At 71.0% G+C, this 230686-nt stretch carries 171 protein-coding genes, 1 pseudogene and 1 riboswitch (2 of these 173 running past the window's edge); of the genes and pseudogenes, 79 read left to right on the top strand and 93 right to left on the bottom strand.

The features are described from left to right. The 6 genes in view from ACWEIJ_RS05440 to ACWEIJ_RS05415 are tightly spaced (at most 60 nt apart) and all read right to left on the bottom strand, a layout consistent with a single transcriptional unit that may run on beyond the window. Positions 1-120: the beginning of a TetR/AcrR family transcriptional regulator gene (locus tag ACWEIJ_RS05440; RefSeq protein ID WP_449835948.1), read on the bottom strand. The gene continues 456 nt to the left of window position 1, outside the view; 120 of the gene's 576 nt are visible here — the first part of the coding sequence; the start codon lies at positions 118-120; its stop codon lies off the left edge, out of view. 60 nt (positions 121-180) lie between these two features. After that, entirely contained in the window at positions 181-1944 is a 1764-nt protein-coding gene (gene ctaD / locus ACWEIJ_RS05435) for an aa3-type cytochrome oxidase subunit I (protein WP_449835947.1), read from the bottom strand. Between the two features lie 59 nt (positions 1945-2003). Further along, positions 2004-3329: an esterase/lipase family protein gene (locus ACWEIJ_RS05430; RefSeq protein WP_449835946.1), complete on the bottom strand. Its 1326-nt coding sequence runs from the start codon at positions 3327-3329 to the stop codon at positions 2004-2006. Continuing rightward, positions 3329-7219 (bottom strand): hypothetical protein, encoded by a 3891-nt coding sequence (locus tag ACWEIJ_RS05425; protein WP_449835945.1) that lies wholly within the window; start codon positions 7217-7219, stop codon positions 3329-3331. The genes ACWEIJ_RS05430 and ACWEIJ_RS05425 overlap by 1 nt, the downstream gene beginning before the upstream one ends. Before the next feature lie 57 nt (positions 7220-7276). Beyond that, complete coding sequence (locus ACWEIJ_RS05420) at positions 7277-8083, bottom strand: slipin family protein (RefSeq protein ID WP_449835944.1); 807 nt, start codon at positions 8081-8083, stop codon at positions 7277-7279. Between the two features lie 49 nt (positions 8084-8132). Then, positions 8133-12401 (bottom strand): glycoside hydrolase family 2 TIM barrel-domain containing protein, encoded by a 4269-nt coding sequence (locus ACWEIJ_RS05415; protein WP_449835943.1) that lies wholly within the window; start codon positions 12399-12401, stop codon positions 8133-8135. 134 nt (positions 12402-12535) lie between these two features. Between ACWEIJ_RS05415 and mshC the strand changes: the two genes are divergently transcribed. Further along, positions 12536-13774 (top strand): cysteine--1-D-myo-inosityl 2-amino-2-deoxy-alpha-D-glucopyranoside ligase, encoded by a 1239-nt coding sequence (gene mshC, locus ACWEIJ_RS05410; RefSeq protein ID WP_449835942.1) that lies wholly within the window; start codon positions 12536-12538, stop codon positions 13772-13774. A 43-nt stretch (positions 13775-13817) separates the two neighbouring features. Here the strand turns inward: mshC and ACWEIJ_RS05405 are convergent, their stop codons facing one another. Continuing rightward, a complete protein-coding gene (locus ACWEIJ_RS05405; RefSeq protein WP_449835941.1) occupies positions 13818-14486 on the bottom strand; it encodes an isopentenyl transferase family protein in 669 nt (222 codons plus the stop codon). Between the two features lie 164 nt (positions 14487-14650). Here ACWEIJ_RS05405 and ACWEIJ_RS05400 point away from each other — a divergent pair, with 164 nt between their 5' ends. Next, a complete protein-coding gene (locus tag ACWEIJ_RS05400) occupies positions 14651-15226 on the top strand; it encodes an LOG family protein (protein ID WP_449835940.1) in 576 nt (191 codons plus the stop codon). A 36-nt stretch (positions 15227-15262) separates the two neighbouring features. Here the strand turns inward: ACWEIJ_RS05400 and ACWEIJ_RS05395 are convergent, their stop codons facing one another. Next, positions 15263-15988: an ATP-dependent Clp protease adaptor ClpS gene (locus tag ACWEIJ_RS05395; protein ID WP_449835939.1), complete on the bottom strand. Its 726-nt coding sequence runs from the start codon at positions 15986-15988 to the stop codon at positions 15263-15265. A gap of 33 nt (positions 15989-16021) precedes the next feature. Between ACWEIJ_RS05395 and ACWEIJ_RS05390 the strand changes: the two genes are divergently transcribed. Then, positions 16022-17074: a hypothetical protein gene (locus ACWEIJ_RS05390; RefSeq protein ID WP_449835938.1), complete on the top strand. Its 1053-nt coding sequence runs from the start codon at positions 16022-16024 to the stop codon at positions 17072-17074. Between the two features lie 55 nt (positions 17075-17129). Here the strand turns inward: ACWEIJ_RS05390 and ACWEIJ_RS05385 are convergent, their stop codons facing one another. Beyond that, the gene (locus ACWEIJ_RS05385) at positions 17130-18926 is read right to left on the bottom strand and encodes a S8 family peptidase (RefSeq protein ID WP_449835937.1); all 1797 of its coding nucleotides are present in this window, start codon (positions 18924-18926) and stop codon (positions 17130-17132) included. A gap of 410 nt (positions 18927-19336) precedes the next feature. Here ACWEIJ_RS05385 and ACWEIJ_RS05380 point away from each other — a divergent pair, with 410 nt between their 5' ends. Then, on the top strand, positions 19337-20437 hold the full coding sequence (locus ACWEIJ_RS05380; RefSeq protein WP_449835936.1) for a S1 family peptidase: 1101 nt from the start codon (positions 19337-19339) through the stop codon (positions 20435-20437). Between the two features lie 39 nt (positions 20438-20476). Here ACWEIJ_RS05380 and ACWEIJ_RS05375 read toward each other — a convergent pair whose 3' ends face one another. After that, positions 20477-20971, bottom strand: coding sequence for a GbsR/MarR family transcriptional regulator (locus ACWEIJ_RS05375; RefSeq protein ID WP_449835935.1), 495 nt, complete (start codon positions 20969-20971; stop codon positions 20477-20479). 83 nt (positions 20972-21054) lie between these two features. Between ACWEIJ_RS05375 and ACWEIJ_RS05370 the strand changes: the two genes are divergently transcribed. Continuing rightward, complete coding sequence (locus tag ACWEIJ_RS05370) at positions 21055-21942, top strand: ATP-binding cassette domain-containing protein (RefSeq protein WP_449835934.1); 888 nt, start codon at positions 21055-21057, stop codon at positions 21940-21942. After that, the gene (locus ACWEIJ_RS05365; protein ID WP_449835933.1) at positions 21939-23537 is read left to right on the top strand and encodes an ABC transporter permease; all 1599 of its coding nucleotides are present in this window, start codon (positions 21939-21941) and stop codon (positions 23535-23537) included. Before ACWEIJ_RS05370 ends, ACWEIJ_RS05365 begins: the two co-directional genes overlap by 4 nt. Here the strand turns inward: ACWEIJ_RS05365 and ACWEIJ_RS05360 are convergent. After that, positions 23467-24627 (bottom strand): MFS transporter, encoded by a 1161-nt coding sequence (locus ACWEIJ_RS05360; RefSeq protein ID WP_449835932.1) that lies wholly within the window; start codon positions 24625-24627, stop codon positions 23467-23469. The genes ACWEIJ_RS05365 and ACWEIJ_RS05360 overlap by 71 nt on opposite strands. Before the next feature lie 727 nt (positions 24628-25354). After that, positions 25355-26254: a PAC2 family protein gene (locus tag ACWEIJ_RS05355; protein ID WP_449835931.1), complete on the bottom strand. Its 900-nt coding sequence runs from the start codon at positions 26252-26254 to the stop codon at positions 25355-25357. A 48-nt stretch (positions 26255-26302) separates the two neighbouring features. On the opposite strand from ACWEIJ_RS05355, the gene metH reads away from it, so the two are divergent. The 7 genes from metH (at position 26303) to hpxZ (ending at position 34760) form a co-directional block, all read left to right on the top strand. After that, positions 26303-29842 (top strand): methionine synthase, encoded by a 3540-nt coding sequence (metH, locus tag ACWEIJ_RS05350; RefSeq protein ID WP_449835930.1) that lies wholly within the window; start codon positions 26303-26305, stop codon positions 29840-29842. Further along, positions 29835-30491 (top strand): HAD family hydrolase, encoded by a 657-nt coding sequence (locus tag ACWEIJ_RS05345; RefSeq protein WP_449835929.1) that lies wholly within the window; start codon positions 29835-29837, stop codon positions 30489-30491. The genes metH and ACWEIJ_RS05345 overlap by 8 nt, the downstream gene beginning before the upstream one ends. Before the next feature lie 92 nt (positions 30492-30583). Beyond that, positions 30584-31234, top strand: coding sequence for a GntR family transcriptional regulator (locus ACWEIJ_RS05340; RefSeq protein ID WP_449835928.1), 651 nt, complete (start codon positions 30584-30586; stop codon positions 31232-31234). Between the two features lie 78 nt (positions 31235-31312). Continuing rightward, positions 31313-32008: a biuret amidohydrolase gene (gene biuH, locus ACWEIJ_RS05335; RefSeq protein WP_449835927.1), complete on the top strand. Its 696-nt coding sequence runs from the start codon at positions 31313-31315 to the stop codon at positions 32006-32008. Between the two features lie 26 nt (positions 32009-32034). Continuing rightward, positions 32035-32727, top strand: coding sequence for a cysteine hydrolase family protein (locus ACWEIJ_RS05330; RefSeq protein ID WP_449835926.1), 693 nt, complete (start codon positions 32035-32037; stop codon positions 32725-32727). A 21-nt stretch (positions 32728-32748) separates the two neighbouring features. Then, positions 32749-34335: a regulator gene (locus ACWEIJ_RS05325; RefSeq protein ID WP_449835925.1), complete on the top strand. Its 1587-nt coding sequence runs from the start codon at positions 32749-32751 to the stop codon at positions 34333-34335. Next, complete coding sequence (gene hpxZ, locus ACWEIJ_RS05320; RefSeq protein WP_449835924.1) at positions 34332-34760, top strand: oxalurate catabolism protein HpxZ; 429 nt, start codon at positions 34332-34334, stop codon at positions 34758-34760. The genes ACWEIJ_RS05325 and hpxZ overlap by 4 nt, the downstream gene beginning before the upstream one ends. Positions 34761-34784: 24 nt before the next feature. On the opposite strand, the gene ACWEIJ_RS05315 is transcribed toward hpxZ, so the two are convergent. The 7 genes from ACWEIJ_RS05315 to ACWEIJ_RS05285 all read right to left on the bottom strand — a co-directional run bounded on the left by ACWEIJ_RS05315 (position 34785) and on the right by ACWEIJ_RS05285 (position 40124). Then, positions 34785-35840, bottom strand: coding sequence for a hypothetical protein (locus ACWEIJ_RS05315; protein WP_449835923.1), 1056 nt, complete (start codon positions 35838-35840; stop codon positions 34785-34787). Then, entirely contained in the window at positions 35837-36292 is a 456-nt protein-coding gene (locus ACWEIJ_RS05310; RefSeq protein ID WP_449835922.1) for a hypothetical protein, read from the bottom strand. Before ACWEIJ_RS05310 ends, ACWEIJ_RS05315 begins: the two co-directional genes overlap by 4 nt. Further along, positions 36292-37725 carry a hypothetical protein gene (locus ACWEIJ_RS05305; RefSeq protein ID WP_449835921.1) on the bottom strand — a complete coding sequence of 478 codons (1434 nt, stop codon included), beginning with the start codon at positions 37723-37725 and terminating at the stop codon, positions 36292-36294. Before ACWEIJ_RS05305 ends, ACWEIJ_RS05310 begins: the two co-directional genes overlap by 1 nt. Beyond that, entirely contained in the window at positions 37722-38177 is a 456-nt protein-coding gene (locus ACWEIJ_RS05300; RefSeq protein ID WP_449835920.1) for a YbaB/EbfC family nucleoid-associated protein, read from the bottom strand. The genes ACWEIJ_RS05305 and ACWEIJ_RS05300 overlap by 4 nt, the downstream gene beginning before the upstream one ends. Positions 38178-38237: 60 nt before the next feature. Beyond that, the gene (locus ACWEIJ_RS05295) at positions 38238-38993 is read right to left on the bottom strand and encodes a CbtA family protein (protein ID WP_449835919.1); all 756 of its coding nucleotides are present in this window, start codon (positions 38991-38993) and stop codon (positions 38238-38240) included. A gap of 21 nt (positions 38994-39014) precedes the next feature. Next, on the bottom strand, positions 39015-39203 hold the full coding sequence (locus tag ACWEIJ_RS05290; protein ID WP_355438859.1) for a CbtB domain-containing protein: 189 nt from the start codon (positions 39201-39203) through the stop codon (positions 39015-39017). Between the two features lie 33 nt (positions 39204-39236). Then, a riboswitch (cobalamin riboswitch) is annotated at positions 39237-39413 on the bottom strand. Positions 39414-39461: 48 nt separating this feature from the next. Next, complete coding sequence (locus ACWEIJ_RS05285) at positions 39462-40124, bottom strand: (2Fe-2S)-binding protein (protein ID WP_449835918.1); 663 nt, start codon at positions 40122-40124, stop codon at positions 39462-39464. A 108-nt stretch (positions 40125-40232) separates the two neighbouring features. Here ACWEIJ_RS05285 and ACWEIJ_RS05280 point away from each other — a divergent pair, with 108 nt between their 5' ends. From ACWEIJ_RS05280 to ACWEIJ_RS05270, 3 genes are read left to right on the top strand one after another with little or no spacing between them, the layout of a single operon-like run. Next, positions 40233-40496, top strand: coding sequence for a phosphoribosyl-ATP diphosphatase (locus ACWEIJ_RS05280; protein ID WP_189254156.1), 264 nt, complete (start codon positions 40233-40235; stop codon positions 40494-40496). Between the two features lie 13 nt (positions 40497-40509). Beyond that, positions 40510-41370, top strand: coding sequence for an ATP phosphoribosyltransferase (gene hisG / locus ACWEIJ_RS05275; RefSeq protein ID WP_449835917.1), 861 nt, complete (start codon positions 40510-40512; stop codon positions 41368-41370). Beyond that, complete coding sequence (locus ACWEIJ_RS05270) at positions 41367-41678, top strand: antibiotic biosynthesis monooxygenase family protein (RefSeq protein ID WP_449835916.1); 312 nt, start codon at positions 41367-41369, stop codon at positions 41676-41678. The genes hisG and ACWEIJ_RS05270 overlap by 4 nt, the downstream gene beginning before the upstream one ends. Here the strand turns inward: ACWEIJ_RS05270 and ACWEIJ_RS05265 are convergent. From ACWEIJ_RS05265 to ACWEIJ_RS05250, 4 genes are all read right to left on the bottom strand, one after another. Then, positions 41639-42256, bottom strand: coding sequence for a phosphoribosyltransferase (locus ACWEIJ_RS05265; RefSeq protein ID WP_449835915.1), 618 nt, complete (start codon positions 42254-42256; stop codon positions 41639-41641). The genes ACWEIJ_RS05270 and ACWEIJ_RS05265 overlap by 40 nt on opposite strands. A 226-nt stretch (positions 42257-42482) precedes the next feature. Beyond that, positions 42483-43247 (bottom strand): thioesterase family protein, encoded by a 765-nt coding sequence (locus ACWEIJ_RS05260; RefSeq protein ID WP_449836347.1) that lies wholly within the window; start codon positions 43245-43247, stop codon positions 42483-42485. Continuing rightward, positions 43244-44089 carry a RecB family exonuclease gene (locus ACWEIJ_RS05255; RefSeq protein WP_449835914.1) on the bottom strand — a complete coding sequence of 282 codons (846 nt, stop codon included), beginning with the start codon at positions 44087-44089 and terminating at the stop codon, positions 43244-43246. The genes ACWEIJ_RS05260 and ACWEIJ_RS05255 overlap by 4 nt, the downstream gene beginning before the upstream one ends. Before the next feature lie 52 nt (positions 44090-44141). Further along, positions 44142-51479, bottom strand: coding sequence for an SDR family NAD(P)-dependent oxidoreductase (locus tag ACWEIJ_RS05250; protein ID WP_449835913.1), 7338 nt, complete (start codon positions 51477-51479; stop codon positions 44142-44144). A gap of 89 nt (positions 51480-51568) precedes the next feature. Here ACWEIJ_RS05250 and ACWEIJ_RS05245 point away from each other — a divergent pair, with 89 nt between their 5' ends. Genes ACWEIJ_RS05245 through ACWEIJ_RS05235 form a run of 3 tightly spaced genes read left to right on the top strand, consistent with a single transcriptional unit; the run spans position 51569 to position 55001 of the window. Beyond that, the gene (locus tag ACWEIJ_RS05245) at positions 51569-52987 is read left to right on the top strand and encodes a tryptophan 7-halogenase (RefSeq protein ID WP_449835912.1); all 1419 of its coding nucleotides are present in this window, start codon (positions 51569-51571) and stop codon (positions 52985-52987) included. A 55-nt stretch (positions 52988-53042) separates the two neighbouring features. After that, positions 53043-54161, top strand: a complete 1119-nt coding sequence (locus ACWEIJ_RS05240; RefSeq protein ID WP_449835911.1) for a site-2 protease family protein — start codon at positions 53043-53045, stop codon at positions 54159-54161. A gap of 15 nt (positions 54162-54176) precedes the next feature. Next, positions 54177-55001, top strand: coding sequence for a tRNA (adenine-N1)-methyltransferase (locus tag ACWEIJ_RS05235; RefSeq protein WP_201780169.1), 825 nt, complete (start codon positions 54177-54179; stop codon positions 54999-55001). A 49-nt stretch (positions 55002-55050) separates the two neighbouring features. Here ACWEIJ_RS05235 and ACWEIJ_RS05230 read toward each other — a convergent pair whose 3' ends face one another. Continuing rightward, a complete protein-coding gene (locus tag ACWEIJ_RS05230) occupies positions 55051-55875 on the bottom strand; it encodes a hypothetical protein (protein WP_449835910.1) in 825 nt (274 codons plus the stop codon). Positions 55876-56590: 715 nt separating this feature from the next. On the opposite strand from ACWEIJ_RS05230, the gene arc reads away from it, so the two are divergent. Beyond that, the gene (arc, locus tag ACWEIJ_RS05225; protein ID WP_449835909.1) at positions 56591-58387 is read left to right on the top strand and encodes a proteasome ATPase; all 1797 of its coding nucleotides are present in this window, start codon (positions 56591-56593) and stop codon (positions 58385-58387) included. 52 nt (positions 58388-58439) lie between these two features. Here arc and ACWEIJ_RS05220 read toward each other — a convergent pair whose 3' ends face one another. Genes ACWEIJ_RS05220 through ACWEIJ_RS05195 form a run of 6 tightly spaced genes read right to left on the bottom strand, consistent with a single transcriptional unit; the run spans position 58440 to position 65758 of the window. Further along, positions 58440-61028 (bottom strand): bpX6 domain-containing protein, encoded by a 2589-nt coding sequence (locus ACWEIJ_RS05220; RefSeq protein ID WP_449835908.1) that lies wholly within the window; start codon positions 61026-61028, stop codon positions 58440-58442. Continuing rightward, positions 61025-62584, bottom strand: a complete 1560-nt coding sequence (locus ACWEIJ_RS05215) for a hypothetical protein (protein WP_449835907.1) — start codon at positions 62582-62584, stop codon at positions 61025-61027. The genes ACWEIJ_RS05220 and ACWEIJ_RS05215 overlap by 4 nt, the downstream gene beginning before the upstream one ends. After that, the gene (locus tag ACWEIJ_RS05210) at positions 62581-62964 is read right to left on the bottom strand and encodes a bpX5 domain-containing protein (RefSeq protein WP_449835906.1); all 384 of its coding nucleotides are present in this window, start codon (positions 62962-62964) and stop codon (positions 62581-62583) included. The genes ACWEIJ_RS05215 and ACWEIJ_RS05210 overlap by 4 nt, the downstream gene beginning before the upstream one ends. Next, positions 62961-64055 (bottom strand): AAA family ATPase, encoded by a 1095-nt coding sequence (locus ACWEIJ_RS05205; protein ID WP_449835905.1) that lies wholly within the window; start codon positions 64053-64055, stop codon positions 62961-62963. The genes ACWEIJ_RS05210 and ACWEIJ_RS05205 overlap by 4 nt, the downstream gene beginning before the upstream one ends. Positions 64056-64064: 9 nt before the next feature. Further along, on the bottom strand, positions 64065-64694 hold the full coding sequence (locus ACWEIJ_RS05200) for a response regulator (protein ID WP_449835904.1): 630 nt from the start codon (positions 64692-64694) through the stop codon (positions 64065-64067). Continuing rightward, positions 64691-65758, bottom strand: a complete 1068-nt coding sequence (locus ACWEIJ_RS05195; RefSeq protein ID WP_449835903.1) for a sensor histidine kinase — start codon at positions 65756-65758, stop codon at positions 64691-64693. Before ACWEIJ_RS05195 ends, ACWEIJ_RS05200 begins: the two co-directional genes overlap by 4 nt. Before the next feature lie 111 nt (positions 65759-65869). Here ACWEIJ_RS05195 and ACWEIJ_RS05190 point away from each other — a divergent pair. From ACWEIJ_RS05190 to ACWEIJ_RS05165, 6 genes and pseudogenes are all read left to right on the top strand, one after another. Beyond that, positions 65870-66517 (top strand): annotated as a pseudogene (locus ACWEIJ_RS05190) (ABC transporter ATP-binding protein); the annotation flags it as partial. Positions 66518-66567: 50 nt separating this feature from the next. Further along, complete coding sequence (locus ACWEIJ_RS05185) at positions 66568-67320, top strand: ABC transporter permease (RefSeq protein ID WP_449835902.1); 753 nt, start codon at positions 66568-66570, stop codon at positions 67318-67320. Between the two features lie 20 nt (positions 67321-67340). Then, on the top strand, positions 67341-68219 hold the full coding sequence (locus ACWEIJ_RS05180; protein WP_449835901.1) for an aldo/keto reductase: 879 nt from the start codon (positions 67341-67343) through the stop codon (positions 68217-68219). Between the two features lie 85 nt (positions 68220-68304). Next, a complete protein-coding gene (locus tag ACWEIJ_RS05175; protein ID WP_449835900.1) occupies positions 68305-68715 on the top strand; it encodes a hypothetical protein in 411 nt (136 codons plus the stop codon). 13 nt (positions 68716-68728) lie between these two features. Beyond that, positions 68729-69793 (top strand): sensor histidine kinase, encoded by a 1065-nt coding sequence (locus ACWEIJ_RS05170; protein WP_449835899.1) that lies wholly within the window; start codon positions 68729-68731, stop codon positions 69791-69793. Continuing rightward, positions 69790-70398 carry a response regulator gene (locus ACWEIJ_RS05165; RefSeq protein ID WP_449835898.1) on the top strand — a complete coding sequence of 203 codons (609 nt, stop codon included), beginning with the start codon at positions 69790-69792 and terminating at the stop codon, positions 70396-70398. The genes ACWEIJ_RS05170 and ACWEIJ_RS05165 overlap by 4 nt, the downstream gene beginning before the upstream one ends. Positions 70399-70562: 164 nt before the next feature. Here ACWEIJ_RS05165 and ACWEIJ_RS05160 read toward each other — a convergent pair whose 3' ends face one another. After that, positions 70563-71060 carry an NUDIX hydrolase gene (locus tag ACWEIJ_RS05160; RefSeq protein ID WP_449835897.1) on the bottom strand — a complete coding sequence of 166 codons (498 nt, stop codon included), beginning with the start codon at positions 71058-71060 and terminating at the stop codon, positions 70563-70565. 107 nt (positions 71061-71167) lie between these two features. On the opposite strand from ACWEIJ_RS05160, the gene ACWEIJ_RS05155 reads away from it, so the two are divergent. The 5 genes from ACWEIJ_RS05155 (at position 71168) to prcA (ending at position 77094) form a co-directional block, all read left to right on the top strand. Further along, entirely contained in the window at positions 71168-73552 is a 2385-nt protein-coding gene (locus tag ACWEIJ_RS05155; RefSeq protein WP_449835896.1) for an FtsX-like permease family protein, read from the top strand. Between the two features lie 73 nt (positions 73553-73625). Further along, positions 73626-75119, top strand: a complete 1494-nt coding sequence (gene dop / locus ACWEIJ_RS05150) for a depupylase/deamidase Dop (protein ID WP_449835895.1) — start codon at positions 73626-73628, stop codon at positions 75117-75119. A gap of 79 nt (positions 75120-75198) precedes the next feature. After that, positions 75199-75393, top strand: coding sequence for a ubiquitin-like protein Pup (locus tag ACWEIJ_RS05145; RefSeq protein WP_045318211.1), 195 nt, complete (start codon positions 75199-75201; stop codon positions 75391-75393). A 49-nt stretch (positions 75394-75442) separates the two neighbouring features. Then, positions 75443-76291, top strand: coding sequence for a proteasome subunit beta (gene prcB / locus ACWEIJ_RS05140; protein WP_449835894.1), 849 nt, complete (start codon positions 75443-75445; stop codon positions 76289-76291). Positions 76292-76326: 35 nt separating this feature from the next. Then, positions 76327-77094, top strand: coding sequence for a proteasome subunit alpha (gene prcA / locus ACWEIJ_RS05135; protein WP_449835893.1), 768 nt, complete (start codon positions 76327-76329; stop codon positions 77092-77094). 154 nt (positions 77095-77248) lie between these two features. On the opposite strand, the gene ACWEIJ_RS05130 is transcribed toward prcA, so the two are convergent. From ACWEIJ_RS05130 to ACWEIJ_RS05115, 4 genes are read right to left on the bottom strand one after another with little or no spacing between them, the layout of a single operon-like run. Next, entirely contained in the window at positions 77249-77878 is a 630-nt protein-coding gene (locus ACWEIJ_RS05130; RefSeq protein WP_449835892.1) for an alpha/beta fold hydrolase, read from the bottom strand. Positions 77879-77887: 9 nt separating this feature from the next. Continuing rightward, entirely contained in the window at positions 77888-80524 is a 2637-nt protein-coding gene (locus ACWEIJ_RS05125) for an FtsX-like permease family protein (RefSeq protein ID WP_449835891.1), read from the bottom strand. Next, entirely contained in the window at positions 80521-81225 is a 705-nt protein-coding gene (locus ACWEIJ_RS05120) for an ABC transporter ATP-binding protein (RefSeq protein ID WP_449835890.1), read from the bottom strand. The genes ACWEIJ_RS05125 and ACWEIJ_RS05120 overlap by 4 nt, the downstream gene beginning before the upstream one ends. Then, on the bottom strand, positions 81222-81764 hold the full coding sequence (locus tag ACWEIJ_RS05115) for a PadR family transcriptional regulator (protein ID WP_449835889.1): 543 nt from the start codon (positions 81762-81764) through the stop codon (positions 81222-81224). The genes ACWEIJ_RS05120 and ACWEIJ_RS05115 overlap by 4 nt, the downstream gene beginning before the upstream one ends. Before the next feature lie 39 nt (positions 81765-81803). Here ACWEIJ_RS05115 and ACWEIJ_RS05110 point away from each other — a divergent pair, with 39 nt between their 5' ends. After that, positions 81804-81932, top strand: coding sequence for a hypothetical protein (locus ACWEIJ_RS05110; RefSeq protein ID WP_449835888.1), 129 nt, complete (start codon positions 81804-81806; stop codon positions 81930-81932). A 2-nt stretch (positions 81933-81934) separates the two neighbouring features. Continuing rightward, positions 81935-82516, top strand: a complete 582-nt coding sequence (locus tag ACWEIJ_RS05105) for a GNAT family N-acetyltransferase (protein WP_449835887.1) — start codon at positions 81935-81937, stop codon at positions 82514-82516. Here ACWEIJ_RS05105 and ACWEIJ_RS05100 read toward each other — a convergent pair. Further along, the gene (locus ACWEIJ_RS05100) at positions 82513-83121 is read right to left on the bottom strand and encodes a maleylpyruvate isomerase family mycothiol-dependent enzyme (RefSeq protein ID WP_449835886.1); all 609 of its coding nucleotides are present in this window, start codon (positions 83119-83121) and stop codon (positions 82513-82515) included. The two genes, ACWEIJ_RS05105 and ACWEIJ_RS05100, sit on opposite strands and share 4 nt — an antisense overlap. 75 nt (positions 83122-83196) lie before the next feature. Between ACWEIJ_RS05100 and ACWEIJ_RS05095 the strand changes: the two genes are divergently transcribed. Next, positions 83197-83616: a MarR family winged helix-turn-helix transcriptional regulator gene (locus ACWEIJ_RS05095; protein ID WP_449835885.1), complete on the top strand. Its 420-nt coding sequence runs from the start codon at positions 83197-83199 to the stop codon at positions 83614-83616. On the opposite strand, the gene ACWEIJ_RS05090 is transcribed toward ACWEIJ_RS05095, so the two are convergent. From ACWEIJ_RS05090 to ACWEIJ_RS05070, 5 genes are all read right to left on the bottom strand, one after another. Next, positions 83597-84049 carry an NUDIX domain-containing protein gene (locus ACWEIJ_RS05090; protein ID WP_449835884.1) on the bottom strand — a complete coding sequence of 151 codons (453 nt, stop codon included), beginning with the start codon at positions 84047-84049 and terminating at the stop codon, positions 83597-83599. The two genes, ACWEIJ_RS05095 and ACWEIJ_RS05090, sit on opposite strands and share 20 nt — an antisense overlap. Beyond that, complete coding sequence (locus tag ACWEIJ_RS05085; protein ID WP_449835883.1) at positions 84049-85569, bottom strand: FAD-dependent oxidoreductase; 1521 nt, start codon at positions 85567-85569, stop codon at positions 84049-84051. The genes ACWEIJ_RS05090 and ACWEIJ_RS05085 overlap by 1 nt, the downstream gene beginning before the upstream one ends. After that, entirely contained in the window at positions 85562-87055 is a 1494-nt protein-coding gene (gene glpK, locus ACWEIJ_RS05080; RefSeq protein WP_449835882.1) for a glycerol kinase GlpK, read from the bottom strand. Before glpK ends, ACWEIJ_RS05085 begins: the two co-directional genes overlap by 8 nt. Before the next feature lie 28 nt (positions 87056-87083). Next, the gene (locus ACWEIJ_RS05075; RefSeq protein WP_355438800.1) at positions 87084-87839 is read right to left on the bottom strand and encodes an IclR family transcriptional regulator; all 756 of its coding nucleotides are present in this window, start codon (positions 87837-87839) and stop codon (positions 87084-87086) included. 100 nt (positions 87840-87939) lie between these two features. Next, a complete protein-coding gene (locus tag ACWEIJ_RS05070; RefSeq protein ID WP_449836346.1) occupies positions 87940-89304 on the bottom strand; it encodes a phosphatase PAP2 family protein in 1365 nt (454 codons plus the stop codon). Between the two features lie 116 nt (positions 89305-89420). Here ACWEIJ_RS05070 and pafA point away from each other — a divergent pair, with 116 nt between their 5' ends. The 18 genes from pafA (at position 89421) to ACWEIJ_RS04980 (ending at position 108245) form a co-directional block, all read left to right on the top strand. Next, complete coding sequence (pafA, locus tag ACWEIJ_RS05065; protein ID WP_065920398.1) at positions 89421-90779, top strand: Pup--protein ligase; 1359 nt, start codon at positions 89421-89423, stop codon at positions 90777-90779. Between the two features lie 21 nt (positions 90780-90800). Then, positions 90801-91805: an oxidoreductase gene (locus ACWEIJ_RS05060; protein ID WP_449835881.1), complete on the top strand. Its 1005-nt coding sequence runs from the start codon at positions 90801-90803 to the stop codon at positions 91803-91805. Positions 91806-91814: 9 nt separating this feature from the next. Continuing rightward, positions 91815-92249 (top strand): VOC family protein, encoded by a 435-nt coding sequence (locus tag ACWEIJ_RS05055; protein WP_449835880.1) that lies wholly within the window; start codon positions 91815-91817, stop codon positions 92247-92249. Between the two features lie 39 nt (positions 92250-92288). Then, the gene (locus ACWEIJ_RS05050; RefSeq protein ID WP_449835879.1) at positions 92289-93134 is read left to right on the top strand and encodes an alpha/beta fold hydrolase; all 846 of its coding nucleotides are present in this window, start codon (positions 92289-92291) and stop codon (positions 93132-93134) included. Between the two features lie 60 nt (positions 93135-93194). Continuing rightward, positions 93195-94160 (top strand): helix-turn-helix transcriptional regulator, encoded by a 966-nt coding sequence (locus ACWEIJ_RS05045; RefSeq protein WP_449835878.1) that lies wholly within the window; start codon positions 93195-93197, stop codon positions 94158-94160. Continuing rightward, entirely contained in the window at positions 94157-95152 is a 996-nt protein-coding gene (locus tag ACWEIJ_RS05040; RefSeq protein WP_449835877.1) for a helix-turn-helix transcriptional regulator, read from the top strand. The genes ACWEIJ_RS05045 and ACWEIJ_RS05040 overlap by 4 nt, the downstream gene beginning before the upstream one ends. A 253-nt stretch (positions 95153-95405) precedes the next feature. After that, positions 95406-95816, top strand: coding sequence for a lactococcin 972 family bacteriocin (locus tag ACWEIJ_RS05035; protein WP_449835876.1), 411 nt, complete (start codon positions 95406-95408; stop codon positions 95814-95816). 134 nt (positions 95817-95950) lie between these two features. Next, positions 95951-98023 carry a hypothetical protein gene (locus ACWEIJ_RS05030; RefSeq protein WP_449835875.1) on the top strand — a complete coding sequence of 691 codons (2073 nt, stop codon included), beginning with the start codon at positions 95951-95953 and terminating at the stop codon, positions 98021-98023. 17 nt (positions 98024-98040) lie between these two features. Beyond that, on the top strand, positions 98041-98679 hold the full coding sequence (locus ACWEIJ_RS05025; RefSeq protein ID WP_449835874.1) for an ABC transporter ATP-binding protein: 639 nt from the start codon (positions 98041-98043) through the stop codon (positions 98677-98679). A 107-nt stretch (positions 98680-98786) separates the two neighbouring features. Next, a complete protein-coding gene (locus tag ACWEIJ_RS05020; protein ID WP_449835873.1) occupies positions 98787-99038 on the top strand; it encodes a bacteriophage holin in 252 nt (83 codons plus the stop codon). Then, positions 99031-99321 (top strand): Sec-independent protein translocase subunit TatA, encoded by a 291-nt coding sequence (gene tatA / locus ACWEIJ_RS05015; RefSeq protein ID WP_449835872.1) that lies wholly within the window; start codon positions 99031-99033, stop codon positions 99319-99321. Before ACWEIJ_RS05020 ends, tatA (ACWEIJ_RS05015) begins: the two co-directional genes overlap by 8 nt. Positions 99322-99434: 113 nt before the next feature. Then, the gene (gene tatC, locus ACWEIJ_RS05010) at positions 99435-100379 is read left to right on the top strand and encodes a twin-arginine translocase subunit TatC (protein ID WP_449836345.1); all 945 of its coding nucleotides are present in this window, start codon (positions 99435-99437) and stop codon (positions 100377-100379) included. Further along, complete coding sequence (locus ACWEIJ_RS05005; protein WP_449835871.1) at positions 100376-101236, top strand: diacylglycerol kinase family protein; 861 nt, start codon at positions 100376-100378, stop codon at positions 101234-101236. The genes tatC and ACWEIJ_RS05005 overlap by 4 nt, the downstream gene beginning before the upstream one ends. A 41-nt stretch (positions 101237-101277) precedes the next feature. After that, complete coding sequence (gene htpG / locus ACWEIJ_RS05000) at positions 101278-103119, top strand: molecular chaperone HtpG (RefSeq protein WP_449835870.1); 1842 nt, start codon at positions 101278-101280, stop codon at positions 103117-103119. 115 nt (positions 103120-103234) lie between these two features. Further along, on the top strand, positions 103235-105973 hold the full coding sequence (locus ACWEIJ_RS04995; protein WP_449835869.1) for a DEAD/DEAH box helicase: 2739 nt from the start codon (positions 103235-103237) through the stop codon (positions 105971-105973). Positions 105974-106069: 96 nt separating this feature from the next. Further along, a complete protein-coding gene (locus ACWEIJ_RS04990) occupies positions 106070-106762 on the top strand; it encodes a DUF4333 domain-containing protein (protein WP_449835868.1) in 693 nt (230 codons plus the stop codon). A 143-nt stretch (positions 106763-106905) separates the two neighbouring features. Then, positions 106906-107031 carry a hypothetical protein gene (locus ACWEIJ_RS04985; protein ID WP_449835867.1) on the top strand — a complete coding sequence of 42 codons (126 nt, stop codon included), beginning with the start codon at positions 106906-106908 and terminating at the stop codon, positions 107029-107031. 44 nt (positions 107032-107075) lie between these two features. Further along, the gene (locus tag ACWEIJ_RS04980; RefSeq protein ID WP_449835866.1) at positions 107076-108245 is read left to right on the top strand and encodes a GNAT family N-acetyltransferase; all 1170 of its coding nucleotides are present in this window, start codon (positions 107076-107078) and stop codon (positions 108243-108245) included. Here the strand turns inward: ACWEIJ_RS04980 and ACWEIJ_RS04975 are convergent. Beyond that, on the bottom strand, positions 108242-109186 hold the full coding sequence (locus tag ACWEIJ_RS04975; protein ID WP_449835865.1) for a 5'-3' exonuclease: 945 nt from the start codon (positions 109184-109186) through the stop codon (positions 108242-108244). The genes ACWEIJ_RS04980 and ACWEIJ_RS04975 overlap by 4 nt on opposite strands. Positions 109187-109214: 28 nt before the next feature. Here ACWEIJ_RS04975 and ACWEIJ_RS04970 point away from each other — a divergent pair, with 28 nt between their 5' ends. The 3 genes from ACWEIJ_RS04970 to ACWEIJ_RS04960 all read left to right on the top strand — a co-directional run bounded on the left by ACWEIJ_RS04970 (position 109215) and on the right by ACWEIJ_RS04960 (position 112285). After that, the gene (locus tag ACWEIJ_RS04970) at positions 109215-110336 is read left to right on the top strand and encodes a M24 family metallopeptidase (protein WP_449835864.1); all 1122 of its coding nucleotides are present in this window, start codon (positions 109215-109217) and stop codon (positions 110334-110336) included. Then, positions 110333-110779, top strand: coding sequence for an Lrp/AsnC family transcriptional regulator (locus ACWEIJ_RS04965; protein ID WP_189255336.1), 447 nt, complete (start codon positions 110333-110335; stop codon positions 110777-110779). The genes ACWEIJ_RS04970 and ACWEIJ_RS04965 overlap by 4 nt, the downstream gene beginning before the upstream one ends. Positions 110780-111079: 300 nt before the next feature. Then, complete coding sequence (locus ACWEIJ_RS04960; RefSeq protein WP_449835863.1) at positions 111080-112285, top strand: DUF222 domain-containing protein; 1206 nt, start codon at positions 111080-111082, stop codon at positions 112283-112285. Between the two features lie 94 nt (positions 112286-112379). On the opposite strand, the gene ACWEIJ_RS04955 is transcribed toward ACWEIJ_RS04960, so the two are convergent. Genes ACWEIJ_RS04955 through ACWEIJ_RS04910 form a run of 10 tightly spaced genes read right to left on the bottom strand, consistent with a single transcriptional unit; the run spans position 112380 to position 121849 of the window. Continuing rightward, the gene (locus tag ACWEIJ_RS04955) at positions 112380-112973 is read right to left on the bottom strand and encodes an ATP-binding cassette domain-containing protein (protein WP_449836344.1); all 594 of its coding nucleotides are present in this window, start codon (positions 112971-112973) and stop codon (positions 112380-112382) included. Continuing rightward, a complete protein-coding gene (locus ACWEIJ_RS04950) occupies positions 112973-113572 on the bottom strand; it encodes an ABC transporter ATP-binding protein (protein WP_449835862.1) in 600 nt (199 codons plus the stop codon). The genes ACWEIJ_RS04955 and ACWEIJ_RS04950 overlap by 1 nt, the downstream gene beginning before the upstream one ends. After that, positions 113569-116013 carry an ABC transporter permease gene (locus ACWEIJ_RS04945; protein WP_449835861.1) on the bottom strand — a complete coding sequence of 815 codons (2445 nt, stop codon included), beginning with the start codon at positions 116011-116013 and terminating at the stop codon, positions 113569-113571. The genes ACWEIJ_RS04950 and ACWEIJ_RS04945 overlap by 4 nt, the downstream gene beginning before the upstream one ends. Before the next feature lie 39 nt (positions 116014-116052). Then, complete coding sequence (locus tag ACWEIJ_RS04940; protein ID WP_449835860.1) at positions 116053-116916, bottom strand: hypothetical protein; 864 nt, start codon at positions 116914-116916, stop codon at positions 116053-116055. A 17-nt stretch (positions 116917-116933) separates the two neighbouring features. Then, entirely contained in the window at positions 116934-117926 is a 993-nt protein-coding gene (locus tag ACWEIJ_RS04935; RefSeq protein ID WP_449835859.1) for a proline racemase family protein, read from the bottom strand. Continuing rightward, entirely contained in the window at positions 117923-118831 is a 909-nt protein-coding gene (locus tag ACWEIJ_RS04930; protein WP_449835858.1) for a dihydrodipicolinate synthase family protein, read from the bottom strand. The genes ACWEIJ_RS04935 and ACWEIJ_RS04930 overlap by 4 nt, the downstream gene beginning before the upstream one ends. Before the next feature lie 2 nt (positions 118832-118833). Next, positions 118834-120021 (bottom strand): FAD-dependent oxidoreductase, encoded by a 1188-nt coding sequence (locus ACWEIJ_RS04925; protein WP_449835857.1) that lies wholly within the window; start codon positions 120019-120021, stop codon positions 118834-118836. Then, positions 120018-120200: a 2Fe-2S iron-sulfur cluster-binding protein gene (locus ACWEIJ_RS04920; RefSeq protein WP_449835856.1), complete on the bottom strand. Its 183-nt coding sequence runs from the start codon at positions 120198-120200 to the stop codon at positions 120018-120020. The genes ACWEIJ_RS04925 and ACWEIJ_RS04920 overlap by 4 nt, the downstream gene beginning before the upstream one ends. Beyond that, positions 120197-121276: an NAD(P)/FAD-dependent oxidoreductase gene (locus ACWEIJ_RS04915; RefSeq protein ID WP_449835855.1), complete on the bottom strand. Its 1080-nt coding sequence runs from the start codon at positions 121274-121276 to the stop codon at positions 120197-120199. Before ACWEIJ_RS04915 ends, ACWEIJ_RS04920 begins: the two co-directional genes overlap by 4 nt. Before the next feature lie 27 nt (positions 121277-121303). Then, a complete protein-coding gene (locus ACWEIJ_RS04910) occupies positions 121304-121849 on the bottom strand; it encodes a helix-turn-helix domain-containing protein (protein ID WP_449835854.1) in 546 nt (181 codons plus the stop codon). A 30-nt stretch (positions 121850-121879) separates the two neighbouring features. On the opposite strand from ACWEIJ_RS04910, the gene ACWEIJ_RS04905 reads away from it, so the two are divergent. Next, the gene (locus ACWEIJ_RS04905; protein ID WP_449835853.1) at positions 121880-122266 is read left to right on the top strand and encodes a hypothetical protein; all 387 of its coding nucleotides are present in this window, start codon (positions 121880-121882) and stop codon (positions 122264-122266) included. A gap of 13 nt (positions 122267-122279) precedes the next feature. Here the strand turns inward: ACWEIJ_RS04905 and ACWEIJ_RS04900 are convergent, their stop codons facing one another. Continuing rightward, entirely contained in the window at positions 122280-123155 is an 876-nt protein-coding gene (locus ACWEIJ_RS04900) for a DUF4231 domain-containing protein (RefSeq protein WP_449835852.1), read from the bottom strand. Between the two features lie 203 nt (positions 123156-123358). On the opposite strand from ACWEIJ_RS04900, the gene ACWEIJ_RS04895 reads away from it, so the two are divergent. Together ACWEIJ_RS04895 and ACWEIJ_RS04890 are read left to right on the top strand one after the other, a co-directional pair. Continuing rightward, on the top strand, positions 123359-126247 hold the full coding sequence (locus ACWEIJ_RS04895; RefSeq protein ID WP_449835851.1) for an alpha-L-fucosidase: 2889 nt from the start codon (positions 123359-123361) through the stop codon (positions 126245-126247). 66 nt (positions 126248-126313) lie between these two features. Next, complete coding sequence (locus tag ACWEIJ_RS04890; RefSeq protein ID WP_449835850.1) at positions 126314-127144, top strand: oxygenase MpaB family protein; 831 nt, start codon at positions 126314-126316, stop codon at positions 127142-127144. On the opposite strand, the gene ACWEIJ_RS04885 is transcribed toward ACWEIJ_RS04890, so the two are convergent. Further along, on the bottom strand, positions 127134-127898 hold the full coding sequence (locus tag ACWEIJ_RS04885; RefSeq protein WP_449835849.1) for an alpha/beta fold hydrolase: 765 nt from the start codon (positions 127896-127898) through the stop codon (positions 127134-127136). The genes ACWEIJ_RS04890 and ACWEIJ_RS04885 overlap by 11 nt on opposite strands. A 99-nt stretch (positions 127899-127997) precedes the next feature. Between ACWEIJ_RS04885 and ACWEIJ_RS04880 the strand changes: the two genes are divergently transcribed. Continuing rightward, on the top strand, positions 127998-129485 hold the full coding sequence (locus ACWEIJ_RS04880) for a chitinase (protein WP_449835848.1): 1488 nt from the start codon (positions 127998-128000) through the stop codon (positions 129483-129485). Between the two features lie 84 nt (positions 129486-129569). On the opposite strand, the gene ACWEIJ_RS04875 is transcribed toward ACWEIJ_RS04880, so the two are convergent. After that, entirely contained in the window at positions 129570-132254 is a 2685-nt protein-coding gene (locus tag ACWEIJ_RS04875; RefSeq protein ID WP_449835847.1) for an AfsR/SARP family transcriptional regulator, read from the bottom strand. 323 nt (positions 132255-132577) lie between these two features. Here ACWEIJ_RS04875 and ACWEIJ_RS04870 point away from each other — a divergent pair, with 323 nt between their 5' ends. Further along, positions 132578-133885, top strand: a complete 1308-nt coding sequence (locus ACWEIJ_RS04870) for a nucleobase:cation symporter-2 family protein (protein WP_449835846.1) — start codon at positions 132578-132580, stop codon at positions 133883-133885. On the opposite strand, the gene ACWEIJ_RS04865 is transcribed toward ACWEIJ_RS04870, so the two are convergent. The 3 genes from ACWEIJ_RS04865 to ACWEIJ_RS04855 are packed head-to-tail and all read right to left on the bottom strand — an operon-like array spanning position 133871 to position 136414. Then, positions 133871-134542 carry a transporter substrate-binding domain-containing protein gene (locus ACWEIJ_RS04865; RefSeq protein ID WP_449835845.1) on the bottom strand — a complete coding sequence of 224 codons (672 nt, stop codon included), beginning with the start codon at positions 134540-134542 and terminating at the stop codon, positions 133871-133873. The two genes, ACWEIJ_RS04870 and ACWEIJ_RS04865, sit on opposite strands and share 15 nt — an antisense overlap. A 10-nt stretch (positions 134543-134552) precedes the next feature. Beyond that, a complete protein-coding gene (locus tag ACWEIJ_RS04860) occupies positions 134553-135626 on the bottom strand; it encodes an NAD(P)H-dependent amine dehydrogenase family protein (RefSeq protein ID WP_449835844.1) in 1074 nt (357 codons plus the stop codon). Continuing rightward, positions 135626-136414, bottom strand: coding sequence for an SDR family oxidoreductase (locus ACWEIJ_RS04855; protein WP_449835843.1), 789 nt, complete (start codon positions 136412-136414; stop codon positions 135626-135628). The genes ACWEIJ_RS04860 and ACWEIJ_RS04855 overlap by 1 nt, the downstream gene beginning before the upstream one ends. 58 nt (positions 136415-136472) lie before the next feature. Between ACWEIJ_RS04855 and ACWEIJ_RS04850 the strand changes: the two genes are divergently transcribed. Beyond that, entirely contained in the window at positions 136473-137072 is a 600-nt protein-coding gene (locus ACWEIJ_RS04850) for a TetR family transcriptional regulator (RefSeq protein ID WP_449835842.1), read from the top strand. Here the strand turns inward: ACWEIJ_RS04850 and ACWEIJ_RS04845 are convergent. From ACWEIJ_RS04845 to ACWEIJ_RS04830, 4 genes are read right to left on the bottom strand one after another with little or no spacing between them, the layout of a single operon-like run. Then, positions 137053-137613, bottom strand: a complete 561-nt coding sequence (locus tag ACWEIJ_RS04845) for a hypothetical protein (protein WP_449835841.1) — start codon at positions 137611-137613, stop codon at positions 137053-137055. The two genes, ACWEIJ_RS04850 and ACWEIJ_RS04845, sit on opposite strands and share 20 nt — an antisense overlap. 21 nt (positions 137614-137634) lie before the next feature. Next, the gene (locus ACWEIJ_RS04840; protein ID WP_449835840.1) at positions 137635-139965 is read right to left on the bottom strand and encodes a glycoside hydrolase family 3 C-terminal domain-containing protein; all 2331 of its coding nucleotides are present in this window, start codon (positions 139963-139965) and stop codon (positions 137635-137637) included. A gap of 8 nt (positions 139966-139973) precedes the next feature. Beyond that, positions 139974-140348 (bottom strand): hypothetical protein, encoded by a 375-nt coding sequence (locus ACWEIJ_RS04835; protein WP_449835839.1) that lies wholly within the window; start codon positions 140346-140348, stop codon positions 139974-139976. Positions 140349-140373: 25 nt separating this feature from the next. After that, the gene (locus tag ACWEIJ_RS04830; RefSeq protein ID WP_449835838.1) at positions 140374-141084 is read right to left on the bottom strand and encodes an MgtC/SapB family protein; all 711 of its coding nucleotides are present in this window, start codon (positions 141082-141084) and stop codon (positions 140374-140376) included. A gap of 556 nt (positions 141085-141640) precedes the next feature. On the opposite strand from ACWEIJ_RS04830, the gene tatA (ACWEIJ_RS04825) reads away from it, so the two are divergent. Next, positions 141641-141955 (top strand): Sec-independent protein translocase subunit TatA, encoded by a 315-nt coding sequence (gene tatA, locus ACWEIJ_RS04825; protein ID WP_449835837.1) that lies wholly within the window; start codon positions 141641-141643, stop codon positions 141953-141955. A 178-nt stretch (positions 141956-142133) separates the two neighbouring features. After that, positions 142134-143588, top strand: a complete 1455-nt coding sequence (locus ACWEIJ_RS04820; RefSeq protein ID WP_449835836.1) for an LCP family protein — start codon at positions 142134-142136, stop codon at positions 143586-143588. Between the two features lie 56 nt (positions 143589-143644). On the opposite strand, the gene ACWEIJ_RS04815 is transcribed toward ACWEIJ_RS04820, so the two are convergent. From ACWEIJ_RS04815 to ACWEIJ_RS04800, 4 genes are all read right to left on the bottom strand, one after another. Continuing rightward, positions 143645-145462 carry a M1 family aminopeptidase gene (locus ACWEIJ_RS04815; RefSeq protein WP_449835835.1) on the bottom strand — a complete coding sequence of 606 codons (1818 nt, stop codon included), beginning with the start codon at positions 145460-145462 and terminating at the stop codon, positions 143645-143647. A gap of 116 nt (positions 145463-145578) precedes the next feature. After that, entirely contained in the window at positions 145579-146130 is a 552-nt protein-coding gene (locus tag ACWEIJ_RS04810; protein ID WP_449835834.1) for a TetR/AcrR family transcriptional regulator, read from the bottom strand. After that, a complete protein-coding gene (locus ACWEIJ_RS04805; protein ID WP_449835833.1) occupies positions 146127-146540 on the bottom strand; it encodes a nuclear transport factor 2 family protein in 414 nt (137 codons plus the stop codon). Before ACWEIJ_RS04805 ends, ACWEIJ_RS04810 begins: the two co-directional genes overlap by 4 nt. A 41-nt stretch (positions 146541-146581) precedes the next feature. Then, entirely contained in the window at positions 146582-146977 is a 396-nt protein-coding gene (locus tag ACWEIJ_RS04800) for a winged helix-turn-helix transcriptional regulator (RefSeq protein ID WP_449835832.1), read from the bottom strand. 116 nt (positions 146978-147093) lie between these two features. Here ACWEIJ_RS04800 and ACWEIJ_RS04795 point away from each other — a divergent pair, with 116 nt between their 5' ends. After that, complete coding sequence (locus ACWEIJ_RS04795) at positions 147094-147954, top strand: SDR family oxidoreductase (RefSeq protein WP_449835831.1); 861 nt, start codon at positions 147094-147096, stop codon at positions 147952-147954. Here ACWEIJ_RS04795 and ACWEIJ_RS04790 read toward each other — a convergent pair. The 13 genes from ACWEIJ_RS04790 to ACWEIJ_RS04730 all read right to left on the bottom strand — a co-directional run bounded on the left by ACWEIJ_RS04790 (position 147938) and on the right by ACWEIJ_RS04730 (position 180210). Further along, on the bottom strand, positions 147938-149359 hold the full coding sequence (locus ACWEIJ_RS04790; RefSeq protein ID WP_449835830.1) for a sensor histidine kinase: 1422 nt from the start codon (positions 149357-149359) through the stop codon (positions 147938-147940). The two genes, ACWEIJ_RS04795 and ACWEIJ_RS04790, sit on opposite strands and share 17 nt — an antisense overlap. Continuing rightward, positions 149356-150123, bottom strand: a complete 768-nt coding sequence (locus tag ACWEIJ_RS04785) for a response regulator transcription factor (protein WP_449835829.1) — start codon at positions 150121-150123, stop codon at positions 149356-149358. Before ACWEIJ_RS04785 ends, ACWEIJ_RS04790 begins: the two co-directional genes overlap by 4 nt. Further along, entirely contained in the window at positions 150107-150487 is a 381-nt protein-coding gene (locus tag ACWEIJ_RS04780) for a hypothetical protein (RefSeq protein ID WP_449835828.1), read from the bottom strand. The genes ACWEIJ_RS04785 and ACWEIJ_RS04780 overlap by 17 nt, the downstream gene beginning before the upstream one ends. Before the next feature lie 127 nt (positions 150488-150614). Next, positions 150615-151337 (bottom strand): sulfite exporter TauE/SafE family protein, encoded by a 723-nt coding sequence (locus tag ACWEIJ_RS04775; RefSeq protein WP_449835827.1) that lies wholly within the window; start codon positions 151335-151337, stop codon positions 150615-150617. A gap of 10 nt (positions 151338-151347) precedes the next feature. Further along, on the bottom strand, positions 151348-153012 hold the full coding sequence (locus ACWEIJ_RS04770; RefSeq protein WP_449835826.1) for an FAD-binding dehydrogenase: 1665 nt from the start codon (positions 153010-153012) through the stop codon (positions 151348-151350). Then, positions 153009-153617, bottom strand: coding sequence for a TetR/AcrR family transcriptional regulator (locus ACWEIJ_RS04765; RefSeq protein WP_449835825.1), 609 nt, complete (start codon positions 153615-153617; stop codon positions 153009-153011). The genes ACWEIJ_RS04770 and ACWEIJ_RS04765 overlap by 4 nt, the downstream gene beginning before the upstream one ends. Before the next feature lie 89 nt (positions 153618-153706). Then, positions 153707-154924 carry a diaminobutyrate--2-oxoglutarate transaminase gene (locus tag ACWEIJ_RS04760; protein WP_449835824.1) on the bottom strand — a complete coding sequence of 406 codons (1218 nt, stop codon included), beginning with the start codon at positions 154922-154924 and terminating at the stop codon, positions 153707-153709. A gap of 21 nt (positions 154925-154945) precedes the next feature. Beyond that, complete coding sequence (locus ACWEIJ_RS04755; protein ID WP_449835823.1) at positions 154946-155896, bottom strand: TauD/TfdA family dioxygenase; 951 nt, start codon at positions 155894-155896, stop codon at positions 154946-154948. Continuing rightward, entirely contained in the window at positions 155893-156102 is a 210-nt protein-coding gene (locus ACWEIJ_RS04750; RefSeq protein WP_449835822.1) for an MbtH family protein, read from the bottom strand. Before ACWEIJ_RS04750 ends, ACWEIJ_RS04755 begins: the two co-directional genes overlap by 4 nt. Continuing rightward, positions 156099-176882: a non-ribosomal peptide synthase/polyketide synthase gene (locus tag ACWEIJ_RS04745; RefSeq protein ID WP_449835821.1), complete on the bottom strand. Its 20784-nt coding sequence runs from the start codon at positions 176880-176882 to the stop codon at positions 156099-156101. Before ACWEIJ_RS04745 ends, ACWEIJ_RS04750 begins: the two co-directional genes overlap by 4 nt. Then, positions 176879-177133: an acyl carrier protein gene (locus ACWEIJ_RS04740; protein ID WP_449835820.1), complete on the bottom strand. Its 255-nt coding sequence runs from the start codon at positions 177131-177133 to the stop codon at positions 176879-176881. Before ACWEIJ_RS04740 ends, ACWEIJ_RS04745 begins: the two co-directional genes overlap by 4 nt. Before the next feature lie 23 nt (positions 177134-177156). After that, positions 177157-178629, bottom strand: a complete 1473-nt coding sequence (locus ACWEIJ_RS04735; RefSeq protein ID WP_449835819.1) for an acyl-CoA dehydrogenase — start codon at positions 178627-178629, stop codon at positions 177157-177159. A gap of 87 nt (positions 178630-178716) precedes the next feature. After that, positions 178717-180210 carry an acyl-CoA dehydrogenase gene (locus ACWEIJ_RS04730; protein WP_449835818.1) on the bottom strand — a complete coding sequence of 498 codons (1494 nt, stop codon included), beginning with the start codon at positions 180208-180210 and terminating at the stop codon, positions 178717-178719. Positions 180211-180535: 325 nt separating this feature from the next. Here ACWEIJ_RS04730 and ACWEIJ_RS04725 point away from each other — a divergent pair, with 325 nt between their 5' ends. The 5 genes from ACWEIJ_RS04725 to ACWEIJ_RS04705 are packed head-to-tail and all read left to right on the top strand — an operon-like array spanning position 180536 to position 186262. After that, positions 180536-181477, top strand: coding sequence for an ABC transporter ATP-binding protein (locus tag ACWEIJ_RS04725; RefSeq protein WP_449836343.1), 942 nt, complete (start codon positions 180536-180538; stop codon positions 181475-181477). Then, positions 181474-182262 carry an ABC transporter permease gene (locus ACWEIJ_RS04720; RefSeq protein ID WP_449835817.1) on the top strand — a complete coding sequence of 263 codons (789 nt, stop codon included), beginning with the start codon at positions 181474-181476 and terminating at the stop codon, positions 182260-182262. Before ACWEIJ_RS04725 ends, ACWEIJ_RS04720 begins: the two co-directional genes overlap by 4 nt. Before the next feature lie 19 nt (positions 182263-182281). Continuing rightward, positions 182282-182962, top strand: a complete 681-nt coding sequence (locus tag ACWEIJ_RS04715; RefSeq protein ID WP_449835816.1) for a thioesterase II family protein — start codon at positions 182282-182284, stop codon at positions 182960-182962. Continuing rightward, entirely contained in the window at positions 182959-183786 is an 828-nt protein-coding gene (locus tag ACWEIJ_RS04710; protein ID WP_449835815.1) for an SDR family oxidoreductase, read from the top strand. Before ACWEIJ_RS04715 ends, ACWEIJ_RS04710 begins: the two co-directional genes overlap by 4 nt. Positions 183787-183805: 19 nt before the next feature. Beyond that, positions 183806-186262, top strand: a complete 2457-nt coding sequence (locus tag ACWEIJ_RS04705; protein WP_449835814.1) for an amino acid adenylation domain-containing protein — start codon at positions 183806-183808, stop codon at positions 186260-186262. Between the two features lie 13 nt (positions 186263-186275). Here the strand turns inward: ACWEIJ_RS04705 and ACWEIJ_RS04700 are convergent, their stop codons facing one another. Then, complete coding sequence (locus ACWEIJ_RS04700) at positions 186276-187904, bottom strand: fatty acyl-AMP ligase (RefSeq protein ID WP_449835813.1); 1629 nt, start codon at positions 187902-187904, stop codon at positions 186276-186278. A gap of 318 nt (positions 187905-188222) precedes the next feature. On the opposite strand from ACWEIJ_RS04700, the gene ACWEIJ_RS04695 reads away from it, so the two are divergent. The 10 genes from ACWEIJ_RS04695 (at position 188223) to ACWEIJ_RS04650 (ending at position 208090) form a co-directional block, all read left to right on the top strand. After that, positions 188223-190154: an alpha-L-fucosidase gene (locus ACWEIJ_RS04695; protein WP_449835812.1), complete on the top strand. Its 1932-nt coding sequence runs from the start codon at positions 188223-188225 to the stop codon at positions 190152-190154. Between the two features lie 29 nt (positions 190155-190183). Then, complete coding sequence (locus ACWEIJ_RS04690; RefSeq protein WP_449836342.1) at positions 190184-191134, top strand: arabinan endo-1,5-alpha-L-arabinosidase; 951 nt, start codon at positions 190184-190186, stop codon at positions 191132-191134. A 15-nt stretch (positions 191135-191149) separates the two neighbouring features. Next, entirely contained in the window at positions 191150-192631 is a 1482-nt protein-coding gene (locus tag ACWEIJ_RS04685) for a family 43 glycosylhydrolase (protein ID WP_449835811.1), read from the top strand. Positions 192632-192669: 38 nt separating this feature from the next. Beyond that, positions 192670-194067, top strand: coding sequence for an endo-1,4-beta-xylanase (locus tag ACWEIJ_RS04680; protein ID WP_449835810.1), 1398 nt, complete (start codon positions 192670-192672; stop codon positions 194065-194067). 170 nt (positions 194068-194237) lie between these two features. Then, positions 194238-197090 carry a glycosyl hydrolase family 95 catalytic domain-containing protein gene (locus ACWEIJ_RS04675; RefSeq protein ID WP_449835809.1) on the top strand — a complete coding sequence of 951 codons (2853 nt, stop codon included), beginning with the start codon at positions 194238-194240 and terminating at the stop codon, positions 197088-197090. Between the two features lie 74 nt (positions 197091-197164). Further along, positions 197165-198220: a LacI family DNA-binding transcriptional regulator gene (locus ACWEIJ_RS04670; RefSeq protein WP_449835808.1), complete on the top strand. Its 1056-nt coding sequence runs from the start codon at positions 197165-197167 to the stop codon at positions 198218-198220. Positions 198221-198374: 154 nt separating this feature from the next. Further along, complete coding sequence (locus tag ACWEIJ_RS04665; RefSeq protein ID WP_449835807.1) at positions 198375-200102, top strand: cellulase family glycosylhydrolase; 1728 nt, start codon at positions 198375-198377, stop codon at positions 200100-200102. Between the two features lie 262 nt (positions 200103-200364). Beyond that, positions 200365-202437, top strand: a complete 2073-nt coding sequence (locus ACWEIJ_RS04660; protein WP_449835806.1) for an RICIN domain-containing protein — start codon at positions 200365-200367, stop codon at positions 202435-202437. A gap of 276 nt (positions 202438-202713) precedes the next feature. Beyond that, the gene (locus ACWEIJ_RS04655; RefSeq protein ID WP_449835805.1) at positions 202714-204801 is read left to right on the top strand and encodes a family 43 glycosylhydrolase; all 2088 of its coding nucleotides are present in this window, start codon (positions 202714-202716) and stop codon (positions 204799-204801) included. Positions 204802-204853: 52 nt separating this feature from the next. Further along, positions 204854-208090 carry a family 78 glycoside hydrolase catalytic domain gene (locus ACWEIJ_RS04650; RefSeq protein ID WP_449835804.1) on the top strand — a complete coding sequence of 1079 codons (3237 nt, stop codon included), beginning with the start codon at positions 204854-204856 and terminating at the stop codon, positions 208088-208090. On the opposite strand, the gene ACWEIJ_RS04645 is transcribed toward ACWEIJ_RS04650, so the two are convergent. The 13 genes from ACWEIJ_RS04645 to ACWEIJ_RS04585 all read right to left on the bottom strand — a co-directional run. Beyond that, entirely contained in the window at positions 208076-208312 is a 237-nt protein-coding gene (locus tag ACWEIJ_RS04645; protein ID WP_449835803.1) for a hypothetical protein, read from the bottom strand. The genes ACWEIJ_RS04650 and ACWEIJ_RS04645 overlap by 15 nt on opposite strands. A 75-nt stretch (positions 208313-208387) precedes the next feature. Beyond that, positions 208388-209419 (bottom strand): alpha/beta hydrolase-fold protein, encoded by a 1032-nt coding sequence (locus ACWEIJ_RS04640; protein ID WP_449835802.1) that lies wholly within the window; start codon positions 209417-209419, stop codon positions 208388-208390. Beyond that, a complete protein-coding gene (locus ACWEIJ_RS04635; protein ID WP_449835801.1) occupies positions 209416-211107 on the bottom strand; it encodes an ABC transporter ATP-binding protein in 1692 nt (563 codons plus the stop codon). Before ACWEIJ_RS04635 ends, ACWEIJ_RS04640 begins: the two co-directional genes overlap by 4 nt. Continuing rightward, positions 211094-221851 (bottom strand): amino acid adenylation domain-containing protein, encoded by a 10758-nt coding sequence (locus ACWEIJ_RS04630; protein WP_449835800.1) that lies wholly within the window; start codon positions 221849-221851, stop codon positions 211094-211096. The genes ACWEIJ_RS04635 and ACWEIJ_RS04630 overlap by 14 nt, the downstream gene beginning before the upstream one ends. A gap of 15 nt (positions 221852-221866) precedes the next feature. Further along, positions 221867-223648, bottom strand: a complete 1782-nt coding sequence (locus tag ACWEIJ_RS04625; protein WP_449835799.1) for an ABC transporter ATP-binding protein — start codon at positions 223646-223648, stop codon at positions 221867-221869. 6 nt (positions 223649-223654) lie between these two features. Further along, positions 223655-224683: an iron-siderophore ABC transporter substrate-binding protein gene (locus ACWEIJ_RS04620; protein ID WP_449835798.1), complete on the bottom strand. Its 1029-nt coding sequence runs from the start codon at positions 224681-224683 to the stop codon at positions 223655-223657. An 83-nt stretch (positions 224684-224766) separates the two neighbouring features. Beyond that, positions 224767-225594, bottom strand: a complete 828-nt coding sequence (locus ACWEIJ_RS04615) for an ABC transporter ATP-binding protein (RefSeq protein WP_449835797.1) — start codon at positions 225592-225594, stop codon at positions 224767-224769. A 110-nt stretch (positions 225595-225704) separates the two neighbouring features. Then, on the bottom strand, positions 225705-226463 hold the full coding sequence (locus ACWEIJ_RS04610; protein ID WP_449835796.1) for a DeoR/GlpR family DNA-binding transcription regulator: 759 nt from the start codon (positions 226461-226463) through the stop codon (positions 225705-225707). A gap of 53 nt (positions 226464-226516) precedes the next feature. Next, complete coding sequence (locus ACWEIJ_RS04605) at positions 226517-227446, bottom strand: carbohydrate kinase family protein (protein WP_449835795.1); 930 nt, start codon at positions 227444-227446, stop codon at positions 226517-226519. Continuing rightward, a complete protein-coding gene (gene melA, locus ACWEIJ_RS04600) occupies positions 227446-228732 on the bottom strand; it encodes an alpha-galactosidase (protein ID WP_449835794.1) in 1287 nt (428 codons plus the stop codon). Before melA ends, ACWEIJ_RS04605 begins: the two co-directional genes overlap by 1 nt. A 3-nt stretch (positions 228733-228735) precedes the next feature. Continuing rightward, positions 228736-229557 (bottom strand): class II fructose-bisphosphate aldolase, encoded by an 822-nt coding sequence (locus ACWEIJ_RS04595; RefSeq protein WP_449835793.1) that lies wholly within the window; start codon positions 229555-229557, stop codon positions 228736-228738. Between the two features lie 3 nt (positions 229558-229560). Continuing rightward, complete coding sequence (locus ACWEIJ_RS04590; protein ID WP_449835792.1) at positions 229561-230448, bottom strand: 1-phosphofructokinase family hexose kinase; 888 nt, start codon at positions 230446-230448, stop codon at positions 229561-229563. Further along, positions 230445-230686, bottom strand: the final stretch of a protein-coding gene (locus tag ACWEIJ_RS04585; RefSeq protein ID WP_449835791.1) for an SIS domain-containing protein. 673 nt of this gene lie beyond the right edge of the window; only the last 242 of its 915 coding nucleotides appear in the window; its start codon lies off the right edge, out of view; the stop codon is at positions 230445-230447. The genes ACWEIJ_RS04590 and ACWEIJ_RS04585 overlap by 4 nt, the downstream gene beginning before the upstream one ends.

Raw genomic sequence — 230686 nt, 5'->3', positions numbered from 1 at the left:
GGCGACCCCGGTGGCGGCCGCCAGCTGCGCCGGTGAAGTGCCGCCGTAGCCGTGGCTCCAGAACTCCTCCATCGCGCGCGACAACACCACGTTGTCGTCGAACGCTCTCGGCCTGCCCACCGCGCGACCGTATCCAGTTCTAGACCTACGGGTCAAGAACTCCGTCCGCGACCTCGACGGCTAGTCGGTCTTCATCTCCCGGTCCGTCGACGCCAGCGCCTTCTCGGTCGGGCCGTCCGGTCCGGCGCGGTGCTTTCCGGGATGCATCAACGAGAAGTGCGCCTCCTCGCGCATCCGCTCGACCATGTGCGGGTAGTGCAGCTCGAACGCCGGGCGCTCGGACCGGATCCGCGGCAGCTCGTAGAAGTTGTGCCGCGGCGGGGGAGAGGTCGTGGCCCACTCCAGCGAGTTGCCGTAGCCCCACGGGTCGTCCTGCGGTGCCGGGTCGCCGTAGCGGTAGGAGCGGAACACGTTCCACACGAACGGCAGCACGGACGCGCCGAGCAGGAACGAGCTGACCGTCGAGATCGTGTTCAGCGTGGTGAACCCGTCGGAGGCGAGGTAGTCGGCGTACCGGCGCGGCATGCCCTCGTTGCCCAGCCAGTGCTGCACGAGGAACGTGCCGTGGAACCCGATGAACGTCGTCCAGAAGTGCAACTTGCCCAGCGGCTCGTTGAGCATCCGCCCGGTCATCTTCGGGAACCAGAAGTAGATCCCGGCGTAGGTGGCGAACACGATCGTGCCGAACAGCACGTAGTGGAAGTGCGCCACCACGAAGTACGTGTCGGACACGTGGAAGTCGACGGCGGGCGCCGCGAGCAGGATGCCCGTCAGGCCGCCGAACAGGAACGTCACGAGGAAGCCGACGGCGAACAGCATCGGCGTCTCGAACGTCAGCTGCCCCTTCCACATCGTGCCGATCCAGTTGAAGAACTTGATGCCCGTCGGCACCGCGATCAGGAACGTCATCAGCGAGAAGAACGGCAGCAGCACCGCACCTGTGGCGTACATGTGGTGCGCCCACACGGCCACGGACAGCATCGCGATCGCCAGCGTCGCGAACACCAGGCCCTTGTAGCCGAACAGCGGTTTGCGGCTGAACACCGGGAAGATCTCGGTCACGATCCCGAAGAACGGCAGGGCGACGATGTAGACCTCGGGGTGGCCGAAGAACCAGAACAGGTGCTGCCACAGGATCACGCCGCCGTTGGCCGGGTCGAACACGTGCGCCCCGAGGTGCCGGTCCGCCGCGAGGCCCATGAGAGCCGCGGTGAGGATCGGGAACGCCAGCAGGATCAGCACGGACGTCACCAGGATGTTCCAGGTGAAGATCGGCATCCGGAACATCGTCATGCCGGGTGCCCGCAGCGTCACGACCGTCGTGGTCATGTTGACCGCACCGAGGATCGTGCCCAGACCGGAGATCGCCAGGCCCATGATCCACAGGTCGGCGCCGACGCCGGGCGAGTGCACCGCGTTCGACAGCGGCGTGTAGGCGAACCAGCCGAAGTCCGCCGCGCCGCCCGGCGTCACGAACCCGGCGACCACGATGATGCCGCCGAACAGGTACAGCCAGTAGGAGAAGGCGTTGAGGCGCGGGAACGCGACGTCCGGCGAGCCGATCTGCAGCGGCAGGATGTAGTTCGCGAACCCGAACAGGATCGGCGTCGCGTAGAGCAGCAGCATGATCGTGCCGTGCATGGTGAACAGCTGGTTGAACTGCTCGTTCGACAGGTACTGCAGGCCCGGCCGCGCCAGCTCGCCGCGCATCAGCAGCGCCATCACGCCGCCGATCATGAAGAACGCGAACGACGTCGTCAGGTACATGATCCCGATCTGCTTGGGATCCGTGGTCTTGAACAGCGAGAGGAAGTACGAGCCCTTCGGGCGTGCGCGAGCAGCCCCGGGATGGGGTACTACGGGCGTGGGCTTGATAGTGGTCATAACCCCGTCGCGCCTCCTCACTGGGCCCAATTTTCAGGGCGGAAACATCGTCCTCCCGGTCAGACGTCGGGGCAATCCATGACGAGCACCGCCGAGGTCACCGGCACCACCGGTGCACCCACCGAGATGCCGCTGACCTGCACGCAGTACGCGCCGGGGGCCAGTCCGCCGAATTTGATCGCCATGGTCTCGGAGATCGCCGGGCTGCGCGATTCGACCTGTCTGCCGTTTTCGTCGAGCACCGCCACCTTCAGCGCGCGCGGGGTGGTGTCCTTCAGCTCGACGGTGACCTCCAGGTCCTCATCGGCGAGCACCAGGTCGGGCACGACGACCTGCGGTTCCGTGGCCGTGACGTTGCGCGGCACGATCGTCGTCGAGGTCAGGAACGCCTCCACCATGTCCAGCACCGCCGAGTTGTCCTGCAACGACGTGTGCTGCTCGACGACCCGGTGCAGGGTGTTCGACGACAACGCGAGGCCCTTGCGCGCCGCCCCGACCATCGGCACCGTGGCGTCGCCATAGAGCTCCTGGCCCTCGTACGTGCGGTAGCAGGTCACCTTGCCGTCGGTGATGCGCGCGGTCGTGGCGGTCGGTTGCTTGCCACCGAGAATCGCGTACGTGCGGTCGGCGAACGAGTCGGTCAACGCGCCGTGGAACGCCATCGCGTCCGCGACCATCTTCGTGTCGAGCTCGGGCAACGTCGTTTCGGTCGTCTTGACCAGGCCCTGAGGCGACTCGATGCAGGCGTACTCGGGCAGCAGCTGGTGCAGCGACGGCAGCGAGCGCGCGAACTCCGTCAGGTCGGCCGTGAGCGGCCCGAGGCCCTTGCGCACGCCGTTGACCAGCTGTTCCAGCGCCGAGGCCGCCCCGCGGAACGGCGTGCCCATGGTGATCAGCTTGTCGGTGCGCTCGGCCGTCCCGCACTGCTCGATGCACCACCGCGCGACCAGCCCGCCCATCGAGTGGCACACGAAGCTGACCTTGGCGTCCGGGCCGAGCCGGTCCAGCGCCTCGTCGACCCGGCGAGCGAGCAACGCGCCGTTGTAGCGGTTCGACAGCCGCCAGTCGTAGGCGAAGAGCAGGAGGTTGCCCTTCTCCACCGTGTAGCCGAGCGAGTTGAGCCGCTTCGTCACCCGGTCGTAGCCCTTCAACGGCGTCCAGATGCCGGGGATGACGTGCAGGTCCGCCATCAGCGCCACGGCCTCGACGCCGTCGCCGGGGTGCTCGTCGCCGATGCCGGCGGGCAGCCTGAGCCGCTGCAGGCTGCGGCCCAGCGTCAGCACGGCGCGCAGCGCGGCCCTGCCGGACACCTCCCAGACCATGCCGCCCGCGTCGGCGAGCGTGCTGCCGAGAATGCCGGGCACGACGACGACCAGCTGGTTCATCAGGACTCCTCGGCGAGCGTGCGGATGAGGGTGAGCAGGGTGGGGTCCGCGGGCACCAGGTAGGTCAGCTCGTGGATCCACGCCAGGCGCTGCTCCGGTGCCGGCAGCGCCGGCCGTGCGTCACCGGCGCGCGCTCGCGCGACCACCTTGTACAGCGCGGCCAGCGGGTACGGCTCCAGCGCCGTCACGGCCTGGGTGAGCGCCTGTGGTGACGTTCGGGCCACCAGCCCGCGCAGGATCTCCGTGGTGCGCTCGGGGTCCTCCTGGGCTTCCAGCACGAGGTCGAGCACGTCGGCGTCCTCGTCGGCCAGCAGCAGCAACGCGTGCACGGGCCGGTTGTCGCGCACGTTCTTCACGACTTCCTTGTCCAGCAGCTCCTCGCGGCGCGTCGCGAGCAGCTCGCGGCGGCGGGCGGGCGTGGCGTCGACGAACTCGTCCGCGAGGCTCGCCAGCAGCCACGGCCGGTACGCGTGCTGCACGCCCTGCTGCCGCGCGGTCGCCCGGCGCGACTGGATGACCTGCGCCTCGATCAGGCTCGTCCCGTACAGCGCCTCGGTGACCGCCACGTCCGCGTCCGTCGACAGCAGCTCGGGGTGGTCGAGCAGGACCGCGCGCTCGTCGGCGTACGAACGCGCGAACACCCACTTGCGGGCGGTGGCGAGCAGCGTGCGGTCGACGGTCAGCCAGTCCGGCGTGGTGTCCCACGGCCACGGCCCGGAGTCGTAGTGGCGGCGGGCGATGTCGTGCACGTCGTGGATCGCCTGCCGGGACTGCCCGACGTGCGTGAGCGCCTGGCACAGCCACCTCGCCGCCGCCGGGTCACCGGCCCTGGTCGCCGCCGCCCGCAGCGTCAGCAGCGTCGCGAGGTGCGGGCCGGTGAACCGGGCGGTCACCCGTTCCCACGTCTCGTCGACGGTCCCGGGCTGCTTCAGGCCCGCGCAGAGGACGTCGATCGTGAACAGCGCGGCGGCCAGCGTCGAGAGCCGGTCGGTGTTCTCCAGGCAGACCTCGACGGTCCGCAGCCCGGTCGCCAGCGCCTCGCGGGGCTTGTCCGCGTCCCGCTGCCGGCGCATGAGGTTGTGCAGCGCCTGGGCGTGGACGCGCAGCCCCTCCGCGAGGTCCGCCGCCTGGCGCGCGCTGGCGAGCGCCTCGTCCCGGCGGTGGATCATGCTGTAGGCGACGCTCAGGCTCAGCGCGGCGTCGGCGAGCTGCGGGCGGAACGCGGCGTGCCGCCCGAGCGTGCCGCTGATCTCCGCGGCCTGCCCGGTGGTGCTCGCGGCCTCGGACAGCCGGCCGAGCGCGAGGTGGTCGCGGGCCAGTTCGACCAGGGCGCTGACGAGGTCGGCGAGGAACACCGGGTTCGTCTGCGCGAGCGCGTAGTACAGCTCGACGGCCTGCTTGGAGCGTTGCATGGCCTCGTAGCGGCGGCCGGTCTCGCTGCACCGCGTGGCCAGACAGGTCATGGCGCGTGCGAGTGGGGCGTCGGAGTCAACTGCCGCGACCGCGTCTCTCGCCGTCGACAACGCCTCGTGCCTGCGTCCCAACATCGCGTAGACCTCGCTGAGGTCCACCAACGCCCCACTCAAGTGCGCCGCATACGTCGGGTTGTCCCCACCGTGCGTCGTCGTCTTCGCGATGCGTTGCGCAAGCCGTTTGTGCGTAAGGGTTTCCGCGGTCGTCGGTGTCGACGCGACCAGCTCGCGGTACCGCACCACGGCCTCCTCGGCGGGCGCGACGGCCTGCTGCACCCGGCCGGCCTCGCGGAACCGCCGCCCGAGCTTGTTCAGCACGAAAGCCAGGTCCGCCAGGTACATCCGAATCGTCGGCACCAACGTGCGGAAGTGCTCGGCGGCCTCTTCCAACGGTGCGATGGCGTCGTCGCCGCGACCCCAGTGCATCAGCTCGTTGCCCGCGGTGGTGGCCGCGAGAGCGAGGTCCGGCAACAACTTCTGGTTCATCATCGCCAGCTCGCGCAGGCCGTCCAACGCCCGCGCGCCCGCGTGACCGCAGTGCCGCCACGCGTACTTCCACAGGTAGCCCGGCACGTCCGGCGGCACGCCCGCCTCCAGCCGCTGCCGGTACAGCGCGATCAGCGCGGCCGCCACCGTCTCCGCGCCCGGCGCGAAGACGACCTCCCGGCTCGGCGCGAACTGCGGCCGCAGGTGGTCGGCGAACGTCTGGTGCGTCAGCTTGAAGACCGCCGTGCCCTCCTCACCGTCCTGCACGATGTGACGGCCCAGTTCGGTGAGCACAGCGGTGACGTCGTCACGGCTGAACCGCTCACCGGACAACGCTTCGGCGACCGCGCGCCACTCCTCCTCGGGGAACCCCGCGCCGTAGCTCCACGTCAACGCGGTCAGCAGCGCACGTGCGGACGGCACCTTCGCGAGCTCGCGGTCGAACGCGGCGTCCAGGGAGAGCTTGAGGTCCGCGCCGCCGTCGGCGAGCACCTGGTCGGTGATCATCCACGCGGTCAGGAACGGCAGCTTCGCCAGCTCGTCCACAGTGGACCGCGGTGCCGCCGGTCCCAGCCGCGCCAGCACGTACTCGCGGACGTCGGAGGCGTTGTCGGCCTCGTCCAGGTTCAGGATCTCGACCGGTGACAGCTCGGTGAGCAGCGGCGCGCCGCCGGCCACCCGGTGCGCCTGCCGCGTCGAGACGATCACGACGGCGCAGCTCGCGAGCTTGGTCAGCAGCGAGGTCGCGATCGAGAACGACTCACCGCGCGCCTCGTCCAGGCCGTCGACCACCAGCACCGGCGGCACGGCGAGCGTGCTGACCACGCCGACCAGCTCGGCCGCGCCCCGCCGCGGCCCGTCGGGCTCTCCGATCAGTCCGGCACCGACCAGCTGGCGGCTGAGCAGGTCGGCGACGCGGTCGGCGTCCATCGCGCGGGCGTGCACGGCCGCGTCGACCGAGCCCGGTCCGGGATCGGCGTGCCGGAACGGCGGTCCCGCGGTGAGCAGCAGGTCCCGTTCGGCCGAGTTGGACAGGCTGACGACCCGCCCGAGGACCGCGGACTTGCCCGTGCCCGGCGACCCGGTGACCACGCGCAGGCCGGCGGTCCCGGACTTCACCCAGCTCACGACCTTGTCGACCTGGGCGGTGCGGCCGGCGAACCACGACCGGTTGTCCGTCGAGTCACCGCCGCGCGCCGCGAGGAGCAGGTGCTTGGCGACCGCGTTCGCGGCGTAGAGCGGGTTGGGCAGCATCGGCTGTGCGGACCCGTACTGCATGAAACGCGGCCGTTGGACGTCGCTGTCCCACGCGTTCAGCAACGCCGTGCCGACCGCGCCGCCGTCGACCAACGCCGTGCGGTCGCTCCATCGCCGTGCGTCCTCGTCGGCCGTGGGACCGGCACGCAGCAGCTTGCGCAGCTTGCCGCCGAACAGCCCGTCCCGGGCCGTTTCGACGCTCGAACACGACACCAGCACGCCCGCCCAGTGCACCTGGCCCGCGAGCAGCTCCTCCTGGATCGCCGCGACCGTGCGCACGGCCTCGTCGAGCTGGGCCCCGGAGTAGCAGGCGTCGATGATGATGAGCACCTGGTGCGCCCCCGACGCGGCACACCACAGCGCGAACTCGTGCAGCATGATCCCGTCGACCACGCCGTCGTTGTCCCTGGCCAGCAGCCTGAGGTTGCCCGCGACGGGGATCGCGTGCCCGCTCCACAACGCCACCAGCGCGCCGCCGTCCTGCGGTGTCGTGCGCAGCGCCTTCATGTGCGCGCGGATCTCGGCCTCGGCCGGGTCGGCCAGCGGTTCGCCCTCGTAGCCCTTGAGCAGGGCGTGCAGCTCCCGCACGTCGCTCACGGCGTGCTGCAGCGGCTGCACCAGCTCGTAGGAGCCGACGCCGATGCCGACGAACCTGCCTCTGACCCTTTCCCTCATGCGTCACAACCCCCTGTCCACACGTCGCGGGTGGGCCGAGGGTGTTACCGGGTTAACTCACATGGGCGAACCCGCCGAATCACCCTTGGGCAGTTCGCCCGACGGCTTGTCGGTGATGGTGTTCTTCTCCAGAAACCGCAGCAGCTCGACCGGGAACGGCAGCACGAGCGTCGAGTTCTTCTCGGCCGCCACCTCGACGATGGTCTGCAGCAGCCGCAGCTGCAGCGCCGCGGGCGTCTCCTCCATCGTGCCGGCGGCCTCGGAGAGCTTCTTGGACGCCTGCAGCTCGCCGTCCGCGGTGATGATGCGCGCACGCCGTTCCCGTTCGGCCTCGGCCTGCCGCGACATCGAGCGCTTCATGCTCTCCGGCAGCGCCACGTCCTTGATCTCGACCCGGTCGATGTCGATGCCCCACGCCAGCGCCGGCGTGTCGATCATCAGCTCCAGCCCCTGGTTCAGGTGCTCGCGGTTGGACAGCAGGTCGTCCAGCTCGCTCTTGCCGATGATCGACCGCAACGACGTCTGCGCCACCTGCAGCATCGCGAACCGGTAGTCCTCGACGTTGATGACGGCCTTCGCGGGGTCCGCGACCTTGAAGTACACGACGGCGTCCACGCGCACGGTGACGTTGTCGCGCGTGATGCCGTCCTGGGCCGGCACGGGCAGGGTGACGATCTGCAGGTTGACCTTGCGGAGCTGGTCGACCCCTGGGATGAGCATCGTCAGCCCCGGCCCGCGCACGCCCTGCTGGAGCTTGCCGAACCGGAACACCAGTCCCTGTTCGAACTGCTTGATCACTCTGGCGCTCATCGCGAGGCCGACGCCTCCGAGCACGACCAGCCCGCCGAGGATTTCGAAGATCATGAGCCCCCGCCCTTCGCCGGCGAATGCCTTTGATCTCCAACGGTACGCCCTATCGGCAGCTCAGCACGGGGTTCGCCCAGTCGGCGTGATCCCAGGCGTTGCCGTCACCTCCGTCTGTCACCCGGAACGTCAGCACCGTTGCTCCACTCGTGTCGACACTGACCGGCACGGCCGCGCTTTGTCCTGTGAGCACAGGGCTTCGGTACGCGGTCTGGCCGTCCTCGAGCACCTCGAACGTGACGCTGCCGTTGCCACCGGTCTCGTCGTCGACACCGATCGTGGCGGTCAGCGCCGAGCACCTGCCGCCGGTGTAGACCTCGAACTCCGACTCGGCGTGCGCGCCGACGCCCCGGTCGAACCTCGCGCCGCGGAGGCTGATCGGGTTGCCGTCACCGCCGGAGCTCTCGCCGTTGCTGCGGTCGCGTTCGAGCGGGCCCCAGCCGTTGCGCTCGGTGAGGAACGGCAGCGCGGACACCGCCGTCTCACCCGTCGGCGCGGGCGGGGTGGCGGTGAAGTCCGCGGTCAGGTTCGTGGTCGCCTTGCCCGCGGACACCTCGGCGAACACCGGACGGGTGCCGGTCTCGCCGCCGTCGCGCCTGATGGTCACCTTCGCGGAACCGCCGGTGAGATCGACGGTCTCGGGGCTGACCGCCCAGCTCTCCGGCGCGGTCAGCCGGGCCGTCGTGGTGCCGGGACACGGCTGGGTCACGACCAGCTCGGCCTCGACCTGCTCACCGGGTTCGAGAGCGGTGTCGGCGGCCTTCAGCTCGACGGCGGGCGCGCAGTCCACCCTGCCGCCGAGCGTGCCCGTGGCGGCCTCCGCGGGCGTGAGCGGGCGCAGCAGCACGGAGTACGCGTACTCGTTGCCCGCCTCCACCTGGAACTGCGGCAACGGCTCGTGGAACGTCTCGCTGACGCCCGTCACGCGATGGGACGCGTGCAGGGTGGTCCAGCCGTCGTTCTTCTTGAGCGCGAACGGGTACGGCGCCCGGTCCAGGTCGTCGTAGCGCGAGACCCGCACGTCCAGGTCGCCCGCGACGAGCAGGCCCGCGCGGCCGTCGGACAGCGTCGCCCAGCGGGTGTCCGCGTGGTTGCCGAAGTCCTGCGGCCGGTAGTAGTCGTTGAACTGCCGGTCCACAGTGGACCGGTAGAGGCCGACCGGGTTGCCGGACTTGCGGTCGTCGTAGTTCTCGCCGGGACCGCGGCCGTACCAGGTGAACCTGCCGAACGTGTCGGGGACCTTGAGCGTGAACCCGATGCCGGGCAGGTAGCTCAGGTCGCGCATCCGGTCGCGCGCGGCGACCCGGTGGCCGACGTGGATCTCGCCGTCACCGGTGATCCGGTAGGTGAACGTCTGGCCGAACGACGCGTTGGCGACGGCCTGTGCCGTCGACCTGGCGGTGATCACGGTGTCCGGACCGGACTGTGTGACCGTGACGCTCGACGGTGTGGTCCGCAGCCGGTCGAGGCCGTTGCGGTACCAGGAACCGTCCTCGCTCATGAACTCGTTGGACAGCGGCGCGCGCCACGCGTCCAGCTCCGGCCCCGACTTCAGCAGCTCGGTGCCGCGCACGCGCATCGAGGTCAAGGTGCCGGACTTCTTGCTCACGACATACCGGAAGTCCTTGCCGGACACCACGATCTCGTCGTCGTTCTGAGTGGTGGTGAGCTTGCCGGGAGCGCCGGAGGGGTGCAGGCCGGCGATCTGCGTGCCGCCCACCGGGAACTGCGCGATGCCGACGTCGTTGCCCCGCCGGTCGGTCGCGCGGACGGTGAGCCATCGCTCGGTCTGGGCGTGGAAGTCCGGCAGCGCGACCGTGCCCGGCTGGAGCCTGCCGCGGTGCTGGGCGATCGTGCGGCCGTTGTCCTGGACCTGCCAGCGCAGCTCCAGGTCGTCGGTGCCGGTGAACTGACGCTCGCTGACGATGGTGAGCTTGTTGTCGTGGTAGGAGAACCGGATGGGGGAGTGGACCGCCATCAGCTCGGCGGTCTCCGGCTGTGGCCGGCGATCCGCCCACACCACGCCGTCGACACCGCCGGTGCCCGAGCCGTAGGACTCCTTGCGCCCCTTGTCCTCCAGCTTCTCGAAGTCGAGCGCCAGCACGGCGGAGGTCTTCGGGTCGCCCGCCAGTTCGGCGTCGGTCAGGGCGCGGTGGTAGATCCGGACCTGGTCGATCGTGCCGTGTGCCATGCGGTGCTGAACGTTCTCCTGCATGGTCTCGGCGTTGCGGCCGATGTTGACGGGCCACTGCGACCAGTCGATCGTGCCGGTGTGGGCCAGGGCCGAGACCTCGCGGCCGTCGATCAGCAGCCGGAGCCTCGTACCGTCGAACGTGCCGGTGACGCGGTGCCAGTTGCCGTACCAGTCCGGCGGGACCGTCGCGCGCACGGTGCGCCAGGTGCCGCTGTAGATGTGGAACTCCAGGGTGTCGCGGTCGGCCATCTTCAGCGCGTACTGGTGGTCGCCCTTCGAGATCACCGTGAAGTCACCGGTCCACTCGGCGGGCTTGACCTGGGCGTCGAGCGTGAGCCCCGTGCTCACCTCGTCGAGCCCGCGGTCGCGGTAGACCTCCACGAAGTCGTCGAGCCCGCTGAGCTCCAGCGCTCTGCCGTGCGGACCGTCCACCTGGGACGGTTTGCCGGACAGCCACGTCAGGATGCCGCTCGCGTCGTCCGGGGTGGTGTAGAGCGGCAGCGCGATGTTCTGCTCGGCCCAGTCCCAGATGAAGCCGCCCTGCACCTGCGGATAGGCGCGCACGACGTCCCAGAACTCCTTGAAGTTGCCGAGGCTGTTGCCCATCGCGTGCGCGTACTCGCCCATGATGATCGGCTTGGTGGTGGTCTTCGCCTTGGCTTCGAGGCTCGCGGGCGACGGGTAGCGCGGGCCCCAGACGTCCGCGTACGGCGCGTCACCGTCCGGCGAGTTCGGCTGGTGGTACAGCGGCCGGGTGTCGTTCTTCCTGGCGTACTCGGCCATCGCGTAGTGCGCCTTGCCGAGCCCGGCCTCGTTGCCGGTGTCCCACATGACCACGCTGGGGTGGTTCTTGTCGCGCTGCATCATGGCGACGAACCGGTTGTGGAACGCGTCCTGCCACTCCGGGCGCTCGGCGAGGCAGTTGTCCGGGCAGCCGTCGTGGTGGTGGGTCTCGATGTCGACCTCGTCGGCGATCATCAGGCCGTTGCGGTCGGCGAGCTCGTAGAAGTACGGGTCGCTCGGGTAGTGCGAGGTGCGGACCGCGTTGATGTTGAACCGCTTCATCAGCTCGACGTCTTCTTCCTGGCCGGCACGGGTCACGTACCGGCTGCCGTGCACGGACGTCTCAGCGCGGTTCGTGCCGCGGAACAGCACGCGCTTCCCGTTGATCTTGAGCTGCCGGTCGATGATCTCGATCTTGCGGAACCCGACGGGCTGTCTGCCGGTCTGGATCACGCGACCGTCCCTGAGCAGCTCGACGCGCAGCTCGTAGACGTTCGGGGTCTCGTCGGTCCACTTGAGCGGGTTCGCGACCTTGCCGTCGCGCACGGCGACCTCCCGGCCCTGCGGGTCGAACAGCCTGGTGCGGACCGCGTGACCGGCAGCAGGGCCGCCGAGCCGGACGTCGGTGCTGATCGTGGCGTCGCGGTACTGGGCGTCCAGGTCGGTCTTGATCGTGACGTCGCTGAGGTACGTCCTCGGTGTCGAGTAGAGCCAGACCTCGCGGAAGATGCCGGAGAACCGCCACTGGTCGTAGTTCTCCAGGTGTGAGCCGGAACCCCAGCGGTGGACCTGGACTCTCAGCGTGTTGCGGCCGGGCCCGAGCTTGCTCGTGACGTCGAACTCGGCGGGCGTGTAGCCGCCCTGGTCGTAGCCGACGTACGTGCCGTTGATCCACACGAAGTAACCGCTGGTCACGCCCTCGAACCTGAGCAGGGTCCGGTCCCAGTGCGCCGGCAGGCCGAAGGTCTTCTCGTAGACGCCGGTGGGGTTGACGTCGTGCGGGACGGCCGGCGGGGCGTCCGGGTACATGTCGGTGGGGATGTTGCGGAACATCGGGTGGTCGAGGAAGTCGGTCTGCCACGTGTGCGGCACCTGGACCGTGCGCCACCCGTCGCTCGTCTCCCGGACGTCCTGCGGCCTGTCGAACATCCGCAGGCGCCACTCGCCGTTCAGGCTCAGGCGCTGCTCGGGCTTGAGGTCGGGGTGCGGCGGCTCCTGGTTCTCTCCCGTCATGCGGGGGTTCTCCAGGTACGCCAGCGCGTCCAGCTCCTGCGCGGACGCGGACGCGGTTGCCGGGGACAGGGACAGGGCTATCAACGTGGCGACAACGGCACGAAGCATGCTCTTGGACGCTAGGGACGCGCTGACAACGTCGTCAACGAATGTCCGATCTTTCTGTCCTGACGCATCGGGGGTGGTCGTCCCAACAGCCGGAAAGTGCACTCCGTCCGGCGGCACGCGTTAGTGTCGGACGCATGCAGACCTGGTCATCGATTCCTGTGCCGCGGGTTCCGGGGGACCCCCGACCGCTGCGGCTGTTCGACACGGCTACGGGCGAGGTGCGCCCGACGGCTCCAGGAGACACCGCCAGGTTGTACGTCTGCGGCATCACGCCGTACGACGCGACGCACCTCGGCCACGCCGCCACCTACCTGGCCTTCGACCTCGTGCAGCGCGTTTGGCTCGACAACGGCCACAACGTGCACTACGTCCAGAACGTCACCGACGTCGACGACCCGCTGCTGGAACGCGCCGAGCGCGACCAGGACGACTGGGTCGTGCTCGCCATGCGCGAGACGGCGTTGTTCCGCGAGGACATGGAGGCCCTGCGCGTCCTGCCGCCGCAGGACTTCGTGGGCATCGTCGAGGCGATCCCGGAGATCGTCGAGGTGATCGTCAAGCTCGTGAACGACGGCGTGGCCTACCGCGTCGACGACCCCGAGTACCCGGACATCTACTTCGCCCACAACGCGACCGGCCGCTTCGGCTACGAGTCCAACTACGACGCCGACACCATGGTGAAGCTGCTGGCCGAACGCGGCGGCGACCCCGAGCGGCCGGGCAAGAAGCACCCGCTCGACGCCCTGCTGTGGCGCCTGAAGCGCCCCGGCGAGCCCTCCTGGCCGTCCGAGCTCGGCGAGGGGCGTCCCGGCTGGCACATCGAGTGCAGCGCGATCGCCCACAACCGCCTCGGCATGGGCTTCGACGTGCAGGGCGGCGGCTCCGACCTGATCTACCCGCACCACGAGTACTCGGCCGCGCACGCCGAGGCCCAGACCGGCGAGCACCCGTTCGCCCGCCACTACGTGCACGCGGGCATGATCGGCCTCGACGGCGAGAAGATGTCGAAGTCGCGCGGCAACCTGGTCTTCGTCTCCAAGCTGCGCGCGGAGAAGGTCGACCCGAACGCCATCCGCCTCGCGTTGCTGGCGGGCCACTACCGCACCGACCGCCCGTGGACCCAGGCCCTGCTGGACGAGGCGCTGGAGCGGCTGGCGAAGTGGCGCCGGGCGGCCGCGCTGCCGTCCGGTCCGTCCGGTGTGGACACCGTGACGCGGCTGCGCGACCACCTGGGCAACGACCTCGACACGCCGCGCGCGTTGGCGGCCATCGACGCGTGGGCCGATGAGGCGCTGTCGCACGGCGGCTCGGACACGCACGGTCCGTCGCAGATCCGCACCGCCGTGGACGCGCTTCTCGGCGTGGAGCTCTAGTAGGGCTTTGTCAGGTCACGGTGACCCGGCTCCCGGAGCCGGGTCACTCGTGGTTCCAGCCGAACAGCCGGGTGAACACCTCGTGCTGGTCGAGGCTGTGCTCGTGGTGCACCACCGCGACGAGCTCGGTGAGCTCGGCGATCCCGGCGTCGTCGACACCGGGCAGGTCCTCGGGCTCGACGTGGTTCTCCGCGCACCAGCGCAGCACGGCCTCCGGTCCGTTGACCGACGCGACGAACGCGCGCTGCTCCCGGTGCTGCCAGGCCTTGGCGATCTCGTCGAGCATGCCGTCGGCGATCATCCGCGCGGCGCGGGCGCGCAACCGGTCGAGGTGCGCCCGTTCGCCGGCCAGCGGCAGCACGGTCGCGGTGAGCCGGAACGGGAACCGCCCGCGGCAGTCGGCGAACCTGCGCAGCAGCGAGATGGACCCGCCCTCCACCACCACGTGCTCGTGCGTCCCGCTCAACGCCTCGACCTTGGTCAGGAGCGCGTACGCGGCCTCGTGCACCGGGTAGCCGCCGTCCGGCACCGTCAGATCGGCGAGGTGGTGGCGGCGCGGCCCGTCCAGCCGGGCGCTGGTGACCGGCAGGTCGAGATAGCACTGAATCCGGTCGGCCACGACGATCGGCGCGTCGTGCTCGGCGGCGATCTTCAGTGCGACGTCCGATTTGCCCGCGCCGGTGGGACCGACGACCAGATGCACGGAATTCATTGCTCACTCCTTCGCGGTGGATCTCCTTCCACTTTCACTTCGCATAGCTAACTTGCCAGCGATCTTCAGGTCTGCTTCAGAAATGCGGGTAGTTTCGACCGCGGATGTCCGTTTGTTCCGTGCTCGGTGTTCGACGGTTCGCCGGCGGGGGATATGGTCGCGCCATGCGAATGGGCGTCTATTGCGGTTCTTCGGCCGGACGGGTGCGGCACGTGGAGGTCGCCGCCGACGTCGGCGGGGTGCTCGCCGAACGGGGCATCGAGGTCGTCTACGGCGGCGGCCGGATCGGCACGATGGGAGCCGTGGCCGACGGCGCGCTCAAGGCGGGCGGCTCGGTCATCGGGGTGATCCCGCGGCACATGATCGAGGGGGAGATAGCGCACGACGGCCTCACGAAACTGCACGTCGTGGACACGATGCACCAGCGCAAAGCGCTGATGGCCGACCTGTCGGACGCGTTCGTCGCACTGCCGGGCGGTGCGGGCACCATGGACGAGTTCTTCGAGATCTGGACGTGGGCGCAGCTCGGGCTGCACGCCAAGCCGATCGGCCTGCTCAACGTCGACGGGTTCTACGACCACCTGGTCGCGATGATCGACCACATGGTCGCTGAAGGTTTTCTGAAATCGCCCTATCGCGAGATGGTTCTCGTCGACGACGACTTCGAACGGTTGCTCAATCGTTTAGGTCGGTACGAACCGCCGGTGTACCGGTGGCTGGAAGAGGCGCCAATCGACTAGTTCATCCGATCCGCGCGTTCGAACGTGTCGTTCCCGTTAATTCGCTGAGGCGTTTTCGGGCAATTCGTCCGCGGCTGCCACCAGTTGGTGCTGAATGTGGCTGATGGTCTGGAAGTGCAGCGGTGTCGCTTTGCGGACCAACAGCTGCAGTGCACGGATCTGGCCGAAGGCCACGATCCACTCCTCGACCTCGTCGAGGGTCAGCGTGCGCGGGGCGGCGTTGATCCACTGGTCCCAGACGCGGTCGACGAGCGCGCGGTCGGCGAGCACCTTCCGGTGCCGCCGCCGGAACGACGCCGACCGCCACCGCGACACCGAGACGTCCGGGAACATCCTGCGCAGCACCGCCCGCCGCATCATGATCGGCCGCGGGAAGCGGAGTCCGAACACGACGGTGTTGCGGCGGTAGAGCCCCTCCAGCACCTGGAACGCCGGCTCCCAGCCCCGTGCGACGTGCTCGGGGACCATCACCCGCACGCCGCCGTCGACCCGTTGCGCGGAGAAGATCTCCTCGGCGGCGTCCCCGGCCTGCCGGAGCTCGGCTCGCAGCCCTGCCCGCACCAGCCGCAGCGCGATGGACTCCGCCGTCTCGCGGTCGTGGACGCCGACGCCCGCGCCACCACTCTGGTGGATCATCGTCGTCAGGCCGAGCGCGGTGTCCGCATCGAACCCGCAGACCGTGCGCAGCAGGTGGTTGGCGACCGCGAACGGCGTGTGGTCGTCGTTGTGCACGACGACGGCCCATCTCTCCCCAGGACTCACCGGCAGAGTATGCGTGACGGCCACAATGGACCGATGATGCAGGCGGCACGGCGCGAACTGGCGCGCATGCGGGAGTCGGAAGCGGCGTGGCAGGAGCTGCGCCACGAACCGTCCACCGGTGCGGACGGTCACGCCCGCGACGCGAACGAGACCCGGCGCGCGAAGGTCCTGTGGGCGTTGCAGTACGACCGTCGCCCCGATGACCTGCCGCTGCTGCGGTTCCTCGCCGAGCAGGAGGCGTTGTGCCGCAGGCACGCGCCGTTCCAGGGACTCGGCGAGCAGGCGGCGCTGGCGGGTTTCCTGCTCGCCCGGCACCGGCGGGTCGAGGACGTGTGGCGGCAGTACGAGATCAAGCGCGCCAACTTCGACACCCTGCTCGGCTACGACGTCGAGCACGTGCTGGCCGCCGGGGTCCAGGTCACTCTCGACCACCTCAGGGCGAGCGAGCACCCCGGCCGCGACGAGGCGCTGGAGTACCTGCTCGGGGCGGATGTGGACGAGGAACGCCTGCGGGAGTGGGCGGAGGCCAAGCGGGCCTGGTTCCCGGAGGACCCGGCCGAGGAGGACCCGCTGACGTGGGTGGAGCGGGCGAAGCTGGTGGGGGACCGCGACCTGGCGCGTGCGGAGCTGGACCGGTGGGCGCTGGACCGCCCGCGGGACGCGGGCACGCTGAACCTGCTGCGGTACGAGCTCGCCGGCCTGGGCGAGTTCGCCGAGGCCGCGCGAGTGCAGCGGGAGGCACTGGGGTTCGCGGAGAACGACTGGGACCGCGCGTCGGCGTGGCAGAGCCTGGCCGGGCTCGAACGCCGGGCGGGCGACCACCGGGCCGCGTGGGAGGCGCTGCGCGAGTGCCGTGCGGCGCTGGACGGGGTGGCGCAGTGGCGGGAGTCCGGTCTGGGCCGCGCCTACGTGGAGGAGCTGTTCCTGCTGGCGGGTGCCGCCGGACCGGGGCTCGCCGGTGAGGTGTTCGCCGAAGCCGAACGGCAGGCGCGCGAGGTGCCGGGACTGCCGCCGGTGGTGCTGCGAGCGGCCGCGGAGGCGGCGCTGCACGTCGGTGACGAGGCCGCGCTGCAGCGGTACCTGTGACAGGAGACCGCCCCCGGGGCGGAAGCACCGGGGGCGGTCTCGTCTACCGGTCAGCTCAGACGTCGAGCGTCCAGCTGTTCAACGTGCCGGTGTCCAGGAGCGCCGCGTCGCGCACGCGCAGCGTCCAGGTCCCGTTCGCGGCCTTGCTCGACAGGTCGCGGGTGTAGGTCTCCTTGATGTTGTCGGCCGAGCCGCCGGTCCGGTTGTGCAGGTTGTAGACCGTGCCGTCGGGAGCGACCAGGTCGACCACGAGGTCGCCCTTGTAGGTGTGGGTGATGTCGACCTTGATGGTCGAGGCGGCGGACGCGTTGCCCGAGCAGCCCGAGATCACGATGGTGCTGGTGACCGTGGACAGGTCGGGGATGGCGACCGGGGTGGAGTTGGTCTTGGCGTCACAGCCGCTGCCGACCGGGTTGACCGTCCACGAGAAGGTCGCGGTACCGGTCTTGCCGGCGGCGTCGGTCACCGTGGCGGTCACCGAGGAGGTGCCCGCCGTGGTCGGGGTGCCGGAGATCGCGCCGGAGGCGGACGCCGACAGACCGGCCGGGAGACCGGAGACGGACCAGGTGTACGGCGCCGTGCCGCCGGACGCGGACAGCTGCAGCGAGACCGCGGTGCCGACGGTGGAGGTCTGGTTACCGGGGTTCGTCACCGACGGGTTGCCGGGCTGCCCGCCGCCGAAGAGCGTGTAGAGCAGCTTGTTCGTCGAGCCGGTGCCGGGGTTGGTGATCTTGTTCGGCGTCGCGGCCGCGCTCAGGCCCGCCCACACCGCGGCCGGGCTGTCGGACGGGTGCGTGCCGAGCCACAGGGCAGCGGCGCCCGCGACGTGCGGGGTGGCCATCGACGTGCCGGAGATCGTGTTGGTCGCCGTGTCGTTGGTGTTCCACGACGACGTGATGTTCTCACCGGGCGCGAAGATGTCCGTGCAGGTGCCGTAGTTGGAGAACGAGGCGCGCGCGTCGTTGATGGTCGACGCGTTGACGGTGATCGCCTCGGCGACGCGGGCCGGCGAGGTCGAACACGCGTCGGTGTTCGAGTTGCCGGACGCGATCGCGTAGGTGACGCCGGACGCGATGGAGCGGCGCACGGCCGCGTCCACGGTGTCGTCCGCGCCGCCACCGAGCGACATGTTCGCGACCGCGGGCTTCACCGCGTTCGCCGTCACCCAGTCGATGCCGCTGATGACACCGGCGTAGGTGCCGGAACCCTGGCAGTTCAGCACCTTGACCGCGACGACCTTGGCGCCCTTCGCGAGGCCGTACTGCGAGCCCGCGATGTTGCCGGCGACGTGCGTGCCGTGGCCGTTGCAGTCGGTGTCGTTGCCGTCACCAGAGGTGTTGGTGCCCCACGACGCACGGCCGCCGAACGTCGTGTGCGTGGTGCGGACACCGGTGTCGATGATGTACGCCGTCACGTTCGACGCCGTGGTGTCGTACTGGTAGCTGCTGCTCAGCGGCAGGTCGCGCTGGTCGACGCGGTCCAGGCCCCACGACGGCGGGTTCTGCTGGACGTCCATCAGGTGCACCTGGGCGTCCTGCGACACGGTCGCGACCCGCGGGTCCGCGGCCAGCTTGGCCGCCTGCTTCTCGGTCATCTTCACCGAGAAGCCGTTGACCGCGTGCTGCCACACCGAGCCGAGCTGACCACCGAACTTGCTCGCGAGTTCCGGAGCGGCGGCCCTCGACGCCGTTCCGGCCTTGAGCGAGACGATGTAACTGTCCTTCACGGCCTCGGCGCGGTTGGCGCCGAGGATGGTTCCCACGTTCTCTTGCGCTGAAGCGGCGGGCACCACGGCGGCGGCCAGACACAGGGCGGCAGCGGCGGTGAGTCCCGTACCCAAGACTCTTCGCATTGCAGGGTTCTCCCTCGTGCAGGGAACAGGGTGATCTGCACGCTAGACCTAAACCGCAGGTCAGAGGGATACGCCGATCTGCGCGAACTGTTGACAGATTTGACACTTCGCCTTGAAGCGAATGTTTCCTCTGGGTTGCGGAATTGGGTCGGGAGAACGTATTCGGTTTCCCTATACCAGCCAGTCGACGGGTGTCCACCCCTCGATCGACTCTACCGGTTGGTAGGAACGACGACATAGCGTCGCCCAGACGGAGGAACGAACTGATCGGGCAGTTCGCCGCCTGGGGACGCCATTGCTTCCGGTGTCGTGCGTGGCTGTGTTGCAGCACAGCCGATCTCCTCATCGCGGTTGCCCGGTCCGGCGTTACACCGGTCCCTGCACAACGGAGAAACTGAGGAGAAACGCCTATGAAGCGCATGGTTGTCACGGCTGTCGCCGTGCTGACGGGCGCTCTTGCGACGACGGCTTCCCCTGCCGCTGTCGCCGCACCGCGACCGTCGGCCGGCCTGCTCGCCGCGATGCAGCGCGACCTGGGGCTCGACGCCCAGCAGGCGGTGGAACGGTTGCGTCAGGAAAGCGCGGCCGCGGTGCTGCAGCGCGTCGTGGAGGGTTTCGCGGGTGACAGCTTCGGCGGCGCGTGGTTCGACGCGTCGACCGGCAAGCTCGTCGTGGGCGTGACCGACGCGGCCAAGTCCGACCGGCTGCGCAGGCTCGGCGCCGAGCCCCGCACGGTCGCGCACAAGGCCGGTGACCTCGACGCCGCCAAGGCCAGGCTGGACGCCGAGAAGGCTCCCGCCGAGGTCACCGGCTGGTTCGTGGACACGAAGGCCAACGCGGTGACGATCACCGTGAAGCGTGGTCAGGCCGGCGCGGCGGCGTCGCTGGTGGAGAAGGCGGGCAGCCTCGCCAGGATCGTCGAGACCGACGAGGCGCCGCGGGTGTTGAAGGACGTCCGCGGCGGCGACGCCTACTACATCAACAGCGCCAGCCGGTGCTCCATCGGCTTCGCGGTGCGGGGCGGGTTCGTCTCCGCCGGGCACTGCGGCTCGGCCGGGGACACGGTGGCCGGCGTCGACCGGTCGGCGATGGGCACGTTCCAGGCGTCGTCCTTCCCGGGCAACGACTACTCGTGGGTCAAGACCAACGCGTCGTGGACGCCCACGGCCAAGGTGAACCACTACGGCGGCGCTGACGTCATCGTCTCCGGCAGCACCGAGGCCGCGGTCGGCTCGTCGATCTGCCGTTCGGGCTCGACCACGGGCTGGCACTGCGGCGAGGTCGAGGCCAAGAACCAGACGGTCAACTACCAGGAGGGTTCGGTCAGCGGTCTGACGCGCACGAACGCGTGCGCGGAGCCCGGTGACTCGGGCGGCTCGTGGGTCAGCGGCACGCAGGCGCAGGGCGTCACCTCGGGTGGCTCCGGCGACTGCGACAGCGGCGGCACGACCTACTTCCAGCCGGTCAACGAGATCCTCTCGGTCTACGGCCTGACGCTCGTCACGGGCTGATGAACTCGTGAGTGGTTTCCGCCGCCCGGCGGAAACCACTCACGACCGCTTTTCGAGCCACTTCTCGCGGTGCGCCCGCCACCGGTCCAGCATCGAGCCGAGTTCGCCGTGGCAGAACCGGAAGAACTCGCGCGTCTCGTCCAGCCGCGACCCCGCCTCGGTGCCGGGACCGAGCGTCTCGACGCCCTCGCCGAGCACCTCGTCGACCATCGCGAGCATCTGATCCTTGCGGAACGTCGCCTCGTACCAGACGTTGTCGCGCATCCGGTAGACGTCCCGGCGTGATCCGGGCTCTCTTTCGCGGCTCACGATCTGGACCGTCGTCAGGTAACGCACCGCGCCCGACACCGCCGCCGGTGAGATCTGCAGCAGTTCGGCGATCTCGGCCGCGGTGAGCCGTCCGGAGTCCGTCGCCATCAGCGCCGCGAGGATGCGCGCCGGCATGCGAGGTACGCCCGTGTCCGCGAGAATCCCGCCGAAGCGCTCGACGAACTGGCTCACCGCCTGCTGGTCACGCTGCGTAGCTCTGGTCACGGCGGCATCATCCCCTTTCGTCAGCCGATCGGGCAAAATTTACGTGCTTCACGAAGTTGTGAAATGAGTGTAGCTTACCGGCCATGACATCTGCGATATCCGTGTCGGGCCTGGTGAAGACCTTCGGCCCGACGCGTGCACTGGACGACCTCGACCTGGACGTCCAGACCGGTGAGGTGCACGGCTTCCTCGGCCCGAACGGGGCGGGCAAGTCGACGACGATCCGGATCCTCCTCGGCCTGCTGCGTGCCGACTCCGGCACCGCGCGGCTGCTCGGCGGCGACCCGTGGAAGGACACCGCAGCCCTCCACCGCCGCCTCGCCTACGTCCCCGGCGACGTGAACCTCTGGCCCAACCTGACCGGTGGCGAGGTCATCGACCTGCTCGGACGGCTCCGCGGCGGCTTGAACTCCAAGCGCCGCGAGGAGCTCCTGGAGCGGTTCGAACTGGACCCGCGCAAGAAGGGCCGCACCTACTCCAAGGGCAACCGGCAGAAGGTGGCGCTGGTCGCCGCGCTGTCGAGCGACGTCGAGCTGCTCATCCTCGACGAGCCCACCTCCGGCCTCGACCCGTTGATGGAGGCCGTCTTCCAGGACTGCATCAACGACGAACGCGAGCGCGGCCGCACCGTGCTGCTGTCGAGCCACATCCTGGCCGAGGTCGAGGCCCTCTGCGATCGCGTCTCGATCATCCGCAACGGTCACTGCGTCGAGACCGGCACGCTCGCCGACCTGCGGCACCTGACCCGCACGTCGATCTCCGCCGAGCTGGCCGGCCCGCCCAACGGCCTCACGGCGCTCGCGGGCGTGCACGACCTGGTCGCCGAGGGCAACCGGGTCAAGTTCGAGGTCGACTCGGACAAGCTCGACCTCGCGCTCAAGCAGCTCGTGTCCACCGGTGTGCGCACGCTGACCTCGCAGCCGCCGACCCTCGAAGAGCTCTTCCTGCGGCACTACGAGGACGCGAAATGATCGGCGCTGCCTTCATCGGTTCTGGGCACCTCATCCGGCTGGCCCTGCGCCGCGACCGGATCCTGCTGCCCGTCTGGGTCCTGTTCCTGGTCTTCACGACGCTGTCGACGACGACCGCCCTCGAAGAGCTGTACGGAACGCAACAGTCGCGGGCGCTGCTCGGCGCGACGGCGAACGCCAACTCCGCGTTCCTCGCGATGCTCGGCCCGCTCAACGACTGGTCGTCACTGGGCGGCCTGGTCGTCTGGCGCTGGGGCGTCTTCGCCGGCCTGTTCATCGCGATCATGGCCCTGTTGGTCGTCACGCGGCACACGCGTGCCGAAGAAGAAGCAGGCCGCACGGAGCTGATCGCCGCGACGGTCGTCGGCCGGCACGCACCGCTCGCCGCCGCGGTGATCGTCGCGGGCGGCACGAGCCTGCTGATCGGGGTGCTGCAGGCGCTGGTGCTGATCGGCAAAGGGCTCGACGCGGCCGGTTCGTTCGCGTTCGGCCTGTCCACGGCGTCGGTCGGGCTGGTGTTCACCGGTGTCAGCGCGTTCACCGCGCAGCTGTCGGAGAACTCTCGCGTGTCCAACGCGATCGCCGGCGCGTTCCTCGGCGTCACCTACCTGTTCCGCGCCGCCGGTGACGCGGCGGGGGAGTCGGGCCCGCGGTGGCTGACCTGGCTCTCGCCGATCGGCTGGACCGAGCACGTGCGGTCGTTCGCCGACAACCGGTTCTGGGTCCTGGGCATCTCGCTGGCCGCGTTCGTGGTCCTGGTCGGTGTCTCGGCCTACGTCGTGACGCGCCGAGACGTCGGCCTCGGCCTGCTGGCGACGCGCCTCGGGCGTGCGGAGGGCACGATCGGCACCCCGTTCGGCCTGGCGTGGCGGCTGCAGAAGGGTTCGCTGATCGGCTGGTCGCTGGCGTTGTTCGGGGTCGGCGTGATCTACGGGAGCGTCGCGCAGGCGGTCGGGAAGATGGTCGAGGACAACCCGGCGCTCGGCCAGATCGTGCAGCAGATCGGTGGTGCCGATGCGATGGTGGACGCGTTCTTCGCGACCGTCACGCAGCTGCTCGGCCTGATCTCGTCGATCTACCTGGTCCAGGCCGTGCTGCGGTTGCGCTCCGAGGAGACCTCGCTGCGCGCCGAACCGCTGCTCGCCACGCCGGTCTCGCGGTGGGGCTGGGTCGCCTCGCACGCGGCGTTCGCCCTGGTCGGCGGCGCGGTCGTGCTGGCCTGCGCGGGGCTCGGCCTCGGCCTGGTGCACGGCGTGCAGACCGGCGACGTCGGCGGGGTGCTGCCGAAGCTGCTCGGCGCCGCACTCGTGCAGCTCCCGGCCGCGTGGGTGATCGCGGGCGTGGCGCTCGTGCTGTTCGGGCTGTTCCCGCAGTTCACGGGCGTGAGCTGGGCCGTGGTGTCCGTGTCGCTGGTGATCACGCTGCTCGGCCCGGCCCTGCGGCTCTCGCAGTGGGTCATCGACGTCTCGCCGTTCAGCCACGTCCCGAAGTACCCGGACATCGTCGCCGGGCCGCTGCTGTGGCTCAGCGGGGTGGCGGTGGTGCTTCTGACTGCGGGGTTCGCCGGGTTCCGGCGCCGCGACCTGACCACGTGATGACCGCCGGCACCGTGATCAGCAGCGCGGCCGGGACGAGGAACCCCAGCAGCGGATGCGACTGGTAGAGCGGAACGAACGCCAGCGGGGCCGCGGCGGCGCCCATGAAGCGCAGTGACTGCACGACACTGACGCTGCCGCCCCTGTTGGCGTTCTCGCTCTGCAGCACCAGCGCGTTGACGCTCACCATCACCCCCTGCGCCGCCGCCCCGGTCAGCGCCCACGCGATGACCACGACCGCGGCGAACGGCGTCGTCCCCACCGCCGCGATGAGCCCACCGCCGAGCGTCGCGCCGACGACCACCGTGGTCATCGCCCCGAACCTGTCGATGGCCTTGCCCACCTGCCGCGCGGTCAGGAACCCGACGATGCCGAACCCGGTGAGCAGCACCCCGCGTTCACCCGCGCCCAGCCCGAACACGTCGTCGAGCCGGAACGCCACGAGGAACGACAGTCCGCCCAGGCACGCCCAGCCGACGAACGCGACCGCCGCGGGCCGCAGCGTGCTCGGCACGAACGCACTTCTGATGCTCGCGTCGCGCTCCGGTTCGGCGTCCATCTGCGGCACGCCCAGGACGGCGATTCCCACGGCCACCAGGGAGATCACCACGAACGCGAGCCGCCAGTCGATCTCGGCGGTGAGCCCGCCGACCAGCGGTGCCGACGTCTGGCCCGCCGCCTGCATCGACCCGAACAGCCCGAGTGCGCGGCCGAGCTTCTCCTTGGGGGTGGAGGCGGCGATGACGGCCAGCAGCACCGGCATGGTGAAGCTGTTCGCCGCGCCCTGCAGCGCCCGTGAGGCCAGCAGCACCTCGAACGTCCACGAGCTCGCCGCCAGCGCGGAGGCCGCGGCGTAGGCGATGTAGGCGATCCGGACCGTCCGCTGTGGACCCCAGCGTTGCGCGAGCGTCCCGGACGCCAGCATCAGCACGGCGAACGGGACGAGGTAGAACGTCAGCGTCGAGGCCGCCGCACCCGGCGACCGGCCGAAGCTGGTGCCGATCTCGGGCAGGATCGACGTCGTGATGGCGCCGCCGAACGGCCCGATCAAGGCGCCGGCGTACAACCCGGCGCGTGCCAAACGGCCCACAGACACCTCCGCCGCCCCACCCTAGCGGCGAAGCGACGACAATGGTTAGCGCAGCTAAGTTTTCCTGACGCGGGGCCCTCGCGTCCTCTCCTGGAGTACGAAAGCTCCCCGCGTACACCATCGCGCGGTCGCCGCGAGCCGCTGCCGGGCAACTTCGCCCTGTTGCGCCGAAGCACACGCGGGGCCCTTTCGTCCTCTTCTGGAGTACGGAAGCTCCCCGCGTGCATCATCGCGCGGTTGTCGCGAGCCGCTGCCGGGTGGCTTCGCCCTGTTGCGTTGAAGTGCACGCGGGGGCCTTTTGTCCTCTTCTGGAGTACGGAAGCTCCCCGCGTGCACCGTTGCGCGGTTGTCGCGAGCCGCTGCCGGGTGGGTTCGCCCTGTTGCGTTGAAGTGCGCGCGGGGGCCTTTTGTCCTCTTCTGGAGTACGGAAGCTCCCCGCGTGCACCATCGCGCGGTTGTTGCGAGCCGCTGCCGGGTGGGTTCGCCCTGTTGCGCTGAAGCGCACGCGGGGCCCTTTCGTGCGCTTCTGGAGTACGGAAGCTCCCCGCGTGCACCGTTGCGCGGTTGTCGCGAGCCGCTGGCGGGTGGGTTCGCAGTGCTGCGGCGAAGTGCACGCGGGGAGCTTTCGTACTCTCCTGGAGTACGAAAGGGCCCCGCGTGCCGTCAGAACGTGGGGGCGTTGCGTTTTCCCGGAGGGACGCGGGGCCCGCGTTTTCGGTGGAAAGGGCTAGCGGGGGCCCGTTGACGGCCAGCCCGGGCCGCGGCCGCGGCGGCGCAGGTAGCGTTCGAACTCGGCAGCGATGTCGTCGCCGGACGCCTCGGTGATCTGGATGGCCGCGTCACCGCGCTCCTCCAGCGCGCGCACGTAGTTGCGCACGTCCTCGTCCTCGTCGGCCATCTCGGAGACGGTGCGCTCCCACTCCTCGGCCTGCTCGGGCAGCGCGCCGAGCGGGACCTCGATGTCGAGGACCTCCTCCACCCGGTGCAGCAGGGCCAGCGTCGCCTTGGGCGAGGGCGGCTGCGACACGTAGTGCGGCACCGCGGCCCAGAAGGAGATCGCTGGAACGCCCGCCTGCACGCACGCGTCCTGGAACACGCCGACGATGCCGGTCGGGCCCTCGTACTTCGAGTGCTCCAGGCCGAACTTCGCGGCGGCGTCGGGGTCGTAGGCGGTGCCGGTGACCGGCACGGGACGGGTGTGCGGCGTGTCCATGAGCAGCGCGCCCAGCGTCACCACGGTCGTCACCCCGAGGGCGTCGACGTGCCCCAGCAGTTCCGCGGCGAACTTGCGCCACCGCATGTTCGGCTCGATGCCGTGCACGAGGATGACGTCGACCGAGGAACCCGGCGGCCGGCACACCGAGAGCCGTGTCGTCGGCCAGTCGACCCTTCGGGTGACGCCGTCCACCATGCGGACTGTGGGGCGCGTCACCTGGAAGTCGTAGTAGTCGTCCGGGTCGATCTCGGCGAGCGGGGTGGCGTCCCAGGTGAGTTGCAGGTGCTCGATGGCGGTGCTCGCGGCATCGCCCGCGTCGTTCCAGCCTTCGAACGCGCAGACCATGATCGGGCTCGTGAGCGGTTTGCGCGAGGTCGAGGGGGTCGGGGATTCCTGGGACGGATCGTTCACGGCGCCAGACTACGGCCTCCTCCAGTCAACTCATCGTAGGCTTGGCCCATGCGTGATCGCGGAGCGTCGCCGTTGCTGGAAGCGCTGGTGAACCGGGTTGTCGTCGCTGACGGCGCCATGGGCACCATGCTTCAGGCCGCTGACCTCTCCCTCGACGACTTCAACGGTCTGGAGGGCTGCAACGAGATCCTCAACGTCACCCGCCCGGACGTCGTGAAGGCCGTGCACCGCGGCTATCTCGAGGTGGGCGTGGACGCCGTCGAGACGAACACGTTCGGCGCCAACCTCGCCAACCTGGCCGAGTACGACATCGCCGAGGAGATCTTCCGCCTGTCCGAACGAGGTGCCGCGCTCGCCCGTGAGGTCGCGGACGAGTTCAGCACGAAGGAGCAGCCGCGGTTCGTGCTGGGCAGCGTCGGTCCCGGCACCAAGCTGCCGACGCTGGGCCACGCCCCGTTCGCGACGCTGCGCGACGCCTACGTGGAGCAGTGCAGAGGCCTGCTGGCCGGCGGCGTGGACGCGATCATCGTCGAGACCTCGCAGGACCTGTTGCAGACCAAGGCGTCGATCATCGGCGCCAAACGCGCGATGGCGGCCGAGGGCCGGGTCGTGCCGATCATCGCGCAGGTCACCGTGGAGACGACCGGCACGATGCTGCTGGGGTCGGAGATCGGCGCCGCGCTGACCGCGCTGGAACCGCTGGGCATCGACCTGATCGGGCTCAACTGCGCCACGGGTCCCGCCGAGATGAGCGAGCACCTGCGGACGCTGTCGAAGCATGCGCGCGTCCCGTTGTCGGTGATGCCCAACGCCGGCCTGCCCGAGCTGGGCCCGAACGGCGCGGTCTACCCGCTCGGCCCGGAAGAGCTCGCCCAGGCGCTGGCGGGGTTCGTCACCGAGTTCGGCGCACGGCTCGTCGGCGGCTGCTGCGGCACGACCGCCGAGCACCTGCGCCAGGTCGCCGAGGCCGTGAGGGACCTCGGACCGTCCGCGCGCAGGCCGCGCCCGGAGCCCGGCGTGTCCTCCCTGTACCAGGCCGTCCCGTTCAAACAGGACGCTTCGGTGCTGATGATCGGCGAGCGCACGAACGCCAACGGCTCCAAGGCGTTCCGCGAGGCGATGCTGGCCGAGAAGTGGGAGGACTGCATCGAGATCGCGCGCGACCAGACGCGCGAGGGCGCCCATTTGATCGACCTCTGCATCGACTACGTGGGCCGCGACGGCGAGGCGGACATGCGCGCGCTCGCGTCCCGGCTGGCCACCGCGTCGACGCTGCCGATCATGCTCGACTCGACCGAACCCGCGGTGCTGCAGGCCGGTCTGGAGTGCCTCGGCGGCCGGTGCGCGGTCAACTCGGTGAACTACGAGGACGGCGACGGCCCCGACTCGCGGTTCCAGAAGATCATGCGGCTCGTCTCCGAGCACGGCGCGGCGGTCGTGGCGCTGTGCATCGACGAGGAGGGCCAGGCCCGCACCGCCGAGTGGAAGGTCCGCGTCGCCGTCCGGCTGATCGAGGACCTCACCCGGAACTGGGGCATGCGGCGCTCCGACATCATCGTCGACTGCCTGACGTTCCCGATCTCCACCGGCCAGGAGGAGGTCCGCCGCGACGCCGTCGAGACGATCGAGGCGATCCGCGAGCTCAAGCGCCGCTATCCGGACGTGCAGACGACCCTGGGCCTGTCGAACGTCTCCTTCGGACTGAACCCGGCCGCGCGGCAGGTGCTCAACTCGGTGTTCCTGCACGAGTGCGTGCAGGCCGGTCTGGACACCGCGATCGTGCACGCGTCCAAGATCGTGCCGATGGCCCGCATCCCCGACGAGCAGCGCGCGGTGGCCCTGGACCTGGTCTACGACCGCCGCCGCGAGGGCTACGACCCGCTGCAGAAGCTCATGGAGCTGTTCGAAGGCGTCACGACGAAGTCGAACAGTGCTTCCCGCGCCGAGGAACTGGCCGCGCTGCCGTTGTTCGAACGACTGGAGCGCCGGATCGTCGACGGCGAGCGCAACGGGCTGGAAGGCGACCTGGACGCCGCGCTGGAGCAGCGCCCGGCGTTGCAGATCATCAACGACACGCTGCTCGCGGGCATGAAGACGGTCGGCGAGCTGTTCGGCTCCGGCCAGATGCAGCTGCCGTTCGTGCTGCAGTCCGCCGAGGTCATGAAGACCGCCGTCGCGCACCTCGAACCGCACATGGAACGGTCGGAGGACGGCGGCAAGGGCCGGATCGTGCTCGCCACGGTGAAGGGCGACGTCCACGACATCGGCAAGAACCTCGTCGACATCATCCTGTCCAACAACGGCTATGAGGTCGTGAACATCGGCATCAAGCAACCGATCAACGCGATCCTCGAAGCCGCCGAGGAGCACCGCGCGGACGCGATCGGCATGTCCGGTCTGCTGGTCAAGTCGACCGTGATCATGAAGGAGAACCTCGAGGAGATGAACTCCCGGGGTGTCGCCGCGCGGTGGCCGGTGCTGCTGGGCGGTGCGGCGCTGACTCGCGCGTACGTCGAGAACGACCTGACCGAGATGTACTTCGGCGACGTCCGCTACGCGCGTGACGCGTTCGAGGGCCTGCGCCTGATGGACGCGATCATGGCGGCCAAGCGCGGCGAGGCACCGCTCGCCGACCCCGAGGCGCAGGCGAAGGCCGCGGAGCGCAAGGCCCGCCGCGAACGTTCGCTGCGGATCGCGGCGGCCCGCAAAGCCGCTGCCGAACCCGAGGAGACGTTCACCGGCCGTTCGGACGTGGCCGCCGACAACCCGATCCCGGTGCCGCCGTTCTGGGGCAGCCGGGTCGTGAAGGGCATCCCGGTCGCCGACTACTCAGCCCTGCTGGACGAACGGGCGACGTTCATGGGCCAGTGGGGTCTCAAGGGCACCCGCGGCGGCGGCCCGACCTACGAGGAGCTGGTCGAGACCGAGGGCCGCCCGCGCCTGCGCTACTGGATGGAACGCCTTGCCACCGAAGGGGTTCTCGCCCACGCGGCGGTCGTCTACGGCTACTTCCCGTGCGTGTCCGAGGGCGACGACCTGATCATTCTGGAAGAGCCGTCGGTGCGGTCGCCCGAACGCTTCCGCTTCACCTTCCCGCGGCAGAAGCGCGACCGCCGGCTGTGCCTGGCGGACTTCTGGCGTCCGCGCGAGTCCGGCGAGGTCGACGTCATCGCGTTCCACCTCGTGACGATGGGCCGGCCGATCGCCGACTACGCCAACGAGCTCTTCGGCAAGAACGCCTACCGCGAGTACCTGGAGGTCCACGGCCTCGGCGTCCAGCTCACCGAGGCGCTGGCCGAGTACTGGCACAAGCGCGTCCGCGAGGAGCTCGTGTGGCCGTCAGGTCTGTCCGTGGCCTCGGAGGACCCGTCCGACGTCGAGGAGTTCTTCCGGCTCGGCTACCGCGGCGCGCGCTACTCGTTCGGCTACGGCGCCTGCCCGGAGATGGAGGACCGCAAGCGCATCGTCGACCTGCTGGAACCCTCGCGCATCGGCGTGACGCTGTCCGAGGAGCTCCAGCTGCACCCAGAGCAGTCAACCGACGCCTTCGTGGCGCACCACCCGGAGGCGAAGTACTTCAATGTCTGACCTTTCCGCCGTTCTGTGGGACATGGACGGCACGCTGCTCGACTCCGAGAAGCTGTGGGACATCCCGCTCTACGAGTACGCCGAGAAGCTCGGCGGAACGCTCTCCCTGGAGACCCGCGAACGCATGGTGGGCACGAACGTGCCGACCACGATGCGCCTGCTGTTCGCCGACGTCGGCATCGACCCTTCCCCCGAGGACCTGGTGGACGGCGCCGCGTGGATCTCGCGCCGCACCGAGGAGGTCTTCCGCGCCGGGCTGCCGTGGCGTCCGGGAGCCGCGGAGGCCTTGCGCGCGGTGCGCGCCTCCGGTGTGCCGATGGCGCTGGTGACCTCGACCGAGCGGGCGCTGACCGAGGTCGCGCTGGACACGATCGGGCGGGATCTGTTCGACGTCACCGTGTGCGGGGACGAGGTGGACGGGCTGAACAAGCCGCTGCCCGAGCCGTACCTGAAGGCGGCGCGGCTGCTGGGCGTCGATCCGGCCCGGTGCGTGGCGATCGAGGACTCGCCGACGGGCGTGGCGGCCGCGGTCGCCGCCGGGTGCACCGTGCTGGTGGTGCCGTGCGACGTCGAGGTGGAGCCGGGGGAGCGGCGGATCTTCCGCGACTCGCTCGTCGGCGTGGACCTGGAGGTCCTGAAAGCCCTCTGAGCCGAGCGGCGGTGTTCACCGACGGCGACGGGTTGCTGACGTCTCGTTATCATGGGGTGGTCGGATGTCGGATCGGGCGAGGAGGTGGGGGCGTGTCCGATGACGTGGTCGTTGGCATCGCGCCGCCGAGCCTGGTCGAGACCGTGACCGGCCGGCTGCGCGAGGACATCCTCAGCGGCGAACTCGCACCCGGCGACCGGATCGTGGAGGAACAGCTGACCCGGCGGTTCGGCATCAGCCGGGCGCCGTTGCGCGAGGCGCTGCGGCTGCTGGGCCAGCAGGGCCTCGTCGAGCACATGCCGCGCCGGGGCGTGCGCGTGGCCACGGTGTCCGAGGCCGAGGTCGACGAGTTGTTCGAGCTGCGTGACGTGCTGGAACGCCACGCGATCACGGTCGCGTTGCGACGGGTGGACCTCGATCTCGCCGAACTGGACGCCGCGCTGGAGATGCTGGCGGGGGCGGTCGAGACCGGTGACAGCCTCGTCGCCGCGGCCGCGCATCGCCGGTTTCACCTCGCGGTCGTCGGACTGGCCGGGCGCTGGCACCTGCGATCGGCCTACGAGCCGGTGGTGGCGAAGCTCCAGCTGTACATGGCGACCAACCTGCAGCGTGAAGCCCATGAGCGCAGTCCGGTCGAAGGCCTGCACCGGCATCGGCGGCTGCGCGACGCGCTGGCCACCCGCGACCTGGATGTCGCGCTGCGCGAGTTGAGCCACCACGGTGCCCGCCAGTTCCTGAAGTGAGTCGAAGAACCGCGCTGGTAACTGAGACGTAACTCACAACGGTCCCGTTGGAAATCAAACGGTCGACAATCGACAACTATGACCGCGCGGATAGGACCGGTTCAGGCAGATCCCTACCCCTGGCCCTACGACACGGTGGTACCGGTCGACAGGGTCGCCCTGCTGTGCATCGACTGGCAGACCGACTTCTGCGGGCCTGGTGGCTATGTCGAGCGGATGGGCTACGACCTCGAACTCACCCGAGCGGGCCTGCCCGGCACGCAGAAGCTCCTCGCCCACGCCCGTGACGTGGGCATGCTGGTGATCCACACCAGGGAAGGTCACCTGCCGGACCTGACCGACCTGCCGCCCAACAAGCGCTGGCGTTCGGCCCGGATCGGCGCGGAGATCGGCAGTGCGGGACCGGCCGGGCGCATCCTGGTGCGCGGCGAACCGGGCTGGGAGATCGTCGACGAGGTCGCGCCCGCACCCGGCGAGGTCGTGATCGACAAGCCGGGCAAGGGCGCGTTCTACGCCACCAACCTGGATCTGGTGTTGCGCGCCAACGCGATCAGCCACCTGATCCTGACCGGCATCACCACCGACGTGTGCGTGCACACCACGATGCGCGAGGCCAACGACCGCGGCCTGGAGTGCCTGATCCTGTCCGACTGCACGGGCGCGACCGATCCGGGCAACCACGCGGCCGCGCTGAAGATGGTGACCATGCAGGGCGGCGTGTTCGGGGCCGTCTCCACTTCCGACGCCGTGATCGGGGCGACCACCACCGACTGACCGAAGACGAAAGGGCCCGACAGCCGATGACCACTCCCCTCACGGTCGACGCCGACCCCACGTCGTTTCTGTTCGAGCCGGCCACGACCGCGCTCCTGGTGATCGACATGCAACGGGACTTCGTCGAACCGGGCGGGTTCGGCGAAACGCTGGGCAACGACGTGAGCCGGTTGCGCGGTGTCATCGCCCCGCTCCAGCGAACCCTCGCCGCGACGCGGGCCGCCGGCATGACGGTGATCCACACCCGCGAGGGCCATCTGCCGGACCTGTCCGACTGCCCGCCGGCCAAGCTCCAGCGCGGCCGCCCGTCGATGCGCATCGGCGATCTCGGTCCAGGAGGCCGCATCCTCATCCGCGGTGAACACGGCCACGGCATCATCGACGAACTCGCGCCCGCCGACGGCGAACTGGTGATCGACAAGCCGGGCAAGGGCGCGTTCTACAACACCGAACTCGGCACGGTGCTGGCCGAGGCAGGCATCACCTCTCTGGTGGTGACCGGCGTGACGACCGAGGTCTGCGTGCACACCACCGTCCGCGAGGCCAACGACCGCGGCTACGAATGCCTGGTGCTGTCGGACTGCGTCGGTTCGTACTTCCCCGAGTTCCAGGACACCGGTCTGGCCATGATCTCCGCGCAGGGCGGCATCTTCGGCTGGGTCGCTCCGTCGTCCGCCTACATCGCCGCGATTTCCGTTCTCGCCACCCCGGCCCGTTGAGACCCGCGGAAGGAACCGGTCATGTCCATCCTCGCCCGCAACCGCTCCGATTCCGATGTCGAACTGCCGTTGTGGGTCAGCGGTGACCTCAACGCGTTCTTCGGTCTTGGCTTCAACGTCCTGGTGAACGTGCTGGTGCTCACCGGGCTGTGCCTGGGCGTCGCGAAGATCTCCTCGGGCGACGTGTACGGGGTGATCCTGCCCGCCCTGGGCATCCAGCTGCTGATCGGCAACGTCTACTACGCCTGGCTCGGCAGACGCCTGGCCCACAAGGAGAACCGCACCGACGTCACGGCGATGCCGTACGGGCCCAGCGTGCCGCACATGTTCATCGTGACGTTCGTGATCATGCTGCCGGTGTACCTGCGCACGAACGACCCGATCAAGGCATGGCAGGCGGGCCTCGCGTGGTCGTTCATCATCGGCCTGATCGTGCTGGCCGGTGCGTTCGTCGGCCCGTACATCCGGCGGTTCACGCCGCAGGCGGCGATGCTGGGCACGCTCGCCGGCATCTCCATCGCGTTCATCTCGATGCGCCCGGCCGGTCAGATGTGGGCGGCCGCGTGGATCGCGCTGCCGGTGTTCGCGTTGCTGCTCATCGGTTTCTTCGCCGGGGTGAAGCTGCCGTTCGGCATCCCGATCGGGATGGCCGCGCTGGTGGTGGGCACCGCCATCGGCTGGGTCGGCGGCTACATGCACCCCGCGGACGTGTCCACGGCCGCCAGGGACATCGTGACCGGCCTGCCGTCGTTCCAGTTCGACCTGTTGTGGCGCGGCCTGTCCGAGATCGGCCCGCTGCTGGCCACCGCCATCCCGCTGGGCATCTACAACTTCACCGAGGGCATGACCAACGTGGAGAGCGCCGCGGCCGCGGGCGACAACTTCAACCTGCGCAGCGTGCTGCTGGCCGACGGCATCGGCGCGATCGTCGGTTCGGCGCTCGGCTCGCCGTTCCCGCCCGCCGTCTACATCGGACACCCGGGGTGGAAGGAGGTCGGCGGCCGCACGGCGTACTCGATGCTGACCGGCGTCGTGATCGCGCTGCTGTGCTTCGGCGGCCTGTTCGGTCTGCTCAGCGCGCTGCTGCCGGTACCGGCGATCGTGCCGATCCTGCTGTACATCGGCCTGCTGATCGGCGCGCAGGCATTCCGCGTCGTGCCGCGGCCGCACGCGGTGGCGGTGGTCATGGCCATCATCCCCAACGTCGCGTCGTGGGCGACCGGCCAGATGGACAACGTGCTGTCGGCGGCGGGCACCAGCGCGGCCAAGGTCGGTGAACCCGCCCTGGAGAGCGCGGGCGTGGTCTACCAGGGCCTGCACCTGCTCGGCGACGGCGCCATCCTGGCCGGACTGGTGCTCGGCGCGATCACCGCGTTCCTCATCGACAAGCAGTTCTGGTGGGCCGCCGGATACGCGGCCGCCGGCGCGGTGCTGTCGTTCGTCGGGCTGATCCACGCCCCGCAGGTCGGCTGGAACGCGGGTGGCGGTCAGGTCGCGCTGGGCTACTTGTTCTTCGCCGTGGTCTGCGCGTTGTTCGCGTTGTTCCACCGCGATCCGACGTCTCCCACCGACGTGATCGACGCGAAGCCCGCGGCATCCGCCTCATGAACACGGCCAACCGGGTCGTCGGCAACGGGACCACCGGCCCCGTTGTCGACGACCCGGTCGTGCACGCCGAGGTGTCGGCGGCCTTCGCACGCTACGAAGCCGCACTGCTGGCCGGCGACCACGCCGTGCTGGACGAGTCGTTCTGGGCCAGCCCGGCCACCGTCCGGTTCGGCATCGCCGACCACCAGCAGGGCATCGACGAACTGCGCGCGTGGCGCGCCACCCAGGGACCACTCGCCGGCCGGGACGTTCAGAACACCCGGATCACCACCTTCGGCACCGACACCGCCGTGGTGACGACCTTGTTCCGCTACCCCGGCCGGCCGGTCGTGGGCCGGCAGAGCCAGACGTGGGTGCGGATGCCCGCCGGCTGGCGAATCGTCAGCGCGCACGTCTCGGAGATCAGCACCGAGACCGATCAGTAGAGCCGCCCGCGGCACCGGCGATTTTCAGACCCAGCACTCGCGCGGCACGAGCGTCGGCGTCACCGGCGCCCACTCCGGCACCGGCGGCAGGGCCCGTCCCTCGGGCGTGTCCACCGGCTTGGTCGTCGGCAGGTCGAGCCACGTCCGCCGCTCGGCCCCCAGATCGCTCGACAGCGGGAACATCATCCCCACGCCCTGCCGCAACCGGATCTCGGCGGCCAGCTCGGCGGCGCGCGGGGTGGCGATCACCCACTCCCGCAACGGTCCCCACAGCCACAGCGCGGGACCGTCCGGCAGGTCCGTCCTGATCTCCGTCCGGCCGTCCGCGGCACACCGCCGGATCGGCGGCAGGCCGCCGCGCAGCGTGCCCGCCCGCACCACGTGCCACCCCGCCAGCGGCACGTGCAGCGACGACACCGGCGGCGTCTCGGTGACCAGCCCGGCCTCCACCGGCTCGTACCCGAGGAACGTCCGGCGCACCGACACCGAGAACCGCACCCCGCCCGCGAGCGTCTCGGTGATCACCGGCAGCGACTCCGGGTACGGCACCGAGGAGGGCACGACGGGCGCCGACGGCGGCGTGCCGGGCGACGGCTCACCGACCTGGCCGGGAGCGAGCGCCTCCCACCTGGCCTTCTCCGGACGTGCGGGCGCGAACTCCGCGCCACCGGGCTCGAAGCCGTGCGGGCCGGCGACCCGGAGCTTCGGGTTGATCTTCCACACCTCGGGTGCGGCCAGGCCACCGTGCCGGGCGACGCGGCGCCGTCGTCGTTCGACCTCGGCCGCGAGACCGACGGGGTCGCGGGTGGGTACGAGGACGTCGTAGGCCGCGCGGATCCACACCGCGGGGCCTGGTGGCAGCACGATCTTGGTTTGCAGGCCGTCGCGCTGGTCGATCTTGTACTTGAGCTCCTTGCGCAGCTCGCCCGGCTGCACCAGGAGCACGGCGGCCAGCGGCGTGCCGAACACCGGCGAGTCGACCGGGGCGCCCGCCGCCAGGCGGCTGAAGTACACGCGGTCCTGCTCGATCACCACGGCCAGCTCGGGGGACAGCGGCACGATGATCGGGGCGTCGGTCATCGGCGCAGCTCCGGTGGCAGCAAGGGGATCAGGGCGTTGAGGTAGGCGGCGGAGTCCGGGGCGTGCCCCCGGCCCTCCGGACGCAGGCAGATCCAGCTGTCGCGCATTTCGAGCGTTCCGGTGAACTTCGTCGGACGGGCGGTCAGCGCGGGGGTGATGCGACGGACGAAGGCGATGTCGTGGCAGTGCACCAGGAACCTGTCGTCGAACGACGGCACCCCGACCGCCACGGCGCCGTCGTTGCGGTCGTCGAGCTGGTTCGCGCCGCGCGTGGTGACACGGAGCGGCGGGCACGGGCCGATGACCGTGCTGATGCGCTCGAACTCCGTCGTGTAGTAGTTGCCCGAGTCGGACACGCCGTGCCTGAAGGTCGTCTCTTCTTCGTCGCGGACGATGAACGTGCGCCCGCCGAACGTCTCGGTGCGTTCTGCGGGCTTGCGCGACCCGAACATCAGATGTCGAGCTCCTCGTCGGTCTTCGCGGACTCGTCGCCCTTGGTGCCGTACGCGACGGTCTTGTAGATGCCGTCGGCATACCCGGCGACCTTGTTCGCGATCTTGATCGGGTCGGTGTACTTGTCGTCCCCGACCTTGCTCTTGTCCAGGCCGATCGCCTTCTTCGCCTGATCCCGCACGGCCTTGTCGAGCGCTTTGCCGAACGTGGCGGGCTTGTCCTTGGCGACACCCTCGACGAACGCCTTGCCGATCTTCGACTCGCGCAGCACCTCGCGGATCCGCTTCAGCACGTTCATGATCTTCTGGATCAGCGAGCGGACCTTGTTGACCTCGTTGCCCGCCTTCGCGGTGGAGATCCCGGCCTCGACCGGGGTGGCGGCGGCCGCGGCGGCCTCGGACGCCCCGCACGTCGGGATGGCCGCGAGCTGGGCGGCGACCCACGTGACGACCAGCCACTCGATCAGGTCGCTCAGAATGCCCTTCAGGATGTCCTCGGCGACCTGCATGAACATGCTGCTGCCCTGCAGCAGCGAGGCGATGTGCCCGGCGGTGCCGGCCGTGCCCTCGATGCCGTGGTGGAACCCGCCGAGCTTCTGCGCGGCCTTGTCCCCGGCCTCGGACTTCCAGCTCTGCAGGCCCTCGTGCAGCTTCTCGTCGAACGTGCGGGCCAGGTCCTCGGTCTGCTTCGCGATGTCGTTGAACGCGCCCGCGGCCTTGCTCGTGGCCGCCGGGTCGCCGGTGACCAGGTCGACGGCCTGCTTCAGCGGCGCGACCACGTCCAGCAACCAGCCGAGCCCCTTGGAGATCAGCCAGTTCAGGGGATCGGTGATGGCACCGGCGAACTTCATGCCTTCCTGCATGAAGCCGTTCATGTCGGAGATGACGCTGACGACGTCCTTCGCGATGGCCTCGCCATCGCCCTTCTTGAGGTCGTCGCCGAGCTTCGCGCTGTCCTTCATGAGCGAGTAGCTGCTGCCGCCGAAGGGAACCAGCTTCGCCGACGACTTGCCCACGTTGTCGCCGGAGTACTGGTCGGTGTAGCCGCCGAGGACAGCACCGGCGTTCGACGTGGCCTTCCCTCCCGACACCATCGGGGGCGCGGTCGCGCTGTCCAGGTCGGACTGGAGGGTCTTGCCGAACGCGTCGGTGGTCGTCTGCTCGTGGCCCGCGTAGGTCTGCGCGGTGGCGGTGAGGGCGGCGTCGATCTTGCCGAAGCCCTCGGTCATCTTGCCGAAGTGGCCGTGCAGGTCGCCGAGGAGGCCGTCGTACTGCTCGTACAGGCCGAGCAGGTGGCCGAGCGCGCCCCAGCTGATCGCTGGGACGGACGCCGACGTGGCCGTGTCGTTGAGCTTCGTCGACGTGGTGGAGAGGGCGCCGACCGTCTTGGCGCACCGGGCCAGTTCGTCCGGGTGCACCACGAAGCCGGTCACCAGCGATCATCCCTGCGGTAGATGCTGCCGGTGTCCTCGTCGTCGTCCACCGGCGGGCGAGGGGGCGCATCGGCGGGGCGGCCGAAGATCTCCTGCTGGGTCTGCTGCACGCGTTCGGCGATCGGGAGGTCGGTGTGGCTCTGCACGATCTCCGCCTGCTGACGCGCGGCGGCCGCGACGGCCTGCTGCAGCGCCGACATCACGGACTGGGAGAGCTGGGCCGGGGAGAGCTTCCGCGCGTCCTCGCTGAACCGGATGTCCTTGATGGAACCGGACAAACCCGCGATGACCGTGACGGCGCGGTCGGGGGACTGGACGCTGGCCTCAACGCCTCTCAGCTCGCCGCCCATCGCGTCGTAACCGGCGGCACGGGCGTCGGCCGCGCGGTTGGCCTGCTCGAAGAACTCGAGCTTCTGACGCATCTGTTCCAGCAACTCAGCGCTGTCAGGCATGCACCGAACGTACCAACGCCGGCTGGGCGGGGTGGCCGAGTGTGCGACCACCCCACTCCATCAGGCGACAGCGGCCCGGTCGGAGGCCTTCGCCCGGCGCGCGGCCGGGTCGATCAGCAGGCCGAACATCACGCCGATGCCGACGTAGAGCACCGCCAGCTGGGCGAGCGAGCTGAGGCGGAACTGCCACAGCACGTTCACCGGCATGTCCGCGGGGACGGTGTCCGGCGGCGCGGGGAACGCCAGCAGCACCACCGCGACGGCCGCGACCACCGCGAGCAGCACCGCCGTGACGCGGACGGGCTGCGTCCGGTTCCGGAGCCGTTCGGCGAGCCAGCCGGCTCCCCACACGATCACCAGTCCGGCGGCGACGACGCCGAGGTAGAGCGCGGTCCGGTAGTTCACCGTCTCCGGGTCGCCCACGGCGGGCGGGTTGGCCGGGTACTTGAGCCACGGCAGGAGTGCGACGGCACCGAACACCGCGGCACCGAGCGCGAAGCTGCGGCTGAACGGCGTGCGGTCGACGAACCACCGCTTCGACAGCGCGTAGGCCGTGGCGAACACGAGCCCGACCGCGATGCCGACGATGATCACGCCGAGCATGCCACCCACGACCTGGGCGCCGCGGCTGACCAGCTCTTCCTCGCCACCGTGCGAGTGGCCCTCACCGGCGGCGGGCTCCCTGGCCTCCTCGACCGCGAGCGCGGCGCGGATGGGGATCTCGGTCACCAGCAGCTGCACCAGCGCGGAGGCGACGCCGGCGACGAGGCCCGCTCCGACTCCGCGCAGCGCCAGCGACTTGTACGTGGTCGTCATGTGCTTGGGCTGGAGGTCGGCTCAGTGGCACGGGACGCCGAGCGCGTGCCGGCCGTCGTGGAAGAACTCGTGCAGCAGCTGCGAGCTCGCACCGAGCGCGAGGCCGTTCTCCTGCAGGACCAGGTAGGTCACGATCAGGCCGAGCAAAGCAACGGCGAAGGCCCACTTGGGCACGCGGACGGCGGACAGATGTGCTGCGGGGCTCGTCATGACGGGCTCCTCCATACCTCGTGGAAGGTCAACTCTCCTTGCGGCGCCGCAGCCGGTCTCCTGACTCCCGGATCAACGCTGCCCCCGCGTCTTCCCAGCTCCCTCGCGGGTGCCAGTGACGTTCCCGGCGGGGATCGCTTCCCGGTCACAGTGGCGAGGACCGCGCCGGATTCTCACCGGCTTCCCGTCACTGCGGCGCGTGCACCGTAATTTGATCGGGCGCTCAAGCACAACCGGCCATAAGAGTTGTTGCGTTCCTCACTTCACGAGTGGACAGTCGCCGCACTTCCCACCAGCGGCGACGCGGTAGTAAAGGCAGCAGCTCCTGCGCACGAACCCGAGCTCGCCGGGGATGCTCAGGAATTCTCCCGCCTGTTCGAACGGTGGCGCGCTCATCAGCTCGTTGCCGCGGAGTTCCGCTTCCTCGGCTGTGAGCATGCGTGCGCGGACGACCATTTTGAGCGCGCCCGCGATGTTCGACATCGCGTTGCCCCACAACAATCCGCGCGCCACCGGAGCGACGCGTTGGATCGCCTCCACCACGGGTTCGAGGGCCTCGGCGGGTGCGGGGCCGAGCTGCGGAAGGTCGATGCGCACGCTCAGGCCGTTCGCCGGGTGGTGCTGCCACCACAGGTTCTCCGGCCGGATGTCGATCGGGAGGTTCGCGGCGGTGAGCGGGCTCAGCAACCGGGCGGTGTAGCTGAGGAAGAACAGGCTCGCCGCGACGCGCGGTTCGGTCGCGTTGTACCGGGCCGCGATGGCGTCGATGGTGTTCTTGAGCGCGGGGCCTTCCAGAAGCGCGGTCCCCGGCAGCCACGTTTCGTCCGGGCGGCCGACGTCGAGCGCGAAGAACGGGTTGATGCCGCGCACCCGGCGCAGCGCTTCGAGAATCTCCGCGAACCCGGTCGAATCCTGTGGCACGGGAATTCACGCTACCGGGTGTCCATGCAGGACAGATCACGTCCACGGCCTGGGACAGAACTGACCGCGGTGTGGACGCGGGTTCGCGAGGTGGGAGGATGTCGAGTCGTGAAGACCTTCGACTCCCTGTTCGCCGAACTGACCGAACGAGCCGCCACCAAGCCGGAGGGTTCCGGCACCGTCGCAGCGCTCGAGGCCGGCGTCCATGCGCAGGGCAAGAAGGTCCTGGAGGAGGCGGGCGAGGTCTGGATCGCCGCCGAGTACGAGTCCGACGAGAAGCTCGCCGAAGAGATCTCGCAGCTGCTGTACCGCCTCCAGGTGATCATGCTGGGCCGCGGCCTCACCCTCGAAGACGTTTACAAGTACCTCTGACGGAGACTTCCACATGCTGCGCGTAGCAGTCCCGAACAAGGGCGCGCTCGCCGAACGCGCCTCCGCCATGCTGACCGAGGCCGGCTACCGGCAGCGGCACGAGCCGCGCGACCTCACCGTGCTCGACCCGAACAACGACGTCGAGTTCTTCTTCCTGCGCCCCAAGGACATCGCGATCTACGTGGCGTCCGGCGACCTCGACCTCGGCATCACCGGCCGCGACCTCGCCGCCGACTCCGGCGCCGACGACAACGGCTCCTCGGTCGAGGAGCTCCTGGCGCTCGGCTTCGGGTCGTCGACCTTCCGCTACGCCGGTCCCAAGGGCACCGCCTGGCAGATCTCCGACCTGGAGGGCAAGCGCCTCGCCACCGCGTACCCGCGGCTGGTCGGCCGGGACCTCAAGGCTCGCGGCATCAGCGCCCAGGTGATCCGCCTCGACGGCGCGGTGGAGATCTCGATCCAGCTGGGCGTGGCCGACCTGATCGCCGACGTCGTGGGCTCCGGCCGCACGCTGCGCCAGCACGACCTGGTGCCGTTCGGCGAGCCGATCTGCGAGTCCGAGGCGGTGCTGGTGCACCGCGCCGGCACCGAGGTGACGCCTGCCAAGAAGCAGCTGACGGCCCGCCTGCAGGGCGTCGTGTTCGCGCAGCAGTACCTGATGCTCGACTACGACTGCCCGCGCTCGATCCTGGACAAGGCCGTCGGCCTGACGCCGGGCCTCGAGTCGCCGACCGTCGCCCCGCTCGCCGACGAGAACTGGGTGGCCGTGCGCGCGATGGTGTCGCGCAAGGAGGCCAACCAGGTCATGGACGAGCTGGCCGCGATCGGTGCCAAGGCCGTGCTGGCCTCGGACATCAGGTTCTGCCGCCTGTGATCCTGGAACACGCCGTCCTGGACGTGGTGGCGGGCCAGGAGACCGACTTCGAGTGGGCGTTCGGCGAGGCGCGGGAGCTGATCTCCGCCTCGCCGGGCTTCCTCGGCCTCGAACTGCTCCGCTCGTTCGAGACTCCCGGTCGTTACCTGCTGCTGGTGCGCTGGGAGTCGGTGGAGGCGCACACCGTGGGCTTCCGGCAGGGCCCGTCCTACGAGCGCTGGTCGGCGCTGCTGCACCGCTTCTACTCGCCGTTCCCCGTGGTGGAGCACTATTCGAGCGCGCTGAGCACCTCGTCGTCCGTGGTCTGATCGAACCGGTCGTACCAGCGGCTGACCGCGCCGAAGTGACGTGGCACGAGGATCGCGACCACCGGGGTGCCGAAGGCGTGGAGGGAGTCCTTCGCGGCCACCGGCACCGCGAGGGTGACGCTTCTGGGTTGCTGCCTGGCGACCCACTGCAGCGCGGCCTTGGCCGTGACACCGGTGGCCAGGCCGTCGTCGATGACGATCACGTCGCGGTCGTGGATGCGCAGCGGCGGCTTGTTCCTGCGGTAGAGGTTCGTGCGCCGGGCGGCCTCCTCGCGTTCCTGGTCGCACGTTCTCGCGAGCTGTTCCTCGGTGAGGTTGAGCGCTCTCAGGACGCTCGGGTCGTAGATCGGCTCGGTGTCGGCGGTGACCGCGCCCACGCCGTACTCGGGATGCCCTGGGGCGCCGATCTTGCGCGCCACGACGACGTCCAGTTCGGCGTCGAGTTCTGTCGCCACCTCTTTGGCCACCGGGACGCCGCCTCGGGGGAGGCCGAGGATCAGCGGTTCGTGCCACGGGTGGTCCGCGAGTCGCGCGGCGAGGGCGCGGCCCGCTTCCTGCCGGTTCGCGAACCTCTTCACAGTCCGGTTGACGGTACGCCGTTCCCGCGACGGCGGTGAACATCGAGACGGAGCCCGCGCCGGTGCGGTCGTGCCGGCCGAAGCGCGTCCGGAACTTGATCCAGGTGCCCAGGACTGGCGGAAGACGAACAGAACGCCGCTCGCGGCGTTCGGGCAGGGCGACGCGGGGGTGCCGCGATCATCGAGGTTGCCGGTGAGGGCGCGTCTCCGGTGCGTCGGCGGGGTATCAGCGCTCGCGCACGAACAACGCCTGCGCCGTCGTGCCCACCGGCCCCTCGACGTCGTGCACCGTGCTGGTGGCGAGCCCGGCGCCGTCCGGCCCGATGGTCGTCCGCGCGTCCAGGCCCACCCACTCGCCGACGGGCTGCCGGTGCAGGTGCACGGTCAGGTCGGTGTTGATCGCGTACCACTTCCGGATGTCCACCCGCGACGAGACACCGCTCGCCGAGTCGACCACCGAGAACAGCCGCTCCAGCGGTGAGGGCTCGAAGCCCTCGACGACGGCGACGCGCGGGCGGGCCCACACCTGGGCGTCACCGGGCGTGAAGATGCCGCCGGACACCGACAGCCACTCGACGGCGGCCAGGTAGCCGCCGGACCAGAAGTCCGGGATCTCCATCGGCGCGGCCGAAGCGGGCGGCGGGAGCGTGGTGCCGGAACCGCCTGCCACGGCGGTGGTGTCGGAGCCGACGATGTGCCACGCGCGTGCGGTGAGCGCCGCGCGGCCTTCGCAGGACAGGGTGGCCGAGAGCAGTTCTACCGAGCGGCCAGGGCGTTCGACCGCGGTGGACACCGCCAGGTCGGCGACCGGGACCGGGCCGAGCACCTCGAACGTCACGCGCGAGAGCGTGGGGCGCAGAGCGAGCAGTGCGCGCACCAGCAGGGCGGACGGCGGGCCGAGGTGCTGGCTGTCCGGGCCCCACGGGCCGACCGTGTGCGGCGTCGAGCGGAACGTGTCGGCGCCCAGGGGCAGGTAGAAGGCGGTCATCAGTCGCGGTCCTGGAGCGGCTCGGTGTCGTCGGGCTCCGGCCAGCCCGGGTAGGGAGGCGGGGTGCCGTCGAACGCCGGGCAGAAGGCCTTGTGGTCGCAGTAGTCGCACAGGCGGCTGGGGGACGGGCGGAAGTCGCCGGTCGGGGCCGCGCGCATGATCGCCTGCCAGATGGCTTCGAGGGTGCGTTCGAACCGGGACAGCTCGGACTCGTCCGGGGTGTAGGCCAGCGCCTGGCGGTCGGCCAGGTACATCAGGCGCAGCTGGCGCGGCACCACGCCGCGCAGGCGCCACAGGACCAGGGCGTAGAACTTCATCTGGAACAACGCCTTGGCCTCGCCGACCTCGCGCGGGGCGGCGCCGGTCTTGTAGTCCACGACCCGGATCTCGCCCGTCGGGGCCACGTCCACGCGGTCGATGTAGCCGCGCAGCAGCACGCCGGACGGGAGCTCGGACTCGACCAGCAGCTCGCGCGACTCCGGTTCGAGGCGGCGCGGGTCCTCCAGGCCGAAGTAGCCGTCCAGCAGGGCGGAGGCCGACTCCAGCCACTGCGCCTCCTCGTCGCCGCCCGCGTCGGAGAACAACGACGCGAACTCCGGACGTTCCGCCTTCACGCGCTCCCAGGCCGGAGTGATCATCGAACGCGCGCGGGACGGCACCCGCTCGGCGGCGGGCAGGGCGAAGAGGTCTTCGAGCACCGCGTGCACCACCGTGCCGCGCACCTGCGCCTTCGTCGGCTTCTCCGGCAGGCGGTCGACCGCGCGGAACCGGTAGAGCAGCGGGCACTGCTTGAAGTCCCCGGCTCGTGACGGGGACAGGGCCGGCCTGCGCAACGTGGTGCTCATGATTCGAACCTTAGGACAGGGGTCTGACAATTCCGCGCACACCCGACGGGCGTCAGGGGAGTGCGGCGAGCCACGTGCGGATCGCGGCGGCGGTGGTCGGCGCGTCGGTGGTGAGCACGGTGTCGTGGTCACCGGGCACGTCGACGGCCTGGTGCGGCAGCGGCCAGCGCACGGACCAGTCGCGGTCCGGGTCGATCCGCCGCATCCGCGGGGTCGGGCCCGCGCGCAGGAGCAGGGTCGGCACCGGCGACGGCTGTGGCGGCAGGCCCTCGAACATGCGCTGGTAGCCACCGCCCGCGATGATCCGGGCGTCCATGGTGGCGCCGTCGTACCACTCGGCGGGTTGATCCTGTTCGTCCGCCAGCAGCGAAAGCGCCCGATCGTCGTCGCGGGCACCTCCGCTCGCGTCGGTCTCGATGAGCACCACTCCGGCCGGGGCACGGCCCTGCGCGGCGAGGTGCGCGCCCAGCGCGTGGGCGACCACGCCGCCCAGGCAGTGCCCGACCAGCACCACCGGGCGGCCCGCCGCGGCGGTGCCGACCGCGTCCGCCTGGGTGCGCAGCAGGGTGTCCAGGTCCTCCGGGAGGGCCCGCGAGTCGCCGAAGCCCGGGTAGCGCAGCATCAGCAGGTCGTGCTCGCCGTCGAACTGCCCGGCGAGCGCGGTGGGCACCGGGTCTCCCGCGGCCAGGTAGCTCGGCAGGTAGCACAGCACCGGCCCGCCGCCCCGAGCCAGGAGCGCCGGTGTGATCGGGTGACCGGCGCGGAAGGTCGGCAGCGCGTACGACCCGAGGACCCGCAGCTTCATGGCCTCCACCGGTCCCTTGTCGCGCAGCAGTTTGTGGTATAGCGCGGCGAAGCCCAGCGGTGCCGGTTCGGCGGCGGTCCCCTCGGTGAGCTGCTCGTGGACGTGGGCGGTGAGCTGCGACAACGACGGGTGGTCGAACACGACCGACGGGCCGAGCCGCAGGCCGGTGAAGGCACGGATGCGGTTGCCCAGCTGCAGTGCGCTGAGCGAGTCGAAGCCGAGTTCGAGAAAGCTCTTGTCGGGCAACGAGCTCGCGTCGGGGAACCCGAGCGTCAGCGCCAGCTCGCCGCGGATCAGCTCGGCGAGCGCCGCCTCCCGTTCGGCGGCGGGAACGGCCGCGAGCGCGTCCGTCCAGGTGGCCGGGTGGGCTTGCGGCGCCTCGGCGGTCTCGGTGCCGTCGAGCAGGATCGGCACCAGGACCGGCTCACGGGTGCGGCGCGCGCGGTCGAACGCCGCCATGCCCACGTCGGCCGAGAGCGGGAGCGCACCGCCGGAGGTCCCCGCGGCCATCCCGTGCTCCCACGGGCCCCACGCGAGCGACTGCGCGGGAAGTCCCCGAGCCGTGCGGTGCCGGGCCAGCGCGTCGAGGAAGCCGTTGGCGGCCGCGTAGTTCGACTGCCCCGGCCTGCCCAGCGCACCCGCGGCGGAGGAGAACAGCACGAACGCCGACAGGTCGAGGTGCTCGGTGGCTTCGTGCAGGTACCAGGCGGCGTCGGCTTTGGGCGCGAGCACGGTGTCCACGCGTTGTGGCGTCATCGCCGACAGCACGCCGTCGTCGATGACGCCCGCCAGGTGGTAGACGCCCGTCAGCGCCGGGCCGCAGTCCGCCACCAGGCGATGCACCTCGGCCCGGTCGCCGACGTCGCACGCGACCGCGGTGATCTCCGCGGGCAGGTCGCTCGCCCAGCCGGGCAGCTCACCGCTCCTGCTCGCCAGAACGATGTGCTTGGCACCGTGCGCGGTCACGAGGTGCCGGGTGAGCACGGCGCCGAGAGCACCGGTACCGCCGGTGATCAGAAGGGTGCCCGTGGCGTCGACAGGGGCGTCGTCAGGAGCCGGTGCGGCGCTCAGCTCGGGAGCGAGGAGACGTCCGCCGCGCACGGCGGCGCGCGGTAGACCGGAGACGACCACGGATGCGGCCGGGTCGTCCAGGTCGACCAGCGCGACGCTGCCGGGATGTTCGGCCTGCACGCTGCTCACCAGCGCCCACACCGCCGCGGCGGCGGGATCCGGGTCGTCGCCAGTGGCGTTGTGGGTCACCACGACCAGCAGCTCGCCGGGGTGCGCCGTGAACCACTTCTGCAGATGCGACAGCGTCGAGCCGATCAACGTGCGAGCGCGCTCCGGCGGCGTGCCCGCGCAGGTTCCGGTGTCGAAGACCTGGTGGTCCGGCACCGCCGCGCCCGCGTCGACCGGTACCCACTCGATGCGGTGAAGTGCCTGTGCCGCAGCGGCTTCTGCGGTCCAACGCCCCGTGAGCCGACGCATCACCAGCGACTCGACCACGGCGACCGGGCGGCCGTCGGAGTCGCTCAGGGCGATCCGGACCGAGTCCTCGCCGGTGCGCGTGATCCGGACCCGTGCCGCGGTCGCCTCCGGTTGGTGCAGCGTGAATCCGGTGAACGCGTAGGGCACCCGCACGGTGTCCTGGTCGGCCGGGTCCGCGAACAGCGAGGCGTGCAACGCGGCGTCGAGCAGGCAGGGGCGCAGCGCCGGTGACCGTGCCGCGCGGGGCAGTTCGACCTCGGCGAACAGCTCGTCGCCGCGCCGCCACAACGCCGCCACGCCGCGAAACGCCGGACCGTAGCGGTAGCCGCGCACGGCGAGCCTGCCGTAGCTGACCGGAACCCGTTGCGCGCCAACAGGTGGCCACGCCGTCTGCGCGACAGAGGCGTCAGGTGCGGCAGCCGAGAGCACCGCGGTGGCGTGCCGGGTCCACGCACCGGCCGAGGCGGGGCGCGACCAGATGGTGATCTCGCGTCCGTCCGTCACGACCACCTGGACCTGGGCCTCGGTCGTGAGCACCAGCGGAGCGTGCACGGTCAGCTCGTCGAGCCGGACCGGTCCCGGCGGCGCGGTCTGGAAGGCCAGCTCCGCGAACACGGTCGCGGGCACCACCACGTCGTCGCCGATCCGGTGGTCCGCGAGCCACGGCTGGGAGGACACCGACAACACGCTGGTGTGGCGGATTTCCGGCCGGTCGGCCGCCGGTTGCGGCTCTCCGAGCAGAGCCGTTTTCCGCGCGGGCTCCAGCCAGAAGCGCTGGCGCTGGAACGGGTAGGTCGGCAGATCACGCCGACGAGCACCGCTGCGGGCGTAGACCGCCGCCCAGTCGACCTCCACGCCGTGCACGTGCAGTTCGGCCAACGCGTCCAGCAGCCGTTCCGCGACGGGGACGACCGCGGCGTCCGGCACGACGTCCTGCGCGAGAGCGGTCAGCGTGGCGGCCGGACCGACCTCGGCGAACACGACCTCACCCGCGGCCTCCACGGCGTCGCTGAAGAGCACCGTCTCGCGCGCCTGGCGCACCCAGTGGTCAGCTGTCGCGATCGCGTCCGTCTCGTGCCTGCCCGTCAACGTCGACACGATCGGAACGGCCGGGCGGTGGTAGGTGACCGACTCCGCGACCTCGCGGAACTGCGCGAGGCACGGGTCGACCATCGCCGAGTGGAAGGCGTAGCCGCCGCGCAGCCGGGTGCACCCGGCCCCGATGCGCTCGACCTCGGCCATGACCGCCTTCTCCGCACCCGACAGCACGACCGACGCGCGGCCGTTGATCGCGGCGATCGACACCTCGGCCGTGGCCGTGACCTCGTGGGCGGGCACGCGGACGGCGACCATCACACCCGGCGGCATCGACGCCATCGCGAGCCCCCGTGCCGCGACCAGCCGGACGGCGTCGGCGCGGGAGAACACCCCGGCGACGTGCGCGGCGGCCAGTTCGCCGATCGAGTGGCCCACCACGAGACCGGGGCGCACGCCGAACGAGTCGAGCAGCGCGCACATCGCCACCTCGTAGGCGAAGAGCGCGGCCTGCGCGTGGTCCGTGCGGTCGAGCAGCTCACCGGACTCGATCACCGACAGCAGCGGCGCGCCGAACTCCGCGCACAACCCGAGGAACACCTCCCCGAACACCGGGAACGCCTGCGAGAGCTCAAGACCCATGCGGGCCCGTTGCGCGCCCTGGCCGGTGAACAGCAACGCCGGCCGCACGCCTCGCCGAGTGCTCGCCCTGACCACGGCGGGGTTCTCGACGCCGTCGGCGAGGTCGCGCAGGCACGCCAGCATCGCCGGCCGGTCCGAGCCGAGCACGGCGGCACGATGGCTGAGCGTCGCCCTGGTCGTGGCGAGCGAGAACGCACTATCCACAGTGGACTCATCGGTCAAGGCCGCGTGGAGGACGTCGGCATGGGCTCGCAGACCCGCTTCACCGTCACCGGAAACCAGCCACGGCGCCGATGTGAGCGTCGGCTCGGCGTCGGGTACCTGGTGCGGCGGCGGCTCCTCGACGATCACGTGGGCGTTGGTTCCGCTGATGCCGAACGAGGAAACGCCCGCGCGCCGGGGGCGTTCGCCGCGCGGCCACGGGGTGTGCCGGTCGACGAGCCGGATGCCGGCCGCCGGCCAGTCCACCCGGGACGTCGGCTGTTCCGCGTGCAGCGACCGGGGGACGACGTCGTCGCGCATCGCCCACATCACCTTGATCAGCCCGGCGATGCCCGCCGCCGCCTGCGTGTGCCCGATGTTCGACTTCACCGACCCGAGCAGCAGCGGACGGCCGTTCCTCTGCCCGTAGGCCGCCTGCAGGGCGCCGACTTCGATCGGATCGCCAAGTCTCGTCGCGGTGCCATGACCTTCGACCAGGTCCACATCGGACGGCGAAAGTCCCGCGTCGGCGAGAGCGCGCCGGATCACCTCCTGCTGGGCGGAGGGGTTCGGCGCGGTCAGCCCGTTCGACGCCCCGTCGGAGTTGACCGCCGAGCCGCGCAGGACCGCGAGCACCGGGTGGCCGTTACGCCGGGCGTCGGCCAGGCGTTCGACCAGGACCAGGCCCACGCCTTCGGACCACCCGGTGCCGTTCGCGCCCTCGGCGTAGGACCGGCAGCGGCCGTCCGGTGACAACGCGTGCTGCTGGCTGAAGGCGACGAACGACAGCGGCGACGTCATCACCGTCACGCCGCCGGCCAGCGCCAGCGAGCACTCGCCCGCGCGCAGCGCCTGGGCGGCGAGGTGCAGCGCGACCAGCGACGACGAGCACGCCGTGTCGATCGTGATGGACGGCCCGGTCAGCCCGAGGGTGTAGGAGACGCGGCCGGACGTGACGCTGCTCGCGGACCCGAGCACGAGCTGGGCGCTCAGATCGGCGTGGTCGGCCTTGTGCTCGTCCGCGTAGTCGGAGTGCATGTGGCCCACGAAGACGCCGGTGTCGCTGCCCCGCAACGACGACGGCGCGATGCCCGCCCGTTCGACGGTCTCCCACGCGACCTCCAGCAGCAGGCGTTGCTGCGGGTCCATCGTGGCCGCCTCGCGGGGCGAGATGCCGAAGAAGCCGGGGTCGAAGTCCGCCGCGTCGTACAGGAACCCGCCGCGCTTCACGTAGGTCGTGCCCGCCCGGCTCGCATCGTGGTCGTACAACGCGTCGACGTCCCATCCGCGATCACCCGGGAACTCGCCGGTCGCGTCCACGCCGTCGAGCACCAGCCGCCAGAGGTCCTCCGGAGATCGGACCCCGCCGGGAAACCTGCAGCCCACCGCGACGATCGCCACGTCCTCTGCGGCGCCGCCGGTGTGCGCGGGTTGCGCCGCGCGCGTTTCGCCTCGAAGCAGGGTGTCCAGGTGTGCCGCGACCGCCGCGGGGGTGGGGTGGTCCCAGACCAGGGTGGCCGGCAGCGGGAGGCCGGTCCGGTCGCGCAGGCGTTGCCACAGGGTGGTGGCCTGCAGGGAGGTCAGGCCGGAGCCGCTGAACGCCTGGTGCGGGTCGGGTTCCGCGCCGCGGATCGCCTGGACCTCGTCGAGCACCAGCCGGGTCAGCGCGTCGAGCGCCGGGCCGGTCGGACGGCCGGGGTTTTCGGTGGGCGGGGCCGGTTCCGCGCGCGGCGGGTCTAACGTCGGGCCGGTCGGATCGCTTGCGTTCGGGGTGGGCTGAGCCAGTTCCGCGCGCAGCACGTTGCGTCGTGGCTTGCCGGACGGGGTGCGCGGGACCGCAGCGACGAACCGGATCTCCTCGGGCACCTTGTAGGCCGACAACGAGGCGGCACAGGCCGCGAGCAGCACGGCGGCGTCCACCGCGTCACCGGACGGCACGACGAACGCCACCGGGGTCTCGCCCAGCAACGGGTGCTCGCGCGCGACGACCACCGCGTCCACCACGCCCGGCTGCCGGGTCAGCACGGACTCGACCTCGACCGGGTCGATGTTGTGCCCACCCCGGATGATCAGGTCGTCCACCCGGCCCGTGACGACCACATGTCCGTGCTCGTCCACCCGGCCGAGATCTCCCGTGCGGTACCAGCCGGACACCAACGCGCGGTCCGTCGCCTCGGGCCTGCCGTGATAGCCCGCCATCAGCCCCGGACCGCTCACCCAGATCTCGCCCGGCTCGACCACCCGGACGCTCATCCCGGTGACCGGCGGCCCGCTCGTCCCGCGCCTGCGGGCGCCTGCGCGTTCGACGGCGATCATGCCGCAGGTCTCGGTGCTGCCGTAGCAGTCGAGCAGCGCGACCCCGAGCGCGGTCTCCACGTCGGAGCGCAGCTTCTCGTCGCACGGCGCGCCCGCGGTGACACACGTCCGCAGCGACGGAAGGCGGGTGAACCCGGCCGCCAGCAGCTGCCGGTAGGTGGTCGGCACGCCCGCGACGAACGTCGGCGCGTACTCCTGCGCCAGCCGCGTCACCGAGGCCGGGTCCTTGTGCACGCAGAGGCGGGCACCGGCGCCCGCGACGAGCACTCCCAGCACGCACAACGAATGCGCGAAGCTGTGCGACATCGGCAGCGGCCACAGCAGCCGGTCTTCTGCGGTCAGCCCGAGCAGCGGCCCGTAGACCTCGACCGGCGACCACAGTGCCGCGCGCTGCGAGGAGACCACGGCCTTGGGTGAACCGGTGGTGCCGGACGTGTAGATCATCCACGCGGGTTCGTCCGGTCCGAGGTCGTCACGCGGCTGCCCGTGCCCGCTCGCCAGCCGTTCGAACTCCTCGCCGGTGACGAGCAGCCGCGGTGCACCGCCCACCCGCGCCACCTGCGGCAGGTGCCGGGCGTCGGTGATCAGCAGGGCGGGCTCGCTGTCGGCCAGCAGATGGCCCAGTTCCGCGTCCGTGCACTGTGGACTGAACAGGACGCCGACCGCCGCGGCCCGAGCGACCGCGAGCACGCTCTCCACGAGCTCCACGCTGTCGTCGAGCAGGAACGCCACCCGCGCGCCGCGGTCGACCCCGAGGCCCGCCGCCAGCGCCGCCGTCCGATCGGTGAGAGCGCTCCACGTGACCGTGCGGACGTCGTCGGAGAACGCCGCCTTCGTGCCGTGCAGCTTGGCGTTGCGGGAAAGCAGATGCGCGACGTCGAGACCGGTGCCATCGGGGATCACCAACCCATCCCTACCCCGATTCGGACCGGGTCGCCACCGATCGGCCCGTTAGATTGGTGATCAGGATCGCCCGGTGGGAAGGGGAGCGGATGACACCGGCAGGGGACTCGTACGACGACGTGGTGGTGGTCGGTGGCGGGCCCGCCGGTTCGACAGCGGCCACCCTGGTCGCGATGCGCGGCCATCGCGTGCTGTTGCTGGAACAGTCGGCGTTTCCGCGGTACCAGATCGGCGAGTCGCTGCTGCCGTCCACCGTCCACGGGATCTGCCGCCTGCTCGGCGTCGCGGACGAGGTCGCGGCCGCGGGCTTCACCCTGAAACGCGGCGGGACGTTCCGCTGGGGCGCCAACCCGGAGCCGTGGCAGTTCAGCTTCGCGATGTCACCCCGTGTGCCGGAGCCGATGTCGACCGCCTTCCAGGTGGAACGGCAGCGGTTCGACGAGATCCTGCTGCGCAACGCCGTCCGCAACGGTGTGGAGGTGCGCGAAGGCTGCCAGGTGCGCGAGGTCGTCGAGAGCGGCGGACGGGTCCGCGGTGTGCGCTACCGCGACCCCTCCGGGCAGGACCGGACCGTGCTCGCCCAGTACGTGGTGGACGCGTCCGGCAACACCAGCCGCATCCACCGCGGCACCGGCGAACGCGTGCACTCCGACTTCTTCCGCAACCTCGCCGTCTTCGGGTACTTCGCCGGTGGCGCGCGGCTGCCGGAACCGAACGCGGGCAACATCTTCTGCGCGGCGTTCGACGCGGGCTGGTTCTGGTACATCCCGTTGCGCGACGACCTGACCAGCGTCGGCGCGGTCGTCTCGCCGGAGCACCGGGCGCTCGTGCGGGGCAACCCGAAGGCGGCCTGGCTCGGCCTGGTCGCGGCCTGTCCGGAGATCGCGGAGAAGCTCGACGGCGTGCCGCTCGCGACGGAGCCGCCCTACGACGAGGTCCGGGTGCGCAAGGACTACTCGTACTGGAAGAAGGCGTTCCACCGGCCGGGCCTGGTGCTGGCCGGGGACGCCGCGTGCTTCGTCGACCCGGTGCTGTCGTCCGGCGTGCACCTGGCCACCTACGGCGCGCAGCTCGCCGCGCGGTCGATCAACGCCTGCCTCGGCGGCGAGGTCGAGGAACGGCGCAGCTTCCAGGAGTTCGAGAACCGCTACCGCAGCGAGTACGCCCTGTTCTACCGCTTCCTGATCTCCTTCTACGAGATGCACCGCGACGAGAGCTCGTACTTCTGGACCGCGAAGAAGCTGACGAACGTGGACGCGAGCGAGACCGCCGCGTTCGCCGAGCTGGTCGGCGGGCTGGCGAGCGCCGCCGCGGACCTCGACCGAGCGGTCGGCGCACTCGCCACCGCCGACGACCGGCACAACCCGCTGTTCGACGCGCCGGTGATCGGCGACACGTTCCGCGAGGGCAAGAACCTCCAGGAGGAGGCGTTGTTCGGCACCGCGCGGGAGGCGGGCGAGGGCGAGCTCGCGGTGGCCAAGGACGGGCTGGGGTGGACGGTGGACTGACCCGCGTGCCCGGCGGTACACCGCGAGATCACACCGGCGGCCTTACAGTGCACCCGTGGCCGCGCGGATCAGTGAGCGAGAGGGCGGCCTGCTGCTGTTCCGGGTGGCGGGCATCCCGGTGCTGCTCGCGCCGTCGTGGTGGATCGGGTCCGCGATCGTGGTGGCGTTCTACGCACCGCTCGTCGACGACCTCGCGCCCGGCACGCCACCGGGCGTCGGCCTGGCGCTCGCCGCGCTCTTCGCGGTGTTCCTGGGGCTGAGCGTGCTCGCCCACGAACTGGGTCACTGCGTCGCGGCGCTCAGACTGGGCCTGCCGGTCCGCAGGCTGCGCCTGTACCTGCTGGGCGGCCTGTCGGAGATCATGCGCACGCCCGGCAAACCGAGCCACGAAGGCGTCGTCGCGGGCGCGGGACCGGTCGTGTCCGTGGCGCTCGCGGTGATCTTCGGCATCGGCGGGTTCGCGATGGAACCCGGTGGCGTGCTGTGGCTTCTGGTCGTGCAGATCGCCGGCGCGAACCTCGTCGTCGCGATCTTCAACCTCCTGCCTGGGCTTCCGCTCGACGGCGGCCGGATCGTCAGAGCGGGCGTGTGGGCCGTGACCGGGCAACGTGCGATGGGCACCCGTGTCGCCGTGGTCGGTGGGTTCGCCGTGGCCTTCGCGCTGGTGGTGTGGGCGCTCTACGGCGTCGCGGACGGCGCGGAGGACCGTTGGCTGCGCTTCGGCGTGTGCGCGCTCACGGCGTGGGTCGTCGTCGCCGGAGCGAGGAGCGAGCTGGCCAGCGAACGACGCCGCACGTGGCCCGCCGGAGTCACCCTCGGCGACCTCATCCACCCGGTGCTGCAGCTCCCGGCCGAAAGCCCCGTGGCCGACGCGCTGAGCACCTCGGCCGGCCGCGGCGTCGTGCTGGTCAGGGCGGACGGTGTCGCCGCGGGACTGCTCGACACCGAGGCCGCGCGCAAGCTCGCCGCCGCGAGCCCGTTCGCGCCCGCGGAACAGGCCGCGGAACCGATCCTGCCGGAGACCGTGCTGCTCGCCGACGAGCCCGGCGAGGAGATCGTCGAACGCGTCCGGGGCACCGCCGCGTGGCAGTTCCTCGTCGTGGACCTGGAGGGTCGCCCGGCCGGTGTGCTGCGCAGGGAGGACCTGCGTGCGGCCATTGAGAAGGGCGTTTGACACCATTGCGCGGTGATTAGCGCAAGTGGACCGTTCCAGCCGGGTGACCGGGTTCAGCTGACCGACCCCAAGGGCCGGCACTACACGGTCGTCCTCGAGCCCGGCAAGGAGTACCACACCCACCGCGGCGCCATCCCGCACGACTCGCTCATCGGGCAGCCGGAGGGCTCGGTCGTGGCCTCCGTGGGCGGCACGAACTTCCTGGCGCTGCGCCCGCTGCTGCCGGACTACGTGCTCTCGATGCCGCGCGGCGCGCAGGTGATCTACCCGAAGGACGCCGCGCAGATCGTCATGTACGGCGACATCTTTCCCGGCGCGCGCGTTCTGGAGGCAGGGGCGGGCTCCGGCGCGTTGTCGTGCTCACTGCTGCGCGCGGTGGGGGAGAAGGGCAGCGTCCAGTCCTACGAGGTGCGCGACGACCACGCGGTCCACGCGATCCGCAACGTGGAGACGTTCTTCGGCGAGCGCCCCGGCAACTGGTCGATCACCGTCGACGACGTGAAGAACCACGAGGGCGAGGTCGACCGGGTCATCCTCGACATGCTCTCGCCGTGGGAGGTCCTGCCCACGATCGCGAAGAACCTCATCCCCGGCGGCGTCCTGGTCGTGTACGTCGCCACCACCACGCAGCTGTCCACGGTCACGGAGGCGCTGCGGGAGATGACGTGCTGGACCGAGCCCCACGCGTGGGAGACGCTCGTCCGCCCGTGGCACGTCGTCGGTCTCGCGGTGCGGCCGGAGCACCGGATGATCGCGCACACGGCGTTCCTGCTGACCACGCGCAAGCTCGCCGACGGCGTCACCGCGCCGAAGCCGCAGCGCCGTCCCAGCAAGGGCTGAGAAACGCGGAAGGGGGCCTCGCGCGAGGCCCCCTTCACCGCGGGTGCGGTCAGTTCGAGTCGATCTTCTCGATGCCGCAGACCTTCCAGTCGCCGCCCTCCTTGGACAGCTTGTAGATGATGCTGCCCGAGGTCGTCTGGCCCGGCTTGGACGGGTCGGCGAGCCCGCTGATCTTCTGCGTGAACGTGCCGCTGCTGCCCGACGTCTTGACGTCCGTCACGGTGGCCTGCACGCTCGGGTTCGGTGCGGCGGACTGCTGCTTCAGCTTCGGGTACTCCGCGGAGCACACGAGGGCCTTGACGTCCTCCGGTTTGCTGCTGCCCGCGCGAACGCCCTTCATCACGATCTTGGTGAACTCCTCGGCGACCTCCTTCGCGTCCGAGTCACCGCCGCTCGACGAGCCCTTCGACGGCGTGGTCGGCTTGGTGCTGCCGTCGGTCGGCGCCGAGTTGGTGTCCGACGAAGCCGTGCTGGTGTCGCTGGACTTCTTGCCGGAGAGCAGGACGGCCGCGGTGATGCCGCCACCGACGAGCACCAGCACGCCGATGATGACACCGATGATCAAGCCGGTCTTGCTCTTCTTCGGCGGCGGGCCGCCGAAGCCGCCGTAGCCGGGCTGCTGGCCGTACGGACCGGGCTGGCCGTAGCCCTGCTGCGGGAAACCGCCGCTCTGCGGGCCCTGCTGCCCGAACGGGTCCTGCTGCGGCGGGCCGTAGGAGCCGGGCTGCTGCCCGTAACCGGGCTGCTGCGGCTGGCCGTACCCCGGCTGGGGCTGCTGGCCGTATCCCGGCTGCTGCGGCGGCTGCTGCCCGTACGGCCCACCGGGCTGCGGCTGCTGCCCGTACGGACCGGGCTGCTGCGGCGGGTAGGTCATCGAAACTCCCCCGATGCGGATGAGGTGATCTTTTCGGTGGACATTGTGGTACTTCGCGGAGTAGCTCGCGGCCGAATGAGCGCTAACGACACGCAGGAGTGGTCATGCACACCATGTGCAGTTGCCAGGCGGGCGCGCGAAGGCCGCGTCTGATAACGATTGCGGCAACTCCACCGCGAATCGAGCGCGATGCACTGCGCTGTCGGGGTGGTGCGCCGGTTGCGCCGGCAGAACCACCCGGTTGGCCGCACGCCCTCCGGTCGTACCGGAGTCGGGCTGGAGCGGGTCCTCCGACGAGCGCGGACGGGGTGTGTTGCGGTGCGTGACCACCGATCGGAGCAGTCAGTGGTCCACCTGGTGGGACGACGGCGGGTTGCCGCCCGTCTTCGTGTCGCGAGCCGTACCAGACGTGTTCAGGGTCGTCCGAGGGTGGTCGCACAGCGTGGGGACCGGGCGGCCGCCCAGGTGCTCCCATGACCCTCTCCTCGGACTTCTCGCAGGTCGATCGGCATGTCGCCGGACGAAACGCCGGCCGGGGTTTCTGGGACGCACCGTAGCGGGTAGGCGGTTCCACCGGACACCGAGATGGAGCAGTTGACCTCTCTTGGAGGCCGGACCGTTGCGTCACACGAGCGAAGATGATGTTGTGAGTACCCCATTTTGTCGGTGATCGCCGGTACCGTAATCGGTACGAACACGGGAGGAGGGTGCCGACATGCAGCACGGTCATCCCGGCAGCCAGCCCGACGAGGGTGGCGAGCTGAACCAGGGCAACAATTCTGCTGAGCTGACAGCGCAGATCAGGTTCCTCGAGGACGAGATCGCGTCGTTGCGTCGCAAGCTGACCGAGTCCCCGCGCCATGTCCGGTTGCTGGAGCAGCGACTGGCCGAGGCGACGGAGCGGGTCAGCCAACTGACCGAGCGAAACACGAAGCTCATAGACACCCTCCGCGAAGCACGAAGCCAGCTGCTCGCGCTGCGTGAGGAGGTCGACCGGCTGGCGCAGCCCCCCAGCGGGTACGGCGTCTTCATGGCGCGTTTCGACGACGGGACGGTGGACGTCTTCACCTCCGGCCGCAGGATGCGGGTCGCCGTGTCCCCCGCGGTCGAGCCGGAGAAGCTGTCCTTCGGCCAGTCGGTCCGCCTCAACGAGGCGCTGACCGTCGTCGAGGCCGGCGGTTTCGAGCGGTCGGGTGAGGTCTGCGCACTGCGGGAGATCCTCTCCGAAGAGGGAGAGGACCAGATCGCCCGCGCGCTGGTCGTCGGCCACGCGGACGAGGAGAGGGTGGTCTGGCTCGCCCAGCCGCTGCTCGACTCGCCGCTCAAGCCCGGCGACTCGCTGCTGGTCGACTCGAAGGCGGGCTTCGCCTACGAACGGGTCCCCAAGGCCGAGGTCGAGGACCTCGTGCTGGAAGAGGTCCCGGACATCGACTACAGCGACATCGGCGGCCTGTCCCGGCAGATCGAGCAGATCCGCGACGCCGTGGAGCTGCCCTTCCTGCACGCGGACCTCTTCCGCGAGTACGAGCTGCGCCCGCCCAAGGGCGTGCTGCTCTACGGCCCTCCCGGCTGCGGCAAGACGCTCATCGCCAAGGCGGTGGCGAACTCCCTGGCCAAGAAGGTCCGGGAGATCCGCGGCGAGACCGACAAGCAGGCCAAGTCCTACTTCCTCAACATCAAGGGCCCCGAGCTGCTCAACAAGTTCGTCGGTGAGACCGAGCGGCACATCCGCCTGATCTTCCAGCGGGCTCGTGAGAAGGCGTCCGAGGGCACCCCGGTGATCGTGTTCTTCGACGAGATGGACTCGATCTTCCGCACCCGCGGTTCCGGTGTGTCGTCCGACGTCGAGACGACGATCGTGCCCCAGCTCCTCAGCGAGATCGACGGCGTCGAGGGCCTGGAGAACGTCATCGTCATCGGCGCCTCCAACCGCGAGGACATGATCGACCCGGCGATCCTGCGGCCGGGCCGCCTCGACGTGAAGATCAAGATCGAGCGGCCGGACGCCGAGGGCGCGAAGGACATCTTCAACAAGTACCTGACGCCCAACCTCCCGCTGCACGCCGACGACCTCGCCGAGTTCGGCGGGGACCCGAAGGCCTGCATCGAGGGCATGGTGCAGCACACCGTGGAGCGCATGTACGAGGAGTCCGAGGAGAACCGCTTCCTGGAGGTCACCTACGCCAACGGTGACAAGGAGGTCCTGTACTTCCGGGACTTCAACTCCGGCGCGATGATCCAGAACATCGTCGACAGGGCCAAGAAGGCGGCGATCAAGTCGCTGCTCGACACCAAGCAGCCCGGCCTCTCGGTCCGGCACCTGCAGGCCGCCATCATCGACGAGTTCGCCGAGAACGAGGACCTGCCGAACACGACGAACCCCGACGACTGGGCACGCATCTCGGGCAAGAAGGGCGAGCGGATCGTCTACATCCGCACGCTCGTCACCGGGAAGAACCAGGAGGCGGGCCGCGCGATCGACACGGCCACGAACACCGGCACGTACCTGTAGGACCGTTTCACCGAACCGCCCCGGTCTCCTCGGCCGGGGCGGTTCGCCGTTCCTAACGGGCCGCGACGGCGAACGCAGCGACCTGCTCGCGGGTCTCGGTGTCCAGCGCCACCACGCGGCTGTCGTGGTCGATCAGCGTGACCAGACCCGCGTGCCAGCGGATCCCGTGCACGACCGCGGTCGTCCGTGCGGCGAGGCCGCCCTTGGTGCGGATCTCCGCGTGGTCCTCGCGCGGCGTCCACCATGCGTCCCCGTCCGCCGTGCCGTCGCAGTGCTCCCCGGAGGGCAGCAGCGTGCCCTCCGGCAGGACCTGCTGTTCCTCCCGCCGGGAGCGCTCGCGCAGCGTGAGCCCGGGCAGCTCCCACCGCCACCGCTCGACCGCCCGATCGCCCCGGTTGGTGAACACCACCGCGAGGCTGTGCTCGTTGCGCGCGAGGCCGAGGACGACCGCGTCCCGGTCGAGCTCCCGCCACACCGCGGTCGGCCGGTTCCTGCGCACGTCCAGGAACTCCAGCCCGTCCGGTCCCCGCACGACCGCGATGCCGCCGTCGAACGAGCCGACGAACGCGCGGTGGGCGAGCGTGGTCCAGTGGCGGACCTTGCGGGAGGCGACGTCGAGGTGGTGGACCTCGCAGACGGCGCCGCGCCGGCCGACCAGCAGCGCCGACCCGCCGTGGTCGGCGATGACGACCTGGTGGGCGGGCACGTCCCAGCGCGCCCGCGTGCGCCCGTCGCCGGTGAGGAGCCGGGTGCCCTGGTCGCCGAGCGCCACCAGCACCGCGTTGCCGCGCAACGCCACCGCGTCGTGGACGACGAGCTGGGCGGGCAGCGCGGGGAAGACGAGGTCCGGCACGTCCCGGCGGGGGCGGGGAGCCTTGGGCAGGTCGGCGGCGAGCAGCGGATCGGCGAGCTTCTTCAGAGCGCGCGGCACCGGGGTGCCGTCGCGGACGAACGCCCTGGTGGCCGCGCTGCCGAGCTCCCGGTCGGCGCCTTGCGGGGTGAGCGGCGTGTCGGCGAGGTGCGGGCCTGCGGGGGTGGGCTCCGGGGCGGCGCCTTGCGGGGTGGGTCGGGTGTCGGTGAGGTGCTGGCGTGCCTGGGAGAGCTCCTGGTCGGCGCTTTGCCCTGTGAGCCGCGTGTCGGTGTGGTGCGGGCCTGCGGGGGTGGGCTCCGGGTCGGCGAGGTGCTGGCGTGGCGGGAAGAGGTCCCGGTCGGCGCCCTGCAGCGCGAGCCACGCGTCGACGAAGTGCCGCCGGGCCGGGGCGAGCTCCGGGTCGTCGTCGTCCAGCAACGCCAGCGCCGCCACGTGCGTGCGGGCCGTGGGCCAGCCGACGGCGAGGTGGGCGAACAGCGTGCTGCCGGTCGGCCCGCCGAGCGCCATGCCCGCCTGGACGCTGGGCAACGCGAGGTCGCGGGTGGTCTCGTCGGGCCAGGCCGCGCCGACCGCGCCGAGGTGGTCGCCCGCCTCCTGCCGTTCGCGCACCCACTCCGTGCGCAGCTCACGGCCGTCCTGTTCGGGCAGCCGCGCGATGGCGGCCGCGAACGCACCGCGCGCCCGTGCCACGTCGATCGCCCGCGTCCTGTTCCCGGCACGCCACCACAGCCGCACGGCGAGCGCCGGGTCGAGGCCGCGGCCTTCCGCGAGCTCGGCGGCGTCGGTGAGCCTGCCGAGGCGTTCGAACAGCGCGACCGCCGCCGCGGGGTCGCCGAGCAGGTCGGCGTGCACGAACGCGGCCTCGTCGTGGCGCCCCAGCCGTTCCAGGTCCTCGGCGGCGGTCCGGTAGAGGCGCTGCAGGTGGTGCTGGACCTCGACGCCGTAGAACGGACCCGCGCCGGGCCCGAGGACGGTGGTCGGCCGCAGGTCCCCGGTGCGCCGTTGCGGCACCTTCAGGCTCAGCCGGCCCTCGCCGTCGCGGCCGATGCCGATGGCGTCGCGCAGGGCGTTGTGCCAGTCCTTGCGCTCGAACAGCTCGGTGAGCCGGCGCAGGTACCTGTCGTGCTTCGACCGCACGAGGGCGCGCAGTGGCGTGCGCATCGCGAGCCGCGCCCAGAAGTCCCCGCGCTGCCTGGCCGCGGCGGGACGGGTTGCCGCGGCGGTGCCCCTGGCCGCCCTGCCGATGGCGGCCAAGGCCGCGATGAACGCCATCGCCAGTACCGGCCTGAAGTTGCCGTGGGCCAGCAGGACGAGGACACCGAGTGCGCCCAGGACGATCAGGACCGTGCGGAACGTTGCGCCGCTCTCCCCGCCGGCGAGGCCTTCGACGTGCTGGGAGGGCGCCCCGATGCCCCCGCGGACCCGCAGCTCGGGTGCCTCGGGGACGGTCGACTCGACGGGGTCCGGCGCGGGCTCGTGGTCGGCGGGCGTGAGCCCGTACCGGACGAGGCCGCTCGTATCCGTCCACTGTGCACAGTCGAGCGGCGTCACGTCGTCCGGCACCTCGGTGAGGGGCAGGCCCGGTGCTCGTTCCGCGCGAACCTCGACCGGTTCGGCCAGCGCGAGCAACCACGACCCCGCCGGGGTCGCGTAGAGGCGTGCGCCGGGCTGCCACAGGTCCAGCACACGCGTCCGTGCCTCTTCCTCGCCGATGACGTGGACGTCGAGCACGAACGCCTTGGCGGTGACGGTGCCGCGGAACGTGGTCATCCGTCACCTCGCATGGTGGCGATCCGCCTGCCGCTGACGAGGTCGCCGACCTCGATGCGTCCGTCGTCGCGCCGGACCGCGACCCACGGCTGCTCCGGGTGCACCGCGGCGGGTGCGCCGGACCAGGCGGTGAGCGTGCGGGTGCCCGCCGCGGTCCGCACCCGCAGGACGAGTCCTTCCTGGAACACGATGCCCGGCCGCTTGCCCTCGAACAGGTGCAGCCCGAGCGGCCGGGCCTTGGCGGGCAGCTCGACGTCCTGGTCCGCGACCCGCCACCGCCGGTGGTCCTGCCACTTCGCGACCAGCGGTGCCGGCCCGAACAGATCAGGTGTCTCCGACGTGCGCGGCGTGTCCGTGTGGTGTGCTCCGGGCGCGACGACCGCGAACTCCGTGAGGCAGGGCGGCGATCCCGGTTCGAGGCACCACCAGTTCGACTTCTCCGACCACCGGCACAGCACCGTGCCCTCGTGCAGGTGCAGCGGGGCGAGCCCGGTGTCCGCGACCCGCTCGGGGTCGATGCCGAGCTGGTCCGCGTTCGCCTCGATCCGGTTGAGGTACCTGAGCTGGTTGCCGATGACGTGCGGCCGGACGACCCCGTCCCGTTCGACGAGCGCGACGAGCCTGTTGTGGACCTGCGCGGCGGCGAGCACCCGTCCGGGCAGGGTGTGCGTCCGCTGGATGCCGCTGCGCACCCGCAACGTCACCAGCTCCCGATCGGTGCCGCCGCGCGCCAGCAACACCCGTTCGGCGCCGGGGAACGACGGGAACCTCAGCGTGGTCGCGCGCTTGGGCTGGGCCTGCGGCGTGCGCAGGTTGCCGCGCAACAGCCGGACGCCGTGCCGTCTGCCGGGCAACGTCAGCTCGGTGGCGAGCCCGTTGAGCTCCACGCGCACGGCCGTCGCGCCCTGTTCGTCCCACGCCGACTCGGTGGTGGTGAGGCAGCGCGGCGCGGTCAGCCGCGGGCTGCCCAGCAGCCACAGGTCGTCGACGGTGTCCGCCCACTTCCGGACGTCCGCCTGGTCGGGCCGGGTGGCGCGGCGGGCGTCCAGCAGCCGTCCGAGGTCGGCCGGGTGCCAGCTGCCGGGCTCGTCGCCGAGCACACCGAGCAGCAGGTCCGGTTCCCGGCGCCGCAGCACGATGAGCGCGGCGAGGTGCACCAGCCGGGCGGCGCCGAGCTGGTCGGGCCCGGCGTCGACGAGGACCGCGGCCTGGCCCTTCCGGTGCTTCTCGACGAACTCGGGGATCGTGTGCAGGAGCTCACCCGTGGCGGCCTTGCGCAGGAACTCCCGCGGGAAGTGCTCGGCCAGCGCCCACTCGGACACCAGGATCCGCTCGGGCTCGCCCTTGCGGCCGATGCCGCCGAACCCGTCCGGCTCGCCTCGGTGCGGATGGGTGGCGGTGGCGGCGGTGATGAACTCGTCGAGCTCGGTGAGGAGCGGGCCGAGCGCGGTGGCGAGGTCGAGGTCCATCGCGGACAGGGCGGTAGCCCAGGGGCGGAGGGCTTCGGGCAACGTCATGCCGGCCGCTCCGGGGCGTGTCCGTTCGACAGCGCTCATGCCGGCCGCTCCAGGTCGTTGGCGCGCACCGCCACGAGCCGCTCCGGATCAGCCGCCCGCACCGGCGCCGGACCGGTCAGCACCGCACCCGGCAGCACCGCCAGCACGTCGGCGGGCAGCGCGTGCCGCAGCAACCCGGCCGGCGTCGACGGCGCGAGGGTCGTCGGCACCAGCAGGCCGTCGTCCCACCCCAGGTAGGTCACGCCGTCCGCCCACGGCAGGTCGCCCCCGACCACGAGGATCCACTCCGGACCGCACGCGACCCGCAGCTCGGCGCCCTCGCGCAACCTGCGCACCGCGGCGGCGCGCAGGTCCGCGCCGCCGGCCACGGCCGCGGGGGCGAGCGGTGGTTCGCGGCGCGTCCAGGTCAGCGGTCTCACGGCTGCAGCACGGCGATCAGGCGGGCGCGGGCGTCGCGCAGCGCCTCCGGCAGGTCGTCCGCCGCGAAACCGGCGTCGATCTCGCGCAGGGTGGCCTCGACGCGCAGCCGGTCCGGTTCGCCGCCGAGCACCTTCTCCGCGGTGAGGACCAGCCGTTCCGCGCGCGCCCGCGGACCGCGGGAGAACTCCTCCGCCGCGTGCACGAGGCTCGCGTTGCGCGCCCGGTCGATCAGGTCGCCGAGCACGTCGCGCGCCAGTGCCTGCGTCTCGCGGCTGGGCGCGATCAGCGGCAGCACCCACAGGTCCTCCGCCGACGCCGCGGTCCGCCCGTCCAGCACCGCCGCCGCGGCCACGAGCCGTTGCGCCCGCACCACCCGGCGGTCGCTCAGCACCACGCCCGCGTGCCGCAGCCTGCGCACGGCCGTCGCGGCCGCGGGCACGACCGGGCGCAGGTCCACGTCACGCGACAGGGCGGCCAGGCGGTCCACGGACGGCAGCGCGGCGGACACCGGGCCGCCCGGAGCCGACCACGCCGTCTCCAGCAGTTCCTCCAGCAGCGCGTCGGCCACCGGGTCCACGAACACCCGCACCAGGAACCGGTCCGCGAACGCCGCCAGCACCGGGTCGTCCGGCAGCGTGTTCGTGGCGCCCACGCACACCCGCAACGGGCTCTCCAGCCGCGTGGCGCCGCGCCGGAACACCCGCTCGTTCAGCAGTCCCAGCAACGTGTTCAGGATCGCCGTCGACCCGAGGAACACCTCGTCGAGGAAGGCGACCTCCGCCTCCGGCAGCATGCCGGCGGTCTCGATCTCGACCACGCCGTCGGCGAGCCTCCGCAGGTCCACCGGTCCGAAGATCTCGTTCGGCTCGGTGAAGCGGCCCAGCACGTACTCGAAGTACGACCCGCCCAGCTGCCGCGCCACCGCCCGCACCGCGGCCGACTTGGCCGTACCGGGCGCGCCGACGACGAGCGCGTGCTCGCCCGCGACGGCGCACAGCACGACGACCTCGGCGATCAGCTCGCGATCGACCAAACCGGACTGCGCGGCGGCGACAGCCTCCCGGACAGCGGTGACATCCCCAGAGAACACCGCAAGAGGCTAGCCGACCAGGCCCGACTCGTACGCCGCAATAACGAGCTGGGCGCGGTCACGCGCGTGCAGCTTCGCCAGCAGGTTCCCGATGTGCGTCTTCACCGTGCCGGTGCTCACGTGCAGTGCCGCCATGATCTCCGCGTTGGACAGTCCCCGCGCGATCAGCGTCAGCACCTCCTTCTCCCGTTCGGTCAGCACCTCCAGGCCCTTCACCGCGGGCGGCGAGGGGTGCCGCACGAACTCCGCGATCAGCCGGCGCGTGACCGACGGCGACAGCAGCGACTCCCCGGCCGCCACCACGCGGATCGCGGCCAGCAGCTGCGCCGGTGGCGTGTCCTTCAGCAGGAAACCCGAGGCACCGGCCCTCAGGGCACCGAACACGTACTCGTCCAGGTCGAACGTCGTCAGCACCAGCACGCGCGGACCGTTCAGCAGCCGGGTGGCCTCGATGCCGTCCATCTCCGGCATGCGGATGTCCATCAGCACCACGTCCGGCCGGAGTTCCGCCGCCAGCGCGACGGCCTCGGTGCCGGTACCGGCCTCGCCCACCGCGGTCAGGTCGGGCTCGTGGTCGACCAGCAGCCGGAAACTGGCGCGCAGCAACGCCTGGTCGTCGACGATCAGCACACGCGTCATCGGACCGGCAGCTCCGCCACGACCCGGAAACCGCCGTCCTCACCGGGGCCCGCGCTGAACGTGCCGCCGTACACGGCGACGCGTTCCCGCATGCCGATCAACCCGTGTCCCGCCCCGAGCTCCTTCACCCCGGGACCGTCGTCGGTCACCTCGATGCGCACCGACTCCCCGGTCACCTCGACCACCGCGGTGCACGACGCGGGCGCCGCGTGCTTCACCACGTTCGTCAGTGCCTCCTGCACGATCCGGTACGCCGACAGCCCGACCCCTTCCGGCACCGCGGCGTCACCCCGCACGTCCAGCGCCACCCGCACACCCGCCAGCGACGCGCGGTCCGCGAGCTGCGCCAGGCCCGCGAGACCGGGGGAGGGCGCCAGGTCCGCGTCGGAGCGCAGCACGCCGAGCAGCCCGCGCATCTCGGTCAGCGCGGCACGGCTCGTCTCGGAGATCACCTCCAGCGCCTCGTAGGCGTGCTCGGGTGACCGCACGTGTGCGGCGTTGGCGGCCTGGACGGCGATCAGGGACAGGTTGTGCGCCACCACGTCGTGCAGCTCGCGGGCGATGCGCAGGCGTTCGTCGCTCAGCGCCTGTTCGGCCCGCTGCTCGTTCTCCCGCGTGAGGAACGACCGCCGCAGCCGGGTGGTGTAGCCGATGACCCAGACGGCGCCGAGGGCGGCCACGGTGGCCAGGACGTTCGCCGGTTCACCACCGCCGACGCCGCCGACCGCGACCACTCCGGCGACGAGCCCGGCGAGCGACCACGTCCGGGTGCGGTCGACGGCCAGGGTGTAGAGCGTGAAGCACACCGCCGCCGCGGCAGCGCCGAGTGCCGGCACAGGCATCACCCGGCCGATCACCACCGCCACCGTGGCGGCCGTGGTGATCGCGAAGGCCGCCACCGGCCACAGGCGCCGGACCGCGACGGGCGCCGCCACGAGGGCGGCGGACGGCAGGACCAGCCACCACGGCCTGTCCTGGTGCTCCGTCATCGCGTACGCCACGAGCACCGCGATCACCGCCGCGGCGGCCGCGTCGACCAGGTAGAGGTGCAGCCTCGCGATCACGGTCACGACCGTAACGAGCGGTCGGCCCGGACGCCTCGGACCACGGTCCGATCTTCCGGTTCGGACCTCGGGCCGATCCGCCCCGCCCCGGCGCGCCCGACGCTGTCTCCCATGATCGAGGTGCGGAACCTGACGAAGAGATACGGCGGCACGACGGCGGTCGACGACCTGTCGTTCACCGTCCGGCCGGGACTGGTGACGGGCTTCCTCGGCCCGAACGGCGCCGGCAAGTCCACGACGATGCGCATGATCGTCGGCCTGGACCGGCCCACCGGCGGCCACGCGCTCGTCGCGGGCGAGCGGTACGCGGATCTGGACCACCCGCTGCGACACGTCGGTGTCCTGCTCGACCCGTCCGCCGTGCACCACGGCCGCGGGGCGCTGGACCACCTGCGCTGGCTCGCCGCGAGCAACGGGATCGGCCGGCGGCGCGCGGAGGAGCTGCTGGACCAGGTCGGCCTGGGCGGCGTGCGGCACAAGCGGATCCGGGCGTTGTCGCTCGGCATGAAGCAACGGCTGGGCGTCGCGGCCGCACTGCTCGGCGACCCGCGGGTGCTGATCTTCGACGAGCCGGTCAACGGTCTCGACCCCGAGGGCGTGCGGTGGATCCGCGACCTCATGCGCGGGCTCGCGGAAGACGGCCGCACGGTCCTCGTCTCGAGCCATCTGATGAGCGAGATGGCGCTGACCGCCGACCACGTCGTTATCGTCGCAAGAGGACGGCTGGTCAAGGAGACGTCCATCGAAGCCCTGACGCGCAACGGTTCCCTTGAGGACGCCTATCTCGACCTCACCAGCGGGAGGGGACTGTGAGGAACGCACTCGCCGCGGAGTGGCTGAAGCTGCGGACGGTCCGGGCGCCGTACGGGCTGCTGGTGGCGATCGGCCTGACGATCGCGTTCGGCGCGATGATCTCGTGGCTGATGGTCCAGGACTACGACACGTCACCGGCCGCGGAACAGGCCAGGTTCGCCTCCGCCGACGCCAGCGTGGTGGTCACGCCGGTCGTGCAGTTCTGCGTCGCCGCGCTCGGCGCCCTCGTCGCGACGTCCGACCCGAGGCTCACCGCGCTGACCGCCGTGCCGAACCGGAAACGCTTGCTGGTCGCCAAGAGCACGCTCGTCGCCACCACAGCGGTGGTGGTCGGTGCCGTCGCGCTCGCGCTGAGCCTCGGCATCAGCCGGCTGATCGCGGGGGACCGGCCGCCGCCGATCGCCCCCTGGGACTGGCCGCACGCACTGCCGTGGACCGGGGCGGCGGTGCTGTCGATCCTGGTGACCGGCCTGACCGGACTCGGGCTGGGGCTCGCGGTGAGGTCGACGGCGGTGACGATCGTCGTGGTGGGCGTCCTGCTGTGGGGCCTGCCCGCGGTCAGCCCGATGCTGCCGGAGCCGTGGAGCACCGACGTTTCGGCGGTGATGGTGCCGTATCTCGTGTGGCAGGTCGCGGGCACGGTGCACAACCCGCCGCTGGGCCCGCTGGCCGCCGTGGGATGCCTGATCGCTTACGTGCTCGTGGCGCTGGGCGCCGGAGCGGCCGGTCTCCTGCGGCGAGACGCCTGACGCCGTTTACGGTTGTCGGCATGGCACAGCTCGCGCTCGGTCTCGCGTCACTCGGTCGTCCCGCCTACATCAACCTGGGCCGGGAGGACGCGCTGCCGGCCGTGCGCGACGTCGAGTCCATGCGCGCGCAGTGTCACCGCGTTCTCGACACGGCCTACGAGCTGGGCATCCGCTGGGTCGACGCGGCCCGGTCGTACGGGCTGTCGGAGGACTTCCTGTCGTCGTGGCTGCCCGGCCACGACGACGTGACGGTCTCCAGCAAGTGGGGCTACGCCTACACCGCGGACTGGCGGCCCGACGCCGAGGTGCACGAGGTCAAGGAGCACTCGCTCGCCCGGTTCACGCAGCAGTGGCGGGAAACCGGCGCGCTGCTCCCGCGGGTCGATCTCTACCAGGTGCACTCGCTGACCGCCGACAGCCCGTTGTTCGGCGACCGGGCGCTGCTGGACGCGATGGTCGCGACCGGCGTGCCGCTGGGCTTCTCCACGTCCGGGCCGCGGCAGGCCGAGGCGATCCGCAAGGCACTCGACCTCGGCGTCTTCCGGTCCGTCCAGTCCACTTGGAACGTTCTGGAGACCTCGGCGGGGCAGGCCCTGAGCGAGGCGCACGACGCCGGGTTGCGGGTGATCGTCAAGGAGGGCGTCGCGAACGGGCGGCTCGTCGTGCGGCCGCCGCAAGCGGTTGCGGCACACGCGAAAGCGCTGGGCGTCGGACCGGACGCGGTCGCGCTGGCGGCGATCGCCCAGCAGCCGTGGGCGGACGTCGTGCTGTCGGGCGCGGCGAGCCCGGAGCAGCTGCGGTCCAATGTGGACGCCCTGCGGATCGAGGTCGACCTGCCGGACCTGGCCGAGCCCGCCGAGCAGTACTGGCAGACGCGCGCCGGACTGAGCTGGACCTAGTTCGCCCGGTTTCTGACAGATGTCACGGCCAGGTCGTGCGGAACATCGCTACCCGCGAAAACACCGCGCGACCAGCATTGCCGGCATGACGAACCGAACTGTGACCGACCCCGACGCCCGCGAGAAGCTGCACATCGCCAAGACGCTGCTGGGCGGCTACGCGGCCGTGGCCGTGCTGACCCTGCTGGCGATCGTGGTCTTCAGCGGCGACCCCGACCTCGTCACCAGCGCGGTGTGGGTCCGCGGCTCGATCCTCGCGGTCGCGTCGCTGGTGACCTTCGCCCTCGGGGTCTCCATGGCGGGCGGCTCGCGCGGGAACTACCGGCGGGTGAAGGTCATCGCGCTGGCCCAGGTGGTGGCGATCGTGGTGATCGAGTCCATCCCCGGCTCGTTCCCGGTCTGGTTCAAGATCGCGAACGGGGTGTGCGGGGCGCTGCTGGTCATCGTCGTGCTGCTGACCTTCGCCCGCAGCGTGCGCGCCACCTTCGCGGCCTAATACGGTTCTCGCCGTGGACGAACTGCGCGGTGTGGACGAGCGGCGGCGGCTGCTGCTCTCCCTCGGCATGCTCTGCTACCCGTTCCTGGCGGCCGCGGGCGTCGACCAGTACGCGCACGGCGCCGGTCTCGTCGCCGGCTACCTGCTGCTGGCGGCCGTCTCCTGCTGCTACCTGGCGCTCGTGATCGCCTCGATGCGGTCGGCGTGGCGGGTGTACTGGTGGCTCGTGGCGGCGATGACGGTGCTGGCCGTGCTGCTCGCGCCGCTGGCCCACGAGGGCGTGCTGATCCTCGCCGCGGTGATCGTGCCGTCGGCGGCGGCACGGGTCGGCGTCCGGACGGCGGTGGCCCTCGTGGTGCTGGGGGCGGCGACGTGCGTGGTCGTGCCGATGGTGGTGCCCGGCTGGAACACCGGCGGGAGCTGGTACTTCGCGGTGGCGGTGGTGTTCACCGCGCTGCTGGTGCTCGCGTTCAGCCGCACCGCCACGGCCAACCAGCAGCTGCGCGAGGCCAGGGCGGAGGTGGCGCGCCTGGCCTCGGAGGCCGAGCGCAACCGGATCGCCCGCGACCTGCACGACCTGCTCGGCCACTCGCTCACCGCGATCACCGTGAAGAGCGCGCTCGCCAGAAGGCTGGATCCGGACGCGGCGCGGGCCGAGATGGAGTCGGTGGAGCAGCTGGCCCGGCAGGCGCTGTCGGACGTGCGGGCCGCGGTGTCGGGCTACCAGGACGTCACGCTCGCCGGCGAGCTCGCCAAGGGCCGGGAGCTGCTGCGGGCGGCGGGGGTCGCGGCCGACCTGCCGACCGCCTGCGACGTCGTGCCAGCGCGGCGGCAGGAGCTGTTCGGCTGGGTCGTCCGGGAAGGGGTGACGAACGTGGTGCGGCACGCGCGGGCCGGCCGGTGCACGGTGGCGCTCACCGCGTCCTCGGTGGAGGTGCGCGACGACGGGGTGGGCGGCCCGCCCGGTGAGGGGTCCGGTCTGGACGGTCTGCGGTCCAGGGTGACCGCGGCCGGCGGCGTGCTCACCGCGGGTCCCGCGCGGCCTCGCGGGTGGTCGTTGCGGGTGGAGGCGGCATGACGATCAGGCTGCTGCTCGCCGACGACCAGGAGCTGATCCGGCAGGCGCTCGGGGTGCTGCTCGACCTCGAACCGGACTTCGAGGTGGTGGCCTCGGTCGGCCGCGGCGACGAGGTCACGGCCGCGGCGCTGGAGCACCGCCCGGACGTCGCGCTGCTGGACATCGACATGCCGGGCCTGGACGGCCTCGCGGCCGCCGCCGTGCTCACCGCGCAGGTGCCCGACTGCCGCGTGGTCATCCTGACCACCTTCGGCCGCACCGGCTACCTGCGCCGCGCCATGGAGGCGGGCGCCGTCGGGTTCGTCGTGAAGGACGCCCCGGCTGACGCGCTCGCCGAGGCGATCCGGCGGGTGATGGCGGGCGAGCGCGTGGTCGACCCGGCCCTGGCCGCGGCCACGCTGGCGGCGGGCGAGTCACCGCTGACCGCGCGCGAACGCGACGTGCTCATCGCGGTCCGCTCCAGCGCCACCGTGGCCGAGATCGCGGCGCGGCTGTACCTGGCCGAGGGCACGGTGCGGAACTACCTGTCCGGGGCGACGACGAAGACGGGCACGCGCAACCGGATGGAGGCGTTGCGGGTGGCCGACGAACGCGGGTGGCTCTAGCTGGAACCGTTGCGGCGCAACCGCCGGGGCCGCTGGCGCGGTCGGCGGTGGCTCAGCGGATCCGGTGTGGTGCAACCGCTGGGGCCGCGCGCGGTCGCCGGTGGCTCCGGCGGATCCGCGCTGTGGCGGAACCGCCGGTGGCGGGTTGCGCGGCTGGCGGTGGTTCAGCGGGACCCGGTGCGGCGCAACCACTCCTGAGCGATCTCACGACCGTCCGGCACCAGCGCCCAGCCGGGGTCGTCGATCCTCCCGCGCACCTCCCCGAGATCCATCCACGCGCCCCAGGCGACCTCCTCCGGCTGGTGCGTGAACGGCCCGTCCGAGCGCGTCTCGTAGACCCACGCGTGATACCGCGTCCGCTCGTCCACGTAGGTGGTCTGGAACAGGAACGTGAGCGGCGACTCGACGCCGAGCTCCTCGCGCAGCTCGCGCGCGGCGGCCTCGTCCGGTGTCTCGCCCGCGTCGATCACGCCGCCCGCGGTGCAGTCGTACAGGCCGGGGAAGACGTCCTTGGTGCCGGTGCGGCGGTGCACGTAGATCCGTTGGCCGTCCAGCGACAACACGACGATGGTCGCGCAGCCGTGCCACAGGTTCTCGGCGCGCATGCGTTCCCGCGTGACCGTGCCGGTCACGTTCGCGTCCTCGTCGTAGAGGTTGATCATCCCCGTGTCCTCCTGTGGTCGTACGTGAGCTTGCTACCGCAGTCCGACGCCCGCTGATCGGCCTCCTTCCTACCTTCGGGACCGTCGGACGTCACCGAGGAGGATTCGTGTCCACTTCCCTGCGGCTCGGCGTCGCCGAGTTCCGCGCCCGGCCGGGCCGCGCGCTGCTGCCCGGCGTCGCGCTCGTGGTCGGCGTGGCCTGCCTGCTGGCCGCGCTGGTGCTGAGCGACGCGCTCACCAGGTCGGTCGACGAGGGCGCGCCGCTCACACCGTCCACAGTGGGCCACGTGGTGGACGTCGAACGGCAGCCCTACGACGAGAACGCCGCCCGGCCGAAGCTCGACGACGCGCTGCTCGCCAGGCTCTCCGCGGTCGGCCGGGCGGTGCCGGTGCAGCTGGCGCAGGCCGACCTGCTCGACGCGAACGGGCGGGCGGTGCAGCACCGGGCGGAGGTGCACGTCCAGCAGCCGGACCTGGCGCGCTGGCCGTTGGCGGAGGGCAGGCAGCCCGCCGCCGACAACGAGGTCGCCGTCGACAAGATCACCGCGTACGAGCGCGGCCTCAAGCCGGGCGACCGGGTGCAGCTCGCCTCCGCCGACGGCAGGCCGTTCGAGGTCACCGTCAGCGGCGTCATGAAGAAGGGCGGGCTCGACTCGCGGCCGGTCCTGGTCGCCGGTCCCGGCCTCGCCCACAAGCTCGACGCGACGCCGGACACCCAGGAGATCTGGGTGATCGGCGGGACGCGGGAGGCCGTCGCCGCCGCGGCGGGCGCGTCGTACGTCGTGTCGGATCCCGGGCCGGACGCGGACAAGATCGGCAACGACCTGACGTTCATCCTGCTGCCGTTCAGCGTCCTCGCGCTGGCGACAGCGGTGTTCGTCGCGGCGGCCACGTTCCGGGCGGTCTACGCGCAACGGCAGCGGCAGACGGCGTTGCTGCGGTGCATCGGGGCCCAGCGCGGGCCGTTGGTGCGCAGAAGCCTGTTCGAGGCGCTCATCACGGGTGCGCTGGCGGGCGTCGGCGGCGCGCTGCTCGGCGGGCCGATGGCGTGGCTGCTGGCCAGGACGTTCGACGTCACCGGCATCTCCGCGCTGTTCGGCGCGGTGCAGCTCAGCCCGGACCTGCTGCCGTCGCTGGGGTACGTGATCCTCGGGGTCGTCGTCGCCGCGCTGTTGAGCGTGATGGCCGCCGTCCGGCCCGCGATCAACGCCGCGCGCGTGTCGCCGTTGGCCGCGTTGCGCGACGCGGAGAACGAGGTGCCGCCGCGCTCGGTCCGCCGGATGCGGCTGGTGTTCGGCGTGCTGTTCACCGGTGGCGCTGCCTTCCTCGCCCTGGTCGCCGTCGCCGCCAAGGGCACGATCGGGGCTCCTCTCGCCGTGACGTTCTCGGCGATCGCCGCGGTCACCGGCCTGTTCTGGATCCTCGGCCCGGTCACCGTGCCCTTCATCGCGCGGCTGTTCGGCAGGTTCGGCGGCACGCAGTGGAAGCTCGCGGGCGCCGAGGTGCGCAGGATGCCGCAGCGGTCGGCGTCGGTGGCGCTGCCGTTGCTGCTGGCCAGCTCGATGGTGACGTTCTTCCTGGTCGTGCTGGGCAGCGCGCAGGAGATGACCTACACCTACGCCAACGAGAAGCGCCCGGACGCCACCGTGGTGGACGCCGGGGAGCGGCCGCTGCCGGCGATCCCGGCGCAGCCCGACGTGGCCGCGAGCGTGGTGCTGCACCACGCCGAGAACGGTTCCGGCGCGGATCCCGAGCAGTTCAAGGCCTGGCTGAAGGCGGAGAACGTGCCCGGCGCCGAGAAGTTCACCTCCGGCACCGCGATCGTGCCGGAGCACTGGGCGGACAAGCCGTTCGTCGAGAACGACGGCAAGCAGTACCAGGTCGTGGGCACGGTGCCCGGCACCCTCACCGGCTACACGCCGATCCTCGGCGGGCTGACCTCGGGCGCGCCGGAGAAGCTGCTCGTGGCGCTGAAACCGGGGGCCGACTCGGCTCGGTTCCGGGCGAACCTGCAGGCAGCGCTGCCCGACAACCCCACCGTCATCGTGCAGACGGACGCCGACGAACGCGCGGAGGCCGACCGGTACATGCACCTCGGCACGGTGCTGATGATGGTGCTGCTCGGGCTGTCCGTGGCGGTCGCGGTGACCGGCATCGGCACGGCGCTGACGATCTCGGTGCAGGAACGCCGCAAGGAGCTCGCCCTCCGCCGCGCCTTGGGCGTGACTCGCGGCGGACTGCAGGGCGGAGTCATCGCCGAAGCGGTCATGCTGGCCCTGGTCGGGGTGATCGGCGGCGGGGTGCTCGGGTTCGGTTACGCCGAGATCGCGATCCTGGCGACCGGCCTCGACCTGTCGCTGCCCGGCGCGGGAGTGGTGTTGCCGCTGGTCATCGGCGCGGCGGCGGTCGTGGCGCTGGCCGTGGTCGCGGCGTTCGGGCCTTCGCGCGGCGCGTCCCGCATTCGCCCGGCGGCAGGACTGGCGTCCGGGTGAATAGGGTGAGGGGAGCTTCACGGCGAAGCTCCCCTCACGCTCGTTGCCGGGGTCAGGTCATAAGGTGTTGCGCATGCGGCGGATCATGGGAACCGAGGTCGAGTACGGCATCGCGGTGCCGGGCGACGCGACCGCGAACCCGGTGCTCACTTCGACACAGGTGGTGCTCGCGTACGCGGCGGCGGCGGACATACCGCGCGCCCGGCGGGCCAGGTGGGACTACGAGGTGGAGTCGCCGCTGCGCGACGCGCGCGGGTTCGACCTGGGCTCACCCGGCGGGCATCCCGCCGACTCCGACGTCGAGGACCTCGGCGCGGCCAACGTCATCCTCACCAACGGCGCGCGGCTCTACGTCGACCACGCGCACCCCGAGTACTCGGCTCCCGAGGTCACGAACGCGCGTGACGCGGTGATCTGGGACAAGGCCGGGGAGCGGGTGATGGAGGAGGCCGCTCTGAAGGCCGCCACCGTGCCCGGTCAGCCCCGGCTGCAGCTGTACAAGAACAACGTCGACGGCAAGGGCGCGTCGTACGGCACGCACGAGAACTACCTCATGCAGCGGTCGACGCCGTTCACCGCGGTCATCGCCGGTCTGACGCCGTTCTTCGTGTCGCGCCAGGTCGTGACCGGGTCCGGCCGGGTCGGCATCGGCCCGTCGGGTGAGGAGGCGGGCTACCAGCTCTCCCAGCGCGCCGACTACATCGAGGTCGAGGTCGGCCTGGAGACGACGCTGAAGCGCGGCATCATCAACACGCGCGACGAACCGCACGCGGACGCGGACAAGTACCGCCGCCTGCACGTCATCATCGGTGACGCGAACCTGGCCGAGTACTCCACGTACCTCAAGGTCGGCACCACCTCGCTGGTGCTCGACATGATCGAGTCCGGGCTGCGGTTCGACGACCTGCGCCTGGTCGACCCGGTCCGCGCGGTGCACCAGATCAGCCACGACCCGACCCTGAAGACCAAGGTCGAGCTGACCGGCGGCCGCAAGTTCACCGGCCTGGACGTGCAGTTCGCCTACCACGAGCGCGCCTCCGCCTTCGTCGAGAAGGAGGGCATCGGCGACCGCGACGTCCTGCGCGTGTGGGGCGAGGTGCTCGACGCGCTCGCCCGCGACCCGGCGGAGTGCGCCGACCGGCTCGACTGGGTGGCCAAGCTGCGGCTGCTGGAGGGCTACCGCCAGCGCGACGGCCTCGCCTGGGGCTCCGCGCGGCTCAACCTGGTCGACCTGCAGTACTCCGACGTCCGCCTGGACAAGGGCCTCTACAACCGCCTGGTCGCGCGCGGCTCGATGAAGCGCCTGGTCAGCGAGGAGGAGGTGCGTGCGGCCATCACCACGCCGCCCGAGGACACGCGTGCGTACTTCCGCGGCCGGTGCCTGGAGCGCTACCCGACCTCCGTGGCCGCCGCATCGTGGGACTCGGTGATCTTCGATCTCGGTCGGGAATCACTCGTGCGGATCCCGACGCTGGAACCGCTGCGAGGCACGAAAGCGCACGTCGGAGCGCTTTTGGAGGCTTCCGACACCGCCGAGCAGCTGGTGGACGCACTGACTCGCGGGTGATCGTCTACCCGAGTGGCTCAGGATTTTTGTCGGTGCCGCTGGGTAGTGTTCTTGTCAGGCGAGTCAGTGGGAGGCCGAGATGTCCCAGGAACAGAAGCAGCGCCAGGGCGGTGGCGACGGCGACGAAGGTGCCGAGGGCGCTGCCGGAGCCGGTCAGGAACGCCGCGAGAAGCTCGGCGAGGACGTGGACGCGATCCTCGACGAGATCGACGACGTGCTTGAGGAGAACGCGGAGGACTTCGTCCGCGCATACGTGCAAAAGGGTGGTCAGTAGGCCTTCGGGGGCCTGTTGACCATTTCGGGGACGGGAGAACAACCAACACATGGACAACAGCTCGACCGGGCGTTACCCGGCCGCGGCGCTGCCTCCGGCGTACCTGACGCCGGGCTCGTCGTCGTTCACGGACTTCCTGCGGGCCCAGGCACCCGACATGCTGCCCAGCGCCCGGAAGCTCCCGGAGGGGACCATCCAGGCCCCGCACGGGACGACGATCGTCGCGGCCACCTACAAGGGTGGGGTCGTGATCGCCGGCGACCGGCGCGCGACGATGGGCAACGTCATCGCCCAGCGCGACATGAAGAAGGTCTTCGTGACCGACGACCACTCGGCCGTCGGCATCGCGGGCACCGCGGGCATCGCGATCGAGATCGTGCGGCTGTACGCGGTCGAGCTGCGGCACTACGAGAAGATCGAGGGTGTGTCGCTGTCGCTCGACGGCAAGGCGAACCGCCTCTCGGCGATGATCAGGGGCAACCTCGACGCGGCCATGGCCGGTCTCGCCGTGGTGCCCCTGTTCGCCGGCTACGACACCTCGGCCGCTGATCCGGACCGCGCGGGCCGCATCGTGTCCTACGACGTCACCGGCGGCCGCTACGAGGAGTCGCAGGGCTACCAGGCCGTCGGCTCGGGCTCGCTGTTCGCGAAGTCGGCGCTCAAGAAGCTCTACGACCCGGACGCGGACGTCGACGGCGCGATCCGCTCGGTCGTCGAGGCGCTGTACGACGCGGCGGACGACGACTCGGCCACCGGCGGCCCCGACCCGGTCCGCCGCCTGTACCCGGTCGTGGTCACGATCAACGGTGCCGACGGCGCCGTGGAGGTACCGGAGTCCCAGGTCCAGACGGTCGCCGACGCGGTCGTCGAAGGCCGCCGGTCCCGTCCCGCAGGCTGAGTCCCGATCCCTTTCCGACGTCAGGAGCACCACCCATGACGATGCCGCTGTACGCATCGGCAGAGCAGGTGATGCGCGACCGCTCCGAGTACGCCCGCAAGGGCATCGCAAGGGGTCGCAGCGTCATCGTGCTCAAGTACGCCGACGGCATTCTGTTCGTCGCGGAGAACCCTTCCAGCACGCTGCACAAGGTCTCGGAGATCTACGACCGCATCGGCTTCGCCGCCGTCGGCCGGTACAGCGAGTTCGAGAACCTCCGCCAGGCGGGCATCCGGTTCGCCGACGTGCGCGGGTACCAGAACGACCCGCGTGACGTGACGTCCCGCTCTCTCGCGAACGTCTACGCGACCACGCTGGGCACCTACTTCACCGAGCAGATCAAGCCGTTCGAGGTGGAGATCTGCGTCGCGGAGGTCGGCGACTCGTCCGATTCGGACACGCTGTACCGGCTGACCTACGACGGGTCCATCGTGGACGAGCCGCAGTACATCGTGATGGGCGGCACCGTCGACGCCGCCAACTCCGCGTTGAAGGACTCCTTCGCCGACGGGCTGTCGTTGGCCGAGGCGGTTCCGGTGGCGGTCAAGGCGTTGTCCGCCGGCTCGCCGTCCACCGGGAACGGTGGGCCGGAGATCCTGCCCGCCAACAAGCTGGAAGTCGCGGTGTTGGAACGGGCTCGGCCTCGGCGGGCGTTCCGGCGGATCGCCGGGGCGGCTTTGGACGGGTTGATGCCTGCGCCCACCAAGGGCGGGAAGGCTGTTGAGGACGTTCAGCTGCCCGGCTCGGAGGACGAGTCGAAGTAGGCTGGGCTTGTGTTGTCTGTCGGAAGGCCCTCGGTTTTGTGCCGGGGGCCTTTTCCGCGGGTGGGTGTTTGTGTTGTTCGGTCGCGGTCTGTGGGACGGGACCACCCCACCGGGTTTGTTCGGAAAGACGGCTCGGCTTCGCCTTCGCGGGTGATCAGGCGTACCTGGTCAGGAGTTCTGCCAGTTCCGTTGGTTTGCTCAACTGGGCGCAGTGGCCTGCCGCCAGCTCCACCGGTTCTACGCCCAGCCTGGCTGCGACTACTCGGCGCATGAACTTCGGGGTGAAGAAGCGGTCCTCCGTGCACAGGACGAAGTGCGTTGGCACGTCCGGCAGTGCGTCCAGCGGCCACGGCTTCGCCATGGCGGCCTCGGACATGCCGCGCTCCCGTCGCTGCGCCTCCTCCGCCAGGTGTGGCGGGACGTCGTGCCAGAACTGGTCCTCCAGGCCGGAGTCTTCGTAGCCGGTCGCGGCCCACCAGTCGCCCGGTGCCTCGCCCGGCTTGGGGAGCATCGCCGTCACGAAGACGAGCGCGGTGGCGTTGATCCGTGCGGCTACCAGTGGTGCTACCAGGCCGCCGAAGGAGTGGCCGACGACCACGACGTCCGAGGTTGAGGGGAGGGCGTCCACGACTGTGGACGCCCAGTCCGTCAGGTCCTTCGTGTCGTCTTCCGCGGGGAGGTCGGGGGCGATTGCGGTGTGGCCCTGGGCTTCCAGGGCGGCTGCTACCAGGTGCCACGACCAGCCGACGTCGCCTGCCCCGTGGACGATCGCGAAGGTTGTCATGCGTGCAGGTTATTGGCGGCGCTCGATCGGCAGGCGGGAACGGGTGAAGAGGGCCGCGCCCAGCATTGCGGCGGCGGGGACCGCCAGGAGTGAGATGGCGATGTTCGGCCACGGGATGGTGAGCGGGTTCGGTTGTGGTTGTGGCCAGGTCTTGGTGTAGCCGACGTTCAGGGCGGCGAGCAGGGCCAGGGCTGAGCCTGTGCCTGCCGTGGTGCCGAGTAGGCCGCCCAGGCCCGCGATCACGCCCGCTTGGCTCAGGGACAGCAGTTTGCGGAGGCTGGGGGTGGCGCCCACTGCGGCCAGGGTGGTGAGGTCGCGGCGGCCGTCGGCTGCGGCCAGGCCGGTGGCCAGGGCGGCGGCCGCCAGGGTGATCAGGGCCGCTACCAGGGCCAGGATGCTCAGGGCCTGTTGGACGTCCGATTCCGTTGGGCGGTCCACGTGGACCTCGTACTCGCCGCCGAGGGCTGCGGTCAGGGCGTCCTGTTCTGCTTCGGTGGGCATTCGGGTCGTCGTGCCGTACATGGTGAACGTGGAGACGGTGAAGCCCAGGGACTTCGCGGTCTCCTCGGTCATCAGGGCCATGGGGGCGTGGTCGCGGTTCGGGGTCGCGGTGCCCGGGGCCGGTGTTGTGGTGGCCTGGGTGCCGGTGGCGAGGAGGACCTGGTCGCCGGACACCAGGGCGGGGTCGTTGACGACGATCTTGCCCTCGCGCAGGGCGGTCTGGGCCGCGGTGGTCTCGTCCGGCCGCAGGTGCAGCAGGGACTGGGCGGCTTCCGGGCCGGTCACCGCGACGAAGCCGTTGGGGGAGTTGAAGGTGCCGAAGTAGCGGTGGGCGCGGTTCACGCCGGTGCAGCGCTGGTCGGCTCGGGCGGACTGCTGTTCGGCGTCGGTGGGTGGCCGGTGCAGGACGTCCAGGGAGTAGGGGCACTCGCGGTCCGCCGGTGGGCGGATGTGGGCGAAGCACGGGCCACCGTCGCAGGCCAGGAGTTTGATCTCGTGGGTCTCGGCGACCGGCGTGGTGGCGCGCATGGCGGTGGCCACCGAGGCGGGGATGGCGGTGGTACCGGTCTTGTTGAGGTTGTCCCGGCGGTACACGCTCACGTCGCCCATGTCGCCCGCCACGCGGCCGGCGTCCTGTTCGGACTGCGAGGTGAGGACGACGCTGACGGCCACCGCGCCGATCACCGCGGCCATCACGGCGGAGATGGCCGGGGCGGCCGCGGTGCGGTTGCGGGAGGCGTCTCGCAGTGCGATGCGCAGGGCCACCGGGAGCCAGCGGCCGGCTTTGGCCAGCAGGCCCAGCAGGGCCGGGGTGCAGAGGACCAGGCCCACCTCGGTGAGGATCAGGGCGACGAGGATGCCGACCACCTCCATCCCGATCGCGCTGAGGACGCCGACGGCCACGCCCGCGGCCACCAGCACGAGGCCGAGGACCAGCCAGCGGCGCCGCGAGCGGGTGATGCCCCGGCGGCCCGCCAGTGCGGTCACGACGTCCTGGCGCGAGGAGATCCAGGCCGGGACGAGGGCGGCCAGCACGCCGGTGACGACGGACAGCAGGGCCAGCGCGGCCAGCGCCGACGGGAAGAAGCGCAGGGCTCCGAAGCGTTCGGTGAGCAGCCGTTCGACCAGTGGACGGCCCGCCACGGCGGCGAGAACGCCGGTCAGGACACCGCCCAGGGCGGCGAGCACGCCGACCACCACGCCGTCGGCCAGGACCACGCGGCGGACGTGGCCGGGAGCGCCGCCCACCGCGGAGACGAGGGCGAGGTCGCGCTTGCGGCGGCGGGCGCCCACGGCCAGTGCGGAGCCGGCGAGCAGGGACATCTCCAGCACGGCCAGGCCCGCGATGAGGACCAGGACGTCCGCGCTCAGGTCGCCGGACTCGTGGATCTGCGGGTAGCGGTCGGCGACCGGTGGGGGGTTCCGCAGGACGGTGCGGGACAGGACCGCGATGCCGAACTGGTTGAGCTCCTTGACCTTCGTCCAGTCGACCGGCGTGGTGACGAGCCAGGAGCGGTCGGCGCCCTCGAAGGTGCCGGGGAGTGCGACGACGGTGGTGTCGTCGAGGCGGTCCGGGTCCTCGACGACGCCCACGACGGTGAACGTGCGGCCGGTGTCGGTGGTGACGGTGCCGCCGAGCTGGGTGCCGGTGCGGGCCATCGCCTTGCGGGACAACGCGATCTCGGTGGTGGTGGCGGCCGCTCTGCCCTCCAGCACGGTGATCATGCCCGTGGTGAGCGGGTTGTTCAGGTCGAGCATGCGCAGCACCGCGCCGCCCACGCCCGCGGTGGTGCGGAGGTTCACGCCGCCGCGTTCGACCGGGACCAGCCCGGTGCCGGGAAGGAGGGCTTTGAGACGCTCCTCGGACGGGGCCTGGCCTTCCCCGTTGCCCACCGGAATGGCGAAGTCGCGGGTCGGTTCCTGGATGATCGGGCTGTGGTAGGTCCAGCTGACCAGGGCCTCCGCGGTGCCCATGCGGCGGGACGCCTCCTCGGCCGGGGTCAGGGTGGTCGAGTCGTGGACGACTGCGGCGAACGAGAGCGCGGCGACCGGGACCGCGATCAGGGCGATGACGAGTGCGGTGCGGCCGCGGGACCTGCGGGCCTCGCGCCAGGCGATGCGCAGTGCTGCGCGCCATCCGTTCACGGCGTGCTCAGCAGTTCTTCTGGCTGGTCGCGCTGCGAGACGTCGACGACGACGCCGTCGCGCAGGAAGACCACGCGGTCGGCCCAGGCGGCGTGGCGGGCGTCGTGCGTGACGAGGACGGCGGCGGCCCCGGCGTCCACTTTGGAGCGCAGCAGCCGCAGCACGGTCTCGCCGGTGCGGGAGTCCAGCGCGCCGGTGGGTTCGTCGGCGAGGACGAGGCGGCGCTCGCCGATCAGGGCGCGCGCGATGGCGACGCGTTGCTGCTGGCCGCCCGACATCTCGTCGGGGAACCGGTCGGCGTACCCGTCGAGGTCCACTTCGGACAGTGCCTGCTCCGCCTGCCGGCGCGACCTGCGGACGCCGTCGAGGTCGAGGGGGAGTGCGACGTTCTCCGCGGCGGTGAGGCTCGCGATGAGGTTGAGGTCCTGGAAGACGTAGCCGATGCGCTTGCGGCGCCAGCCGGCCAGCTGCTTGCGCGACAGCGACCGCAGGCCGGTGCCGTCGACCAGCACCTCGCCGCTGGTCGGGCTGTCGAGGCCGCCCGCGAGGTTCAGCAGTGTCGACTTGCCGGAGCCGGACGGGCCCATCACCGCGACGAGCTCGCCGGGCGCGACGGTCAGTGAGACGCCGTCGAGGGCGTTGACCGCGGTCTCGCCGGTGCCGTGCACGCGGTGGACGTCGCGCAGTTCGAGGACGCTCATCTCGGCACCTCGACCTCGGTGACCTGGGGGACCTGCGGCTCGTAGCGCACGAGACTCGCCTCGCAGTGGTCGAGCCAGCGCAGCTCCGCCTCCGCCTGGAAGATCATCGCGTCCAGCACGAGCAGCCACGGCAGGTCACCGGGCTGGGTCTTGAGGCGCGTGTACTCCTGCAACGTGCGCATCGTGGCCATGCGCTGCGTCATCACCACCTTGGCGACGTCGACGCCCGGCGTGGTGATGGCGAGCGCGAGCTTGATCGCCACCTCGTCGCGGGGCCGGTCGCCGCGCTGCACCGGCGACGCGAACCACTTCTTCAGCTCGGTGCGGCCCTGCTCGGTGATCTCGTAGGGGCGCTGGCCCTCGTTCTCGGGCAGTGCGGCGACCAGATCGTCGCGCTCCAGGCGCGCCAACGTCGTGTAGACCTGCCCGATGTTCAACGGCCACGTGCCGCCGGTGGCCGAGTCGAACGCCGCCCGCAGCTGGTAGCCGTACATGGGCCCGCGCTCCAGCAGCGCGAGCAGACCGTGTTTGACTGACATACCTACTGAGTATGCATACCGAGTATGTTCCTGGCAACGGTGACTGACCAAACGCACGTGCGGGCACGCCTGACTTCGGGAACCCTGGACGGTGCCGGAGACGTCCGGCCGAAGGTGGACTGGGGGACGACGTGGTCGACGCCGCACGGGGTCGAACTGGGGGACTGAGCTTGCTGGGGGCGCCGGGCCGGTCGCGCGCCGAGCCGTGTCCGGCCGCGCGGATCGGGGACTACGAGCCGGAGCGCGAGCAGTCGTGGCTGCGGTGCCGGGTGCTGGGGTTCCTCGCGACGAGCTGCCACGACGACGTCTGGCAGGCCAAGCGGCGCACCGACCTGGAACTGGTCGCGCTCGACGGTGACGTGGTGGTGGGTGCGCTGGACGTGTCGGTGCCCGGTGCGGAGGCGACGATCGAGACGGTGGTCGTGCACCCCGACCACCAGCGCCGGGGCATCGCGACGGCCCTGCTGGCGGAAGCGCTGCGGAGGCTGGAACGGTGCGGCGTCACGACCGTGGACGCCTGGACCCGTGACGACCAGCCCGCGCTGGGGTGGTTCGCGCGCAACGGGTTCGCGGAGTCATCGCGGTATCTGCAGGTGTACGCGAACGCCGACGAGGCCGCGACGGCGGTGATCGCGAAGCACGGGCTGACGGCGACCAGTGCGTTCCTGCACGCGCGGATCGAGCGGGAAACCGAGATGCGCCAACGGTTCGAGCGCGTCCACGTGTGCCGGAGAATGGTCCGCGCGCTCTAGGCGCTGATGCCGCTGAGCTTGGGGATCGTGGCGGTGCGCCCGGCCAGCAGCATGACCAGCGCCTCGATCGGGCCGCTGACCTCGGTGCCCTCGCCCGCCGACCAGTCCGCGTCGGTGGCGACCAGCCGGTGCCCGGCCAGCCGGCGGCGCGCGTGGAACGGGAAACCGATGTGCCACAGGTGGTCCGCGGCGACGACGGCGGCCTCGACGGGCATGTGGCGGTCGAGGCCGAGCGGCAACGTGATGTCCTGCGTGTGCACCATGACGTCCATCAGGCAGTCCTTGAGCTTCTGACCGGGCGCCAGCTTGCGCGACCCGACGATGCCGCGCAGCTGCGCGACGAGCTCCTGCCGCGGCCTGAGGGCGGCGCGGCGCGCGGTCTGGTCGACCATGCGGTTGAAGCTGCCGCGCGCCCTCGCGAACTCGCGGATGGCGTCGCCGATGGTGGTGTGCGGCGCGAGCGACAGGTGGGCGGCGACCTCGCGCACGGTCCAGCCCTCGCACAGCGACGGGTGGGCCCACTCGGTGTCGCTCAGCCCGGCGAGCAGGTCCGCCGTCGCCGCGCGTTCGGCGTCGATCGTCTGCCAGATCTGGGTCTCGTCCACGGCCGTCTCCCTTGATTTAGTACGAGAGGCTGACTACTTTAGTCAGAGTCTCTGACTGAAACAAGGGGGAGTCGCGTGAACATCGGGCTGATGCTCTACATCCCTTACCGGGACCTGGAGAACCGCATCATGGCGGCGGTGACCGAGGCCGGTTACGACGTGACGCTCGCCCAGGCGCGCGTCCTGCAGCGGATCGGCCCGGACGGCACGCGCCTGACGGAACTCGCCGAAGCGGCCCAGGTGACCAAGCAGACCGCCGGATTCCTGGTCGACCAGCTGGAGAAGGCGGGCTTCGTCGAACGCGTGCCGGACCCGACGGACGGACGCGCGCGGCTGGTCCGGATCACCGAGAAGGCTCAGGGCGCCATGCCGGTCGCGGCGCGGGAGATGGCCAGGATCGAGGCCGAATGGGAGCAGCACCTCGGCAAGCGCCGCATGGCTCAGCTGCGCGAGGCGCTGGAGAAGCTGTGCGAGATCACCGACCCGTACCGGTGACCCAGCCGAGCAGCCCGAACGTGCGCCCGCCGGCGTAGGCGGCCAGGCCGGCGGCCGGGTACTCGATCAGGTCGGCGGGCAGCGCGCCGAGCGGGAACCACCGCACGGCCGAGCACTTCTCCGGCTCGCGGTTGGCCGGCTCGCCCAGCCAGCGGCGTGCCTCGAAGAACAGCCCGAGCCGCGGTTCGACGCCGGATCCGTTGACGTGCAACGTGTGGACGTGCCGCAGGTCCTCCGGCGCGAGGACGACGCCGACCTCCTCCTCGGCCTCCCGCACCGCCGCCGCGAGCACCGACTCGCCCGCGTCGAGCTTGCCCGACGGCAGGTGCCAGCGGCCGTCGAACAACGGGTTCGTGTCGCGGCGCCGGGTGAGCAGCACCCGGTCGCCGCGCACGAGCAGCACGTGGACGTCGATGAGGTGGCGGTCGGCCATCAGGACGCCAGCAGCTCCGACACCCGCGACCGCACCTCAGGCGAGTCCAGCCCGCGCACCATCACGGTGGTGCGGCGGCGCAGCACGTCGTCCACCTCCGACGCCCACTCGGTGCGGCGGGCGTGCTCGACCTGCGCCCAGATGTCCGGGCCGTCCGGGTGGACGCGCTCCAGCAGGGCCGGGTTCTCCAGGCCGAGCGCCACGACCTCGTGCGACGTGGTGCCGTAGTGCGTGGCGAGGTGGCGGACGACGTCGTCGGGCAACGCGTCCCAGGCGTGGCCGAGCACCGAGCCCACGGTGTCGGGCGAGGCGGAACCCGGCAGGGCGACGCCGTCCAGGGGCGCGTCGAAGGTGCGGCCGAGCTCGGCGTTCACGCGGGCGAGGACGGTGGCGCCGATCTTGCGGAACGTCGTCCACTTGCCACCCGCCACGCTGATCATGCCGCCGGAGCCCGCGGTGATCACGGTCTCGCGCTTGGCGTGCGAGGTGTCGCCGGGGCCGCCGGGCAGCACGCGCAGGCCCGCGAACGTGTAGGCGATGTTCGCCTTGTCCAGGCCCGTCACGGCGACGCCCGCCTCACCGAGGATCTGGTCGACGTCGCCGTCGGTGCACGCGACGGCCGCCGGGTCGCCCTCGTAGGCCTCGTCGGTGGTGCCGAGCAGCAGGTGGCCCTCCCACGGGATCGCGAACGACACGCGCACGTCGTCGACCGGGATCGTCAGCGCCGCCTTCCACTCCGACGACGTCCGCATCACCAGGTGCGAGCCCTTCGACAGGCGGATCGACGGGTCGGCGGACGGGTCCTCCATGCGCCGCAGCACGTCCAGCCACGGGCCGGTCGCGTTGACGACCACGGACGCGTCGACGCCGAACTCGCCCAACGAATCCTTCAGGTCGACACCGGTGACCTTCGAGCCGGTCTTGCGCAGGCCCACGACCGAGATGTGGTTGAGCAGCACGGCACCGGCCTCGGCGGCGGCGCGCGCGGCGGTGATCGCCACGCGGCTGTCGTTCATCTGGTGGTCGTAGTACATCGCGGCACCGCGCAGACCGTCGGCGCGCAGGTCAGGCACCCACTCGACAGCCCTGCGCGCCGACAGCACCTTCCCCATGCCGTCGCCGAAGCCCGACAGCGCGGAGTACAACGTCACGCCCGCACCCAGCACGAACCGGCTGTGCGGGCCTCCCTTGTAGACGGGGACGAGGAACGGCAGCGGGCGCACCAGGTGCGGTGCGAGGCGGTCGCCCAGCGCGCGGCGTTCCTTGTGGTTCTCGTGCACCATCGGCACCGCCGACGGGCCCATCGCAAGGTAACGCAGGCCGCCGTGCACGAGCTTCGACGACGCGGACGAGGTCGCGCCCGCGAAGTCACCGCTCTCCACCAGCGCGACCCGGAGCCCGGAACGCGCCGCGGCCCACGTGGTCGCGATGCCCAGGATGCCGCCGCCGATCACGACGACGTCGAACTTGCCGTGCTGGAGCTCCTCGCGAGCCCGTTCCCTCTGGTTAAGGTCAGTCATCGTCCTCGTCCATCCACCCGACGGTCCGCTCGACCGCCTTCTTCCACTTCCGGTAGCCGCGAGCGCGTGCCGCCGGTTCCATCGACGGCTCCCATTCGGCCGCCTTGTGCCAGTTGGCCTTCAGCTCGTCCGTGCCGCTCCAGTAGCCCACCGCGAGACCGGCCGCGTACGCCGCGCCGAGGCACGTCGTCTCGGCCACGATCGGGCGCACCACCGGCACGTCCAGCACGTCCGAGAGGAACTGCATGAGCAGGTTGTTGGCGGTCATGCCGCCGTCGACCCGCAACGTCGTGAGGTCCACACCGGAGTCGGCGTTCATCGCGTCCACGACCTCGCGGGTCTGCCACGCCGACGCCTCCAGCACGGCCCGTGCGAGGTGCCCGCGCGAGATGTAGCCCGTCAGGCCCGCGATGACGCCACGCGCGTCGGAACGCCAGTGCGGCGCGAACAGTCCGGAGAACGCGGGCACGAAGTACGCGCCGCCGTTGTCGTCCACCGTGCGCGCCAGCGTCTCGATCTCGGCCGCGGACGAGATCAGCCCGACCTTGTCGCGGAACCACTGCACCAGCGCGCCCGTCACCGCGACCGCGCCCTCCAGCGCGTACGCGGCGGGCTGATCGCCGATCTTGTACCCGACCGTGGTGAGCAGCCCGTTGGCCGACCGCACCGGCTGGTCACCGGTGTTGACCAGCAGGAACGCGCCGGTGCCGTAGGTGCACTTGCCCTCGCCGGGCGCGAAGCAGGTCTGCCCGAACAACGCGGCCTGCTGGTCGCCGAGCGCCGACGCGACCGGCACGCCCTCGTAGGTGCCGTAGACCTCGCAGGACGAGCGGATCTCGGGCAGCATCGCCGGTGGCACGTCCATCGCGGACACCAGCTCGGGGTCCCAGTCCAGGGTCTCCAGGTTCATCAGCATGGTGCGCGACGCGTTGGTCACGTCGGTGACGTGGCGGCCGGTCAGGTTCCAGATCAGCCACGTGTCCATGGTGCCGAACAGGACCTCGCCGCGTTCGGCCCTCGCGCGCAGCCCGTCGACGTTGTCGAGCAGCCACCGCAGCTTGGGGCCGGAGAAGTAGGTCGCCGGCGGCAGGCCGGAGCGCTCGCGGAACCGGTCGTGGTCGTCGAGCTGCTTGATCAACGCGTCGGTGCGCGTGTCCTGCCAGACGATCGCGTTGTGCACGGGCTCGCCGGTCGCGCGGTCCCAGACCACGGTCGTCTCGCGCTGGTTCGTGATGCCGAACGCCGCGATGTCGGCGAACGAGAGAGATGCGTGGGCCAGCGCGTCGCGAACGACGGACTGCACGTTCGTCCAGATCTCCGACGCGTCGTGCTCCACCCAGCCCGGCTTCGGGAAGATCTGCCGGTGCTCGCGCTGAGCGACCGACACGATCGAGCCTGACTGGTCGAACACGATGCACCGGGACGACGTCGTGCCCTGGTCGATCGCCGCGATGTGACCCACGTGCACACTCCTCTGTGTGACCATTCGACATTGTCGAACGCTTGTCACATTACTACCAGGAGAGCCCACCCAGCTCGCGGGAGACACTGCGAGCTGCCTCACGTACGTAGGACACGAGTTCGAGCCGCGGCGGCTGATCGGGTGACTCGCACAGCCGCTCGACCGGCCCCGAGATGCCGACCGCGCCCACGACCGCGCCACGCCCGTCGCGGATCGGGGCGGCGATCGACGCCTCGCCCTCGACGAGTTCGTGCAGGTCGTAGGCCCAGTCGCGGACCAGCGCCTCGTCCAGTGCCGCCCGCAGACCGGCCTCGTCGAGCGTGTGCCGGGTGAACCGGCGCAGCTCGCCGTCCGGCCACTCGCCGAACGCCACCAGCACCTTGCCGAGCGCGGTCGCGTGCCACGGCAGCAGCGCGCCGGTGTCGAGCGCCTGCCGGCTGTTGTCCGGCCGGAACACGTGATGCACGACCAGCACGTGCTTGCCGTGCATCACGCCGATGCGCACCGCCTCGCGCGCACGCATCGCCAGCGTGTCCGACCAGTTCAACGCCTTGGCGCGCAGCTCGTTGCCGTCCAGGTAGCTGGTGCCGATCTGGAACAGCGCGGCACCCAGCCGGTACTTGCCGCCCTCGACGGGCTGTTCGACGAACCCGACCTCCTGCAACGTCCGCAGGATGCCGTGCACCGTCGGTTTCGCCAGGTCCAGCGCACGTGCGATCTCGCCGACGCTCAGCTGGTGCGCGCCGCCGTGCGCGAGCAGCTTCAGGACCTCCGCCGCGCGCTGAATGGACTGGATGGGACCGGGCACGCACCCCACTCTAGCTGCGCGTGTTCGACATTGTCGAACACCGATGGGTACGCGGGGAGCTTTCGTACTCCAGGAGAGGACGGAAGGGCCCCGCGTGGACTCAAGGGCGGTAGATGCCCAGGGCGGCTGGGCGGGAGCGGAAGGCGAAGCGGGTGGCCTTCTCCCGCACCTCGCCGTCCGTCGCGATGGAGATGGGGGAGCCGTGCACGACCACGTCCAACGACGGGACCTCGCGGTGCTTGTAGGTGCGTGACTGTTCCAGCGAGCCGAGCAGGGCGCCGACGAAGAACCGCAGCCGCGAGAACCTCCGGTCGGCGCGCACGTACCGCACGTCGAGCAGGCCGTCGTCCAGCCGCGGCCGCATGGTCGGCGCGAACCCCTTCGGCCGGTACGGCCCGTTGCCGACGAACAGCAGCCACACCGAGTGCTTCATGCCGTCGATGGTCATCTCCAGCGGCTGGGCCTGGCGCAGCACGCGGCCCAGCGCGATCGCCGCCGCCGGCCACTTGCCCCAGCGCTTCTGCAGCTCCTCCCGGATCCGCACCATGTCCGGGTAACCCCCGAGCGAGGCCGTGTTGACGAACCACTGCCCGTTGACCTGCGCCAGGTCCACCCGCACGCCCACACCGTCCGCGACCGCCTGCGCCGTGTCGTGCAGGCCCGTGATGCCGACATCGCGCGCGAAGTGGTTCAACGTGCCGGAGGGGACGAGCACGAGCGGTAGGTCGCGCTCAGCCGCAATGGCGGCCACGGCGGCCACCGTGCCGTCACCACCGGCCACCCCCAGCGCCTTCGCGTCGGGCAGCTCGGAGAGTTCCTCGATCGAGACGATCCGCGCCTTCGGCCACTCCTCGGCGATCTGCGGCGTCGGGTCCGGCCCGATGCCCGAGTGCGGGTTCACCACCACGACCAGCCCGTCGCCGTCCTGCAACGACGTGAGGTCGGCGTGCTCGTAGGCCGACGCGGGCTCGTTGAGACCCAACGGCCACCAACGGCGCGTCAGCATCGCGGCACCGACACCCACCGCCGCGCCGGCCGCGACGTCCGTCGGCCAATGCACGCCTGTGTGAACACGTGAATAGGCCACGGCGGCCGCGATCGGTGCCACCACCGCGCCGGCTTTGGGGGATTCCATGGCCACCGCGGTGGCGAAAGCGGCGGCGGACGCGGAGTGACCGGACGGGAATGACGACGACGTCGGCCGCCTGGACAGGCGGCGCTCGACGGCGATCAGGTCGGCGGCGGGCCTGCGTCGGGGGAAAAGCGACTTCCCGACGAGGTTCGCGCTGGCAGAGGCCCCGGCGATGGCCGCGAGACCCCGCAGCGCGCCGCGCCGGAACGGTCCCTTCCCGGTCGCCAGAATCGCCGCGACGACGAACCACAGCACGCTGTGGTTCGCGGCCTTGGAAAGCCTCTTCAAACCCCTGTCGAACCTGCTGGGAGGCAGTCCGGCGGAGGAGCTCATGAGCTTCTTGTCGAGAGCGCTGACCCGTTTCCACACCCCACCGACACTAAACCGCAACCGGCGTGCCGCCCGAACGGATCACCCGCGTGCGGCCGGAAGTCGCCTACTGTTGAGGGATGCAGCGGCGGATCTTCGGCATTGAGACAGAATTCGGGGTGACCTGCACCTTCCACGGGCAGCGTCGTCTGTCCCCGGACGAGGTCGCGCGGTACTTGTTCCGCCGCGTCGTCTCCTGGGGACGCTCTTCCAACGTGTTCCTGCGCAACGGTTCCCGGCTCTACCTGGACGTCGGCTCGCACCCGGAGTACGCGACGGCCGAGTGCGACGACCTGGCGCAGCTCGTCACGCACGACAAGGCGGGCGAGCGGATCCTCGAGGACCTCCTGGTCGACGCCGAGCGCAGGCTGGCCGACGAGGGCATCGGCGGCGACATCTTCCTGTTCAAGAACAACACCGACTCGGCGGGCAACTCCTACGGCTGCCACGAGAACTACCTGGTCGCGCGAGCCGGCGAGTTCTCCCGCATCGCGGACGTGCTCCTGCCGTTCCTGGTCACGCGCCAGCTGATCTGCGGCGCCGGCAAGGTCCTGCAGACCCCGCGCGGCGCCGTGTACTGCCTGTCGCAGCGCGCCGAGCACATCTGGGAGGGCGTGTCGTCCGCGACCACCCGGTCCCGCCCGATCATCAACACCCGCGACGAGCCGCACGCCGACGCCGAGCGCTACCGGCGCCTGCACGTCATCGTCGGCGACTCGAACATGTCCGAGGTGACGACGCTGCTCAAGGTGGGCAGCGCGAACCTGGTGCTGGAGATGATCGAGCAGGGCGTCCAGTTCCGCGACTTCTCCCTGGACAACCCGATCCGCGCGATCCGCGAGATCTCGCACGACCTCACGGGCCGCCGCACGGTGCGCCTGGCGGGCGGCAAGGAGGCCTCGGCGCTGGACATCCAGCGCGAGTACTACGAGAAGGCCGTCGAGCACGTGGCCAAGCGCTCGCCGGACCCGATGGCGCAGCGCGTGCTCGAACTGTGGGGCCGGACCCTGGACGCGGTCGAGTCGCAGGACCTGTCCAAGATCGACCGCGAGATCGACTGGGCCATCAAGAACCGCCTGATGGAGCGGTACATGGCCAAGCACAACATGGACCTGTCCAACCCGCGCATCGCCCAGCTCGACCTCGCCTACCACGACATCCGGCGCGGCCGCGGCGTGTTCGACCTGCTGCAGCGCAAGGGCCAGGTCGAGCGCGTGACCGACGACGGCGAGATCGAGGCCGCGAAGGACACCCCGCCGCAGACCACGCGGGCCAAGCTGCGCGGTGACTTCATCGCCGCCGCGCAGGCCGCCGGTCGCGACTTCACCGTCGACTGGGTGCACCTGAAGCTGAACGACCAGGCGCAGCGCACGGTGCTGTGCAAGGACCCGTTCCGCGCGGTGGACGAGCGCGTCGAGAGGCTTATCTCGTCCCTGTAGGAAGTGGCAGAGTGCCGTCGCATGAGGATCATCGCGGCGGCACTCGCTGCTTTCCTGGTACTTCCGGGAGTCGCTTCTGCCGACTCCTTCTGGGAGCTGAAACCGACCGGCACGGACGCACGCCTGCGCGGCCTGTCCGCCGTCTCCGGTCAGGTCGCGTGGGTCAGCGGTGCCAAGGGCACGGTCCTGCGCACGACCAACGGCGGCCGGTCGTGGGAGTCCGTGGCGCCACCGGACACCTCCGCGCTGGAGTTCCGCGACATCGAGGCGTTCGACGCGCGCAACGCCGTGGCGCTCTCGATCGGTGAGGGCGAGTCGTCGCGGATCTACCGCACCTCGGACGGCGGGAAGACGTGGCAGGAGTCGTTCCGCAACACCGATCCGAAGGCGTTCTACGACTGCGTGGCCTTCTTCGACCGGTTCCGCGGGCTGGCGCTGAGCGACCCGGTCGACGGCAGGTTCCGGGTGCTGCGGACGTGGGACGGCGGGCGTTCGTGGCACGTCGACGACACCGCGGGCATGCCGGACGCGTTGCCGGGCGAGTTCGCGTTCGCGGCGTCCGGTCAGTGCGTGACGACCAGCGGCAACCACGCGTGGATCGCGACCGGCGGCGGCGCGAAGGCACGCGTGCTGGAGTCGCGGGACGGCGGCCGGTCGTGGCAGGCGAGTGAGGTGCCGTTGCCCAGCGGGCCGGCGGCCGGGGTGTTCGCGGTGGCGTTCAAGACGCCGTGGCGGGGTGTGGCCATCGGTGGCGACTACCAGAAGCCGACGGATCCCACGCCGGCGTTCGCGACCTACGACGGGCATGGCTGGCAGGCCGGCACGAAGGCGCCGGTCGGCTACCGGTCCGGCATCGCCTACCGCGGCAACGGTCTGGTGGCGGTCGGGCCGTCGGGCACGGACGTCAGCAAGGACGGCAGGAGCTGGCAGGTCGCCGACACCGGCAGCTTCGACACGGTCGACTGCACGGGCCTCACCTGCTGGGCGGCCGGGGAGAAGGGGCGCGTGGGCCGCACCGGCCATTAGGGTGAGCCGATGGGGTCGATCAAGAAGTTCCAGGTGACGTTCGACTGCGCGGAGCCCGAGCGGGTCGCTCGGTTCTGGTGCGAGGTGCTGGGGTACGTGGTGCCGCCGCCACCGCCGGGCTTCGCGAGCTGGGACGAGTTCGACCGCTCGCTGCCGGCCGAGCACCAGGGCTCGGCGTTCGCCTGCGTCGATCCCACCGGGGAGGGCCCGCGGCTGTTCTTCCAGCGGGTGCCCGAGGGCAAGGTCGTCAAGAACCGGGTGCACCTGGACGTGCGGGTCGGCACGGGGCTCGTGGGCTCCGAGCGGCTGGCCGCGCTGCAGGCCGAGCGCGACCGCCTGGTCGCGCTCGGGGCGAAGCAGGTGCTGCTGCAGCGGGCGGACGGCATGAACGAGTCGTGCATCTGGATGGAGGACGTCGAGGGCAACGACTTCTGTCTCGACTGAGGTCGTTTGCCCCCGCGCGGCGCCGGGTAGCTAGACGGGGTGTTCGAGGGTTTCTCGTTGCGCCGCATCGACGTCGGCGAGGCCGTGCTGCGAGTGAGGATCGGTGGGGCAGGGCCACCGGTACTCCTCCTGCACGGCCACCCTCGAACCCACACGACGTGGCACCGCGTCGCGCCGTTGCTCGCCACGGACCACACGGTGGTGTGCCCGGACCTGCGCGGCTACGGCGAGTCCAGCAAACCCGGTGACTACTCGAAGCGGGCGATGGCCCGTGACTTCGTGAGCCTCATGCGCGGCCTCGGGCACGAGCGGTTCGCGGTCGCCGGGCACGACCGGGGTGCCGCCGCGGCGATCCGGCTGGCGCTCGACCACCCGGACCGCGTCACGCACCTGGCCGTGCTGGACGGCCTGCCGATCGGGGCGCATCTCGCCCGGTGCGACGCGCGGTTCGCGCAGGCCTGGTACCACTGGTTCTTCCTGGCTCAGCAGGAGTTCGCCGCCGCGATGATCAACCAGAACCCGGATCTCTTCTACGGCGGGCGCTACCACGACACGCCGGTCGCGATGGGCGTGGAGAACTGGGCCGACTTCCAGCGGGCCGTGCACGACCCGCGGACCGTGCTCGCGATGTGCGGCGACTACCGGGCCGGCCTGCAGGTCGACCGTCAGCACGACGACGAGGACCGGGCCGCCGGGCGCCGGATCTCGTGTCCGGTGCTGGCGTTGTGGTCGGCCAAGGACGACCTGGGAGAGCTGTACGAAGATCTCCCCGCCGTCTGGTCCGAATGGGCCGATGACGTGCAGGTACGGTCCATCGACTGTGGACACCACATGGCCGAGGAAGCGCCCGTGGAACTGGTGCGGGAGTTGCGGACGCTGCTCTGAACGGACCGTTCACAACAGGTGATGTCAAGGTTTCGAACCGCACGGGGTTAGGGTTTGTCCGTGGCCATCGCACGCGCCGAACGCCTCGTCAACCTGGTGCTGTGCCTGCTGTCGACCCGTCAGTACCTGACAGCGGAGCGCATCCGCGCCATCGTCCCGGGCTATCACGAAGCCCCGACGGACGAGGCGTTCTTCCGCATGTTCGAACGCGACAAGTCCGAGCTGCGCGACCTCGGCGTGCCGCTGGAGACAGGCCGGCAGTCCAACGTGGAGGGCGCGGAGGACGGGTACCGGATCGCGCGGCGCGACTACGAGCTCGGCGACATCGACCTCGAACCGGACGAGGCCGCCGCGGTGGCGCTCGCGGCCCGGCTGTGGGACTCGCCGCAGCTCACCGGCGCGGTGCACGGCGCGTTGATCAAGCTGCGGGCCGCCGGGGTCGACGTCGACCAGGACGCGCCCGCCGCCGTGGAGCCCAAGGTACGGGCGAACGAGCCCGCGTTCCCGCCGCTGCTGCAGGCCGTGCAGGCGCAGCAGGCCGTCGCGTTCGACTACCGCAAGCCGCCGCCCGGTGGGCAGAAGGAACGCACGGTCGAGCCGTGGGGCGTGGTCGCCTGGCGCGGCAAGTGGTACCTGGTCGGCTGGGACCGCGACCGCGACGACACGCGCTGTTTCCGGTTGTCCCGGGTGGTGGGCGCGGTCAGGACCGTGGGCAGGCCGGGCGCGTTCACGGTGCCCGACGGCGTCGACCTGATGAGCCTCATCGCGCGCACGGAGGCCGATCCGCACCACACGGCGCCCGCGAAGATCTGGGTCGCGAAGGACCGGGCCCAGGGGCTGCGGCGGCACGCCAAGGTCGTCGAGGAACGTGACGGCGGCGACGTCGTCGAGATCGACCTGAAGTTCCCCGACTCGGCGGCCAAGTGGCTCGCCGGGTTCGGTCCCGACGTGGTGGTGCTGGAGCCGGAGATCCTCCAGAAGAGCGTCCGCGACCGCCTGCAGGGTGCACTGGAAGGAGCGCGGTGACCGCGTCGAACGAACGGCTGCCGCGTCTGCTCGCCCTCGTGCCGTACCTGCTCAACCGGCCCGCGATCACGGTCAAGGAGGCCGCGGCCGACTTCGGCATCACGCCCAAGCAGCTGCGCAAGGACCTCGAACTGCTGTGGATGTGCGGCCTGCCCGGCTACGGTCCCGGCGACCTGATCGACCTGTCCTTCGAGGGCGAGACGATCACGGTCTCGTTCGACGCGGGCATGAACCGGCCGTTGCGGCTCACCGCGGCGGAGGCGTCGTCGCTGCTCGTGGCGCTGAGGGCGCTCGCGGACACGCCCGGCGTGGTCGACACGGACGCGGTGCAGCGGGCGCTCGCCAAGATCGAGTCAGCGGTCGGGAAGGCGCAGCCCGCGGGCATGGTCGTGGGGCTCGGCGCGTTCGAACGCGAGGAGACCGCGGAGATCCGCGCCGCCGTGCAGGACGCCGTGAAACGCGAACGGGCCGTGCGCATCCGCTACTACTCGCAGTCGCACGACGCGATGAGTGATCGGGTCGTCGACCCGATGCGTCTGCTGCTCGTGGAAGGCCGCGGCTACCTCGAAGCGTGGTGCCGCTCGGCGCTCGGCGTGCGGTTGTTCCGGCTGGACCGCATCGACGAGGTGCGGGTGCTCGACGAACCGTCGTCACCTCCGCCGCACGCCCAGCTGACCGACACGTCCGAGGGCCTGTTCCAGCCACGGGACGACCAGAAGATCGCCGTGCTGCTGCTCGAACCGGACGCGCACTGGGTCGCCGAGTACTACCCGGTCGACCACGCGGCGGAGCTCTCCGACGGCCGCACGCGCGTCCTCATGCGCTACGACGACCCGTCGTGGATGGTCCGCCTGCTCCTCGGGCTCGGCGGCGACGTGCACGTGGAGCAACCGGCCGAGCTGGCGGCCGAGGTGGTCCGGCGAGCTGAGGAAGCGCTGCACCGGGCAGATCGCCTGCTGTCCGGCTTTTCGAACGACCGGCTCGTGAGGTAAAACTTCTTTTAGAATGTTGAGATTTGTCGGCTTTGCCGGCCGAAGTGCAACTGCGATTTGCACAGTTGCACTTCGGGCGGGTGCAACTGCGATTGTGCGCAGTTGCACTTCTTTTTGACCGGACAACGTGCGGAATGTCAATGAGGAACACTCTTCCTCGACGCTTTTGGCTTGCTCCGGTGCGGCTGTTGCAATACGTTCGTCTCGTTCCCTTCGGGGAAATGCCCTGGGGGGCGATTCGATTGGGGGAAAGATGAATCGTAGGCGTACGTTCTCCGCGGCGGCTCTGCTGTTCGTGGCGGGTATCGGCGTGGCGCCCGCCGCCAGCGCGGCCGCAGGTGTTCCCGCGGCCGCGGAGGTCGCGGCGACGCAGGCCGGCGAAGTGACCAGCGGCTCGGCCGCACTGCCCGCCGACTCCTTCACGGTCCAGGACGTGAAGGAGGGCAAGGACGTGGACTACGGGGTGTGGAACTACGGCAGGTACCCGACCCGCGCGTACTCGAACTACTACCACGAGTCGAAGTGCCACGGTTCGAGCGCGTACCTCGGCGACAGGAGCGCACGTGACTTCAACGTCGCTCCCGGCAAGGAGTCCCAGGCGGGCGTGAACAACGCGACCACCGCGACCGCCGAGGTCTACTGGCGGAGCACCGGCGACTGCTGACGCAGGTCGCCGGCAACGCCTTCGTCGTCCCGGTTCGGGGCCGGTCCTGTTTTTCGGGGCCGGCCCCTCGGGGCGGGCAAATCTGTACCACTTGAAGTCAACGGGAATCTTTGATGCGCCATTTCGAAATCAGGATGATCCAGCTGATTTCCATCATCGCTTCGACGGCGCTCGCGTTCCTCGTCCTGGAGAGCATGGACAAGGAGCCGGTGACGGGTGAGTCCGCCCTGGTGTGGATTCAGCAGACCAGCGGGTCCACCAGCAGCCAGTCGGCCGGGCGGATGATCGAGTCGTTCGCCCGCGACCACCGCGTTTCCGTGGTCCGCCAGGTTCCCGACCTCCGGAATCCGGACGGCCTGCTGCACCTCTACATCGCCGCCGGGAACCCCGGTTCGGCGCCCGCGTCGTGGCTCGCGGGAGGGTTCCCGTCGTTCGGCCGTGCGGTTCGCGTCGACACCCACCGGATGGCCGACCTCGAAGACCCCGACCCGCGAGGTGTCTACCGGGTGTTCGGCGATGCCGCCGAGGCACGGGCGCTGAAGGCGAGGTTCGAGGAGCTCGGACTCGACGGGAAGATCGTTCCCCCGTGGGGGTTGGAGAAGTGGGTCCTCTTCCACGCCCTCACCGAACGTGGATCGGTCTTCCTGGTCATGCTCGTCGCCGTGGCGGTCGCGGTCGGCACGAGCGTCCTCTCCGGCGTAAGAGGCTACGGGGTGATGCGCCTCCACGGCCTGTCGTTCCCGGCGATCCTGCGACGTGATCTGCTTCGTCTCGGGTCGTCCTGGCTGGCCGCCTGCCTGGGCGTGGGGGCCGTCTCGCTGGTCGTCCTCGGGCTCTACAACGGGTTCGCGCGCCTTGGGCTGTTCGCCGCCGTCGCGGGCGCGCTGGCCGGTGCGTTGCTCCTGCTCGCGGTGGTCAGCCACACCGTCGCCCTCGCCCTGGCGCACAGCCGTGGCATCGTCGGCGCGCTGAAGGGCGAGCTGGCGCCCTGGCCGGCACTCGCGGCGATGTACGCGGTCCGCACCGCGGCCGCCCTCGTGGTGCTGCTCGTGGGCGCCTCCGCGGTGACATCGCTGGAAGACGTCACGAACCGGGCGGTGAGCCAGCGGTACTTCTCCGCCCTCGGTTCGGAGTCGTACATCACGGTCGCGGGAAGCCGCACGGAGGAGGCCGGCGAACAGATGGCCCAACAGGTGGGCACGTGGTTGCGCCAGGCCGACGGGCGCGGGGAGCTCATCCTCTCCGCCAGGTTCCCCGCGCGACTGTTCGCGAACAGGAACCAGGACTTCTCGCGGATCGACGTGCTCGTCGTGAACGACACCTTTCTCGCGGCACAGCCCGTGCTGGACCCGGCGGGGCAGGCGTACGGGCCGGGTCACGGCGGAAGGGTGCGCCTCATCGTCCCGGAAGGGCTGCGAGGGCTCGCCGGCACCTTCGCCGGGAACCTCGCGGTGACGATCAGCCCGGGAGACCGGGGGCAACGCGTGCGCGAGGCCGGGGTCGACACGGTTTGGGCGCGAGACGGCCAGGAGATCTTCACCTTCCACACCGCGGGAGTCTCCGGGGCGGAGGACGTCGGCAAGGACCGGTCGCTCCTGCGCGATCCCGTCGTCATCGTGCTGCCCAACGGGTCCGGCCTCTTCGGCTACAGCAACTACACGGCCTCCGCGACGCAGAACGCGATCGTTTTCAAAGATCCCCGTGACGTGCTCCGCGCCCGCGGAACCGAGGTGCCGGCCGAGCACGTCCCGCAGGTGTACCCGGCCGCCCGGAGCGCTGCCGGGGAACAGGCGCAGGCCACGCGCCAGCTGTGGATCAGCGTGGCCGGCCTGGCGGCGGCCCTGGCCGCGTTGTTCGTCTCCGGCGTCGGTGTGTGCCTGATCTACACCAGGAGGAACGCGCAGCGCGTCTTCGCCCAGCACCTCCACGGCAGGTCGTTCGCGGCCATCCACGGGCGCCTGTTCGCCCTGGACGCGTTGGTCGCCCTCGCGCCGCTCGGATGGCTGGGCTGGAACGCGTGGACGAGGGCCGCCGAACGCGAGCACTGGCTCGCCGCGGGGGCTCCGCCGTCCTCGCAGCTGCCACCGGTCACCATCGCCGAGTTCGCGCCCGCGGTGAACGTGACGCTGGTGGCCGTCGCCCTGCTGCTCCTCTCGCTCGCCTTCGCCCACCGGCGGATCGTCCGCAGCAACGCCGCCGTCGCCTGACAGTCCCTGGAGCAGCCGTGATCGTGATCAGCAAGCTCGCCAAGAGGTTCGGCACGCGGACGTTGTGGTCCGGTCTCGACCTCACCGTGGCACCCGGCGACCTGGTGGCCGTCACCGGCCCCAGCGGATCGGGCAAGACCACCCTCCTCAACTGCGTCGGGCTGCTTGAGTCCCCGACCAGCGGCCGGATCCTCCACGGAGAGGCCGACATCACCCGCTTCGGCAGGAGGGCGGCGCGACTCTTCCGCCGGGACGCGCTCGGCTACCTCTTCCAGAACTACGCGCTGATCGAGAACGCGACCGTGGCGGACAACCTGGCGATCGCCTCGGCCGGCCGCGGGCGGCGGCGCTCCACCGCGCACCGCGAGGCCCTGGACCGGGTCGGTCTCGCGGGACGGGAGACCGACCGCGTCCACGAGCTCAGCGGCGGAGAGCAGCAGCGGGTGGCGCTGGCCCGCCTGCTGCTCAAACAGCCGTCCGTGGTGCTGGCCGACGAGCCGACAGGTGCGCTGGACAGCGACAACGCCGCCCTTGTCGTGGACGTTCTGCGGGAGATGAGCGAAGACGGATGCGCGGTGATGATCGCTACCCACAGTGACTACGTCCGGACCAGGTGTCACACCACCTTCGACGTCGGCTCGTCCGCCGCGGGATGATCGGGGCGGCCGTTGTTCGCCGGGTGGAGAAGACGTTGCGCCGGGGAGATCACCTGCTGTCCACCAGAGACGTATAACGTGTGCTCGTGCCGTCCACACCGACCCTCGTGCTGATCGCGTTCGGCCTGATCGTGCTGGTCGCGATCGTGGTCCGAACCGTCCGATCCTTGCGCCGATTCGCGAGCACAAGCACCCTGGTGAGGGACAGTGTCGGCGACGAGGTCGGTCTGCTGAAGGCGCGGTCGGCCGCGCTGAAGGTGGCCTTTGCGCAACGACGGCGACCCGGAAAGGCCCTGACCAGGGCGAACCCCGCGCACGAACGCCGTGGCGGGGGAGACAGGAGGATCACCAATGGGTAACCTCGGAGTCCCCGAGCTGCTGATCATCGCTTTGGTGATCATTCTGCTGTTCGGTGCGAAGAAACTGCCCGACATGGCGCGTTCGATCGGCCGGTCGGCGAAGATCTTCAAGGCCGAGACCAAGGGCCTGCGCGACGAGGACGCCGCCGACGCCCCGGCGCAGCAGCCCGTGCAGCAGCCGGTTCAGCAGCAGCTGCCGCCGGCCCAGCAGCCCGTTCAGCAGCAGCCTCAGGTCGCGCAGCCGATCGAGCAGACTTCGCAGAACAAGGCCAACTCCAACTGACCTCCCGGTCCCGATAACTCGTAAGGACGGTCACGGAGGTGGCAAGTCCGTTCCGTTGGTTCGCGGAGCGCCGGGAACAGGCCAAGCGCCGTCGGGCCAACCCCGACGGCACCATGTCGCTCAAGGAGCACCTGTACGAGCTGAGGCATCGGCTCGCGATGGCGCTGCTGATCGTCACCATCGGTGCGATCTTCGGCTGGATCTGGTTCGCGGTGAGGCTCGGCCCGATCCCGTCGCTCGGCGACATCATGACCGGCCCCTACTGCCGGCCGGAACTCGCGCCCTTCCGGGTGCAGTTCCCCGGTGAGACCGGGTGCCGGCTGCTGCAGACGGAGCCGTTCGAGAGCTTCATGATCCGCCTGCAGGTGGGTGCGGCGGCGGGCGCGGTGCTGCTCAGCCCGTTCTGGCTGTACCAGTTCTGGGCGTTCATCACGCCCGGCCTGTACGCGAAGGAGCGCAAGTTCGCGCGCGCCTTCGTGTTCTTCGCCGCGATCCTGTTCGCGGCGGGCGCGGTGCTGGCCTACTGGGTCGTCCCGCAGGGCCTGCAGGTGCTGATCAGCTTCGGTGGCGACCAGTTCATCACCGCGCTGACCGGTGGCAAGTACGTCTCGTTCGTCATCACGATGCTGTTCATCTTCGGCGTGAGCTTCGAGCTGCCGCTGCTCGTCGTGATGCTGAACCGGGCGGGCGTGATCAGTTACGAGACGCTGGCCAAGTGGCGCCGCGGCCTGATCATGGGGCTGTTCGTGTTCGCCGCCGTCGCGACACCGGGTACCGACCCGATCTCGATGGTCGTGCTGGCGCTCGCCCTCACCGGGCTGTTCGAGCTGTCGATCCAGCTGGCGCGCGTCCACGACAAGCGCAAGGCCAAGCAGCGCGTGGACGAGGGCTGGGACTCGCTCGACGACGACGAGGCGGCACCGTTCGAGTACACGCCGTCCGACGCCCAGGGCAACCTGTCCGGCGAGAAGGTCCCGGAGAAGGTCCCGGAGAAGGTCACCGAGAGCACGGCGGCTTCGGAACCCGCGAAGCGCGTGAACTACGACGACGCCACGTGACGCGGGCAGCCCTGCTGGTCTGCCCGGCGTCGGGCAAGGGGCGGGCGGCCCGGATGGCCGGGTCGACCGCCGCCGCGCTGCGCCCGCACGTCTCGTCGTTGACGCAGCTGGTCGGACACGACGCCGAAGGCACGCTCGCGCTGGCTCGTGAGGCTGTGGCCGACGGCGTCGATCTGCTGGTGGTGCTCGGCGGTGACGGGGCCGCTCACCTGGGCGTACAGGCGTGCGCGGGCACGTCCACGGCACTGGGGATCGTGCCGGCGGGCACCGGCAACGACCTGGCGGCCGCGATCGGGTCCGCCTCGGCCGACGACGTGGTGTCCGGGACGCGCAAGCAGCTGGACCTGGGCCGGCTGTCCACCGGGCAGTGGTTCGCGACCGTCCTGTGCGCCGGGTTCGACGCCGCGGTCAACGAGCGGGCGAACGCCATGCGGTGGCCCGCCGGTCCGCGCCGCTACGACCTGGCGATCCTGGCCGAACTGGCATCGCTGCGCTCGGCACCTCTGCTCGTGACGACCGAGACCGACACGTTCTCTCTCGACGCCACCCTCGTGGCCGTGGGGAACACGCCGAACTACGGCGGCGGCATCCCGGTGTGCCCGGCCGCCGACGCCTCCGACGGGCTGTTCGACGTGACGGTCGTCGAGCACGCCAGCCGGTCGATGATGGTCCGGATGCTGCCGACGCTGCGCACGGGCAAGCACACCGAGCAGCCGTTCGTGCGGACGTTCCGCGCGCGTGAGGTGTCGCTGTCCGGCGGCGACGACTGGGTCGCGTACGCCGACGGCGAACGCCAGGAAGCGCTGCCCGTCTCAGTTCGGACGGTCCCAGGCGCTCTCACAGTTGTGGGTCGCTAAATTCTAGGGTTGTTCGTTCGCTTTGATTCGGTGGGGAAGCAATGGAGACTCTCGAGTTTCAGTCCGAGGCGCGTCAGCTGCTGCAGCTGATGATCCACTCGATCTACTCGAACAAGGACACGTTCCTGCGCGAGCTGGTCTCGAACGCCTCGGACGCGCTGGACAAGCTGCGGCTGGAGTCGTTCCGCGACAAGGACATGAAGGTCGACGTCGACGACCTCCACATCGTGATCGAGTCCGATCCGGCCGAGCGCACGCTGACCGTCCGGGACAACGGCATCGGCATGACCCGCGAGGACGTCGTGCGGCTCATCGGCACGATCGCGAAGTCGGGCACCGCGGAGTTCCTCCGCAAGCTCAAGGAGCAGCAGTCGTCGACCTCGGACCTGATCGGCCAGTTCGGCATCGGCTTCTACTCGTCGTTCATGGTGGCCGACAAGGTCACCCTCGTGACGAAGTACCCGCACGCCGAGAAGGGCGTCCGCTGGGAGTCGACCGGCGAGAGCACCTACACGATCGAGGACGTCGACGACGCGCCGCAGGGCACCTCGGTCACGCTGCACCTCAAGCCGTCCGACGACGAGGACCGCCTGCCCGACTACACCGAGCCGGCCAAGATCCGCGAGATCGTCAAGCGCTACTCGGACTTCATCACCTGGCCCGTGCGCCTCGGCGGCGAGGAGATCAACTCCCGCAAGGCCCTGTGGGCGCGCCCGGCCTCCGAGGTGACGGAGGAGGAGTACGCGGAGTTCTACCGGCACATCAGCCACGACTGGAACGCGCCGCTCGAGACCATCCGCATGCAGGCGGAAGGCACCTTCGAGTACCAGGCGCTGCTGTTCCTGCCGGCCCAGGCGCCGCTGGACCTGTTCATGCGCGACGGCAAGCGCGGCGTGCAGCTCTACGTGAAGCGCGTCTTCATCATGGACGACTGCGCCGAGCTGATGCCCGAGTACCTGCGCTTCGTGAAGGGCGTCGTCGACGCGGCGGACCTCTCGCTGAACGTCTCGCGCGAGATCCTGCAGCAGGACCGCCACATCCAGCTGATGCGCCGCCGCCTGGTGAAGAAGGTCCTGTCCTCGATCAAGTCGCTGATGGGGACGCGCCCGGACGACTACCAGAAGTTCTGGCGCGAGCTCGGCGCCGCCCTGAAGGAGGGCCTGCTCTCCGACGCCGACAACCGCGACGCCATCCTCGAGGTCTGCTCCTTCGCCTCGACGAACTCCGCCGACGAGCTGACCACCCTGGCCGACTACGTCTCGCGGATGAAGGACGGCCAGGAGCACATCTACTACATGACCGGCGACTCGCGCGTGGCCGTCGAGCACTCGCCGCACATGGAAGCGTTGCGCGCCAAGGGCTACGAGGTCCTGATCCTCACCGACCCGATCGACGAGATGTGGGTCGACTCGGTGCCCTCGTTCGACGGCAAGCAGCTGCAGTCCGTCGCCAAGGGTCAGGTGGACCTGGAGACGGAGGAGGAGAAGTCCGCCGCCTCCGCCAAGGCCGCCGAGTTCGCCGACCTGCTCACCTGGATGGCCTCCGCCCTGTCCGAGGACGTCAAGGAGGTGCGGCTCTCGTCGCGCCTGACGACCTCGCCGGCGTGCGTGGTGGGCGACGCGCACGACATCACTCCGACGCTGGAGAAGATGTACAAGGCGATGGGGCAGGAGCTGCCGAAGATCAAGCGCATCCTGGAGCTCAACCCCGGGCATCCGCTGGTCGAGGGCCTGCACAAGGCGTTCGCGTCGGGTGAGCGCGAGTCGCTGGCCGGGACTGCCGAGCTGATCTACGGGCTGGCGCTGCTGGCCGAGGGCGGCGAGCTGGCGGACCCGTCGCGGTTCGTGCAACTCGTGGCCGAACGGGTGCAGCGCACGTTCTGACGAAGCAGCAGCTGGAGGGCGGTGTCGTGAGGACACTGCCCTCTATTGCTTCAGTGTTGACTGAAGTTAATCTATCTCGGCGGCGTTTGTCGGTGCGATGTGAAAGCCTGAAGGGGTGTCACGTGCTTCGCGGTCTCCGGCCGAGGCCTACGCCCACTCCCGGCGCAACGCCCAGCGGCCCAAGCTGACCGACTTCGGCTCCGTCATCTCGTTCGAGCTGGACCCGTTCCAGCGCCAGGCCTGCGAGGCCCTGGAGGACGGTCACGGAGTGCTCGTCTGCGCCCCCACCGGTGCCGGCAAGACGGTGGTGGGCGAGTTCGCCGTGCACCTCGCGCTGAGCGAGGGCCGCAAGTGCTTCTACACGACGCCGATCAAGGCGCTCAGCAACCAGAAGTTCGCCGACCTCACCGCGCGGTACGGGGCGGAGAGCATCGGCCTGCTGACCGGTGACACGAGCGTCAACGGCGGCGCGCCCGTGGTCGTCATGACCACCGAGGTGCTGCGGAACATGCTGTACTCCGGGTCGTCCACTCTGGACGGACTCGCGTACGTCGTCATGGACGAGGTGCACTACCTGGCGGACCGGTTCCGCGGTCCGGTGTGGGAAGAGGTCATCCTGCACCTGCCGGAGCACGTGCAGGTGGTCGGTCTGTCCGCGACGGTCAGCAACGCCGAGGAGTTCGGTGAGTGGCTGGTGGCGGTGCGCGGCGACACGACCGTGGTGGTGGACGAGCACCGGCCCGTGCCGCTGTGGCAGCACATGCTGGTGGGCAACCAGATGCTCGACCTGTTCGAGGGCGACGAGACGCACGCGCGGATCAACGCCCAGGTGCTGCGCAAGACCGAGGAGCTCGCGCGCTACCACGTGCCGTTCAGCCGCGGCCGCAACCGCGGTGGCACCGGGCGGCCGTCGCGCAACTCCGGGTTCAAGCCGCCGTCGCGCATCGACATGATCCAGCGGCTCGACAACGCGAGCCTGCTGCCCGCGATCGTGTTCGTGTTCAGCCGGGCCGGGTGTGACGCGGCGGTGGCGCAGACCGCGCGGGCCGGGCTGCGGCTCAACACGCCGGAGGAGACCGAGCAGGTCCGGCGGATCATCGACGAGAAGACGCGGGACCTGCCAGAGGCCGACCTGATGGTGCTCGGGTTCTGGGAGTGGCGGGAGGCGCTGGAGCGCGGTATCGCGTCGCACCACGCCGGGCTGCTGCCCGCGTTCAAGGAGACGGTCGAGGAGCTGTTCGTCCGCGGGCTGGTCAAGGTCGTGTTCGCGACCGAGACGCTCGCGCTGGGCATCAACATGCCGGCGCGGACGGTCGTGCTGGAGAAGCTCGTCAAGTACAACGGCGAGGCGCACGTCGATCTCACGCCCGGCGAGTACACGCAGCTCACGGGGCGTGCGGGGCGGCGGGGCATCGACGTCGAGGGCCACGCGGTCGTCGTCTGGCAGCCGGGCATCGACCCCAAGGCGGTCGGCGGGCTCGCCTCCACGCGCACGTACCCGCTGCGGTCGTCGTTCCGGCCCGGCTACAACATGGCCGTCAACCTGGTGCATCAGCTGGGTGCGGCGGCCGCGCGCGAGATCCTGGAGCAGTCGTTCGCGCAGTTCCAGGCCGACCGGTCGGTGGTCGGGCTGGCGCGGCGGATCGACCGGAACAAGGAGGCGCTGTCCGGCTACGCCGAGTCGATGACGTGCCATCTGGGCGACTTCGCGGAGTACGCGGGGCTGCGCCGCAGGGTCGCGGACCGGGAGAAGCAGCTCGCCAAGCAGAACACGAACGCGCGGCGCATCGAGACGGCCAAGTCGCTCGAGAAGCTGCGCAAGGGCGACGTGATCGCGGTGCCGTCCGGGCGGCGCAGCGGGCTCGCCGTCGTGATCGACCCCGGCATCGAGCCGCTGGGCGAGGCGCGGCCGCTGGTGGTCACCGAGGACCGGTGGTCCGGCCGGCTCACGAGCGCCGACTTCCCGGCACCGGTCGAGGTGCTGGGGCACATCCGCCTGCCGCGGCAGGTCGACGTGCGGTCGCCCAAGTCGCGGCGCGACCTCGCGTCGACGATCCGCAACACCGGCATCGCCGTGCCGTCGCGTGGCCGCAAGAAGACCACGGCGGACGACGACCCGGAGCTCGCGACCCTGCGCCGTGCGCTGCGCGCGCACCCGTGCCACGGCTGCGACCAGCGCGAGGACCACGCGCGGTGGGGTGAGCGGTACCACCGGCTGCTGGCCGAGACCGAGCAGCTGGAGCGCAAGGTCGCCGCGACCACGCACTCGCTGGCGCGCCAGTTCGACCGCATCCGGGCGTTGCTGCGCGAGCGCGGCTACCTGTCCGAGGCCGAGGAGGTCACCCAGGACGGCAAGCGGCTGACGAGGCTCTACAGCGAGTCGGACCTGCTGGCCGCCGAGTGCCTGCGGCACGGCCTGTGGAAGGGCCTCAAGCCGGAGGAGCTCGCCGCCGTCGTGTCGTCGCTGGTCTACGAGGCGCGCCGGGACGGTCCGGTCGAGGCGCGGTTGCCGCAGGGGGCGGTGTCGGACGCGATGCTGAAGACCGTGCGGCTGTGGGCGGAGATCGAGGACGACGAGCGCCGCCACAAGCTGGAGCGCATCACGCGGCAGCCGGATCCGGGCTTCGCGTGGCCGGTGTTCCGGTGGGCGCGCGGCGAGTCGCTGGAGAAGGTGCTCAGCGCGGCCGAGGCGGGCGGCAACGAGCTCGGCGCGGGCGACTTCGTCCGTTGGTGCCGTCAGGTGATCGACCTTTTGGACCAGATCCGTGATGTGGTCGGACGAGACGACGCGGTCGGTGCCGCGGCGGCCAAGGCGGTGGACGCGCTGCGGCGCGGAGTTGTGGCGATGATGTGACGTGCGCCTGACGAAGGTTTTGCGAGTCGGAGTAAAGACTGACGTCAGCGGTGTGGTTGGATCGCGCCGCAACGTCGTACACACGGAGGTCGACAGATGAGCAGCCCGTACGGACCGTCCGGAGGGAACGATCCGCAGCAGCCCTGGGGCCAGCCGCAGCAGCCGCAGCAGCCCTACGGTGGCGGTTTCCCTCCCGGCACACCGTCCGGCGGCTTCCCGGCTCAGAACCCCTACGGCCCGCCGCAGCCCCAGCCGGGGCCGCCGCAGCAGCAGCCGTACCCCGGTTTCGATCCGTCACAGCAGCAGACGCAGCAGTACGGCGTTCCCCAGCAGCCGCAGTCGAACCCGTACGGCACGCCCGTGCCGGGCGGCGACCCCTACGGTCAGCAGACGCAGCAGTACCCCGGCCAGCCCAACCCGTACGGCCAGCAGCCCGGCGGCTACGGCCCGCCGGTCCCGCCGAAGAAGAAGTCGAGCGCGGCCATCTGGGTCGCCGCGGTCGTCGTGGTGCTGCTCGTCGGTGGCGTGCTGTTCACCGGGTTCGTGTCGCCGGCGTTCTTCAAGAAGAAGATCTTCGACAACACCGCCGTGCAGAACGGCATCGTCCAGATCCTCAAGGACGAGTACAAGATCTCCGACGTCGGCGCGGCGACCTGCACCGGTGAGAACGAGGTCAAGCCCAACACCTCGTTCGAGTGCAAGGTCCAGGTCGGCGGCAAGGACAAGAAGGTCAAGATCGTCGTCAAGACCGAGGACGGCGAGTACGAGGTGGGTCAGCCGACCGGCTGATCGGACCCGCGCGGACGACCTCCCCCCGAGGACTTCGTGGCCTCGGGGGAGGTTTTTCGCGTCTGCAGGGCATCTCCGCTGCTGCCCAGGCCGGGCTGCAACGCTGCCGGGATCTTCGGCTACCGACCGGCGACCCCCAGCCGTTGAGCGATTTCGGGCACACCGGGCGGTACACCGGCCATCGGGGCTTTGACGGCAACTGGTCCGGCACGACCGTCGACCTGGACTACCCGCCGAGCCAGGCGACCTGGCTCGCGTCCCGCGGCTAGAAACTCAGGTGCACCCGCGATCGTGCTGAGCCACGATCGCGGGCGTGACCGAGATCCGCGTTCTCACCGACGAGGCGCAGTTCCGCGCCCATGCCACGGTCTTCCGCCGCGCGATGCACTGGGGCCCGCCGCCCGACGAGCAGTGGGACGTCATCCGCCCGTCCTACGAGCCCGATCGGGCGCTCGCCGCCTTCGACGGCGACGAGATGATCGGGACCACTCAGTCGTTCGCCTCTTCTCTTGTGGTGCCTGGTGGCGCAGTCGTGCCGCATGCCGCGATCTCGCGCGTGGGTGTGCGTGCCGACCACACGCGCCGGGGCGTGCTGACCGCCCTGATGCGCGAACAACTCTCGACCCTGCCGGATCCGGTGGCGTCGTTGCGCGCGTCCGAGGGCCGCATCTACGGGCGTTTCGGCTACGGCCTGGCCGGGCGGTGGCGGTCGATCGAGATCGACGCCGAGCGGGCGGTGATCCCCGGCGGGATGACCGGCCGGGTGCGGATGATCGACGCGGACGCCGCCGACAAGCTGTTGCCGGAACTGCACGAGGCCATCGGGCTGAAGCGGCCGGGCCAGATCGGCAGGTGGCCGGGCTGGTGGGCGCGGGCTCGCGACCGCAGGGGCGGCGGCGATTCCTCGGCCACGATCATCCACAGCGGACCTGATGGTGACGACGGTTTCCTGACCTACAAGGTGTCCGAGGTGAAGGACCACCGCTACCGGATGTCCGTTCAGGACTTCGTGTGGGCGGGCGAGGACGCGTGGCGCGACCTGTGGATCTACGCGTCACGGCTGGACCTCGTGAACACGATCGAGCACGACGTGGCGCTCGACGACCCGCTGTCGTGGCTGTTCGAGGACCCGCGGGTGGTCCGCACCAAGGACGTGTTCGACGAGATCTGGCTGCGGCTGGCCGACGTGCCGCGCATGCTGTCCGCCCGCACGTACGGCGCCGCCGAGCCGGTCGTCATCGAGGTGCGGGACACGCTGCTGCCCGCCAACGACGGCTGCTACCGGGTGTCGCCGGACGGTGCCGAGCGGGTGGACGCGCAGGCCGACCTCACGATCCCGGTCGAGCTGCTCGGTGCCGTCTACTTCGGTGACACCACGTTCTCGCAGCTCGCGGCGGCCAAACGGATCGTGGGAAACCGTCTGGCCGACGCCGACGCGTTGTTCGCCGTGGACCGGAAGCCGCACTGCGGGACGTTCTTCTAAGGGCGCCGCTCCATCGCGTTGACCAGGCGCGGCACCGAGCTGCCCAGACCCCAGCGCTGCGTCAGCTCGCGCAGCCGTTCGGGGTCGGCGGGCACGCGCGGCACCTCGTCGTCGCGGTCCAGGATCACCGGCGCGTCCAGGGCGGTGCGGACGACGGTGGGCGCGGCCGCCAGGTACTCCTCGGCCGCGATGAGCGCGTTGCGGGCCTTGGTGGTGAGCTTGCGATCCATCGGGTCGGTGACGGCCTTGAGCAGCTCCTCCAGCGAGCCGAACTCGGTGATGAGCTTCGCGGCGGTCTTCTCGCCGATGCCCGCGACGCCCGGCAGGCCGTCGGAGGGGTCGCCGCGCAGCACCGCCATGTCGGCGTAGGCGGAACCGGCGTTCTCGACCGGCAGCGCGTACTTCGCGGCGAGCTCATCGGGGCCGAGGACCTCCGCCTTGTTCCAGCCGCGGCCGACGTACACGACGTGCACCGGCGTGGGCTCGAAGCGCACGACCTGGAACATGTCGCGGTCGCCCGTGACCACCTCGACGGGTGATTTCTGCTCGCGGTGGGCGAGCGCGCCGATGACGTCGTCGGCCTCGTAGCCCGCCGCCTCGCCGGTGCAGATGCCGGCCGCGTCGAGCACGTCGAGGATGATCGGGATCTGCGGCGTGAGGGTGTCCGGGACCTCCTCCTCGCCGTCCACCGCGTCCTCGGCGACCCGGTGCGCCTTGTAGGAGGGCAGCGCCTTCACCCGGAACTCCGGGCGCCAGTCGGCGTCGAGGCACGCGACCAGCCGCGCGGCGCCGCGGTCGGTGATGACGCGGGCGATCGTGTCGACGAAGCCGCGCACGGCGTTCACCGGCGTGCCGTCGGGCGCGGTCATCGAGTCCGGCAGCGCGTAGTACGACCGGAAGTAGAGGCTCGCGGAGTCGAGCAGCACCAGGGGAGAGCTCACGGTTGGACAAGCTACTAGGCTCAGGCGCATGGCAACGATCACCGGCCCCATCGACGTGTCCGCGCTGCGTGCGCGGCTTGACCGTGCTTCCGCCGCGGCCGAGCAGGCGGGCGTCGACGCCCTCCTCATCTCGCCCGGTTCGGACCTGCGGTACCTGATCGGTGCCGGTGGCGACTCCTTCGAGCGCCTCACCTGCCTCGCGCTGCCCGTCGGCGGCACCCCGACGCTGGTCGTGCCGAAGCTGGAACAGCCCGGCTACGCCGCCGTCCCGACCGACGAGCTGGGCGTCCAGGTCGTCACGTGGGTCGACGGCGAGGACCCGTACGCGCTGGTCAAGGCCGCGCTGAAGGGCTCGCGCGTCGCCGTGGCGGACATGATGCCCGCCCTGCACACCATCAAGCTCGGCAACGCCATCGGCGGAGAGCAGACGCTGGCCGGCCCGATCATCCGCGAGCTGCGCATGCGCAAGGACGCGAGCGAGATCGCCGCCCTGCGCAAGGCCGGCGCCGCGATCGACCGCGTGCACGCGCGCATGGGCGAGTTCCTGCGCGTGGGCCGCACCGAACGCGAGGTCGCGAAGGACGTCGCCGCGGCGATCGTCGACGAAGGTCACACCGTCGCCGACTTCGTGATCGTCGGCTCCGGCCCGAACGGCGCCTCCCCGCACCACCGCGACTCCGACCGCGTCGTCGAGGCCGGCGACGTCGTCGTCATCGACATCGGCGGCCCGGTCGCCGAGGGCTACAACTCCGACTCGACCCGCACCTACGTGATGGGCGAACCGTCGTACGACGACGTCTGGGACACCTACGCCGTCCTGCAGGCGGCGCAACAGGCCGCCGTCGACGCCGTGCGGCCCGGCGTCACCTGCGAAGAGGTCGACGCCGCCGCCCGTTCGGTGATCGCCGACGCCGGCTTCGGCGAGTACTTCGTGCACCGCACCGGCCACGGCATCGGCCTCGACGTGCACGAGGAGCCCTACATCGTGAGCGGCAACGCGCTGCCGCTCGAACCCGGCATGGCGTTCAGCGTCGAACCCGGCATCTACCTGCCCGGCCGCTGGGGCGCGCGCATCGAGGACATCGTCGTCGCCACCGCCGAAGGCGTCGAGTCCTTCAACAACCGACCTCACGAGCTGGTGGTGCTTTGACCCTCGAGCAGATCGACAGAGCGATCCTGAAGGAACTCGCCTCGGACGGCCGGTGCAGCTTCACCGACCTGGCCGAGCGCGTCGGCCTGTCCGTGTCAGCGGTGCACCAGCGCGTGAAACGCCTGGAACAGCGCGGCATCGTCAAGGGCTACGCCGCACGCCTGGACGGCGCCGAGATCGGCCTGCCCATGTCCGCCTTCATCTCGCTCTTCCCGATCAACCCGGCCGAGCCCGACGACTACCCGAAGCGGCTGGAGCACCTGCCGGAGATCGAGGCCTGCTACTCGGTGGCGGGCGACGCCTCGTACGTGCTGCGCGTGCGGGTCGCGTCGCCCACGGCGCTGGAGGAGCTGCTGCAGAAGATCCGCGAGTCGGCCAACGTGTCGACGCGGACGACTGTGGTGCTGTCCACGCCTTACGAGGACCGGCCGCCTGCGGTCTGAGGTCGTTTTCAGGGCCGATGACGAGACGGGTCATTTCATCGCCGCTTCGCGACGATTGCGATGGGTGCTTGACTTCGGGGCCCTTGCGAGGCGCTGGCCGGCCTTCAAAAGCCGGGCATGTGAAGCGCCCGGCCGATCCGCGCACGGTAGCACGTCGCACCCAAAGTCAAGCCCCAATCGCGAGGGCGGGGCACGCCGTCACCGCTTACTGAGTTTGGAGTGGGGCGGGGCGGGTGGTTCACACTTTCGTGTACGGCTTTACCTGCTTTTATGTCGAGATCTTGCGGTAGATTAGAACACGTGATCGAACCCGACCTTCCTCTTCTCTCCACTGGCGAGCTGCTGAGCAGTCTCGTTGGTGAGGTGGCGGAGATTCGGGCTCGTGAGCACGCGGTGATGCGCAAGATTGCCGAGTTGGATCGGCGTGGTGCCGCGAGTGAGCTTGGGTACAAGGATTTGGCTCAGGTGCTGCAGCACGCGGTCCGGTGGAGTCGGAATACCGCCAAGCAGTGGGTCGCCAATGCCGCACTGCTAGGGACGGGGATCACGCCGACCGGTGGCGAGATCGCGCCGGAGCTGCCGGTGACCGCGTCGGCGGCGGCCGAGGGCGCGCTGTCCGTGGAGCATGTCGCGGTGGTCGCCGAGGTGATGAAGGAGCTGCCCGCCGAGTACGAGGAGACCGTGGTCGGTCTCGCGCGCGAGCATGATCCGGTGGCGTTGCGGGGGTTGGGCCGAAAGCTGGTCTACGCGCTGTTGCAGAACGATCCGGAACCACGTGAGGCCGAACCGTCGCGGCAGGTCAATCAGCATGTGATGCGGTGGAAGGGTGACCAGCTGGAGATCCGGGCCACGCTGGACAAGGTCACCGGCGCCCAGTACGAGGCGTTGCTGGACCCGCTGGCCAAGCCCCGCCCGACCACGGCCGAGGAGGGCCCGGATCCGCGCTCGCGGGCCGAGCGTGAGGGGGATGCGCTGGCCGAGCTGGTGGATCTGATGCTGCGTGCGGATCAGTTGCCTGAGCATGGTGGTGAGCCGGTCACGCTGACGGTGACGGTGCGCTATGAGGACCTGGCGGGCAAGCTCGGTCAGGGCCTGCTGGACAACGGCCAGCGCGTCCCGGTCGAGCAGGTGCGTCGGCTGGCGTGCAGCGCGGGAATCATCCCGCTGGTGCTGGGGGAGAAGTCGCAGCCGATGGACATCGGCCGCAAGACCCGCAGCTTCCCCGCCGGAATCCGCCGGGTCCTGGTCGCCCGCGACAAGGGCTGTGCTTTCCCCGGTTGTGGCAGACCGCCGAAACAGTGCGATGCGCACCATATTCATCACTGGGCGAACGGCGGCGATACGTCGGTCAAGAATGCGGTGCTGCTCTGCCGACATCACCACACGCTCATTCACCAGAGTGAGTGGGAAGTGAAAATGGTGCACGGCATACCGGCGTTCTACCCGCCCGCGTGGCTGGATCCGCACCGCAAGCCGAGACGCAATCTCATCAACGGGGTTGCGTGATCGGCCTGATGTCGACCCGGTAAGCGGTAGTGACGTGCCCAGCCCGCAATCGTCGCGAAGCGGCGATGACGCAACCAACGCTCGTCATCGACCCTCAACACACCCGGCCGTCAACCAAGGCCAGCACCCGATCGGCCACCGCGTGCACGGCCTCGTGATGCGTGGCGATCAACACCGCGGCCCCCTCGTCCGCCACCCGCCGCAACACCGAGACCGCAACCTCGGCACTACCGGAATCCAGGTGCGCCGTGGGCTCATCAGCCAGCAGAGCAGCGGGCCGCGCCACCACGGCCCGAGCCAGCGCCGCCCGCTGCTGCTGCCCGAACGACACCTCCCCGGGATACCGCGAGCCCAACGCGCCGATCCCGAGCTCCGCCAGCAGCCCGCCCACCTCGTCCACGGCCCGCCCGGCCAGGCGCAGCGGCAACGCGACGTTCTCCTCCAGCGTCAGCTCGGTCGCCAGTCCCAGCGACTGCGGCAGCACAGCGCACGCCGACCACGAAGCCGAGCCGGGTGAAACGGACCCGCGGTCCGGCGAGTCGAAGCCGCACAGCAACGACAACAGCGCGGTCTTGCCGGAACCGGACGGGCCGCTCAGCGTCACCAGTTCCCCGGCCGACACCGCCAGGTCCACGCCGCGCAGCACCGAGACGCCGCCGAAAGCCCGGTGCACCCCCGTAGCGCGGATCACGACGCCGCCAACGGCACGCACAGGTCCGCCAGCGCGATCAACCGCGGATCGTGCGACGCCACCACGGCGGGCACGGGTAGCGACGCCAGGGTTTCCAGCACCAGGTCGGCGGACCGCGTGTCGAGCTGCGAGGTCGGCTCGTCGGCCACCACCACGGACGCCCCGCGCGCCAGCGCGCAGCCGAAAGCGAGGCGTTGCTGCTGGCCGCCGGACAGGGTGCCGATCCGCCAGGTCGCGGACTCGCCCAGGCCCAGCCTCTCCAGCAGGGACAGGTCCGCGGCACCGGCCGCGCGGAGGTTCTCGCCCACGGTCAGGTGCGAGATCAGGTTGTCGGCCGGGTTCTGGAAGACGACCGCGATCTCCTTGCGCCGCAACGCTCGCAGCTCGGACCACGGCAACGCCGAGGTCGGGCGGTCGTGCACGAAGACCTCGCCGACCGAGGGGCGTTCGACCAGGGACAGGACTCGCAGCAGCGTCGACTTGCCGGAGCCGGACGGGCCCGACAGCACGGTGAGGCCGGGTGCGATCGTCAGCGACACGTCCGCGACGGCGCGCACCTGGCCGTAGGACACCCCGACGCCACAAGCGCGGATCACCTGAGCAGTTCTCCCATCCGCGCGGTCCGGGCACCGCGCAACGCCAGCCAGGCCGCCACCACGACGACGGCCAGTCCGCACAGCACCATCGAGCCCAGCAGCGAGGTCAGGTCCGGCGGCATCGGGGCCGGGTTCAGCCACGGCGCCGGATCCAGCCGCGGCACCGCGGCACCGGTGCTCACGAACGACGCCAGTGCGCCCACGGCCACCGCCAGCAACGCCAGGGCGCCCACTTCGAGCAGATGGCTGGACCACAGCACCGACGGTCGCATGCCCATGCGGGTCGACAGCGCGCCGGAGACGGCGTTCTGGCGGCGGCGGACCTCGATGGCCAGCAGCAACGCCACGGCGGCGACCACGGCCAGCACCACGCCGATCGCGGTCACGAAGCCGAACGTCCACTGCACGGTCAGGAACGGCAGGCCGTCCAGCACTCGCGCGCGGTCGGCGACATTCGTGTAGTTGATGCCGGCGTCCTGCAGCGCTGTGGTCAGCGCGGGCAGCGGCAGCGACGACCACAGGTGCCACGAACCCACCTGCTCGACGGCCGGCACCGAGTCCCGCGCGACCACGTAGCCGCGGGTGCCGAGCTTCGGGAACGACGGCAGCCACGCCACCGGCTTCAGCAGCGGCAGGCCGGGGATCTGGATCTCCTGGTCGGCGGCGCGGCCGATGCGCAGGGCGGGCGCGATCTCACCGGTGCGGCGCAGCCCGGACAGCAGTGAGCGCACGGAAGCGGCGTCGTTCAGCACGGCCGCGTCGGTGAACGTCGCCGGGTCCACGATCAACGCGCCCGTGCTCACGCCCACGAGAGTTGTGTTGCCGCGCAACGACGATGGCAGCGTCACGCGTCCGAGCGCGATGTCCTGCGACACCTGCACGGTGCTGTTCGCGCCGACGAACACGCCGGATTTCGAGTCCAACGCGGACCGCTGCGCCTGCGCCACGGCACTGCCGACCGCGATGGTTCCGACCGCCAGCACGCCCACGAGCACCACGCCGGTCACGGGTCCGGTGGCGGCCGCGAGCCGGCGCAACGCGAGCTGCGCGGCCGGAACCCGCCACCACTGCACGCGCCGCGACCGGCCCAGCGACCACCGCAGCAGCCGGGTCGCGAGCAACGCCGCCGCCAGCACGACGAGCAGCGGGAACGTCAGCGCCGCCACGTCGATCCTGGGCAGCTCGCCGGTCTTCAGCGTCGTGCCCAACCCGTTGCGGGACAGGCGGACCCACGCCAGCACGGCCAGTGACGCGACGGCCAGCTCCCACGGCACCACGGCGAGCCGCCAGGAGCGGGCCCGTCGTTGGAACGTGCGGTGCGTGCGCCAGCACGCCACCAGCACGGTCACCGCCAGCGAAGCGAGCACCACCGCGGCAACGCAACCCAACGCCGGCCACAGCGCTCCGGGAGCCAGCACCACTCCCGGCGCGTACAACGGCAGCAGCGACCGAGCCGCCACCAGCCCGAGCAACCCGCCGGCGACCAACGGCAGTCCGAGCTCCAGCACACCGCGGAAACCCAGTGCGAGCGGACTCGCCCCGCGCACCCACAGCAGCCGCAGCTCGGAATGCCTGCGTTGAGCCCATTGCACGGTCACCGTGCCGACGCCGGCGAGCCCCACCAACACGCTGATGACCACCAACGGCAGCAGTGCGGAGGCCACGTTCCGTTCGGACGTGCGGGCCGCGGTGATCGCGGAGGACAGGACATCCGTCCGGGTCAACGGCAGGGCCAGCGCGGACAGCAGCGCGTTCCCCTTGTCCCGCAACGCCTCCGCTTCGGCCAGCGTCGACACCGGGGTCGTGGGGAACCGCAGTGACACCGAGGCACCGGACGAGAACTCCGGTGGCAGCAGGGCGAGATCGGAGATCCGCGGCACCCAGATGACGGACGTGCTGGCGCCGTCACCGCCCAATGGGTTCGGCACCACGGTCTTCGCCTCGGAACACCACCACTCGGACACGGGATGCGCCAGGTCGGCGTAGATCGCGCTGACCACCAGCGACGACCCGGTCAGCCGGTCGCCCACGCGCACGTGCGCGGCGGTGGCGATCGTCTGCGGCACCCACAGCCCGGTGCCGCCGCCCTGCACGACCGTCAGGTGCGCCAACGCGTCGGGGCGGTGGCCGAACCGGCCGTAGGTCGCGATCCCGTTGAAGTCGGGACGCGCGATGCGCGTGTAGACGGCGCCCAGCGGACCGCGGGAGGACAGCGTGACCGCGGTGGACAGCGTCAGGCCGTCCCCGTCCAGCGACGGGTGCACGGACTGCGGGCACATCCGGCTCTGCTGGTAGGCGAGAGCCGCGCTGCCCGCGGCGGACGAGTGCAGCACGGCCGCGGCCACCACGAAGCCCAGCAGCAGCGTCGTCGCGACGCTCACCAGCAGCGTGAGCGGACTCGACAGGGCTGCCCGGGGCGCGGCTCTCCACGGCGACTGCACGAGCGCACGCTAATCGCCGTCATGCGATTTGGGGAGCTTTCAGGCCCACTTCCAGCGGACGCCGACCCAGTTCACCGACACGTCGGTCTCGAAGTGGTGCACCGAGTTCGTGTGGTCCAGCGCGAGGTCGATCGTGCGGTGCGGCTCGGACTCCTGCCAGTCCTGCAGGTAGACGTGCGGGTCGGCGGGCAGCGCGGCCGGGTGGAAATGCACCTCGATCAGGCTCTGCGCCATGAAGCACCGCACGCCGTGCGCGTACTCGAAGCTGTCGAGCCGCGTCGGGTCGTGGACGGCGAACTCGAACACCCACGTCTCGCCCGCCTTCAGCGACCGGTCGAACAGCAGCTCCTCGACGGTCACGTGTTCGGCCTCGTTGCGCGCGGACCGGCCGGTCCGGCAGTTGCGGACGGGTTCGTGCACGACTTCTGAAGTGCGCACGGAGTCGTCGCAGTAGTAGTGGGCGTAGAAGCGGTCGACGCCGTCGTGGCGTGCGCGGCCGACCACCTGCACGTGGACGCGGGACGCGTGCCGGTCGGCGTCGACGAAAACCCTGTCGTGGCGGGAGACGATCTCCAGGTCGTAGGTGTTGAAGCCGGGCATCATGCCGGGGACGACGTCCGGCCAGCCGCTCGGGCCGGTGTGCTCCAGCAGGCCCAGCAGTGACCGGGACGGCACCTCCAGCAGTTCCTCCAGCACCGAGACCGCGCGCAGCGACTTCGGGGAGATCGGCCGCACCCTGCCCTGCTGCCAGTCGCTCAACGTCGACAGCGCCACCGCCACGTCCTGCTGCGCCAGGCGCAATCGCAGCCGTTCCAGGGTGAGGCCGCGGCGGCGGATGGCCGCGCGCAGTGCCGAGTGGAACGGTCCGATGCGCAGCAGCGCTTCCAGACTGGGCGTGGTCACGGCACTGAGCGTAACGACTAGAGCGAGAACCCCTCCGGGAACGGATCGGTGGGGTCGAGCAGGTACTGGCCCATCCCGGTGATCCACGCGCGACCGGACACAGTGGGCACCACCGCCGTGCGGTCACCGAGCGGTACCTCTTCGAGCAACCGGCCGATGAACCTGGTGCCGATGAACGACTCGTTGACGAAGTCCGCGCCGATGCCGAGCTCGCCGCGCGCGTGCAGCTGGGCCATCCGGGCGCAAGTGCCTGTGCCGCAGGGGGAACGGTCGAACCAGCCGGGGTGGATCGCCATCGCGTTGCGCGAGTGGGCGCCGTCGTGGCCGGGCGCGGTGAACTGGACGTGCTTGCAGCCGCTGATCGCCGCGTCCACCGGGTGCACGGGGCGGTTCGTGGCGTTGATCCGGTCCATGATGTCCAGACCCGCGGCCAGGATGCGGTCCTTCTCCGCCCGGTCGAACGGGATGCCGAGATCGGCGAGCGGCAGGATGGCGTAGAAGTTGCCGCCGTACGCCATGTCGTAGCGGACCTCGCCCAGTCCCGGCACGTCGACCACGGCGTCCAGCTCGTGGGCGTACGCCGGGACGTTGCGGATCGTCACGAGCTTCGTGCGGGTGTCGTAGTCGGCCAGCACGAGCCCGGCCGGGGTGTCGAGCCGGACCGTCGTGACGGGTTCGGTCACCTCGACCATGCCGGTCTCGACCAGGACCGTCGCCACGCCGATGGTGCCGTGCCCGCACATCGGCAGACAGCCCGACACCTCGATGTAGAGCACGCCCCAGTCGGCGTCCGGGCGGGTCGGCGGCTGCAGGATCGCGCCGCTCATCGCCGCGTGGCCGCGCGGTTCGTCGACCAGCAACTTGCGGATGTGGTCGTGGTCGGAGATGAAGTTCAGCCGCTTGTCGGCCATGGTCTCGCCTGGGATCACCCCGACACCGCCGGTGATCACCCGGGTCGGCATGCCCTCGGTGTGCGAGTCGACCGCGCTGAAGTACTTGGCGAACGTCATACCGTGTCCAATTTTTGGGTAGCCAGCTTCATGTCGGCGTCGACCTGGGCGCGCTGCTCGGGGCTGAGCGGTCCCCGCGGCGGCCGGCACGGACCGCCGTAGCGGCCGACGAAGTCCATGGAGTGCTTGATGGCCTGCACGAACTCGGTGCGCGAGTCCCAGCGGAACGCGGGCACGAGGCGTTCGTACAACGTCCGTGCCTCGGCGAGCTTGCCCAGCAGCGCCAGCTCGAACAGCTCGGTGCACTCGGCGGGGAACACGTTGGGGTAGCCCGCGAACCAGCCGGTGGCGCCCATCAGCAGGCTTTCCAGCACGACGTCGTCGGCGCCCGCCACGACGGTGAGGTGCGGGGCCGCGGCCTTGATCTCCAGCACGCGGCGGACGTCGCCGGAGAACTCCTTCACCGCCACCACGTGCTCGATCTGGCCCAGCTCGGCGATCAGGCCGGGGGTGAGGTCGACCTTGGTGTCGATCGGGTTGTTGTAGACCATGATCGGCAGGCCGGCCTTGGCGACCTCGCGGAAGTGGTGCACGACCTCGCCCCGGTTCGCCCGGTACATCGTGGGCGGCAGGCAGAGCACGCCGTCCGCGCCGTCCTCGGCCGCCAGTTCGGCCCAGTGACGGGCCTGGTGCGCGCCCACGCCGTGCACGCCGATCACCGCAATGCCGCGACCTTTCACGGCCGCGATGGCGGTCTGGGCGACCTGGCGGCGCTCGGTGTCGGTCAGCGAGGAGTACTCGCCGAGCGAGCCGTTGGGGCCCACGCCGCGGCAGCCGTTCTCGACGACCCACTGGCAGTGCTCGGCGAGCTTGTCCAGGTCCGGGCGCAGTCCCGCGGGGGCCTTCGGGTCTTCCGCGTAGGGAAGCGCGGTGGCGACGATGACGCCGTCCAGGCGTTCGGTCATGACTACTTCTCCTCCGGGAGGGCGGCGAGTTCGCCGAGGGGGATCGGGACCGCGATCACGCGGCGCTGGCCGTCGAACGGGACGCCGGTCAGCTCGGCCGCGTTGCGGGCGCAGACGCGGCCCTGGCAGCGGCCCATCGCGACGCGGCTGGTGAGCTTGAGCTCGCGCATGCCGGTGGCGTCGGTGAGATCGGCGAGACTGACCTTCTCGCAGCGGCAGACCGTCGTGTCCGGGGCCGGCCACGTCCGCCAGCCCGGCCCGATCGCGTGCGCCCTGGCCAGGGCTTGGGCGAACAGGCGCCCCCGGCGGACGGCCCGCACGGCGTCGGACGGCGGTTCCCGGCCTGCCGCGGCGGCTCCGGCGACGACTCCCTCGGCCTCGGCCAGGTCCGCGCCGCCGATGCCGGTCACCTCACCGGCCGCGTAGACGCACGCGACGGAGGTCTGCTGGCGGTCGTCGACGTCGAGGAAGTCGTTGGTGCGCTTGGCCTCCGGCACGAGGTCGGTGCGGGGGAGGAACCCGTACCCGACGCAGACGAGGTCGGCGTGCTCGGTGCGGTGGCTGACCGGGCGCCAGTGGCGGTCGAGCTTCGCGACGGTGACCCGGTCGCCGTGCTTGGCGACGACCGCGGTGCGGGTCTCCAGGTGTGTCAACGCTTTGCGGTAGCCCGCGAGCTCACCGATCTTGTGGCGGTTGGCCAGCACGGCGCTCGCCTCGCGGGCCCAGGCGAGCGGCGAGTTCGCCTCGTAGACGCCGACGAGGGTGGCGCCGAGGTCCCGCAGGGCCGTCGCGACGGGCAGCAGGAACGGGCCGGTGCCCGTGACGATCACGCGTTCGGCGAGGGTGACGCCCTGCTTGGCCAGCGCCTGGGCGGCGCCCGCGGTGATCACGCCGGGGCCGTCCCAGCCGGGGAACGGCAGCGCGCGGTCGTAGGCGCCGGTCGCGACGACCAGCGCGTCGAAGCCGAGCTGTCGTGGTCCGCGCAGGTGGAGGGTCCGGTTCTCCACGAGCCAGGCCTCCGTGTTCTTGAGGTGCGTGACTCCGGCGTGCTCGAACCTGGCTCGCCCGCGCAGGTACTGGCCGCCCGCGTCCGGTTCGGCGTCGACCATCGTCACCTGCGCGCCCGCGTCGGCGGCGGTCCTCGCGGCGGCCATCCCGGCCGGACCCGCACCCACGACGACGACCCTCATGAGCGGGTCCTGATCACGTCGCCGTCGCGCAGCCGGTGGCGGCACGCGCGGACCTCGGGCACGCCGTTGATCTCCGCGACGCAGCCGAAGCACACCCCGATGCCGCAGAAGAACCGTCCCGGCAGCAACTCCGCGACGTGCGCGACCTCGCGCTGCCGGCCGTTGAACGTGACCTTCACACCATCACCTCCGGCCGGTCGACGCGGAACGGATGCGGATCGACGTGCGGGGTGGCGCCGGTGAGCAGCTCGGCGAGCAGGCGCCCGGTGGCGGGGGCCAGGCCGACGCCCGCGCCCTCGTGACCGGTGGCGTGCCAGAGTCCGGGGGTGCGCGGGTCCGCACCGATGATCGGCAGGTGGTCCGGCGCGTACGGGCGGAAGCCGCCGTACGCGCGCATGACGGGTACCTGGGCCAGCATCGGGAAGAGTGCGATCGCTTTGCGCGCCAACGCTTTCAGCACCTCGCTCTCGATCGTGTCGTCGAAGCCCTTGCGCTGCCGGCTCGACCCGATCAGCACCGTGCCGGCCTGGGTCGACTCGACGACGCCGGACGTCTGCAGGTCGGCGTCGTCGCTCGCGACCGCGCCGACGTAGTCCGCGTCGTAGACCTTGTGCCGGATCGTGCCGGGGATCGGGGTGGTGACCAGCACGACGCCGCGCCGGGGCAGCACGTTGACGCCGAAGTGCCGCGCCCACGGGCCGGCGGCGTCGACGACCGCGCCGCAGCTGATCACGCCGTCGGACGTGGTGACCGAGCGGCCGTCCGTCGTGGACACCTCGGCGCCGATGACCCTGATGCCGCGCAGCAGGGCCTTCGTCGCCTTGACCGGGTTGAGCTGCGCGTCCTGCAGGTAGTGGACCGCGGCGGTGATCTCCGGGTTGAGGTGCGGTTCGTGGGTCAGGGCCTCGGCCGCGGTGAGCTCGCAGGCGTCGATGCCCGCCGCGCGCTGCTTCGCGGCGAAGGCCCTGAGCGGCTCGGCCGCCTCGGCGGTCGTGGCGACGACCAGGCCGCCCTTCTCCTCCCACTCGGCGTCTTGGGCGAGCGACGGCCACAGCTCCCGGCTCGCCTTCGCGAGTTCGAGCTCCGGCCCGGGCTCCTTGTCGCTGACCAGGACGTTGCCCTCACCGGCCGCGCTGGTGCCCGACGCCGGTCCGCGGCGGTCGAGGACGACGACGTCGAGCCCGCGCGCGGTCAGGGCCTGCGCGCACGCGGCTCCGATGATGCCCGCTCCCACCACCACGACGTCCGGGCGCATCGCCACCTCCGTTCAATAGAATGAACGTTAGTGCCTCGGGTACTCCAGCACCAGTACCGAGCTGACCTCACCTCCGACCGTCTCGTACAGGTGCGGGACCGAACCGGGGAAGCACACGTAGTCGCCCGGTCCGAGCTCGTAGGGCCCCTCGGCCGGCCCCACCCGCAGCCGGCCGCTCGTCACCAGCACGTGCTCCTTGCCGGGATGACCTTCGCTGGTCTGCGTGGCCCCCGGCCGGATGCGCTGGTCGTAGATCTCCAGGACGGTGCCGGCGATGTCCATCCGCCGCATCAGCCGCAGGTCGACGGCGTTGCTGCTGAGCACCTCGACGTCCGCGGCCCGCACCAGCAGGACGTCCGGCGGCGTCCGCTCGGTCACCAGCTCCGATACCGGCACGTCCAGAGCGTTCGACAAACTGAACACCGTCTCGATCGTCGGGTTGCCCGCGCCGCTCTCCAGCTGGGACAGCGTGCCCTTCGCGATGGACGACCGCCGCGCGAGTTCCGACAGGGACAACCCGCGCTGCTCCCGGAACGCCCTGATGTTGGCGCCGAGCACCTGACCCGCACTCATAGCCACTGATCGTTGCATAGGCTTGCGCCCATGACTGCGTACACGGAGGCGGAGGGGCAGACCCTCCGCACGGCCGTTTTCGGTGCCATGGTGCTGGTGTCCACGGCGGACCCCGGCTCGGTCGACGAGGAGAGCCACGCGGGCATCAGGGCCATGACCCTGCTGCCCGACGACCTGCGCGCCGTGATCGCCGCCGCCCCGCCCACGCTGCCCGAGGGGTCGGCGTCCGATGTGGAGGAGGGCGTGCTCGCCGCGCTGAAGGAGGCCGTGCGGATCATCGACGCGCACGACCCGCGTGAGGTCCCGGTCTTCCGGGGCGCGGTGACGGAGATGGTCCGATCGGTGGCGGGCGCGGACGGCGAGGTGGCCGCGTCCGAGAAGGAGATGGTCGCCCGAGTGGTCGAAGCGCTGGCGTAGCCGGAACGGTGTCTCAGGCGGCGTTCGGCTGGGACACCGTCCACGTGCTGTTCTCCTTGCGGAAGTTGTCCTCCGCGTCCATCACGGCGCCCGCCCACTCCTCCTCGGGGACGTCGGCGAGCTGGTCGGACACGGAGGCCAGGCTGTTGGCCGCGATCGAGTACGTGAGGCGCAGCTTCTCGTGCTGCCGCAACCCGAGCCACGCGGCGCCGCTCGCGACGATCGCCGCCATCACCCCGGAGATGTCGGCGTCCCACACGCCGAACCCCCTGCCCGCCGCCAGCACGATCGCGATCAGCTCACCGGCCAGCAGCAGGGCGCGCAGCCGGTTCGCGCGGTCCTGGTGCAGGCGGGCGCTGGCCGCGTACCACTCCTGCTGGTTGCGGATCCGCTCGTCGAGGTAGACCTGCCGGCGTTCCTCCAACGGCCTGGCCCGCAGCTCGGCCATCCGCTGGGTCGTCTGCCGGCTCACGCTGTGGAACGTGATCTCGACGCCGTCGCGCGCCACGATCTCGTTGACCCGTTGCCCGAACAGCTTCCTGGCTTGCGGCAGCGGCATCGTCGCCGGGAACGGGTGGCCGCTCACCGAGAACCGCCACGCGAGCGACTTGACGTCCTCGGCGATCGTGCGGCCCGTGGTCCAGTCGCGCTCCGGGCGCTGGGTCCACAGCAGGATCTCCGCGAACAGCGCCGCCAGAAAACCGCACAGGGCCACCAGCGCCCACAGGTCGAACTTGCCGACCTTCCAGCTCAGTGCGCCGCCGAGCGCCGCGATCACGGCGCTGACCAGCCGCAACCGGCTCAGCCGGAACGTCAGCCGCTGGCCTCGCACCGCGATGCCGTCAGCGTCGTGGAAGATCGCCGGGAAGTCCGCTTCGATCATGGCCATGTGTTACCACGCTTCGGTCGCCCGCGGAGAGGAGATCTCGCAGCCCGGTGGTGGCGTTCACTCGGACAGCCGAGAAGGCCCGCTGTCAGCCAGATCTGGACAGCTCCGATGAGTCCCGGCAACCCAGGCGTAACGAAGGCTTGACCCGCGTACTTCCGGTTGTAATCATCGGATCTCTCGCCGCCGCCCCGACGAGAAAAGCGATGGTCATGGCACTACGACGTATCTGCGTGGCCTTGGTGGCCGCGCTGCTCGCCGGCCTCATCAACGTGGCCGCGTCGGTACCGGCGCAGGCCGAGCTGCGACACCCGAGACAGGAGTGGCTGCGCAAGTCCACCGCCGGCCTGTTCCTGCACTGGGGCATGTTCACCGCCCCGAAGCACCTGAACTGCGCCGAGTGGGAGCGCGACGTCACCGGCGGAGGGTGGACCCCCGACTACTGGATCGACGAGGCGCGCAAGCTCGGCGCCTCCTACGTCGTGCTGGCGACGTTCCACTCCCGGCTCGGCTACGCGCGCCCGTGGCCGTCGAAGATCCCCGGCAGCTGCGCGACGCAACGCGACCTGCTCGGCGAGCTCGTCGCGGCGGGCAAGGCCAAGGGCGTCAAGGTCATGCTGTACATGACCGACGACCCGCAGTGGCACGCCGAGCAGGGCGTGGAGATGCTCGACTCGGCCGCCTACTCCGCCTACCGGGGCGAGAAGGTCGACCTCACCACTCGCGAGGGCTTCGGCAAGTACAGCTACGACCTCTTCTTCGAGGTCATGAAGAACTACAGCGACCTCGCCGGGTTCTGGATCGACAACGACAACGAGTACTGGGAGCGCAACAAGCTCTACGAGCAGATCCGGCAGCTCCAGCCCACCTGGTTGTTGAGCAACAACAACGAGGACACGCCGATCATGGACACGGTCTCGAACGAGCAGAAGACCGGCATGTTCCCGTCCTACGACTACCCGGCCGCGACGTTCACGCCGATGCCGCGCCTGACCGAGGCCTGCTACAAGCTGCCCACCACCGGCGACTGGTGGTACAGCGGCGGTGACTCCGCCGTCGACACCCGCCTGAACGTCGGCCGCTACATCGCCAACGCGGGCTCCTCGATCAAGTCGCTGATGGCCGAGACGCCGATGGTCAACGGCAGGATGCCCGCGCAGCAGGAGGCCTACAACAACTTCATGTCCACGTGGGTGCCGCCGATCCGCGAGTCGATCCAGGGGGTCGAGGGCGGCGGCTACCTGTACGGCGGCATGCAGCCCGGCTTCTGGAACGACGGTGCGCACGGCGTCATCACCATCAACCCGTCCAACGGCAAGCAGTACGTGCACGTGGTCACCCGCCCGCGCGCGGACTTCGTCCGGTTGCGCGACAACGGGTATCGCGTCTCCGGTGTCACCGATCTGCGCACCGGCAAGCGGATGCGGTTCTCGCAGTCGGCCGGGTACCTGACGATCGAGGGCATCACCGACTGGGACGAGTACGACACCGTGTTCACCGTGGAGACCCGTGGGCAGCAGGGTTTCTACGACGGCGTGAAGGCGTACGCGACGTCGTCGAAGGACGGTTTCCCCGCCGCGAACCTCACCGACGGCAGCTACGAGAACTACTGGGACGCCAACGCCGCCCAGCCCGTCTCGATCTCGCTGGACCTGGGGCGCCGCAAGGAGGTCTCGTTCCTCGCGATCAACCAGCGGGAGTCGTCACCGACGCACGCCCGCGTGTCGTTCGGCCGTCCCGAGGACTCGTCGCGGATCAAGGACTACCAGCTGACGGCGTCCGACGACGGCCGCGACTGGTGGCACGTGCGTTCGGGCGCCCTGCCTTCCGCGCGCGGCACCCAGTTCATCGACGTCGGCGCGACGAACGCGCGGTGGCTCCGGCTGACCGTGCTCAACACGTGGAGCGGCCCGCAGGCGCCGGTCTTCTTCAAGGAGCTGAAGATCGACGAGATCCGGGTCGGCCACGGCTATCCGCGGTCGGCGCGGGAGGGCGTCCTGGAGGCCGAGGACGCGGCACGGTCGGGCGCGGCGCGCAGCTCGTTCTGCGAGGCCTGTTCCGGTCAGCGTCAGGTGAGCGGGCTGGGCGGCGGTGAGGGCAACGCCGTGACCTTCCGCGATGTCTCCGTTGCCGCGGCGGGGACCTACGACCTTCAGCTGGCGTTGACGGCCGCGGAGGCGTCGTCGGTCTCGGTGTCGGTGAACGGCGCGGCGCCGGTTTCCGCCGCGGTGCCGAAGGACCGCGCCGACGTGCCGGATCCGACGTCGCTCGCGGTGCCGTTGAACGCGGGCCGCAACACCGTCCGCGTGTTCGGCACGGGCAAGCCGCTCGGCCTGGACCGCATCTCGGTCGGCGGCCTGCCGCCGTCGACCTACACGCCGAAGACCACCCTGACCGTGGAACCCCATGGCGTGCAATGGGTTGCGCCCGGTCAGCAGTCCGTGAAGATCACCGCACGGCTGCGGCTCGACGCCGACGACCAGATCGACAACGTCTCACTGGCACCGGTGCTGCCCGCCGGGTGGGCGCTGACCGGCTCGCCCGCCACCCGTGCGTCGATGCGGCTGGCCGGGGTGCTGGAGGGCGTGTGGACCGCGGTGTCGCCGGCCGGGCAGGACGTGGGCTCGGTCAGCATCCCGGTCAACGCGTCGTTCCAGCTGCTCGGCTCCGACCGCAAGGTGTCGGGTGCGGTGGCGGTGCGGACCAGGCCCGCGGACCGCGTGTTCGTGCGGGAGGCGGAGGACTCGGCGAACCTGTTCGGCAGCACCGGGCTGACCGGCTGCGGGCCGTGCTCGGGCGGGGAGAAGGTGCGCAACATCGGCGGCGGCCCGGACGCGTCGGTCACCTTCCCGAACGTCGTGGTGCCCGCCGCGGGCGCGTACCGGCTGTTCGTCCAGTTCACGGTGAACGGGCCGCGCTCGTACTTCATCTCCGTGAACGGGGGAGCGCCTGTCGAGCTCAAGCTGGACGGCGTCGGCAACAGCACCCCGTACGTGGCGGAGCTCCCGGTGACGCTGAACGCCGGCGCGAACACGCTGAAGTTCGGCAACGACACCGCGGGCGCACCGGATCTGGACCAGATCGCGATCGGCTGACCTCGCTGAACGGCACCCTGCGCGAGCGGGGTGCCGTTCTCAGCCACCGCGTCGCATCATGGGTGGATGCTGGAGGCACTGCGGCGGCAGCTGAGCGACGGTCTGTTCGAGAAGGTCGCGGGTCCCGAGCGCGAGAAGCACGCGCGGCGGATCCACGACGCGCCCGGTCCGCGCCTGTTCGCCGACGACCGGCCCATCCGGCACGTGCACGCCGATCACGCCATGTTCATCGGCGGGCTGCGGGCGTTGCTGCTGCAGTCGTTGCACCCGCTCGCGATGGCGGCGGTCGCGCAGCACTCCGACTACCGCACCGATCCGTGGGGACGGTTGCAGCGCACGAGCCTGTTCGTCGGCGTGACCACCTACGGTTCGGCCGAGGACGCGCACGCGGCGATCGAGCGGCTCGCGCGCGTGCACTCGTTCATCCACGGCACCGCGCCGGACGGCAGGCCGTACCGCGCGGCCGACCCGCACCTGCTGACCTGGGTGCACGTGGCCGAGGTCGACAGCTTCCTGCGCTGCCACCGCAAGTACGGCGAGAAACCCCTCGACGACTACGACGGGTACGTCGCCGACATGGCCGTGATCGCCGACGCGATGGGCGTGCCGGACCCGCCGCGCACGGTCGCCGCGCTGGACGCCCGGCTGGACTCCTACCGGGCCGAGCTGAAAGGCACGCCCGAGGCACGGGAAGCGGCACGGTTCCTGCTGCTCAAGGCTCCCTTGCCGGTGCTCGCGAAGGGGCCGTACGCGATTCTGGCCGCCACCGCGGTCGCGAGCCTGCCGGTGTGGGCGCGGATTCCGCTGCGGCTGCCGTACCTGCCGATCACCGAGGCCACCGGGGTGCGGTTCGCGGGCCACGCGCTGATGCGCGGCCTGCGGTGGGTCACGGGCTGAGGAAGTCCATCACGAGCGGGGTGGCCGTGTCGCGGAACTCCTCGAAGTAGCCGTGCCGCGCGCCCTCGATGAGGTGCATGCGCGCGCCGGGAATCCTCGCCGTGATCAGGGGAGCGTTGGCGGTGGGGTTGAAGATGTCTTCCGTCCCGTGCACCACGAGCGTGGGTGCGGTGATCGAGGGCAGCACGTCCCACGCGTCGTGCTCGGCGCTCGCGAACAGGTGCAGCTTGCGCGCGTAGGGCGGCATCGACGGGTCGCCGAGCGTGCTGAACGGGCCTTTGTACGCCGGCGTGTACATCAGCGCCTCCAACGCCCGGCGCGCCTTCATCGGGTCGACCTGCGCCAGCGACCTGCGCACCTCGGCGCTGCGTTCGATCGCGTGCGGCCCGCCGGGGGAGGTGCAGCCGAGCACCAGCCGGTCGACGCGGTCGCCGTGCGCCGCGGCGATCCACTGCGCGATCCGGCCGCCCATCGAGGTGCCGTAGACGTGCGCCCTGCCGATGCCCGCGTCGTCGAGGATCGCGACGCAGTCCGACGCGAACTGCCGGGTGCTGTAAGGGGATTCGGGCTTGTCGCTGGAACCGGTGCCGCGGTGGTCGGTGACGATCGTGGTGAACCGCCCGGCGAACATCGGCGCGACCTGCGACCACCAGCGGGACGAGTTCGACTGGCCCGCGATGAGCAACAGCGGCGGCCCCGAACCCTCGACCGAGTAGAAGAGCGCGGTTCCGTCGGCAGCACGAGCGTGGGGCACGACTGGACAGTCTAAGACCTTGACGCCGGGGTAGATGGTCTAGTCCAATTCTCCCGGGAACCCCCTGCCGGCCGCCACCTGTGAGGGATGGAGCAACCCATGCAGTTGTCAGCTCGGATCGGCGCGGTGGCCGCACTCGTGCTCGGCACCGTGATCGTGAGCCTCGCCCCCGCCAACGCCGCCGGTGTCACGGCGACGTTCGCCAAGCAGTCCTGGGACACCGGGTACACCGCCACGGTGACGATCAAGAACGAGACCAGTTCGGCCATCAGCTCCTGGAAGGTCGAGTTCGACTACCCGGCCTCCACCACCGTCGGTGCCTACTGGGACTCGCTGCTCACCAAGAGCGGCAACCACCACACGTTCGTCAACCGCGAGTACAACGGCTCGGTCGCGCCCGGTGCCAGCGTCACGTTCGGCTACAACGCCTCCGGCAGCGCCGACCCGTCGAACTGCACGATCAACGGCGCGGCCTGCACCGGTGGAACGCCCCCGACGACCACTACCACGACCACTACGACCACGACGACGACCACGACCACGACCACCACGACCGGACCGCCTCCCACGGGATCGTTGCCGCGCAAGGTGCTCGTCGGTTACCTGCACGCCAGCTTCGCCAACGGTTCCGGGTACATCCGGATGGCGGACGTGCCGGACGAGTGGGACGTCATCGACCTCGCGTTCGCCGAGCCCACCAGCGCCACGTCCGGTGAGCTGCGGTTCGCGCGGTGCCCGGTGGCGGAGTGCCCGAACGTCGAGTCCGAGGCCGACTTCAGCGCGGGCATCCGGGCCCAGCAGGCCAAGGGCAAGAAGGTGCTGATCTCCATCGGCGGCCAGAACGGCCAGGTGCGGCTGGAGACCGCGGCGGCACGGGACGCGTTCGTGCGGTCGGTCGGCGCGATCATCGACAAGTACGGCCTGAACGGCCTCGACGTCGACTTCGAGGGCCACTCGTTGTCGCTCGACGCCGGTGACGTCGACTTCAAGAACCCGACCACCCCGGTGATCGTGAACCTGATCTCGGCGCTGAAGTCGCTGAAGTCCCGCTACGGCGCCGGTTTCGTGCTCACGATGGCGCCGGAGACGTTCTTCGTGCAGGTCGGCTACCAGTTCTACGGCGGTGCGGGCGGCGGCGACGCGCGCACGGGTGCGTACCTGCCGGTGATCGACGCGATGCGCAACGACCTGACGTTGCTGCACGTGCAGGACTACAACTCCGGACCCGTGATGGGCCTGGACAACCAGTACCACAACATGGGCGGCGCGGACTTCCACGTCGCGATGACCGACATGGTGCTCGCCGGGTTCCCGGTGCGCGGTGACACGTCGAAGGTGTTCGCGCCGTTGCGCCAGGACCAGGTCGCGATCGGGCTGCCCGCCGCGCAGTACGCGGGCAACGGCTTCACCTCCGTCGCGGACGTCCACACCGCGCTGGACTGCCTCACCAAGGGGTCGAACTGCGGCAGCTACAAGCCGAAGGGCGTTTACCCGAACCTGCGCGGCCTCATGACGTGGTCGATCAACTGGGACAAGTACAACAACTACGAGTTCTCCAAGCAGCACCGGGCATACCTGCCCAGGTGACTGTGTTCGACGTCGATGAAGGGCGCCTTGATCCACTTGAGATCGATGAAGGCGCCCTTCATCGAGCGCAGGCGGTCCAGGTGCTCAGAGGCGCTTCCGCACCTCGTCGGCCTTGGGCTCGCCCAGTTCCTCGAACAACGTCGCGGACTCCAGCCAGCACTTCTCCGCGCCCCGCCGGTCGCCGAGGCCGTCCAGCGCCAGCCCCAGGTTGTCCAGCGCCTCGGCCTGCCCGTAGAGGTCGCCGATCGCGCGGAACGTCTCCAGCGCGCGTTCGACGTACGACACGGCCTGCGGGAAGTCGGCCAGCCCCCGGTACACCTCGCCGATGTTGTTGAGCAGGATGGCCTCGCTGTACGGGTCCCTGATCTCCTGCCGGATCTTCAGCGCCCGCAGGTACGTGTCCAGCGCGGCGTCGAACCGGCCGGCGTCGGCGTGCAGCAGGCCGATGTTGTTGAGCGTCACGGCTTCCGAGTGCAGGTTGCCGAGCTCGCGGGCGATCTCGGCGGACTGCTCGTAGCAAGACAAGGCCTCGTCGACCCGGCCCTGCACCATGTAGACGATGCCGAGGTTGTTCAGCGTCGGCTCCTGCCGCGACTTGTCGCCGGTCGCGCGGAAGATCGCCAGCGCCTGCCGGTAGCACTCGATCGCCTCGTCGTGGCGCCGGATCTCGCGCAGCCCGATGCCGAGGGTGATCAGCATCCGTCCCTCGGCGCTGCGGTCGCCCACCGACCTGGCCGCGGCCAGCGCGACGCCGTGCGTGTCGATCCAGTCCGCCCAGTGCTTGCGCAGGTTGAAGAAGTCCCACAGGCATTGGGACAGGCTCCAGCAGTGCTCCGGCAGGCCGTGCTCGGCGGCGTCGCGGATGGCGGCCACCAGGTTCGCGCGTTCCGTGTCGCACCACAGCAGTGCGGCGTCGCGGTCGGCGAACGTGCGCGGGTGCACGGCCGGGTCCGCGGTGGCGATCTCCAGCTTGCGCTGGGGGTTGAGCTGCCGCACGTTGTGCCACGACGTGTGCAGGTACCAGTCCAGCACTCGCCGCCGCGCCAGATCGCGTGCGGGCGGCGGTTCCGCGGCCATGACCTGCTCGACGGCGTACGCGCGCAACAGGTCGTGCAGCCCGTAGCGGCCGGGCGTGTGCTGCTGCAGCAGGTGTTCGTCGAGCAACGTCTCCAGCAGGTCCTCGGTCTCGTACGCGGTCAGCCCGGCCAGTGCGGCGGCGGACTCGGCGGTGACGTCCTCGCCGGGGTGCAGGCCGAGCAGCCGGAATAATCGGCGCTGGTTGTCCGGCAACGCCTGGTAGGAGAGGTCGAAGACGCCTCGCGCGCCGAGACCACCGCCTCGTTCCAGCTGCGCCACCAGGTCCCACACCGTCCACTGTGGACGGCGGGCGAGGCGTTTCGCGGCCAGCGCGACCGCGATCGGCAGGTGCCCGCACAGCTCCGCGACCCGGTGCGCGGCCTCCTGGTCGGCGTCGATGCGGTCGGAGCCGGCGATCCGCGCCAGCAACGCGATCGCCTCGCCGGGCGTGAAGACGTCCAGGGACAGCGACTTCACCCCGTCGAGCCGCAGCAGCGTGCGACGGCTGGTGATCAGCACCAGGCACGACGCGCTGCCCGGCAGCAACGGCCGCACCTGGTCCTCGCCCGCCGCGTTGTCCAGCAGCACCAACGCCCGTTTGCCCGCCAGCCGGTCGCGGTACAGCGCGGCCCGCGCCTCCAGCGACTCGGGGATCTGCCCGCCGGGCACGCCCAGCAGGCGCAGGAAGCTCTCCAGCACGGCAGCCGGGTCCGCGGGCAGCTCGTCCGCGTCGAACCCGTGCAGGTCGGCCCACAGCTGCACGTCCGGGTACCGCTGCACGAGCCGATGTGCCGCCCGCACGGCCAGTTTCGTCTTGCCGACCCCGGCCATGCCCTCGATCGCGGAGATCACCACGGTCGTCTGCGACCCCGGCTCGCACAGCCTGCGCAGCTCGGCCTCGCGCCCGGTGAACTCGGCGATGTCCATCGGCAGCTGGCGGTGCGCGTTCAACGCGGCGGGCGAGGGCGCCCGGCTCTCCAGGATCACCTGCTGCAGCTGCCGCAACCGCGCGCCCGGTTCGACCCCGACCTGCTCGACCACGTGCCTGCGCACGGTCGCATAGGCCTCCAGGGCCTCGCCGCGACGGCCGGAACGGTCCAGCGCCAGCATCAGCTGCGCCCACAGCTCCTCGCGCAACGGGTGCTGCGCCGTCTCCAGCCGCAGCCGGTCGATCACGTCGTCGAACCGGCCCAGCTCCAGCGCCGCCTTGGCGTACCGCTCGACCGCCGTCAGCCGGCGTTCCTGCAACCGCGTGAACTCCGCGCGCAGCAACGGTCCCGCGCTCAGCTCCGCGGTCGGCACGCCCTGCCACTTCGCGAGCGCCTGGGCGAACAGTTCCGCCGCGGCCTCGACGTCGGCCTCCTCCAGCGCCTCCTCGCCCTGACGCACCAGCGCGTCGAACTCGTCGAGGTCGAGCTCGCCCGGTTCGACGACGAGCTGGTAGCCGTGGCCGGGCCGGGTGAGCAGCCGTTCGCCGAGCACCTTGCGCAGTCCCGCGACATAGGTGCGAAGGTTCGACTCGGGCGAAACGGGCGGCGCGTCCCAGACCGCCTGGGTCAGCTGTGCGACGCTGACCGCCTGGTTGGCGTGCAGCAACAGCATCGTGAGCACCGCTCGCTGCCGGGGCCCGCCCAGCTCCAGCGGTGTGCCCGTCCGCCGCACGGTCAGCGAGCCGAGCAACAGGAACTCCACCGGCGCATCTCTCCTCAACGCAGTCTGTGCGGCGCCTGGGCGAAATCTGTGCGCGCCGCCTGACATCTTTGTACCCAGATCCGGTACCTGCGCCGCCGGGACCCGAAACCCGGGAACAGGGGGTCGGCGCAGTTGCCGGGTCCGGTTCCCCCAAGAACCCGGCCGGCGTGTGAAAGTCACCGCGCACGTCGGCCAACTTTGCCGGTGGCCCGGTCGGGTCCCCCAGACTGCGCCGGGCCACCACCCTTACCTCCCGTACCGCTGAGCGGGCGACTTCTCGTCCACGTGACGCCACCGCAACGAAGCAGCGCTACGAAGGGTCCATGGAGACCGCCCTGAAGCATCCGGTCGACGAGGTGCTGCCACCCGCGCGCCTCGGGTTGCTCGGTTTGCAGCACGTTCTGGCCATGTACACCGGCTGCGTCACCGTGCCGCTCGTGTTCGGTGCCGCCGCGGGCCTCGACACCCACACCATCGGGCTGCTGGTGAACGCCGACCTGGTGGTGGCGGGCCTGATCACGTTGTTGCAGGCGCTCGGCATCGGCACCGTTCTGGGCGTGCGGCTGCCGGTCGTGGCCGGTGCGACGTTCACGGCCGTGACGCCGATGATCCTGATCGCCGGGCAGTACGGCGTGCAGGCCGTCTACGGGTCGATGCTCGCGGCCGGGGTGTTCGGCGTCCTGGTCGCGGTGCCGTTCGCGCGGGCCGTCCGGTTCTTCCCGCCCGTCGTGACCGGGTCGGTGATCACGGTGATCGGGCTGTCGCTGATCGGGGTCGGCGCGGGGCTGATCACCGGCCGGGAGTCGGCGCCGGACTACGCCTCGCCGCCGAGGCTGGCGCTGGCGTTCGGGATCGTGCTGGTGATCGTGCTCGTCGGACGGTTCACGCGCGGGCTCGTCCGGCAGCTCGGCGTGCTGATCGGCCTGGTCGGCGGCACGATCGCGGCGATCTTCCTCGGCATGACCGACTTCTCGAACGTGGGCGGCGCCGCGTGGCTCGGCATCGCGCAGCCGTTCCACTTCGGCGCGCCGCAGTTCCCGTTGGCGGCCGTGGTGTCCATGTGCGTGGTGATGCTGGTGACCTTCACCGAGTCGACCGCCTCCATGCTCGCGGTCGGCGAGATGACCGGGCGGCCGGTCACGTCACGCGACCTGGCGCGCGGGCTCGCGGCCGAGGGCGTGTCCGGGGTGCTCGGCGGGATCATGAACGGGTTCCTGGACACCGCCTTCGGGCAGAACGTCGGGCTGATCGGCATCACCAGGGTGCGCAGCCGGTACGTCACGGCGGTCGCGGGCGGGATCCTGGTGCTGCTGGGCCTGATCCCGAAGCTCGGCGAGGTCGTCGCGGCCCTGCCCGGTCCCGTGGTCGGCGCGGCCGGGCTGGTCATGTTCGCGACCGTCGCCGCGCTGGGCATCGGGATCCTGCGCGCGGCCGACTTCGAGAACACCGGGAACCTGCTGATCATCGCCGTGACGATCGGCGTCGGGCTGCTGCCGGTGGTGGCGCCGAAGATCTACCACTCGTTCCCCGCGTGGGCCCAGGTGATCGCGGGCAGCGCCATCACCAGCGCGGCGCTGACCGCGTTCGTGCTCAACCTGCTGTTCAACCACACGCGGTCAGCGGCCGAGTGACTTGGCGACGAACCCGTTGTCGCGCAGCTCGGCGACGGTGTCGCTGAGGAACCGCACGGTCTCGGGCGTGCGGGACTTCGTCGTGCCGACCGCCTGCCGGATCTCCATGAACCGGTCGCCGAGCAACCGCACGTCGTCGTTCGCCGCCACGAACGCGGTCATCGGCTCGCGGATCCCGGCCGCCACGTCGAGCTCCTGCTCGCGGAAGACGTCGACGCCTTCGTCGCCGCGCACGACGGTCGCGTGCCGCAGCGTCCGCGTGAGGTACAGGTCGTAGGCCGAGCCCTGCTTCACGCCGATCCGCACGCCGGGCCGGTCGACGTCGGCGACCGCGGTGATCGGGGAGCCCACCGGCACCGCGAACACGCCCTCGATCACCACGTACGGCTCGGTGAACGCGACCTCCGACTCACGGGCGGGCTCGATCGCGAGGAAGCAGATGTCGGCCCGCCCGTCCTTCATCGCCTCGAACGACTTGCGCGCCGCGTCGAAGCACACGAACTCCACGGGCAGGCCGAGGCGGGCGGCGATCTCCCGCGCGAGGTCCACCGTGACCCCGGCCGGCTCGTCGGGCGTTCCCCGTGCCAGCACGGGGTTCCCCAGGTTGATCGACGCCCGCAGCACGCCCGTCGGGGCCAGGTCCTCGGCAACGTTCATGATCACGAGCCTAGCCGGTCCGGACCAGCCCCCGTCCGGTGATCAGCGGCAGGTCGAGCGCGGTGAGCAGGCCGGGCGGGGCTGCGACGACCGCGGGCACGGCGTTGACCAGGCGCATGGCGGTGCCGGCCACGCCCGCGGTGTTGTGGTCGCCGTCGCCGCCGGTCAGGCGCAGGTCCAGCACGTAGTTCGGCTCACCGGCGACCTCCACGCGGTAGCAGCCGGTGCCGGCCGGCTGCGGCCAGTCCGGCGCGAGGTCCGGGCGCAGCCGGGTGACGTGTTCGAGCACCAGCACGGGCTTGCCCGCGACCATGCCGCTGACCGTGAACCGCAGTGCCGCCATGGTGCCCTCGGCGATCGTGCGGCCCGCGGCCGGGAACGGTTCTGGCGCCGGGAACCGCTCGTGGTGTTCGGCGACCGAGTCCAGCGGCACGTCCAGCGCGGCGGCCAGCTGGCGGACCACGCTGCCCCACGCGAGCGTGAGCACTCCTGGTTGCAGCAGCAGGGGAGTGTGGTCGGGCGGCGTGCCGAAACCCATGATGTCGAACAGCACCAACGGGTTGTCGTAGGTGGAGTAGTCGGTGATCTCCGAGCAGCGGATCTGGTCGATGCGCTGACAGGTGCCGGACAACAGCAGCGGCAGCCAGTCGTTGGCCCAGCCGGGGTCGATCCCGTTGACCCACAACGAACTTCCGCCCTCGGCTGCGGCCTGGCGGATCGGGCCGGTCACCTCGACGGGCACGGTGCCGTCGGGGAACTGCAGGAAGACCGGGCCGCTGGCCACCACGTTGATGCCCGCGCGCAGCAGCCGGCACAGGTCGTCGATCGCCTCGGGCAACCGGTTGTCGGCCATGGCGGTGTAGACGACGCAGTCGGGTTTCGCCGCGATCAGCTGGTCGGCGTCCGTGGTCGCGCTGACCCCGGCCTCTCGGTCCAGCCCGGCCAGTTCGCCCGCGTCGAGGCCCTTCTTGGCGGGGTTCGAGACCCACACGCCCGCCAGTTCCAGGGCCGGGTGGTCGATGATGCCGCGCAACGCCCACTTGCCGACGTTGCCGGTGCTCCACTGCACTACGCGATACGTCATCACAGGTCCGGGAGGTTGAAGTCGAGGTTGGGCGCGCCGATGCCGCCGTCGACGCGCAGCACCGAGCCGGTGGTGTAGCCGGAGGCCGGTGAGGCCAGGAAGAGCACCGCGGCCGCGACCTCCTCCGGCCGGCCCAGCCGGCGCAGCGGGGTGGCCTGCTCCATCGCGGTCCTGATCTTGTCGTCTCTCGCGACCACGTCCAGTGCCGAGGTGTGGACCGAGCCGACGTCGATCGCGTTGACCCTGATGCGGGGCGCGAGATCCGTTGCGGCGAGGCGCGTGTAGTGCGTCAGGGCGGCTTTCGCGGTGCCGTAGGCGAGGAACCCGCGCCCGGCGAGCCGGCCCATCACCGAGGCGATGTTGACCACCGCCCCGCCACCGCTTTCGAGCATGTGCGGGACCGCCGCGCCGGTCAGCGCGTGCGCGGTCGTGACGTTGAAGTGGAAGGCGTCTTCGAGGAAGCCCGGTGTCGTGGTCAGGAACGTGTTCGGCAACGTGCCCCCCACGTTGTTCACCACCACGTCCAGCCGCCCGAACCGTTCGACGGCCGTGTGGGCGAGCGCGGCCGCGGCGTCCACATCGGACAGATCGGCCGGCACGACGACGGCTCTGCGGCCCAGTGCCTCGATCTTGCCCGCGACCTCCTCCAGCTGTTCCGCGGTACGTGCGCTGATCACCACGTCCGCCCCGGCCTCCGCCAGTGCGAGTGCCGATGCCGCGCCGATGCCGCGGCCCGCGCCGGTGACCACCGCCACCGCGCCAGGTAACCCGAACATGTCCGTCACCACGCAGCCAGCGTTAAGCTCTCGCGCTTAAAAGTCAAGAAGCACGTGTTAACGTGGTGACGTGGCCAGTGCGGACGCCAGGGAGCGGATCATCGTCGCCGCCGAGCGGTTGATCGCCGAGCACGGCCCGGACGTGCCGTTGCGCGACATCGCGACGGCGGCGGGCCAGCGCAACAACTCCGCGGTCCAGTACCACTTCGGCACCAGGGACGCGCTGATCGACGCCGTTGCCCAGTACCGGATCGCCGACCTGGAGCAGCACCGGCTGGAGCTGCTCGCCGCGAGCGAGGCGGCGGGGGAGGCGCAGGACGTGCGTGCGCTCGTCTCGGCGTTGGTCGTGCCGATGCTGACGGTTCCGTACGAGCACGGCGCCACGCACTACGCCCGGTTCCTCGACCGGGTCCGCACCCATCCCGCGCTGGCCGCGGACACCAACCTCGACCGGGCGGGGCGGGCGGCGGTCCGGTTGATCATCATGCGGCTCGACCGCGCGCTGGGGGACGTGCCGCCCGCGGTGCGGCGCCGCCGGTTGCGCGTGCTGCCCACGGTGCTGTTCGCGTTGCTCGCGGACCGGGAGCGCGGTCTGCCGCACGACGAACCGCACTCGGCCTCGGAGCTGGTCGACCTGCTCGTCGGGATGCTCACCGCTCCCGTGGCCTGACGGGCGCGTCCGCGGGCAGCCCGAACATGGTGCGCGCCTTGGCGATCGACGCCTTGCTCAGGTCCCCGGCGTCTTGGACGCGATGGAGCTCGGTGACGCCGGCCCGGGAGAAGTGAGCGCGGATCCACGCCGCGTTCCCCGCCCCGTCGGGTGGTGACTCCACGCCGAGCACCTCGGCCGACCCCGGCAGCAGTCTCACGGTGGCGAGCACGGCGATTCCCTCACCGCTGCCCATGACCAGCGAGCCGCTCTCGGCGGCGAACTCGTCGCACACCACGTAGAGCCCGACTCGGTACCTGTCCTGGTCGTGAGCGGACTCGATCAACCGGTCCGCGCACGACCACATGACCTCGTCGTACCTGCCGGCCAGGCCGCCACGCCAGTGGTGTTGTTCGAGATGGCTGTCGATCGACGTGCGCATGGTCTGCTCCTGGGCCGCGTCGATGTCCGCCCGCGGCAGCCGCACGAACACGGCCCAGTAGCCGATCGCCGCGGCTACGAGCAAGATCGCGGAACCGAGCACGAGCCACCGGGCGCGCATGGCTCACCGTAGCTCGCCCGGCTACTCCGGCGTCGGCAGTTGCACGGCCACCCGGACGTCGCCGAGCCCGCGGGCGATCAGGACCTCCCTGCCGCGCAACGGGTGCCACCCGTCCTGCCACACCCGTTGCACCCGCGCCGAACACGGCACGTCGACCCGCACGGTCTCGCCGGCCGGCACGTCCACGACCGCCCAGCCGATCAGCCGCACGGGCTCGTCGTCCGGCCGCAGGTAGACCTGCACGACCTCACGTCCCGAGCGTTCGCCGGTGTTGGTGAGCGACACGGACACCTCGCGCACGACATCGTCCACAGTGGACAGAGAGGCCTCGCCGTACTCCCAGGTCGTGTAGCCGAGGCCGTGACCGAACCAGAACAACGGATCGGACGCGCCGCGGTACCCGATCGCCGTGCCTTCGGTGTAAGCCAATGCGCCGTTCACCGGCACCGGGGTCGGCGCTTCGGCGTCCGTGCGCGGGAACGTGGTGACCAGCCGCCCGGCCGGTTCGATGTGCCCCAGCAGCGCGGCGGCCACGGCGTCACCGGCCTCCTGGCCCGGCAATCCGGCCCACAGCACGGCGTCGACCTCGTCGAGCCACGGCATGAGCACCGGCGTCGCGGCGTTGACCACGACCACGGTCCGGGAAGCGGCCGCCGCCACCGCCGTGACGAGCGCGTCCTGCTCGCCGGGCAGCGCGAGCGTGGTCTTGTCGAAGCCCTCGGTCTCCTGCTCGTCGGTGAGGCCGACGACCACGACCGCCACGTCCGCCTCGCGCGCGGCCTCGGCCGCGGTGGCGATCGCGTCGGCGGCGGGCCGGGGAACCGGCTGGACGATCAGGCCGACCAGCGCGGCGGCCTCGCGCACGCGGGCGGTGATCCGGTCGCCCGGTGAGAGCGTGACCTCGGTCGTCCAGAACGGCGGCTTCAGCAGTGCTTCCTCGACCACGCCGTCCGCCCAGGCCAGGCGGGTGGCGTGCGGCTCGCCGGCGACCTCCAGCGTCCAGTCGCCGAACCCGCGCACCCCGGCCAGCATCCTCGCCGGCTCGTCCAGCGCGACCTCGCCGGACACCTCGATCGACGCGGCACCCTGCGCCCACCCGCCGACCGCCGAGAGCTCGGCGACCTCCATCTCCCGCGACTCCAGCACCTCGCCGGAGGGGTCGAACGTCGTGGCGCGGACGTTTCGCAGCACCCCGGCGGCGGGCGCGGCGTACCGCTGTCGCACCTCCACACCGTCCACAACGGACACCCGCTCGCCCAGCAGCGAGGTCAGGCCGTCGGCGATGCTGATGACGTGCGGCGGCCGCAGCCCGGCCGAACCACCGCCCTGCGCGACGGTGTCGATCGCGTGCCGGCCGATCAGCGCGATCTTCGGGGCGTCGAGCGGCAGCACGCCGTTGTTCGTCAGCACGGTCATGCCGCCCGCGGCGAACCTCCGCAGCTGCTCGCGGCGGACCTCGCTGTCCGGCGCGGGCACGTCCGACGGCCAGGAGCGCTCACCGCCGAACGCGCCGGTCCGGGACGCCAGGAGCAGCAGGCGCCGCACGTGGTCGTCGATCGTCGACTCGGCCACCTCGCCCGCTTCGACGGCCGCGACGAGCTTGTCCTCCCACGGCCCGCCCGGACCCGGCATCACCAGGTCGAGGCCGCCGTTCGCGCTCTGCGCGGTCGAGGAGGTCGCGAACCAGTCGGACACCACCAGGCCGTCGAAGCCCCACTCGCCCTTCAGCACGCCCTCGACCAGCTCGGTGTGCTCGGTCGCGGGAATGCCGTTGACCTCGTTGTACGCCGCCATGATCGCCCACGGCGCGGCGTCGGAGACGACGATCTCGAACGGCAGCAGGTACACCTCGCGCAACGTCTTGGCGTCGACCTCCGAGCTCACCGTGCGCCGTTCGGTCTCGGACTCGTTGGCCACGTAGTGCTTCGGCGTCGCCGCGATGCCCTTGTCCTGCAGGCCCCGCACGTACGCGGCGGCGAGCACGCCGGTGAGCAGCGGGTCCTCGCTGTAGGCCTCGAACAGCCGGCCGCCCAGCGGCGTGCGGTGCAGGTTGATCGTCGGACCGAGCAGGACGTGCACCCGCTGCGCGGCGGCCTCGTCCGCGAGCAGCTCGCCGACCTCCCGCGCCAGCGCCGGGTCCCAGTGCTGGGCGAGCACCGTCGCGTTGGGCAGCACGCAGGCGATCACGCCGCCCCTGAGCTCGGCGCCGCGGACACCGGTCGGGCCGTCGGAGAGCTTCAGCGGCGCCAGTCCGATCTCCGGTTCCGGCCACAGGGCGAAGAACGCCGACCCGGTCAGCAGCCGCACCTTGCCGGGCAGGTCCAGACTCTTGATCGCCTTCTCGATGTCCATGACCTTCATCATCCAGGCTGGTGCGGGAACATGGCGAACGAAAGATCGTCCGTGAGCGGGGTGGACATGTGCCCCTCGCCCTCGGTGTCCTCGAAGGAGAGCAGCGCACCCGGCCCGAACTCGCGCCGTTCGCCGTTCGACACCGTGACGGCCGCCCTGCCGGTCAGCACGACCAGCCACTGCCTGCGCGGCGCTACGTGCAGCTCCCACTCCGGCGTGCCGCCGGACGGTTGCTCGACGACGAGCATCCCCGCCGCCGCGAACGGCCCGGACACCAGCAGCGGTGGCACGCCCTCGACCGTGACGGTCGGCGTGCCCTCCACCTCGACGTCCTCGAAGGCCGACCTGCCGTTCTCGTCCGCGAACACCCGCACGTAACGCATGATCCGCAGGCTACTCCGCGTGAGATCAGCTCTTCTGGCTCTGGGCGTGGACGTCCCAGCGCACGCTGGTCACCGCCGGTTCGAGGGACAGCCGGCTCACCGCCGACTCCATCTGCTTGTCGTCGCGCTGATCCGCGGTCAGTTCGGCGCGGACCTCGACGTGACCGTCGTCGCCGGTGTTGTCGCTGGAGACCGACGCGAGCTGGAAGTCCGTGCGCCCCAACGCCTGCACGAGCAGGGCGCGCACGTGCGCCTCGGCGTCGTCCTTGGTCACCGCGCGGAACGTGTAGACCGTCGGCGTCTCGTCGCCGGAGTCGGGGCGGCGGTCCACGGCGCGGCCGAGCGGGCGCAGCACGATGTTGACCGTGACCACGGCGACCGTTCCGGCCGCGGCGACCTGGTAGAGCCCGGCGCCGGCCAGTGACCCGACCGCGGCCGAGCACCACAGCGTCGCCGCGGTGTTCAGGCCGCGCACGGTCAGGCCGTCCCGCAGGATCACTCCGGCGCCGAGGAACCCGATGCCGGACACGACCTGCGCGGCCACCCTGGTGGGGTCCGCGCCACCGAGACCGCCGAACCCGTGCGCGGACAGCAGCACGAACAACGTCGAGCCCGCGGCGACCAGTGCGTTGGTGCGCAGGCCCGCCATGCGGGCGCGGTACTGCCGTTCGAAACCGATCGCGGTGCCCAGCGCGACTCCCGCGCCCAGGCGCAGCAACATCTCCGCAGTCGTCATCGCCGCGTTCGCCTTTCTGAGGGTGTGGTGAAGACGGCTCGGACGAACGTGATCGCCCGCAGCCGAGAAGGACGCCGAACGAGGTCAGCGTCGAGCACCCTCGGAAGAGGTGAGGGTGCGCCCGCCGGTCTGGGTACTGTCGCCTGGCATGTGCCGCTCACCTCGCTTCCGCGCGTCGGTCGGTGGAAAACCGCGGCAAGCCTACTCCTGGGCCGCTCCGGTGGTGTTCCCGCGTGAGAGGACTCACGCGACGGCGCAGGCGGTGTCCATTGTGGATCTTGAGGGCGGCGGCGGGCGTCCGGGGGCAACCCGCCACCTGGCTGGAACCACCCCGCCGACCGGCTGGACCTGACTCCACAGTGGACCGTTACGGGCCGCGTACTTCAGGCACCGCAAGAGAAATTGGACATTAGCCACTTCGCGGCAGGAGTGGGAACCTTTTGCGCGCAACGGCCGTGGCGTCCGAGGCGGACGGTGTCGCGGTGGCCGGCGAGAGCTAACCTGGTGGCGAGGCGCCGATGTCGTCGACTCGGCCTCGACCGGAGGAAGTGAGCGCATGGGCAACCTCGGAGTACCCGAGCTGCTGATCATCGGTGTCGTGATCGTGCTGTTGTTCGGCAGCAAGAAGCTGCCCGAAATGGCCCGGTCGCTGGGCCGCTCGGCCAAGATCCTCAAGGCCGAGACCTCCGGGCTGCGGGCGGAGGACGAACCGCGGCCCGCGATCAAGCCGTCCGACACCGCGCAGGCCGGCACCGCGCAGGCCGGCACCGCGCAGGTCGACGCCGCACAGGTCGCGCGGCTGCAGCAACAGGTGGACGAGCTGCAGCAGCAGCTCAAGAACGCCCAGCAGGGCCCGAAACCGGCGAACTGATCCCGGCGGCGGGCCTGGACGAAGGAGGAAGGTCTGCATGGAGCGCGGGGCCGGACCACGGCGCAGGTCTCTGGCCGACCTGCCCACCGAGCGAACCGATCCTGTCCGGCCACCGGCTCCGCCGCGGGCGCGACGATCACGCGCCGCCACCGGGGTGCGCGGCACCGGGAAGGCGGTCGTGAGCCTGCTGTCGGCGGCGGTGCTCCTCGGGTGCGGCTACGGCTACGTCAACCTGAGGTCGTTCCAGAGCCAGCTGGCCACCACCGACGTGATCGGCCACGACGCCGGCGGGGAGAGACCGCGGGACGGCTCGGTGGACATCCTGCTGGTCGGCATGGACAGCCGCACCGACTCGAAGGGCAACCCGCTGCCGCGGCAGGTGCTCGACGAGCTGCAGGCCGGTGGCAGCGACGACGGCGGGTTCAACACCGACACGATGATCCTGCTGCACCTGCCCAACGACGGCAGCAAGGCGGTCGCGATCTCCTTCCCCCGCGACTCCTACGTGGACATCGCCGGCGGCTACGGCAAGCACAAGCTCAACTCCGCCTACGCGGCCGCCAAGAACGACACCGCCGCCGCACTGCGCAAGCAGGGCAGGACCGACGCGGCGGACATCGAGACCCGGTCGCGGCAGGCGGGCGCGAAGAACCTCATCGCCACCGTCCAGGACCTCACCGGCGTGACGATCGACCACTACGCCGAGGTCAACCTCGCGGGCTTCTACGAGATCACCAAGGCCGTCGGCGGCGTCGACGTCTGCCTCACCCACGCGGTCGACGAGCCCAAGTCCGGTGCCCGGTTCAGCGCCGGTCAGCACACCGTCGCCGGCAAGGACGCCCTCGCGTTCGTGCGGCAGCGCTACGACCTGCCGCGCGGCGACCTCGACCGCATCGTCCGCCAGCAGGTCTTCCTCGCGGGTCTCGCCCGCAAGATCCTCTCCGCCGGCGTGCTCACCGACCAGGGCAGGCTGCGCGACCTGATCTCCGCGGTGAGCAGGTCGATCGTGCTGGACGCCGACTGGGACGTGCTGGGGTTCGCCGGGCAGATGCAGGGCCTGACCGGCGGGCACATCGAGTTCAAGACCATCCCGACCGGCCGGCTGGACCTGCGGACCCCCGAGGACGGCATGGCGGTCCAGGTCGACCCCGCCCAGGTGCGCGCGTTCGTCCAGTCGCTCACCGCGGACCCGTCCAGGACGACGGCCCCTCCCACCAGCCGGCCGGATGCGGACAAGGCGGGCGTCACGGTCGACGTGCGCAACGCCTCGAACCGCCCGGGCGTGGCCGCCGCGGTGCTGAAGTCGTTGGTGGCAAAGGGTTATCTGGAGGGAACCGCGGCGAACGCCGAGACGGTCCTGGCGAGTTCGGTGGTGCTGTACGGCTCCGGCGCGCAGGCCGGTGCGCAGGCGGTGGCGCAGGAGCTGGGCGGCCTGCCGATCCGATCGGACGCGGTCGTTCCGGCGGGACGCGTGCGGGTGTTCCTCGGGCAGGACTACTCCGGCTCGGCCGCCGACCGGTTCGGCGGCGGCGCCGGACTCGGCCTCGACGGCGCCCGGCGCCAGCCCGCCACCACGCAGCCGGCGCCCGCCGAGCCGGAGATCACGGCGGGCGGGGTCACCTGCGTCAACTGAAGAGCGCCGGCCTCCCCGGACGAACCGGGGAGGCCGACGCTTTCAGCTGGGGCCGATCAGCCCTCGACGCGGTGTGACGCCCAGAACGACGTCAGGTCCGTCGAGCCGGCCGCGGCCTGGGCCGCCGCCTTGAAGTCGGCCGTCGTCGAGACGCCGTACCAGTGCGACTGGGCGTAGGACTTCAGCAGGTTCGCCATCGCCGTGTCACCGATGAGCCGCCGCAGGTCGTGCAGCGTGCACTTGCCGTAGTTGTAGACGACCGTGGAGTAGCGCGAGGAATGTGCGTCCCAGTACGCCATCGAGTTGCTCAGCTTCTCCGCGCTCGACTGCCAGGTGATGCCGCAGCCGCTGCCGGTCACGCCCCGGTAGAGGTCCGTGGCGTAGTCGGTGAAGCTCTCGTCGAGCCACGGCGAGTTGTACTCGTCGTTGCCCACGATCCCGTAGAACCACTGGTGCGCCAGCTCGTGCGGGAGCGCCACGTTCGACACCAGGTCGAGCACGAACCCGGGGTACTCCATGCCGCCGAACCAGAAGTTGTTGTCCAGCACGACGTCCATCTCCTGGTACGGGTAGTCGCCGAACCTGCCGGAGTGCACGTCGAGCGCGTCCTTCGCCAGCGTGAGCATCGAGCTCGCGCTGCTGCTGGAGATCCCGCTGGTGCCGTAGACGTTGACCTTGAAGCCCTTCGCCGACGTGCCGGAGATCTTCGAGAACGGACCCGCCGCCCACGCGAACTCGCGGACGTTGGCCGCGGTGGCGCGGGTGATGGTGTTGCTGCCGCTGACGGTCTCGGTCGACGTGCCGGTGGCGGGCGTGAGCAACGACGTCGGGTGCGTCAGGGTGACGTCGAAGTCGCTGATCACCGCGTAGAACGACTCGCCGTTGTTGGTGTACGGGTCGAGGTGCCAGCCCGCGCCGTCGCGGACCGCGAGCACCGGCAGCGCGTTGCCGATCATGTTGTACGCGCCGTCGTGGCCGAACCGGTCGGCGCCGCTCGGGACGACGATGCCCAGGTCGAACCCGATGGTCGCGGACTGTCCCTGGGCCAGCGGCGCCGGCAGGGTGATCTTGAGCGCGGTGCAGTTCACGCTCAACGCCGACGGCGTGCCGCCGCTGACGTTGGTGACCGTGATCGGCGTCGCCGGGCAGCTGCCGTGGGCGTTGTCCCACAGCCGCAGGTACACCTCGGGCAACGCGGTCGGCGCGCCGTTGGTGAAGGTGACCGACTCGTGGCCGGTCCACGTGTCACCGGTGGTGTTGGACGCGAGGCTGACCGTGTACTTGGGACTGACCGGCGTCCGCGTGCCGTCGGCCGGCGGCTGCGGGCTGTCCGACGTGGTGAGCGCGACGTCGTCGAGCAGGAAGTTGGTCACCAGGCTGGAGTCCTCGGTGCCGGTCACCTTGAGCGTGACCGTCTGCCCGAGGAACGCCGACACGTCGACGCTCTTCTGGACGTACCCGGTGTTCTTGTCCAAATTGGAGTAACTGGCGACCGTCGTCGAACCGACCTGGACCGCCAGCTTGTCGTACTGGGTGCTGCTGGTCGTCTCCTTGGTGTCGATGTGCAGCCAGTAGGTCAACGTCGCCGATGCGCAGCCGGCCGGCAGGGTGACCGACTGGGACAACGTGTCCGTGTGGGTGGTGCCGTCACCGCCGAGCCACGCGACGGTGGTGCCACCGTGCGCGGGTTCGGCGGTCGTCCCGGCGGAGATGACGCCGGCCGTCTGGGTCCACGGCGTCGTCCCGTTCTCGAAGCCGCCGTTGCCGACCACCTGGTCCCCGCACGCGGCGGCGAACGCCGGCGTGGCAGGGGTGGTGAGACCGAACAGGGCGGTGACGAGCGCGAGCGCGGCAGGGAGCGCTCTTCTGGTCATCGGAGGAGTCCTTTCTGCAGGGGCAGGCACAGGGTCATCCGATGGGAGGGCGTCGAGCAAGGTTCGGTTGTTCACTGGGAACGAAGAAGACCGGTTTGTCCTTCGGTGTCCCGCTCCTATGTGGACGGTGCCGGACCGACGAGCTCCAGGAGCCAGGCGCTCCACGCCGTGTCGGCGCGGTGCTCGGACAGTTCGAGCGCGGCGGTCACCGTCTGGACCAGCCCCGTGGCGAAGAACGTGCGCACCCGCGACCCGTCCGCGCCCGTCAACCGGGCGATCGAGGCCATGAGATCCAGGTGGCGTCGTCGCACCGCCTCCTGCACGTCCGCGTCGGCCGCCGCCGCATAGCCGTGCAGCATCAGCAGACCGATGGTGCGGTCCTCGCGCACGAGCCTCCGGTAGGCCTCACCCAGGTCCGGCAGGGTCGGCTGGGCGCTCTCGAACGCGGCCTCGATCTTGGTGTACGCGACCTCGACGACTTCGAGGAACAACTTCTTCTTGGAGCCGAACATCTGCACGATGCGCGGGTGTGAGATGCCGGCTCGTTCCGCGATGGCGTCCAGCCGTCCGCCGGCCAGTCCGTTGCGGGCGAACTCGAGTGCGGCGGCGTCGAGGATCACCGCCCGGCGTGCCGCGGCGGGCAGGCGGACGGGGGTGGGTTCGCTCATCCCCGGACCTGGCGCTCCACGAACTTGTTGTCGTACAGGCAGCGATAGGCGTGGACCAGTCCGTTCTCGCCCAGCTCCAGCCGGTCGTCACCGTGGAACTCGACGCGCCGGTCGGTACCGGCGACGGTGCCGCTGAAGCGCCATGCCACCAGCACCGCACGCCGGCTCGTCTCGGCGTAGCAGCCCTCGCGCGTGAACGAGAAATCGGGGAACGTGCGGGCCATGTGCGCGACGAAGTCGCGGAGGGCCTCACGTCCGTGCGCCGTCGAGCGGAGCGCGGGTTCGTCGTAGACGAGGTCTTCGGAGCACAGTGCCGCCACCGCGTCGGCGTCGCGGTCGTTCCACGCCTTCGCCCAGCGGTCGTAGAAGTCCTCGACCGCGTCGACGTCGGTGACAGCCTTCTCAGCCATGATGTTCACGGCAGCTAACTTACAGGTTAGTAAGAAGTGTGTCACCTGGTCGCGTCGTAGCGCTCCCGTGCGGCCATGACCTCCGGCATCTGCGCCTCGACGTCCTGGATGAGGCCGATCAGCAGCCCGGCGGTGTGCCTGCCGCGGTCGGTCAGGCTGTACTCCACCTTGGGCGGGATCGTCGCCTGCGCCTCGCGGTGGACGAACCCGTCCCGCTCCAGGGCCTGCAGGGTCTGCGCGAGCATCTTCTCGCTCACCCCGTCGACCCGGCGGCGCAACTGGTTGAAGCGGAACGTGCCCTCGTGCAGGGCGACCATCGCCAGCGTGCCCCACTTGCCGGTCAGGTGCTCCAGCGTCGAACGCGACGGGCAGCGCTGTGCGAACACGTCGAACAGGAACTCGTCCTGCTCGTCCACGGAACTCGTCACATCGCTCACGGCTCTCATACTACCCAATACGCCGCACGACGTAAGAGATCGTACTCACTCAGGGGTTGCACTTTCGAAAAGTTTGTACAAACCTGGGTGAAGTACAGACGCGAAGGAGAACCTCGATGATCGTCGTCACCGGTGCCACCGGACACCTCGGCCGCCTGGTCGTGGAAGCGCTCGCCCAGAAGGTCCCCGCAGGTGAGATCGTGGCCGCGGTCCGGAACCCGGAGAAGGCCGCCGACCTGGCCGCGCTCGGTGTGCAGGTGCGCGTCGCGGACTACGAGCAGCCGTCGACGCTGACCGAGGCGTTCGCGGGTGCGGACAAGGTGCTGCTGGTCTCCAGCAGCGAGGTCGGCCGCCGCGTCGCCCAGCACACCGCCGCCGTGGAGGCCGCCAAGGCCGCCGGCGTGAGCCACCTCGTCTACACCAGCATCCTGGGCGCCGACACCGCCACCATCAGCCTGGCCCCCGAGCACAAGGCCACCGAGGAGGTCATCCGGGACTCGGGCCTGACGTTCACGTTCCTGCGCAACAGCTGGTACACCGAGAACTACGAGCAGGGCGTCGCCCAGGCGCTGGCGACCGGTGCCGTCCTCGGCAGCGCGGGCGAGGGCGAGCTCGGTGGCGTGCCGCGCGCCGACTACGCCGACGCCGCCGTCGCGGTCCTCACCGGCACCGGCCACGAGAACAAGGTCTACGAGCTCGCCGCCGACGAGGCCTGGAGCTACGCCGATCTCGCCGCTTCGGTCGCCCGGATCTCCGGCAAGCCGGTCTCCTACCAGGACGTCCCCGCGGCGCAGCACCGGAGCATCCTGGTGGGTGCGGGACTGCCCGAGTTCGTCGCCGACATGCTCGTGGACGCCGACCGCGCGATCGCCGACGGCGAGCTGGCCTCCGACAGCGGTGACCTGCGCGCGCTGCTCGGCCGCCCCACCACCGGCCTGGACGACGCGGTCACCGCGCTGCTCAAGAACCTGGGCTGAGCGCACCGGATCCGGCACGGCCCTCGTCCGCGACCTGCGGGCGGGGGCCGTGCCGTGCCGGGGCCCGGTTGAGCCGGATCATCACGTCGAGACCTCCGCCCGGCGCGTCCAGGAAGGTGAGGTCTCCGCCGCTGCCGCGGACGAGCTGGGCGACGATGGCGAGGCCGAGACCGGTGCCTTCGCCCGTGGTGTCGCCGCGCCAGAACCGTTGGCAGGCCTGGGCCTGCTGTTCGGGTGTCATGCCGGGCCCCTGGTCGGCGACGTGGAGTTCGACGTCGTGGCCGGGCACCGTGGCGAGGGTGATGGTGCTGTGGGGTGGCGCGACGCGCAGGGCGTTGGCGAGCAGGTTGTCGATGATCTGCTCGACCGCCTCCGGGAGAGCCGCCACCGGGCCGGCCGCGGTGCCGCGCACGGCGATCGTGACGTCGTTCTCGGCGGCGAACGCGGCCCACGTCTCGGCTCGTTCGGCGACCACGGCGTCGATGTCGACCGGCTGGGCCCTGGTCGCGCTGTTCTCCAGGCGTGCCAGGGCGAGCAGGCCGTGGACCAGGCGGTCGAGCCGGTCGATCTCGGCGAGGGTGTCGTCGAGATCGGAGTGAGCGTCGGGGTGCAGCCGGGGTTCGAGGTTCTCCAGCCGCAGCCGCAACGCGGTCAGCGGTGTCTTGAGCTGATGAGAGGCCTCCGCGGCGAAGGAGTGCTGGGCCTGCAGCAGGTGTTGCAGGCGGGTCGCGGTGGCGGTGAACGCGGCGGCGACGCGGCGCAGCTCCGGTGGGCCCGCGTGCAGGTCGGGCGGGTCGGACAGCACGCCGCCGGCGAACGAGGCGGTGGCGTGTTCGAGGGCGCGCAGCGGCCGGGTGACCCAGCGGGAGATCGCGAACCCGATGACCGCGGCGATCGCGAGCACACCGAGGCCGGCGAGGGCGAGGATCACCCACATCCGCCGCACCTGCGCCGCGACCGAGGCGGTGGACGCGGACACCCGGACCGCGCCCCGCACGAGCGTCCCGGACGACGCGGGTCTGGTGACGGTGAGCACGTCACCGGGGCGGGTGCTCACCGTGGGCCTGTTGCGCAGCGCGTCGGCGATGTCGGTGGAACCGGAGAGATCTGTTCTGCGCGGCACGGCGGTGCGGGAGTCGATGAGCAGCGCGCCGGTGCGGTCGACGACGGTGACGCGGGTGTCGGTGCGGGTCGCGTAGTCGGTGATGAGCTCGGGCAGCGCCCTGGTGTCGCCCTGCTCGATCTCCTCCTCCGCCAGTTCGGTGAGCATCACGGCGTCGCGTTCGACGGCCTGGGTGAACCGCGCCGCCTCGACCCGGCCGTAGATCACGCCGAACGGGATCTCCAGGCCGAGCAGCACCAGCAGCGTGATGCCCAGGAAGCTCAGCAGCAGGCGCCTGGTCATGCCGATTCGGCCGTGGCACCGGGAACGGTGAGCCGGAACCCGACGCCGCGCAACGTCTCGATCCAGGCCGGGTCGCCGAGCTTGCGGCGCACGGCCGCGACGTGCACGTCCAGCGTCTTGGTCGGGCCGAAGAAGTGCGGTTCCCAGACGCTGTCGAGGATCTGCTGCCGCGAGCACACCGCGCCGGGGTCGTCGGCGAGCAGGGCGAGCAGGTCGAACTGCTTGGGCGCCAGCTCGACCGGTTCGCCGTGCAGGTGGACCTGGCGGGTGCGCCGGTCGATCACGAGCGGCCCGAGCCGTTGCGCGGTGTCCGGGGTGGTGACGAGCCGCGTCGCCGGAACGGCGCGGCGGGTCACGGCCCGGATGCGCGCGACCAGCTCGCGCAGGCTGAACGGCTTGGCGAGGTAGTCGTCGGCGCCGAGCTCCAGGCCGACGACGCGGTCGGCCTCCTCGCCGCGCGCGGTGATCATGATGATCGGCACGCCGGAGCTCGCCCGCAGGTGCCGGCACAGGTCGATGCCGTCGATGTCGGGCAGGCCGAGGTCGAGCAGGACCATGTCCACCGGTGCGGCGGCCAGCGCCGCCGCACCGGTGCACACGCGGTCGACGTCGAACCCGTAGCGCCGCAACCCTTCCGCGAGGGGCAGCGCGATCCGGTCGTCGTCCTCGATGATCAGGATGCGCATGGTGTCGGAGCCTCCGTCAGCTACTACGGCCGACGACACCACCGCGTTCACCCCGCCCGGCTCAGCTGCCGTCGCCATCGCCCTGGCCGGCCTCGTTCTTGGTACCGGTGACCTGGTAGGACTTGTCGAGGTACACCTCGACGCTCTGGCCGTTCGCCTGCTTGATCTCCACCGCGTACATGCCGGGCTTCTCGGTGTCGTGCTCGGACTTGGTGACCGTGCCGGGGTACTTCGCGAGCGCCGCCTGCTCGGCCTTCTGCTTCACGTCACCGGTGAGCGGCTCCTCTTTCTTCTTCTTGTGGCCGTGCGCCGGCTTCTTCGTGGCGGCCGCCTGCTGGTTGGCGGCGGGCGTGCTCGACGTCTGCGCGTTGCCGCTGCCGCACGCCGCGAGACCCACCGCCAGCAAGGCGACGGGAACGAGCATCCGGAACTTGACCTGCATGGGACCTACCTCCGCAACGCCGGGGAACTGACACCCGAAACGCTAGGAGCCGCAAGGGAAAGCGAAGGCCAAGCGACGGCCACCCTCAGGCCAACATGCGCACGCCGAGGCCAATTCTCGGCCGTGCTCAGAATCCGGTCAGGAACAGCACGCCCGCGACCAGCAGCCCGGCTTCGACGAGCACGACGAACACCCGGTCGCTGATCCGGCCGACGACCTTCCGGCCGGCCCACGTGCCGGCCAGGGTGGCGGGCGTGAGCACGAGGCCGTACAGCACCACACGGCTGGTGAGCAGGTCGCCCGCGCCATAGGTGGCGATCTTGGTCAGGTGCAGGGTGAGCGCACTGGCGGCCTCGGTGCCGATGTAGGCGGCCCGGGTCAGCCCGGCGGCGAGGAAGAACGGCGCGGTCAGCGGCCCCACCGATCCCAGCAGTGCGGACCCGAGGCCGGAGGCCGCCCCCACCGCGGCGAAAGTCCTCTCGTTCGGCGGGCGGCGCCGGGTTCGGGGGAGATGCCGCCACCCGACCACGGCGATCAGGAACACCCCGAGCACGACCTTCAACGGTGCGAGGGGCGCCCGTGCCAGCAGCAGGCCGCCCGCGACCGCGCACGGGACCGCGCCGAGCGCGAACCAGCCGATCATCGGCCGGCGCAGCTCGGCGCGGTTCAACCACACGCGGGAACCGTTGCTGGACAACTGGGTCAGCGTCAGCATCGGCACCGCCGCCCGCAGCCCGAACAACGCGGTGAACACCGGTAACAGCAGCACCCCGCCACCGAACCCGGCCACGGCGGACAGCACCGCCAGGCCGAACGCGGCCACCGAGGCCAGCAGCACCTCCGCCGTCACGCGTGCGATCTCACGCGAGGCTTCGGGCGAGAGCGCGACCGGCGGCCCTGCCGGAGAAGATGCAGCCGCCCAGGAACGTGCCTTCCAGCGCGTTGTAGCCGTGCACACCACCGCCACCGAAGCCGGCGACCTCGCCCGCCGCGTACAGGCCGGGCAACGGCGTGCCGTCCGCGCGCACCGCCTGCGAGTCGAGGTTCGTCTGGATGCCGCCCAGCGTCTTGCGCGTGAGCACGTTGAGCCGCACGGCGATCAGCGGACCGTGCTCGGGGTCGAGGAGCCGGTGCGGCTTCGCGGTGCGGACCAGCCGGTCGCCCCAGCTGCGGCGGGCGTTGGCGATGGCCATGAGCTGGAGGTCCTTGGAGAACCCGTTGGCGACCTCGCGATCGCGGGCGACGATCTGGCGTTCGAGCTGGGCGGCGTCGAGCTGCGGGCCGCGAGCGATCTTGTTCATGCCGGCGACGAGCTCGCCGACGGTGCGGGCCACGACGAAGTCGACGCCGTGGTTCTTGAACGCCTCGATCGGGGCCGGGGCGCCCTTGCCGCCGCGGCTGGCCAGCATCTTGCGGATGTCCTTGCCGGTGATGTCGGGGTTCTGCTCGGAGCCCGACAGCACGAACTCGCGGCCGAGGATGGTCTGGTCGAGAACGAACCAGGAGTAGTCGTAGCCGGTCGAGAGGATCGCCTTCATCGAGGCGTTGGTGTCGAAGCCGGGGAAGTTCGGCGCGGGCAGGCGCTTGCCGGTGGCGTCGAACCACATCGACGACGGGCCGGGGATGATCCTGATCGCGTGGTTCGGCCAGATCGGGTCCCAGTTGTGCAGGCCCTCGGTGTAGTGCCACATGCGGTCGCGGTTGACCAGGTTGGCGCCCGCCTGCTCGCTGATCGCGAGCATCCGCCCGTCCACGTGCGCGGGCACCCCGGCGATCATCGTCTCCGGGCAGGGGCCGAGCCGGTCGACCGGCCAGTTGGCGCGGACCAGGTCGTGGTTGTGCCCGATGCCGCCCGAGGTCACGATGACGGCCTTGGCGCGCAACTCGAAGCTGTCCACGGCGACGCGCGACGACGCCTTGCCGCGGTCCAGATCGGACGGTTCCAGCACACTGCCCCGCACGCCCACCGCGGCACCGTTCTCGACGATCAGCTCGTCGACCTGGTGGCGGAACGCGAACCGCACCAGCCCGCGGCGTTCGGCGGCGAGCACGGGCTCTGCGAACACCCGCACCACCTCCGGGCCCGTGCCCCAGGTCAGGTGGAAGCGGGGCACCGAGTTGCCGTGCCCGTCCGCGACACCGCCGCCGCGCTCGGCCCAGCCGACCACCGGCGTGAACCGCAGCCCGAGGTCGTGCAGGTACTGCCGCTTCTCCGTGGCGGCGAACCGGACGTAGGCCTGCGCCCACTGCCGGGCCCAGTGGTCCTCGTCGTCGCGGTCGAAGCCCGCCGAGCCCAGCCAGTCCTGCAACGCCAGCTCGTAGGAGTCCTTGATGCCGTTGCGCCGCTGTTCGGGGCTGTCGACGAGGAAGAGCCCGCCGAGCGACCAGAACGCCTGGCCGCCCAGGTTGGCGCGGTTCTCCTGGTCGACGACCAGCACGCGGCGGCCGGCCCTGGTGAGCTCGTAGGTGGCGACCAGGCCGGCGAGACCGGCTCCGACCACGATGACGTCTGCTTCGTCGCTCATGACTGCTGCCTGCTTTCGCTGCTGTACGCGGTGACGACGTGGGTGAACAGGGTGGTCCGGCGCTGCTGGACGGTGGCGTCGCCCGGTTCGCTGAAGCACTGCAGCGCGGTGCCGTCGTGCACGGCGACGAGTGCCTGGCCGAGTGCGCCGGGATCCGGCACCGTGCGTCCGACCGCGGCCAGCGCCGTCAGCAGGTACGGCATCAGGGATGCCGAGATGGCCTGCTCGCGTTCGACGATCACCCGGCGCAGCTGCGGGTTGCGCAGCGCGTGGGCGGTGAACTCGGTGCTCACGCGGTACCAGCCCTCGTCCATCGGCACGGCCCGCAGCAGGTGCGCGACGACGCCCTCGACGTCGGTGACCGCGGCCTGCTCGAAGGCCTCGAACGCCTCGCGCATGCGGGTGATCAGCTCGGTCGACCAGTGCTCCCAGACGGCGAGGAACAGCTCGTCCAGTGAGTCGAAGTTCGAGTAGAACGCTCCGCGCGTGTACCCGGCTCGCGCGCACACCTGGTCGACGGTGGAGCGGCCGAAGCCTTCCTCGGCGAACACCGCGAGCGCCGCCTGCAACAACCGCTGTCTCGTCTCGGCGCGGCGTTTGGTCACCCGCCGTGCTCCTGGCTCCGCCACAGTCCCACCTCCGTTCGATACATCACTGTATCGGATACGTCAGTGTATTGAAAGTGGTCTTCGGCTCAGGCCGACGCGGGCACGGCGAGGTTCACCACGACGGCGTGGATCAGGCTCGCCACGCACTCCCACTCGTCCAGCGGCATCGTCAACGGCGGCAGCAGCTTCAGCACGTGCCCCGCGCCCGCCGTCTCGGCGATCACGCCCGCTCGGTACAGCTCCTCGCGCACGCGGCTGGTCAGCGCGGGATCGGTGAACCGCAGACCGCTCATCGTGCCGCGACCGGCGACCGACGCGGTCCCGTCCGGCAGCGAGTGGACCACCGCGTGCAGCGTGGCGCGCACCGCGCGGGCCAGCCGGGCGACGTGCGTGGTGAAGCCGGGGTCCCGCCACAGCTCCACCGCGGCCGTTCCCGCGACGAAAGCCAGGTTGTGGCCCCGGAACGTGCCGTTGTGCTCGCCGGGTGCCCACTGGTCGAGGTCGCGCCGGATCAGCACGGCCGCCATGGGCAGACCCATGCCGCTCAGGGACTTCGACAGGCAGACGAGGTCGGGGAGGACGCCGAACGGCTCGAAGCTGAAGAACGACCCCGTCCGGCCGCAGCCCGCCTGGATGTCGTCGACGATCAGCAGGGCGCCGGTGCGGTCCGCGAGTGCCCGCACCTCGGCGAGCCACGTTCCGGTGGCCGCGGCCAGGCCTCCCTCGCCCTGGACGGTCTCCAGCAGGATCGCCGCCGGTGGTTCGGGCAGTGCGTCGAGGACGAGCGGTTCGCCGTAGGGCAGGAAGGTCACGTCCCGCAGCGGTGTGCCCGCCGCGCCGCGCAACAACGGTGACGTGGTCGCCGCGAGTGAACCCAGTGAGGCGCCGTGGAACGCGCCGCGAAACGCCACGACCCCCGTTCTCCCGGTCACCTTGCGCGCCAGCTTCAGCGCCGCCTCGACGGCGAGCGTCCCGGCGGGGCCGGGGAACTGCACGACGTGCGAACCCATTCCGCGCGGTTCGAGGATCACGTCGCGGAAGCGCTCCAGGAACGACTGCTTGGCGGTGGTGTGCAGGTCGAGCGACTGCACCGGGCCGCCGGACGTGAGGTACCGCACGACGCGGCCGACCATCTCCGGCGGGTTGTGGCCGTAGTTCAGGGCTCCCGCGCCGCACAGCAGGTCGACGTACCGGCGGCCGGTCGTGTCCCACAGGTGGTGGCCCTCGGCGCGGGTGAAGACCGCGGGGAAGTCGCGGCAGTAGCTGCGGACGTTGGACTCCGTCAGGGCGAAGACGTCAGTCATCGGGATGGCTCCTCGTGGCTCTCACTGGACGAGCACGCCGCCGTCGCCGGGACGGTGGTCCCGGGAGCGGCGCAGGTCCGCGAACGTGAAGGTGCGCTGCAGCCAGCGGTCGCGGCCGTCGTAGCGCGGGGTGAACGACGAGCGGCCGTGCATGGTCACCCGGTTGTCGACGATCGCCAGGTCGCCGCGCCGCAACCGGACTCCGTCGCCGTGCGCGCGGATCAGGTCGTTGAGCACCGCGAGCGCGGCCTCGCCCGCACCGGTGGTGGCACGGGTGGCGGCCTGGTCGTAGCGGAGGTCCGGGTCGTCGTGGTCGCCGGTGAGGATCGCGTGCACGGCACCGGCGCCCGTGCCACCGAACGACGGCGGCGCGGACGTCACGAACTCGGGGCGGTGCAGCGCTTCCCGGACGTCGTGGGGGAGGTGGGGGAGGAGCCGGCGCACGCAGGCGGTGCGCAGTTGCGCGACCTCGTCGTGGTCGGGACGCAGGCACAGCAGCAGGACGTGGTCCGGGCGGTGCGGGTGGAAGGCGTTCTCGATGTGGAAGGTGAGCTCCACCGAGCCGGCGTTGCCCTGCACGTGTTCCTGGCCCGGCACGGGCACCACGTCCTGGACCAGCGCCCCGGACTTCTCCGCGAGGAACGCCCCGGGATCGCCCAGACCGTGGGCGACGAGCAGCAGCGTCGCGGCGGCCACCGTCGCGGTGCGCTGCACCGAACCCGCGACCATCGGCGTGTCCGGCACCTCGCCGAGCGGCAGCCCGGAGAGGACCAGCCTGCCGTCCCGGCCCGAATGCCTGCGGAAGTCGCGGATCGCGACCCGCACACCGCTCGGCGCGTCCTCCCACGCCCGCCGCGCGGCGGTGACGAACTCACGGGTGTCCACAGAGGACCCGTCCGCGAGCTGACTCGCGATCTCGCCGAACGCCTGGAGGTCCTCGTCGAGGAGGAGACCGGAAGTCGCGGTGGTCATGCGCCCATCGCCTCGATGAGGCTCTTCGGCCTGAGGTCGGTCCATTCGCGCTCGACGTAGTCGAGGCACTCGGTGCGTGACGCGGGACCGTGCACCCGAGTCCAGCCGTCCGGGACGGCCGCGAACTCCGGCCACAGCGAGTGCTGGTTCTCGTGGTTGACCAGCACCAGGAACACGCCGTCGGGGTCGTCGAAGGGATTGGTCATCGTGCGTTCCTCTCGATCAGGCGGGCGATCAGCCGGCCGATTTCCTGGGCGGGCCGCTCGTCGAGCAGTCCGTTGTGGGTGGCGTCCACCGGGTGCACGTCGACGCGTCCGGTGACGTGCGGCCGCCACAACGACGGGGAGCGCGGCTGCTCGCCGTCGTCGAGCCGGGTGGCCTGGCAGAACACGAGGTCTCCGTCGAACGTGCGCGGCACGTGCCGCGCGGCGATGGCGTCGTTGTTGACGAACACCGCTTTGGCGGCCCTCAGGTCCTGCAGCTCGCCGGGCAGCTCCACCCCGGCGAGGAGCTCCTGTTCGCTCCGTGCGGCGGCGACGCGCGGATAGGTGTCCAGCAGGGCGAGGAATGCGACCTCGGCGCCGGATTCGCGCAGCTGCACGGCCATCTCGTGCGCGACGTAGCCGCCGAACGACCAGGCCACCAGCCGGTACGGTCCTTCCGGCTGCACCTCGCGGACCCGTGCGACGTACCGCGCGGCCATCTCGGCGATGCTGCCGGGCAGCCGGCCGGTGCCCGCGAGCCCGTCGGCCTGCAGGCCGTGGATCCCGAAGCCGCCGCCGAGCCTCGTGTACGGCCAGGCGAGCCCGCCGAGCGGGTGCACGCAGAACACCGCGGGCTCACCCGAACGCAGTCGCAGCACCGGAGCCAGCGGGTCGGCCGTGTCGTGCAACCGGAGCGCGAGACCCGCGACCGTGGGCGTTTCGAAGACGGTGCGCAGGGTCAGCGTGCCGCCCAGCTCCTCGCGGATCCGGCCGACGAGCTTCGCCGCGGTGAGCGAATGCCCGCCCAGCGCGAAGAAGTCGTCCTCCGGGCCGACCGACGCCACACCCAGCACGTCGGCCACGAGCGCGCACAGGTGTCGCTCGGTGTCGTTCTGCGGCCCGCGCCCCTCGACAGTCCACTGTGGAGCCGGAAGGGCCGCACGGTCGATCTTGCCGCTCGTCGTGCGCGGGAACTCGGCCACGGTCACGATCGCGGCGGGCACCAGGTGCGACGGGAGCTTCCCGGCGAGGTCGTGCCGGGTCACCTCGGCTCCCGTCACGTACCCGGTCAGCCTGCCGTCCCGCAGCACCACGACCGCCTGGCCGACGCCCGGCACGGAGGTGAGCGCGGCCTCGATCTCGCCGGGCTCGACCCGCACACCCCGGACGTTGAGCTGGCCGTCGGCCCTGCCGACGAAGTGCAGCCGCCCGCGGTTGTCCCAGCGGACCAGGTCGCCCGTCCGGTACCTGCGGCCACCGCCCGGCGCGGCGACGAACCGTTGCGCCGTCAGCGCGGCCGCTCCGGCGTACCCGCGGGCCAACGGTGTCCCGGTCACGTACAGCTCGCCCGGCACACCGGGCGGTACCGGCCGCAACGAGTCGTCCAGCACCTCCACACCGGTGTTGGCGATCGGCGTGCCGATCGGCACGAGCGGCCGGTCGCCGGGATCACCGTCCCACGCGGTCACGTCGCAGGTGACCTCGGTGGAGCCGTACTTGTAGCCCACGTCGCCCACCCTCGCCGCGAGGTCGCGGGTGAGCGCCTCCCCGCCGACGAACACGCGCTTCGGCAGTGCGCCGCGGAAGACGCCGAGCATCGACGGCACGAAGTGGACGGTCGTGATGCCGTGCCGCTCGACGAGCTCCGCCAGCCGGGCCGGGTCGCGGTGCGCGCCTGGTTCCGCCACGACCAGAGTTGCTCCCACCCGCAGCGGCCAGAAGAGCTCCCACACCGACACGGTGAACCCGGCCGGTGTCTTGTGCAGCACCCGGTCCTGCGGCCCGAGCGGGTAGGTGCGCTGCAGCCACGCCAGGTGGTTTTCCATCGACGACCGCGAGACCACGACACCCTTCGGCCGTCCGGTCGAGCCGGAGGTGAAGAGCACGTAGGCCGCGTTGTCCGGGTGCGCCCGGCAACCGGGGTCGTGGTCGGGGAAGTGCGCCGAGTCGGCGAGGGTGGCCCGGGTGATCACGATCGACGCCGACGAGTCGTCCAGCACGGCCTGGGCGCGTTCGGCTGGTCCCTCGACGTCGAGCGGTGTGTAGGCGGCCCCTGCCCGGAACACCGCGTGCACCGCCACGACGAAGTCCGCCGAGCGCGGCAACGCGATGGCCACGACGGATTCCGGGCCCACACCGGTGCTGATGAGCAGGTGCGCCAACCGGTTCACGCGGCGTTCCAGCTCGGCGTAGGTGAGCTGGACCTCGCCGTCGATCACCGCGATCGCGTCCGCCGCGCCGCGGATCGCCGGTGTCACCGGAACTTCGGCGGCGGTGTCGTGCACGACCGGTTCACCGGGCAGCAGCACGTCCAGCGAGCTGATCGGGTCGTCCGGTCCGGTGGCCGCCTGGTCGAGCAGCCGCACGAACCGTTCCGCGAGCCTCGTCACCGTCTCGTGGTCGAAGAGCGCCGCCGAGTAGTGGATCTCCCCGTCCAGTCCGCCACCCGGTTGCTCGGTGACGCTGAACGAAAGGTCGAACCGCGCGGACGGCGAGCTGACCTCGACCGGCTCGCCGAGCACCTCCGCGGCGCCACCGACCCGGTAGGACAGCATGACCTGGAACAGCGGGTGCCGTCCCGCCGACCGCGGCGGGTTGAGCACCTCGACGAGCCGTTCGAACGGCGTGTCCTGGTGTTCGTAGGCGTCGAGCGCGGTGTCGCGCACCCGGCCGACCAGCTCGCGGAACGCCGGGTCGCCCTCGGTGCGCACGCGCAGCACCACGGTGTTCAGGAAGCACCCGACGAGGTCGTCCAGCACCGCGTCCGGCCGGCCCGCGACCGGCACCCCGATCGGCAGGTCGGTGCCCGCGCCCGTCCTGGTCAGCAACGCAGCCAGCCCCGCCTGCACCACCATGAACGTCGTGGCGTCACCCCGGATCGCGTCGAGCCGGGCGTGCAGCGCGGGAGGAATCCGGAACGGCACCACCCCGGCGCCGGCCGCGAGACCGGTGCGCGGGCGATCCGCCGGCAGGTTCAGCTCGTCCGGCAACCCGGCCAGGACCTCGGCCCAGTGCGCGTCGTCCGCGGGCAGGTTCCGTTGCCACACCGCGAAGTCCGCGTACTGCACGGGCAACGGCTCCCAGTCCGGTTCCGCGCCGCGCAGCCGGGCCCGGTAGGCGGTGGCCAGGTCGCGCGCCAGCGGTGTCATCGACTCCGCGTCACCGGCGATGTGGTGCAGCAGGAGCAGCAGCACGTCGCCGAAGACCCAGGCCCTGACCGGTGGTTCGGCCGAGAGGTCGAACGGGTGCGCCGCCGCCGACGCGAGCGCCCTGTCGTGCCACGGCCCGACGTCGAGGCGTGGTGCGGTGCCGGTCGGCAGCACGATCTGCTCGTCGTCGCGGAAGACGGTCCGCAGCACCTCGTGCCGGTCCGTCACGTCCGTCAGCGCGGCTCGCAGCGCGTCGATGTCCAGCTCCGGCAGCCGCACCGCGAGCGGGATGTTGTAGTCGGCGGACGGGCCTTCCAGCCGGTGCAGGAACCACAACCGTTCCTGGGCGTGGGACAACGGCAGCCGCCGCGGTCGTTCGCCCGCGACGAGCGCCGGTCGGGTGGTACCGGTGAGCAGGGGCGCGAGCCGGGCGGGCGTGCGGGCCTCGAACACCTGCCGGACGGTCACCTCCGCGCCGAGCCGGGCGCGCACGCGGCCGACCAGCCGGGGCACCAGCATCGAATGGCCGCCGAGTGCGAAGAAGTCGTCGTCCGGGCCGACTTCGGCCACTCCCAGCACCTCCGCGAACAACCCGCACAGCACGGTCTCCCGTCCGCCACGGGCCACCACGGGGCGAACCGGTGCGACGGCGGGCAGCGCGGCCCGGTCGACCTTGCCGCTGGCCGTGAGCGGAAGGGTGTCGAGACGCACGAACCGTTGCGGCACCAGGTGTTCCGGCAGCACCGCGGCCAGCCGGTCCCGCAGCCCGGCGGTCTCCTCCGCGACGACGTAGCCGACGAGCTGCTCGTCCCGCAGCACCACCACGGCCGCGGACACGCCGTCGCAGTTCCGCAGCGCCGCCTCGATCTCGCCCGGTTCGACGCGCATGCCGCGGACCTTGATCTGGTCGTCGGCCCGTCCGGCGTACTCGAGCACGCCGTCGCGCCACCGGGCGAGGTCGCCGGTGCGGTACATCCGGGTGCCGGTGCCGAACGGGTCGGCGACGAACCGCGCCGCGGTGTCGGCCGGTCGGCCGTGGTAGCCCCGCGCGGTCCCGGCACCGGCCAGGTACAGCTCACCGGTCACCCCGTCCGGCACCGGCCGCAACCGCCGGTCCAGCACGTACGCGGCGGTGTGGGCGATCGGGCGCCCGATCACGGGTCCGGCGTGCTCGCCCAGCCAAGCGGTGACCGCGTCCACAGTGGACTCGGTCGGGCCGTACAGGTTGATCGCGCGGATGCCGTTGTCGTTCAACGTCCGCCACAGGTCGCGGTCGACCGCCTCACCGCCCAGCGCGAGCAGCCGCGGGGTGAACGGGCCGGTGGCCAGCAGCATCCGCGCGTGCGACGGCGTCGTCTCCACGACGTCGATCCGGTGTTCCGCGAGGTACGTCAGCAGCGCCTCCGCATCACGCCGCACGTCGTCCTCGACCACGTGCAGCTCATGGCCTGCGAGCAGCCACAGCACCGGGTCCCACGACGCGTCGAACGTCAGCGGCGCGGTGAGCGCGACCTTGTGCGGCACCTCGGGGAACATCTCCGCGCGGTGCTGGTGGAACAGGTTGACGATCGACCGGTGCTCCACCGCGACGCCCTTCGGCGCACCGGTGGACCCCGAGGTGTGCAGCACGTACGCGAGATCCGCCGCCCGGGGCACGACGGGGTCGGCCTCCTCGCCGTCGAGCGGGCCGTCCAGCACGAAGGCCGCGTGCCCGGTCAGCAGCCGCACCCGTTCCTCCGGCGCGCCGACGTCGACGGGCTGGTAGGCCGCGCCCGCCTTGAGCACGCCGAACAACGCGACGACGGCCGCCGCCGAGCGGGGCAGCCGCACCGCGACGACGTCCTCCCGGCCGATCCCGTGCCCGGCCAGCAACCGTGCGATCCGGGTGCTCCGCGCGTCGAGCTCCGCGAACGTCAGCTTCTCGTCCGCCACGACCGCGATCCGGTCCGGGGTCCGCGCGACCTGGGCCGTCAGCAGGTCGACGAGCGTCTCCGCGCACGCCGGCACCTCCGGGGCCACCGGTCGCGCGGCCGCCCACACCGACATCTCCGGCTCGGCCAGCAGTGCACGGACCAGTGCCGTGAACGTCGCGGCGAGCCGGTGCGCCGTCGCGGCGTCGAACAACCCCGTGTCGTACTCGAGGTCACCGGTCACGCCGTCCGGTCCCGGCACGAGGTTCACCGTGAGGTCGAACTTCGCCGCGCCGGTGCCGACCGGCTCGACCGTGACGCCGAGGTCGTCGGCCAGGCGCGCGGCAGGCGGCAGGACCACGAGCAGCGCGCGGAAGAGCGAGGCACCCGGCGCCAGTTCCGCCACCACGGTGTCGAACGGCACCGCCGCGTGCGCGAACGCCGCCAGGTCGGCCTCCCTGACCCGCCGCAGCACCTCGGTGAACCCCGGTTCGCCGCTGAGATCGGTGCGCAGCGCGACGGTGTTGACGAAGTACCCGACGAGATCTTCGAGCCGTTGGTCGGCGCGTCCCGACACCGGCGTGCCGATCACGACGTCCTCGCCACCGCCCAGCCTGCCGAGCAGCACCGCCAATGCGGCGTGCAGCACGGTGAACTCGGTGCACCCGTGCTCCCGCGCGAAGGTCGCCACCGGCGGCAGCTCCAGCGCGATCCTCGCCGCCTCACCGGACGGACGAGATCGGTCGGTCGGCAGGTGCTGCTCGGGCAGCCCGGCGAGGACGTGCCGGAAGTGGTCCAGGTCGGCCGGCCGCTGCTGTTGTTGTTGCCACAGCGCGAAGTCGGCGTACTGCACGCTCAGCGGCGCCTGCGCGGGCGCGGTGACGTCGACGCGCGACCGGTAGGCCGCGGCCAGGTCGCGGGCGAGTGGTCCGAACGACCAGTCGTCGGCCGCGATGTGGTGCAGCACGAGCAACAGCACGCGTTCGTCGCCGTTGCGCACCAGCACCGCCCGCAGCGGCGTCTCACGCGTCAGGTCGAACCCGCGTGCCACTTCGGTGCGGATGCGCGCGTCGACGTCGGTCGTCTCGACGGTCTCCACGTCCAGCATCGCGGGACGCACCAGCTGGTACGGCTCGCCGTCCGCCTCCGGGAACAGCGTGCGGAGGATCTCGTGCCGTGTCACCACGTCGTTCAGGGCCCACTTCAACGCCGCCGCGTCCACCTCGGGTGACAGCCGCAGCAGGACCGGCATCGAGTACCGCGGTGACGTGGGGTCGAGCCGGTTCAGCAGCCAGAGCCCGCGTTGCACCGGGGCGAGCGGAACCCGGTCCGGGCGGGGGATCGAACCCAGCTCGGTGACGGGCGTGCGGACGTCACCGACGAGAGCCGCGAGAAGGGCGGGCGTCGGTGCGCTGAACAACGCGGTGAGCCGCACGTCCGCGCCGAGCCGCGCGTTGATCCGGTTCACGACCTGCGCGGCCGGCAGCGAATGCCCGCCCAGCGCGAAGAAGTCGTCGTGCACGCCGACCCGGTCGACGCCCAGCACCTCGGCGAAGATCGCGCACAGCTCGCGTTCGGCCGCGGTCGCCGGCTCCTGCGTCGTCACGACGGGGTCGGGCAGCCGGGCGCGGTCGAGTTTCCCGTTGGGGTTCAACGGGATCTCGTCCACCTCGACGAACACCGACGGCACCAGGTGGGCGGGCAGCTCCGCCGCGAGCGCGCCGCGCAGCTCACCCGGCCGCAACGGCCTCGACGGCACGACGTAGGCGACGAGCCGTCCGTCCCGCGTGATCACCGCTGTCTGCCGTACCCCGTCCACTGTGGACAAGGCCGCTTCGACCTCGGCGGGTTCGACCCGGAAGCCGAGGATCTTGACCTGGTGGTCCAGCCGGCCCGCGAACTCCAGCCGGCCGTGCGCCCACCGGACGCGGTCGCCGGTGCGGTACAGGCGGGTGCCGCTGCCGAACGGGTCGGCGACGAAGCGCTCGGCCGTGAGGCCCGGTGCGTCGCGATAACCGCGGGCGAGCCCGGCACCCGCGAGGTACAGCTCGCCCCACACCCCTTCCGGCACCGGCCGCAGCGCGGTGTCGAGCACGTACACCCGCGCGTTGCCGATCGGCCTGCCGATCGGGACCGGCCCTTCGGACTCCGCGATCTCCCAGACGACACAGCCCACCGTCGCCTCGGTCGGCCCGTACTCGTTGACGACGAGGGCGCCGGGGTTCGCCGCCCGCCACCGCCGCAGCACCTCGGCGTCGAGCGCCTCGCCGCCGATGACGAGGTTGCGCGCGGGCGGCACGTCCATCAACCGCAGGTGGCTCGGCGTGACCTTCAGCAGGTCGGTGGCCCCGTCGAGCTCGCCGAAGCGGACGCGGCCACCCGAGATCAGCGGCGCGAACAGCGTGGTGACCGGCATGTCGAAGGCCACCGACGAGTGGATCAGCGCCTCCCCGCTCGCCGCCGGGTACAGCCGCACCGCTTCGGCCAGGTACGCGGCCAGGGACGCGTGCTCGATCACGACACCCTTCGGGGTGCCGGTGGAGCCGGACGTGTGGATCACGTACGCGGCCGACCTCGCATGCACCGGCACGTTGAGCCGTTCGGCGGGGAACCTCTCCAGTCCCTCGAAGGACTCCGGTGTGATCACCGCTCGCGTGCCCGAAGTCAGCAGCGCGATCCGCGAGGCCGGGTAGCCGGCGTCCACGGGCACGTAGGCGGCGCCGGACTTGAGCACCGCCACCAGTGCCACGAGCAGGTCGGCCGACCGCGGCAGCACCACGCCGACCAGGTCGCCGGGACCCGCCCCGATCCGCCGGGCCAGCCGGTTCGCCCGCGCGTCCAGCTCGGCGTAGGTCAGCGAGCCATTGGCGTCCGACACCGCCACGGCATCTGGTGTGCGATCCACCTGCGCCTCTATCAGCTCCGGCAGCACCGCGTCCGGCAGTGTGCGCGCGGTGGCGTTGCGCGAGATCACCAGCTCGTGGCGTTCGGCGTCGGTCAGGACCGGCAGCGAACCGATGCGCCGCACGGGGTTCGCGGCGATCGCACCGAGCAGCCGCAGGAACCGCGTCACGATCGACTCGGCCGTGCGGCGGTCGAACAGGTCGGTGGCGAACTGCAGGGACCCGTGCCAGCCGCCGTCGTGCTCGGTGAAGGCGAGCAGCAGGTCGAACTTGGCCTGTCCGGCCCCGACCGGCTCCAGCTCGACGTCGAGCCCGGGCAGCGACGGTGCGACGGCCTCGCCGTCGATCGACAGCATCACCTGGAACAACGGGTGCCTGGCCGCCGAGCGCACCGGGTTGACCGCCTGCACGAGCCGGTCGAACGGCACGTCGGCGTAGGTGTAGGCCGCGATGTTCGCGTCCCGCACCCGCAACAGGAGCTCGGTGAACACCGGATCGCCGGAAAGGTCCGTGCGCAGCGGCAACGTGTTCACGAACAGCCCCACGAGCTCCTCGAACGCGGTGTCCCGGCGGCCGTCGACGGGCGCGCCGAGCACGACGTCGTCACCCGCGCCGAGCCGGCCGAGCAGGACCGCGAACGCGGCCTGCAGCACCATGAACTCGCTGACCCCGTCGCGGCAGAGCCCCGCCAGCGCCGCCCTGGTGCCGGAGGGCACCGCGAACGCCACCTCGTCACCCCGGAACGACTGCACCGCCGGGCGTTCCCGGTCGAACGGCAGCTCGATCTGGTCCGGCACGTCCCTGAGGACCCTCGTCCAGTGCGCCAGCGCCTCGTCGTGGTGTTCCTGCTGCCGCATCGCGAAGTCCGCGTACTGGGCGGGCAGCGGAGTCCACTGTGGAGACTCGCCTCGCGTCCTGGCCGCGTAGGCGAAGGCCAGGTCACGGGCCAGCGGCCGCATCGAGCCACCGTCACCGGCGATGTGGTGCAACGTCACGAGCAGCACCTGGTCCGGTGACAGGACGGCCCGGATCGGCAGCTCGCGGTCGAGCTCGAACGGCCGCACCTCCGGCTCACCGAGCGAGAACGGCACCTCGAAACAGTCCTGCACCACCTGGTACGGCCCGGCCGGGTCGATGATCGTGCGCAGCACCTCGTGCCGCCGCAGCACGTCACCGAACGCGGCCCGCAACGCCTGCACGTCCACGTGGCCGCGCAGCCGCAGGGAGATCGGGATCGTGTAGGTCGTGGACGGGCCTTCGAGCCGGTGCAGGAACCACATCCGTTGCTGAGCGGCGGACAGCGGCACGTCCCGAGGTCGTGCCACGACCGGCTCGGCGATCTCCGGCCCGAGCGCGGTGGCGAGCCGGGCCACGGTGGGCGCGGCGAACACGTCCCGGATCGAGACGTCCGCGCCGAACTCGTCGCGCAGCCGGTTCACCAGTCGCGCGACCAGCAGCGAATGCCCGCCGAGCGCGAAGAAGTCGTCGTCCGCGCCGATGCCGGTGACGCCCAGCACGTCGGTGAACAGCGCCGCGATCCGGCTCTCCACGCCCGCGGACGGTGCCCGGGAGACCACCTTCGCCGCCTCGGGGGCGGGCAGCCGACGGCGGTCGATCTTGCCGTTCGCCGTGCGCGGCAACACGTCCAGCACCACGAAGGCGGACGGCACCATGTGCTCGGGCAGTGACCGCGCCACCAGCTCCCGCACCCCGGTCACGTCGGCGTCACCCACGAGGTAGGCGACGAGCCGGTCCCCGTGCACGGCGACGGCTGCCTGTGCGACCCCGGGCAGTGCGGTGAGCACGGCCTCGACCTCGCCGAGCTCGATCCGGAAGCCGCGGATCTTCACCTGGTCGTCGACGCGTCCGGCGAACTCGAGCCGTCCGGCCTCGGTCCACCGCGCCAGGTCGCCCGTGCGGTAGAGGCGCTCGCCGGTGCCGAACGGGTTCGCCACGAACCTGGTCGCGGTCAGTCCCGGCCGGCCGTGGTAGCCGCGGGTCACGAGATCACCCGCCACGTAGAGCTCGCCGGTCACGCCGATCGGTGCGAGCCGCATCCTGGCGTCCAGCACCAGAATCCGGGTGTTCCAGACCGGGGTGCCGATGGTGATCACACCGGGTGGCACCGCGTCACCGGGCTCGATCCGGAAGACCGTGCACCCGACGGTGGTCTCGGTCGGGCCGTACTCGTTCAGCACGGTCGCGTCCGGATGCTTCGCCCGCCACACGTCGAGTGCGTCGCCGAGCAGCGACTCACCGCCGAGCACGAGCTGCGCGGAAGGGGAGTACTCGTCGCCCACGACGCCGAGCGGCTGCAGGTGGCTCGGCACCGCCTTCACGAAGTCCGGTTTGGACACCGCGACCTCGGCCGCGGGCCCGGTTCCGCGCCACGGCACCAGCTCCACGCATCCGCCGGTCAGCAGCGGTCCGTAGAGGCCGGTCACCGTCAGGTCGAACGCGATCGGCGAGTGCACCAGGCTCCGGCCGCGCAGGGCGGTGTACTCGCTGGTGGCCCACGCCAGGTACGCGACCAGTGAGCGGTGTTCGACCACCACGGCCTTGGGCGTCCCCGTCGAACCGGAGGTGAAGATCACGAACGCCGCGTTCTCCGGCCGCACCTCCACCTCGACCGGATCGTCCGGTTCGTCGACGGAGGCGAGGAACTCGGGCGTCACGACCGCGACCGGCGCGATGTCGCGGATCATGAACTCGATGCGTTCCGCCGGATGCCGCGGGTCGAGCGGCAGGTAGCCCGCACCGGTCTTCAGGATGCCCAGCAGGGTGACCAGCACGTTCACGCCGGTCGGCAGCAGCACCGCGACGAACCGCTCGGGTCCGGCGCCCAGCGCGAGCAGCAGCCTGGCCAGGCGGTTCGCCGCCGCGTCGAGCTCCGCGTAGGTGAGCGTCGTCCGTCCGCACACGACGGCCGGAGCGTCGGGCGTGCGGGCGACCTGCGCCTCGATCAACGACGTCAGCGTGCCGGACGGCACGTCGTGCGCGGTGTCGTTCCACGCCGCGAGGGTTCGGCGTTCGGCGTCGCTGACGACGTCCAGCAGGCCGATCGGCAGGTCGGGAGTGGCGACCGCGGCCGCGAGCACGCCGGCGAACCGGTCGGCGACGCGCCGCGCGGTGGCGTGGTCGAAGAGGTCGGTGGCGAACTCCAGGAAGCAGTCGAGGCCCTCGTCCTGTTCCCGCAGGAAGAACGACAGGTCGAACTTCGCGGTCGGCGAGGTCGGTTCCAGCACCTCGGTCCGCAGTCCCGGCAGCTCGGCGTCGACGCGCAGGTCCGCGTCGACCCAGTTCAGGTTGACCTGGAACAACGGATGCCGCGCCGTCGAGCGGGCCGGGTTGACCGCCTCCACGACCCGCTCGAACGGCACGTCCTGGTTCGTGTAGGCGGCCAGCGCGGCCGTCCGCACCCGTGCCAGCACCTCGCCGAACGTCGGCGCGCCGCTCAGATCGGTGCGCAGCACCAGGTTGTTCACGAAGAAGCCGACCAGCCCGGTGACCGCGTCGTCCCTCCGGTTCGCCACCGGCGAGCCGATCACGACGTCCTCGCCGGCGCCGAGCCGGTGCAGCAGCGTGACCAGTGCGGCCTGCACGACCATGAACGCGGTCACGCCTCGTTCCCCGGCGAGCGCCCGCAGTCCTTTGTGGACTTCGGCGGGCACGGTGAACCGGACGACGTCGCCGCGGTGGGACGACACGGCGGGCCGCGGCCGGTCGTACGGCAGGTTCATCTGCTCGGGCAGCCCGGCCAGCGCCGTCGTCCAGTGCGCGAGCTGCCTCGCCATCGTGCTGCCGGGATCGGCGGCCGAGCCCAGCATCTCCCGCTGCCACACCGCGTAGTCCGCGTACTGCACGGGCAACGGTTCCCAGCCGGGTGCCGTTCCGCGTGACCTCGCGGTGTACGCGAGCGCCAGGTCCGCGGCCAGCGGGTGCATCGACAGCGCGTCACCGGCGATGTGGTGCAGCACCAGCAACAGCACGTGGTCGTCGGGCGCGAGCGTGAACACCTTCGGGCGCAACGGCGTCTCAGTGGCGAGGTCGAACGGCGCCGCCACCGCTTCGGCCAGGGCGTGGTCCAGCCTGGCCTCGGTCACCGGGACGACCGTCAGCGGCGGCGCGGAGTCGAGCACCACCTGGTGCGGTCCCGTCGCGTCCTCGGCGAAGACCGTGCGGAGCACCTCGTGCCGCGTCGCGAGGTCCCGCAGCGCGGCCGACAGCGCGTCGACGTCGAGCGAACCCTTGAGCCGCAACGCGATGGGCAGGTTGTAGGCCGCGGTCGGTCCCTCGAACCGGTGCAGGAACCACAACCGCTCCTGCGCGTGGGACAACGGTGTCCGGCCCCGGGCGCGGGGTGTCAGCGCGGGCCTGCGCGCGGCCGCCCCGGCGACGAGCTCCGCGATCTGCGCCGGGGTCGTGGACTCGAACAACGACGCCAGCTCGACCTCCACGCCGAGCACCGTCCGGATCCGGTTCGCGAGCCGGGCGACGGACAGCGAATGTCCTCCCAGCGCGAAGAAGTCGTCGTCCAGGAAGACCCGCGGCACACCGGTGACCTCGGCGAACAGCCCGCACAACAGCTCTTCCGGCACCGTGCGCGGTGCCCGTCCCGACGAGGGCGCGAACGACGGCACCGGCAACGCGGACCGGTCGAGCTTGCCGCTGGTCGTGGACGGGAACGTGTCCAGCTCGACGATGACCGGCGGCACCATGTACTCGGGCAGGGTCCTGGCCAGTGCCGCGCGCAACTCGTCGTGGTCGACGGGTGCCGTCGTGACCACGTAGCCGGCGAGCCGCTGGTCGTGCACGGCCGCCGCGGCCCGCACCACGCCGGGGAACGCGGTCATCGCCGACTCGATCTCACCCAGCTCGACGCGCTGCCCGCGCAGCTTCACCTGGCCGTCCGAACGGCCGAGGTACTCCAGTTCGCCGGCCGCGGTCCAGCGCACCAGGTCACCCGTCCGGTACAGCCGGGAACCGTTGCGGCCGAAGGGGTTCGCGACGAACCGGTCCGCGGTCAGGCCGGGACGGTCGAGGTAGCCGCGAGCGAGCTGGACGCCACCGACGTAGAGCTCACCCGGCACGCCGGGCGGCACCGGCCGCAGCCGTGCGTCCAGCACGTACGCGGTGGTGTTGGGCACCGGGCCGCCGATCAGCACGGTCCGCGGGTCCGGTGGCGCCTGCCAGTGCGCCACGTCGACGGCGGCCTCGGTCGGGCCGTAGGCGTTGACCAGCACCGCGTCCGGGTTCTTCTTCTCCCGGTGGAAGCGCCGGACCAGCTCGGCGGGCAACGCCTCGTCGCCGGACTCCAGGTAGCGGATCGACGCGGGCAGGTCGGCCTCGGCGAGGAAGGTCGCGAGCCGGGACGAACCCAGGTGCGCGATGGTGACCTGCTCGGCGTGCATCAGCTTCGACAGGTGGGCCGGATCCCGGTAGCCGCCGGGCTTCGGCACCACGAGCGCCGCGCCGCGCGAGAGGGTCCAGAAGACCTCCCACACCGAGACGTCGAACCCGATCGGCGTCGCCTGCAGCACGCGGTCGCCGGGACCGGCGCAGACCTCGGCCTGCATCCACGCCAGCCGGTTCGTCATGCCCGCGTAGGTGTTGATCGTCCCCTTGGGACGGCCGGTCGATCCGGAGGTGTAGATGATGTACGAGCCGTTGGCCGGATGAGCGATGACTCCCGGGTTCTCCGGCGACTCGTCGGGCGCGTCCACCGCGATGCGGTCGAACCCCTCGACGTCGTGCTCGGCCATGATCAGCGTCGCACCCGAGTCGCGCAGGACGTAGTCGATCCTGTCGGCGGGATGGCCTGGGTCGATCGGGACGTACGACGCGCCGGCCTTGACCACGGCCCACAGCGCGACGATCTGGTCGGCCGAGCTGGGCAGCATGATCGCGACGCGGGTCTCGGGCCCGGCGCCACGCCGCCGCAGCGCGTGGGCGAGCTGGTTGACGCGTGCGTTGAACTCGCCGTAGCTCAGCCGTTCCTCTTCGCTGATCACGGCTTCGAGGGACGGGTCCTGCGACTCCAGCAGCTCGACGAGCGAGGGTCCGGCGAACTCGCGGGAGGTGGCGTTCCACTCGTGCAGCACGAGCGAGCGCTCGCCGGCTCCCATGACGTCCACTTCGGACAGTCGCAGCTCCGGTCGGGCGGTGACGGTTTCAAGGACGCGCACGAACCGTTCGACCAGCTTCTGGGCGGTGGTGTGGTCGTAGAGGTCCGTCGCGTACTCGAAGCGGCACGTCAGACCGCCGTCGCCGGCGACGACGCAGTCGAAGTGGGCGTCGAACTTGGCGGTGCCGTTGGTGACCACGTCCGGCTCGACCGCGACGCCGGGCAGACTGACCTCGGCGTCGGTGAAGTCCAGCAGTGCCACCATGACCTGGAAGAACGCGTGCCGCGACCGCGACCGCTCCGGCCGCAGCTCCTCCACCAGCCGTTCGAACGGCACGTCCTGGTGGGCGTACGCGGCCAGGCCGGTCTCGCGCACCCGGCCGAGCAGCTCGGTGAAGGCCGGGTCGCCGGAGGTGTCGAACCGGTAGACCAGCGTGTTGATGAAGACGCCGACGACGTCGTCGAGCGCGGAGTCGGCGCGGCCGGCGATCGCGCCACCGATCGGCACGTCCTCACCGGCGCCCAGCGCGGTCAGCAGTGCCGCCACCGCGGCCTGCAGCACCATGAACGGGGTGCTGCGGGTCTGGCCCGCCAGCTCCCGCACCCGGCCGTACAGCTCGGGGGAGACGGTGAACTCGACGTGCCCGCCCTCGTGCGTCGGCACGGCGGGCCGCGGCCGGTCGGACGGGAACGTGACCTCCTGGGGCAACCCGGCCAGCTGCTCGGCCCAGTAGGCCACCTGCCGGTCCAGCTCGTCCGCCATCGTTTCGCGCTGCCACAGGGCGAAGTCCGCGTACTGCACCGGCAACGGGGTGAACACCGGCTCGGCACCCGCGTGGCGGGCCGCGTAGGCGGTGGAGAGATCGTCGGCCAGCGGCCTCAGCGAGACACCGTCCGCGGCGATGTGGTGGATGACGAGCAGGAGGAGGTGCTCGTCCGCGTTCCGGGAGAACAGGGTCGCGCGCACGGGCAGGTCACGGGTCAGGTCGAACGGCACACCGGCCAGCGCCCCGAGGTCGGCGTCCTCGTCCGACACGGTCAGCTCGAACTCGTCACCGGCGAGGATCACCTGATGCGGGCCGTGCTCGTCCTCGGGGTAGATGGTGCGCAACGGTTCGTGCCGGATCAGCACGTCCCTCAGCGCGGCACCGAGCGCGTCGGCGTCGACCGGCCCGGTCAGCGAGATCCGCAACGGGATGTTGTAGGTGCCCGATCCGCCCTGCAGCCTTTGCAGGAACCACATCCGTTCCTGGGCGAAGGACAACGGCAGGCGTTGCGGCCGTTCGGTCACCGTGATCCGGGACGACCGCCGTTCACCGCCGGCCAGCAGTGCGGCGATCCCGGCGACCGTGGGCGACGCGAAGACCTCGCGCAGGGTGAGGGAGACCCCGAACTCGTCGCGCAGGCGGTGCGCCAACCGGATCATGAGGATCGAGTTGCCGCCGAGCGCGAAGAACTCGTCGTCGACGCCGACCTCGCCGACGCCGAGAACCTCCGCGACGATGCGGCACAACGCCTCCTGCTCACCGGTGCCCGCCGACCGCTCCTGACCCGCCTGGACGGACTCGGCCGAGCCGATCGCGGCACGGCTGGTCACCTCGAACGCCGAGACCGGCGCGTCCAGCGAGTCGGCGGCCCCCTCCAGCAACGCCAGCAGGTCGGCCGCGAGCGCCGCCACGTCGAGCGCGGTCGTGCGGGCCGCGAACCGCAGCCGCAGCCCGGCTTCGGGGAACACCTCCAGCGACACGGGGTAGTGCGACCGCTGCCGCAGTTCGGCACCCGCGAGCCGCAGCCCGCCCGCGGTGAAGTCCTCCGGCAGCGGGTAGTTCTCGAACGCCAGCACGGTGTCGACCAGCTGGCCGTGCCCGAGGTCGGCGATGCCGACGTGCCGGTGCGGCGCGAGATCCGCCTGCGCCTGCTGGAGATCGGCGAGCAGCGCGGCCAGCGGTCGGTCCGCGTCGAGGCGGACCCGCACCGGCAGCGTGGCGAGGAACAGCCCGATCATGCGGTCGGCGCCGGGCACCTCGGCGGGACGGTCGGCCGCGGTGGCGCCGAACACCACGTCCGTGCGGCCGGTGACCGCGCCGAGCAGCACCGCCCACAGACCCTGCACCACCGTGTTCAGCGTGAGGCCGTGCGCTCGCGCGGACTTGGTCAGCCGTTCCGTCGTGTCCTGCGGCAGCACGGCTTCGTGCTCGGCGTGCTCCCCGTCGGCGGCGAGCAACGGCGCCGGCGTGAAGCCGTCGAGCGCCTCGGCCCAGGCCTTCCGCGCGGCGTCGACGTTCTGGCGCCGCAACCAGCTCAGGTAGTCCTTCATGGACGGTGCGGGCGGCAGCGTTTCGCCGCCGTAGGCCGCGAACAGCTCGGACACCAGCAGCGGCAACGACCAGCCGTCGAGCAGCAGGTGGTGGTGCGTGATGACGAGGTGGTCCCCGGCCGCGGCGAACCGGATCAGCGGCGGCCGGACCACGCTGAACCCGCGCGCCCGGTCCCTCTCGAGGAAGTCCGCGAGGTCGTCGTGCTCGGCCCACAGGACCTTCACCTCGGACGGGATCACCTGGACCGGCTCGCCGCCCGACCGGCTGCGGAAGCCCGCCCGCAGCTGCGGATGCCTGGTCAGCACAGCCGCGGCGGCCGCGCGCATGCGGTCGCGGTCGAAACCGCCGTCGACGTGCAGGACGAGCTGGCCGACGTACGGGTCCTCGCGCTCGTACAGCGCGAGGAACAGCAGTCCCTGCTGCAGCGGCGACAACGGCAGGACGTCCGCGACGCCGCGCAACCGGTCGAGCTCGGCCTGGGTGATCTCCACCAGCGGCACGTCGGACGGGGTGAGCCCGTCCGGTTCGGCGGCGATGCCGTGCAGCGCCCCGACCCACGCCTCCGCCAGGTTCCGGATCTCGTCGGCGGCGAACAGCTCGGCGGGGAAGGTCCACCGCGCGGTCAGCTCACCGTCGCGCACGCAGGTCGTGATCTCGAGGTCGTGCGCGAACGCCAGCCCGTCGTCGGTCAGCAGCTCGAACTCGACGACGTCGGCCGGCAGGCGGCCCAGGTGGTTGAACGCGATCCGCGGTGTGCCGGTCGCCGTGGTGCGCAGATCTTCCTTGGTGCGCCGCAGTTGCCGCGCCGCGACACCGAGCCGGACCGTGCGGAACTCGGTGAACCAGCCGACCGTCGAGGCCAGGTCCGCGTCCCGGCCGTGGCCCTCGACGTGCACGAGCAGCTCTTCGCCCCGTGCCGCGACCAGCCCGGCGAGCAGCACGTCGTCGGCGGTGGTGTGCGGCTTGGTGAGCAGGGCGGTGGTGAGCTCCGCCGGTAGCGTGACCGTGACTGTCGCCGGGGTGCCGTGCCGCGGTTCGAGTGCGATGTCCTCGTCGCCCTGGCGCAGGGCCCAGGTGCGGAACGAGGTTCCCGGCGCGGACAGCGGGCGTCCGGCGAGCGCGTTGCGGAGGTCGTCGAGCAGGATGCGCCACGAGACGCCGTCCACGACGTGGTGGTGCAGCACGAACCGCACCTGGTCCGGAGACCACAGCACCCGTCCGGTGACACCGGCTTCCGGATCGAGCACGGCCTCGCCGCCGCGCGTCACGACCTCGGCGGCACGCACCGAACCGACCGGCCGGATCTCGTTGCCGCGCAGGCGCAGGACGTCGTGCCGGTCCAGCACCGCCTGCCACGCCGTCACCAGGTCGTCGAACGCGATCTCGGCCCTGATCACCACGGAGTGCGCGAACCCGGACGACGGGCCGCGGGCGGCCAGCCACCGCATGGCGGGCGTGGGCGGGAACTCGCCGACCGGTTCGTCCTCCGTGGACACCAGCGGGGTGGCGACCGCGGCCAGGCGAGCGACGGTCCGCTGGGTGAACACGTCCCCGGGGGTGATCCGCCAGCCCGCCTGGCGCAGCCGCGACACCAGGCCGAGCGCGTGGATGCTGTCCACGCCGAGCACGAACAGGTCGTCGTCGACACCGGGGCCGACGCCCAGCAGGTCCGTCAGCGCGTGCACCAGCGCGTGCTCGACCGGTCCCGCGGCGGACCGCGACGCGGAGGCCGCGGGGGACGGCAAGGCGCGCCGGTCGAGCTTTCCGTTGGCGGTCACCGGGATCTCGGGGATCGTCAGCACGAACGCCGGCACCGCGAACGGCGGCAGCCGGCGGGCCAGCCAGGCCAGTGGATCCTCGGCGGGACGACCGGTGACGTAGCCGGCGAGCTGGCCGGACCCGCGCGGCACCACGACGGCCCGTTCGACGCCGGGCAGCTCCGCGAGCACCGACTCGACCTCGCCGAGCTCGACCCGCTGACCGTTGACCTTGACCTGCCCGTCCGCGCGGCCGACGTACTCGATCACGCCGTCGGCGCCGACCCGCGCGAGGTCACCGGTGCGGTACATCCGCGTGCCCGTGCCGAACGGGTCGGCGACGAACCGTTCCGCGGTCAGGTCCGGCCGGTCGAGGTAGCCGCGGGCGAGCTGGACCCCCGCCAGGTACAGCTCGCCCACCACCCCTGGCGCCGCGGGAGCGAGCGCCGGGTCCAGCACGTACGCGCGGGTGTTCGCGACGGGCTTGCCGATCGGCACGACGTCCGCCGGCGCGCATTCGTGCGTCGTCACATCGATGGAGGCTTCGGTCGGGCCGTAGTAGTTGTACAGCCGCGTACCGGGGTTGACCTCGAAGAACCGTCGGACGGTCGCGGGCGCAAGCGCTTCACCGCTGCACACGACGAAACGCGTCGAGGCAGGCAGCGCGTGCTCGTGCAGGAACGCGGCGAGCATCGACGGCACGAAATGGGCGACCGTGACGTTCTCCGCCCGCATCAGCTCGGCGAGGTAGCCGGGATCGCGGTGGCCGTCGGGGCGTGCCACCACGAGCGTCGCGCCGCGGGTGAACGGCCACAGCAGCTCCCACATCGACACGTCGAAACCGATGGGGGTCTTGTGCAGCACGCGGTCCGCGGCGGTGAGGTGGTGTTCGGCCTGCATGCCGCGCAACCGGTTCGTGATGCCGTCGTGCGTGATCACGACACCCTTGGGCGTGCCGGTGGAACCGGAGGTGTGGATGACGTAGGCGGCGTCGCCACGCCGCGCGCCGGGGTTGTGCTCCGGCCGGCCGTCGAACGTCGTGCTCTCGTCGATCACGAACGCGGGCCGGACGTCCGCGACCATCCGGGACACCCGATCGGCGGGCAGGTCGGGGTCGATCGGCACGTGCACGGCACCGGCCTTGAGCACGCCCCACACCGCGGCGATCAGCTCCGGTGACCTCGGCAGCCGGACGACGACGCGGTCCTCGGGCCCGATCCCGTTGCCCAGCAACGTGTGCGCGACCTGGTTGACCCGCCTGTTCAGCTCGGCGTAGGTGAGACGGACGCCGTCCGCGACCACGGCCTCGGCCGCGGGGTCCTGCGCCTCGAAGGCGGCGACCAGGTCCAATGGCGGCAGGTCCCGTGTCGTGTCCTGCCACGACGCGAACCGCTCCCGGTCTTCCGGACTCAGCAGGTCGACGGCACCGATCGGCAGGCGCGGATCGGCGGTGAGAAGCCGCACGAACCGGTCGAGGTGCGCCGCCACGACCTCCGGGGTGAACCGGCCGGGGTGGGCGTTGAAGGTGAGCTGGATGCCGTCGCGGTCGGCCGTCGCGTCGAGCGCCAGGTCGCGCACCGGCCCGGACGACAGGACGTGCACCTGGACGTCACCGATGCTGGTGGCGGCGAACGGCAGCAGGTTCACCGTCGGCCCCAACGGCTGGACGTCGAGCGCGCGGCGCAGCTCGGCCGCGGGGAACCGCTGGTGCCGTTGCGCCTGCCCGAGCTCCACCGACACCTGGTCGACCAGCTCGGCGAACGTGGTGGACGCGTCGACCTCGACCCGCACCGGCACGTCGTTGACGAGCATCCCGGGAGTGGCCATGGCGGCCGGGCCCTGCCTGGCCGCCATGAGCACCCGCACCACGACGTCGGACGCCCCGGTCACGCGGTGGACGTGGGCCGCCATCGCCGCGATCACCGGCGTGGACCAGCGCCCGGTCAGGCCGCGCACGGGCTCGGCGTCCTCGGCGGACAGCCTGGCGGTGGACCTGGGCAGGCTCGGCGCGAGACCGTCGGCGCCCGCGCCGAGATCGGCCGGGTCGGGTGCGTCCGCGAACCGGGTCAGCCAGTACTCGCGATCCCGCTCGTACCGGGCGGACGAGTGGTAAGCGCTTTCCGATTCGATCAGGTCGCTCAGGGCGCCGAACCGGCAGGGGGCGGGCTCGATGCCCGAGCGCAGCGCTTCGTGCACCGCGACGAGGCGCTCGACGTAGAGCGCGAGCGAGTACGCGTCGAGCAACACGTGGTGGTACCGGAAGTACAGCCACCAACGGCCGGGCGCCACGTGGAGCAGGACGTGCGTGAACAGCTGACCGTCCACAAGGGATACCGGGGTGGCCAGGTCGGCCTCCATCCGTGCGTGCGCCTCGGCCTCGTCGCAGGTGATCACGGTGAGCTCGCCGGTGATGCCGTCGTCGACGTGCTGCCGGGCGCCGTCCTGGCTGAAGCGCACCCGCAGCGCCTCGGTCTCGGCGACCGTCCGGCGCACCGCCTCGTGCAGGTGGTCGGCGGAGGTCAGCTCCAGCCGGAGCGCGCAGTTGAAGAGCGGGCTCGCGGGGTCGAGCTGCTGCGCGACCCAGACCCCGTGCTGGGCGGCGGTCAGCGGGAGTCCGGTCATCGCCGTGCCTTCTCCTCGATCAGCGTGGCGACGACACCGGCGAGCGCGTCGATGCTCGGGTGGTCCCAGGCGAGCATCGGATCGGCCTCGATGCCGTACTCGTCCTCGATGTCGGCGCACAGCGCCACGGCGGTGAGCGAGTCGAGCCCGTACTCCGCGAGCGGTCTCGCGGTGTCGACCTCGTCGGGGGCGCGGTCGAGGTAGGCGGCGACGCGTCCGGTGAGCCAGGGGCGGAGGGTGTCGGCGGACATGACGGGTGGTTCCTTCCGCGGGATCAGTGCTGACCGGCGAGCAGGCGGCCCATGGCCACGTCCTCGTCGGGAAAGGGGGTCTCGGAGCCGAAGACCCGCAGCACGCAGGCCTTCGTGAACAGCTCGGCGCAGCGGGCGACGAGGTCGTAGTGCGCGGGCGGGGCGTCGACCCCCAGCCCGGAGGCGGGCAGCGCCGCACAGACGTCGGTCAGCGCGGCCAGCTCGGCGGTGCCGTGCAACGTGGAGGTCACCGGGTCGAACCCGCCCGCGTGCACGGTGAACCGGTCGAACCGCAGTTCCGGCAGCGGACCGTCCACATCGAACAGACCGGGTACGTCGTCCGTGCCGGTGCGCCAGGACCGCCGGGCCAGCAGCGGCAGCTGCGGCAGCACGCTCATCTGGCAGGCGGCCCGGGCGACGTGCCCGAAACCGACCAGCCGCAGGTCTCTGAGCAGTTTCTGCACCAGTGCGGTGGGGCCCTCCCGCAGGTAGGAGTAGGCACCGAGCAACTCGGCGACGCGATCGACCCCGTCGAGCAGCAGCCCGGACACGGCGAACTTCACCAGGGCGCACGTCACGCTTGCCGCCTTCGGCGCCAGGTGCAGGACCCGCAGGCCGACCGCGGCGACGGCCTCGGCGGTCAGCAGCGCGCGGTACACCCGGACCAGCCCGGCTCGCACGTGCGGCAGATCCGTCGCCCTGCCGCCGTAGAGCTCGCGTTCACGCAGGTGCGCGACGGCGATGCGCAACGCGGTGCCGAGGATGCCGGTCGCCATCGCGGGCAACGCCGTGCGGGTGATCTGGAACGCCTTGAGCAGGTTCTCCAGCCCGGAACCGGGCCGCCCGAGCACCGCGTCGCCCGGCACCCGGTGCCGCCGGAAGTCGAAGCCGCCCAGCGGTACGCCCCGCACGCCGTCCGTGGTGAAGCGGGGCAACCTCTCGACGTCCGCGCAGTCGACCCACATGAGCGAGTGCGCCCGCGGGCCGCCGCCGGGGTCGGTGCGGGCGAAGACGACCGCGGCGTCCGCACGGTCCGCGTTGGTGATCAGCTCCTTGCACCCGGTCAGCTCCCAGCCGTCCGGCATCGGTGTGGCGGACAGCGCGGCGGACGCGAGGTCGTTGCCGTGCTCGAGTTCCGTGACGGCGACGGCGAGCCGGCCTCCGCCGAGCAGCAGCCGTGCGGCTCGCCGCTGCTGCTCGGCGTCACCGGCCGTCCACACGAGCAGGGAGGCGATCAGCGGGCCGCCGCCGTGCGCCAGCCCCAGAGCGGGATCACGCCGGTAGAGCGTGCGGACGACGTCCACCAGGTGGTCGAGCCGGGTGAGCCGGCCGCCGAGCGCGGCGGGGACGAAGTGGGCGGCGAGCCCGGTCGCGTGCAGCAGGTCCTCGCCGGGCAGCTCGGCGCGCTCGTCGGCGTCCAGCACGGCACGGGAGCCGAACGGGTTGGCCGGGTCGTCCGGTGCTCCGAGCAGCTGGGTGAGGTCGGTGGCGGTCATGGGGTCACCTCGTTCAGCACGCACGGGAGCCGACCGGGTTGCCCGCGTCGTCCAGCGACCCGACCGACCGGGGCAGGCCGGTGGCCGTCATGCGATCACCTCGTCCAGCACCAGTGCGGCCAGCGACTCGAAGGCCGCGTCGTCGTCGCGTCCGGCCAGCAACGCCAGGCATCCGCGCAGCACCAGGTCCGTCCACACCGGACCGCCGTGACGGGCCATGGCGTGGCACGAGGCCATCGCGTACAACTTCTCGTACCGCTCGGCGAGCCCGAACGCGTGTTCTGCCGGCTTCGCGGAAGGGGTGTGGGCGGCCATCTCCGCCAGCAGCTCGGCGCGTTCGCCGGAGATCTCCTGACAGGTCTGCACCAGGCCGCAGCCGGTCCGCGACGACAGGGACAGCCGCGTGCGGTCGAAGGCGGGCAGCGGCGCCTGCGGGTCGGTGACGATCCGCAGGCCGTCGCCGCAGCCGGTGGAGCGGGCGAGCCGGGGGAACTGGGTCACCAGCGCGGCCCGGTTCACCGCCGTGCTGCCGTCGAAGATCGCGCACACCCGGTGGTCGCGGTCCAGCTTCGCGAACCCGTTGCCGGGCGCGGAGGTCAGGAACGCCCTGGCTCCCAGCAGGTCCGCCACCTCGGACAGCGCGGAGTGGACGATCGTGGGTACGAAGGCCTTGGCGATCGCGGACACCACGCTCAGCTCACCTGGCAGCGCGTGCACCGAGCGGGCGGCGGTCGTGCTCACGGCCTCGGCGACGAGCAGGCGGGCCGCGACCCGGCCGAGCAGGCGCCGCACGTGCGGAACTGCGGCGAGGGTCCGTCCGTAGAGGACACGGTTGCGGGCGAAGTCGCGGGCCAGCCGCAGCGCGTGGTCGGCGGCGCCCAGCGACAGGGCGGTGCAGGCGATCCTGGTGAGCTGGAGGGTCCTCAGCACCACCGACAGCCCGTCACCGACCTCGCCGACCGGCTCGCCGGGAGCGCCGTGCAGGGTGAAGCCGCTGATGTCCGCGCCGCGGATGCCGTGCGTGCGCACCTTGGGGAGGTTGTGCCACGCCTCGGTGCGCTCCACGAGGAACACCGTGAAGCCGCGTGGCCCGCCCTCCGGCGCGGTTCGTGCCAGCACCGACCCGAAGCCGGCCCGGGAAGCGTTGTTGATCAGCCACTTCTCACCGGTCAGCCGCCATCCGTCCGGTCCGTGCTCCGCCCTGACCTCGCCCGCCAGCAGGTCGGCGCCGTGATCGCGTTCGGTGAGCGCCAGGCAGACCGGAGTGCCCTCCCGCAGCAGGCCGGTCATCCTGGCCGTCTGGTTCTCGTCACCGGCGACCCAGACCGGCGCGGCACCGAGGAACGTCTTGCCGTGCGCGATCGCGGCCGTCAGGTCGTGGCGTGCCACGACCCGCAGCGCGGACACCGAGGTGGGGAAAGCGGCTTCTCCGGTCAGCGCGTAGCAGCCGGTCAGGCCCAGTGCGTCCAGGTGGTCCAGAGCCTGCGCGGGGAGCTCGTCCCGCGCGTCGTGCGCGGAGATCACCTCGTCCGACCACGCTCCGCGCCGACCCGAAAGCGCGCTGCGGAGAATCGAAGGCAAATCGGACAATTGTACCCCCGAAGGGTGATCGGAGCCGTAGGTAAAGGAATTGCAAAGATTGTTCGGGCCCGACTTGAAAGATGTGCGCGTCCCCATTGAAAATCACCTCCTGCTTGGGTGGGCGCAACGCTACAACTGCGATTAAGCACTTACGATATGATCCAGGTCACATTCCCATTGAGTGCAGATGTGCAGGTCAGGGTTACTGTGTAGGCGGCGGTGCCGGGCGCGCCTCGCCTGTTCACCTCTCATTAACCAATGGCGGAAGCATCGGAGTCGGACATTGTCGCAGCGCTGGACGCACGCCGCTTCCCGCCATTCACGCGTGCCTGTCATAAAAGTTCGGAACGTTTGTAAGAAATATTCGGAGACGGGTCCCGGGAAATTGGACGCACACGCGTTGAGGGCCGTTGACCTCACCGTCGGCAGGGGGGAGGTGATGGCGTTGCTCGGACCGAACGGTGCCGGCAAGACCACGCTCGTCCGCGTGCTCACGACCCTGCTGCGGCCCGACGCCGGGAGCGCGAGCGTGGCCGGGCACGACGTCGTCACCGACCCCGCCAGTGCCCGCGCCGCACTGGGGGTGGCGGGCCAGTACTCCACTGTGGACACGGTGCTGACCGGCGCCGAGAACCTCCACCTCGTGGCCAAGCTGCGCGGGATGAGCCGGCGGGCGGCCCGCGGGTCCACCCAGGACCTGCTGGCCCGGTTCGGGCTGACGGAGCACGCGGGTCGCCTGGCCGGCACCTACTCGGGCGGCCTGCGGCGCAGGCTCGACCTCGCCGCGGCGCTCGTCGGCTCGCCACCCGTGGTGGTGCTGGACGAACCCACCACCGGTCTCGACCCGGCGAGCAGGCTCGACACCTGGGACGCCGTCGCGGGACTGGCCGCCGAGGGCACCACGATCCTGCTCACCACCCAGTACCTGGAGGAGGCCGAACGCCTGGCCGACCGGGTCACCGTGCTCGACCGGGGGCAGGTCGTGGCCACCGGCACGGTCGACGAGCTGAAGGCGGCCGAGCGCAGCCGGATGGTGCTGGTCACCGCGCACGAGCGCGACGTGACCGCCGTGGCCGGGATCGTGGCGGCCGCGGCGCACACCACGCCGGAGGTCGACCGGAGGCTGCGCCGGGTGGAGGCCACCGTGCTCGACGGGCAACGGGCACTGCGCGACGTCATGGTGCAGCTCGGCGGCATCCGCGTGCTGGAGGCGGGGCTGCACCGGGCGAGCCTGGACGACGTCTTCCTCGGGCTGGTGGCGCGATGACCGTTCTCCGGCAGAGCGCGGATCTGGCGTGGCGCAACATGATCCGGCTGCGCCGCTCGCCCGCGTCGCTCGCGTCGAGCCTCGTCGAGCCCGTCCTCTTCGCGGCTCTGCTCGGTTTCGTGTTCGGCGGCAGCCTGGGCGGACCGGCCTACCGGGAGTTCGTGCTGGCGGGCCTGCTGATGCAGACGGTCACGTTCTCCGCGAGCTTCACCACCATCGGCCTCGCGCACGACCTCCAGGACGGTGCGATCGACCGGTTGCGCACGCTGCCGATCGCGCGGGTCTCGCTCCTGCTCGCGCGCACCACGTCGGACCTGACCGCGTGCCTGCTCAGCGTCACGGTCAGCACCGCCTGCGGGCTCGTGCTCGGCTGGCGGCCGCACACGGGTCCGCTCCAGGTGGCCGGCGCCTACCTGATGGTCGTGCTGTTCGCGTTCGCCATGTCGTGGGCCGGCGCGTTCGTCGCGCTCGTCACCCCCAACGTCCAGGTGGCGGGCAGCATCGGGCTGCTCTGGCTGTTCCCGCTCACGTTCGTGTCCTCCGGCTTCGTCGCCCCGGCCTCGCTGCCGGGACCGCTGGCCACGATCGCGGTGTGGAACCCGATGTCCGGACTGGCCAACTCCCTGCGGCTGCTGTTCGGCAACACCGCGCCGGAGAACTTCCCTGTCCAGCACGGCTGGCCCGCGGCACACGCCGTCCTGTACGGGGCGGCGTCCGCCGTGCTGCTGATCGTCGTCTTCGGTGCCCTGTCGACCTGGCGTTACCGGCTGCGCACCGCCACCTGACCGAAGAGGAGAAACACCCATGACCGAGAAGATCACTCTGGTGTGCCTGCCGTTCGCGGGTGCCGGCGCCTCGGCGTTCGGGCACTGGCAGGCTCTCGCGGGCGACGAGCTGGACGTGCGGCCGTTGTGCCTGCCCGGCCGGGAACGGCGCATCGACGAGGAGCCCTACCGCGACGTCCACACGGCGGTGGCGGGCCTGCTGCCCGGGATCACCGCCGGCCGGGTCGCGTTGTTCGGCCACAGCCTCGGCGCGGTGCTGGCCTACGAGCTCGCGGTGGCGCTGCAGCCCGTCACCGAAGTGGTGGCGCTGTTCGCCAGCGGTTCACCCCGCCCCGGTGACGAACGACCGGAGCGCGCCACCGGGTTGCCCGACGACGAGTTCCTGGCCAGGGTGGCCGGGTTCGCGGGCTTCACCCACGAGGCGCTCGACGACCCCGAGATGCGCGCGATGGTCCTGCCGGCGTTGCGGGCCGACGTGGAGATGCACGAGAACTACCGGCCCAGCACGGATTCCGGACTGGCCGTGCCGATCGTGGCCGTGCGCGGCGAGGACGACGACCTGGTCACCTACGAGCAGGCGGAGTCGTGGAGCAAGGTCGCGGCCGGGCAGTTCGAGCACGTCGAACTGCCCGGCGGGCACATGTACCTGGCCCGCCACGCGCCCGCTCTGGTGCGCCTGATCACCTCCACGCTGCCGTGAACCGCCTGGCGGGCAAGGTCGTCGTGCTCACCGGCGCGGCACGCGGCCTCGGCAGGGTCACCGCGCGGGAGTGCGCCGCGCAGGGCGCGGACCTGGTGCTGCTGGACATCTGCGCGGACCTGCCCGGTGTGCCGTACCCGCTGGGCACGCCGGGACAGCTCGACCACACCGCGCGGCTGTGCCGCCAGGAGGGCGCGGACGTGCTGACCGCGGCCGTGGACGTGCGCGACCCCGTCGCGATCGCCGAGGCCGTGACGCGTGCGTGCGACCGGTTCGGCCGCGTCGACGTGGTGGTGAACAACGCCGGTGTCGCCGCGCCGTCGGGCAAACCCGTGCACGAGATCGACGAGGACGAGTGGAACCTGATGCTCGACGTCGACCTCACCGGAGCGTGGCGGCTGATCAGGGCCGTGGGCAAGCGGATGTGCGAGCAGCGCTCGGGCAGCATCGTGAACGTCGCCTCCACCGCCGGGCTCGTCGGGTACCGGCACTTCGCCGGGTACGTGGCGGCCAAGCACGGCATCGTCGGGCTCACCAGGGCCGCCGCCCTCGACTTCGCGCCGATGAAGGTGCGGGTGAACGCGGTCTGCCCCGGTTCGGTCCGCGACGACGCGATCGCCGAGGGCCGCATGCTCGCCGAGATCGCACGGGCGCTCGACGTCCCCGTGGGGGAGCACGAGCAGGCGTTCACGGAGGCACAACCGATGAACGCCCTGATCGAACCGCTCGACGTCGCCCACGCCGTCGTCTACCTCGCCTCCGACGAGTCCAGGCAGGTGACCGGCTCGGTGCTCACCGTGGACGGCGGCTTCGCCGCCCGCTGACCGACCGCAGGAGAAACCCATGACCTGTCACGCACTTCGCGTTCCCGGCGGCACCGGAGCGGACGCCTGGGTGGTGGACGTGCCGGTGCCGTCCACGCACCCGGACGCCGCCCGCCGCCGCGAGATCGAGCTCTGCCGGCCCACTGCCGACCGACGGCGAGTCCTCCTGCGCTACGCCGACGGCCTGACCGATCTCGTGGTCGTGGCGAACCGGGACCGCTACGACGCCGCGGCCCTGCGCGAGCTGGCCGACGGCCGAAACCCTTCGCCTACCGCGGTCCCGGTGGCCTCGGCCGTTCCCGCACCGTCCGCACCGGGCTGGGGGCCGTCGGACGGAGGCCCGTCAGGGTGGTACGAGCTGTCTGCCAGCGGAAACCCCGCGCTCACCCCTGCACTGTCCACACCGGACTGGGGCCTGCCGGACGGAGGTCCGCCCGGCCGGTGCGAGCTGCCCGTCGAGGAGCCTGGCGACGCGTCGGCGTGGCGCAGGGCGCTCGATGTCGTGCTCGGCGTCTACGGTGGTGGCGAGGCCGTCACCTTGCTGTTCTGCCAGGAGGACATGCCCGGCGAGTACCTGCCCTTCCTGGAACCGGTGACGCCGTTGACGTTCTCGGTGTTCCGCGACAGCGGGGGATGGGTGCTGCGCTGCGACTTCCTCGCCACGCACGTCGGAGCGGCGATCGCCTGCCAGTTCACCCGCCACCTGCACACCGTGCACGCCGGTGGCCAGGTGATGGACGCCGCCGAACGCGACCGGGTCGCCGCACTGGGCCGCTCTCCCGCGCTGCACACGGAACCGATGACGATTCCCTGGGCGTACCAGCGGATCGCGGCCGTGCAGCCGCAGTCGGTCGCGCTGACCGACGGCCAGGACACGTGGACCTATCGGGAGCTGGACGGGTGGTCCGACGCACTGGCCCAGGGGCTGCGGGCCCGCGGCGTGACGGCCGGTGACCGCGTGGGCGTCTGCCTGGAGCGCGGTGCCGAGCTGGTCGCGGTGCTGCTCGCCGTCATGAAGGCGGGCGCGGCCTACGTCCCGCTGGATCCCGCGTATCCGGTGCAGCGCCTGGCCTTCACCGCCGAGGACGCCGGGCTGGACGTGGTCGTGTCGCGGTCCGCGCAGTTCCCCGGCGTGTCACCGGACGACCTGACCGGGACCGCGGTCCTCGGCGAGGGTGCTCCCGGTGACGCCGCCTACGTGATCTACACGTCCGGCTCGACCGGGCGGCCCAAGGGCGTGGTCGTCCCGCACCGCAACGTGATCGCGCTCGTCGACGCCACCCGCGACACCTGCCGGCTCGGCGCGGACGACGTGTGGACGTGGTTCCACTCGGCCGCGTTCGACTTCTCCGTGTGGGAGATCTGGGGTTGTCTGCTGACCGGCGGCAGGCTCGTCGTGGTGCCGTACTTCGTCTCCCGCGAACCCGGCGCGTTCCGCGACCTGCTGGTGTCCGAGAAGGTCACGGTGCTCAGCCAGACGCCGTCGGCGTTCGCCCAGCTGCTGGCCACCGAGCACCGGGACGCCCGCGTCCGGCTCGTCGTGTTCGGCGGCGAACCGCTGGACACCAGGATGTTGCTGCCGTGGCTCGATCACCACCTCGACTGCGAGATGGTGAACATGTTCGGCATCACCGAGACGACCGTGCACGTCACCGCGCAGACCGTCACCCGCGAGCTGGCGCTGGCCGGTTCGCGGTCCGTCGGCTCGGCGCTGCCCGGCTGGCACCTCTACGTCGTCGATGCGGCGGGCGAGCTGCTGCCACCGGGTGTGGCGGGGGAGATCGTGGTCGGCGGCGCCGGTGTCGCGGACGGCTACCTCGGGCGTGAAGAGCTGACGGCACAACGGTTCCGGCCGGATCCGTTCGGTGCCGGGAGGGTGTACCACAGCGGCGACCTCGGGCGGTTGCGCCCGGACGGCACGCTCGACCACCTCGGCCGCATCGACGGGCAGGTGAAGCTGCGCGGGTTCCGCATCGAGCCGGACGAGATCCGGGCCGTGCTGCTGGAGGACCCGGCGGTGCGCGCCGCGGCGGTGGTGCTGCGCCAGGACGACCCGGCCGACGCCGCCACGGCACGCCTGGACGCCTACGTGGTGCTGGCGTCGGGCACCGCGGCGGAGGTGCGCGCCAGAGCCGCTCGCCTGCTGCCCGAGCACATGGTGCCGGCCGCGGTGACCGTGCTGGAGGCGTTGCCGTTGACGCCCAACGGAAAGCTCGACGTGGCGAAGCTGCCCGCACCGGTCGCCGTTCAGGTCGAGGAGGGCGACGGCGACCTCACCGCGAAGCTGCGCGCGATCTGGAGCACGGTGCTGGGCACGGACGTCGGGCCGGACGACGACTTCTTCGACCTGGGCGGCAACTCGTTGCTCGCGGTCCGCCTGGGTTCGGCGATGAGGGCGGGCGGCCTGCCGGACGTGCGGCTGAGGGAGCTGTACCGTCACCCGACGATCAGCTCCCTGGTCGCCTCCCTGGCGTGAGACCGGCGTGCCGTCAGAGGTGCGCGGCGAGCGGGTCCAGCTCGCCGCGCAGGAACAGCTCCCGCATCGCCGACCGCTGCACCTTCCCGCTGGTCGTGCGCCGCACCGAACCGGGCCGGACGAGGACGACACCGGGCGCCGCCCCGAACTCGCGCGCGACCGTCTGCCTGATCGCGGAGGCGAGCTCGGAGAGGCGTTCGGCACCCCAGCGGGCGCGGACCTCGTGCACCACCACCGGCCGTTCCGGGTCGGGCACCGAGAACACCGCGCCGTGCAGCCCTTCCAGCTCGCCGTGGCACATCCGCAGCTCCTGCTCCACGTCGTGCGGGTGCACGTTGCGGCCGTGCAGCACCATGACGTCCTTGAGCCGGCCGGTCACGTAGACCTCGCCGTGCAGGACACCTCCGAGGTCGCCGGTGCGCAGGAACGGCCCGAACTCGCCCCGGTTCCAGTACCCGGTCGTGACGCTCGGGCCGCTCAGGCAGATCTCGCCGATCCGGCCCTCCGGCAGCTCGGTTCCGGTGGCGGGGTCGACGATGCGCAGTTCGGTGTCCTGGGGACGCCCGCACGACACGAGCTCCTTGCCGTTGCCGGGCCGGAGAATCCCGTTCGCCACCGCGTCCGCGTCGATCTCGGTGACCAGCGGCGGACGACCGGCCCGGCCGGTCACCATCAGCGTGCTCTCGGCGAGCCCGTACATCGGCACGAGTGCGTCCGGCCGGAACCCGGCCGGTGCGAACCGCTCGGCGAAGGCGCGCACGGTCCGCGGCCGCACCGGTTCGGAGCCGCACACCGCGGTGGTGAGACGCGAGAGGTCCAGCTCGGCGAGCTGGTCGTCGGAGATCCGCCGGACGCAGAGGTCGTAACCGAAGTCGGGTGCGGCGGTCCCGCCGACGTCGTAGGTGTCGATCATCCGCAACCAGTGGAAAGGCCTGCGCAGGAACGACATCGGATCCATCTGCACGTAGCCGGCGGTGCGCAGCAGCCCCGGCAGCATCAGGCCGATGAGGCCCATGTCGTGGTGGAGCGGGATCCAGCCACCCAGGCGCTGGTGCGGCGCGAGCCCCAGCGTGCGCACGATGTTGCCGACGTTCGCGACCAGGTTGCGGTGGCGCACCACCACGCCCTTCGGCGTCCCGGTGGAGCCGGAGGTGTACTGAAGCATGGCGATGGCGTCACCGCCGGGGCTCAGCTGCACGTCGTCCTGGTCGAGAAGAGCGTCCGCGGCCGCGCACGGCACCTGGATTCCCGCCCCGGCAAGCCACTTGGCGGTGTCCTCCATGCCCGCCGAGTCGGTCAGCACGGCGCTGATGGCCGCGTCCCGCGCGATGGCGGTGAGCCTGCGCTGCTCGTGGGAGAACCTGCCGGCCCGCGAGCTGGGCACCGCGATCATCCCCGCGTACAGGCAGCCGAGGAAGGACGCCGGGAAGTCCAGACCGGGCGCGTGCAGCAGCAACACCCTGCTGCCCGGCGCGCAGTGCTCCCGCAGCCACGTCGCGGTCCTGCGCGCGGCCTGGTCGAGCTCCAGGTAGGTGAGGTGGTGCGCACCGGCGTCCACCGCGGGGTCGAAGACGAACGTGCAGGCGCGCACGGCCGGTGTGCGGTCGACGCGGGCGCGGTAGAGAGAAACGAGATCTTCCATGTGCCTCAACACCTCCGGGGCCCACCATGCCCGTGATGACCGGCGCCGGGCAAGCGCTGAGACCGGGTTCACAGTCCACAGTGGACTGTGGTGTCCCGGCTCTTTCGCGCGCCCGGAGAAGGCAACCGGGTGGTGTTCGTCGAATGTTCGACGGGTCCCGTGGAAGTGAAATTCATCGAAATGCTGCCCGCGTTCCGTTGAAATGCGTCGAACAGGCCGCTGAACTGCGAAAACTCTCCCGCTAGGAGGTCATTGCGTCCGCAGTGGACGCGCTTTAACATCTGGGGCGGTTCATTGTTTCGGGTGGCGGGAGTGTCAATGGCGAATTCGGGAATGTCCCGCCGCGGTTTTCTGACGGCCACGGGTGTCGCGGCGGTCGCCGTGGCGGCGCCCGGCCTCGCGGGACACGCGCCACGCGCCTTCGCGGCGGACCCGCAGACGAACCTGGCGAAGCTGGCGGACCTCCGGTTCGGCATGTTCAACCACTTCAACCTCGGCACGTTCACCGACGAGGAGTGGGCGGCGGGCGGGCAGAGCCCCTCGCTCTTCGCGCCGTCCTCTGTGGACTGCGCGCAGTGGGCTGCCGCGGCCGCCGCCGCGAAGATGAGCTACGGCGTGCTGACCACCAAGCACCACGACGGCTTCGCCTTGTGGCCCACGGCGTTCGACCGGCAGAACGTGGCCTATTCGGGCTACCGGCGGGACGTGGTGCGCCAGTACGTCGACGCGTTCCGCGCCCGAGGGCTCAGGGTCGGGCTGTACTACTCGATCTGGGACCGCACGCACACCATTCAGGCGTACGGCGGGCATGTCGGTGACCCGGCCCAGTCCATCGAACCGGGCGACCTGACCGTGGTGCTCGGGCAGATCCGCGAGCTGTTGAGCAACTACGGCACCATCGACATGTTGATGACCGACGGCTGGTCTTGGCAGATGGGGCAGCAGCAGCTCTCGTACCAGGCGGTGCGCGAGCTGGTGAAGTCGCTGCAGCCGGACTGCGTGATGGTCGACATCGGCGGGCTGTCGCAACCGTGGCTCAGCGACGCGATCTTCTTCGAGGCACCGCTGGGCGTGCGTGCTCCCGCGGGCAACGCCTACGCGGGTGTCCAGGGCGAGACGATCAGCAACGGCTGGTTCTGGCATCCCAGCACCCCGACGACGAACCCGCGCAGCCGGGACGCGATCCTGGCCGACCTGCGCGACCTCGAACCCAAGTACACCTCGTACCTGCTGAACTGCCCGCCCAACCGCGACGGCAGGCTCGACGCCAACATCGTCGACCGGCTGGCGGAGGTCGGGGCCGCCTGGAGCCCGAACCGCTCGCGCCCGCCGCTGCCGGCGCAACCCCTGCGCGTCGAGTGGCCGGTGAACGCGGTGGCGGCCTACGCCTCGTCGTTCAACAACGGCGAGTTCGCGTACAACGCGATCGACAACCGCAGCGACGTCGGCTTCGAGACCTGCTGGTCCACGTGGGGAGGCGGCCGCACGCTGCCGCAGACGATCACCGTCGACCTCGGCGGCGTGTGGAGCAACGTGTCCACATTGGAGTATCTACCCAAGCAGTGGAACCGTGACGGCGCGAACACCAACGGCGACATCACCGCCGCACGGATCTCCACCAGCACCAACGGGGTGGACTTCACCGAAGCGGCGAACGTCAGCTGGGCGGCCGGTCCGCAACCCAAGATCGCCGAGTGGCCCAACCGGAACGTCGGCTTCGTGCGCATCCACGTCACGGCCGCCACGGGCGGATACGCCAACGTCAACGGCGTCCACATCGGCGGGCGGTCCGCACGGCCGCAGCTCGTCTCCCGGTTCCCGGCGGGGAACACCGTCTACCGCCTCCAGGCGAGGCACAGCGGCAAGGTGGTCGACGTGCGCAACGCCGGCACCGCCGACGGCACGCCGGTGCAGCAGTGGACCTGGAACGGCAACGCGTGTCAGAAGTGGACGTTCATCTCCACCGGGGACGGCTACTTCAAGATCCGCGACCAGAACAGCGGCAAGCTGCTGGAGGTGGGCGGACTCTCGCGGGACAACGGCGGGAAGATGGGCATCTGGAGCGATGCGAACGTCCACCAGCAGCACTGGGCGGTCACCCCGGTCGGGGGCGGCTACCACCTCCTCACCAACCGGCTGAGCCAGCGGGCGCTCAACGTCCCGGACGCCTCCACGGCCGACGGCACGGTGCTCGACCAGTGGGACTACCAGAACGCTCCCCAGGAGCAGTGGCAGCTCATCCCGTCCTGACCCGAAGGCGGAGGAACCCCGTGGTCGCATTGAGAAAGACCGCCCTGACGCTGCTGGCCGCGCTGATCGTCGCCGTCGGCACGGCGTCGCCCGCGTCGGCCTATCCCGGGCCCGGCCGGGTGACCGGGGACGTCGGCGTGCACGACCCCAGCGCGGTCAGGCGCTCCGACGGGAGCTATCTGGTGGCGCACACCGGTGACAACATCTCGCTCAAGACCTCTGCCGACCGGATCGCGTTCCGCGACGCGGGTTCGGCGTTCCCCGGTGGTGCGCCGTGGACCACCGGCTACACCGGTGGCGGCCGCCATCTCTGGGCACCGGACCTGTCGTACCGCAACGGCCTCTACTGGATGTACTACTCGGCTTCGACGTTCGGGTCGAACAACTCGGCGATCTTCCTGGCCACCAGCCCCAGCGGCAACTCCGGTACGTGGACCCACCGCGGCCTGGTCGTCGAGTCCCGGTCGTCGGACGACTTCAACGCGATCGACCCCGATCTCGTCGTCGACGACCAGGGCAGGTGGTGGCTGAGCTTCGGGTCGTTCTGGTCCGGCATCAAGATGGTCGCGCTCAACCCGTCGAACGGCCTGCGGTCCGACTCGGTGATCCGTTCGATCGCCGGCCGCAACGGCGGTCCGATCGAGGCGCCGAACATCGTCAAGCGCGGCTCGTACTACTACCTGTTCGTCTCGTTCGACTACTGCTGCCGGGGCGCGTCCAGCACGTACCGGGTGATGGCCGGCCGCTCGACCAGCGTCACGGGGCCGTTCTTCGACCGCAACGGCACCCCGATGACCTCCGGGGGTGGCACGGAGATCCTGGCGAGTCACGACAACGTGCACGGCCCAGGACATCAGGACGTCTTCGCCGACGTCGACGGCGACATCTTCACCTACCACTACTACGCCGACAACGGCGCACCACTGCTGGGCATCAACCTGCTGGGCTACGACTCGGCCGGCTGGCCGTTCGTCTACTGAGGACACTGTGAGGCGATGTTGAGATCAGCTGCCGGGCGCCGTCGCCGGCGCACCGCCGTCGTGCTGGCCACCGCGGTCACGATGCTGGGCGGGACCACCAGCGCACTGCCGACGACCGCGTCCGCCGCGATCGTGGACACCAGTGCGTCCTACGTGCTGGTCAACCGCAACAGCGGCAAGGCGCTGGACGTCTACGAACTGGCCACCGCCGACGGGGCGCGGATCTCGCAGTACACCCGCAACGACGGCGCGTGGCAGCAGTGGCAGTTCGTCGACTCCGGCGGCGGCTACTACCGGCTGAAGTCCAGGCACAGCGGCAAGGTCCTCGACTTCCCGTCCACGGCGGACCGGACCGGCCTGGTGCAGACGACCGACGCCAACCGCCCCGGCCAGCAGTTCCGGCCGGCGGACTCGCCGGACGGTCAGGTCCGGCTGATCAACCGCGCGAGCGGCAAGGCGGTCGACGTGCTCGGCTTCTCCACCGCCGACGGCGCCGAGATCATCCAGTGGCCCGACACCGGCGGCACGAACCAGCAGTGGCAGCTGGTGAAACTCGGCGCCGCCCGCACGTTCACCAACCCGATCAAGCGCAACGGTCCCGACCCGTGGCTGCAGTACTACAACGGCTACTACTACCTGGCCACGACGACGTGGAACTCCACGATCACCATGCGCAAGTCGCGGACGCTCGCAGGTTTGCCGAGTGCGGCGGACACCGTGGTGTTCGACCTGTCGGGCCGACCGAACGGGTGCTGCAACATGTGGGCGCCGGAGTTCCACCTCCTCAACGGCCGCTGGTACCTGTACTACGTGGCCGGCCAGAACGTGCCGGACTTCAACCCCACGCAGCGGTTGCACGTCCTGGAGAGCTCCGGCAGCGACCCGATGGGACCGTACGCGTTCAAGGCGGACCTCGGCGACACGTGGGAGATCGACCCGAGCATCCTGCAGCACAACGGAAACCTCTACCTGCTGGGCAGCGCGATCGACGGCACCCAGAGCCTGACCGTCACGCCGCTGGCCAACCCGTACACGATCGCCGGCCCTCGTCGCACGATCAGCCGGCCCACGCTGGCGTGGGAGAACCAGGGCGGGCAGGTCAACGAGGCCGCGGAACCGCTGTATCACAACGGCCGCACGATGATCGTCTACTCGGCCAGCGCGTGCTGGGGCCCCGACTACAAGCTCGGCCTGCTCACCCTGACCGGCACCGACCCGCTCAACAGCGCGCACTGGACCAAGTCGCCGAACCCGGTCTTCCAGCGCAACGACGGCAACGGCGTGTACGCGCCGGGCCACAACGGGTTCTTCAAGTCGCCCGACGGCACCGAGGACTGGATCGTCTACCACGCCAACGACTCGGCGTCCGGCGGCTGCGACATGAACCGGTCGACCCGCGCGCAGAAGTTCACCTGGAACTCCGACGGCTCGCCGAACTTCGGCACCCCGGTCCGGCTCGGTGCCACGCTCACCGCGCCCTCGGGCGAGACGGGCTGACGGCCTCGAAGACCCGCGACCCCTGCTCCGACATCGAGATGAGGAACGAGTTGATCTGCATCAAGCCACTGCGGCGGTGGGTCATCGCGGCGGCGTTGTCGACCGCGGCGCTGTCGGCGGCCACCCTGGTGTGGTTCCCGGGACCCGCTGCGGCGGCGAGCACACCCGGTGCCGCGGCGGCCCGGACCGGGCGGTACTTCGGCGCGGGGATCTCCGGCCATCTCGACGAGGCCGAGTACGTGAACACGTGGACCACGGAGTTCAACGGCGTCACGCCGGGCAACGAGATGAAGTGGAGCACGACCGAGCCCAAGCGCGGCCAGTTCAACTTCGCTCCCGCGGACGAGATCGTCAGCCGGGCCAGCAACAAGCGCATGACGATCCGCGGGCACACGCTGGTGTGGCACGCACAACTTCCCAGCTGGGTCAACGACCTCGACGCCACCAACCTGCGTTCGGCCACGAACAACCACATCAACCAGGTCATGGGCCACTGGAAGGGGCAGATCTACGCCTGGGACGTGGTCAACGAGGCGTTCCTGGGGGACGGCACGCGCAGGCAGTCGGTCTTCCAGCAGAAGCTCGGCGACGGCTACATCGAGGAGGCGTTCCGCGCGGCCCGCGCGGCGGACCCGAACACCAAGCTCTGCTACAACGACTTCAACACCGACGGTGTCAACACCAAGAGCACGGCGATCTACAACATGGTGCGGGACTTCCGCAGCCGTGGCGTGCCGATCGACTGCGTGGGCTTCCAGAGCCACCTCAGCTCGAACTCCTCGCTGGGCACCTATCAGGCGAACCTGCAACGGTTCGCCGATCTCGGCGTCGAGGTGCAGATCACCGAGCTCGACGTCGGCGGCAGCGGTTCGGCCCAGGCCGACGTGTACCGGAAGGTCACCCAGGCCTGCCTGGCCGTCTCACGCTGCACCGGCATCACGATCTGGGGCATCACGGACAAGTACTCGTGGCGCAAGGAGGAGACACCGCTGCTGTTCGACAGCAACTACGCCAAGAAACAGGCCTACTACGACGTGCTCTACGCGCTCAACAACCCACGCGGCCCGGTGCGCGCGGTCGGGGCGGACAAGTGCCTGGACGTTCCGAACGCCTCGACCACCACGGGCACGCAGCTGCAGATCTGGGCCTGCTCGACCGGAGCCAACCAGCAGTGGACCCGCACGACCGAGGGCGAGCTGATCGTCTACACCGGTGACTCGCGACGGTGCCTCGACGCCTCGGGCACCGGCACGGCGGTGATCATCGGGACCTGCCACGGCGGTGCCGGCCAGAAGTGGAACCTGAACGCCAACGGCACCATCACCAACGCCCAGTCGGGGCTGTGCCTGAGCGTGAGCGGCGCCGCGACCGCCAACGGCACCCGTGTGGTCCTGGGGGCCTGCACCGGCGGCGGACATCAGCAGTGGTCCCTCTGAGCAGTTGCGGTGGAACGGGCCGATAGGTCGGAGGTCAGATACCCGCGTTTGGGGTGTCTGTATGGCTGTGGTGGGATTTTCCTTGGCCGGAGGACTATCGCTCACCGATACATCGGATCTATCCTCGCCGAGGTTGCCTGCTCGTACCTCGCACCCAACGGAGGGTGTCCATGCGTGGACCACTGTCGAAATCGGCTCTCGCGGCCACGGCCGTCCTGGCGGCAGGTCTCGTTCTGTCGCCAGGGGGAGCTCCCACCGCCGGCGCCCAGCAGGCTCCGGACGGCAACACGCTCTGGTACGACGAGCCGGCCACCGACTGGGAGAGCCGGGCGTTGCCGATCGGCAACGGCGCGCTGGGCGCGATGGTGTTCGGCGGGGTGACCTCGGAGCAGCTGCAGTTCAACGAGAAGTCCCTGTGGACCGGCGGTCCCGGTGCGGCCGGTGGCTACAACTTCGGCAACTGGACCTCGCCGCGTCCCGGGGCGCTCGACGAGGTCGTGAACACGATCGACCAGAACGGCCAGGCCGATCCGAAGTGGGTGGCGGGCGAGCTGGGCCAGCCGAAGACCAACTTCGGCGCCTACCAGACCTTCGGCGACCTCAGGCTGGACCTGGCGGGACAGTCCACTTCGTACTCCGGGTACCGGCGTGAGCTCAACATCGGCGACGCGACCGCCAAGGTCGGTTACACGAACGACGGGGTGGCCTACGACCGCGAGTACTTCGTCAGCTTTCCCGACAAGGTGATGGTCGGGCGCCTCGGCGCCGATCGGCCGGGCAAGGTGTCGTTCACCCTGCGCTACACCTCGCCGCGCAACGACTTCACCGCCACGGCCTCCGGTGGCCGGTTGACGATCCGCGGCAAGCTCGCCAACAACGGCATGGTGTTCGAGGCGCAGATCCAGGTGCTCGCCGACGGCGGCACGGTGAGCAGCAGCGGTTCGGCGGTGACCGTGTCCGGTGCGAACAGCGCGACGTTCGTGCTCGGCGCCGGCACCGACTACGCGGACACCTACCCGAACTACCGCGGCACGGATCCCGGCGGCCGGGTCAAGTCCACTGTGGACGCCGCAGCGGCGAAGTCCTTCGCCGCCCTGCGCGCCGCGCACGTGGCAGACCACAGGGCGTTGTTCGACCGGGTGAAGCTGAACATCGGCCAGACCGTGCCGAACAAGCCCACCGACGACCTGCGTGCCGCCTACACGGGCGGCTCCTCGTCCGACGACAGGGCGCTGGAAGCGCTGTACTACCAGTACGGCCGGTACCTGCTGATCGCCTCGTCGCGCAGCGGGTCGCTGCCCGCGAACCTGCAGGGCGTGTGGAACAACTCCACCTCGCCGCCGTGGAGCGCGGACTACCACACCAACATCAACATCCAGATGAACTACTGGCTCGCGGGGCAGGCCAACCTGGCCGAGACGGCGGAGCCGTTCGTCCGGTTCGTCGAGGCGCTCAAGGCACCGGGTCAGGTCACCGCGAACACCATCTTCGGCACGGGCGGCTGGTTGGTGAACAACGAGACCAACCCGTTCGGCTTCACCGGTGTGCACGACTGGGCGACCGCGTTCTGGTTCCCCGAGGCCAACGGCTGGCTGGCCTCCCAGGTCTACGACCTCGCCGTGTTCAGCAAGGACCAGGCGCTGCTGAACCGCGCCTACGCCCTGTTGAAGGGCGCCAGCGAGTTCTGGCTGGCGAACCTGCGCACCGACCCGCGCGACGGCAAGCTCGTCGCGACCCCGACCTACTCACCGGAGCACGGCCCGTTCACCGCCGGTGACTCGATGGCCCAGCAGATCGTCTGGGGCCTGTTCACCGACACCGTCGCCGCCTCCACCGCGCTCGGTGCCGACGCGACCTTCCGCGCCCGGGTGCAGGACAAGCTGAGCGCGATGGACCCCGGGCTGCGGATCGGCGGCGGCGGGAAGCTGCAGGAGTGGAAGAGCGACGCGATCACCGGCGAGCCGCAGCACCGGCACGTGTCGCACCTCTACGCGCTGCACCCCGGCCACCAGATCGCGGCCGGCACCGCGTTCGGCGACGCGGCCAAGGCGACGCTGATCGACCGCGGCGACGGCGGCACCGGCTGGAGCAAGGCGTGGAAGATCAACTTCTGGGCACGCCTGCTCGACGGCGACCACTCCCACAAGATGCTCGCCGAGCAGCTCAAGGGCTCCACGCTCGCCAACCTCTTCGACACCCACCCGCCGTTCCAGATCGACGGCAACTTCGGCGCCACCGCCGGAATCACGGAAATGCTGCTGCAGAGCCAGAACGGCGTCGTCCACGTCCTGCCGGCCAAACCGAGCGCCTGGCCGGCCGGCTCGGTGACGGGGCTGAAGGCACGCGGCGACGTCACCGTGGACGTGTCGTGGACGTCGACCGACGGGGTCGACTTCACCCTCAGGCCGGCCGGCTCCGGGAACCTGACCGTGCGCAACGGCGTGTTCGCCGGCCGGTACACCCTGATCGACACCACGTCCGGCCAGCCCGTCGGCGGCACGGTCACCGGTGACCGGATGACCTTCGCCGCCACCGCTGGACACGCCTACCGCGTCGTCGGCACCACGCGGAAACCGGTCGACCTGGCGCTGAACGCGGCGGCGAGCCAGTCGAGCACGTACTCGGGCGGGGGCGCCGCGGGCCGTGCGGTGGACGGCAACACCAACGGCTCGTACTTCTCGGGTTCGGTCACGCACACCTCCGACCGGCCGCTCGACACGAACCCGTGGTGGCAGGTGGATCTCGGCGCTTCCCGTGCGGTGAGCTCGGTGACGTTGTGGAACCGCACCGACTGCTGCTCGGATCGGTTGCGCCAGTACTACGTCTTCGCCTCGGACACCCCGTTCACCTCGACCGACCCCCAGGTCACCGCGGCTCAACCGGGAGTGTGGAGCCTGTTCCGGTCCGCGGCCATGGAACCCACCCTGTCGTTGCCGGTCAACCGCACGGCGCGGTACTTCCGCGTCCAGCTCGTGGGTTCCGACAGACCGCTGTCGCTCGCGGAGTTCCAGGTCTTCGGGTGAGCGCTTTGACGCCGCGGTCGCCGTGGATCACGATGGCGAGGTGACCCCGTCACCGAGCTGAGGAGTGCGACCCGATGGCGCGCAGGCCCACGGTGTACGACGTCGCCGAGAGGGCCGGGGTGTCCATCGCGACGGTGTCGTTCGCCTTCGCCCAGCCGGAACGGGTGCGCCGGAAGACGCTCGACACCGTGCTGGCCGCCGCGGCCGACCTGGGCTACGTGCCGAACGTGAACGCACGCGGGCTGGCGAAGGGCCGCACCGGCGCGATCGGCCTGTACTCGTTGAGCTATCTGCTCGACAGCGAGGGGGACCACGACCCCGCCGACGAGCTGCGGGCGCAGGCGACCGGTGACGCCCGGCTGTTCCCGCTGTACTCCGACCTGGTCCAGCGGGGCGTGGAACTCGAGTGCCGCCGCCGGGGACTGGCGCTGATGCTGGGATCGGGCACCGGCCCGCCGGCCGTGGTCGACGTCGCCGGACGCGTCGACGGTCTGATCACGTTCGCGGGCGCCGCGCCCGCCGAGGCCCTGGCCCGCATCGCGCGCCGGATCCCGGTGGTCGAGCTCGGTGGTGAGACGACCGCGGCCGGCACGCGGACGGTCCTGGTCGACCACCGGTCGGGCATGCGCCGGTTGGTCGAGCACCTGCTGCGCGAACACGGACACCGGCGTTTTTCCTACGTTGGCGAGGAAAGCGTGACGGCGGAGTTCTCGGAGCGCTTCGGCGGCTACGTCGAAGCGCTCACCGCCGCGGGACTCGCGGTGACCCCGTCGCTGCCGAGCACGCCCGCCCGGGAGGCGACCACCCGTGGCGCGCTGGCGCCCGTTCTGGCGGGTGGACGCCTTCCCGACGTCTTCGTGTGCGCCACCGACCAGGAGGCACTGGTCGTGCTGGAGATGTTGCGCGACGCCGGCATCGACGTTCCCGGCCAGGTGGCGGTCACCGGTTTCGACGGCATCGTCGCCGCGCGCCTGTCATCGCCTCCGTTGACCACCGTCCAGCAACCGATGGAGACCGTCGGCCGCACGGCGGTACGACTTCTCCTCGATCCGGAAGCGGGGCCCGCGCAGGCGCTTTTGCCCACCGAGCCCGTCATTCGGGCCAGTTGCGGCTGCCCTTTCTCGAATTGATTTCGTCGAACGCTCGTCGATCGGCTGCGCCGTCCTTGACCGCCCGGAATCTAAGCGCTTAGATTCCGGGCACGTCGTCTCGCCCGTCCTGCTCCCGATGACCACCGCGCTTCGCCGCGCCGCGGACCCATCTACCGCAAGGGACAGTGAAGTGTTGAGCTTCTTGAACGCACGCGGAGCCGCGCACCGGCTTCGCCTGACCGCCTGCGCGCTGGCCGCGCTGCTCGTGACCGGGGCGCTCACGGCGACCGGCGCCCAGGCGGCGGGAGGTGGTGTGCCGCAGCCGCAGGCGGGTGACGCGATGAAGACCGTCGCCGCCATGCAGCCGGGCTGGAACCTGGGCAACACGATGGACGCCATCCCCGACGAGACGTCGTGGGGCAACCCGCGCACGACGCAGGCCCTGCTGCGGCACGTGCGCTCCCAGGGCTACAAGAGCATCCGCATCCCGGTGACGTGGAGCAATCACCACGGTGCCGCGCCGGGCTACCCCATCGACGCGGCCTGGCTGGGACGGGTCCGCGAAATCGTCGACTGGTCCCTGGCGGAGGGCCTCTACGTGATGATCAACCTGCACCACGACTCGTGGCAGTGGATCAACACGTACCCGAGCGATCGCGCGACCGTGATGGCGAGGTACACCGCCCTGTGGTCGCAGATCGCCACGACGTTCCGCGACCACTCCTCGAAGCTCGTGTTCGAGAGCATCAACGAACCGCAGTTCGCCGGCACCTCCGGCACCGACGAGGACGCCAGGGCGCTGCACGAGCTGAACGCGGAGTTCCACCGGATCGTCCGCGGGTCCGGCGGTCGCAACGCCACTCGGCTGCTGGTGCTGCCCACCGTGCACACCGCCTCCGACCAGCCCCGGCTGGACGCGTTCCTGGCGAGCTACGACCAGTTGCACGACACCAACATCGCCGCGACGGTGCACTTCTACGGCTTCTGGCCGTTCAGCGTGAACATCGCCGGTTTCACCCGCTACAACGCGGAGGTGGAGCAGGACCTCGTCAGCACCTTCGACCGCGTGTACAACACGTTCGTGTCCCGGGGCATCCCGGTGATCATCGGCGAATGGGCGCTGCTGAGCTACGACCACACCCGGCCGGGCGTGATCGAACGCGGCGAGTTCCTGAAGTTCGTCGAAGCGGTCGGCTACCACGCCCGCATCCGCAAGCTCACCACGATGATCTGGGACGCGGGCCAGTTCCTGAACCGCACCGAACTGCGCTGGCGCGACCAGGGCCTGTACGACCTGACCAGGACGAGCTGGACGACGCGGTCCGGCACGGCCTCGTCCGACCAGGTCTACCTGCGCCGCGACGGCACGATCACCGCCCAGTCGCTGACGCTCAACCTGAACGGCACCTCGTTCCGCGGCCTTCGGCAAGGCAACGTCAACCTCGTCAACGGCACCGACTACACCGTGTCCGGCACCACCCTGACGCTCACCGCCGCCGCCCTCACCCGGCTCGCCGGCAACCGCGCCTACGGCGTCAACGCGACCATTGAGGCCCGGTTCTCCCAAGGCGTGCCCTGGCAGATCAGCATCATCAGCTACGACCCGCCGACGCAGGCCGCCGCCACCGGCACGACCGCGTCGTTCACCATCCCCACCCAGTTCCACGGCGACCAGCTCGCGACGATGGAGGCGAAGTACGCCGACGGCCGCCCGGCGGGACCGGCCGACTGGACCACGTTCAAGGAGTTCTGGCAGAACTTCCAGCCCGACTACACCGCGGGCGGGATGATCCTCAAGCCGGAGTTCTTCGCCGAGGTCGCGGACGGCCGGGTGACGCTGACGTTCCACTTCTGGAGCGGAACGCGGATCACCTACTACCTCACCAAGTCCGGCACCTCGGTGACCGGAAGCACCGGCTGACGGTTCGTGCCGCGCGGTTTCACCTTTCATTTCGACGCCGAACCGCGGGACCTCATCGAATGACGTTCGCCTTGGTGTTTCTGAACAACGAAAAATTGAACATCGCTCGTTCAGGCTAGTGAACCCGCCTGCGACCGTGCTTATGTTGTCAACACCGACCTTCCGCGCAGCGAGTCGCACATTCTCCGAACCGGTCGAGAATTCGCGTCGAGGGATCGGCGACCCCGCCACGCCGCCGCACACCTGAGAAAGGACCGCGGACATGCACTCCTCGGATCGGCGAAGGCCGGCAACGCGTCGGCGCGGGTTCGCCCGCCGGGCACTGACCACGCTGTCGGTGCTCGGCGTGGTCGTGTTCGGCCTGCCGGCGACGGGTTCCGCCGCGGTGCCGCCGGCACAGGTCGTCCCGGTGGCACCGGCGGACTCCGCCGCCACGATCATCGACAACGCCGCGAACGTCGTGCCCACCTCTCGGCAGCTGGCCTGGCAGCGGCTGGAGCGGATGGCGTTCCTCCACTTCGGAGTGAACACCTTCACCGGCCGGGAGTGGGGCACCGGCACCGAGGACCCGAACGTCTTCACGCCCCAGGGCCTGAACACCGACCAGTGGGCCGCCTCGCTCAAGGACGCGGGGTTCAAAGGCGGCATCCTCACCGCGAAGCACCACGACGGTTTCCTGCTGTTCCCCTCGAAGTACTCGGCCTTCGGCGTCACCTCCGACCGCGCCTGGCAGAACGGCCAGGGCGACGTGGTGAAGAACTTCACCGACTCCATGCACAGGTACGGCCTCAAGGTGGGCATCTACGTCTCGCCGGCCGACCTGCACGAGAACCAGCCCGGTGGGCGGTTCGCCAACGGCAGCGCGCAGAAGCAGGTGACGATCCCCGGCGACCCCTCGCAGGTCGTCAACGGGATCTCGTTCCGCTTCAACTCCGACGACTACAACACCTACTTCGAGAACACGCTCTACGAGCTGATGTCCAAGTACGGCTCGGTAGACGAGGTGTGGTGGGACATGGCTAACCCCACCGGCCGTCCCCAGCCCTACAACTTCCTCGACTGGATCAAGATCGTCCGCGCGTTGCAGCCCAACGCGGTGATGCTCAACGACGGCGGACCGGACGTGCGCTGGATCGGCAACGAGGACGGCTACGCCCGGCAGTCCGAGACGTCGGTCGTGCCCTACGTCGGCAACGCCGCGATCGCCGCCGACAACATCGTCAACCCACCCGGTGGGAACGGCGCCCCCGACCTCGGCAGCGACGCCCTGCTGTCGCGGCGCAAGGCGGACGGCACCAGCGCCTGGAACTATCTGAAGTGGACACCCGGCGAGTGCAACGGCACGCTTTCCGCGCGCCACAACTGGTTCTGGCAGCCCAACGAGGTGTGGCGGCCCGTGCCGGAGCTGGAGGAGATGTACTACGGCTCGGTCGGCCGCAACTGCAACTCGCTGCTCAACGTCGGCCCGAACCGGCAGGGCTTGATCGACCAGTCCGCGATCACGGTGTTCAACCAGTTCAACGCGAGGCTCACCGGGACGTTCGGCACCAACCTCGCCGCCGGTGCGACCGCGGCCAACGACAGCGGGACGGGCAACCTCGCCGGCCGCACCCCGAACCTGGCGCTGGACGGCAACCTGGACAGCTCCTGGCAGCCGTCCGCCTCCACCGGCGGCCTGGTGTTCACGCTGCCCGCGGCGCGCACGTTCGACGTCCTGTCCGTCCAGGAGGACCTGAACCTCGGTCAGCGCGTCCAGTCGTACGCGGTGGACGCCTGGAACGGCAGCTCCTGGAACCAGATCGCGAGTGACACCACGATCGGCCAGAAGAAGCTGGTGCGCCTGTCCTCCCCGGTCACCACGAGCCAGGTGCGGCTGCGCATCACCGGATCGAGGTCGAACCCGGCCATCGCGGAGTTCGGCCTGTTCCTGCGGCCCGGTGGTGGGGGCGGGACCGGGACGATCACCTCGGTCTCCGCGAACAAGTGCGTGGAGGTCAGCGGCGCGAGCACGGCGAACGGTGCCGCGATCCAGCTGTGGGACTGCAACGGCGGCGGCAACCAGAGCTGGAGCCGCACGACGGGCAAGCAGCTCGTGGTGTACGGCAACAAGTGTCTGGACGCCTACGGCGAAGGCACCACGGCCGGCACCGCGGTCGTGACGTGGGACTGCCACGGCCGCGCGAACCAGCAGTGGAACGTGAACTCCGACGGCACCATCACCGGTGTCCAGTCCGGACTGTGCCTGGACGCGTACGGCGCAGGCACGGCGAACGGCACGAAGGTCGTGCTGTGGACCTGCAACGGTGGCACGAACCAGAAGTGGCAGGTTCGCTGACCGGCCGTCGCCGGTGATGTTTGCGATAACAAGTACGCGACCCGCGTGTTCTCGAAGTTGTAGAGAGGTCTTCGAGATATTCACCAACGGGGTTGCGTTAGCGCTAACATCGAATGCGTCGAAATCGTTGACGTCGTGCGGCGGGGATGTCTACTTTGGGCGAGGTTCCGCTCGCCACCCCGCCGCCGCCGGCCTGAGGCGGACACGTCGGCGCATCCTTCCTCACCTCACGGAAGCACGTTCCTGGCAGCGCAACGTCCGAAGTGGAGGGACGACATGCTCGGACGACGTCTGATGGGCCGGAGGAGAAGATCGGCCGCCGGTGCGGCCGGTGCCGTGGTCACCTTGCTGGCCGGTCTGCTCGTCGCATTGGGTGTGGCGCCTTCCAGCGCGGCGGCAGTGGACACCAACGCCTGGTACGTGCTCGTCAATCGGGGCAGTGGCAAGGCGTTGGACGTCTACAACCTGGCGACGAACGACGGCGCGCGGATCACGCAGTGGACGCGCAACGACGGGAACTGGCAGCAGTGGCAGTTCGTGGACTCGGGTGGGGGCTACTACCGGCTGAAGTCCCGGCATTCGGGCAAGGTGCTGGACGTCTCCAACTCCTCCACGACCAACGGTGCCGCCATCGTGCAGTGGTCCGACGGCAACGCGGTCAACCAGCAGTTCCAGCTGGCGGACTCGACCGACGGCCACGTCCGGTTGATCAGCAGGCTCTCCGGCAAGGCCGTCGAGGTCCAGAACGCGTCGACCGCGGATGGCGCGAACATCGTGCAGTACGACGACTGGCGTGGCGACAACCAGCAGTGGCGGCTGGTCCGGATCGACGGCACCACCCCCACGACGACCACGAGCCGGCCGCCGGCCCAGCAGTTCACCAACCCGGTGGTGTGGCAGGACTTCGCCGACGTCGAGGTCATCCGGGTCGGTGAGGTCTACTACCTGACCTCCTCCACCATGCACTACTCACCGGGAGCGCCCGTCCTGCGCTCCTACGACCTGGTGAACTGGGAGTTCGCGGGTCATTCCGTGCCCTCGCTGGACTTCGGCACCAAATACGACCTCACGAACGGGCAGCGCGGCTACGTCAACGGCATCTGGGCGTCCTCGCTCCAGTACCGTCCGAGCAACCGCACGTTCTACTGGACCGGGTGCATCGATTTCAACGACACCTACATCTACACCGCTTCCGCGGTCGACGGCACGTGGAGCAAGCACGCCCAGATCGACAACTGCTACTACGACGCGGGCATGCTCATCGACGACAACGACACCATGTACGTCGCTTATGGCAGGGACACGATCAGCGTCGCCCAGCTGTCGGCCGACGGTCGCACCCAGGTCCGCGCCCAGCAGGTCTTCCAGACCCCGTCGAGCATCGGCACGCTGGAGGGCTCGCGCTTCTACAAGCGCAACGGCAGCTACTACATCTGGCTCACCCGCCCGGCGAACGGCCAGTACGTGCTCAAGTCCGACAACGGGCCGTTCGGCCCCTACACCGTGCGCGAGGTCCTGCGCGACCTGCCCGGCCCGATCGCCGGCGGCGGCGTGCCGCACCAGGGCGGTCTCGTGCAGCTGCCCAACGGATCCTGGTACTACATGGCGTTCGTGGACGCCTACCCCGGCGGTCGCGTCCCCGTGCTCGCACCGATCTCCTGGACCTCCGACGGCTGGCCCGTGGTGCAGACGGTCAACGGCCGCTGGGGCGTCAACTACTCCAATCCGCTGCCGACGCGCCCGGTCAAGCCGCTCACCGGATCGGACACCTTCACGGCCACCACCCTGGGCCCGCAGTACGAGTGGAACCACAATCCCGACACCGGCAAGTACTCCGTCGGCAACGGGCTTCGGCTGAGCACCGCCACGGTCACCGGCGACCTCTACGCCGCCCGCAACACCCTCACCCACCGCATTCCAGGCCCCACCTCGACGGCGACCGTCGAACTGGACTACAGCGCGATGCGCGACGGCGACCGGGCGGGGCTGGTGATGTTGCGCCAGTCGTCGGCCTGGATCGGCGTCCGGCGTGACAACGGCAGAACCTCGGTCGTGATGACCACCGGCCTCGCGATGGACAGCAGCTGGCGCACCACCAGCACCGGAACCGAGGTCGCGAGCACGGCGATCACCGGGGACCGCGTCTGGCTGCGGGCCAGCGCCGACATCCAGCCCGGCTCCAACCGCGTCGCGCGCTTCTCCTACAGCACCGATGGCAACACGTTCACCCCGCTCGGCCCCGCGTTCACGCTCGACAACTCCTGGCAGTTCTTCCTGGGCTACCGGTTCGGCGTCTTCAACCACGCCACCCAGGCTCTCGGCGGCGCCGTCACGGTCCGGAGGTTCGACGTGGCCAGGCCCTGACCGCGCGGTGGAACCGCAACCCGTCCCGAACCATCCTTTGTGGAGGATCGCCTTGATCCGCGCTCTAGTTGTGCTGGCGTGCCTTGCCCTGTTCACGGCAGTCGCGCCCCCGATCCTGGCGGGCCCGCGGGTGACGGTCGAAGGGCTCACCACGAACGGCAGGACGAACCCGCTCGGCATCCCCGGTGCCGCCCCGGCGTTCGGCTGGAAGTCCGCGTCCTCGCGCAGAGCGGTGACCCAGACGGCCTTCGAGGTGCAGGTCGGGTCCTCACCGGGGGCGTCGGACGTGTGGCGCACCGGAAAGGTCAAGTCGCCGCAACAGGTCGACCTCGCCTACGGCGGACCGGCCCTGGCCTCCGCCACGCGGTACCACTGGCGCGTGCGGATCTGGGACGACAAGGGTGTTCCGAGCGCGTGGAGTGTTCCGGCGTGGTTCGAGACGGGCCTGCTCACGCCGGCCGACTGGGGGTCGGCGGCGTGGATCGGCAGGCCCGCGCCGACCTACGAGCAGTGGACCGACTACACCGCCACGGTGAAGTTCCGGCTGAACAACGAGGCGTTCGGCACGTTCCTGCGCGCGAAGGACGCCGACAACGCGTACATGTGGCAGCTCAACGTCGGCTCGTCCGCCGACTCGGTGCCGATGCTTCGACCGCATCGGCGCCTCGCCGGCAACTACGCGCTGCTCGCCGAGGTCGACCTGCGGCCGTTCGGATTCACCCGTGCCGGACTGCTCTCCGGCGACCACGCGGTCGCCTACACCGTCCAGGGCGACACCGTCCGGACGGTGCTGGACGGCATCACCGTCGACACGCGCACGGTCTCGGGCTTCCCGGTCGGGCGGCCGGGTCTGCGCACCTGGGAGAGGGAGTCGGTGACGGTCACGTCGTTCACTGCGACCAAGCCCGACGGCACCGTGCTGGCCGCTCCGGAGCTCGCCGTGCCCAACCCCTTCACCGGCGGCAGCATCGAGAACCACGAGCTGACCGTCACCGGGACCAGCGACGCGCTGCTGGTGGGCGACGACTCCTACGAGCCGTTGCTGCGCACGTCGTTCCGGACCCTGCAGGGGAAGAAGGTGGCGCAGGCGAGGATCTACGCCTCGGCGCACGGCGTGTACGAGCTCACCCTCAACGGCCGCAAGGTCGGCGACCAGTTCCTCGCACCGGGTTACACCGAGTACGCCAAGCGCATCCAGTCGCAGACCTACGACGTGACCGGTCTCGTCCGCGCCGGCGGGAACGGTCTCGGTGCCGCGCTGGGCGACGGCTGGTGGGCGGGCAAGGTCGGCCTGGCGGGCAAGGGGCAGTACGGCACCGACCTGTCCCTGGTCGCGCGGTTGAAGATCACCTACACCGACCGCACCGTGCAGTGGCTCGACACGACGCCGGACTGGCGGTGGCAGCAGGGGCCGTTCGCCGCGACCGACAACCAGATCGGCGAGACCTACGACGCCCGGTTCACCCGGCAGGGCTGGACCGATGCCGGGTTCGACGACTCGTCGTGGCGGCCGGTCGTCGTCCGCCCGTCCGACACCGCGAAGCTGACGCCGCAGCCGGACGAGCCGGTGCGCGAGACGCAGGTGCTGGACTCGGTGGCGGTCACCACGCCGCGTCCAGGTGTGACGATCTACGACCTCGGTCAGAACATGGTCGGCGTCGCACGGGTGAAGATCGCGGGGAAGGCGGGCGAGACCGTCCGGATCCGGCACGCGGAAGTGCTCAACCGCGACGGAACGATGTACGTGGAGAACCTCCGTGCCGCCACGGCGACCGACTACTACCGGTTCGCGGCCGACGGCACGGTGACCTACCAGCCGACGTTCACCCAGCACGGCTTCCGGTACGTCGAGATCACCGGGCTGAGCACCCCTCCGGCCGCGGCGGACGTGAAGGGTGTCGTCTGGGGCTCGGACCTGAAGCGCACCGGAACCCTGCGCACCTCCCGCGACCTGCTGAACCAGTTGCACAGCAACGTCACCTGGGGTGCGCGGGGCAACTTCCTCTCGATCCCCACCGACACCCCGGCGCGCGACGAGCGGCTGGGCTGGACCGGCGACATCAGCATCTTCGCGCCGACCGCCGCCTACCTCAGCGACATGCGGGCGTTCCTGGGCAAGTGGATGGCCGACGTGCGCGACGAGCAGAAGGGCAGTGGCTCCATCCCGGCGGTCGTGCCGTCCACCAACGGCGCGTTCGACGAGAGCGGGGTCGGCTGGGAGGACGCGATCATCACCGTCCCGCACGCGCTGTGGCACGCCTACGGCGACACGCAGGTGGTGCGGGACAACTACGAGGCGATGAGCCGGTTCTTCGCCCACGCCAGGGCGAGCGCCGGACCGGACAACCTGGAGACCGGCCGGCTGACGTTCTTCACCGGCGACTGGCTGAACCTCGACGACCCGTCGAACCAGGGCGTCATCGGCACGGCCATCTGGGCGCAGGACGTGCGGATGATGGCCGACATGGCCAAGGCGGTCGGCCGTGACGCCGAAGCCGCCGAGTACGCCCGGCTGTACGAGGACGTGCGCACGGCGTTCACGAACGCCTACGTGGCGGCGGACGGGACGGTGCTGGGCAACTCGCAGACGGGCTACGCCCTCGCACTCGGCATGGACCTCATCGCCGATCAGGCGCTGAAGGCGAAGGCGGGCACGAAGTACGTGGCGAAGCTCGCGGAGAGCGACAACCACCTCAGGACCGGGTTCATCGGGACGCCGTGGCTGCTCGTGGCGCTGTCGAACATCGGCCGCGACGACCTCGCGCACACCCTTCTGTCCAAAGAGGACTACCCGTCGTGGGGTTACGAGATCCGCAAGGGCGCCACGACCGTCTGGGAGCGCTGGAACTCGATCCAGCCCGACGGCTCGTTCGGCCCGGTGGACATGAACTCCTTCAACCACTACGCCTACGGCGCGGTCGCCGACTGGATGCACCAGTACATCGGCGGCATCCGGATCAAGGAGGCCGGCTACCGGCGCAGTGTCGTCGAACCGCACATCGGCGGCGGTCTCACGCACGCGGAAGGCGCCATCGACACCGTGTACGGCAGGCTGTCGAACGCGTGGTCGCTGAAGGGGAACGAGCTCACGATGACCGTCACCGTGCCGGCCAACACCACCGCGGAGATCGTGATCCCGTCGGCCGACGCCCGCTCGGTGACGGAGTCCGGCAAACCGCTCAGCGCAGCACCTGGTGTTCTCGGCGTTGCTCAGGATTCCGGCAGGAAGGTGACCGTGGTGACGGTCGGTTCCGGGCGGTACAGCTTCACCGCGTCAGGGCAGCGGTGACCGGTCGCCCACGGACCACCGGTGGCCGAACGGGTACGTGAAGCCGCCTTGCCGGTGCGTGCCCCACGGCAGCCGGTGGTCCACGACCGGCGAGCCCGGCACGGCTCCCGCGGCGACGGCGCGGGCGACGTGCGTGACCTGGCCAGGGCTGGTTTCCGCCGGGTTGCCCAGGTCGACCTGGTGCACGCAGAACGGCGCGCCGCCGATCTGCAGGCCGGCCACGCCGCCGAGGTTCCACAGCTCGGTGGCGCCGAGCGCGGTGCGGTACCAGGCGAGGGCCGTGCCTGCCGGATCGGCTCACAGATCGCTGAGCAGCCAGACGACGTCGCGCAGCAGAGCGTGCCGCCAGCCGGCGCGGTCGTGGCCCGCGGGCGAACGGTTCACCCGCACGGTCGCGCCCGCGGCCGAGGTCAGTTCCTCCACGGCCGCGCAGTGGCGATGCATCGCCGGTTCGTGCTCGCCGACGTCGAACGCGACCCGCAGCCCGGACAGGTGGCGGTCGCGCAGCCGGGCCGCGGTGTCGCCGCCGGCCGGGCCGTCGAGCGAGATCCCGTGGTCCGGCAGGTCGCGCGCCCACCAGAACGAGCCGGACTGGCAGGCCACCCGCGTGACGAGGTCCGGGAGGTCCAGGGCGGCGTCGAACGCGCTGAGGCCGCCGAGGCTCTGCCCGGCGACGACGAGCTTCGCGGGGTCGACCGGCACGCCGTTCGACGCGAGCAACGGCAGCAGTTCGTCGCGGATCGCCCGCCACAGCGCCGGGTCGCGGTACTCGGCGTCGCGGTCCCGTGGCGTGGGCAGGAACACCAGGGTGGCGGGTGGTGCCTCGCCCGCCTTCACCATCGACTCGTACGCGGTCATCAACGGATGCACGTACATCCAGTCGTCGCCGTCGAGCAGCAGCACGACCGGTTCGCCGCCTTGGTGCACGCGCACGGTCTTGCGGCCGAGAGCGCTGTTCCACCGGATCCGCAACGACGGCACGTCCAGCACGTCGTCCGGTCCGACGAGCGGCCAGTGCGGCTGCGGCGCGAGGTCCGGCGTGGCGAAGATCGACCGGTTCGGGCCGGCGCCCGCGGGGTTGAACGGGTCGGCGTGCTCGTCCAGGTCGTAGAAGTGGTACGTCACGCGAAGACCGGCGGGCATCACGACCTCGGCCCACCAGAGGTCCGTGTCCTGCCACCGGTTCAGCCCCGAGGGCTCCAGCGCGCTCTCGAAGCGCAGGACCGCCGGGCCGCCTCGCCACAGGAACAACGTCCGGTAGCCGTTGCCGTGCGGGATCGCGACCGGGCCGGTCCACGAGTCGAAGCCGCCGTGGACGTCGGGGTTCATCGGGCCACCGCCAGCTGGTAGGAGGAGTCGCGGCCGAGCAGCTCGCGGTGCGTGCCCTCGCCGGTGACCGTGCCGTCGTCGAGGACCAGCACGCGGTCGGCCACGTCGAGCAGCGCCGGGCTGCTGGTGATCACGACGGTGGTGCGGCCGCGGCGCAGTTCGGCGACGTTGCGGGCGATGAGCTGTTCGGTGACCGCGTCGACGGCCGTGGTCGGGTCGTGCAGCACGAGGATCTCCGCGTCTGCGGCCAGGGCTCTGGCCAGCGACAACCGTTGCCGCTGGCCGCCGGAGAGGTTGGCGCCGCAGTCGCGCACGGGGTGGTCGAGGCCTTCGGCGTGCAGCTCCACCACGTCGGTCAGCATCGCGGCGGACACCGCCTCGTCGACCAGCGCGCTGTCGCCGGACGGGTCCACGTTGTCGCGCAACGTGCCCGCGAACACCTCGTGGTGCGACGGGTTGACCAGCAGACAGGTGCGCAGGCTCTCGATCGTGAGCGCCGCGATCTCCCGCTTGGCCACCCGGACCACGCCCGAGTACTCCGACGGTGGCACGTCGACGGACAGCACCGCCGCCAGCTCGGCCGCGGCCTGCGGCTGGTAGGCCGCGATCGCCACGAACTCGCCCGGCCGCACCGAGAACGTCAGTTCCCGCAACGTGCCGTGCGTCAGCCCCTCGACCTCAAGGCCTCCGTCGGGGCCCGGCACCTCGACGCCCGGCGTCATGCGCGGGGGAGCGGCGAGGACCAGCGCCATCCGTTCGGCGGAGGCGCGCGCGATCATGACGTACTTCGGCATCTCGGCGAACATCTTCAGCGGCTCGATCAGGAACTGCGCGAGCCCGACGGCCATCACCAGCTGTCCCACCGAGATCTGGCCGTGGAACGTCAGCACACCCGCCCACAGCGTCACCGCCGCCGCCAGCAGCGAGTTCAACGCCAGGGCCGTGCCCGCGTAGACGCCGTTGACCCGCGCCACGACGATCGACTGCTTCTCGGCCTCGGTGCTCACCCTCCGATACGCCTGGAACGCCGCGTAGCTGCCGCCGAAACCGTGCAGCGGCCGCAGGCCCGCGATCAGGTCGGACACCTTCGCGCCCGCCCGTGCGACCTTCGCCTGCTGCACCTGCGTGCTGGCGCCGATCCGCCGGGACAGCACGCTGAGCACGGTCAGGATCGCCGCCGTGCCGGCGAACACCAGCACGCCGAGCGGCACGCTGATCACCGCCAGCACGACGCCCGTGATCGCCACCGACACCAGCGAGCTGATCAGCAGCGGCACCACCTCGATGATGTCCGCGGTCTGGTCGGCGTCCTCGGTCGCGATGGCGAGCACCTCGCCGGACTTCAGGCTGGTGTCGCGCGCCACCGGTCGCAGGCCGTGGTCCGCGACCGCGACCCGCCACCGGTGGGCCTCCGTCGTGTTCGCCTTCTGCAGGATCCGCATGCCGAACCGCCACGAGTACGACACCGTCGCCATGACGAGCCCGAGCGCGAACAGCGCGATGCTCAGCGACCGGAGCTGACCGCCGCGCAGCGCGTACTCGACGATCACGCCGAGCAGGATCGGCACGGCGGTCTCCGCGGCCTGGTACGAGCCCATCAGCAGGGTCCCGGACGCCATCGCGCCGACGTTGCGGCGCAACGCGATCCGCAGGATCTCGCGTCCGGTGCGGACTTCAGTGTTCGTCAACGTGGCGCGCAATCGCTTCGGGGGTGGACAGAGCCAGCAGGTCGCGGATCGTGACCACGGGACCGAACTCGCGGCGCAGCAGGCCGATCAGCCGCACCGCGAGCATCGAGTGCCCGCCCAGGTCGGTGAAGCCGCTCGTCATGCCCACCTCGTCCTCGTCGAGGTCGAGCGCCTCGGCGAACAGCTCGCGCACCGCGGTCTCGGTCTCGGTCAGCTCCCGCTCCTCGTGCTGCACCAGGGTGCCGAGCGGGCGCGCCTGCGGCAAGGCCGCGGTGTCGGCCTTTCCGTTGACCGTCAACGGGATCGCGTCCACTTGGGCGTAGTGCGTGGGCCGCAGGTAGTCAGGCATGCCCGCGCCGACCTCGGCCGCGACCGACCCGATGTCGGCGCCCTGCGCCAGCACGAGGTACGCCGCGAGCCGGTACGCGCCGTCGACCTGGGGGTCGGACTGCGCGACGGCGGCGACGAACCTCACGTCCGGATGCGCGGCGAACCGCGCCTCGACCTCGCCCAGCTCCACCCGGTGCCCGCGGATCTTGACCTGCTTGTCGGTGCGGCCGAGGTAGAGCAGGTTGCCGTCGGGGCGCCGGATCACCAGGTCGCCGGTCCGGTACATCCGCTCACCCGGCACCCACGGGCACGCCACGAACCGTTCCGCGGACTGGCCGGGCTGCCCGAGGTAGCCGCGCGCGATGCCCACGCCCGACACGTGGAGCTCGCCCGCGACACCGTCCGGCACCGGCCGCAGCCACGGGTCCAGCACGTAGACGTCGGTGTTGTCGATCGCCACGCCGACCACCGGGTCCACGCAGTCGAACGTGCCGACGCCCAGCGTGTTGATCGTGTACTCCGTTGGCCCGTAAAGGTTGTAGCCGACGGTTCCAGGCGTCTCCGCGAGCAGCTGCCACAGCGTGGGCGTCACGGCCTCGCCGCCCAGCAGCACGAGCGCCGGTTTGTGCTCGCCGTCCAGCAACCCCTCGGCGACCAGTTGCTGCGCGTAGGTCGGTGTCACGTTGATGACGTCGATCTCGTGTTCCGCGCAGTACCGGACGAGGCCGGTGGCGTCGCGGCGGAGCTCCTCGTCGCAGATGTGCACCTCGTGGCCGTCGGCGAGCCAGAGCAGCTCCTCCCACGACATGTCGAACGCGAACGACACGGTGTGCGCGATCCGGAACGTCCGGTGCCCGTGCTCGGCCAGCACCGGCTCGAAGATCCGCCGCTGGTGGTTGACCAGCATGTTCGTCAGGCCCGCGTACTCGGTCACGACGCCCTTGGGCCTGCCGGTCGAACCGGACGTGTAGATCGTGTAGGCCGCGTGCCTGAGCCGCTGCGGGTCGTCCGGCGCGAACGTGATCACCGGCTCGGCCGATGGCCACGGCTCGTCGAGCAGGAACGCCGGACCCTGGATCCGCGGCGCCACCGCGCTGGTCGTGATGATCAACGACGGCCGCGCGTCGGCGATGATCGCGGCGATCCGCTCGTCCGGGTGGTCCAGCTCCAGCGGCACGTACGCCGCGCCGCAGCGCAGGATGCCGAACAGCGCGACGACCCACTCCATCGACCGCGGCACCGCGATGGCGACAAACGTCTCGACGCCGATCCCCTTGCCGGACAACACTCCGGCCAGGTGCCGGCTGCGGTCCCGCAGCTCGGCGAACGTCATCGTCCTGCCATGTGCGACGAGCGCGACCCGGTCCGGGTTGCGGTCGGCGGCCCGGTCGAACAGGTCGACCACGGTGAGGTCGCCGAAGTCGTTGGCGGGGTTGAGCTCCGGGGTCTGCCTGGAACCGAGCGAGCCCAGCATGCCGTCCGTGCGGGTCAGTTCGTCGAGCATCTCCAGGTAGGAGTCGAACAACCGTTGGGCGAACGCGGGATCTGTCACGTCCGGCCGGTACTCGACCTTGACCGTGAGCTCCTCGCCCGGCGTCACGACCCACGTGAACGGGTAGTGCGTCGAGTCCTCCGCGTCGTGGCCGATGATCCCGTTCTTCGCGTCGAACTCGGTGAACGTGTCGTCGTCCAGGAAGTTCTGCAGCACGAACAGGCTGTCGAACAGCTGGTCGTGGCCGCTCGCGCGCTGGATCTCACCGAGCCCGAGGTGCTCGTGCTCCATCGTCGCGACCCGCGAGGCCTGCACGGACGCCAGGAACTCGCCCACGGTGTCGTGCGGCCGCGCGCTCACCCGCAGCGGCACGGTGTTCAGCAGCACTCCGACGATGCCCTCGGTGCCCTCCTCCTCACGTCCGGACACCGTCACGCCGAACACCGCGTCGCCCCGCCCGGTCTGCCGGCCGAGCACCAGCCCGAGCGCGCCGGTGACCACCGAGTTCACCGTCACGCCGTGCCGGCGCGCGGTCTCCCGCACCCGGTCCGACACCTCGACCGGCAACGTCCGCACGATCCTCACCGGCAGTGAGTCCGAAGTGGACTGTCCGCCGAGGAGCGTCGGTCCGGGGAGATCGGCGAGGTGGTCCGCCCAGAACCGCTGCGCGGCCTCCGCGTCCTTCTCGGCGAGCGCACGGGTGTAGCTCTCGAAGCTCGGCGTGGCGGGTGCCGGGTCGACGGTCTCGCCCGCGAGGAACGCGCGGTAGGCGTCGAACAGGTCGTCCAGCACGATCGCGCGCGACCAGCCGTCCCACAGCAGCAGGTGGTTGGTGAACAGCAACGTGTCGTGGCCGTTCGGCTGCCGGAGGATCGTCAACCGCACGAGCGGCGGTGAGGTCAGGTCGAAGCCCGTGGCGCGGTCCTCGACGCGCAACGCCTCCACGGCGTCCTCGTTCAGCACGTCCACGGTCCGCACCGGCACGTCGCCGCCGACCCCCAGCACCTGCACCGGCGTGCCGTTCTCATCGGTCTCGAAGCCCGCGCCGACGACCGGGTGCCTCGCGATGACGTGCTTGAGTGCCTTGCTCAGGGCGGTGGGATCGAGCCGCCGGTCGAACGTGAAGCAGCTCTGCGCCACGTACTGACCGGACCTGCCGGCGAGCTCCGCCTGGAAGTACAGGCCGCGCTGCAGCGGCGAGACCGGCGCCGTGCGCCGCGCGGTCGCCGAGGCGTCCGCGATGCGTTCCAGCGCCAGCAGCCACCGTGCCGCGATCTCGTCCGACACGTCCTCGGTCAGCCCGAACGTGGCGCGCAACGAACCGGAGGCGTCGACCCAGCAGTTGACCTCGACCGCGTACGGGCTCGGCCGGTTGTCCGGGTCGACGTGCAGCGCCTGCGACTCGCTGGCGCGGCCGAGGTAGTTGAACAGCACCTGCGGCCGGGGCAACGCGGCCAGCACGGGTGCCGTCTGCGGGTTCAGGTACCGCAGCTGACCGAACCCGACGTGCGCGACCTCGTCCGGTTGCCGCGCGACGACCTCACGGGCCGCCGCGACCGGATCCGTTGCGGGGCTGAGCCGCACGGGCGCGAGCGCGGTGAACCAGCCGACCGTGCGGGTGTAGTCGTGGTGCTCGGCGGCGGGGACGCGGCCGTGCCGTTCGAGGTCGATCACCAGATCGGTCGGCGTGCCCTGGATCTCGGTGAGCGCGGTGCGCAGCGCACCCAGCAGCAGTTCGGTCAGGCCGACGCCGAGCGCGGCCGGCGCCTTCCGCACGACACGTCCGGTGAGGTCGGCGGCCAGCGTGACGGTGACCTGGCGTCGCTCGCCGAGCCGCGGCGTGAGCACCGGGGCGTCCAGCGTCTCGACCCACCGGGACAGGTCGCCGCCGGACTGGGCGCCGACCGTCAACGCGGCGGCGTACGCGGCGAACGACGTCGTCACCGGCGCGAGTTCCTCGCCGCGCAGCGCGACGGCGAGGTCTTCGAGCAGGATCATCCAGGACACCGCGTCGACCGCGAGGTGGTGCACCACCACGACGAGCGTGCGGTGGTTCTCCAGCCACGTGAACGCCGCCATGACACCGGCTTCGGCGTCGAGCCTGCCCGCGGCCGCCTCGGCGGCCTCCCGCGGGTCGTCCGCCGACACCACGACGTCGATCTCGGTCGCCGGTTCGGTCCGCAACGACCACACGCCGTGCTCGGTGTTCAGACGCAGGCGCAACGCGGGATGCGTTGCCACGACGGCGTTCGCAGCGCGGCGGGCGTCGTCCAGGCTCGCGCACTCCAGCTGCCTGGCCTGCGCGAAGTTCTCGAGCGATCCGCCGAGCTCGCGCAGCCGCAACATGATCGGTGTCGGCGCGACCGGGCCGTCGGCGAACTCAACCGGGGCCTGTTGCTGGACGGGCTGTGCGGCGAACTTCTCCGCCAGCGCTCGCGGGGTCTTGTGCAGGAACATGTCGCGTGGCGAGATCGCGAGCCCAAGCGCCCGCGCCCGGTTCACCACACCGATCGCCACGATGCTGTCGCCACCCGCGACGAAGTAGTCGGTGTCGGCGTCCACATCGGACACCGGCAGGGCGTCGCGGAAGATCTCGACCAGCGCGTCGAGCACGGAGGCGTTCGCCGCGACGGCCGGTGCGGCCTCCTCGCGGGCACGTGCCTGCAACGCGGCCCGGTCCAGCTTGCCGTTGACGGTCATCGGCAGCCGGTCCAGCGCGATGACCCGCTGCGGCACCATGTGCTGGGGCAGCTTCCCGGCGAGAATCGAGGTGAGGTCGGCGGGCGGCGTGCCCACGACGTGCGCGACGAGGTGGTCGGCGGTGTCCGCCACGGTGACGGCCACGTCGAGGACGCCCTCGACCTCGCGGACGACGGCCTCGACCTCGCCCAGCTCGATGCGGAACCCGCGCAGCTGCACCTGACCGTCGGCGCGCCCGAGGAACTCGAGGTCGCCGTCGAGGTTCCACTTCGCCAGGTCACCGGTGTGGTACATCCGCGATCCGTCGCCCGCGAACGGGTCGGCGACGAACCGGCTCGCCGAGAGCCCCGGCCGGTTCGCGTAACCGTCCGCGACCTGCGGCCCGGCGAGGTAGAGCGAGCCGGTCACGCCGGGACCGACCGGTCGCAGCCGGTCGTCCAGCACGTAGGCCCGCTGGCCGGGCACGGACGGGCCGATGGGGCTGCCTTCGGGACGGCCCGGCTCGTAGTCGTAGTCGTCCAGCACGTGCCGTGCGGTGTACACAGTGGACTCGGTCGGGCCGTAGCAGTTCGCCAGGGCCGGTCGCCCGGTGCCGTACCGCTGGACCCAGTCGCGCAGCCGGCCGGGTTCCAGCACCTCGCCGCCGATGACGACGCGCCGCACGGTCGTGATCGGCTCGCTGTGCCTGTCCGCCTCGATGAACTGGTAGAACGCCGACGGCGTCTGAACCATGAACGTGACGCCGCGCTCGCGCACCAGCCGGTGGAAGTCGACCGGCGAGCGGGTCAGCCCGCGGTCGGGCACCACCAGCTCGGCGCCGTTGGTCAGCGCGCCCCACACCTCCAGCACCGAGGGGTCGAACGAGAACGAGTGGAACTGCGTCACCACGTCGTCCGGCCCGAAGCCCGTGTCGGGCTGGATGTTCGCGAGGAACGTCACCGCGCCGCGGTGCGGCATCACGACGCCCTTGGGCCTGCCGGTCGACCCGGACGTGTAGATCACGTACGCCGGGTGCCGCCACGTCGCCGGGGTGATCACGCCGGCGCCGGGCACCTCGTCGCCGACCGCGACCACCCGTGCGGCGCTGCCGGTACGGGAGACGATCGCGGCGAAGCGCTCGCGCTGTTCCGGGGCGATGAGCACGACCTGCGGCGCGGTGTCGGAGATCAGGTATTCGAGCCGGTCGTCCGGATACGCCTCGTCCAGCGGCACGTACGCGGCACCCGCCGACACGACGGCGACGAGCGAGACGACCTGCTCCAGCGAACGGGGAACGGCGACCGCGACGCGCTCGTTCGGTCCGACTCCGGCGTTCGCGAGCGTGTGGGCCAGCCGGTTCTTCGCCTCGGCCAGCTCGCCGTACGACAGGCTTTCCGAGGTGCCGTCGATCCGGCAGAACGTCAAAGCGCGGGCTTCGGGCGCACGGGCCGCGGCCGCGTCGAACAGCTCGGCCAGCGTGGCGGGCCGGACGTGTGCGGGTCCCGCGTCGCGCGGCGCATGAATTTCACCGGCCAGCAGGGCGTTGAGGGTCTCTGCGAACCTCTCCACGATCCGTTGCGCACCCGCCGGGCGGATGACCGCGGTGTCGTGCACCAGGTTGAACCACAGCGAGCCATCGGTCCGCCGCGCCACCACCAGGGTCAGCGGGTAGTGCGGCGCGCCCTCGTTGACCACGTCCGCGATGCCGAACGACTCGCAGCGCAACGAGGTCACGTCGGTCGCCACGTCGAACACCACGAGCGTGTCGAAGAGCGATCCGCGGCCCGCGAGCCGCCCGATCCTGGTCAGCGACACGTGCTGGTGCGGCAGCACCGCGGTCTGGTGGGCACGCATCGCGTCCAGCAGCTCGCGGGCGGTCGTCCCACCGGACCACCTGGCGCGCACCGGAACGGTGTTGATGAACAGGCCGACGAGCTCGTCGATGCCGGGCACGTCGGCGTCACGCCCCGACACCGTCGAGCCGAACACGACGTCCTGGCTGCCCAGGATCCCGCCGAGCGTCAAGGCCCACGCGCTGTGCACGGCGACGCTGAGCGACACCCTGGCCGCCCGCATCCGTTCGTCCACATCGGACGTCGCATCGATGATCATGTCGCCGAACCGCTCGGACGGCACGTGGTCCGGCACGGTGATCGACGGTCCGGGCAGGCCCTCCAGTTCGCGCGCCCAGACGCGGTCGCTCTCGCCGGCGTCGCTCTCGGCGAGCCACCGCACGTAGTCGGAGTAGCTGCCGCGCACGTGCACCGACCCCGGCGCGTCGTACTCGGCGAGGAGCGCGCGCAGCATCGGCGGTACCGACCAACCGTCCGCGATGATGTGGTGCACGGTCTGCACGAGCACGTACCGCTGCGGCGCGGTGCGCACGAGCGTGTAGCGCATCAGCGGACCGGTGGCGAGGTCGAAGCCGGCGACGCGGTCGCGTTCGGCGAGCTCGCCGATCTCCTCGTCGGTCATGCCCTGGCCGTTCACCGCGGTGAACCCCGGCCGCACACCCGACTCCAGCACCGACACGACCCGGCCGTCGGCGAGGGTCGCGAACCGCGCGGCCAGGTTCGGGAACAGCTCGAACACCCGCGTCGCCGCCGCTTCGAGCCGCTGGGCGTCGACGGCACCGGTCAGGGTCAGCAGCTGCTGCTCGACGTAGCGGTGCGCGGAGTCGTCGTCGAAGACGGAGTGGAAGTACAGGCCTTCCTGCAACGGCGTCAGCGGCAGGATCTCGCGCAACGCCGGGGAGTCCAGCGCGTCGACGTCGGCCTGGGTGAGCGGCAGCAACGGGAAGTCGCTGGGGGAGTGGCCGCCGGACGTGAGCTCCGCCAGGCCTTCCAGCGCGGCGACGAAGTACTCGCCGATCCGCGCGATGTCATCGTCGGTGAACACGCCGGACGGCCACGAGAGGACGGTGACCAGTTCCAGCGTGCCGTCGGCACCGGGTTCGGCGGAGGCGTTGAGCTCCAGGGCGCGTGGCAGCCGCATCGCCGGGTCGCGCTTCTCGCCGAGCTGACCGGCGTTCTCCGCGAGCTGCCAGTCCCCGGTCGTGCCGCCGGAGAACCTGCCGAGGTAGTTGAACAGCACCTGCGGGCGCGATCCGCCGAACTCGGTGCGGCCCAGGTACTTCAGGGCGCCGTAGGAGACGCCGTTGCTCGGCACCCGCGCCAGGTCCTCCTTGACGTGCTTCAGCGCGGCACCCAGGTCGTCGAGGTCGACCGGGTCCACCGTCACCGGGAACAACGTCGTGAACCAGCCGACCGTGCGCGACAGGTCGGGGTCGCGCGGCACGAACCGGCCCTCGCGGCCGTGCCCCTCCAGCTCGATGTGCGCGAACGTCTGGTCCTGGCCGTGGTCGCGCCGCCACTTGGCCAGCGCGACCGCCAGACCGGTCAGCAGCACGTCGTTCACCTTGGCGTGGAACAACGCGGGCACGTCGCCCAGCAGCGCGGCGGTGGCCCGGGAACCGACCGTCACGGTGCGGACCTGTTCGCGCGCAACGACATCGTCGTCGGTCAGCTCACGCCGGCCGAGCAGCTGGTCCACGCCCGGCAGCTTGCGCTCGTAGTACGCGCGGTCGTCTCCGAAGGAGGCCTGCTCCAGCAACTGGGTCCAGCGCCGGAACGACGTGCCGACCGGCCGCAGCTCCACGGCCGCACCGGACGAGACCTGCTGCCACGCGAGCGCGAGGTCGTCGAACAGAATGCGCCACGACACTCCGTCGATCACGACGTGGTGGATCACGAGCACGAGCTGCCGGGCCTCAGGCCGCCACACCGCGCGCAGCATGATGCCCGCGTCGGGGTTCAGCCCTTCGGTCGCCGCCTCGACGCACTCGTCCAGCGGGGCGTTGCTCTCCTCCCAGAGGGCGTGCCCGTCGGCCGGGATGTCGAACGACCACCGCTCACCGCGGATGAGCTTGGCGCGCAACATGTCGTGCCGCGCCACGACCGCGTCCAGGATCTGCGTCAACGCCTCGGCGGTGAGGTCGGCGGGCGTGTTGAGCACGACCGACTGCACGAACCCGTCGATCGCGTCCGTGGTCTCGCCGAGCCACTGCACGATCGGCAGACCCGCCACCGGACCGGTCGGCACGTCGTCGTGGTCGACCGCCGAAGCACCGTCACGTGACGCCACGGCGGCGAGCGCGCGTGGCGTGCGGTTGACGAAGATCTGGGTGGCGGTGACGAACACGCCCTGCGCCCGCAACGCGGACAGCAGCGAGATCGCGAGGATGCTGTCGCCGCCCAGTTCGAAGAAGTCCTGGTCCGCGCCGACCTGCTCGATCCGCAGCACCGACGCCACGGCCGCACAGATCACCGCCTCGTCCTCGGTGGCCGCGGCGGTCACCGGACCGGTCTCCACCACCGGTTCCGGCAGGGCGCGGCGGTCGAGCTTCCCGTTGGGCGTCAACGGAAACTCCGGCATCACGACGATGTGCGCGGGCACCATGTACTCGACGAGGTGCTCGGTCGCCCACTGCTTCACGGCGTCCGAGGTCAGCGACCGGTCGGACGGCACGACGTACCCGACGAGGTAGTTGCCGCCGGCGGAGTTCTTGCGCACCACGACACAGGTGTGGCGAACTCCGGGGTGCTCGGCGAGCGCGACCTCGACGTCCTCCAGCTCCAGCCGCATGCCGCGGATCTTGACCTGGTTGTCGACGCGGCCGAGGAAGTCGAGCGACCCGTCCGGGGCGAACCGCGCCAGGTCACCGGTCCGGTAGAGGCGCGAACCGTCGGTCGCGAAAGGGTTCGCGACGAACCGCGACGCCGTCAGCCCAGGAGCGTTCACGTAACCGCGCCCCAGCAGGAACCCGCCGATGTACAGCTCGCCGCCGACCCCGGGCGGGCACGGCCGCAGCCGGTCGTCCAGCACGTAGAGGTCGGTGTTCGGGTTCGCCGTGCCGATCGACGTCGACAGCCGCTCAGCCTCGCCGCGGTAGATCACGTGCGAGACGCCGATCGTGGCCTCGGCCGGGCCGTAGCCGTGGTACATCGGGATGTCGAGCTGCGTGCGGAACCGCTCGTACAGCTCGGGCGTGAGCACCTCGCCGCCGCACCACACGTGCCGCAGGCTGGCGAGCTCACCGTCGCCCGCGATGTTCAGCAGCACATCGAGCATCGACGAGACCAGGTAGACGAACGTGACGCGGTGCCGGGCGATGGTCGCCAGCAGGTGGTGCGGGTCGCGCTCGCCACCGGAGCGCACGACGACGGTCCGGCCGCCGCACACCAGCGGCAGGAAGATCTCGTTGACCGAGATGTCGAACGACAGCGGCGCCTTGAACAGCGCCGCGTCGCCGGGTCCGAAGCAGAGGATCTGGTGCACCTGCCACAGCAGGCGTTCGCTGATCGCCTCGTGCCGGATCATCGCGCCCTTGGGGCGGCCGGTCGAGCCGGAGGTGAACATCACGTACGCGAGCTGCGCGCCCGCGATCCGCACGTCACACGGTTCGGCCGAGTACTCCGCGAAATCCCAGGAATCCAGGTCGACCGCGACGGCGTCGGGCTCGTTCTCCTCGCTACTGCCCAGAATCAGGGCGACCTGGGCGTCGGTGATCACGGACTCGCGGCGGGAGGCCGGCCACTGCGGGTCCAGCGGCACGAACGCGGCCCCGGCCTGCAGCACGGCGAGCAGGCCGATCACCATCTCGGCCGAGCGGGGCAGCGAGATGCCGACGACCTGCTCGGTCCGCAGGCCCTGGGCGAGCAGGAAACGCGCCAGCTGGTTGGAACGGGCGAGCGCCTCGCCGTAGGTGAAGGCGCGGTCGCCGTCGTTGATCGCCACGGCGTCCGGGCGCGAGGCGGCCTGCGTGCGGAACAGTTCGACGATGCTCGGCCGTTCGCGCGGGAACTCGTTGTCGTTCCACCGCGCGAGGTCCGCCAGCCGCTCGTCGAGCGTCTGCGCGGTCAGCGTCCCGATGGCGCGGTTGGGGAACTCGGCGAGGTCGTCCAGCACCCGCTGCGCGGCGGCCGCGTCGACGCCCGCTGGTAACGGGATCCGCCAGCCGTCGGCTGCTTCGACGACGTCGGACTGCTGACCCTTGTCGGCCCACACGAGCAGATCGCCGAAGAGCGTTGCGGGGGAGAGCTCAAGCCCGTCAACGGTCAGCGAGGGGTCCGCCCAGTGCGTCAGCGCCACCGCACTCGCGACGGCGATGGTCCGCTGCGGGTACTCACCGGCACGGCGCCGAACAGAGGCGATCCGGTCGGTCGAAAGCAGCACCTGTTCCATGAAGGTGAGCCTAACCTAACTGGCTGATGATCCGAATCGCCACGCGGCCCAAAGCGCGGCGTAACGCCCGTCACGGGCGACGAGTTCCTCGTGCGTGCCCTGCTCCAGCACGCGACCGGCGTCCAGCACGGCGATCCGGTCCGCCGCGATCGCCTGGGTGAGCCGGTGCGCCACCAAAAGCGTTGTGCGGCCCCGGCAAGCGGCGAGTGCCGCTCGTTCCAGCGCCGCCGCACCCCGGCTGCCGGCCTCGGCCGTCGACTCGTCCAGCACGACGACGGGGGAGCGGCCGAGCACCAGCCGGGCCAGCGCGATCTGGGCGATCTTCGTCGCGTCGAGGCGTTCACCGCCCTCGCCCACATCCGTGTGCAGGCCTTGGGGAAGTGCCTCGACCCACGTGTCCGCGCCCACGGTCCGCAACGCGTCCATCAGCTCGTCGTCCGTGGCGTCCGGTGCCGCCAGACGCAGATCCTCCGCCAGGGGGCCGGCGAACACGTGTGCTTCCTGGGTGAGGATGCTGACCATCGCCCGCGCACCCGCCTCGTCCACGTCGCGGAGATCGGTCGGTCCGATGTGGACGGACCCGGACTGCGGGTCACCGGTGCCCGCGACCAGTGCCGCCAACGTCGTCTTGCCCGCGCCGGTCGCGCCCACCAGGGCGAGCGACGTCCCCGCGGGGATCTCGAGGTCGATCTCCCGCAGCACGTCGTGCGCGGATTCGGGGTAGCGGAAGGAAAGCCCGCGCACCGACACCGGCAACGGGCCGGCGTTCGAGTCGACCGCCACCGCGCTGCGGACCAGCTCGTCGCCGTTGTGCTCGGCGAGCACGCCGACCAGCCGCGCCAGCCCGGCACCGGACTTCTGGGCCTCGTCGAAGAAGGCCATGATGAGGCCGAGCGGCACGAACAACCGGTGGAACAACAGCGCGGCGACGGACACCTGGCCGAGCGAGGACTCCCCGTTGGTCACCAGGACGTAGCCGACCACGATGATCAGCCCGAGGCCGATGAACTCGGCGCGGTTCTCCCGCCCGACGAACCGGCCGAAGAAGCGGAACACCTCGATGCCGATGTCGCGCACCCGCCACGACTCCGCGGTCACCTTGTCCCGGAACGCGGTCTCCAGGCGGTAGGCGCGCACGGTCGCGATGCCGTCGAGGCCGCTGATCAACGCCTGCGCGCGGTCGGCCTGAGCCTCGGAACGGGCGCGGTAGAGCGGCTGTGAACGCGGCAGGTACCAGCGCAACGCCAAGGCGTACGCGGGAAGCGCGCAGGCACCCGCGACGCCGAGCCGCCAGTCCAGCCCGAACATGCCGGCGGTCGCGATCACCACCAGCACGGCCGCCGAGAAGATCGTCGGGATCGCCGTGCGGAAACCCTTGGAGATGACGGCGACGTCGTCACCGACGCGCGACAGCACGTCCCCGCGGCCGACCTGTTCGATCCGCGCGCTCGGCATCCCGAGCACCGCGCGGACAGCGCCTTCCCGCAGCCGCGCCAGCATTTCCGCGCCGACACGGCCGACCAGGTACGTCGACACGGCGGCCATGACCGCCCCGGCCAGCGCGGCCACGACCGTCGCGATGCCGATGCTCCAGAGGATCGACGCGTCACGTCCGCCGACGATGCCGTCCACCACGGTGCCCAGCAGGAACACCGGGACGATCTGCAGCACCGCCCCGGCCACCGTCGCCAGCACGGTGGCGATCGGCAGACCGGGAGCGGCGCGGCAGTGGTCGAGCACCCAGCGCAGGGCCTGGCGTCCGGTGGCCGTGCGCAGGATGTTCGCAGGACCGTTCATGACGGGTCAGCCGGCCGACTTCGCCGACTTCGCCAGCTCGTCGATCGCGTAGGGCAGCGACGGGAGGGTGGCCTGCGAGATCGCGGCGCCGACCGCGGGCCCCTCGCTGTCGAGCAGCCACGAGACCTTGCCCGCCTTGACCGCCGGCAGGTTCGCGAACAGCGGGAAGTTCTTCAGCGAGTCCGCGTCCGCTTTGTCGGCGATCACGAAGATGCGGTCGGTGCTGATCAGGTCGATCTTCTCGGGCGAGAGCTTGGCGGAGAAGCTGCCGCCGGCGATCTCGTCGATCTTCGTGTTGCCCTTGAAGCCGATGCCGGTCAGCAGCTGGCCGCGCACGTCGGTGGTCGTGAACGGCACGATGCCGTCCTTGTACCAGGTCAGCACGGTGGCGGTCTGGTTCGCGAAGTCCGGGTTGGCCTTCTTCACCTCGGCGAGCTTGTCGTCGAGACCCTTGATCAGCTTCGCGCCCTCGTCCGCCTTGCCGACCGCCTTCGCGATCTGCAGCACGTTGTCCTGCCACTTCGCGCTGAAGGGCTCCTTCTCCTCCTTGGTGCGGCCGACCACCGGTGCGATCTTGCTCAGCTTGTCGTACCAGGCCTGGGTGGCCTCGGAGTAGACGGCGACGATCAGGTCGGGCCGCAGCTGCGCGATCTTCTCGTAGTTCGGCTCGGTGTCGCCGTTCTTCATGACGACCTCGGGCGTGGCCGAACCCCACTTGTCCTTCACCCACGGCCACTGGGTGTTGATGTCGGGCTTGGTGCCCTCGGGGTTCGGGTACTGGTCGACCATGCCGACCGGCACGACGCCGAGCGCGAGCAGCGTCTGGTCGTCGGTGTAGCCGAGGGAGAGAACGCGCTTGGGCGCGGTCTTGATCTCCGTGGTGCCGAAGAAGTGCTCGACCTTGGCCGGGAACGTGCCACCGGAGGCGTTGTTCGAGTCAGGCGTCGAGGCGGGGGTGGAGGAACCACACCCGGCGAGGACACTCGCCCCGACGACCGCGGCCGCTGCCACCACCGTCAGTCGCTTCCAGGTCATGGCTGTTCTCTGGCCCATTCGGCACCTCTTCGTTCGCTGCCCACGCGGCGGGGAAATTAGGACAGGCGAACCTTAGCACCCGGTTAGGCGAGGCTAACCTTCGACGTGACGTGGGTCCGGCCGATCGGAACGATCAACGGCCGCTCGCTGACCGGGTCGTCGATGACCTTCGCCTGCAGACCGAACGTGTCGAGCAGCAGCTCGCCGGTGATCACGTCGCTCGGATGCCCCTGGGCGACGACGGAGCCGTCCTTCATCACGATCAGGTTGTCGCTGTAGCGGACCGCGAGGTTCAGGTCGTGCAGGACCATGACGATCGTGCAGCCGCCCTCGTGCAGGTCGTCGACGAGGTCGATCACGTCGATCGCGTGCGCGAGGTCCAGGTAGGTCGTGGGCTCGTCGAGCAGCAGCAGGTCGGTGCCCTGGGCGAGCGTCATGGAGATCCACACCCGCTGCCGCTGGCCACCCGACAGCGAGTCGACCGGCCGGTGGGCGAGGTCGGCGACGCCGGTCATCTCCAGCGCTTTCGCCACGATGCCGGCGTCGTCGCTCGACCACTGGCGGACCCAGCTCTGGTGCGGGTGGCGGCCGCGCGCGACCAGGTCGGCGACCGTGAGGCCCTCCGGCGCGATCGGGGTCTGCGGGAGCAGGCCCATCTTCTTCGCGACGTCCTTGGTCCTGAGGCGCGCGATGTCGTGACCGTCGAGCAGCACCGTGCCCTGGCGCGGTTTGAGCAGGCGGGAGAGCGTGCGCAGCAGGGTCGACTTGCCGCACCCGTTCGGGCCGATGACCGTGGTGATCACGCCAGTCGGGATGGAGACGTCCAGGTTGTCGAGGACGACGCGGTCGGCGTACCCGACCGTGACGCCTTCGGCACCCAGGCGGGCGGCATCGTTGCGGAGCGCGGTCATAGGCCAACCTTACTTAACTGAGGCTGGCCTCAGCAGCTGCGGCGTCGCGGCTCTCGCCGGGCAATGTTGCGGACCGCACCGTTCAGCAGTCGCTGGTCTCGGAAGTGGTGCTACACGACCACGACCTCGACCCCCGCGGCGCGCAACCGGTCCAGCTCGTCGGCGGGCGCGGACGAGTCGGTGATCACCACGTGGACGTCGGCGATGCCGGCGATGCGGGAGAACGCGCGTTTGCCGATCTTCGAGCCGTCCGCGAGCACCACCACTCGGTCGGCCGCGCGCAGCAGGCAGTTGTCGGTCTGCGCCTCGACCTCGTCGTGCGTCGCGATGCCGGTGCGCGCGTCGATGCCGTCCACCCCGAGGAAGACCAGGTCGAGGCTGATGGCGGCGAGGGCGCGGTCGGCGATCGGGCCCACCAGCTCGTAGCTCTCCGGGCGCACGCCGCCGCCGGTGACCACCAGGTCGATCATGGGGCGCGGGCACAGGTCCGACGCGATGTTGAGCGCGTTCGTCACGACCTTCAGCGGCCTGGTGACGGCGAGCAGGCGCGCCAGCTCGGTGGTCGTCGTGCCGCCGTTGAGCCCCACCGAGTGGACGGACTCCGTCACGAACCGGGCGGCCGCCTCCGCGATGCGGCGCTTCTCCTCGCGGCGGCCGACGCGGTACCGCAGCGGCAGCTCGTAGATGACCTCGACCGCGACCGCGCCGCCGTGCGTGCGTTTGAGCAGCTTCTGCTCTTCCAGCGACTGGAGGTCGCGGCGGATCGAGGCGACGGACGTGCCCAGGTCCTCCGCGAGCCCGGTCACGCTCACCGAGCCCGCCTCCGCCAGCTTGCCCAGGATCGCTGCAAGGCGCTGCTCTTGACGCATTCGATCACTATAACGCAGGAACCGTGCTCGATTTAGTTGAAATTGACGCATGATCACGCACTTGGTATGCGCGTTATCTCGACCTCACGGGCCAGTGCCGTCGCCTCGGCCGGAGAGGGCTGGGCGGCCACTCCGCCCGCTCCGCGCGTCGACAGCGCACCGGCGGCGACGCCGAGTGCCAGCGCGGTGCGGAGATCCCCCTCGTGCAGCCATCCCGCGAGGAAACCGGCGTCGAACGAGTCACCGGCGCCGACCGTGTCCACCGGTTGCACCGCGGGCAGCCGCGCCGTGATCCGCTCCTCGCCGTGCAGCGCGACGCATCCGTCCCCGCCCGCCTTGACGACCGGCACCGGCCCGGCGGCCGCGAGGACCGGCAGCGGGTCCTCGGCGCCGGTCAGCGCGACCGCCTCGGCCTGGTTGGGCAGCACGAAGGTGCACTGCCCCAACAGGTCCGGGTGCAACGTCCACTCGCCCGCCGGGTCGTCGTTGGTGTCGAGCGAAGTGCTGGCCCCGGCCCGGCGCGCCGCCCGGAAGAGCGAGGGCAGACCGGCGGCGAGCCGGGGTTGCAGGAAGTACGACGCCGCGTGCAGGTGCCGCGCGTCGACCGCGGGAACGTGCTCGGGCCCGAACGCGGCGAGGCATCCCTGCGCCGTCAGGATCGCGCGGTCCCCGCCCGCCCGGTTGAGGCAGACGGTCACCGCGGTCGGCAGGTCCGGGTGACGGACGCACGCGCTGATGTCGACGCCGGCCGACCTGAGCTCGTCCAGCACGAAGTCACCGGCCGCGTCCCTGCCGACCATCGCCGCGAGACCGGCCCGCAGACCCAGGCGCGCGGCACCGTGCGCGACGATCGCCGCCGACCCGCCGAGCGCGAGAACTCCGCGCTCCACCAGGGTTTCCGCCTGCCCGTACGCGGGAGCGGCGGGAGCTCCGAAGACCAGCACGTCCGGGTTCGCGTCCCCGATCACCAGCAGGTCGAGCATCACGCGCTCCGCAGAGCGACGGGCAGCAGGTCGCCGTGCGCGGCCGTCATCGCCGCGACGAGGTCGTCGATCTGGCCTGCCGTGAGCGCGGCCGCGGTCGCCGGGTCGCACAGCGCCGCGTGCCGGACGTGGGCGGGATCGCCTTCGACCGCCGCGGCCACGGTCAGGTCGACCACGTTGAGGAAGGCCCGGTTCACCGCGGCGAGCTGGCGGGGCAGGTCGCCGACGCGGTGCGGGTGCACGCCGAGCCGGTCGAGGGTCGCGGGCACCTCCACGGCGGCGCCCTCCGGCAGGTTGGCGATCAGGCCGCGGTTCGCGACGTTCACCTGGATCGTGCGCCGGTGGCCGGTGACCAGGCTGTGGATCACCTGCGGTGCGTACTCGACCGCCTCGTCCGGCAACGGCGGCAGCGGGTCGCCCGCGGCCAGCGCGTCACGGGTCTTCTCGTACGTGGCCACGTTCTCGGCGCTGATCCTCGCGTAGTCGCGGACCGGGAGGCGCAGTCGCTCCACTTCGGACTGATGCCTCAGGTACCACGGCACGTACTCGGCGGAGTGCTCGCTCGTCTCCGTCGGGTAGTAGCCGAGCCTGCGGTACAGGTCGACGCGCACGCGGCGGGCCAGCTCGGGATCCGCCGCGATGGCGGCGTCGAGCGCCGGGTAGAGGTCGCGGCCCTCGTGCTGCCACCGCAGGATCCACGCCTGGTGGTTCACGCCGGCGGACAGGAAGTCCACCTCCTCGTGCGGCACTCCGACCAACGCGCTCAGGTCGTGGATCGTCCAGTGCACCGAGTGGCACAGGCCGACCGCCTTCAGCTTCGGCGCGACGGTCGCCAGGTACTGGATGTTCATCGCCATCGGGTTGGTGTAGTTCAGCAGCCACGCGTCCGGGCACACGGCGAGCATGTCCGCCGCCAGCCCTTCGAGGAACGGGAAGGTGCGCAGCCCGCGGAAGATCCCGCCGATGCCGAGCGTGTCCCCGATGGTCTGCCGCAGCCCGAACGACTCCGGCACGTCGAAGTCCCGCAACGTGGCCTCGTGGCCGCCGATCGCGACCATGTTGACGACGACGTCCGCGTCCTCCAGTGCCTCGCACCGCGACAGCGAGGTGCGAACGCCGGTGGCACCGGCCAGGCGGGCGAGCGCGGCCGCGACCTCCAGCCGTTCGGCGTCGACGTCGTGCAGCGAGATCGAGCAGCCGGCGAGCTCCGGGAACGACAGGACGTCGCGGAGGAGCTGGCGGGTGAACTCGACGGAACCCGCGCCCACGAACGCGATGGTGAACATTGATCAGCCTTCCAGTACCCGGATGAGCCGAGCGACCTCGGCGGACATGGCCTCACGACCGGCGCCGAGATAGCGCCGGGGGTCGACGAGCTTCGGGTCGTCGTCGAGTGCGGTGCGCACGCTCGCGGTGAAGTGCTTGTTGAGCTGCGTGGCGATGTTGATCTTCCACATCCCGGCGCGCACCGCGGCCGCGAGGCTCTCGTCGGCCACCCCGGACGACCCGTGCAGCACCAGCGGCACCGGCACCGCCTTGTGCAGCAACGCGATCAGGTCGAAGTCGAGCTCGGCGTCGCGGGTCAGCATCGCGTGCGACGAGCCGACCGCGACGGCGAGGAGGTCCACCCCGGTCGCCGCCACGTACGCGGCGGCGTCGTCGGGGTCGGTGCGCACGCCCGGAGCGTGCACGCCGTCCTTGCCACCGATCTCCCCGAGCTCCGCCTCGACGCCGACACCGGCGGCGTGACAGCGGCGCACGACCTCGGCGGTGCGGGCGACGTTCTCCTCGTGGGGCAGCGCGGAGGCGTCGAACATCACCGACCCGAAGCCGAGGTCCACGGCCTCCTGAACGAGGTCCTCCGACGTGGCGTGGTCGAGGTGCACCGCGACCGGGGTCGTGGCGGCGGCGGCGACCGACAGCGCGGCCACGCCGATCGGGCGAAGGGAACCGTGGTAGCGCGCGACGTTCTCGCTGATCTGCAGCACCACCGGGGTGTTCGTCCGCTGGGCCGCGGCGGTGATCGCCTCGGCGTGCTCGACCTGGATCACGTTGAACGCGGGCACCGGCGCCGGCCCGCCGATCATGTCTCGAAGCTCGACCAACGGCATGTTCTAGTCCTCGGGAACTGGTCGGGGGACGATGCCCGCACGGTGCTTTTCGTAGAAGGCGCGGTCGAAGTCGCCGGCGAGCGGGGCGCGCACCGCGGCCGCCGACAACGCGACGGCCTCGGCGAGACGCTCCGGCCACGGCAGGTGCCACGCGGCGACCAGCGCGGCCACGGCGGCGTCGCCGGCACCGGTCGGATTGCCGGTGAGCACCTCGGGCGGCGCCGCCGTCCACACGCCGTCGGGGCTGTGGACGGTCATGCCGTTCGGGCCGTCGGAGACGAGTGCCGCGCCGGCCCCGAGCGCCAGTGGATCGTCCACAGCGGACGCTCTGGCCAGCTCACCCCGGTTCGGCGTGATCACGGCGGGCCGGGCGGCCGCGCCCAGGGCCAGCGCGGGTCCGTCGGCGTCCAGCACCACCGGTGCCGGCGTGGCGCGCACGAGCGTCGCGTAGGCGTCGGGTGGCAGCCCCTGCGGCAACGACCCCGACAGCACCACGACGTCGGCCCCGGCGGCGAGTTCCTCGTAGTGGACGAGGAAGTCGCCCCACTCCGCGGGCGTGACCACCGGGCCCGGCTCGGCGAAGAGCGTCGCCTGGCCGGAGTCGGTCACGGCGGTGACCGTGCGACGGGTCTCCCCGGCGATCGCGAACATCGCCTCCGGCACACCGGAGCCGGTCAGGTCGTCGCGCAGCGCGGCACCCGCGGCGCCGCCCGCCACCCCCGTGGCGAGCACGGGCACGCCGAGCGCGCACAACACCCGCGCCACGTTCACGCCCTTGCCGCCCGCGCGGACGGCGACGTCGGTGACGCGATGGGTGCCGCCCGGCCGCAGGGCGCCGATCCGGTAGGTGACGTCGAGCGCCGCGTTGAGCGTGACCGTCAGGGCTCTCATGACGTGCCGTCGAGGATCACCGACCGGGTGAGGTTGCGCGGCCTGTCGGGGTCGAGCCCCCGCAGCAGCGCCACCTCCACGGCGAGCCGGTGCACCGACACCAGTTCCGCCAGCGGGTCCCGGCCGTGGGCGACCCACCGGCCGCCGGCTCGGGCGACGTCGGGCTCAAGACCTTCCGGTGCCGTGCCGAACACCCAGACCACCGAGGTCTCGTCGGTGATCGCGATCGGCCCGTGCC

The sequence above is a fragment of the Lentzea sp. NPDC004789 genome (assembly GCF_053601075.1).
Note: the sequence above shows the minus strand (reverse complement) of the source record. Positions and strands in the feature narration are given on the sequence as shown.

What these genes read in the sequence shown, in the direction of transcription:
- mshC (WP_449835942.1), top strand. Translation starts at nt 12,536, where the DNA reads ATGCAGACCTGGTCATCGATTCCTGTGCCGCGGGTTCCGGGGGACCCC.
- ACWEIJ_RS05310 (WP_449835922.1), bottom strand. Translation starts at nt 36,292, where the DNA reads ATGTTCGGGTCGCGCAAGCCCGCAGAACGCACCGAGACGTTCGGCGGG.
- tatA (WP_449835872.1), top strand. Translation starts at nt 99,031, where the DNA reads ATGGGTAACCTCGGAGTCCCCGAGCTGCTGATCATCGCTTTGGTGATC.
- arc (WP_449835909.1), top strand. Translation starts at nt 56,591, where the DNA reads ATGCAGCACGGTCATCCCGGCAGCCAGCCCGACGAGGGTGGCGAGCTG.
- ACWEIJ_RS04905 (WP_449835853.1), top strand. Translation starts at nt 121,880, where the DNA reads ATGACTGCGTACACGGAGGCGGAGGGGCAGACCCTCCGCACGGCCGTT.
- ACWEIJ_RS05300 (WP_449835920.1), bottom strand. Translation starts at nt 38,177, where the DNA reads ATGCCTGACAGCGCTGAGTTGCTGGAACAGATGCGTCAGAAGCTCGAG.
- hpxZ (WP_449835924.1), top strand. Translation starts at nt 34,332, where the DNA reads ATGAACACGGCCAACCGGGTCGTCGGCAACGGGACCACCGGCCCCGTT.
- ACWEIJ_RS05330 (WP_449835926.1), top strand. Translation starts at nt 32,035, where the DNA reads ATGACCACTCCCCTCACGGTCGACGCCGACCCCACGTCGTTTCTGTTC.
- ACWEIJ_RS05220 (WP_449835908.1), bottom strand. Translation starts at nt 61,028, where the DNA reads ATGACCACGTTCCGCGGCACCGTCACCGCCAAGGCGTTCGTGCTCGAC.
- ACWEIJ_RS05315 (WP_449835923.1), bottom strand. Translation starts at nt 35,840, where the DNA reads ATGACCGACGCCCCGATCATCGTGCCGCTGTCCCCCGAGCTGGCCGTG.
- ACWEIJ_RS04915 (WP_449835855.1), bottom strand. Translation starts at nt 121,276, where the DNA reads ATGCGCCCGGACGTCGTGGTGGTGGGAGCGGGCATCATCGGAGCCGCG.
- ACWEIJ_RS05180 (WP_449835901.1), top strand. Translation starts at nt 67,341, where the DNA reads ATGGCACAGCTCGCGCTCGGTCTCGCGTCACTCGGTCGTCCCGCCTAC.
- glpK (WP_449835882.1), bottom strand. Translation starts at nt 87,055, where the DNA reads ATGGTCACACAGAGGAGTGTGCACGTGGGTCACATCGCGGCGATCGAC.
- ACWEIJ_RS05160 (WP_449835897.1), bottom strand. Translation starts at nt 71,060, where the DNA reads ATGATCAACCTCTACGACGAGGACGCGAACGTGACCGGCACGGTCACG.
- ACWEIJ_RS04660 (WP_449835806.1), top strand. Translation starts at nt 200,365, where the DNA reads ATGCACTCCTCGGATCGGCGAAGGCCGGCAACGCGTCGGCGCGGGTTC.
- ACWEIJ_RS04790 (WP_449835830.1), bottom strand. Translation starts at nt 149,359, where the DNA reads ATGACCAGGCGCCTGCTGCTGAGCTTCCTGGGCATCACGCTGCTGGTG.
- tatC (WP_449836345.1), top strand. Translation starts at nt 99,435, where the DNA reads ATGTCGCTCAAGGAGCACCTGTACGAGCTGAGGCATCGGCTCGCGATG.
- ACWEIJ_RS04860 (WP_449835844.1), bottom strand. Translation starts at nt 135,626, where the DNA reads ATGACGTATCGCGTAGTGCAGTGGAGCACCGGCAACGTCGGCAAGTGG.
- metH (WP_449835930.1), top strand. Translation starts at nt 26,303, where the DNA reads ATGCGTGATCGCGGAGCGTCGCCGTTGCTGGAAGCGCTGGTGAACCGG.
- ACWEIJ_RS04695 (WP_449835812.1), top strand. Translation starts at nt 188,223, where the DNA reads ATGGCGAATTCGGGAATGTCCCGCCGCGGTTTTCTGACGGCCACGGGT.
- ACWEIJ_RS04835 (WP_449835839.1), bottom strand. Translation starts at nt 140,348, where the DNA reads ATGCGTTACGTGCGGGTGTTCGCGGACGAGAACGGCAGGTCGGCCTTC.
- ACWEIJ_RS05120 (WP_449835890.1), bottom strand. Translation starts at nt 81,225, where the DNA reads ATGAGCGTCCTCGAACTGCGCGACGTCCACCGCGTGCACGGCACCGGC.
- ACWEIJ_RS04740 (WP_449835820.1), bottom strand. Translation starts at nt 177,133, where the DNA reads ATGTCCGCCGACACCCTCCGCCCCTGGCTCACCGGACGCGTCGCCGCC.
- ACWEIJ_RS05420 (WP_449835944.1), bottom strand. Translation starts at nt 8,083, where the DNA reads ATGATCTTCGAAATCCTCGGCGGGCTGGTCGTGCTCGGAGGCGTCGGC.
- ACWEIJ_RS04810 (WP_449835834.1), bottom strand. Translation starts at nt 146,130, where the DNA reads ATGAGCGAACCCACCCCCGTCCGCCTGCCCGCCGCGGCACGCCGGGCG.
- hisG (WP_449835917.1), top strand. Translation starts at nt 40,510, where the DNA reads ATGCTGCGCGTAGCAGTCCCGAACAAGGGCGCGCTCGCCGAACGCGCC.
- ACWEIJ_RS05415 (WP_449835943.1), bottom strand. Translation starts at nt 12,401, where the DNA reads ATGCTTCGTGCCGTTGTCGCCACGTTGATAGCCCTGTCCCTGTCCCCG.
- ACWEIJ_RS04615 (WP_449835797.1), bottom strand. Translation starts at nt 225,594, where the DNA reads ATGACCGCGCTCCGCAACGATGCCGCCCGCCTGGGTGCCGAAGGCGTC.
- htpG (WP_449835870.1), top strand. Translation starts at nt 101,278, where the DNA reads ATGGAGACTCTCGAGTTTCAGTCCGAGGCGCGTCAGCTGCTGCAGCTG.
- ACWEIJ_RS04755 (WP_449835823.1), bottom strand. Translation starts at nt 155,896, where the DNA reads ATGACCACCGCGACTTCCGGTCTCCTCCTCGACGAGGACCTCCAGGCG.
- ACWEIJ_RS05365 (WP_449835933.1), top strand. Translation starts at nt 21,939, where the DNA reads ATGATCGGCGCTGCCTTCATCGGTTCTGGGCACCTCATCCGGCTGGCC.
- ACWEIJ_RS04880 (WP_449835848.1), top strand. Translation starts at nt 127,998, where the DNA reads ATGCAGTTGTCAGCTCGGATCGGCGCGGTGGCCGCACTCGTGCTCGGC.
- ACWEIJ_RS05380 (WP_449835936.1), top strand. Translation starts at nt 19,337, where the DNA reads ATGAAGCGCATGGTTGTCACGGCTGTCGCCGTGCTGACGGGCGCTCTT.
- ACWEIJ_RS04910 (WP_449835854.1), bottom strand. Translation starts at nt 121,849, where the DNA reads ATGAGTGCGGGTCAGGTGCTCGGCGCCAACATCAGGGCGTTCCGGGAG.
- ACWEIJ_RS05385 (WP_449835937.1), bottom strand. Translation starts at nt 18,926, where the DNA reads ATGCGAAGAGTCTTGGGTACGGGACTCACCGCCGCTGCCGCCCTGTGT.
- ctaD (WP_449835947.1), bottom strand. Translation starts at nt 1,944, where the DNA reads ATGACCACTATCAAGCCCACGCCCGTAGTACCCCATCCCGGGGCTGCT.
- pafA (WP_065920398.1), top strand. Translation starts at nt 89,421, where the DNA reads ATGCAGCGGCGGATCTTCGGCATTGAGACAGAATTCGGGGTGACCTGC.
- ACWEIJ_RS04865 (WP_449835845.1), bottom strand. Translation starts at nt 134,542, where the DNA reads ATGAACGTTGCCGAGGACCTGGCCCCGACGGGCGTGCTGCGGGCGTCG.
- ACWEIJ_RS05085 (WP_449835883.1), bottom strand. Translation starts at nt 85,569, where the DNA reads ATGACTGACCTTAACCAGAGGGAACGGGCTCGCGAGGAGCTCCAGCAC.
- ACWEIJ_RS04780 (WP_449835828.1), bottom strand. Translation starts at nt 150,487, where the DNA reads ATGCAGGTCAAGTTCCGGATGCTCGTTCCCGTCGCCTTGCTGGCGGTG.
- ACWEIJ_RS05165 (WP_449835898.1), top strand. Translation starts at nt 69,790, where the DNA reads ATGACGATCAGGCTGCTGCTCGCCGACGACCAGGAGCTGATCCGGCAG.
- ACWEIJ_RS05290 (WP_355438859.1), bottom strand. Translation starts at nt 39,203, where the DNA reads ATGACGAGCCCCGCAGCACATCTGTCCGCCGTCCGCGTGCCCAAGTGG.
- ACWEIJ_RS04845 (WP_449835841.1), bottom strand. Translation starts at nt 137,613, where the DNA reads ATGCGCGCCCGGTGGCTCGTGCTCGGTTCCGCGATCTTGCTCGTAGCC.
- ACWEIJ_RS05400 (WP_449835940.1), top strand. Translation starts at nt 14,651, where the DNA reads ATGCGAATGGGCGTCTATTGCGGTTCTTCGGCCGGACGGGTGCGGCAC.
- ACWEIJ_RS04785 (WP_449835829.1), bottom strand. Translation starts at nt 150,123, where the DNA reads ATGGCGACGGCAGCTGAGCCGGGCGGGGTGAACGCGGTGGTGTCGTCG.
- ACWEIJ_RS04675 (WP_449835809.1), top strand. Translation starts at nt 194,238, where the DNA reads ATGCGTGGACCACTGTCGAAATCGGCTCTCGCGGCCACGGCCGTCCTG.
- ACWEIJ_RS05345 (WP_449835929.1), top strand. Translation starts at nt 29,835, where the DNA reads ATGTCTGACCTTTCCGCCGTTCTGTGGGACATGGACGGCACGCTGCTC.
- ACWEIJ_RS04735 (WP_449835819.1), bottom strand. Translation starts at nt 178,629, where the DNA reads ATGACCGCCACCGACCTCACCCAGCTGCTCGGAGCACCGGACGACCCG.
- prcB (WP_449835894.1), top strand. Translation starts at nt 75,443, where the DNA reads ATGGACAACAGCTCGACCGGGCGTTACCCGGCCGCGGCGCTGCCTCCG.
- ACWEIJ_RS04770 (WP_449835826.1), bottom strand. Translation starts at nt 153,012, where the DNA reads ATGAGCGACGAAGCAGACGTCATCGTGGTCGGAGCCGGTCTCGCCGGC.
- ACWEIJ_RS04840 (WP_449835840.1), bottom strand. Translation starts at nt 139,965, where the DNA reads ATGGACATCGAGAAGGCGATCAAGAGTCTGGACCTGCCCGGCAAGGTG.
- ACWEIJ_RS04815 (WP_449835835.1), bottom strand. Translation starts at nt 145,462, where the DNA reads ATGACCAGAAGAGCGCTCCCTGCCGCGCTCGCGCTCGTCACCGCCCTG.
- ACWEIJ_RS05060 (WP_449835881.1), top strand. Translation starts at nt 90,801, where the DNA reads ATGAGGATCATCGCGGCGGCACTCGCTGCTTTCCTGGTACTTCCGGGA.
- ACWEIJ_RS05090 (WP_449835884.1), bottom strand. Translation starts at nt 84,049, where the DNA reads ATGGCCGACCGCCACCTCATCGACGTCCACGTGCTGCTCGTGCGCGGC.
- ACWEIJ_RS05215 (WP_449835907.1), bottom strand. Translation starts at nt 62,584, where the DNA reads ATGAGCGCTGTCGAACGGACACGCCCCGGAGCGGCCGGCATGACGTTG.
- ACWEIJ_RS05245 (WP_449835912.1), top strand. Translation starts at nt 51,569, where the DNA reads ATGACACCGGCAGGGGACTCGTACGACGACGTGGTGGTGGTCGGTGGC.
- ACWEIJ_RS05370 (WP_449835934.1), top strand. Translation starts at nt 21,055, where the DNA reads ATGACATCTGCGATATCCGTGTCGGGCCTGGTGAAGACCTTCGGCCCG.
- ACWEIJ_RS04700 (WP_449835813.1), bottom strand. Translation starts at nt 187,904, where the DNA reads ATGGAAGATCTCGTTTCTCTCTACCGCGCCCGCGTCGACCGCACACCG.
- ACWEIJ_RS04610 (WP_449835796.1), bottom strand. Translation starts at nt 226,463, where the DNA reads ATGCGTCAAGAGCAGCGCCTTGCAGCGATCCTGGGCAAGCTGGCGGAG.
- dop (WP_449835895.1), top strand. Translation starts at nt 73,626, where the DNA reads ATGCGGCGGATCATGGGAACCGAGGTCGAGTACGGCATCGCGGTGCCG.
- tatA (WP_449835837.1), top strand. Translation starts at nt 141,641, where the DNA reads ATGGGCAACCTCGGAGTACCCGAGCTGCTGATCATCGGTGTCGTGATC.
- ACWEIJ_RS04890 (WP_449835850.1), top strand. Translation starts at nt 126,314, where the DNA reads ATGCTGGAGGCACTGCGGCGGCAGCTGAGCGACGGTCTGTTCGAGAAG.
- ACWEIJ_RS04895 (WP_449835851.1), top strand. Translation starts at nt 123,359, where the DNA reads ATGGTCATGGCACTACGACGTATCTGCGTGGCCTTGGTGGCCGCGCTG.
- ACWEIJ_RS04750 (WP_449835822.1), bottom strand. Translation starts at nt 156,102, where the DNA reads ATGACCAATCCCTTCGACGACCCCGACGGCGTGTTCCTGGTGCTGGTC.
- ACWEIJ_RS04705 (WP_449835814.1), top strand. Translation starts at nt 183,806, where the DNA reads ATGACCTGTCACGCACTTCGCGTTCCCGGCGGCACCGGAGCGGACGCC.
- ACWEIJ_RS04640 (WP_449835802.1), bottom strand. Translation starts at nt 209,419, where the DNA reads ATGAACCCCGACGTCCACGGCGGCTTCGACTCGTGGACCGGCCCGGTC.
- ACWEIJ_RS04605 (WP_449835795.1), bottom strand. Translation starts at nt 227,446, where the DNA reads ATGCTCGACCTGCTGGTGATCGGGGACGCGAACCCGGACGTGCTGGTC.
- ACWEIJ_RS05035 (WP_449835876.1), top strand. Translation starts at nt 95,406, where the DNA reads ATGAATCGTAGGCGTACGTTCTCCGCGGCGGCTCTGCTGTTCGTGGCG.
- ACWEIJ_RS04620 (WP_449835798.1), bottom strand. Translation starts at nt 224,683, where the DNA reads ATGACCTGGAAGCGACTGACGGTGGTGGCAGCGGCCGCGGTCGTCGGG.
- ACWEIJ_RS04655 (WP_449835805.1), top strand. Translation starts at nt 202,714, where the DNA reads ATGCTCGGACGACGTCTGATGGGCCGGAGGAGAAGATCGGCCGCCGGT.
- biuH (WP_449835927.1), top strand. Translation starts at nt 31,313, where the DNA reads ATGACCGCGCGGATAGGACCGGTTCAGGCAGATCCCTACCCCTGGCCC.
- ACWEIJ_RS05055 (WP_449835880.1), top strand. Translation starts at nt 91,815, where the DNA reads ATGGGGTCGATCAAGAAGTTCCAGGTGACGTTCGACTGCGCGGAGCCC.
- ACWEIJ_RS04715 (WP_449835816.1), top strand. Translation starts at nt 182,282, where the DNA reads ATGACCGAGAAGATCACTCTGGTGTGCCTGCCGTTCGCGGGTGCCGGC.
- ACWEIJ_RS05295 (WP_449835919.1), bottom strand. Translation starts at nt 38,993, where the DNA reads ATGACGACCACGTACAAGTCGCTGGCGCTGCGCGGAGTCGGAGCGGGC.
- ACWEIJ_RS04870 (WP_449835846.1), top strand. Translation starts at nt 132,578, where the DNA reads ATGGAGACCGCCCTGAAGCATCCGGTCGACGAGGTGCTGCCACCCGCG.
- ACWEIJ_RS04685 (WP_449835811.1), top strand. Translation starts at nt 191,150, where the DNA reads ATGTTGAGATCAGCTGCCGGGCGCCGTCGCCGGCGCACCGCCGTCGTG.
- ACWEIJ_RS05430 (WP_449835946.1), bottom strand. Translation starts at nt 3,329, where the DNA reads ATGAACCAGCTGGTCGTCGTCGTGCCCGGCATTCTCGGCAGCACGCTC.
- ACWEIJ_RS05405 (WP_449835941.1), bottom strand. Translation starts at nt 14,486, where the DNA reads ATGAATTCCGTGCATCTGGTCGTCGGTCCCACCGGCGCGGGCAAATCG.
- ACWEIJ_RS05130 (WP_449835892.1), bottom strand. Translation starts at nt 77,878, where the DNA reads ATGACAACCTTCGCGATCGTCCACGGGGCAGGCGACGTCGGCTGGTCG.
- ACWEIJ_RS04625 (WP_449835799.1), bottom strand. Translation starts at nt 223,648, where the DNA reads ATGAACGGTCCTGCGAACATCCTGCGCACGGCCACCGGACGCCAGGCC.
- ACWEIJ_RS04590 (WP_449835792.1), bottom strand. Translation starts at nt 230,448, where the DNA reads ATGAGAGCCCTGACGGTCACGCTCAACGCGGCGCTCGACGTCACCTAC.
- prcA (WP_449835893.1), top strand. Translation starts at nt 76,327, where the DNA reads ATGACGATGCCGCTGTACGCATCGGCAGAGCAGGTGATGCGCGACCGC.
- ACWEIJ_RS04970 (WP_449835864.1), top strand. Translation starts at nt 109,215, where the DNA reads ATGGCAACGATCACCGGCCCCATCGACGTGTCCGCGCTGCGTGCGCGG.
- ACWEIJ_RS04805 (WP_449835833.1), bottom strand. Translation starts at nt 146,540, where the DNA reads ATGGCTGAGAAGGCTGTCACCGACGTCGACGCGGTCGAGGACTTCTAC.
- ACWEIJ_RS04720 (WP_449835817.1), top strand. Translation starts at nt 181,474, where the DNA reads ATGACCGTTCTCCGGCAGAGCGCGGATCTGGCGTGGCGCAACATGATC.
- ACWEIJ_RS04595 (WP_449835793.1), bottom strand. Translation starts at nt 229,557, where the DNA reads ATGCCGTTGGTCGAGCTTCGAGACATGATCGGCGGGCCGGCGCCGGTG.
- ACWEIJ_RS04900 (WP_449835852.1), bottom strand. Translation starts at nt 123,155, where the DNA reads ATGGCCATGATCGAAGCGGACTTCCCGGCGATCTTCCACGACGCTGAC.
- ACWEIJ_RS05255 (WP_449835914.1), bottom strand. Translation starts at nt 44,089, where the DNA reads ATGAGCACCACGTTGCGCAGGCCGGCCCTGTCCCCGTCACGAGCCGGG.
- melA (WP_449835794.1), bottom strand. Translation starts at nt 228,732, where the DNA reads ATGTTCACCATCGCGTTCGTGGGCGCGGGTTCCGTCGAGTTCACCCGC.
- ACWEIJ_RS04990 (WP_449835868.1), top strand. Translation starts at nt 106,070, where the DNA reads ATGAGCAGCCCGTACGGACCGTCCGGAGGGAACGATCCGCAGCAGCCC.
- ACWEIJ_RS04630 (WP_449835800.1), bottom strand. Translation starts at nt 221,851, where the DNA reads ATGGAACAGGTGCTGCTTTCGACCGACCGGATCGCCTCTGTTCGGCGC.
- ACWEIJ_RS04760 (WP_449835824.1), bottom strand. Translation starts at nt 154,924, where the DNA reads ATGACTGACGTCTTCGCCCTGACGGAGTCCAACGTCCGCAGCTACTGC.
- ACWEIJ_RS05030 (WP_449835875.1), top strand. Translation starts at nt 95,951, where the DNA reads ATGATCCAGCTGATTTCCATCATCGCTTCGACGGCGCTCGCGTTCCTC.
- ACWEIJ_RS05325 (WP_449835925.1), top strand. Translation starts at nt 32,749, where the DNA reads ATGTCCATCCTCGCCCGCAACCGCTCCGATTCCGATGTCGAACTGCCG.
- ACWEIJ_RS04935 (WP_449835859.1), bottom strand. Translation starts at nt 117,926, where the DNA reads ATGACGTTCGCCAAGTACTTCAGCGCGGTCGACTCGCACACCGAGGGC.
- ACWEIJ_RS04930 (WP_449835858.1), bottom strand. Translation starts at nt 118,831, where the DNA reads ATGACCGAACGCCTGGACGGCGTCATCGTCGCCACCGCGCTTCCCTAC.
- ACWEIJ_RS05145 (WP_045318211.1), top strand. Translation starts at nt 75,199, where the DNA reads ATGTCCCAGGAACAGAAGCAGCGCCAGGGCGGTGGCGACGGCGACGAA.
- ACWEIJ_RS05390 (WP_449835938.1), top strand. Translation starts at nt 16,022, where the DNA reads ATGATGCAGGCGGCACGGCGCGAACTGGCGCGCATGCGGGAGTCGGAA.
- ACWEIJ_RS04745 (WP_449835821.1), bottom strand. Translation starts at nt 176,882, where the DNA reads ATGACCGGACTCCCGCTGACCGCCGCCCAGCACGGGGTCTGGGTCGCG.
- ACWEIJ_RS05070 (WP_449836346.1), bottom strand. Translation starts at nt 89,304, where the DNA reads ATGAGCTCCTCCGCCGGACTGCCTCCCAGCAGGTTCGACAGGGGTTTG.
- ACWEIJ_RS05175 (WP_449835900.1), top strand. Translation starts at nt 68,305, where the DNA reads ATGACGAACCGAACTGTGACCGACCCCGACGCCCGCGAGAAGCTGCAC.
- ACWEIJ_RS05425 (WP_449835945.1), bottom strand. Translation starts at nt 7,219, where the DNA reads ATGAGGGAAAGGGTCAGAGGCAGGTTCGTCGGCATCGGCGTCGGCTCC.
- ACWEIJ_RS04795 (WP_449835831.1), top strand. Translation starts at nt 147,094, where the DNA reads ATGATCGTCGTCACCGGTGCCACCGGACACCTCGGCCGCCTGGTCGTG.
- ACWEIJ_RS04925 (WP_449835857.1), bottom strand. Translation starts at nt 120,021, where the DNA reads ATGAGGGTCGTCGTCGTGGGTGCGGGTCCGGCCGGGATGGCCGCCGCG.
- ACWEIJ_RS04830 (WP_449835838.1), bottom strand. Translation starts at nt 141,084, where the DNA reads ATGACGACTGCGGAGATGTTGCTGCGCCTGGGCGCGGGAGTCGCGCTG.
- ACWEIJ_RS05200 (WP_449835904.1), bottom strand. Translation starts at nt 64,694, where the DNA reads ATGACGCGTGTGCTGATCGTCGACGACCAGGCGTTGCTGCGCGCCAGT.
- ACWEIJ_RS04670 (WP_449835808.1), top strand. Translation starts at nt 197,165, where the DNA reads ATGGCGCGCAGGCCCACGGTGTACGACGTCGCCGAGAGGGCCGGGGTG.
- ACWEIJ_RS05230 (WP_449835910.1), bottom strand. Translation starts at nt 55,875, where the DNA reads ATGACCTACCCGCCGCAGCAGCCCGGTCCGTACGGGCAGCAGCCGCAG.
- ACWEIJ_RS04680 (WP_449835810.1), top strand. Translation starts at nt 192,670, where the DNA reads ATGAGGAACGAGTTGATCTGCATCAAGCCACTGCGGCGGTGGGTCATC.
- ACWEIJ_RS05115 (WP_449835889.1), bottom strand. Translation starts at nt 81,764, where the DNA reads ATGTCAGTCAAACACGGTCTGCTCGCGCTGCTGGAGCGCGGGCCCATG.